The sequence below is a fragment of the Pandoraea pneumonica genome (assembly GCF_049918595.1).
GTDB classification, from domain to species: domain Bacteria; phylum Pseudomonadota; class Gammaproteobacteria; order Burkholderiales; family Burkholderiaceae; genus Pandoraea; species Pandoraea pneumonica_A.
The window spans coordinates 1196529-1427214 of record NZ_JBNCRZ010000001.1 but is presented as its reverse complement, the minus strand read 5'-3'; the positions used below and the strand labels follow the sequence as shown (position 1 = coordinate 1427214).

Here is a 230686-nt window from a genome sequence, read left to right as displayed (position 1 = left end):
AGCTACATGACGTTTACGTAAACGTCACAATCCTCGCTATACTGCCTTCGATCGACAACTTGGCAGACACCGAAGAGACGTCGCACCGTGCGCATCACGCCCATTGGGCGACGCCGTGACGCCGGTGCTACCATAGTTGCGACTGGTCACAGCATCACGAAAAAAGGCCCCGCTCATGGCGTGACATCGCTCATCCATGGGACGTAAAGAGGCTTTGCATCACCACCGCCGTCCTGCTTCACGAGAGCGGGGGGGCAGGAAGTTTTGGCGATCCCAAAATCAGTGAGAGTGAGGAGCACACCCCATGAACGCCCCCGTCAATCCGAGCTTGCTGGCCGCGCTGGAGTCGGTCACGCTCGACGACAAATACACGCTCGAGCGCGGTCGCGCTTACATGAGCGGCATTCAGGCACTAGTCCGACTACCGATGTTGCAGCAGGCCCGCGATGCGGCTGCCGGGCTCAACACCGCCGGTTATATTTCGGGCTATCGCGGCTCGCCGCTCGGCGGCCTCGACCTGTCGCTATGGAAGGCCAAGCAACACCTCGCCGGCCATAACATCGTCTTTCAGCCCGGTTTGAACGAAGACCTCGCGGCCACCGCCGTCTGGGGTTCGCAGCAAGTCAATTTGTATCCCGCCAAGTTCGATGGCGTGTTTTCGATGTGGTACGGCAAGGGGCCCGGCGTCGACCGCTCCATGGACGTGCTCAAACACGGCAACTCGGCAGGTTCTTCGAAGCACGGCGGTGTCCTCGTGCTCGCTGGCGACGATCACGCCGCCAAATCCTCCACCCTCGCGCATCAATCCGAACACGTCTTCAAGGCGGCCGGTATTCCCGTGCTGTATCCGTCGAACGTGCAGGAGTATCTCGACTACGGCCTGCATGGCTGGGCGATGAGCCGTTACTCGGGTCTTTGGGTCGCGATGAAGTGCGTGACGGACGTGGTCGAGTCGTCGGCCTCGGTGATGATCGATCCGCACAACGTCGACATCCGCCTGCCGAACGACTTCATCATGCCGCCCGACGGCCTGAACATCCGCTGGCCCGATCCGCCGCTGGTGCAAGAAGCGCGGATGATCGACCACAAGTGGTACGCCGCCCTCGCCTACGTGCGCGCGAACAAGCTCGACCGCGTGACGATCGACTCGGACAACGCCCGCTTCGGCATCATGACCGGCGGCAAGGCGTATCTCGACGTGTGTCAGGCACTCGCCGACCTCGGGCTCGACGAAGCCACGTGTCAGTGCATCGGTATTCGTCTGTACAAAGTGGGCTGTGTGTGGCCGCTCGAAGCGCAGGGTGCGCGCGCGTTTGCACAAGGCTTGCAGGAAATTCTCGTGGTCGAGGAGAAGCGTCAGATCCTCGAATATCAGATCAAGGAAGAGCTGTACAACTGGCGCGACGACGTGCGTCCGCGCGTGTACGGCAAGTTCGACGAGAAGGACGGCGCAGGCGGTGAATGGTCGGTGCCGATGGCCAACTGGCTGCTGCCCGCCCACTACGAACTCTCGCCCGCGCTGATCGCGAAGGCCATTGCCACGCGTCTGGAAAAATTCGAACTGCCGAGCGACGTGCGCGAGCGCATCAACACGCGCCTGAAGGTCATCGAAGCCAAGGAGCAAGCGCTCGCCAAGCCGCGCGTCGCGGCCGAACGTAAGCCGTGGTTCTGCTCGGGCTGTCCGCACAACACGTCGACGAACGTGCCGGAAGGCTCGCGCGCCATCGCGGGCATCGGCTGCCACTACATGACGGTGTGGATGGACCGCAAGACCGACACCTTCTCGCAAATGGGCGGAGAAGGCGTGCCTTGGATCGGTCAGGCGCCGTTCTCGTGCGACGAACACATCTTCGCGAATCTCGGCGACGGCACGTACTTCCACTCGGGGTTGCTCGCCATTCGTGCGGCGATCTCGTCGAAGGTCAACATCACCTACAAGATTCTCTACAACGACGCTGTCGCGATGACAGGCGGCCAACCGGTCGACGGCACGTTGAGCGTGCCGCAGATCGTGGCGCAGGTGGCGGCCGAAGGTGCCGAGAAGATCGTGATCGTCACCGACGAGCCGGAGAAGTACGACGGCGTGAAGCTCGTGGGCGACGTGCCGATCTACCACCGCAGCGAACTTGACCGCGTGCAGCGCGAGTTGCGGCTGGTGAAGGGCACCACGATCCTCGTCTACGACCAGACATGCGCCACCGAGAAGCGCCGCCGCCGCAAACGCGGTGCGTATCCCGACCCGGCCAAACGCGTCGTCATCAACGAGGCGGTGTGCGAAGGCTGCGGCGATTGCTCGGTGAAGTCGAACTGTCTCTCGGTCGAGCCGCTCGAGACGGAATTCGGCACGAAGCGTCAGATCAATCAATCGACCTGTAACAAGGACTTCTCGTGCCTGAACGGTTTCTGCCCGAGCTTCGTGACGGTGGAAGGCGGTCAGTTGCGCAAGCCCAAGACGGCGAAGGTCGATAACGAAGGTCTGCCGCCGCTGCCGGAACCGGCCCTCCCGCCGATCACGCGTCCGTACGGCATTCTCGTCACGGGCGTGGGTGGCACTGGCGTGGTGACCATCGGCGGTCTGCTCGGCATGGCTGCGCATCTGGAAAACAAGGGCGTAACCACGCTCGACGTGACTGGTTTGGCGCAGAAGGGTGGCGCCGTGACGAGCCACGTGCAGATTGCGCTGCAACCGGAAGACATTCACGCCACGCGTATCGCCATGGGCGATGCCCGCGTCGTGATCGGTTGCGACGCCATCACGACGGCCAGCGACGACACGCTCTCGCGCGTGCAGCACGGTGTGACGAACATCGTGGTGAACAGCGCCCACACGCCGACGGCGGAATTCATCCGCAACCCGAGCTGGCGTTTCCCGGGCGCGAGCACCGAGAACGATATTCGCGCCGCCGCTGGCGACAGCGTCGATTTCGTCGACGCGAATCACCTCGCGTTGCGTCTGCTTGGCGACACGATCTACACCAACCCGTTCGTGCTGGGCTTCGCGTGGCAGAAGGGCTGGGTACCGCTTTCGTACGCGGCCCTCACGCGCGCCATCGAACTCAACGGCGTGTCGATCGAGAAGAACAAGCAAGCGTTCGAATGGGGACGTCGTGCCGCGCACGATCTCGCCAGCGTGCGCAAGCTCGCGCGACAAGGGGAAGCGCCGGAATCGTCGGCCGCAGGCGGTAAGCTGATTACGCTGCACTCGCCCAAGGCACTCGACGCGTTGATTCAACGCCGCTACGACCAGCTTGTTGCGTATCAGGATCGCGCTTACGCCGAACGCTTCAAGCAAACGGTCGATCGCGTGCGCAGTGCCGAATCGGCCATCGACAACGGCGCGTCGCAAATGCCGCTGACGGAAGCGGTTGCTCGCGCGCTGTACAAGCTGATGGCTTACAAGGACGAGTACGAAGTCGCGCGTCTGTACAGCGACCCGGCGTTCATGAAGAAGCTGAACGAGCAGTTCGAAGGCGACTTCTCGCTGCGCTTCCATCTGGCACCGCCGTCGCTCGCGAAGCACGACGACAAGGGGCATCTGATCAAGAAGGCCTACGGTCCGTGGATGATGAAGGCGTTCGGTGTGCTGGCGAAGTTCAAGGGCCTGCGCGGCGGGGCGCTCGACATCTTTGGGCGCACCGAAGAGCGTCGTACCGAACGTGCGCTGATCGGCGAGTACGAAGCGCTGGTGAACGAACTGATCTCGCACCTGAACGAGCACAACGTCGCGCTGGCGGTGCAACTGGCTGAACTGCCGCAAGAAATTCGCGGCTATGGCCATGTGAAGGAGCAGAACCTCGCCGCCACGCGCATCAAGTGGACGAAGTTGCTCACGCAGTTCCGCGACGGCAGTTCGCATCGCGTGGCCGCGTAAGCCGTACTGACAGCCCCATAAAAAATCCCGCCAGCGCGAAAGCGACTGGCGGGATTTTTTTATCCTGCGCTGGCAGACATGCTCACCGGGTCACCCCGGCGGCATGCCCATCAGCTCCTCAACGCACGACGTTGGCAGCAGCCACGGCGGTCATGTTGATAATGCGGCGCACGGTGGCGGCCGGGGTCAGGATGTGGACCGGCTTGGCGCAGCCGAGCAGGAACGGACCGACCGTCACGCCTTCACCGCCCGTCATCTTGAGCAGGTTGTACGTGATGTTGGCGGCTTCCACGTTCGGCATGACGAGCAGGTTGGCTTCACCGGCCAGACGCGAGGCCGGGTAGGCCGCACGACGCACCGACTCCGACAGGGCTGCGTCGCCGTGCATTTCGCCGTCGACTTCCAGCTCCGGTGCACGTTCGGCCAGCAGTTCGCAGGCGCGCGCCATGCGTTGTGCCGAAGCCGACTTCACGCTGCCGAAGTTCGAGTTCGAGAGCAGCGCCACCTTCGGGGCGATGCCGAAGCGCTCGATTTCCTTGGCGGCGAGCACCGTCATCTCGGCGAGTTGCTCCGACGTCGGCGTCTCGTTCACGTACGTATCGCTGATGAACAGGTTGCGCTTCTCGAGCATCAACAGGTTCATGGCGGCGTAGTTGCTCACGCCTTCAGCGCGGCCCAGCACTTGATCGACCACGTCGAGGTGACGGTGGTACGTATCGATCATGCCGCAGATCATGCCGTCGGCTTCGCCCAGACGCACGAGGATCGAGCCGATCAGCGTGTTGTCCTTGCGCATGGCGGCCTTCGCCACTTCCGGGGTCACGCCGTGACGGGCGCCCAGGTTGTGGTATTCCTGCCAGCAACGCTGATAGCGCGTGTCGTCTTCCGGATTGACGATTTCGAAATCGACGCCCGGCTTGAGCTTCGAGCCGATCTTTTGCAGGCGCATTTCCACCACGGCCGGACGGCCGATGATGATCGGCTTGGCGATGCGCTCGGCCAGCACGAACTGCGCCGCGCGCAGCACGCGCTCGTCTTCGCCTTCGGCGAACACGATGCGAGCGGCGGTGTTAGCGGCTGGGTTAGCTGCAAAGCGCGCGCGGGCCGCAGCGAACACCGGACGCATGATGAAGCCCGTGCGGTAGACGGTCGTGCCGAGCTGTTCGCGGTAGGCATCCATGTCCTTGATCGGACGCGTCGCCACGCCCGAGTCCATCGCGGCTTGCGCGACGGCCGGTGCGATCTTGATGATCAGACGCGGATCGAACGGCTTCGGAATGATGTATTCCGGACCGAATTCGAGCGACTGGCCTTCATAGGCGCGCGCCACTTCTTCGCTCTGCTCTTCTTCCTGCGCCAGTTCGGCGATGGCACGCACGGTGGCGAGCTTCATCTCTTCCGTAATGGTCGTCGCGCCCACGTCGAGCGCGCCGCGGAAGATGAACGGGAAGCACAGCACGTTGTTCACCTGGTTCGGATAGTCCGAACGGCCGGTGGCGACGATACAGTCGGGGCGAGCGGCCTTGGCAATTTCCGGGCGAATTTCCGGCTCGGGGTTGGCGAGCGCGAGAATCAGCGGGCTCGGGCCCATGGTCTTGACCATGTCAGCGGTGAGCACACCGGCGGTCGAGCAGCCGAGGAACACGTCGGCGCCGTTGCTGGCGTCAGCCAGCGTACGGGCTTCGGTCGTCACGGCGTAGCGCGCCTTGCTCTCGTCGAGCTTGTCGCGGCCGGTGTGAATCACGCCCTTCGAGTCGAGAACCAGAATGTTCTCTTTCTTCAGGCCCAAGTTCACCAACAGGTCCAGACAGGCGATGGCGGCAGCGCCGGCGCCCGAGCAAACCAGCTTCACGTTGCCGATGTCCTTCTTCACGACCTTCAGGCCGTTGAGGATAGCGGCCGACGCGATGATGGCGGTACCGTGTTGATCGTCGTGGAAGACGGGGATCTTCATGCGCTCGCGCAGCTTCTTCTCGATGTAGAAGCACTCGGGCGCCTTGATGTCTTCGAGGTTGATGCCGCCGAGCGTCGGCTCGAGCATGGCAATGGCTTCAACGAGCTTGTCCGGGTCGTGTTCGGCGAGTTCGATGTCGAACACGTCGATGCCGGCGAATTTCTTGAACAGGCAGCCCTTGCCTTCCATCACGGGCTTCGCGGCGAGCGGGCCGATATTGCCCAGACCCAGCACGGCGGTGCCGTTGGTAATCACGCCCACGAGGTTGCTGCGCGACGTGTAGCGGTTGGCGGCGAGGGGGTCTTCGGCGATCGCTTCGCAGGCGTAGGCAACGCCCGGCGAGTAAGCCAGCGACAGATCGATCTGGTTCGACAGCGGCTTGGTCGGCGTCACCGAGATTTTGCCCGGGCGGGGGAATTCGTGGTACGCCAGAGCGCTTTCTTTCAAGTCAGGTTTGTCCATATCTCGATACCTAAATACAGGGCGACAGCCGGGCGACGGCAACTCGAGGGTAGCGCGCGGGCACGGCAGTCTTGTGACGGATCACGGCGGGAAGAGCCAACCGGAGGGATTCGGCGATTTTGTCGCCGACGGTGTTCTTCGCTGCGCGGCGGCGTGATGGCCCCCGCTCCTCCGGGTCTTCTACACCGCGCTTTCACGCGTCAGACCCAGAGCTTGCGGCGCGCCGGACGCACCGCAGGACGCAAAGTGTACACCTTGCGCCGAAAGCTTGAGGGCGGCGCGCGGCAGCATAGTTGTGCTGTGCGCCGCCCCCTGCCAGCAGGAATGTGCTGGCAAAAGCAGGAAAACTCAGGAAAGCGCTTCGCCGCGACGCTCGGGGATCAGGAACAGCGTGGCGATGATATCCAGCACATAGATGCTGGCGAGGAACACGAGCGCGATCTTGAACGAGTACGCGGCTGCGAGCGCGCCGACCGCGAGCGGTCCGAAGCCGCCGACCGCACGGCCGATATTGAAGAGCACGTTCTGCGCCGTGGCACGCGCGGCCGTCGGATACAGCTCGGAGATCAGCGCGCCGTAGCCGCCGATCATGCCGTTCACGAACATGCCCATCACGGCGCCACCGATCAGCAGTGCGAACTGCGATTGCAATTGAGCGTAGACGAACACCATCACCACGGCCCCGATCTGGTAACCGATGAAGGTCGGGCGACGGCCGAAGCGATCGGCCAGTCGGCCGAACAGCCAAATGCCGAACGCCATGCCGAGCACCGTCACGGCGGTCCACATGGCGGACTTGGTGAGCGAGTAGCCAAACGCTTTCGACAAATACGAAGGCATCCAGATCATCAGGCCGTAGTAGCCGAAGTTCTGCACCGAGCAGAGGATGGCGACGCCGAGACTTGCCCGCGTTGTGGCGCAGTCCTTCACCAGCAGCTTGAGCGGTGCGTGTTCGCGCGGTTGCTTTTGCTGCGCGATGAAGAGCTCCGGCTCACCGAGCGTGCGGCGCATGACGAACGACACGACGGCAGGCAGCAGGCCCACGGCAAACATGCCGCGCCAGCCGATCAGCGGCAGCAGCACCGGCGTGAGCAACGCAGCGGCGAGCACCCCGGCCTGCCAGCCCAGCCCGACGAACGACGAGGCGCGTGCGCGGCGTGCCGGGGCGCAAGCTTCCGCCGCCAGGGCCATGCCGATACCGAACTCGCCGCCCAGACCGATACCCGCGATCGTGCGATACGCGAGCAGGTCCCAATACCCTTGCGCCAGTGCGCACATGCCGGTGAAGACCGCGAACAACAGAATCGTCCACGACAACACACGCACGCGGCCATAGCGGTCCGAGAGCATACCGAAGACGATGCCGCCCACGACGGCGCCTACGAGCGTCCACGTGACGAGCGCGCCCGACTGTGCGCTGGTCAGCGCGAGATCGGCAGCAATGGCGGGAAGAATGAAGCCGAGAATCAGCAGGTCGAAGCCGTCCATGGCGTAGCCAATGGCGGAGGCCCACAGCGCGCGGTTGGCATAACCGCTGTCTTGCGTGCTGTTAGGCACGGCGCTCGCGGCTGAGAGAGACGTTGAATCGTTGGACATGTTGGGCGGCTCCGGCCGGCGTACGTTGGCGAAGATGACAAAAGGGGGCAACAGGGGGAGCGGATATCCGCGCAGTCGACTTGTGACTAGGCGGTCACCTAACCTGAAATTCGGCGTGAGTGTATGCCTGTCATAAAGCCTCGGCAACTGTCTCTTTTTTTGGATTCATCTATCGAGACGTATTTTTCATATGCGCCGTGCGGTCACTCTGCGCGTATGTTGCGCACAGAAAATATACGCTCCGTGCATAATTGACCGCTCGATTGCTGAATGTTGTGGCATAATTCGCGTTTAAGCGCCGGTCCGCCGTGCCGACCTGTCGCGCTGAACCTGATTTCCCCTGCTGCCCGCACGGCATGCAGCTACGCAAAGGATCCGCATCATGATTGGCATCGACCGCCAGGCGATCTCCGACATCACCGCCAAAATCCTGCTCGAAGTGGGCGCGGTGCATTTCAACGCTGAGAAGCCATACATCTTCACCTCGGGCTGGGCCAGCCCGGTCTACACCGATTGCCGCAAGCTCATCTCGTACCCGCGCGTGCGCCGTACGTTGATGGACTTCGCAGAAGCCGTGCTTATCGAAGACGTCGGCTGCGAGCAGTTCGACACGGTGGCCGGCGGTGAAACCGCAGGTATCCCGTTCGCGGCATGGATTGCCGACAAGCTGATGCTGCCGATGCAGTACGTGCGCAAAAAACCGAAGGGTTTCGGCCGTAACGCTCAGATCGAAGGCGATCTGCCGGAAGGCTCGCGCGTGTTGCTGGTCGAAGATTTGACGACCGACGGCCGCAGCAAGATCAACTTCTGCAAGGCCCTGCGCGAAGCCGGTGCGAGTGTGAACCACGTGTTCGTGATCTTCCACTACGACATCTTCCCGGAGAGCCGTCAGGTGTTGAAGGACATCGACGTGAACCTGCACTCGCTGGCCACGTGGTGGGACGTGCTGCGCGTTGCCAAGCAACAGAACCACTTCGACACGAAGACGCTCGACGAAGTCGAGAAATTCCTGCACGCCCCGGCCGAATGGTCGGGCGCGCATGGCGGCGCAACGTCCTTCCCGAAGGACTAAGCGCGCCGTGGCAATGCCCGTAGTATTCGCTTGAGAGGCGAGGACGGCCGGCCCCGAACAGGGTCGGCCGTTTTGTTATCTGCAAGGGGAAAAACGCATGTTTGCTTCGGTCATTGCGATTAGCGTCGGGGCCGCCGTAGGCGCCTTGCTGCGCTGGCTACTGAGCGTTCAGCTCAACGCCATTTTGCCGACGCTGCCGCTCGGCACACTCGCCGCCAACCTCGGCGGGGGCTATCTCATCGGTATCGCGGTGGCGATCTTCAGCCAGTTTCCGTCGATCCCTGCCGAATGGCGGCTACTCGTCGTCACCGGCTTTCTCGGCGGACTCACCACCTTCTCCACCTTCTCGGCAGAAGTCACCACGCTGCTGCGTGAGGGGCAACTCGGCTGGGCATCGATGACTGTCGTCGCGCACGTCGCGGGCTCGCTGACGATGACGCTGCTCGGCATGGCCAGCGCCACGTACATCGCGCAGTGGATGCGAACGTCGGCGTAGGGTCTACGCCAGCAGCATCACCAGCTTCACGTCGTCATGCCCCGAGAGCCGAAACGTGACCTGTGCGAAATCGATCTCGCCGCGCGTGGGGTGATGAAAGCCACGGCGTCCGCCTTCGCGCTCGACCACGTCTTGCTGTGACCAAAGCGCCGCGAAAACGGCGCTCTCACGCTGCAACGCATCGGTGAGCGCACGCACCGGCGTGTCGTCGAGATACGCGCTGCATTCCGCGCGAAACTCGGCGACCACGCGCCGCGCACGGCTCGGCCAGTCCTGAATCAACGTCTGCGCCGATGCGTCGAGAAAAATGTAGCGCAGCAGATTCTTCGGCCCCGGTGCATCGAGCCAGCCACGGAAAATGTCTGACGCGGCGTCGTTCCAGGCAAGCACATCCCAACAACGATCGAGCGCATAAGCGGGCGCAGCGACGGCCGCTACCGCCGCCTGCACTTGCGCTGCCGCATGGTTCGGCAACGGCTCCGCGCCACGCTCTGGATCGCGTTTGCCTGCGAGATCGAACAGATAGGAGCGCTCCGCACGCGAGAGCCGCAGTGCGCTCGCCACCGCCGAGAGCGCCCCGACCGAAATAGAGACCTCGCGCGCTTGCTCGATCCACGTGTACCAAGTGGCCGACAGGCCGCACAACTGCGCCACTTCCTCGCGGCGCAGCCCCGGCGTGCGGCGTCGCCCAATGGGCGGCAGCCCCACCGCAGCCGGCGTCAGCCGCTCACGGTGGGCACGCAAAAAGTCGCCCAGCGCACGGCGCTGACTGGCCGCGCCGCGGGCATCGTCGGCGGTGGGTTTAAGGGAGGTGTTATCGGGCGGACGCATGATAGGGGTGGTTTTTATACCAGGATAAATGTGCAACTTGTACCGGTATCGACGAACCATTATCGTGAGTCACATCGCGGTTGTGCAAGCACGAATGTTCGTCTTCAATACCTTCGTACTCTCGACAACTCGACGACTGCCCGACCCCACAAACATCACGATTTCCATCACCGAAGGAGACGCCCCGTGAGCGACGCTACCCGCCCCACTTCGAGCGCTGCCGCGCATGATTCCCACAATGCGGTCGTCACCGGCCAATTCGGCCCGCAGGCTTCGGCTTACCTGACGAGTGCCAATCACGCACAAGGTGCCGACCTCGAACAACTCGCCGCGATTGCCCGTGCGCACCCGAACGCCCAAGTGCTCGATCTGGGCTGCGGCGCGGGTCATGTGAGCTTCTTCACCGCGCCGTTTGCGGCGCGTGTCGTCGCGTACGACTTGTCGGCCGACATGCTCGGCGTCGTCGCAGGCGAAGCCGCCAAGCGTGGCCTTGCGAACATCGAGACGCAATTGGGCGCGGCCGAGTCGCTGCCCTTCGACGATGCCAGTTTCGATCTCGTCTTCAGCCGCTACAGCGCGCACCACTGGGCCGACGTCGGCGCCGCGTTGCGCGAAATGCGCCGCGTGCTGAAGCCGGGGGGCCGGGTCGTGATCTGCGATGTCGCCTCTACCGGTCAGCCGCTTTTCGACACATATTTGCAAGCGGTGGAAGTGCTGCGCGACACCTCGCATGTGCGCGACTACGCTGTGGGCGAGTGGCTGACGATGGCAGCGAATGCGGGCTTCTCCGTGGCATCGCTCACGCCGCGCACACTCGATCTCGATTTCAAGACGTGGACCTCGCGCATGCGCACGCCTGAGCCGATGCAGGTCGCCATTCGCGCACTGCAAACCGCGATGGCCGACGACGTACGCCGTCACTTCCGAATTCAAGACGATGGCTCGTTCACGCTCGACACCGTCACGCTCGAATTCGTCGCGGGCTGATCATCGTCGCATCGCGACAGCATGAAAAAGGGCGCTCTCGCAAGAGCGCCCTTTTACGTTCTACCGTCGATTGACTGTCGATTCGCGCTGCCGCCTACTGCAACAGCCGCGCCCCATCGCTGTCGTTAGCCCCGCTGATTTCCGCGGCACCGGCGAGCAACGCCACGTAATGACGAAGTGCTCGCGTGCGAGCCTGTTCATACAACTGCGCTGCGATGCGATCGGCCACACGCTCGAAAGGCGGCATGCGTCCCTTCACACGCCGCTCGATCCGCACGACGTGAAAGCCATAACGCGTATTCACCAGCCGTGGCAGCACACCGAGTCGATCGCCGCAGAACAAGACCAGTTCGAACTCCGGTGCGCCGCTGCCTCGCGTGAGCATGCCCAGGCTGCCGCCAGATCGTCCTGACGGGCAATCCGACATGCTGGCCGCCAGCGATTCGAACGCGGCAGGCTCGACGCGCAACTGATCGAGCGCCGCCTGCGCACGAGACAGCGTGACCGACAGCGGCACCCCCGCCGAGAGGGCAAACAGAATATGACTCGCCTGCACCTTGTCGCCCACACGGAACTGCCCGGCGTGCTCGTGAAAATACACACGGCACTCCGCTTCGGTAGGACGTCGCACATGCACATCGCGTGTGAAGAGCGCATCGACGATGGCATCGTCGCTGGCGTCCGCCATCTCCGCATCGCCCAGCAGCCGCAAATCGCGCACGCGTTGCCGCAATAACTCGCGACTCACGAGCGCGTGCTGGGCCGCCGTTTCCGGATCGGCCGCGTCACGATGCTGATCGATCTCATCGGCGACGCGGCGTGCATCGATGACAATCCCGTTGACGCGCAAAGACATGACGGACTCCTGCAAATGCTCAACTACCGACGCTCACTCGCAACGACGCACGCTCACCGCATCAGAACTCGTTCTGAATACGGCGATACGCGCGTGCGAGTTGCACGTTCGTGCGGCTCACCGATTCGGAGAACTCGCGCGCGTCGACAGTGACCTTCGGAATGGTCGCGAGATCGGTCTCGCGGCTAATGTGTGTGGTCGAGGGAATGTAGAAGTTCTCGGGAATATCGCGCCCGTCGACCACGCTGTTGTGCCGCACCACCACGCCGTCGTGCACGACGCAGTTGAACAGCACCGAGTTGAAACCGATGAATACGTTGTTACCGATCACGCACGGGCCATGCACGATGGAGCGATGGGCAATCGAAGTGTTCTCGCCGATGGTCACGCGTGCGCCGTCTTTCGAATGGATCACGACCCCGTCCTGAATATTGGAATTGGCGCCGATCACAATCGGCTCCATCTTGCCGCTCTCGTCGACCTCATCGGCACGCAATACCGCGTAGGGCCCGATGAACACGTTCTCGCCGACGATGATCTTGCCGCACAGAATGGCCGTCGGATCGATGAACGAGGTTTCATGCACGACGGGGAAGTCCCCGTTCGGATTCTTTCGCAACATTGATGAATCACTCCAGACCGCTCGCTCGTAAGCCCGGGCCCGAACGACAGGCGCGTCGCGTACGTGCGCGATGCATCGCTGCCGGAAGTGGCCTCGTTGGAATACGCCCTGTGGGCAAGCGGGGGAAAGGGAACACGGACGGGCGCCGTGGTACAGACTCTCTCACCGCCGCGAACGGTATAACGTTGTTGTAGGCGATGAGAGACAGAAAGGCAAATGCCCGCGTTGACGGTGCGGGCAGCCGTTGCGTGCCGCACACAAGCATGTGCGGCAGCGAAAAAACTCAGTGCGCTGCGCGCGTCGGTGCAGCTTGCGAATCGTTGGCCGTGCCCGTCGGGCGACCGCGCCAGTAACCCGCGAGCAACGAACCCGACAGGTTGTGCCAGACCGAGAACAGCGCGCCCGGCAGTGCTGCCAGCGGCGTGAAGTAGATCTTGCCGAGCGTGGCCGCGAGGCCCGAATTCTGCATGCCCACTTCGATGGCGAGCGTGCGGCAAATCGATTCGTCGAAGCCCAACAAGCGGCCGCCCCAATAACCGCCGAGCAGGCCCAGACCGTTGTGCAGCACCACGCCGAGCATCACCAACGGACCCACCGTGGCAATGTTGCCCTGATTGGCCCCAACCACGGCACCGATGATCAACACGATGGCCACCATCGACACGAGCGGCAGATAGCCCTCGACGGCGCGCACTGCGCGATTGAAGAAGCGGTTGATGAGCAGGCCCGCGACGATTGGCAACGCCACGATTTGCAGAATCGACAGCAGCATGCCTTCCACATCGACCGAGATCGACGCATCGACATACAAGCGCGTGAGCAGCGGCGTGGCGAACACACCCACGAGCGTCGACATGGCGCTGATGGTCACCGACAACGCCACGTCGCCACGGGCGAGATAAATCATGACGTTCGACGCCGTACCGCTCGCCACGCTGCCCACGAGCACCATACCGGCGGTCAGATCGGGTGGCATATGCAGCACGCGAGCAATGATCCACGCGGCCAGCGGCATCACGAGGTAATGCAGCACCACGCCCGCGACGATCGGGGCGGGACGCGTGAAGACGCGTTTGAAGTCGTCGAACGTGAGCGTCACGCCCATGGCGAACATCACGACGGTGAGCAGTGCGGTGACGTGCGGCGTAACGCCGGAGAAGCTGCCCGGCGAAAAGTAGGCGGCAACGGAGAGCAGCAAAGCCCACAACGGAAACAAGCGGGTGACACGGGCGATCATGAGATCCTCGGAGAACAAAAACGCGGCGCGCGCACTGGCGAGTCCATGCGCCCTCGTTCCCCGAGAGGTCATCGCACCTGCCACACCCGGGCCGCCGGGCGCAAAAGGTTAATATTTTACTTAATTTGCGCCAGCCGCCTCTTGGGGGCTGCCCCAAGCGTGCGGGGACGAGCGTCGAACGCTCGCCGATGAGCGTCTTTCGCGTGCCAATAAAAACGGGCCTGCCGAGCAAAGCACCGTTCAAACTCACTGGAGTGTTGAACGGTGTGTGCATCGTCAGGCCCGTTTCGAATCAGTGGCGAGCGCTTAGTCGCGCTTCGGTTTGCCCATTAGCAGGGCAGCACCGACGCCATCGCGGCGTGCGGGGCGCGGACCGCGTTGCGCAAAATCGCTGCGCTCGCCCCCGCCTTGCCCGCGTGATGCGTTTTGGCCATCGCGACCATCACGCCCCTGCCCTTGGTACCCACCCGTGCCTTGCGCTGCGCGTTGTCCTTCGACGCGCTTCCCAGCACCGGCACCGCCGCCCGCACGCTTACCGGGTTGCGGGGCTTGATTGCCGCTGAAGCCGCCATTGCCGCCGTTACCGCCACGGCCACCGTTCGGGCCATTGGCACCGCCATTACGGCCGCCGTTCGCTGCCACGGCGGTACGCGGCGCATTGCGTTGTTCACCACGTTCACCATTACGGCCTGCGCCATCGGCACTATGACGCGGCTTACCGGCATCACCACCTTGGCGCGGGCTACGGTTGCCGTCACGGTTGCCATCGCGACCGCCCTCGCGGGCTTCGCGAGGCGCGCGTGCCGACTGACCGTCGCCACGACCACCGCGTCCGCCCGGGGCGCCGCCACGGCCACCCGGCTGATTCTTGCGAATCGGCTGCGCAACGGCATGCGGGTCCGGCTCGAAGCCCGGAATCACTTCGCGATCGATGGTGCGCTTGATCAGACGCTCGATGGCGGTGAGCAGTTGATGCTCGTCCACGCACACCAGCGACACGGCTTCACCCTGCGCACCGGCACGACCCGTACGGCCGATGCGGTGCACGTAGTCTTCCGCCACTTCCGGCAGATCGAAGTTCACCACGTGCGGCAGTTGATCGATGTCGATACCGCGCGCGGCGATATCGGTCGCGACCAGCACTTGCAGCGTGCCGCTCTTGAATTCGGCGAGTGCGCGGGTGCGGGCACCCTGACTCTTGTTGCCGTGAATCGCCAGCGCGGGCACACCGCCCTTCGTCAGCTGTTCGGCCAGACGGTTCGCACCGTGCTTGGTACGCGTGAACACGAGCACCTGGAACCAGTTGTGCTCGCGCACCAGATGTTCGAGCAGTTCGCGCTTGCGGTCGCGGTCGACCGGGTGAATCTTCTGCGCGACCGTCTCGGCCGTAGTGTTGCGGCGAGCCACTTCGATCAATGCGGGCGACTTCAGCAGGCCATCGGCCAGTTGCTTGATTTCGTCCGAGAACGTGGCCGAGAACAGCAGGTTCTGACGCTTCGCTGGCAGCACGGCCAGCACGCGGCGAATGTCGCGAATGAAGCCCATGTCCAGCATGCGGTCGGCTTCGTCGAGCACGAGAATCTCGACGCCCGACAAATCGACCGTCTTTTGCTGCATGTGATCGAGCAGACGGCCCGGCGTGGCGACGAGAATGTCGACGCCGCGCGCCAGTTGCTTGACCTGCGGCACCATCGACACACCGCCGAACACGGTCATCGAGTTGAGCTTCAGATACTTGCCGTATTGCGTGACGCTTTCTTCGACTTGCGCGGCCAACTCACGCGTGGGCGTGAGCACGAGCGCGCGCACACGGCGTTTGCCGTTGGCGGCAGCGGGGGCTGCACGCGACGAAAGCATTTGCAGAATCGGCAGCGTGAAGCCTGCCGTCTTGCCGGTACCGGTTTGGGCACCGGCGAGGAGGTCGCCGCCTTGCAGGACAGCCGGAATCGCTTGTTGTTGAATCGGGGTCGGTTGTGTGTAGCCGAGATCGCCGACTGCACGCAGGATGTCGGCCGATAGGCCGAGCGTTTCAAAAGACATATAAAGACCAATGCGCGGACTCCACGATGTGGGCCCCCGCGCGTATCGATTGTTTATTCTTGATGGAAAGCCCGCGTCGGGCGTGCGACGCGCGTCGCGCTCATCTGGGCAACGCGTCTGAAGACGCCGGCAAGACGACCCGCCGGCTGACTAAAAATCGAGCGGCTTGGCGGGCGAGGCCGTCGCGGGTACGGCCGTGTCTTGAAAGCCCGTAGTTTACCACGCGCCCCCGGCCGAGTCAGGTGAAGTGCCCGTCCGAACGGGCGCCGCCCTGCGCAATACGGTGCCGAGCCGCTACACTGACGCCATTCTCCCGACGCCCTGAGCGCAATTCCCCGTGCGATTCGATCTGACCGACCTGCGCCTGTGCCTGCTCGTGGCCGAGGCGGGCAGCATTACCGGCGGTGCCGAGCGCGCCCATCTGACCCTGGCGTCCGCCAGCGCGCGCATTCGCGGACTCGAAGACACGCTAGGTGTCGCCCTCTTCATGCGCCACCGCCAAGGGGTGATTCCCACCCCCGCTGGCCGCGCCCTGCTCGCTCACGCACGCCGGGTGCTAGCGCAGATCGAACAGATGCGCGGCGAGTTGGGCGAATACGCAGCGGGCCTCAAAGGCAACGTGCGCATTGCGTCGAATACGGTGGCCATGTCGGAATTTCTGCCCGATCTGCTGGGCGCGTTCCTCGCCGAGCATCCCAATGTGGAAATCGCGCTGCGCGAGCAGACCAGCCCGGCCGTCGTGCAGGCCGTATTGGAGGGCGCGGCCGATATCGGCGTCGTGTCCGACTGGATCGAGCTGACCGGGCTGGAAACCGTGCCGTTCCGGCAGGATCGGCTGGTTATCGTCACGCCGCCGGGCCATGCGCTGACGAAACGCGAGAGCGTTGCGCTCGTTGACGTCCTCGACGCTGAATTCATCGGCCTGCCGGAGCAAAGTGCGCTGGCCGAACACCTCGACGGCCACGCGAAGCGCGCGGGTCGCCCGTTGCGCTACCGACTGCGGCTGCGCGATTTCGACAGCTTGTGCCGGGCCGTCGCCGCAGGTGCCGCGCTCGGTATCGTGCCACTGAGCGCCGCCCGGCGCTCGGCGGCCACGCTGGGCATCGGCATCGTGCCGCTCTCCGACCCGTGGGCATTGCGCACGCTGGTGCTATGCGTGCGTGAGCGCGACGCCCTGCCCGTCTATGCCCGCCAGTTGCTCGACCGGCTGCAAGGCCCGGCGAGCCCCGTTATCTGCGACACCGCCACCGCCGTCGCCACAACCAACACTGCCGACACAAACAAAAACGGCACGACGTAATCGCCGTGCCGTTCATGCGACGCGGGCAAAACCTCTGCCCGTCGCACCGCTTTCTCGTTGCCGTTACATCGCCGCAGGCGTCGACACGCCACGACCACGCAACAGCGCATACAGGATGATCGCGCCGAACGTCGCGCAACCGATGCCGCCGAGCGAGAAGTTGCCGAATTTCAGCGTGAAGTCGCCAGCCCCGAGCACCAGCGTGACAGCGGCCACGATCAGGTTACGGTTGTCCGAGAAATCCACCTTGTTCTGCACCCAGATGCGCGCACCGGCCACCGTAATCAGGCCGAACACCACGATCGACACGCCGCCCAGCACCGGACCCGGAATCGTCTGGATCACCGCACCGAACTTCGGCGAGAAACCCAGCACCAGCGCGATCACCGCCGCCACAGCGAACACCACCGTCGAGTAGATCTTCGTCACGGCCATCACGCCGATGTTCTCGGCATACGTCGTCACGCCGGTACCGCCCACGCTGCCCGAGACAATCGTCGCCAGTCCGTCACCGAGGAATGCTCGGCCCATGTAACGGTCGAGGTTCTGACCGGTCATGGCGCTCACGGCCTTGATGTGGCCAAGGTTTTCCGCCACCAGAATGATCGCGATCGGCGCGAGCAGCACCATCGCTTCCGGCTTGAACACCGGCGCGGCGAAGTGCGGCAGGCCGAACCATGCGGCGTTGGCAACAATCGAGAAATCGATCGGCTTACCGAGGCCCATGCCGTTGGTGAGTACCGCGTAGAGGACGTAGGCGAGCAGCAAGCCGACGAGAATCAGCAGGCGTTGCACCATGCCGCGGGCAAACACGGCCACGAGGCCCACGCACAGCACGGTCGCCAGCGCCATCCACGTGTCGAAACTGGTGGCCGAGACGCCCTTCACGGCCACGGGGGCCAAGTTCAGACCGATCACCGCGACCACGGCACCGGTGACCACCGGCGGCATGAGGGCTTCGATCCAGCGGGTGCCGACCACCATGACGATCAGGCCGATGATGGCGTACGCCACCCCGCAGGCGATGATCCCGCCGAGTGCGACGGGGATATTCAGGTTCGGGCCGCTACCGGCGTAACCGGTGACCGAGATAACGAGACCGATGAAGGCGAAGCTCGACCCCAGATAGCTGGGCACGCGCCCGCCCACGAGTACGAAGAAGAGCAACGTGCCGATGCCCGACATGAAGATGGCGAGGTTCGGATCGAAGCCCATGAGCAGCGGTGCCAGCACGGTCGAGCCGAACATGGCGACCACGTGCTGCACGCCCATGGCGATGGTCTGCGGCCATGGCAGGCGCTCATCGGGCGCGATGACACGTCCGGACGCGGTGTCGCGCTGCTGCCATTTGGGGAAATAACCCTCTGCCATATCGATCTTCTCCTGTGTGTCGTGCGCAAAGTGGGCCAATCGGGAAAACTGGCGGCAGTGTACGGAGCGCACGACGGGAAGGCAAGGCGAGAAAAAGGGCAGCGGGCGGGGATACAACGGGTGCTCAATGCTTGCCCACGCCCTCCAGAATCAGATCGGCCAGCTTGGTGTAATTCCCGTCGAAGTGATGGCCGCCGGGCATTTTGACGATCTGCACGCGTTTGGGGTCGAGCCCCGGGCAATTACTGTCATCTTCATCCGCCCCATACACGCACATGGCAAGCCCATCGGGCAGGCGTTCGACTTCCGGGCGAATCGGCAAACCGTTCTGGCTCGACATCACCCAGTTCGTCATACGGAATTCGAAGTCGGCCTTCTGCCCCAGCCCCATCAGCACGAGCAGCGCCACGCGCTCCTTGCTCCCTGGCGGCATGCGATTGACCATGAACGGCAGCACGTCCGCGCCTTGCGAATAGCCGATAAGAATCACCCGCTTCTTGTTCCAGCGCGTTTGATAGAAGCGCACCAGCCGGTCGATATCGAGCGCGCCCGACGCCGGGGTGCGTGCCGACCAGAAGTAACGCAGCGAGTCGATGCCGACCACCGGCAAGCCGTGGGCGGCAAGCGCCCCGGCAACGTCGCGATCCAGCCCGGCCCAGCCGCCGTCGCCGGACAGCAGAATGGCAAAGGCATCGGACATATTGGCCGCGGGTTGGCCCGTCGCCGGGACTTCGATCACCGGCAAGTCGGCCACCGCCGCCGGTGGGCGCGCGGTGCCCGCCACGTGGTGCGCGTTAAGCCGCTTGAATGCGTTCTTATATTGCGTAAGCCAATCGGCCAACACCGGCGTGTTCGCGGGCGACGCGTCTGTGCCATCGCTCAGGCTGCCGAGACTGCCTGCCAGACCGCCGACCACCCAGCTCGCGTTCGAAGCCCGCGCGACGAAACCCTGCGCGAAGCGATCCGAGCAGCGCGGCGCCCGCGCTGTCGGGTTGCCCGCCGGGCCGCTCATGGCGAGCCACGGTGCCCCGAGTGCGGGGGCAGGCAGCAAGCGCATCGGTGCACCGCCTGCGGTGTGGGTAATGCCGCGCCCAAAATGCACGCCCTCGCCCTGACACAGCGGCTTGGCCATCGGCAGCGCCGGGCAGAAGTCCACCGACAGCGCACCGGAGAACGTCTCGCTCTTGGCTTGCGCGAGCATCGCGTAGGCAAACGTGCCACCGACGCCATCGCCCACCAGAATGGGCGGCGTGTAGCCGGGCAGCTTTTCGTAGGCTTCGAGAAAGCGGCCGAAGTTATCCAGATCCCCCGACGGGAACACGCAGGCGCCGTCATCCTTGGTGAAGTTCGCCATCAACCGCGCCGTGTCGATACCCGCCACGAGTGCGCCGGTGTCGACGAGGGCGCGCGCCATGCGCTCGGCACGCGGCGTCCAGCCATCGTCATCGGACAGAAACAGCACCGTGGCATTCGGCTCGCCCGCTGGGCGGAAGACCGGTATGTTTTCGAAGCGGCCATGCGAGATGACGTCGGTCGCCGCACCACGCGACGCAGCGGCGCCTGCGGCGGCCGCCGCCGCTGGGGCCATCACCGGCGCGGGCACGCTTGACGCCACGGACGGCGGCACCGCCACCGGACCCGCCTTCGGCGCAGGCTTGAGCACATTGCGCGCTTTGGCGGCCTGTTCGGTCGACTTGGCCGACGCGGCGGACGCAAGATCCGCGTGCGTCACGCTCTGCGCATAGGCGCTAGTCAATCCACTCGTGCTCAACGAGACCAGCAGCGCCGCCGCTACCAGCAACGGGCGCCGATTCGTTGTCGCACGACGCACAGGCACCGATTGTGTGAGTCGATTCGTCCGATCCATCCGAGCCGTCATTTCGTAATCATCCCCTTCCAGCCGCCACCCACGAGCGCCGCCACATCGGCGAGCGTGAGCATCGGTGCGAGTCCGCCGGGCGTCATCAGATAGCGCGCCTCCCATTGCGGATCGAATTTATCTTTGAAGCTGCGCAGCCCGCGGAAGTTATAGAAGCGCGCGCCGTGCGCGAACATCATCCGTCCGAAGCGATGCCAGCGCGGCGCGAGTTGATGGGTCACCATGCCCGACATCGGCGCCATGCCGAGTCCAAAGCGCTGATAGCCCTGCGCCTTGAAATGCAGCATGAGATTGGCGAACAAGAAGTCCATCGTGCCCGCGGGGGCGTCGGGCACCTGCCGCATCAGATCGATGCTCGCCTCGATGCGCTGCACCTCCGGGCACATGAGCGTCGCAAACGCCACGAGTCGCCCCTCGCGACGCACCAGCGCCACGGGTTGGCGAGCCACGTAGGTGTCGGTGAACGCGCCCAGCGAGAAGCCCTTCTCGCGCGTGTGCTGCCGGGCAAGCCATGCATCCGAGACGGCACGCATTTCCGGCAGATGCGGTGGTACGTCTTGCGGCGCTACGATTTCCAGCGTCAGCCCTTCGCGCTCGCCGCGCGCCACACCATGGCGCAGATTCGCGCGGCGCGAGCCCTGCAAACCGAATTCGGGCAGCGAGACGAAGGCTTCCTCACCTAGCTTGTACGCCCGCAAACCTGCATCGATATAGAGCGGCAATGCTTGCGGACGCGTCTTGTAAAACGCCGCGCGCCCGCCATGCGAATCGGCCAGCTCGATGAAGCGCCAGATCAACTCCGGCCACTCCTTCTGATCGCCCACCGGGTCGGCCAGCGAGACCCACGAGCGCCGATGCTTCGCGTACATGATGAAAGCGTTGCCCGACGGCGAGAACAGGAAGCTCTTGTCGCCCATCAGCGCGAGACATGCATCGGCAGCGGGCTGCTTCTGAATCACGGCACGCGCACGCGCCAGTTCTTCTTCGCTCGCGGGCACCATCGCTCCGGCCGACTGACGCAACAACTGCCAGAGCGACAAGCCGAGTCCGATGACGGCCACCACCATCAGCGCGCGCATCGAGCGCGGCGCATCGCCGTCGAACGTGAATTGCCACCAGAGTTGGTTCGCGTAGCCCACACGCCGGTAAGACATGAACATTAGCCACGTACACGCGCCCAGCACCGAGAGCACCGCGATGATCCAGCCCGGCTCGAAGGTCTGCGTGAACAACGACGAGCGCCGGTCGAACTGTTTGCGCGAGACGAGCAGCAACGTGGCCAGCACCGCCAGCACGAAGCATTCCGACAAGGCGATGCCCTTCGGAATGGCCAGCACCGCGGCCACGATGGTCAAGCCGAGCGAGCCCCACCATGCGGCATCGAGCCGATGCAGCAGCCCGCGGGCAAGAAACAGCATCGCCAGCCCGGCCACACTGCCCAGCAAGTGCGAGACTTCGACGAGGAAGAGCGGCACGTGCTGCCGCAGAAAGTCTTCCGCGTCGCGCGTGGCAGGCGTGACACCGGAGATCAGCAACATGACACCGGCTACGAGCGTGAGCGCCGCCAGCACCCCGGGGAACAACCGCACCGCCGCACGCCCAATCGGCGCCGCCGGGCTTTGCCGGAATTCGAACCACGCGAGCAGACACGCCGCGAGCATCAACGGCAGCAGGTAATAAATGCCGCGATAAAGCACCAGCGCGCCCGCCACCTGACTCACAGGCGCATGTCCGTTGGTGGCCAACAGAATCACCGCCTCGAACACCCCCACGCCGCCCGGCACGTGACTGAGCACGCCCAGCGCCATGGCGATGGCGTAGAACACGACGAACGTCGGCAGATCCACCACCCCGGCGGGCAGCAGACACCACAACGCGGCGGCGGCCATGCCGAGATCGGCGGCGGAGATCAGCAATTGCCGCAACGCCAGACGCAGCGGCGGCAGGGGCAGATCCCAGCGGCCGAAAATCGTCACCGTACGTTTGCGGGCACACACCGCGAGGAACCAGCCCGATCCGGCGAGCAGCAGCAGCGCCGCCGCCTGCAACATCCACGCGGGCACGGGCACCAGCGCGGAGACACGCGACGCACCCCAGAGCATCCCCAGCGAACCAAAGACGGTCATCCCCAGACCGAACGCGCCCGCGTTGAACGCCACCGCCTGCGCCACCTTCGGGGCATCGACACCCGCCGCCGCATACATGCGCATGCGCACCGTGCCACCCGTGAGCACGCCGAGGCCCACGGAGTTGCCCAGTGCGTAGGCGATGAACGACGTCAGCACGACGGTCGAGCGCTTGACCTTGGCCCCCGCAAATCGCAAGCCAGAGATGTCGTAACCGGTGAGTGCCGCGTAACTCGCTAGCGTTGCCAGCATGGCAAGCACGAGTCGCGTCACGGGCGTGGCGTGAATGGCGGCGATCACATCGTCGTAATGCACGTGCCGCAGCATGTGATGCAGCGCATCGAAAACGAACAGGCCGAGCAGGATGACGCCGCCGGCGATCAGCCAGGGGCGCGCAGCACTCCACGGCAAGCGGCGTATCCAGCGCCAGCGGGCGGGCAGCGCAAGAAGCGCAGCGGCATCTGCGTCCGAGGAGGTATCTGACGGCGGGTTGCCAGCACCCCCGCCACCGGCGGAAGCGGTAGCGCTACTGGGAGTCAGCCCGATACCCGACAGGGCATCGGGTACGGCTTCGGCGGGCCGGCTCGGGCGCGCGCGGGTGGGTTCAGTCATGTATCGGTCGATCCTTCGGCCGGTACGACGCCAACATCGGGACGCCGCCCCAAAGGCCTGTGGGCGTGTCGGAGCCTGTTGCCGATAGATTACACCGCGAAACGTGACAGGTCTTGTCGGCGTGCCGCTGACAGGCGGTGCGGGGAGGTGGAAAAGCCTTGTGCGACGGGGATTGGCAGAGGATGTCTCGGAACACGAGAGAGTTCTCGAAGGGGAATAGCGAACACGCGTCGGCGCGCACGCCCATGCCGTCGGGCGGGGGCGGCGGCGATTGCGTATGGCTATGGGTGAATTTCGGCGATATCTGCAACTTAATGTAAAATGCGGGGCTTTTGTTAGGTAGTTACGCGAAGTTTTTCCTAAACTTCGATCAATCTTAAAGATCGCCGCAATGCGGCAAGTGCGCACCCCGAATCATTCCGACTCCGAAGAGAGTCGATTCGATGTCCATCGGAAGGTGCGCGGGGGGTTTAAAAAATGGTCGTCGTTCGGCACAGCCGATCGGCAGGGGCACGTTTGACCACGCTTGATGCGTTGCGTTGCATATCACGCAGCGCGCCGGGCGTGATATCGCGCATTGGCGCACGCTTTCGCGGCGTCGCCGATGTGTTCGATGCGAAACCGCGTCAGTCTTTTCGGGGGCTGGCGGCGGCCGTCCTGTTGGGGACGGCGAGCCTGCTGACGGCAGTCAATGCGCTTGCGCAGAACAATTTATCGGCGGCAGCCTCTGCCAGCAGTGCGAACAATGCTGGCAGTGCGGTTGTCGCGTTGCCCGCTACGGGCGGCTCGGTGCCCATCAATCCGGCAGCACCGATCGGGCAGTCGACCATGACACAGGGCGTGGCGCAGCTCAAGGAGCGCTACAACCTGTCGCACGTCTGGCTGCGCTCGGAAACCGACGGTGGCTCGTCGCTCGAAGCGGCGACGCCCGGGGACGATGCCTCGCGCATGCTCCCGGTCGCCAGTCTCTCGAAGTCGGTCACTGCCATCGGCATCGCCCTGCTCGTGCAGCAGGGCAAGCTCTCGCTCGACGCGAAGCTCGGCGACCTGCTCGACGCCTACTCCAAGGAACACGGCAAGCCGCTCGATCCGAGTCTGCGCGAGCTGACCGTGCGCCGTCTGCTCGCCCACCGCGCAGGGCTCGCGACCAACGCTTATAACGACCCCATCAACGGGTTGTACAGCGGGCTGGCCATTCGCCGCGTCGGCGGCAGCTCGGACTTCTTCAACTATCTCGATGCGGGTGACGCCGGTCACTCCACGGGCAAGTCCGACTTCGTGTATTCGAACGTCTCGTATCTGCTGCTGGGGATGGTGATCGAGGCGGTCTCGGGCGACGACTACAAAGACTTCTGCGAGAAGAACATCTTTGGCCCGCTCGGCGTCACCGACGCGACCCTGCCCGATAGCTGGCGATTGCTCGCCCCGTTTGCGGGCTGGCAGATGTCGACGTCGGCGCTGCTCAAGGTGTGGCGCGTGTTCGATATTCGCCGTCCGAGCCTGCTCACGGAGAAGACGTTGCGAGCGTTGTTGCTCGACAAGCAGGCAGGGCCGATCAACCCGGATCGGGACGTCTTTTACACGTTGGGGGTGTTTCTGGTGCCGGGGTCGAGCGACCGGAGCTATCGCATCAGTCACGATGGCATTGCCGACTTCTTCCGCACGCAGTCGACCTATTACACCGTGGTGGAGAAGACCGTGCCGGGTGAAAGCTGGGCGCTCGTCGTCTCGCCGATTCCGCCGCGCGGGCAATTCGGCGCCATCCAGCGCGACGTGCGCAAGATCATTCGACAGGCGCGTCTGGTGCCGTAACTTTGCGGCGGCGGGGGGCGGGTTTCTCCGCTTTCGCGGCTTTATTCGCGGCTTTAGTGGCTTCCGGCAAGGGCGGCGCGCACTGCGCGTCGCTCACGCCAAAATCGATGGCGAGCTTCCCGGCAATCAGTGCGCGCTTTTGTGTCGCACTCAATTGCTTCACCCGATACTCGGCGCGTGACGCCGCCGAGCGATCCGCAAAATCCAACGACAACAAGATGCGCGACGGCGGATAGGCTCGCGTGAAGCGCGCGCCTTTGCCCGCGACATGGGCGGCGTAGCGAGCTTCCACATCCACCGTGATGCCGGTGTAAATGCGCGATCCCGCGCATTCGAGCAGATAGAGAAACCACGGTTTGCGCGGCGACGTGTCTGTCATGCCTTCGCCCGTCCTTCACGCGTGAACTCTCGCGGCGACACGCCTAACGCGCGGCGGAACATGGCCGAGAACGCGGCCGGGTTCGCATAACCGAGGCGCGCCGCCACACTCGCCACCGGCACACCGCGCGCAATCCAGTCGACAGCACGCGCCAGACGCACCTGTTGTCGCCACGTGCCGAAACTCGTTCCCAACTCCGTACTGAACAGCCGCGCGAGCGTGCGCTCCGACGCGCCCACTTCGTCCGCCCATTGCGCCAGCGACCGGTCGTCGTCGGGTTGCTCCATCAGCGCGTCGCACAGCAATCGCAGACGACGATCGGTGGGCATCTGCAAATCGAGCGAGACAGGGGGCGCGTCGCGCAGCTCCTCGATAAGCAGCGCCGTGATGAGTTCATGACGTCGCGCCGTGACCGGCGCCTCACTTGCCAGTGCAGCGGCCAGATCGCGCAGCAGCGGCGATGCCTCGATCACGACACACCGATCCGCGGGCAAAGGCGACGCCTCGGGCCAGATATACAGTGCGTAGAATTCGGCAACGCCTAGTGCCGCCACTTCGTGCAGCATTTCCGCGGGCACCCACGCTGCGCGGAAGATCGGTGCGATCAGGCTGGTATTGCCCGCGCTGATACGCAGACCACCGCGCAACGGGCAGATCAACTGTCCCCACGCATGGCGATGCGATTCGATGAGCGCGTCGGCAGGCGGTGTGCGCAGATGCGCGATGACCGGCGCTTCAGCGCTGGGCGCCGTGCGTGGCATCGGGAAGAAGTTCGGACGCGCCGCTGGCGCGCGCGGGGGGCGTGGCATGTTCGCGTTGGTATTTGTCCGTATCGGGGTGTCCTCCACCCTGATGAGCCGCTAGCATACGGCATGACCGGCGCGATGCAAGGCCCCCTACCCCCGTCGCCGGTCGCACCGACTTTCTGGCCCATCATCACAACGACAAGCGCCATGACCGATTCTTCGTCGCAACACCCGCCCGGCAGTGCCGCGCCTTCCAGCACACCGCCGCCCGGTTCGCCCGCCCCCGCGAACGCTTCGCCAACCGAGAACAGCCACACGAGCCACCTCCGCCGCGAACGCCTGCGTGCGCAAGTGCGCGCCCTCTCCGGCTATGCCATCTACGTCGTGCTGGCGTTGGCCCTGTGGGCGGCCAGTCACGGCAGCACCACGCTGGGACTGACACCCACCGCCGCGCAGGCCGCTGTGCTCGTGCTATTCACGATCGGCGCGTGGGCCTTCGGCCTGTTCCCCGAGCCGATCACGACGCTCACGTTCTTCCTGCTCGCTGTATTGCTTCACGTCGCGAAGCCCGAAGTCATCTTCGCGGGCTTCCATTCCGCGGCATGGTGGCTCGTGTTCGGGGGCGCCGTGACCGGCATTGCGGTGCGCACCACAGGTCTCGGCACGAAGCTTGCCGCGACGCTGTTTGCGCTCAAGCGTCCGACCTACCCGCGCTATGTCGCATCGGTCATGGTGGCGTGCGTGGGCCTCGCATTCGTGATGCCGTCGACGACCGGCCGCATTCTGCTGCTGATTCCTATCGTGCTGGCCTTGGCCGACCGTATCGGACTCACCGAAGGGCGGCGCGGACGCACCGGACTCGTCATGACCGTGGCCGCCGCGAGCTACATGCCGCCGACGACGATCCTGCCCGCCAACATTCCCAACAGCGTGCTGATGGGGGCCGCCGATTCCTTCTACGGCGTGAAGCTGCATTACGCCCCGTACCTGTTGCTGCACTTCCCCGTACTCGGCGCACTGAAAGCCGTGATTCTGGTGTGGGCGATTTGCCGGTTGTTCCCGGATAACGGCCCGTTGGAGAACACCAAAGACACCGTCGCGCCGCCGTTATCGATCGATGCCCGCCGACTCTCGGTGCTGCTTGCGCTGGCGCTCGCCGGGTTTGCGACCGACGCGTGGCACGGTATCTCCCCTGCGTGGATCTCGGTGGCCGCTGCGATCATTTGCCTGTTGCCTGCCGTTCACATCGTCACGCCGAAAACCTTCACCGAACAAATGCACATCACGCCGCTGATCTACGTGGCGGGGTTTCTCGGTGTCGGCGCGGTGGTTGCCGATACGGGGCTGGGCGAGAAGCTCGCGCGTCTGTGTCTCGACGCCGTGGGCATGATGCCCGGCACGCCCGTCATCAACGCGGCGTGGCTGATCGTCATCGGGGCGGCCATCGGACTGGTGGCGACGTTGCCCGGACTTCCGGCGGTGCTCACACCGCTCGCCGGACAACTCTCCACCGCGAGCGGTCTGCCGCTCTATACCGTGTTGATGTTGCAGGTGCCGGTGTTCTCCACGGCGGTGCTGCCGTATCAGAGCCCACCGATGATGATCGCCATGCATCTCGGCGGCGTCGGCATGCGCGACGGCACCCGGCTGACACTGCTCATGACAGCCATCACGCTCGTATTTCTCTTCCCTCTCGATTACCTCTGGTGGCGAGTGCTCGGCATGCTGCCGTAAATACTCTTGAGTCCTGAATATCCCTGACGGGCGAAGGGCTGCGTTGGCACGGGGCTTGCATGACATGTCGTGCAGCCCATGTGGCACCACAACGCAGCGTACGTTTGGGAGATCGTTCATGACAGCACCGGAGAGAATCGTCGAGTTGGCGCACAGCGTCAAAAACATTGCCGACGACAAGATCGCGACCATCGCCCACATTACCCGGGAGACCAAATACCTTGCGCTCAATGCGCTCATCGAAGCGGCACGTGCAGGCGACGCGGGACGGGGGTTCGCGGTTGTCGCCAACGAAGTGAAGCATGTGTCCGAGCGCATCACGAACATCGCGGGCGACTTGACGACGGAACTGGCAGGCTCGCTCAGCGAGTTGTCGTCGTTGGGCGACAGCATGATCGGCCAACTGGAGCAGCATCGCGGCCAACGGCTCTCCGATCTTGCGCATCACATGATCGAGATCATCGATCGCAACCTGTACGAGCGCTCTTGCGACGTGCGCTGGTGGGCCACCGATGCGGCGCTCGTCGATGTCTTGAGCGCGCCCTCGCCCGAAGCTGCGCGCCACGCGTGCCGACGCCTCGGTGTGATTCTCGACAGCTACACGGTGTATCTCGATCTGTGGGTGGCGGATGCCGATGGTCGCATCGTCGCCAACGGCCGTCCTGATCGCTATCCGGGCGTGATCGGTGCCGACGCTTCGCGACACCCGTGGTTTCTCAAAGCGATGAGCACGCCTAGCGGGGCCGACTACGCGGCGTTCGACGTACGCCGCGCCAAGCTGTTGCATAACGCCGAAGTCGCGACGTACGCGACGGCGATTCGTGAGGATGGCGAAAAGCACGGCGCACCGCTCGGTGCGCTGGGCATCTTCTTCGACTGGGCACCGCAGGCGAAAGCTGTCGTGGAGGGGGTGCCGCTGTTGCCCGCCGAACGGGCGCGCACGCGGTGCTTGTTGCTTGATGCGGAGCATCGCGTGCTGGCGTCGAGCGATGGCGAAGGGATACTGCTCGAGCGCTTCGGTTTGCATCGCCCGCGCGACAGTGCCTCGCCATCCACGGGCTTTTACGATGCTGGCGACGACAGCCTGATCGGCTATGCGCTCACGCCCGGGTACGAGACTTATGAGGGATTGGGATGGTACGGCGTGGTGCAGCAATGGGACGAGCGCCCGGCATTGGCCGCGTCACGCACCACGCTGGTGCCGGACCAACACCCAATAGGAGACCCGGCAACAGCACGAGCGCTACCAGCACATGCCGCCGCGGCAGTTGGCATCTTAGCGGCTTAGGCGGCTGCCGCAGCGTCGACGCCGAGCTGCCTATGCGTGCGATGGTCACGGGACTCGCGAGAAGGCCGCGCACGGAAACACCAGCCAGCGCTCGCCGTCGATCGTCTGAAACGTAGCGCCCAGCGCGCATAGGCGCGTCGCCAGTCGCGCGCGGGCCTTGTGCAACGACGCGCGAGCCATCGACGGCAGCATCATGCCGCGAATTTGCACCACGTCGGGCATCGCGCCCGACAACCGTCGCAGTAACGCAACGAGCCCCGGCACGATATCCGTACCGGGGCTCGCGCCGCTCTCGAGATCGGCCACGACAAGGTCGTCGCCGTCTCTGCGCAGCACCACCTCACCGCCTGTCATGCCGACACGCCAACCGATCCAGACGGCGGTTTGTCCCCATTGCACCGGCTGTGGGGACAAACCCAGCGCAACGAGATGCCGATGCAGTTCGAGACGCGTGTCGCGACGATTCATCGTTGGCTCATGATCGTCTGATTCAACTGCTTGGCCAGTTCAACGAACTGCCGCACGATGTCGACGCCGCGCTCGATGGACTGCCCGCCCGCCTCGCCGGCTTTATGGCCGTCGCCGCCAATCCCCTCCGCCGCCTCTTTTCGAAACTGCATCTCGACGTTCTTGTAAGTCGCATCGCGCTCGTAGCGCGCATGCTCAAGCGTGCCCCCCGCATTCAGTCCCTTGTCGGTGCCACCGCCAACGGCTTGTGCGAGTTGCGAGATCGCTTGGAACGCATAGGTGTCTATTTTCGGTATCGCATACGAGCTAAGTCCCGCCCCGCCGATTAGCGTCTGAAACAATCCACCCGCGATCTGGAAACCCGCCTGCCGCTTGTTGCCCTCGTAGCGCAGATCCGCCTCCACTCGCATGGCGTCGAACCGCGCCATATCGTGCGTCCATCGTTCGGACCGGGTCTGCGCCGCGCTGCTTCGCTGCGTCGCGGCAAGCTTGTCGAACATATCGGTCATCAAGCGCATGAGTTCCGCGAGCATGCCACGCAAATTTTCCGAGAACTGCTCGACTCGGTGGTTCGCTTGTCGCACCAACTCGTCGACGTCTGTCGACGCGGTCAACTCGCCACCCTTGCGCGGACCTTCCGCGTCAGCGGCCGGGTCCATCACGATGGCAGTCCCGCAACCGTTATCGAACGAAACGGCACTGCTGCCCACTACCCGTATTGCTTCCATGCTTGCCATTGCTCACTCCTTGGTTGAATTGAAATTGGCGCCTCGGTCGATCAGGCCCACTTCGCCACGATGTCGTCGCGCAAGCGCGCGCGCTCCTGAATCGCGTCCATTGCCCGGCGCATGCTCTGTGCGTGCAGCCTGCCGAGCAAGCGTTGCTGCTTGATCATGTTGTCGCGGTCTTCGCCAAGCCGGTGCTGATTCACATCGAGTATTTCGCGAGTAATGTTCAGCTCGTCGACCTCACGGCGAAGCGCGCTCGATTGCAAACGAATGGCGGCGTGACTCACACTGCGCGTGCCGCCCAACAGGGACTTCACGCCGGTGCTCAGATGCGATCGCGCGAACCAGAGATCTGTCTTCTGCGTGACGCGTTGCAGGCCGGTCTGCACCTGCTGACGCACGGCCTTCGCAAATTCCTTGCGTGTCATTTGCTCGACACCGTCGTTCGCGGCTTTCCTGATCACCTCGTTGACCGATTTCTTGACGACACGCTGCGTCTGACGATTGAGCATCTCCTGAGCACCGGTGCCTTTGAAGAGCGGCCCCCAGAGCGATCTCGACTGGCGTTGCAGCGCGTCCTTCCCGCCCACTCGCCATAACGTTTTGGCGCGACGCGACGCGGTGATCAACGTCTTGAGCTCCGTTTGCACGTGTTGCAGCGTTTGCGCAGATTGTTTGAGCGCGGCCGGTCCGGCGGTGCGTACCGTGGCACCAGCGCTGTGCATCACCGCGTTCTCGACGGTGTCGCCGATGCGCGTCGATGCGCTCTTGAACCGAACGATGTCTTTGCCCTTGCTTGTGACACCCACCACACTCTTGCCCCCGCGCATGACCGCATTGCTCGCCATGCGGCTCACGCTAGCGGTCACGTCCACGACCGTCGCGGCCATACTCAACGACATTTGCACAGTCGATGCTTGCGCGGCGCGTTCGCGCCACTGATCGGCGCGCCCTTTGTCGACCAGCGCCATCGTGTTGGACAAGGCGACGCCAACCCCAGCCACACCGGCCGCCAGCGTCAACACCCCGCCGGCCATCAGCATCGGGTTTGCGGTCATGAAACCCGCGACGGTTTTGCCGATGCCGACAGCGATATCGACGGCGGCAATCACCCAGTCGAAGACGGCGCCGACAATGCCGCCCTTGCGCACCTGATTCGCCTCCTGGGCGCGTAGCTCTCGCTCCGTGCCCATCGTTTCGATGCGCTCCCGGTTGATTTCAGCCAGCCGGTCGGTCGCGGCTTTCATGGCATCGGCGTTGTTCCGGTTAACGTGCGCGGTTAGATTCATCGCCACGAACGTCATCGCCAGCAGCTGAGAATTCAGCCCGTATCCGTCGGATTGGATCATCGCGTCGTAGGGATCGAAGCCGAGGTCATCGACGCTCGATTGCGACGCTACCGGCGATGCACTGCGAAGCGTTTGCGCCAGCTCGTCAAGTTGGGCACGAACGCGTTGCATGGCCGCCTCGACATCCGCATCGACCGACTCGTCACTTTGCTTCCGTCCTTCATCGAGGACCGTGTCCGGTGCGGGCGGCAAGAACGTCATCGGCCAAGGCGCCGAGGTCTGAGCGGTCGGGACCGAAGACACTGGATGTCGAGCGGCCACCGGAACTGCCGTCTCGACGTGAGGCAATGTGGTGGCGATGCGCGGCGAACTGCCGCCACCACCAGCGTTGCGAAACTGAAGGGAATTCATGTAACAGACTCCGTAGAGCGCGTCAGCGTGTCGATCTGCTCGCGCGCTGCGCGGCGAAGGCCTTGGTAGTCATCCCGATCACCGGTCTGACGCAGCGCGGCCGCGAAAGCCGTCAGCGCTTCATCACGCCTGCCCAGCCGCACATAGGCTTGTGCCGCATAGAACGGTGGCTGCGGCTCGGACGGCCGCACGATTCCCGCTTTGATAAAGCAGAACAGTGCATTGCGATAGTCGGCACGCCGCCCCAGACAATGCCCAAGACTTAGCCACGCTTCGTAGTGCCAAACGTCTAGCGTCGCCACCAGCCGAAATCCTGCCTCGGCCTGCGGCCAACGCCCGGCAGCAAAATCGGCTGCCGCCTGGCGGTAGATGACCGTGAGATCGTTGTCGTCGACACCCGCCAGCGTGGCGAGCGCACCACCGCCCGCCACGAACGACGCATAGTCGGTGCATTCGAACAACGGCGGCAGGTGACGCGTACTCATCTCGTGGACTGCACAATCGCTTCGCGCATCTTGTTGATCATCGCTTGGATGTTGTTCGCCAAGTTCATCATGGTCGTCAGGAACGACGTCATTTCGCTGAGCGTGAGCATCAACCGTTCGTTGTCGCTCTTCTTCGACGAGACGAGATTCTCCAAGTGCGAGCGCAGCTCTTCGAGATCGCCTTTGGTCATGTGGCTTTTCATCGTTGTACCGTCGACGAATTTTTTCCCCGCGGGCACGTGGTTGTTGATGAACGTCGCAAATGCTTCGCTGTCGCCGCCATCGAATTTCGCCGTGTCGCTTGCGTTGGCGAGTTTGGCGATCATGCCCTGCAAGACGGCCTGATTGGTACTCGCGGCCTTGGCAATCTCGCTCTCGGCGCGCATGTGATCGTAGTTGTCGTATAACGTCTTGGTGCGCAGCTTGAACACGTCCAACAGGGAATCGACACTGCCTGCGAGGCCATCGCGTTTCGCGAGTGCGCCGCTCGCTGCGATCTGTGTCTTGCCGGATTCGCCGGTTTTTCCCTCCTTGTCCGAGGGAGTCGCAAATCCGAACGGAAACGTCATGCGCTGCGGCGCCAAAATCGTCTTACCCGGCCCACTCACAACACCGCCACCGCCAAAGACGATGGTGTTGATGCTCGGCTTTACGGGACGTGACGGTGCTGGCATCGGCGTCACGTCTAACGGCCCCGGATCGAACCCTTTCTCGCTCTTCACGCGGTCGCGTTGCCCGGCGCTGCGCTCGTAGTCTTTGTTCCAGATGCCTTTCCCGATGACGTCGAGCTTGTTCGACATATCTTCGAGTTCCGCCATCGAATATGTCGTGATCACCTTCTTATCGACGAGCGAAGCGATGTGCGTTTGATACATCGACTGCGACCAGCCCGCCTTCTTCATGGCGTCCGGCATTCCCTTCGGGATATAACCGTGCTCCGTCTTGATCCACTTATGCGGCTCGGTCAGGACCTTGACGCGCAGGGTCGCGTGCCACTCCTCCATCTTGTTGACGTGCTCAATCTGGCGGCCTTTCTGATAGTTGGTGTAGTTTGCGTCGATGCGCTGTTGTCCACCCTCCATATCCCTCGTCTCATTCCAGCCGTTCGGGATGAACGCCCCCTTGTTGTACAAGTCCTGATGCCAGCCCCAAGCGTCACCGTAACCTTTGAATTCTGTCGTCGACATTTGCTTCTCCTTAACCTTCGTGAATGGTGTGCACCGCCTGCGGCGATGCCAATTTCGGATTCAATAGGGCATATCGTTACGCCATGCCCTTCACCCGCCGTGGTCGGCGTTTCGGTGGCATCGCAGCCCCGTCTGGCGGTTCCGCTTCGATGGCATTTCGATCTGGCGCCCACAGGCTGCGCAAACGCTCCGCCATGTCTCGCAGCGCGTATTCCTGTGCGGCGAACTGCGGCGACTGCATGCGCTTGGCGACACGCAGCAGCCGTCTTGCCGATTCTTCGTCGTACATGGCCTGCACGGTCATCTGCGTGACCTGATCACGAAGCACATCGAGCGCTTTCATCGACGTGCGGATCTCTTTGACCTGCTCGGCCAGCCGCCGCATTTGCGCCAGCCCCGCGGCTTCAGCGCCTTCGATTGGCGCCGACATGGTCGTCTCGATCGGCGTGTCTTCGGGTGTGGATGACATGACGTTGCCCCGCTATTGAATCGACGACCGATTCTAGGGAGGCCTTCGATGCGTCACTTTTCAAATGACGTGCGACTTGTCGCTTAACGACACGAAGTTTTGGATGTGGGACTTTTCCGATCAATCGACGGGGACATGTCCTGCGATTGGGAAAAAACAATGGGCCCGCACTAGGCGGGCCCACGGTTTGCAGCATTTGTGGCTGGCGATCGGACGGGGTTGTTGCGTCGTCGCCGTCTCATAGACGAGACAAGATCATTTACGCCGGACCGAATCCGCCTCCTCCCGGCGTTTCCACGACAAAAATATCGCCCGGCTGCATCTGCGTGCGACCGATATGACCCAGCGCTTCGCGCGTCCCATCCGAACGCTCTACGTAGTTCGCGCCCAATGAGCCGACATCACCACCCTGTGCACCAAACGGGGCATGCACGCGGTTGTTCGAGAGAATCGACGCCGTCATCGGCGTGAGGAAGCGAATGCGTCGCACGGCGCCGTTACCGCCATGCCAGCGCCCTGCACCACCGGACCCCGCGCGAATACGATGGCTCTCCAATCGCACCGGATAGCGCCACTCAAGCACTTCAGGGTCCGTCAGGCGCGAATTCGTCATGTGCGTCTGCACGGCGTCCGAGCCATTGAAGCCCTCGCCCGCGCCGCTGCCTCCCGCGATGGTCTCGTAGTACTGATACGTCTCGTTGCCGAAGGTGAAGTTGTTCATCGTGCCCTGGCTCGACGCCACGCGACCCAACGCGCCATACAAGGCATTCGTGATTGCCGATGAGGTCTCCACATTCCCCGACACCACCGCAGCCGGGTACGCCGGATTCAACATCGACCCGCGCGGCACGATCACCGTCAGCGGTTTCAAACATCCCGCGTTGAGCGGAATATCGTCATCGACCAGCGTGCGGAACACGTACAGCACGGCAGCCATACACACGGCGCGCGGCGCGTTAAAGTTGTTAGGCAATTGATCCGATGTACCGGTGAAATCAATCGTTGCGCTATGCGTCGCAGCATCGACACGAATCGTCACGTCGATGACTGCGCCATTATCGAGTGGGTAACGATAGTGTCCGTCGGCGAGCGCACCGATCACACGACGCACCGCGGCTTCGGCGTTGTCCTGCACGTGCCCCATATAAGCGAGCACCACGTCGCGCCCAAACTCGTTCACCATGCGACGCAATTCATCCACGCCCTTCTGATTCGCCGCCACCTGCGCGCGCAAGTCCGCCATGTTCTGATCAATGTTGCGTGCGGGGTAGCGCGCCCCCGCCAACAATGCGCGCGTCTCACGATCGCGCAACACACCGGCGGCCACCAGTTGCCAGTTGTCGATCAGCACGCCCTCTTGTTCCACATGCGTCGAATCAGGCGGCATCGAGCCCGGTGTAATGCCGCCAATATCGGCGTGGTGTCCGCGCGAGCCGACGTAGAACAACGGCGCGTCTTCACCGGCCATGAACACCGGCGTAATCACCGTGACGTCGGGCAAGTGCGTGCCGCCGTGATACGGGTCGTTGAGCATAAAGACGTCGCCATCACGCATCGCACCGTGGTTACGCTCGATCACGGTGCGAATGCTCTCGCCCATCGACCCCAGATGCACTGGCATGTGCGGCGCGTTGGCAATCAGATTGCCCTCTCGGTCAAATAGCGCGCACGAGAAGTCGAGACGCTCTTTGATGTTCACCGAGTACGCGGTGTTTTGCAGACGCAACCCTATCTGCTCGGCAATCGACATGAACAGATTGTTGAAGATCTCCAGACGCACCGGATCGGCTTGCGTACCGAGACCGCGTTGCGACGCACGCGCCACCACGCGCGTGAGAATCAAATTGCCTTGCGCACTCATCTTCGCTTGCCAGCCGGGTTCGACGACCGTCGTGCCGCTCTTCTCCGCCACGATGGCGGGACCGTCAACGGTGTCACCCGCGAGCAGCGTGTCGCGCGAGAACAAGGCCGCGTCGCACCACGCGCCGCCTGCATACAGCGTCACCTGATCGATCGGCTGTGCGCTGCCCGACGCGCGCGCGGCAAGCGGCGTGATATCGACCGGCGCATCCGAATGGCCGATCGCTTCGACCGACGCGACCTCGGCGATCAATGCTGCGCCGTCCATCAGGAAGGAATAGCGTTGCCGATACGCCGCTTCGAACGCGGCTCGCATTTGCGGCACATCGCCAAACGGCACCGCAATCGCGGAATCCGTGCCCGCATAGCGAACGTGCACACGGCGTACCGTTTCGATACGCGACGGCGGCACGCCTTGCGAGAGCAGGCTATTGGCGGCTTCGTCCGCGAGTGCGCCGAGGGCGTCTTCCAATGACGACAGCGTGTCGTCCGACAGCGGCGCTTCGATCATGCGCTCGCGCATCGCCGTCTGATCGGCGAGTCCCATGCCGTAAGCCGACAGGACGCCTGCCAGCGGATGGGCGAACACTTGCGTCATGCCAAGCGCGTCGGCCACACCACATGCATGTTGACCGCCTGCGCCGCCGAAAGTGGTGAGCACATAGCGGCTCACATCGTGGCCGCGTTGCACGGAAATTTTCTTGATCGCATTGGCCATGCTGCCGATAGCGATTTCAAGAAAGCCTTCGGCGAGTGCCTCGGGGGTTTGTTGACGCCCTGTCGCCACCTCGATCTCTTTCGCCAACGCAGTGAACTTTGCGACCACGACGTCACGGTCGAGCGCTTCGTTGGCGAGCGGTCCGAACACCTTGGGGAAGTGCGCGGGTTGAATCTTGCCGAGCATCACGTTGCAATCGGTGACTGTGAGCGGACCGCCTCGACGATACGCGGCAGGCCCCGGATTGGCTCCTGCCGAATCCGGCCCCACGCGCAAACGTGTGCCATCGAACGACAGCACCGAGCCGCCGCCTGCCGCCACGGTATGAATGCTCATCATCGGCGCGCGCATGCGAACACCGGCGACTTGCGTCTCGAACACGCGCTCGAACTCGCCGTTGTAATGCGAAACGTCGGTGGAAGTGCCGCCCATGTCGAAACCAATCACGCGCTCGAAGCCTGCCGCGCTCGACGCGCGCACCATGCCGACGATGCCGCCCGCGGGGCCCGACAAGATCGCGTCCTTGCCCTGAAAGTTATCGGCGCGCGTCAGCCCGCCGCTGCTCTGCATGAATTGCAGATTGACACCGGGCATCTCCTGCGCAACCTGCTCCACGTAGCGACGCAGAATCGGCGACAGATAAGCGTCGACGACAGTGGTATCGCCGCGCGACACCAGCTTCATCAGCGGCGACACCTCATGCGACACCGACACCTGCGTGAAGCCCAGCTCACGCGCGAGCGCCGCCAGCGCCTTTTCGTGCGCTTGATAGCGATAGCCATGCATCAACACGATGGCGAGCGCACGCACGCCTTTCGCATACACCGCTGCCAACGCGCTGCGAGCCGACGCCAGATCGAGCTGACGCACGACATCGCCGTGCGCGCCGACACGCTCGTCGACTTCCACCACGTCCGCATACAACGCTTCAGGTAATGCGATATCGAGATCGAACAATCGCGGACGATTCTGATACGCGATGCGCAGCGCATCACGGAAGCCCTGCGTCGTGACCAGCGCGAGCGCTTCTCCCTTGCGTTCAAGCAACGCGTTGGTGGCGACCGTCGTGCCCATCTTCACCATCTCGACCAGTGCGGGCGTGATGGGCTCGTGAGCAGACAGCCCGAGCAGATGACGAATGCCTGCGACAGCTGCATCACGATATTGCTCCGGGTTCTCGGAGAGCAGTTTGTGCGTCACCAGCGTGCCGTCCGGGCGGCGCGCCACGATGTCGGTAAAGGTACCGCCGCGGTCGATCCAGAACTGCCAGCGCGGGTCGCTGGCAACGTTGTGTTGGGTAGCAGGCGTGAGAGCGTTCGTCATGAGGTCACTCGTGTTTCATCAGTGCGCACGTCTCCCGCGCAGACCCGTCAGGCTTTTTTGCCTGCGGGCTGCACTCAGAAGACAGCGCTCGGGGGGAAGTTTTCAGGCGCGGCAGCGACGGCTGCCGCGGTGATTCAGAAAGTCAGCGTGAGGCGACGCGTGAGCCGCTCACTGCGCCGCAGCGTCGAGCGCATCCAGCTCACGTCCGCGCGTCTCCGGCAGGGTGAGGGCGGCGAGAATCAACACGCCGTACGCCGACGCCGCGAAGATGCCGATGGTCGTCCCCAATCCATACTGCTTTGAGAGCATGCCGATCAAGAACGGGAACAGTGCACCGACCGCGCGGCCCACGTTGTAGCAGAACCCTTGGCCCGAGCCTCGAACGTTCGTCGGGAACAACTCGGTCAGGAACGCGCCCATGCCGCTAAAGATGCCCGACGCGAAGAACCCCAGTGGGAAGCCCAGCCAGAACATCGCGCTATCGGTGAGCGGCAACGACGTGTACGAGAACGCAATCACCATCGAGCCCACGGCGAACAGAATGAAGTTCGGTTTGCGGCCAAGGCGGTCGGTCAGATACGAACTCGCGAGATAGCCGACCCACGAGCCGAAGATGATCATCGCCAGGTAGCCACCCGTGCCCATCACCGTGAGATGACGCTCGGTCTTGAGGAACGTCGGCAGCCACGTCGTGATGGCGTAGTAGCCGCCTTGCGCACCGGTGGTCAGCAGCGCGGCACGAATCGTCGTCGACAGCAGCTTCGGGCTGAAGATGGCGGCGAGCCCCGGTGCGTCGGCGGACTTCGCTTGCTTGGCCTTCTCCTTTTGATACACCTCCGGCTCCTGCACATAACGGCGGATAAAGAGCACCAGCAAGGCGGGCAGCAAACCGATCAGGAACAGCGCGCGCCATGCCAGCTCGGCAGGCATCAGCGAGAACAGTGCCGAGTAGAGAATAGCGGTCAGCCCCCAGCCGATGGCCCAGCCCGACTGCACGAGGCCCACGGCCTTGCCGCGATCCCGTGCGCGAATGACTTCACCGATCAGCACGGCACCGGCGGTCCACTCGCCACCGAAGCCGAAGCCCATGAGTGCGCGTGCCGCGAGCAATTGGTGATAGTTCTGCGCGAGGCCGCAAAGACCGGTGAACACCGCAAACCAGAGCACGGTCAGTTGCAGCGTGCGCACGCGCCCGATGCGATCCGACAGAATGCCTGCGACCCAACCGCCCAGTGCCGAAGCCAACAGCGTGAGCGTGCCGATAAAGCCCGCGTCGGCGAGGCTGATGCCCCACGTGGCGATCAGGGTCGGAATGACGAAGCTCAACATCTGGGTGTCCATGCCGTCGAGCATGTAGCCGACCTTGCAGCTCCAGAAGGCGCGCTTTTCGCGCGGTGTCGCGTCGCCGTACCAGCCGAACAGGCTGCCGCCGGCGGGGGCCGGGGGGGTATCCGGCACCGTGGCAGCAGCAGCTGCCGACGGGCTCGCGAGAGGGGTTTTGCTATCCATGAGAAGAAGACTCCGGTGATGTCCTGTCTTGCCGTGTGATGCCCTCGGGCCGCGCTCCACGATAGGCGTGTTGGGTCAGCGGCAGTCGGCAATACGCTTTGCCGTCTTCCGTCATGGCGCGGTGTTCTTATGTGCTACGTGCTACCTAGTGCGTGGTGCGTGGTGCGTGAATCGCCGTCCGCAACGCTTAGCAAGCGGTTAGAAGATAGCGAGCGATGCGTTCGGGATATCGGTCATCAACATGTAGCCGGGCTTGTGCGCAATGGCGAGCGGCAGCTTCGCGCCCATGAGCGCGGTTTGCGGCGTCACACCACAGGCCCAGTACACCGGCAGCTCGCCATCGCGGATCGTGACGGCGTCGCCGAATTCGGGTTTCGAGAGATCGGCAATACCCAGTTCGGCCGGGTCGCCGATATGAATCGGTGCGCCATGCACGCCGGGAAAGCGGCTCGTGATCTGCACGGCGCGAATCGCATCGGCGCCCTTCATCGGCCGCATCGACACGACCAGTTCGCCGCCGAATTTGCCCGCGCGCTGATTGGCAATCTTCGTGCGATACATCGGCACGTTGCAGCCCTCTTCCACGTGACGCAGCGGAATGCCCGCTTTGGCGAGCATGTGCTCGAACGAAAACGAGCAGCCAATAGCGAACACGACGAAATCGCTTTGCCAGTACTCCGCCAGATTGTCGACTTCCCCGGCGAGCTTGCCATCGCGATAGACGTTGTAGCCCGGCACGTCGCTACGAATATCCACCTCGCGGCCCAGCGACGGCACGTGCCACTGGCCCGGCTCGCCCACCCCCAACAACGGGCACGCTTTCGGGTTGCTCTGGCAGAAGCGCAGGAAGTCGTGCGCATGCGCCACGGGCAAGATCGCCAGATTGGCCTGTGCGAAATCGCCGCAATACCCGGCGGTCGGTCCGCGGAACTGGCCGCTGCGCACGGCCTGTCGGAATTCGAAGGGCATGATCGTCTCGCGTTGCGAAGTGAAGTCGAGCGGCGTGGCAGGATGGTTCATGGCAGTCGGGGCGAGTGGGCAGCGATTCGGGGGAGATGCCTGTGTGGCATCGGATGGGTGAAGCATAGAAAGAAAAAAATGTTGTCGCTAACGAGTTTTTCTACGCATCGCCGTATAGAATTTCTTAACAACTTCGCGGGTTTTCCCGAGGATCGCCGTGAACACCCGTTTTCTCGAAACCTTCGTCACGCTCGCCAAACTGCGCAACTTCCGTGCGACGGCCACCGCCCTGCACGCCACGCCCGCGGCCATTTCTCAGCGCCTCAAAGCACTGGAAGACGAGCTCAACACTGCACTGGTAGATCGCGAAAGCCGCGAGTTTCGACTCACACCGAACGGCGAGTACCTGCTCGGCTATGCCAAAGCCGTGGTGGAAGCCGCGAAACGTCTGCAAGCGGCCGCCTCCGGCGAGAGCACGACGCGTGGACGCTTGCGACTCGGCGTGATCGAGACCGTTGTGCACAGCTGGCTGCCGCATTACCTGCGACGCCTCGCCGCCGACTACCCCACGCTTGAAGTTGAACTGACGGTCGATGTCTCCGTGCAATTGCAGCGCCGCCTGCTTGCCGACGAACTCGATCTCATCATTCGCGTGGAAGGCAGCGACGACAGCAGCGTGGTCTGCGATGCGCTCGCCAATTACCCCGTGCACTGGATCGCGCGCACCGGCTTGTTCCCGAACTCGCGCGGCGGGCTAGCCAAGCAGGTTTTGCAGCATCCGATCCTCACCTACGGACGCGGCACCGCGCCGCACCGGGCACTCGAAGACATCGTCGCGAAACTCGCGGGGGTGCACGGCGTGCCACTCTCGGAGACGCGCATCACCGGCTCGCCGTCGATTGCCGTCATCGTGCAATTAGTGCGCGATGGCTTCGGCGTGGCTGCGATTCCGCGCTTGTTCGTCGACGCGTTGATTGCGAGCGGGGAAGTGGTCGAGTTGCCGTTGCAACCAGCGCCGCCGTCCATCGTGGTGTCGATGTCGCGACGAGCGGACGCACCGCTGTTCGTGCACGGCGCTGCGACTGCCGCACGGGCAGCATGTGCGGAGTATTGCCGCAAGAGCGACCGGCGGCTGGTGGAATTGTTGTGAGCGTCCGTCGACGTTGCGAAGGCCGCGCTTATCCGAAGTGCGCCAGCCGCGTGAGAAACGTGTAATCCGCCTCGGTAGCCATCAGCGCCATCAGCACGAGTAGCGCGAGCGGCGGAATCAGAATCGCGTACACGAGCGCCAGCCGCTCCCAGCGCATGTGCATGAACACCGCCACGATGAGCCCCGCCTTGGCGACCATCAACGCGAGGATCAATCCCCATCGTAGGTAACCGTGCAGGTTCGCGTAATCGACGAGATACGAGAACGTCGAGAGCACGAAGAGCAGACCCCATACCTTCAAATAAATGCCGACCGGATGCTGTTGCCCCGAGTGACTGGCAGGGGATGTTGTGGGAGATGCCGCGGGGGATGCGGATGCAGCAGCGGGGTCCATGGCAAGCCTCTACCAGAGATAGAACAACGCAAAAATGAAAACCCACACGAGATCGACGAAGTGCCAATAGAGGCCTGCGATCTCGACGAGTTGATAGTTGCCACGCCGCTCGAGCGTGCCGTTGAGTACCTTGCGCATGACGGTGAGCAGATAGATCACGCCCGCGCTCACGTGCAGTCCGTGAAAGCCCGTAATCATGAAGAAGCACGCACCGAATTGCGCGGCGCCCTTGTCATTGCCCCACGGGCGAATGCCTTCGTGCACGATCAAATTGGTCCACTCGAACGCTTGCATGCCGACGAAGGCGATACCTAGGTATGCGGTCGCGAGAATGCACGCCGCCGTTTTGTCGCGATCTTGCCGATAGGCATAGTTCACGCCCATAGCCATGGTGCCGCTGCTGGTAATCAGCACGAACGTCATGATGGCGATGAGCAACAGCGGCACCGGATGCCCGTTCACGTTGAGCGCAAAAATCTCGGCGGGGTTCGGCCAGGGAACGGTGGTGGAGATGCGCACCGTCATGTAGCCGATCAGGAAGCTGCTGAATACGAACGTGTCCGAGAGCAGGAAGATCCACATCATCGCCTTGCCCCACGGCACGTGGAACGCGGCGCGATCGCCCGACCAGTCGGTGACGATACCGCGCCAGCCGTCGGGCAGATTAGCCGCGTCTGCCACGGTGTTCGAAGAGGACGATGTCGTATTCACGATGACGCTCCGTCTGACTCGGTGACTTTCTCGTGCGCTACTGACTCACACCACACAACCGCTGTGCAATTTCCGGCGTGAGGTTAGCGATCGCCGCAAACAGCACGAGCCACAACACCAGCAGGAAATGCCAATACTGCGCGGTGAGCGACAAACGTCTGGCGCGCGTGCCGTGCGAGATGGCACGCGGCATGAGCAGCGCCCACGCGATGAGGCCGCCGATCAGATGCACGGCGTGCAGCCCGGTCAGCAGGAAGAAGAAGCTGTTCGCCGGGTTGCCTGCCACACCGTAGTGACGCGCCACGAGATCGCGCCACACCCAGAGTTGTCCGATCACGAACACGAGCGCCAGCGCACCGGCCGCCATCCAGTCGCGGCGCGAGCGACGCAATTCGCCACGCTTCGCCTGCCAAACGGACGACTGCATGACGATGCACGCCGCCGCCAGTACGCCCGTGTTCACCCACAACGCGGGCAACGACGGCAGCGGCCGCCAGTCGCCAAGACTCATGCGCATCACGTAGGCGACGAGCATCAGTCCGAAGAGCATCCCAATGACGCCCATGAGCCACCACACGGCAATTTGCGATGCGCGGCGACGTGGTGGTTGTGCAATCGGTACGCCACCCGAGGGCATGGGCGGCCACGACGGAACGGGTCTCATGATGCGGCTCCTTTCGGGCTTTCCGGCGAGGGCGGCGTGGAAGGCGAGCGACGTTCGTGCGACGCATCGCCATCGGTCAGCGTCGCTGGTCGCCTTGGATCGGGCGCGAGATTCTGCGGCACAAAGTCTTCGATATCCCCCGGCACGCTGTACTCGTAGGGCCAGCGATACACCACCGGCAGCGCGGGGCCCCAGTTGCCGTGCACGGGTGGCACGTTCGGTGTCTGCCATTCGAGCGAGGCCGCGCGCCACGGATTCGCCCCCGCGAGCTTGCCGCGCCGCAGACTCCACGCGAGGTTGAACAGGAACAGCAGTTGCCCGAGCGCAACGATGAATGCGGCCACCGAGATATAGGTGTTCATCGTGTGGGCCGACTGCGGGATGAAGCTGTACCCCTGAAACTCGTAGTAGCGCCGTGGCATGCCGAGCACACCGAGGTAGTGCATCGGGAAGAAGATCGCGTAGGTGCCGACGAACGTGATCCAGAAATGCCACTGGCCGAGCCGGTCGTCGAGACGGCGTCCGGTAATAAGTGGGTACCAGTGATAGATGCCGCCAAAGACGACTAACAGCGGTGCGACGCCCATCACCATGTGAAAGTGAGCGACGACGAAATACGTGTTCGAGAGCGGCATGTCGACGCTGACGTTGCCGAGGAACAATCCCGTCAGACCGCCGATGACGAACGTGCTGATGAAGCCGATAGCGAACAGCATCGGCACGGTCAGATGAATGTCGCCGCGCCAGAGCGTGAGCACCCAGTTGTAGACCTTAATGGCGGTCGGAATCGCGATGACCAGCGTGGTCGTAGCGAAGAAGAACCCAAAGTACGGATTCATGCCGCTGATGAACATGTGGTGCGCCCACACGACGAACGACAGCACCGCGATGGCGAGAATCGCCCAGACCATCATGCGGTAGCCGAAGATGTTTTTACGGGCGTGCACGCTGATGAGATCGGAGACGATGCCAAAAGCAGGCAGCGCCACGATGTAGACCTCTGGGTGGCCGAAGAACCAGAACAAATGCTGGAACAGCAACGGGCTGCCGCCGCGATAGTCGAGCGGCTGGCCGAGCGAGACGATGGCGGGCATGAAGAAGCTCGTATGCAGCGTCTTATCGAGCAGCATCATCACGCCCGAGACGAACAGCGCAGGGAACGCGAGCAACGCCAGCACCGTCGCCATCACGATGCCCCACACGGTGAGCGGCAGACGCAGCAATGTCATGCCCTCAGTGCGAGCCTGCAAGACGGTGGTGACGTAGTTCAGGCCACCCATCGTCGCCGCCACGATGAAGATCAGGAGCGAGATCAGCATGAGCACGATGCCCCACTCGGTGCCGGGTGTGCCGGGCAGAATGGCCTGCGGCGGGTAGAGCGTCCAGCCGGCGCCGGTCGGGCCGCCCGGCACGAAGAAGCTGGCCATCAGGACGATCACGGCGAGCAGGTAGACCCAGTAACTGAGCATGTTCAGGAACGGGAAGACCATGTCGCGCGCACCGACCATCAGCGGGATCAGGTAGTTGCCGAAGCCGCCGAGAAACAGCGCGGTGAGCAAGTAGATCACCATGATCATGCCGTGCATGGTGACGTACTGGTAATAGTGATTCGCGTCGATGAAGGAGAACTTGCCGGGAAAGCCGAGTTGCAGGCGCATCAGGTTCGAGAGCACGAGACCGACCAGACCGACCGCGATGGCCGTGAGCGCGTATTGCACGGCAATCACCTTGTGGTCCTGGCTCCAGACGTACTTTGTCCAGAAGCTCTGCGGGCCGTCGTGCTCGCCGTGTGCGGATGTGCCGTATGCCATGGCGCCTCTCCTCCTTAGCGTCTGTGTTGTGCTTTCTACGCTGTGTGTGCTTTCGGTGATGTCTGTTCGTTAGGCTCTGTCTGCGTTGTCTGCGTTGTCTGTCTCGTGACGTCTGCGGCTATCGGTTTTGCGGCGGCACCATCGACGGCACACGCGGTTGCGTTGGCGCCGACGGGGCATTGCCCGGCTGCGGCGGAATCGCTAACTGCGGCAACGGCGTGGCGAGCGGCGGCGGCCCCGACATGGCAGGCGCGCTCGGGACGCGATAACCCGGCGACGATGCTGGCCCCGGCGAGAGCGGCGCCATCTGCATGGGCTCGCGCGGCGTGATCAACGAGTTCTGGGCGAGTACCAGCGTGTCGAGCATTACGGTCGGGGCCGTGGGAGTGACCGGCGTCGCTGGGGCCAGCGTCTTGATGTACGCGATCAACGCCGCCAGATCGGCGTCTGTCAGATCCATTTTCGGCATGAGCGGTGCGAAGCCTTTCGGCACGCGCTCGGTCGGGTTACGGATGAAGGCGGCGAGATAGCTGTCGTCGACTTTGGCGGTACTGCCGTCCTGGAACGTTTCAGTCTTGCCATACAGCCCGTGCCACGTCGGCCCGACGCCAGCAGAACCGTCGACCGAGTGGCAGCCAGCGCAGCCCTTCGCTTGCGCGAGCAGCTTGCCCTTGGCGGCGAGCGGATCTAATGCGCCGCCGCCGGCGTGTTGTGCTTGCAGTGCAGCAAAAGTCGGCAACTTGGCGACCCAGGCATCGTAGGCAGGGCGATCGTCGACCACCACTACGCCCCGCATGTTGGAGTGGCCCACACCGCAAAGCTGCGCGCAGAGTATGTCGAAACGTCCGGTCTGCGTCGGGGTGAGCCACATTTGGGTGACCATCCCTGGCACCATGTTCATGCGGGTGCGAAACGGCGGGACGTAGAAATCGTGCAGGACGTCTTTGGCGCGGAGCAACAATTTGACCGGCACACCGACGAGCAGATGGAGTTCAGGCGCATCGACGATGCGATTGTCCTGATTGGCGGGATCTTTGGGATTCAAGCCGAGTGGGTTGTCGGCGGTGACGTAGGCCGGGTCGGAGCTGCCCAGGCGGCCGTCCGGTCCCGGCAGTCGAAACCGCCATTGCCACTGCTGGCCAACGACTTCGACCACCATGGCGTTCGACGGCGGGTCGATCAGCTTGGCGTAGACGAACAGCCCGGGGGCGAGCATCGCGGCGATGCCGACGGTGGTAATACCGATGAGCCAAGCTTCGAGACGGCGGTTATGAGGCTCGTAGGCGGCGCGGTGACCGTCCCGGTGGCGATACCGGAAGATCGCCCAGGCCACGAATAGATTGATGACAACAAACGCCACGCCGGTGATCACCAGCGTAATGGTGAGGGTATCGTCCATCTGGCGCCAGTTCGACGCCAGCGGAGTCAGCCACCACGGGCTCCAGAAATGAAACGCGAGCGCGGCGGCGACAATAACGATCAGAAGGATCGGGAGGGCCATGGCAACGCTTCGACGACTCAACACCCTCTGTAGACTAGACGTTACCTCTTTATATTAAAAGGGGATTCGACACGACCGAGTGTGTGGGCGGCCGTGTCACACACGCACCGCCGCCAAATCATTGATTCACCGGTGCCCAGATCTCGAAGCTGTCTCGCAAGAACGGCAATACGGCGGTGCCGCATTTCCGATAACCCGCGGGGAAATTCGAGATCACGGCGGGCATTTCAAGGCGCTCACCGTTACGAGCCAAGGTCACGCCCAGTACGGCTCGCCGCAATTGTGCCGGGTCGCTCCGCTGAAGTACGGCTTGCGCGAATGGTTGGGTGAACATCCAAGGCGTGTCGAGCGGAACGGTATCGAGTACCAATGCCACTCCCGCCAGGTTGTACAGCCCAACGTAGGGCACCCCGGGGGGAATGTGGCATTCGTTTGCAGCACTACGCAGTGCCTGAACAAACTTCAACGTCTCTGCGTCGACACCAACGCGCCCCAACCCGGGAATATCTACCGGATTCGTCTGCTCGGCCAGCGGCGAAATAAGGCGATAGGGAATGCGCATACCGCTTGTGACGACTTGGCTCGCAATCGTTGCCGCCAGGACCAGCGAAAACGCCATCGGCGCCCACCGTTGCTCACTTTGTGCCATCCAGCTGAGGGACGCGCACAGCAGACCCCAAGGGGCAAGCGCCAACACAATCTGGAACGACACCTTGTTCGCTGTGCCGAGCGCAATCAGGAACGGCAAAAAGAACAACGCTGCAACGAGCAGAATCGTCATGAAACGGCGCCCCCAGACCCGAAGCGTGGCGATCATCGCGAGCACGACGATACCGGCCAGCGGCACGGACTGGGTCGCATAGCGATCGAGCCCGCCCACGGCGAGTCCGTCGCGTACCACGATAACGGCAGTGATCGCCGCAGCGATAAGACTAATCGACGGCCGACGCAGGGCGACTCCGATCACGACGCACACGAGCGCCGGCCAGAACGCTTGCAGAGCGGCTCGAAGCATTGCGACAAGTTGCTCTACGTTCTGCATCAACTGCGCGACGATCGATATCTTGGGCTGCACAATGCTCGCGATCTCCAATCCTTCGCGAAAGGCCGCCAAGGCATGCGCTGGTGTCTCGAAACATGCGGCGATCAACACCACCGTTGCAGGCACCGCCAAAAGCATCGCCACCATGTTGAGCCACCGCGAACTCGGGGCGCGCCACAACACGAGGTGCACCCCCAGGATCAGCAGCACGCCGCAAATCCCGGTCGAGAACTTGGCGAGCGCCGTCAAGCCGAGTACCACCCCGATCACGATCGCATTGAGGCATGACAAGCGGCGATCGTCGCGGTCAAGGCCTGCCAGGGCGAGTCCAACCGCAACGTACACGCCTGCGGCCGCCAGCAAGTTATACGAGGGCGAGAAGTTCAGCGTGGCACCGTAGAGCCACGCGGAGAGCACGCACGATGCCACCAATTGCGCACGCATCCAGCGTCCGGGAGCGGATTCGATACCGAACCAGTGCGCGGCACGCATCAGCCCCAGCGCAAGCGCTACCGAACTGGCCGTCAGGATGATGAAACCAGATGCCCGAAATGAGACGAGGCTACCCGTGACGTGCCAAAGAGGAGCGACAAGCCATTTGAACGCCGTCACGTAGAAGCGCACATCCCCTGGATATTTGGCGTTCAGGAGGTAATACGCTTCGTCGGAGAGTTCAAGGCCTCGATTGAACGTCCAGCCGATGTAGACCCCGAGACCGATCATCAGGCCGACAAGCGCCCACCCCGTGAGTGCCTCCGCGGACATTCGAAATCCGCGACGGCCAGAATTTTCTATTGTTTTCAGCATATAGGGGCGCGCTTTTGCCCGGCGGTGTAGACACTGGAATGGGGTGCAAGGCGGTAGCAACAGCCGCCTCGCTAGGACTAGGCTGCTCCGGCTTTCGACAGCCCCTGCACAATCTGCCTGACCGCACGTTCTGCGGAGAATTCACGCGCGAAAAGGTCACGGCAACGCGAGGGCATCGCCGCGTCGGTCGCGATCTGTTCGAGGAGCGCGTTCGCCATCTTCTCAAGGGCCTGCGGATCGTTACTTTCGCACGCCAACCCGACGTTCTCGTCATGCACCAGCCTGGCCAGATCGTTGCCTGCATTAACGTTGGCAAGTACGGGCAACCCGCTCTGCATGTATGTCAAAAACTTTCCCGGGATGTTGTGGGATTTGTGCCGATGGTCCAACGCGACGATACCGACGTCGCATTGGCTGTACAACTCCGGAATTTCATCAGGATGCACTTCATCGCGGAAGACGACATTGGAAAGCCCGCGGTCTCTGGCCAGGTCGGCCAGGCGCTTGGCATCGCTGCCTCGCCCCACGAACAGGAAGCCGACATCATCTCGGTGGGCGAAGCGAGCTGCCAGCTCAAGAATGACATCCATTCCCTGCGCTATGCCCATATTGCCGGCATAGACGAACACCTTCCTGCCCGCCAACGGTGTCTCGTCGATACGAATCGTCGCTCGCCGGTCAGCCGGCTTGTCGAGCCAATTCTGCAAAACTTCAAGGCGCCGATCCGGCGCCTGCTTCCAACGATCGAAATAGGAAAGATTGCCGGACGTCTGCACACCGATCACATCTGCGACCGAATACTGATACTGGGCCACGGCGTCGAAGAAGCGGTAGGCGGCACCACCTCGGCGCATCAACCCCATGTCCACCGCCCACTCAGGAAAAATATCCCGAATGATCAGGTACCCTCGCGCGCCGCTTGCCGATTTCAGCGTGCGGGCAAGCGGGCCATGAAAAATCGACGGGGCATACCAAACCACGCCATCCCATTTGACGTTCGCCAGCGTGCTCTTGCGAAGATTGCGTCGCATCGCAAACGGCATCAAAAACTCGCCGATGGTCCGGCGTATATAGCCGATGTCCTTAGTCTTCGGCGCCTTCAATCGCAGTACGTTGACGCCGTCGATAGCTTCGAGCTGCCACGGTCGATCCAACTCGAATGACGGCAACAGCACCGTCAGGTCGTGCCCCTGACGAACGAACTCGCGCGACAGGTCGCGCAGTTGCACTGCCCCCGATGTGCGCAACGGGGGAAAGGTATCGGCAATAAGAGCAATGCGCATTGGCGGTATCAATATTGCTTCCAGACCACACGCTTAACGTAGTCCGTATAGCTATGAATGATGCGCACGACCTTCTCCGACACATTCGGCATGCTGTAGTCCGAGACGAGACGAAGTGTCCGGTCTTCGCCGCGACCCTGCGATTCGAGGATCGCGAGTCCCTGGCGCACACGATCGACTTCCATGCCGACCATCATGACAGCCGCCTCTTCCATGCCTTCGGGACGCTCATGCGCCTCGCGCAAATTCAGGGCTGGGAAGTTGAGGATCGAAGATTCTTCGTTAATAGTGCCGCTATCCGACAACACTGCTTTCGCAGAGAGTTGCAAGCGCACGTAGTCGTGAAAGCCGAGCGGCTTGAGCAGACGGACCTTCGGATGAAATTTCACCCCGGACGCGTCGACGCGCTTTTGCGTGCGCGGGTGCGTCGAGACGATCACCGGCAGGTCGTAATCCTCGGCCACTGCATTGAGCACGCTAACCATCTTCGAGAACATACGCTCCGATTCGATGTTCTCTTCGCGGTGCGCACTCACGACAAAATAGCCGTGCTCCTGGAGACTCTGCTTGTTCAACACGTCCGACGCGAGAATACGGTCGTAGTAGTGATGCAGCACCTCGTACATCGGGCTGCCGGTCTTGATCACCTGATCCGGAGGCAACCCCTCGCGCAGCAGATATTCGCGCGCAATGGAGCTGTACGTCAGGTTGATGTCGGCCGTGTGGTCGACGATACGACGGTTGGTCTCTTCCGGTACGCGTTGATCGAAACAGCGATTCCCCGCCTCCATGTGGAAGATCGGAATCTTGCGGCGCTTGGCGGGAATCACGGACAAACAGCTATTCGTGTCGCCGAGGACCAACATCGCATCGGGTTGTTCGCGATCGAGTACCGCGTCCACCGCGATGATCAGGTTCCCGATGGTGTGCGCCGCCCCCGTGCTGTTGTGGGCACTGTTCAGAAAGTGATCGGGCTTACGGACGGCCAGGTCGTCGAAGAAAACCTGATTGAGTTCGTAATCGTAATTCTGGCCCGTGTGGACCAATACGTGATCGCAGTGCTCGTCGAGCGCGGCCAAAACGCGGGACAGGCGGATGATCTCCGGACGGGTGCCGACGACCGAGACGACTTTCAGTTTCTTCATCGCTGAGTTTTACAACGCGCAGGCGTAAGTATCGGGTTTGTTACGGTCGAAGACTTCGTTCGCCCAAAGCATGACGATCAGGTCATCTTGACCGGTGTTGGTAATGTCGTGCGTCCAGCCCGGCACCGTTTCGACGATCTGCGCCTTCGTGCCCGTCGTCGACAGCTCGAACGTCTCGCCGGTGAGCATGTGCCGGAACTTGAAGCGAGCCTGCCCCTTGATGACGAGGAACTTCTCGGTCTTTGTATGGTGGTAGTGTCCGCCACGCGTAAAACCGGGGTTCGCCGTGAAATAAGAGAACTGACCGCAGTCCGGCGTTTTGAGCATTTCGACGAAGGCGCCACGCGCATCGCTGTGGCTCACCACGTCGTAGGCAAATTGTTCCGTCGGCAGATAACTCACATACGTCGAGTACAGCGCACGAACTAGCCCCACCCCCACACGCTCGGTCGTCAGATCCTGACGACTATCGCGGAACGCGCGAATCAAACGGGCGACTTCGCCGACCGTGGTCGTGTACTGCGGCGACAAAATCTCGAAACCCTGCGCGTCGGGTGCGCTGTCTGCGCCGTCCATCAACGCGATGAGGCGTTCGACCACATCGTCGACATAGACAAGCGTCAGCGGCGCGCTCGGGTCGTTCACCTGAATCGGCAGATCTCGTGCGATGTTGTAGCAGAAGGTGGCGACGGCCGAGTTGTAGTTCGGCTTACACCACTTGCCGAAGACGTTCGGCATCCGAAAGACGAACGCCTTCGCCTGCCCCTTCTCCTGAAGCGCAAACAACGCGTCTTCCGCAGCACGCTTACTCGCGCCATAAGGGTTGTCGAGCTTGGCCTGGGTCGACGATGTGTACGCCACGGGTACGCAACGCCCGCAAGCCGCGATCGCGTCGCACAGGGCCGAGGTCAGATCGGCATTCCCCGTCGTAAACTCCGCCGGATCCTTCGGGCGGTTCACGCCAGCCAAATGGAAGACAAAATCCACTTGATCCAATAGTTGCGGCAGCTCGGCGGTAGCGTTCTCGCGCGTGAAGCTCACGACCTGAACATCCTTGCGCTCGGACAGGCGCAGGCGGAGGTTCTTGCCGATGAAACCATCAGCGCCGGTAATCAGAACTTTCATCGATCACTCCTCCGGATCGACGTATTCGCCGCGCACGGCCGCCTGCATGAAGCGCAGCTTCATGAGCAGCGCCTGCATGCCCGTCACGTCAAGACGCGTCGTGTTGTGCGAGTTGTAGTCGGTCGCGTGCGAAATTTTGATCTCGCCCGTTTCGACGAATTTGCCATAGTTCAGATCGCGCAGATCCGGCGGCACGCGGTAGTAGTCGCCGAGGTCTTCGGCGGCGGCCATTTCTTCGCGGCTGAGCAGCACTTCGAAGAGCTTCTCGCCATGACGGGTACCGATCACATTGATCGTGTGGTCGGGCTTGCCCAACATCTGGCAGAGCGAGCGCGCCAGGGTGTCGATCGTCGCGGCCGGTGCCTTTTGAACGAAAATCTCGCCCGGGTTACCGTGTTCGAACGCGTAGAGCACCAGATCGACTGCGTCGTCCAGCGTCATCATGAAGCGCGTCATTTCCGGATCGGTAATCGTGATCGGTGTGCCGGCGCGAATCTGGTTCGTGAACAGCGGGATCACCGAACCGCGCGACGCCATGACGTTGCCGTAGCGCGTGGCGCAGATCACGGTGTCGACCGACGAGCGAGACTTCGCCACGATCACCTTTTCCATCATCGCCTTGGAAATTCCCATCGCGTTGATCGGATAGACGGCCTTGTCGGTGCTCAGGCAAACGACTCGCTTGACGCCGTGGGTGATCGCCGCCTCCAGCACATTCTCCGTGCCGAGAATGTTCGTCTTGACCGCTTCCATTGGGTGAAATTCACACGACGGCACCTGCTTGAGTGCGGCGGCGTGGTAGATGTAATCCACGCCACGCACTGCATTCTGGACCGATTGGTAGTCGCGGACATCGCCGACATAGAACTTCAACTTGGGGCTGTTGAACTTCTTGCGCATGTCGTCCTGCTTCTTCTCGTCGCGGCTCAAGATCCGGATTTCACGCAGATCGGAATCCAGAAAGCGACGCAGAACCGCATTCCCGAACGAACCGGTTCCACCGGTGATAAGCAACGTTTTATCTGAAAACATGAGTTACATCCCGCAATTAAAGAGTGTTCAGAGACAGCGCCGTGCGGCAGAGCTGCTCTTTTTGCGATGGCGTCGGATAGTTGATAAGCACAGCGCGGTACTTGCCCTTGAAGACAAACAGACTGCCAGCGGCCGCACCCACCACACCGACGGCTGACACGAGATTCTCAATATCCTCGAGACTGCCTGCACCGCCGAGGAACGTCGCGGGCACACTGAGCGCCTGGCGTACCTGCTTTGCGAGTTCGATGTCGTAGCCCTTCATTTCACCATCGCGATCGATGGAGTTGATGACAATTTCACCGGCTCCCGCGTTCTGCAACTGCACCGCCAATTCGACCGGATCGACCTTGCGCGCCTCTTTGGCGTTATGGGTACAGACCTCGTAGCCCTTCGCAAACAGGCCGGTTCGCTTGCGAACGTCGATGACTGCCACGACGGACTGGCGGCCGATCGCCGAGGCAATTTCCCCGAGTAACGCCGGGTTAGCGATCGCAGCCGAGCTGATCGAGACCTTCTCGACACCCATGTCGATGATGCGCGCGGCCTGTGCGGCCGTCTTGATGCCGCCGCCGTAGCAAAGCGGCATGCGGCACTCTTCAGCCAGTTTCGCGATCAAGTCGAAATTCGGCTCGACGTTGTTCACCGTGGCATCGATGTCGAGCACAATCAGTTCGTCCGATTCCTTCTCGTTGAAGATCTTGACGGCGTTGATTGGATCGCCGACGTACTTCGGCGACTTGAAGCCCTGGGTTTTCACCAGCCCGCCCTGATGCACCAAAAGGCACGGAATAATTCGTGGACGCAGCATGTTTTAACTCTCGGCGAAATTCTTCAGGAGTTGTCCGCCCCAATGGTGGCTCTTCTCGGGGTGACACTGCACGCCATTGATATGGCTGCGCGAGACGACGGCATCGAAGTCGAAGCCGTAGTTTGCCGTCGCCGCGACGTGAGACTTGTCAGCGGCGTCGAAGTAATAGGAGTGCAGAAAGTAGAACTGCGGATGGGCGTCGAATCCTTGCTGGAATAGCTTCGCACCGTCTCGCACTGTGAGGTCGTTCCACCCCATGTGTGGCATCGGCATCGTCGCCGCTTCGGGCGTATTCGCGAAACTACGCACGCGGCCCGGAATCCAGTTCAGCCCCGGCAGTTCGCCTTCTTCCGAACCGCTTGCGAGCATCTGCATGCCAACACACACACCCAGCACCGGCAACTGCTTTTCGAGTACGAGTTGCTCCAGCGTCGGGCGCATCCCCGAAGCATTGAGCAGTTGCATCGCGTGATCAAACGCTCCGACGCCGGGAAGGATCAGGTGCGTGGCGTCGCTCAGTTCGCCGGCGCTCTTCGCGCGCTCGGCATGAATGTCGAGGCGTCGGAACATGTTCATGAACGCCTGGATATTTCCCACGCCATAGTCGACGATGCGAATCATTCTTTCTTACCTCAAAAGTGCCGGAGCGCAACATCGCTCTCAAGCCGTCTGTAGGGCGGATTACCGTAGCCTCCACCCCACGCACTTACACCATACGGGCCAGTCGGATCAACGGAAGTGGCGCTTCTCGAGACCCAGCCAGCGGAAAATATTGGTCCCCAGCCCGATCAACCAACGCTTGTTCTTGTAGTCCCGATAGGTCTTCTTCGGCATCGAGAACAGCTTCTGCAACTCGTCCGTGCTCAGGCTCAGTTTGTTAGCCACGTAGCCGAATTCCTGATTGAGGAAGTGTTCGTCCATTTCCGGCTTCGAAATACGTTCGAGTGCCGCCTCGCGGGTCAATTGCCCCGTCATGATCAAACTCGAGAAATGCGCGCGGCGCTTCTCGAAGCCAAAGCGGCGCGGCAGCCAATAGTCTTCGTAGAATCGCGTGAAGCGCGATTCGTGGTGTTTGTGCTTGAAGCGCTGCCATCCATACAAACGCTCGAGCTCGTCCTCGGCGTCCTTTTTCACGTATGGCACAAGATTCAGCGGATGGTGAATCTTCATGCCCAGCACCTTCTGATACCAGACCTTGTAGACCAGAATGTCCGTCAGTGGGAACGACTTCAGCTCGCCCTGACCGAAACGACGCCAGATGTCGCCGAACAGGCGCTTGTCGATTCCCAGATACCCACCCCACTCTTCCGGTTCCCGGCAGCACTCGGTCGAGAAATTCGAACCGGTGATGACGTGCTTAATACCGTGCTTGCGGGCAAAGCCATAGAGCGCCGAGAAAAATGCCGCATCCTGCACCAGATCTTGATCGGGGATGCCGGCGCGAAGGAAAGCGACCTGCAACCGCTTCATCTCCTCCCAGTTCACGACCTCGGTGTACAGGTCGAGTCCGAGCCCGTCCACCAGCTTTTCGATGTTGCCCACCGCCTGATCGGTATTCCAGCCGGCATCGACGTGGAATAGCAATGGACGCAGGCCCATCTTTACTGTCGCGATATAGGCGGCATAAGAACTGTCGAGGCCGCCGCTCAAGCCGATAATGCAGTCGAAATCCCGCCCCTTGGCACTTTCGCGAATGGTGTCCGCCAGCGCGGCGAGCTTCGCCGCACCTCCGCTACCGGTATCCCAGTTGGGGGCAATCGTGTTCGTGAAGTTATTACAGTAGTCGCACCAGCCACGCTCATCAAACGTGATATTCGGATCGGACGTGTCCATGATGCAGTGATTGCAAATCTGGTACGCGTGCGTTGCGTGGTCTGTATTTCGTTCAGCCATTTTCTGACTCTGAGTATTTGGGGCGATAGGTAGACGTGACGAAAAGCGGTATCGGCATCCGACAACGCTCAAGCGCGCGCGAGTCGCGCGGTTCGCTCGTCGATGGCTCGCTGAAGCACGTTCGTATATTTTTGCGCGACCGGCGGGAAATCATAACCGTCGAGCACATACTTGCGCGCGTTCTCCGAATACGTGGCGTAGGTAGCCGGGTCCATATCCACGATTTCGCGGATCTTGTCCTGGAAGCTCTGCACCGACTCGGGCGTGAAGGTGAACGCGTTTGCGTGCTGAGCGCGTTGGTCGTTAATCTCGTTTTCTTCGAAAAGTACGGGGACTCCGCACGCCTGGATCTCGAAGAAGCTCATGCTGCACTGTCTCGGGAAGACCGCAAGATCTGCCGACTGATAGTACTTCGCAAGATCGAAATAGCGTTGCGTCGGCAGACGCACGATCTTGTTCTCACTTTGGCGGAAGAGCGTTTCCACCGCCTCGCCGTATGGGCCGACCGCGTTGCCGATAATCAGGAACTCGACCTTGCGGCCGGTCGCGCCCTCCATTTTCTTGACAAGCGTCTCGCCGAGCAACTTACCGCCCTTGTGCTCGTCGAGCTTGCCCGCGTAGAGCACCAGGAACGAGTCCGGCGCGAAGCCCAGCGCTTTGCGCACCTCCGCGCCGACGGCCGCGTCAGGCTTGAAGTGGTTAGTGTCGGTCCCCAGCGACAGTAGGTCGGTGTGACTCAGCGGAATGCCGAGACACTTTTCGACGAAGTCACTGTCCACGACGCGAATGAGCGGAATCTTTCGTTTAAGGAAAATAGGCGTAAAGAAGCGCCGATAGACCCATCGGAAATACTCCCGGTATTTGTTGACCGATGCCATTTCCAGCATATGGCAATCATAAACCAGCGGAAACGGCAACCAGCGGGCCATCAGCAGGAAGAGCATACCGGTGAGCGTATCCTCGCCGTGCACGAACACGACGTCGGGGCGTAACGCCATCACCTTGCGGAACAACTTAATCGGATGAAAGATGGCGCGGCCACTGTAGAAGCCGTAGAGCGGAATGCGGTGGATGTGCGCGCCGGTTTCCTTCGCATAGCGCTCGTCGCGCATAGCAATATTGTCACGCCCAAAAAATTGCGTGAGGAAATCCGGAATCTTGTCCAGCTCTGCCGTGACGATATCGACCTGATGGCCCTGCAGCACCTGCAACCGACCCAGCATGTTGACCTGATAACCCGCGTCCGGGTGAATGAAATCTTCGACGTGAACGATCTTCATTGAACCTTATTCCTCATTTCGATTCATCTCGGGCGCGGCCTGAACTGCGACGAACCGTTTTGCCTGCTTGTTACGGCGGACTCGGTAGGCCCGCTTAGCCAACCATGCAAATAACAAAATGCCGCCGCCACCACCCGAGAGCATTGCCGTGGTAAAGGGCAAGTTAAGCAGCGCGATCATGAACCCGACCATCCAGCCCACGGTAAAAGCGCTCGGCAAAATCACCGTAAAGCGGTTCACCAAATACAAGCAAAACGCCATGAACGGGGTGATGACGAATATCCCCGCCGAGCCGAGCGCCGCGAATCCGTCGCTGGCCCAAAAATTGGCGTTGAAGTTCGCCTCGGACGAGCCGCTATAAGCAATGCCGATGACCTGTCCTAGCAGTAACTGACCGTAGGGATAGCCACCAAAGAGGGACTGAATCGGGCCGATGTGGGTGTAGTAAGTCCACCCATGCTCGCCGAAATATTCGAAATACTTGCTTGTCGTCCAGCCGCTCGAGCCGATCATCCGTACCAGAATGATCGACTTGGCCCACATGAACGCACCAAAGTCGGGAATCACCGCGGTGAGTACGGCAATCAAGGCGAGCAGCAACAGGAGTACGCGGGCAAGAAATCCACGGCCACCGCGCCAAACCAGAATCACGGCGTACGTAATCGGCAGCATCAGAATCGACGCCTTCGCCCCAGTGCTCATATAGAGCACCACCGACGCCGTCAGCCCGAGTAGCAGCATCGGCCATTTACGATAGACGATCCCACGCGCGAACAGATACGACACGAAACAGTACGACAGCCACGACACCAGGTACGCCTCAAGGGCCCCTTGCTCTGCCCCCGCCGTTTCCATTCGAAGATCGTACACCTCGGCAAACGACACGAGGCGCATGCGGCTAAGGTTCGGCAACGCGACCATCAACGTTGCCACAATCACTAATGCCCCGATGATCGTATCGAGCAGTAGGAAATCGCGATATTCCGCGTTAATCGGCCGGCGTGACATGCGTGCCGCCCGGAAGAGTACCGCCATGCTCACGGCTAGCGCCAATTGCGGCAGTACGACTGCCGAGTACTCCTGGTTGATTGTGAACAGCAGACTCAGCTGGATCGGCACGTAACTCATCGCGTAGATCAGCGCGACGATTGCCTGCGCCGGATGCGGCGTGTCCCGATAGGCCAGAATGGGCAACCACGCGAGCACATACGTCACCAACAGGCTCGTCGTCTCGAACGGCAAATAGGTGTAATGCGCGTACTCGAACGTCGGGTTGATATACGCGACGTAAGCGTAATGCACGGCCAAGATGTACAGCGGCGCAAGGAGGGAGACGCGTTTCAAATGACCTCTCCTTCCTTCACGATTGCCCGGTCTGCATGGGCACAAAGCCGGTAGACGGCAATCTGCGCCACGAGCACGCCCAGCGCCGTAATTGCGGAATACACATAGAGCGCGGGGGTCAGCGGCACGCCGCGGCTTGCGCATATCGCAAGGGCAGTCAGCGGTACGACGGTGGTGCCGACTTGTGCGAGCAATCCGATGCCGGGCTTTCGCAGCGCCACGAAGACGTAGGCGAACGGGGTGTTGATGAATTGAGCGAACAACGCCAGCGCCACCGCCCGACCGATCACGCCCGACGCAGCATAATTGACGCCGAAAATGTGCAGGAAAAGCATGGGCGCGAGCAACGCGAGCAGCCCGAACGCGGGTGCGGCCACCAACACGAGTACGCGGAGCGTCTTGCCGTACAGGTCGCCGGCGGACTTGCGCTCACGGACGCGCGACACGAATTCCGCGCGAAACGCCTCGGTCAGCGCACCGCCGATGAGCGCCGCGGGGACGAGTAGCAACCGATTCGCAACGGCAAAAGCGCCGACTTCTCCAAGGCTGTAGTTGGCCGACAGAATCAGCGGAATGCTGCTCGTGCCAATGGTCGTCAGGAGCGCCGTCGGCAGCACGAGCAGCGGAAACTGCCGGTAGGCGGCGGCTTGCCGGATCATCGACTTGCCTTTGAGTGGGGTGCGCGGCAACTTCCAAACGCCGAATTCCCAGCACATGTAGAGCAACGACACGGCAAGCCCCGCCGTAAACCCCAGAATCAGGAAGTTGGCGGTACCGCCCCAGAGCCATCCGCACAGCAAACCGATGCCTACGTTGAACACCGTGCCGAGAACCTGACTCCGCGCGTAATACCGATAGTTCGCAATACGCGCGCTCCATTGTTGCGTCAGCGTATAAGTCGCGCCGAGCCACAGGGCGCACACGAGCCATGCAACCGAGAACGGAATCGTCACCAGCCCCGTCGCGTCCAACGCCGACGCTGCAACGGCCACGACCGCGCTCAGTAGCGTGGCAAGAATGACCACAAGCAGCGTGATGCGTGCGGCGTTGCGATGCGCCCGCGGCAAAATCACTGCTGCGTCGTACTTGAACGTGGTGAACCCGATCACGATCGCGTACGCAGACGAAAACACCGCCATCACACCGAACGCGCTAGGGTTGTAGATGCGCGTCAAGATCGGCGTAGCCGCAATCATGAGCACCTGCGCGAGGATGGTCCCCGACGCGAGACGTACGAGATTACGGCGTAGTCGCCCTTGAGACGTATTCGGGCTGGCGGAATAAGACTGCATGGTGGCGCGAACCGGCGGGATCAACTGTGCTTAAGAATGACTTGCAACGTCAGATCCGCCGCATTGCCGGCGCCGTATGGTTGCGTCGCCGTCGGTTTGCGCGTCGCACATGCATCGAACGCCTGTTCGATTTTGTCCTTGTCGGCGCCGACGAGAGTATTCCAGCCGGCTTCGACCGTCTCGACCCACTCCGTTTCGTCGCGCATCGTCACGCACGGCACGCCATAGAAAAACGCTTCCTTCTGAACGCCGCCGGAATCGGTCAGTACCGCCATGGCCGACTGCTCGAGGCGCACCATGTCGAGGAACGAGAGCGGTTCCGTGAAGATCACGGCTTCCATCTGCGAGCGCAGTCCATGCTCGGCGATGAGCTTTGCCGTCCGCGGGTGCAACGGCAGCACGACCGGCACTCGCTTGGCAATATCCCCCAGCGCGCTCGTAATGCCGCGCAGGCGAGACAGATCATCCGTGTTTTCGGCGCGATGGCAGGTGGCCAGCACGTACTCGCCGTCCTTGAGTCCCAACTGCTGCGTGATCGTGCTCTTGGCACGGGCCACATCGCGGAAGTAAAGCGACACGTCGTACATCACGTCGCCAACGAGATGCACGCCCTTGGTGACGCCTTCGCTAGCCAGGTTATCCACCGCCAACTGCGTGGGGCACAACAGCAAACTCGACACACGATCGGAGAGGATACGATTAACCTCTTCCGGCATGCGCATGTTGAACGAGCGCAGGCCTGCTTCAACGTGCGCCACGGGGATATGCAGCTTCGCCGCGGCTAACGCGGCCGCCAACGTAGAGTTGGTATCCCCGTAAATCAGAACCCAATCGGGCTTCTCGTCGATCAGGATCTTCTCGATTCCTTCCAGCATCCTGCCGGTCATGGCGCCGTGCGACCCCCCGGATACGCCAAGATGATGTTTCGGCGCCGGAATATCCATTTCGTCGAAAAACACAGCGGACATGTTCGCGTCGTAGTGCTGCCCAGTGTGGACAATCACTTCTTCCACCTGGTCTGCGTACTTCGTCCGAATGCATCGGGAAATTGCCGCTGCCTTGATGAATTGCGGGCGCGCGCCCACGACCGTCAGGATCTTGATCATTTCTGCATCCCTTCGATCAGGGTGCGCACGATACGGTCCTGATCTTCTGCACTCAGGTCCGGGCTCATGGGCAGGCTCATGACCTTGCGCGCGCAGGCCTGGCTGACGGGCGTATCCGCCGGATCGCCGAGATGGGCGTAGGCCGGCTGCATGTTCAGCGGAATCGGGTAGTGCACGGCGGTCGGGATGCCGGCCTCTTTGAGGCGTTCCTGCATCGTTTCGCGAGCCTCGACGAATACCGTGTATTGCGCGAAGACCGACGTACGGTCGGCTCGCTGCGCGACGACCGGCACCTTCGATTCAAACAGCTCGTTGTAGCGCGCGCCGATGGCATAGCGGCGCTCGATTTCCCACTCGAAGCGTTCCAACTTGGCGAGCACGATGGCGCACTGAAGCGTGTCCATCCGACCGCCGACGCCAACGCGGGTATGGGTGTATCGCTTCGACTGACCGTGCACACGAATCTCGCGCATGGCTTGCGCCAGGGCGTCGTCGTTCGTAAAAATAGCGCCGCCATCGCCGTAGCAGCCCAGCGGCTTGCTCGGGAAGAAGCTCGTGCATCCAATCGTCGAGACGTTGCAGCTCTTACGGCCCTTGTAGTCTGCGCCGAAGCTCTGCGCCGCGTCTTCGATCACCGGAATGTTGCCGTGACGCGCTGCAATCGCGTTGATCTCGTCCATGTCGCTGACTTGCCCGTACAGACTCACCGGCATGATGGCGCGTGTGCGGTCCGTGATCTTTGCTTCGATCTGACTGACGTCGATGTTGCAGGTGTCCGGCTCGACATCGACGAAGACTGGCTTGGCGCCGAGCAGCACGATCGTCTCAGCGGTCGCCGCAAACGTAAACGGCGTCGTGATGACTTCGTCGCCCGGTTTGAGGTCGAGCGCCATCATGCTGATCAGCAGCGCTTCCGTGCCGCTCGACACGGTAATACAGTGCTTCGAACCCGTGAACGCCTCGAGACGGCGCTCGAGCTCCGCGACCTCGGGCCCCATGATGTATTGCCCATGCTCAAGCACGGTATTGATGCGTGCATGCACCTGGTCGTGCAATGCTGCGTACTGACGCTTCAGATCGATAAAAGGGATGCTCATTCGGACACTCGCTCGAGAGTTTGATCGTTCAGTTCGTAGACGTGCCCGCTGTGCGGGCACGTATAGGTGCCATGACCGGTCAGCGGCAGCGGAATCTGCTCACCGAACTCGCTCATCCAGCCGATTTGCTTCGCAGGCACGCCCACCATCAATGCGTACGGTTTGACGTCCTTGTTCACGACGGCACCGGCCCCGATGAAGGCAAACTCGCCAATCGTCGACCCACAGACGACCGTGCAGTTGGCGCCGAGCGTGGCGCCTCGCTTGACAAGCGTGTCGCGGTATTCGCTCTTGCGCTCGATCAACGAACGCGGGTTGTACACATTCGTGAACACCATGCTTGGGCCGCAGAAAACGCCTTCTTCAAGCGTCACGTTGTCGTAGACCGACACGTTGTTCTGTACCTTGCAGTTGTCGCCGATGCTGACTCGGTTTCCGACGAATACGTTCTGTCCGAGCGAGACGTTCGCGCCGATGCGCGCGCCGCCGCAGACATGCACCCAGTGCCAAACCCGGCTGCCGGATCCGATCTGTGCGCCGTCGTCGACGATCGCAGTGCTGTGAATAGTTACGTTGTTCATGACTGGCGAGGACAAATCGACGGGATCAGTATTCGAGCGGCAGCGAGACCGTCTTGCCGTCGCGCGCGGCGTGGTATGCCGCAATCAGCAGTTCCAGCGACTTCAGGCCTTCGCGCCCGTCGGTTTCCGGTTCGGCAACGCCCTGCAAGACTTCCACAACGTTCTTGTAATAAAGCGGATGGCCAAAGCCGTAGACCGACGTGGTCTCGTAGTTCGCCGCGTGAATATCCTTGTCGTAGTCGCGCGGCTCTTCGAACTCCCAGACCTGGATATCGTTGACGGCCACGCCACCGACACGCACCGTCCCCTTCTCGCCGAGGATCGTGATACTACCTTCGAAATTCTTCGGATAGGCGAGCATGGTGACCGCCATGGAGCCCAGTGCGCCATTGCGCCACTTGATGTTGAGCACACCGGTGTCTTCCACTTCGATGTCGCGGGTCGTGCTCATCATGGCCTGAATCTTTTCGACCGGGCCGATGAGCCAGTCCAGCAGATCCACGTAGTGGCTGGCCTGATTCATGAAAGCGCCGCCATCGAACTCCCACGTGCCACGCCAACCGTTGCCCTGATCGTAGTACGACTGCGGACGCGTCCAGAAGACGTTGAGCTGCACCATGTGGATCTTGCCGAAACGCTTTTCCGACACAGCCCGCTTGAGCAGTTGCAGCGTTGTGTTGCGGCGATTCTGCTTGACGACGAACAGACGCACGCCAGCTTCGTCGCACGCTCGCACCATGCGAACGCCGTCGTTCCAACGCGTGGCCATCGGCTTTTCGGTGATCACGTTGATCTTGTACTTCGCTGCCAGGACAGTCTGATCCGGGTGAATGCCGCTCGGTGTGCAAAGGGCCACGACATCGAGCTGCTCCTTCTGGAGCAATTCCTCCATGTCGCGATAGCCCGGCACCTTGTATCGTTGCGCGTGCTCGGCGAGTACGGTGGGATCGACATCGCACACGGCGACCAGCTCCAGCGCATCGCTGTGTTGTTCGATCGAACCGAAGTGGTTCTTGGAAATGCGGCCGCAACCGACAATGGCGATCCGGATCTTCCGGTCTTTAATGGGGGAGTGAGCGTGCACGAGGGCCTCGTTCGAAAGCGAATGATTACAGACGGAACACGGTGAAACCGGCAGCAGCCGCTTCGTGGCGGTCGTACAGCGATTTCACGTCGGCGAGCACCGGCTGATCCGAGCGGCAAAGCGCGCGAAGATCGGCCGGCTTGAACCCGCGGTATTCTTCGTGTCCAACAGCGACAACTAGGGAGTCCACCTGATTGGCGCTATCGACGACACCCAGCTCCAGACCGTATTCGTGGCGCACTTCCGCCGGATCGGCCCACGGATCCGCCACCACAACGTTGACGTTCCACGAACGCAGTTCGTTGATCAGATCAACGACCTTGCTGTTGCGAATGTCCGGGCAGTTCTCCTTGAAGGAGACACCCAGCACGCCTACGGTGCTACGGGCCACGTCGATGCCGTTTGCCAGCATGAGTCGGATCACGTTTCGGGCAACGTAGCGGGCCATGTTGTCGTTGATGCGACGCCCGGCCAGAATGACTTGCGGGTGGTAGCCGACTTCCTCGGCCTTGTGCGTCAGATAGTAGGGATCGACGCCGATGCAGTGGCCGCCCACCATGCCCGGGCGGAACGGCAGGAAGTTCCACTTACTGCCCGCCGCTTCGAGCACTTCGAGCGTATCGATGCCGAGGCGCTCGAAAATCACTGAAAGTTCATTGACGAATGCGATGTTCAAATCGCGTTGGCTGTTCTCGATCACCTTGGCTGCTTCCGCGACCTTCAGGCTGCTCGCCTTCCAGGTGCCGGCCTTGATGATGCTGCCGTACAGCGCGTCGACGTATTCCGCGACTTCCGGTGTGCTGCCACTGGTGATCTTCTTGATCTTCGTGAGCGTGTTGACCTTGTCGCCAGGATTGATCCGCTCCGGGCTGTAGCCGCAGAAGAAATCCACATTGAACTTAAGCCCGGACATCTTTTCGAGCACCGGGACGCACACTTCTTCCGTGCAACCGGGGTACACGGTCGATTCATAGATGACGATGGCGCCCGGCTTGATCGCCTTGCCTACCGTCTCGCTCGCCTTCACGAGCGGCGTGAGGTCCGGGCGATTGGCCGAATCGATTGGCGTGGGTACGGTCACGATGAACACACCGCACTCGGAAAGATCGGCAGTGTTCTGGCTATATTGGATATGCGTTGCCGTGGCGAGGTCCTCAGGCGTGACCTCGAGCGTGCTGTCTTTGCCGGCCCGCAGTTCCGCAATTCGATCACCATTGATATCGAAAGCCAGGACCGGCCGGATTTTGCCGAACTCCACTGCCAGCGGCAAACCGACGTAGCCGAGCCCGATAAGTGCGATTTTCTTGTCCACAACTTCCATTTACAGTCCCAGATTCAAATTATCGAGAGGCGAAGTACAGTCCCGCCGAACAATGATTCTCTGTGTTTCGCGTTAAATCGACACAGTCGATTTGTGTTTCGATGCGAAACGTGAATATTTTAAGGTACGGATTCGGAGGTAAACGGCGTGCGCACCCTCTCACACCGAACCGGCGTCCGTCCGGTGAATCCTTCCCTCGTCGCATGCACGCCGGTGTTGGCACGGCATACGCCACCACGAATTGTACTTCGACACCACTGTCGCAAAAGCCCGTCGCTCAGGGGCGCTCGCTCGGGCAACGCGTTTTCGCGATGACATACCTCATCACGGGTCGCGCGCGGGTTTGCAATGATACGTCGATTTGCGTGATGAGCTTAAATTTCAGCCTACTCGCTAAGCGCTCGATTCAGAAAACCGTAGCGCGCCTTGATTTCGTCCAGATGCTTGTTGAGCATTGCACTTCTTGCGCCCAGCATACGCAAGGTGAATTCGAACAAAGCCGGCACCCTGCCAAGCTCCAGAAACCCGCGCAGCATCAGCACACGAAGCGGGCTTCTTGCCGCAGAAACGAGATGACAGTAATTGCGAGCGTGATATTGATAGACTTCAGGCGTTGCATCACGCTTGCAATTGAAATAAAGATCGATGATGACCTTGAAATCGTTATGCGGGAAAAACAGGCCGTAAAAGCGCTTTGCATAGCCAGGGCGTAGCTTGAATAACATGCTTTTCGTGCCCCCGACACCCAGCCCCGCCAGCATGCCGTAGCTATAACCGATTTCCGGCACCACGTATTCAACGATTTCCTCATTCACAATCGCCATACGCCCACCGCGCGACATAAATGCCGCCATTAGCATGAAATGGGGCACATAGGTATGCGCGTGCTTATAGCCGACTTCCAGAACGGGCCTGAAATCCTTCAGACGATAAATGCCGTTCGAGATGAAGATAAAGTCATTGAAATCGTCGATCGATCGAGCATTGCAATCGATAAACTCTTCGAAATCGTCGATGCTGTTCTTTGGGAAGGCCGGTCTTTGCGTCGAACCGAATTTCACGAAACCATATTCGTCGCCCACCGTAACAATCGCCTTCAGGACGCGGTCGATCGCGCCGGCGTCGACCTCGTCGTCGTCCGACAGCAGCCACAGCCAGTCGCCACGCGCCGCTTCGAACGCGCGCATAAAGTTGGCGGACATGCCGATGTTCGTCGGATTTCTGGCAATCTCCAGAACGCCCAGGTCGATTGCCGTCCCCAGCTCCGGATCGTTCGCAAATGCCTCGGCATAGTTGTCGGGCGAGGCATTGTCGAGGACGAGAATGCTGACTCGTTCCCTATCGACTTTGGGCAGCAGACCGCGCACGGTGCGCATGGCTTGCGGCAGTCGCTTATAACTGGGGATGCAAATGGTGAGAATGTGTTCAGCCATTGTCAACGAGGCCTGCAATGCCTTCCTCAAAACGAATCGTTGTCGTCCAGCCCGGCAGTTGCCGGCCGGCCTCCGGCAGCCACGGCGTCATAATCTGATGCCGCGGATAGGGGCGCGCGCCCCAGCGTACGGGAATCGTAGAGCCCATCACCTTTTCGATGAGGCCCACGTAATCGCGCAACGTGAGCGCTCGCATCGACCGTACGGTATAGCGATGGAACGCAGGTGTCGCGTCACCTGCCAGCAGTTGCCGGGCGGCGACGACGAAGGCGTTTGCCACGTCGTCCACATGCACGAAATCGACGACCTGCCCTCCGGGAGTCAGATCGAACGGCGTTTGCGCCCCCGCGTGTTTGATCAGTGCATTCAGGAGCTTGCCGCGGGAATCGTTCGGGCCATACACGTCGTAGAGGACCAGCGATGCGACCCGCAGATAGTGCCGGGACAGATACTCCGCCATGAGACTGAACGACGATTTCGTGGCCGCATATAGGCTGTTGCCCCCCATCACCCCGTTTTCGTCGAACTGCCAGTACGATTCGGTCGACACAAACCGCGTGAATCCGTGACGGATCATGAACGTCATCAGATCCATGCCCAGCCGGATATTGGCGTCCACGAGTTGTTCGGCTTTATCGATCTCGCCTGCGATTTCAGCCACCGCGGCCAGGTGCAGAAAGACTGTCTTCGCGGGGTCGAGCGTCGCGAGCGGGGCAAGCGCCCCGGCCGTTGCGTCGTAGCGCACAATGTCCGCGCGATCCGACATCGGGGCAGCATCGCCAGCAGGGTTAGCACGCATCACGCGGATCACACGCCAGCCCTGCGCCGACAACTGCGCCGCGACCCTGCTACCGATGTATCCGCTGGCGCCGGTAATGACCGCAACGCCGGTGCCCTCTCGTATCGCCATTTACGACAACCTCATCCGGACCGCCGGCGCGAAGAATACCCCCGTGCCGCCGGTGTTTGCTGCTGTTTTAGAAATTTACAATTGAGATGCCGGGCACTGCGGCAAGGGGAAATCCCGTTTCGTTCCGTCGATTCTATTTTTGATGAAACGGGAATCGCCCTGTCGTCTCAATGAACCTCAGAAACCAATGCCGAAGAACTCTTCGATACGGGTGACGATGAAGTCCAGCATCTCTTCGGTCAGCCCCGGATAAACGCCGATCCAGAACGTCTGATTCATCACGACATCGGTATTGGTCAGCTCGCCGCTTACGCGATAGTTGCGACCGATCATGTACGGCTGACGCGTCAGATTGCCCGCGAACAGCAAGCGGGTGCCAATCTTGTTCTGGTCGAGATAGTTCAACAAATCTACGCGTTTGACGCCGGCACTTTCCTTCAACACGATCGGGAAACCGAACCACGACGGGTCCGAATTCGGCGTAGCTTCCGGCAGGTGCAGGAACTCGACACAGCTCTGAAGTCGCGACTTCAGGTAAGCAAAGTTCTTCTTGCGCGCGGCGATGAAATCGTCGACGCGGTCCATCTGCGCGAGCGCACAGGCGGCCTGCATATCGGTGATCTTCAGGTTGTACCCGAGATGGCTGTAGGTGTACTTGTGGTCGTAGCCCTCAGGCAGGTTGCCCAGCTTCCAGCAGAAGCGCTTGTTGCAGGTGTTGTCCTTGCCGGGAGGGCAGTAGCAATCGCGGCCCCAGTCACGGAAGGACTCAGCGATCAATTTGAGCTCAGCGTTGTTCGTGAAGACAGCGCCCCCTTCGCCCATCGTGATGTGGTGCGCCGGGTAGAAACTCAGCGTGGCAATGTCACCGAAGGTGCCGACCAACTGGCCGTTGTATGTCGCGCCGAGTGCGTCGCAGCAGTCCTCGACCAGCCACAGGTTGTACTTCTTGCACAGCGCGGTCACCACCTCCAGATTGAACGGGTTACCCAGCGAGTGGGCCAGCATGATGGCCTTGGTCTTCGGCCCGATGGCGGCTTCGATCTTGCTCGCATCGATGTTGTGCGTGGCGAGATCGACGTCGACGAACACCGGCACGGCGCCGAACTGGATGATCGGGTTGACCGTCGTCGGGAAACCCGCCGCGACGCCGATGACCTCGTCGCCTTGCTTGATCGCGCGATCGCCGAGCTTGGGCGAGGTCAGCGTAGAGAACGCCACCAGATTGGCCGAGGAACCAGAGTTGACCGTGATGAGGTACTTCACACCGAGGTATTTGGCCAGACGCTCTTCGAACATGGCATTGAAGCGTCCGGTGGTCAGCCAGCCGTCGAGGCTCGCTTCAACCATCGACTTAAGTTCGCCAGCACCGATGACTTTGCCCGACACGGGCACCGCCGTCTGGCCGGGGACGAAGGCCTTCTCGGCGTAAACGACGTCAGCATACTGCTGAACGAGTTCAGCGATTTCCTGGCGAATGCGCTCGGGCGTCTTGGGGGTAACTTGAATTGTGGAGAGGGTCATTTTGAATCCCGATCAGATGCTGGTATTGCGATACTCGCGGATGTGCTGAAGACAAATGGCCTCTACGTCTGCCTTGTCGAGCCAGGCACGTTGCCAGTCGATGATTTTGTCGAGTGCCGTCGCCAAACTCCAGCGCGGCTGCCAATCGAGGCGAGCTTTCGCCTTGGAGATGTCGAGCTTCAGATAATGGGCCTCGTGCGGGTGCGTGCCGCCGTCCAACTGCCAGCTGGCACCGCCGCCCCAGGCCTCGACCATGTGTTCGACGATCCATTGCACCGGACGCGCATCCTCGTCCTTCGGCCCGAAATTCCAGCCCTCGGCGAATGCCTGGCCATGGGCGTACAGCTGTTCGGCCAACGTCAGGTAACCGGACAGCGGTTCGAGCACGTGCTGCCACGGCCGGATGGAGTGCGGATTGCGGATAGTGACCGGCTTGCCGGCCTGAACAGCGCGCAGAATGTCCGGCACGAGTCGATCCGCCGCCCAGTCGCCCCCGCCGATCACGTTCCCGGCGCGCGCAGAGCCGAGCGCGATGCCGGCTTGCTGAAAGAACGAGCGACGGTAAGCGCTCGTCACGAGCTCCGAGCAGCCCTTGCTGTTGCTGTAGGGGTCGTAGCCGCCCATCGGCTCGTCTTCACGATAGCCCCACACCCATTCCTTGTTTTCGTAGCACTTGTCGGTCGTCACATTGACGATCGCCTTGACGGAACCGACCTGGCGCGCCGCCTCAAGGACGTGCACCGTGCCCATTACGTTAGTCGCATAGGTTTCGACGGGCGCATCGTACGAATAGCGAACCAGCGGCTGCGCAGCCATGTGAATGACGATCTCCGGCTTGCACGCCTGCATGGCGCGCAGCACGGTGCCGTAGTCACGGATGTCGCCAATGGTGCTGGTCATGCCGTCGCCGACGTTGGCCTCGTCGAAGAGCGCCGGGGTCGTGGGCGGCGCGAGCGCCAGGCCATGCAGATCCGCGCCCATCGACTTGAGCCAGAGGCTCAGCCAACTGCCCTTGAATCCCGTATGACCGGTGAGCAGCACACGCTTGCCCGACCAGAAATCTTCGTGAACCTGCAACATCGTCAGTCCCACATCTTCCAGGGTGCTTTACCGCTCACCCACAGTTCTTCGAGATGGTGCTTGTCGCGCAGCGTGTCCATCGGCTGCCAGAAACCCTGGTGCTCGTATGCCATGAGCTCCTTGTCTTCGGCCAGGCGCATGAGCGGCTCCTGCTCCCAGATGGTCGCGTCGTCGTTGATATACCGCAGCACTTCCGGCGAAAGAACGAAGAAGCCGCCATTGATCATCGCGCCATCGCCCTTCGGCTTTTCCTTGAAGTTCATCACTTGACGCTGGTGAATCTCAAGGGCACCGAATCGGCCTGGCGGATACGTAGCAGTGAGCGTCGCGCGCTTGCCATGCTTGCGGTGGAAGTCGATTGTTGCGGAGATATCGATGTCACCAACGCCGTCGCCGTACGTGAAACAGAAAGCGTCTTCGTCTTTGACGTAATCGGCCACACGGCGCAAACGCCCGCCCGTCATCGAGTTGTCGCCCGTGTCGACGAGCGTGACCTTCCAAGGCTCAGCACGCTTCTCGTGGACATGCATGGTGTTGGCCTGCATATCAAAGGTCACGTCGGACATGTGCAGGAAGTAGTTCGCGAAATACTCCTTGATCACATAGCCTTTATAGCCGCAGCAGATGACGAAATCGTGGATGCCGTGGTGGGAGTACATCTTCATGATGTGCCAGAGAATCGGCTTGCCGCCGATCTCCACCATGGGCTTGGGACGCGTGGAGGTTTCCTCGCTCAACCGGGTTCCGAGCCCCCCCGCAAGAATCACTGCTTTCATTTACATCATCCTCGTGAGATCAAATGGTTCCCGAGCAGACAAAGGCATCGGAGTGAAATCGTTTGGGTGACAGACCCGCATTCGCCAGCAAGGACTGAGCACTGTGAATCATGGCGTCTGAACCGCAGGCATAAACTACGGCGTTGTCCAGGTCCGGATTCAGCCCGAGCAGCACATCCTGAACATAGCCCGTGGCGCCGGTCCAGCCGGCGTCGGGACGCGAGAGCACCGGAATGTACACGTGCTTGCCTGGCAACGCCGAAACGTCGAAATAATGATCCTGCAAAGCTCGCCCGCCCCACAGCACAGTCACCGACCTCGGATGCTGGTCCGCTGGCAGGTCCAACAGCGACAGCAACATGGCCTTGACCGGCGCGATACCCGTGCCCGTCGCCAGGAAATACACGTCGGCGTTCGCCGCTTCGCGTAGGAAAAAAGTCCCCAGCGGGCCATGCAAGCGAAGCAAATCGTTGGTCTTGGCCTGATGGAACCAGTACTGACTCATCATGCCACCTTCGACGAAGCGCACCTGCAGTTCCAGCACGCGGTCATCTGCCTTTGCATTGGCCAGCGAGTAGCTGCGACGCTCGCCGCCGGGACCGATGACATCGATGTACTGTCCGGGCAGGAAGTCGAATTGTGCGGAAGGCGGGACTCTCAGGAAAACCTGGACGACGTCGGGGGCAAGCCGGACGATTTCGCCCACGCGGCACGGCACCGTCTTGGCGGTTGGCAGCGTGATCGCGCCGAGCGTCTGCGCTTCGACGGTCACATCGGAATCGATGGTGCGAACGCAGCTGAGGATCCAGCCGTCCGCCTTCTCCTGATCGGTCAGCCCGAGCTCAGGATGCTGCGCGGTTGTCGCACCGCTCACCAGCTTACATTTGCACGAGCTGCAACGACCCGTCCTACAACTGTAATTCAGATTGTTGCCGGTGCGTAAAGCGGCCTGAAGGATGGATTCACCTGGTTCTGCACCAAAGTGTGCTCCTTCGACGAGGTTAACCGAAAACACGCTGACAATACTCCCGCTGGTTCATTGCCTTGCCGCCCTTTTTGAAAATCATTCACCGCATCTAATTGCTGATTTTCGCGGATTTTCCGCGCCCACTTTCACTGCGCCTTATAGTTTACCGCTTGTCGCACGGCTTCCCGTTTTATGCCCCAGCAATACGGCGGCGCAGGGAGTAAGACTCAGGGAAGGGCCAAGTGACGCGCCATTGTTTGTAACAGTTTTTCTTGCGCTTAAAATCGCGACGCCGGGTATTCAATGGAATGGGTGCGGATCCAGCACCCATGACGGGCGGGCAATGCGTTAGCCGCCGTCGCACCCCAGGGAAAGCGCTTTCGGTACGCCTTCGGTACCATATCGCGCAATATCCGTCGAATAATCCGACATTTTCGCAACAATGCGCCCCAACTGGCAACAATATTTTGGCCATCGCCCGAGCGCGGCGCGATAACCGGACCTATTGCAGGTATTGGCTGCGCGAGGCGCCCGCTGGTCATAAATCCGGGAAATTGCGGACGTGGCACGCTTGGCGGCGACAAGCCGTTGGGGATTTGCCTGGAAGCGGAATAAGAGATGACGCCAATCCACTATACTACGGGCCAATCTGCCGAGAGGATGCCGGGTTTTAGCTCGTTTGGCAGTCAATGGCGCATTGGGCCGCTTTCCCGGGCATCAATCTTCGTTAGCGTAGCGTGACTACCGGAAAAGATGACCGATATAAGAACTCATAAGCTTTTCGTGTTCCTGCGCCGCATCCCCTCTCCCCCCGAGCCGGTCGCGCTGGCCCAGCACCAGGGCCGTCGCCACCCGGTCGCACAAAAAACGCACTTCAAACGGCCATGAAGACTGTCGCCATCCTTCAGTCGAACTACATTCCGTGGAAGGGCTATTTCGATATGATCGCCGCCGCAGACGAGTTCATCCTCTACGACGACATGCAATTCACCAAGAACGATTGGCGAAATCGCAATCAAATTAAGACACCGCAAGGCGTTCAATGGCTCAGTGTGCCCGTCGGGCAGGACATCAAACGCCGTATACGGGACGTCGAACTGACCTCCGACTGGCAGGCCAAGCACTGGAAGACACTACAGAGCAATTATCGGCGAGCCCATTATTTTGCCGAAGTGGCCGAGTGGCTCGAGCCGCTCTACCTGACGGAACATTATCAGCGGCTCTCGCAGATGAACCGGCGGTTCATCGAGGCGATCTGCCGGTATATCGGAATTCAGACCCGCATTACGAATTGCTGGGACTATCGATCCACGGACGATAAGACCAGGACAGCGCGCCTTGTGGACCTTTGCCAGCAAGCCGGGGCAACGCAATACCTATCGGGGCCCGCGGCCAAAGATTACATCGAAGCACCGCTCTTCGAGGATGCTGGCGTTACGCTGCGTTGGTTCGATTACGCCGGGTTCCCCGAGTACCCACAACTCTGGGGTGAATTTGTCCATAGCGTCACCATCCTGGACCTGCTGTTCAATTGCGGCAAGGACGCACATCGTTACATGAGGCATGTCAAAGCATGAAGCTGTCCATCGTCGCCACCCTTTACTGCTCGGCCAAATTCATCGAGCAGTTTCATCGCCGTGCAAGCCGGGCAGCACAACAACTGGTCGGTGATGACTATGAAATCGTGCTGGTCAACGACGGCTCCCCCGATTCGAGCCTAGCGCTGGCCATCCAATTGAGCGAGGCCGATCACCATGTCGTAGTGGTTGATCTCTCGCGCAACTTCGGGCATCACAAGGCGATGATGACCGGCCTGCACCACGCGCGCGGCGAGCGAGTCTTCCTGATCGACAGCGACCTCGAAGAAGAACCGGAATGGCTGCTTTCGTTCAGCGAACAGATGGAGCGCGAGAAGGTCGACGTGGTCTATGGCGTTCAGCAGCAGCGCAAAGGCAAGCGCTTCGAGCGCTGGACCGGGCAGGTGTTCTACACGCTTTTCCGGTTTCTTAGCGGACTCGACATGCCCGACAACATCGTCGTCGCCAGGCTGATGTCCCGACGTTATGTCAGCGCCTTGGTGCAGCATGAAGAGCGCGAGTTGTTCATGGCGGGGCTTTGGGTCATCACCGGCTTCGACCAGCGTGCGCAAACCATCGTCAAGCACAGCCGCGCAGAGACGACCTATACACTCGGCAAAAAACTGGCACAGCTGATCAATTCGATCACGGCATTCAGCAGTGCACCGCTCGTTGGCATCTTCGGCGTGGGATGTGCGATTTTCCTTCTGTCTGCCTTATATACCGGCTTTTTGATCGTCAACTGGCTGCTGCTTGCAAACCCGCCCGGCGGCTACACCTCGCTGATGGCTTCCATCTGGCTGCTCGGTGGCCTGATCATCGCCTTTGTCGGCGTGGTTGGCATTTACCTCGCCAAGATCTACTCGGAAGTCAAACAAAGACCCTACAGCATTGTTCGTAATGTCTACCGTCAGACCGAAGCGCGGAGCATCGAATGAAGAAACTCGTTATTTTCGGCCTTACCGACGCGGCTGAACTCGCACTTTATTATTTTTCGAACGATTCGGATTATCAGGTCGAAGCGTTTGCAGTCGACGCCGACTACATGCCGGCCGACAAGCGCTTCAAGGGCTTCCCCGTGGTGGCATTCGATGACGTCGTGTCGCTCTACCCACCCGACCGTTATGCGTTTTTTGTCGCGCTCGGCTACTCCAAGCTCAACCAGATTCGCAAGGAAAAGTACCTTGCCGTCAAAGCCCTTGGCTATGAAATGGTCAGCTACGTCAGTTCGCGCGCTTCGGTGATGACGAAGGACATCGGAGAGAATTGCTTCATTCTGGAAGACAACACCCTCCAGCCTTTCGTCACCATCGGCAACAATGTCACCATGTGGAGCGGCAATCACGTTGGACACCACTCCTGCATTCAGGACCATTGCTTCCTGGCCTCTCATATCGTCGTGTCCGGCCGAGTGACGGTCGGCGAAAGCTGCTTTCTCGGCGTGAACGCGACCCTTCGCGATCACGTCACGATCGGCGAAAAGTGCATTATCGGCGCGGGCGCGCTGATTCTCGGAGATGCGGCAGCCGAAGGTGTGTATGTCGGGCAAGCCACCGAGCGGTCTCGCGTACCGAGCACCCGTGTCAGGAACATCTAAAGCACATCACCATTGGCTTGAAACAGATCCTATGTGGAAAAAATTAGGCAAGATATTCTGCGCTGAAGGCCAGAGCGACTGGCTGTACTCCCACGCAATGATTCCTATTGCCGAGCAGATCGACGGCGATCTCTTTCGTATCTACTTCTCGTCGCGCGACAAGCACAATCGGGGACATGGCGCCTTCCTCGAGATCGACATGCGCGATCCGACCAAAGTACTGCGCGTGAACCCGGAGCCCGTCCTCGCGCCGGGAGAACTGGGGTGCTTCGACGACAGCGGCGCGTTGCCTAACGCGATCGTGAACGTCAATGGCCGCAAACTGCTGTACTACACCGGCATCAATCTGGGCGTGACGGTGAAGATTCGCAATTCCATCGGTCTGGCTGAGTGGAATGAGGCTACCCAGCGCTTCGAGAGGCGATTCCGCGGCCCCGTCATCGACCGTACCCGCGACCTCCCCCACTTTGTCGCCACCCCCGAAGTGCACTACGAGGGCGGCCATTTCAGGGCCTGGTTCACTTCCTGCACGCGATGGGAGCACGGCGACGTTGAAGCCAAGCATTACTATCACCTGGAATACGCGGAATCCGAAGACGGTATCGAATGGGAACGCGACGGCACGGTCGCTATCGCGTTTCGCGATGAACACGAGTACGCCCTGGGTGTACCCCGTGTCATCAAAGATCCGGACACGTATCGCATGTGGTTTTGCTCGCGCGCGACACAAAGCTGCCCCACGTATCGCATTCGCTATGCGACCTCACCCGATGGCGTGCAATGGACGCGGCACGACGACCAGGTGGGGATCGACGTGTCGGAGACGGGATGGGATTCGGAGATGATCTGTTATCCGTTCGTTTTCGATCACGCAGGCCGGCGCTACATGCTCTACAACGGCAACGGATACGGCAAAACGGGATTCGGGATTGCCGTCTGGGAAGATGAATGATCTGTTGGTAAAACACTGGCGGCCCGTGATACGACCCATTCTGCGCTACGCGATCGTGGGCATTGCCTGCAATGCGATCGGATATACGGCCTACCTAGTGCTGACGTGGCTGGGTGTTCCGTTCAAGCTGGCCATGAGCGTGCTCTACGTACTTGGCATCTGTATCAGCTTCCTGGGCAACCGCAATTGGGCGTTCGAGCACCGTGGCAACGTCGCGGGGACCGCGCTTCGCTTCGGTCTGGCCCACGCGGCCGGGTACCTGCTCAACCTGGCGTTGCTGACGCTATTCGTCGACAGGTTGGGATACCCGCATCAGTGGGTTCAGGCCGCTGCCATTTTCGTGGTCGGGGGTTTCCTGTTCGTCGTCTTCAAGTGCTTCGTATTTCGTCATGTCCAACCGCGTGGAAACCAGCCGTGAAGATTTGCTCCGTATGTCATTCCTCGTATGCCTCCACGCAGGAGAAATGCCCGCAATGCGGGCACCAGGTCGTGCGAAAAAACGGTTTCGCTGCGTTCGCACCTGCGCTTGAGGATAAGGAAGAGGGCTTCAAAGCTGATTTCTACCAAACGTATGCACACCTGGAAAGTGGTCATTTCTGGTTTCGGGCGCGTGGCCGGCTGATCACATGGGCACTGGCAAAATATGCGCCGCATATGCGCTCGTTGCTGGAAATCGGCTGCGGTACCGGCTACATTCTCACTCAGGTCGCTAGCGCATTTCCGAAAGCCAAATTGCTCGGCAGCGAGATGTTCTCCACCGGGCTGCGCTTTGCGGCTTCACGCCTGCCTAGCGTAGATTTTGTGCAGATGGACGCCCGGGATATTCCCTTCGAGGACGAGTTCGATGCTATCGGGGCCTTCGACGTCATCGAACACATTGAAATGGATACTGTGGTTCTCCAGCAAATGTACCGTGCTCTCAAGCCAGGCGGGATCATGTTGTTGACGGTACCCCAGCACCAATGGCTGTGGAGTCAGGTGGACGAGTACTCTTGTCACGTGCGGCGCTATGCCGCCGTAGAGCTCCACCGCAAGGTTGAAGACGCGGGGTTCGCCATCGTGCGCAGTACATCGTTTGTATCGTTGCTGCTGCCGGCGATGATGATTTCACGCGGTGCCAAGAAGACGCGGAAGGGCGAGGTGAACGAGACGGCGGAACTGGCAGTTCCCAGGCCAATCAACGTGCTGTTCGGCTTGCTGATGCGGCTGGAATGCCTGTTTATCAAGGTAGGCATCAATTTCCCCGTCGGCGCGTCCAGGCTGCTAATCGCGCGGAAGACGATTGGATGATTCTGCCGCTACGCAGATCGACTTAACGTACGGTACGACCCGATTAACATTTGCGCGCAAAGGCTCAACAGGTGGAAGACAACAAGATCCCGTTCAATCGTCCGTATATGACGGGCAAGGAACTCTATTACATCGCTGAAGCCAATTTTGGAAACATCCTCGCTGGCGACGGCCCATTCACCAAGCGGTGCCACGACTGGTTGGTCAAGCGCACTGGCACAAGCAAGGCGTTACTGACGCATTCCTGCACGGCAGCGCTGGAAATGGCCGCCTTGCTGTTGGACATCGAGCCGGGGGACGAGGTCATCCTGCCGTCGTACACCTTCGTTTCCACGGCCAACGCCTTCGTCCTGCGCGGCGGTGTGCCCGTGTTTGTCGACATCCGTCCCGACACGCTGAATCTCGACGAAACACTGATCGAGGCGGCCATCACACCGCGAACAAAGGCCATCGTGCCAGTTCACTATGCTGGCGTGAGTTGCGAGATGGATGCGATCATGCAAATCGCCCGTCGGCACGGTCTGAAAGTGGTCGAAGATGCTGCGCAAGGGGTGATGGCGGCGTACAAGGGGCGGGCACTGGGCAGCATCGGGGACATCGGCGCCTTCAGCTTTCACGAAACAAAGAACGTCATTTCAGGCGAAGGCGGCGCGTTGCTCGTCAATGATCCTGCACATGCTTTGCGGGCGGAGATTATCCGAGAAAAGGGCACGGACCGTAGCCGCTTTTTCCGCGGCGAAGTCGATAAGTACACCTGGCAGGAAGTCGGGTCGTCCTTTTTGCCGGGTGACGTCGTTGCCGCGTTTCTCTGGGCGCAACTGGAGGAAGCCGAGCGGATCACTCAGGCGCGCCTTGCAATCTGGCAGCGATATCACGAACTGCTGGCGCCGCTAGAGGCTGACGGGGCATTGCGCCGCCCAATCGTGCCGGCCGATTGTCAGCACAACGCCCACATGTACTACGTGCTCCTGCCAGCCGGTGTGCCTAGGCAAGCCGTACTCGACGGTCTTAAACGCGAAGGCATTAATTCGGTATTTCATTACGTGCCGCTGCACTCATCGCCGGCCGGCCAGCGTTATGGCCGCGTTCATGGCGTCATGGACAATACCGATAGTCTTTCCGAGCGTCTGTTGCGCCTGCCGCTGTGGGTGGGTATGTCGATGCAACAACAGGAACGCGTGGTGAAGGCCTTGCAGGGTGAAGTGCGCCGCTAAAGCGGAATCGAAGGCCAGATATCCAAGAACGACAAAAGGCACAGGAAATCTCCTGTGCCTTTTTCTTAGCAACCGTTGAAAACGTTGGTGGAGCGGAGGAGGATCGAACTCCCGACCTTCGCATTGCGAACGCGACGCTCTCCCAGCTGAGCTACCGCCCCACATCAAGCAACGATCATAGCGGGTTTTTTTTTAACCGGCCAGCGCCCGACAAATTTGCTCGGGATTTGCCGCAAACCCTGATGACAAGGAGATGTCCGGCCGCCCTCAAGCCGCGCCCTGGTTCCCTTTCATGCCCCGGATCACCGGCAATTTCGGCGCCTTCGCCACGATCGTCTTCTGCGCGCGCAGATACCGCGCCACCACGTCCCATACCGGCTCGCCCTGCGCCCCTTCGGCCACCGGTGCCCAGCCCGCGACCTTGTACGTCTTGCTCGCGTCGATCGGCTTGCCGTTCAGACGCATGTCCGTAATGCGCTGCCCCATCGGTGCCATCGGGTCGATCGTGTAATCCATGCCGCCCACGCGCACCATGTCCCCGCCCTGCTGATAGTAGGGGTCCGGATTGAACAGGTTGTCGGCCACGTCCTCGAGCACTGTCTTGATCGTCTCGCCCGTCATCGGCGTGAGCGTCGTATACGGATAGGTAACGGCTGTCTGGTCGAGCAGCTGCTCCATCGTGATCGTCTGTCCCGGCAAGAGCGACGTGCCCCAACGGAAGCCCGGCGAAAATCCAATCTCGGCATCCTTCTCGGCCATGACGGCATCGAGCAGCAACTGGTCGAAGGTGCCGTTGAAATTCCCGCGACGGTACAGCACGCCTTCGGTCACCGCGAGCGGCTCGGCGAGTTTCGCCGCGAACGGCGCACGCACGCGCTCGATCAACGCCTGCATCTGCGCATCGGCGGGCAACATGTTGGCGAATACCGGCATCAACTTGTAGCGGAAGTCGACCGGCTTGCCACCCTTCACGTCGAAATCGAGCACCGCGAGGAACTTGCCGTTCGAACCGGCATTGGTCACGAGCGTCTTGCCGCCCGCATTCGCCACGATCACCGGCTTGGGCACGCCGTCGTGCGTGTGGCCGCCCAGAATCGCATCGATGCCGCGCACGCGCGACGCCAGCTTCAGATCGACGTCCATGCCGTTGTGCGAGAGCACCACCACGACCTGTGCGCCCTTACCGCGCACTTCGTCGACCATCGACTGCAAGCGCTCTTCCTGAATCCCAAACGTCCAGTCGGGCACGAAATAGCGCGGGTTGGCAATCGGGGTGTACGGGAACGCCTGCCCGATGATGGCCACCGGCACACCGTTCATCGACTTCATCGTGTAAGGCGCAAAGACCGGGTCGCCGAAGTCGTTCGTCTGTACGTTCTGGGCGACGAAATCGATCTTGCCTTTGAGCTGCTCTTCGACGACCGACTTCACGCGCTCGGCACCGTAAGTGAACTCCCAATGTGCCGTCATCACGTCCACGCCCAATGCGAGCGTGGCATCGACCATGTCCTGCCCCTTGGTCCACATCGCCGTGCCGGAGCCCTGCCACGTGTCCCCGCCGTCGAGCAGCAACGCCCCCGGGCGCGACGCTTTCATACGTTTGACCAGCGTGGCCAGATGCGCGAAGCCGCCCACCTTGCCGTAGGTGCGCGACGCCGCCACGAAATCGAGATAGGTAAATGCGTACGCGTCAGGCGTGCCCGGACGCAGTCCGTAGGCCTTCAAAAAGGCATCGCCGACCAGATGCGGCGGTCGGTTGGCCTGATCGCCAATGCCCAGATTGACGCTCGGCTCACGGAAGTAGATCGGCAGCAGCTGCGCATGGCAGTCGGTGAAATGCAGCAAATGTACGTTGCCGAACTTCGGCAGATCGTAGAACGCCTCCGCCGCCTTGGCCGCTGCATCTTCGTGATGCGACAACGCCATACCGCCTGCGGCCGCCACGGCCAATACCTGCATGAACTCGCGTCGATCCATTTCGTCTCCCGTGTCCCCAACTTGCCCGCCTGTCAGGCGAGCTTTCTATGTCATTGGTTGGCCTCGTCGGCCCTGAATCTAAACCGTTCGGCGCGACGTTACTTGCCCGCGTAATCGGCCAGCGCCGCCACATCCTCGCCGAACATCTCGCCCACTTCCTTGCGCAGCACTTTGCCGTCACGGCCAATCACGTACAGCTCCGGCAACCCGCGTCGCTTACCGAGCGCCGCCTGCCATGCCTCGTTATCCATGCCCGCCGGGAACGTGTAGTGGTGCGCTTTGATGTACTCGATCGCCTCCGCTGGCTTCTTGTCGATCGACAACGTGACGATCTGAATCGGCTTGCCGCGCGTCGCGTCGTAGAGCTTCTGAAGATGCGGATTTTGCTGCGCGCAGAACGGGCACCACGACGCCCAGTACTCCACGATTACCGTACGGCCCTTGAACGACTCGGCGGGCAGAATCTTGCCGTCGAAAGTCGTGAGCGCGGGCAGTGTGACCGTGTCGCCGACATCGACGGCTTGTGCAGGCATACCGAAGACCATGATCGCGATGCCGATCATGGCGAGCGCCAGCCGCCGCCAAGCGTTATCGCGGGCGGTACGAATCGATTGAAACAGGGATGTCATGAGGCACTCCGGAAGCCCGCCGATTGCCTGTCGTCTTGACGCAGGCAATCGGCCGGTACGGCAGACGACTTACTGATTGACCGGCGAGGCCGGGTCGAGCAACAACGCCATCACGTCTTTCAACTGCTGCTCGGTGAGGATGCCTGCCGCGCCGAAGCGCGGCATGTTCGAGCAAGCCATGTAGCTATGCGAGTCGTAGACCTTCGCCCACGTGTACTTGACCACCTCGGGCGAATCGCCACGCAGCTTGCCGTAGTGGTACAGCGACGGGCCGATGTTGCCGAACGAGATCTCGGTCTTGGTCAGTTGATGGCACGCGTAGCAGTTGCCGCCATTGACCGTATCGGCCTTGTCGGTGAACTGCATGCCGCGACCGTTCTGGGCCACCTTCTCGCCCTCTTTCCAGTCACCGAGATACTTGCCGTCCGCCGGTGCTTTGACCGCGGCCAGTTCGGCCTTTTGCAAACGTTCGGCAATCTTGGCCGGCATCGGTTTGGTGGCGTACTGCGTGCACAGCTTCTGCAACTCGCTCTGATCGATGCGATCGAGTTGCGCGATGCCCGACGGACGGAACGAGTCGCGCAGTTCCTGCACAACGGCCGCGTCGGAAGTCCCGGTCACGAGCTTGGCGCCCTCGCCCTGTGCAAATGCCGCGCCGACGACGAGTGCCCCGGCCGCGCCCAGCACGGCAGTCGCCGTGCGCAATGCGATTGATTTCATGGGTGTGCCTCGTGATCGGTCAGCGCTTCAGGCCAGGGGCGTCCATCTTGCCGCCGTTGGCCATCACACCGAGGAAAGTAATCAGATCGATCGACGCCTGCGAGCCGTAGTTCAGTTCAGGCATGCGCTGCTGACGGAAGCAGTCGTACATGCGCCACTGAATCGTACGCAGTGCACCTTGCGAGACACGGTAGCCCGGCCACGTCGCAAACGCCTGACGAGCGGCGGCGGGCTTGGTCAGATTCGGCAAGTCCTGCAAGCGAATGCGCTTGTCGTCGGACCCATGGCACGATGCGCACGAAAAATCGTACGGACCGGCACGGTAATAGAAGATCTTCTGGCCGCGCGCATAAGCGTCCTTCTCTTCCTTGTGCGCCTGCGGCACATGGATGACGGCGCCGCGCGACTGGCCTGCCACGTAGGCGGTCAGCGACTCGAGTTCGGTCGGGTCTTGCCCTTCCTTCGAGAACGGCTGCTTGATGACATCGGCGCGCTTGAAGCCTTGCAGATTCACCATGCATTCGACGATGCGCGACTCGGCGTCGAGCACGCGTTTCGTATCGGGGAAATAGCGCGGCAGTTGCGCGTAGGCGTCTTTCACGACACCGGCGCCGAGGCCGAGGTCGCACTGTGCAAGCGAGACGTTGTTGGGGCCGCGCGGCGTCTTCCAGAGTTCTTCGCCACGCATTTCGATGAGTTCGGCCGGATTCCCGTCGGCGAGCATCTCGCGATATTGCGCGATCGCTTCCGCCGTCGATTGTTCAGCCGCGAATGCGGGGGCGCTGACACCCGCGATGGCGAGCATACCGCCGAGCACTGTCCGACGCAGCCATGTTTCGTGTCGCGGGGTGCTCACCCGTGCGCTATCTTGCGCATCAAGCATCTGACTCTCCTGTGTGTGGGTTGTTTGGCGCATCGCAGAGAGACTCCCCGCGAGCGCCACCGCGCACTTCCCGGCGCTTGCTTGCTTCTTATCAGGCGATGGCCGTTTCGTCGGTTCGCGTGTCGCCCTTGTTGTCGACCCACGTGACCGTGACCTTGTCACCCTTCTTGGCGCCCTTGAACTTGAACGACAGGAACGGATCCTTCGACACTGCCGGACCCCATTCCGCCGACAGCACCGTCTTGCCGTTGCAAGCGACCGTCACGGTCTGAATGAAGTGTGCGGGCACGATATTACCGGAAGCGTCTTTGCGCTGACCGGTTTCCATGATGTGGCTCATCAGCACCTTGACCTCGACGACACCGCCGGCCTCGGTTGCGCGAATGCGCATCGGATTACCCATGTTTGGCTCCTCGTTATTCTCGTCGCGCGCTTAACCGCCGCAGCCGCCCAGCGTGACCTTGATTTCTTTCTCGGCCACGAGGTACTTGTTGTCCGCCTTGACGAGCGCATAGACCTTCGAGGTCTGGCCCATCTTGACGCGCGTAGTCACCGACGGGTCGGTGCCGTCAGGGATATCGAACGACGCCGCGAGGGTGTTCGGGTTCTTCTCGATCAGGATGGCGATCGATTGCGTATTCGGGGCCTTGCTCGTAACCGCCACCGGCACGACTGCACCGTTTTCGGCAATGTCGGGTGCGGTCAGCACGACCAGATCGCTCGGGCTGGCGCTCGTGCCACCCAGTGCCTTGACCGTATCGGCCACGCTCTTGGTCGCAAACGCCGCCTTGTTCCACTGCGCTTCGGCCGCGCGTGCCTCTTCGGGCTTGATCAGCCCGGCGGCCACCGCCAATCCCATTACCGCGGAAAACCGCAGCATGTCGCGTCGCTGTTGGTTCATCTTCGTGTATTTCCTTCTTTGAAGGCCGCCAGTGCGAAGGCACTCGAAAATCCCGAGTCTCCCGCTACACTGGCCGCCGTTCGCCCGCGCGTCACACCTCGTCGCCGAGGCGTGCCGCACGAGCCCCCTGCCCCGGACTTACTTGGCCGGGGCGCCAGCCAGAACCCAATCCACCAGGAGCTTGGCATCGGCATCCGACATCGTCGGGTGCGCCGGCATCGGGATCGGACCCCAAACGCCAGAGCCGCCACCCTTCACCTTCTTGACCAGCTTGGCCACGGCATCCTTGTCGCCCTTGTACTTCGCAGCGACATCTTGGTAGGACGGACCGACCAGCTTCTTATCGACCGCGTGGCAGCCCATACAAGCGTTGGCAGCTGCCAGCTTGGTCGCCGCTGCAACGTCGATACCGGCGTGAGCCAGCGAGGCACCGGCCATCATGGCCGCGGCGATCAACAACTTTTTCATCGTATCTCCTTCGATTTGTGTAGGGGACGGTGTCCTGCGGCGGCATGCAAGCGCGCCGCCGTCGGCCACCTTGCCCACTTACTTTGCACCACGGAGAATCCAGTCGACCATCGTGTGGACATCGGTCTCGGCCACCTGCGACTGCGGCGGCATTGGCATGCTGCCCCAGTTACCGGCACCTCCGGCACGTATCTTCGCCACCAGTTTTTCAGTCGCATCCGACTGCCCATGGTACTTGGCGGCGACCTCCGAGAAGGCGGGCCCGATCTTCTTGTCGGTGACGCCGTGACAGGCCAGACAACCGTTTTTGTCCGCAAGCGTTGCTGCCGGTGACGTCGCTGCGGCGGTTTGAGCCGGCGCGTCCGGACTCGCCATGCCAAGCGTGGCGAGAGCCGCCATCTTGCGCACCGACGCATTTTGCGCGGCAGTGCCGGACAGCGGCGGCAGCTTCGTATCGACACCGCGCACCGGTCCGATGACTCGGTTTTGCGCGGCCAGATCTCCATGTGCGTCGCGGGCGTACGCAGGGAGTGCGGACGTCACGATACCAGCCTCAGGACAATCCTGCATACACGCGGTGTTATGGGTATCCGGTTTGTCTCCCACGCGCCACATGCCGTGCGCGCGTGTCATGCCGTTGCGATTGGGCATGCGCTTTTGCACGTCGGCAATGTTCTTGTCCGAGAGCACGAAATCGGCCGGTACGATTTCTCCCAAATTCAGGATATAAGCGGTTACGGCATAGACTTCGTCCGGCGTCAGTGATCTAGGCGCATTCCACGGCATGGCGCGGCGGATGTAGTCCCAAATCGTAGACACGGTATCGACCTTCATCAGCGTGGTGCGCACCGGCTGATTGTTCGCGCGCAGCGACGCCACGTGACCCGTCTTGATGTCGTCGTCGGTCGTGCCGCCCACCAGCGGATTGAACACCTCGTTGCTCTCGCCGAACGTGCCGTGGCACGACGCACAGCGCGCGTCGAAAAGCTTCTGCCCGTCGGCCACTGAACCTTGCCCTCTGGGCAACCCTTTGAAGTCAGGACGCACGTCGATATCCCACGCGCTCAGTTCGGCCGGTGTGGCATCGCGGCCGATACCAGAGGGGGCTTTGATCTTGGGTGCGGTGGTGAATGCCGCCGTCGATGCGTTGGCGGGCGCGGCCTGTGCAGGCGTGCTCATCCACGCGCTCACCGTCAGCCAGGCGACCGCAAGGGCACTCGCCCAGAGACACGCCGCCGCTGCGACCTGAACGCGACGGCGCAACACCGTGCGCCGGTTCGGCTTCGGCATTCCGTACGCTTTAGTCGACGTGAACATTGGTCACCTCCCCGCTGGCGGCCACTTGCCACGTCTGGATCGCATTGTTGTGATAAATCGACTTGGTGCCGCGCACATCGCGCAACTGGCGATAGCGCGGCTGCACGAAACCGGTTTCGTCCACCGCACGGCTTTGCAGCAGCGCGGGCGAACCGTCCCATTGCCAATCGAAGTTAAAACGCGTGAGGCACTTGGGCAGTACCGGCGACTCGATGCGCGCCTGACGCCACGACTTGCCGCCGTCGGTCGACACGTCCACACGCTTGATGCGTCCGCGCCCCGACCATGCCAGACCGGTCACGTTGAAGTAGCCGCGATCGAGCAACGCTTGTCCACCAGAGGGCGACGTAATGACCGATTTGCACTCCTGAATCGACGTGTACTGACGGTGCTGACCGTCCGGCATCAGGTCGACGTAGTGACTGGTTTCATCTTTCGTATTCCACGGTGCATCGCCGACCTTGATGCGGCGCAGCCACTTCACCCACGACACGCCCTGCACGCCGGGCACCACGAGCCGCAGCGGATAACCGTTTTCCGGGCGCAGCATCTCGCCGTTCATGCCCCACGCGACGAGAACGTCCGAGAGCGCGGCTTCCATCGAAATGGTGCGCGTCATGCCCGAGCCGTCGCCGCCTTCGGCGAGGACGAACTGGCCGCGCTTGGTGTCGGCGCCCACGTCGTCGAGCAGCACCGACAGTGGCACCCCAGTGAACTCGCAGCACGAGAGCATGCCGTGCGTGTACTGCACGGTGGGCACGGCCGAGTTGCCCCACTCCATGCCGGTGTTCGCGCCACATTCGATGAAGTGCATGCGCGAGACGGACGGCAAACGCATGATGTCGTCCATCGTGTAGACCTTCGCCTCGCGCACCATGCCGTGCACCATTAGCCGGTGCTGGGTCGGGTCGATTTCCTGCCAGCCCTGATGGTGACGCTCGAAGTGCAAGCCGCTCGGGGTGATGATGCCGAACAACCCTTGCAGCGGCGTGAACGCCACGGACGCTTGCGTCGTCTGCGTGAGGCCCGGCGATTGCCGGCGTTGCAGGTTCGCTTCGAACTTCGACGGCATGCCGTACGGGCGGGCGGCGACCGGCTGCCCCAGCGACGTCGCCCAAGGACGTGGCTCGAGAATCATCGGGTCGCCGTCGCCGATCAGTTTGGGGGCATCGGCAGCAAACGCCGTCCCGCCCGCCAGCGCGGCACCGGCGGCGAGAAAACTGCGTTGCAGAAAGTTACGTCGTGTGGGGTTCAGCCCATCGCGGGCGATATCGCCGGCCAGTGTGCCGTCGATGAAATTCTCCGGAGCCCGGCGCAAACGGCCGGCTCGCGATGTGTTATCGCTGGTCTTGCTCACCCTGTCTCCTCGCGTTTTGTGGCACCCGCCAGCGTCGCGAAGGACAGTGGTCGGGCTAGGACGGGTTCACACCACTGCGTGCGAACCCGCCCTGAAACCTCGCGCAGTCTCGTTGCCGCGCTGCACTATGGGTCTTGCAAAGTTGCGATGCTGCGCTTTCTCGCCTTACTGGCCGCGCGGCATAAAGCCGTCGACCGCCTGATGCGGCAGCGCTTCCTCCTCGATTCGGCCAGCGACCTGCACGCACACGGCGCGACAGATCTCGACCACCCCGGTATCCGCAATTGTGTAGTACACCTGATTGCCTTCCCTGCGCCTTCCCAAAACGCCTGCCTGATACATCGCATTGAGATGGCGCGAAACGTTTGTCTGCGACGAATTCACCGCCGTCACCACATCGCTCACCGATTGTTCGCCACCGCACAAGGCATGCAGAATGCGCAGCCGGGTCGGCTCGGAGAGCAGGCTGAAGTAGTGAGATACCTTTTCGAATACGCGGTCGAGTTCTTCCATGACGTTCGGCAATCAAGTTCGTGTGAAGGCGTGAATAAGACCGTATATGCCTACATACGCATATACGGATAATCGAAATAACAGACGGGATAAGCAAGCTGCGCTGCAACATATCGGACGCCGATCTATTGCTCAGCTCGCCACAGGTTTTCGGGACGAAAATCGGATTTCCATGTATACGGCGAGATATAGCGCGCGACGGGTTATGCACGTGCGGGATGGCCATCGGCAATGGCTTCGATAAGTGGGCAATCGCTTCGCACTCGGCACGCTTCACTGGCATCAGGGAAAAACCCGATAAGAAAAATGACTCGGGACGTCGCATCAGAGCCCTTTGCTCTGCGTACGACGTCCCGTTTGGCGTCGGTGGCGATCCACCGCCCATGCCCGTTTACTCGAATTGATAAGAGTAGTTCGCGTTGAAGCGCAGCGGCCGGTTCGGCGAATTGGTCGGCGCGTCGGCCATCGGCTTGGCGACCGACAGATCGAGCGTGTAGTACTTCCGGTCGGAAATCCGCACGCCGATACCCACCGACGCGAGATTGTTATGCACGAGCTGACCGTAGTTCAAATAGACACGCGCAGTGTCGGCAATGATGTACGGCTGTACGGTCTTGAGATAGCGGAAGTCCGTGCGGAACAGCCGGTTGATCTCCAGCGACGCGCCCCAGCCCTTGTCGCCCGCGACTTCACCGGCCGGATAGCCGAGACCGTAGCGCATCCCGCCGAACGTCGCCTGCTCGGACGTTGGCAGCGTGTTGCCGCTGTACTGCCCGCCCGCCGAGACGACGACACCGAAGTCCCATGGCAGCACGACACCTTGCTTGGCGTCGAGCGTGAAGCGCCAGAAGCCGAGATCGTACGGCCCGAGAATCTGCTGAATACCGGCGGGCTGCGTGGTGTACGACTGGCTCGCGCCCAGCCCGTTGAAGCCCTTGAACACGCCCAACGTGGCACTGCGCGTTTGCTTGTCGGTGACTTCGTTGTAAGCGAGTTGCACCTGCGCGGCCCGCACGTTGGCCTGCGAGTTGATGAAATTCGGCGAGTTCGGCACTTCGTAGCGGTCGCGCGAATTCACGCCATACATGCCGCCGCTGGCCGTCAGGCTGCGCTGATTGTTGAGCAGAATCGGATACGACAGGGTCACTGCCACGCGTTTGGTGTCGAGATGGCGCGTGAGCCCGGCGAGTTGCTGGTCGTCCGGCTGGCCGCGGTAGTGCGACGCATCCACGCGCGCCTGCAAACCGTTCGAGCCGAGCGGCTGAATGTACGACCCCGAGTAAAACTCCTCGTCGTTGTGTCCCTTCGGGGCGATGGCCGTCAGTTGAATCTGTTCGCCAAGCGGCGAGAGCGCGTTGCTCGTCACCGTGAACACGCCGCGAATGCCCGGGTTGTTATACGAGAGCGACGTGCCCGCAGTGACCGGCTGACGCGCGACATCCAACGATAGTTCGGTCGCGCCGTCGGTCTGCGTGGGCGGCTGCACGTCGGCTTTGATCTTCATGCCGGGCACAAGCGTGAGCAGGTTCAGGTAGCGCTCGAACGTGGCGCGCTTGAGCGGGCGTTCCGCCTCGATGTGGGCGGCGATATCTCGCAAACGTTGCTCGGACGGCCCCGGCTTGCCCGTGATCTTCGTCGACGAGATATAGCCTTCGACGATCGTTACCCGCACAAAACCATTGGCGAAGTCCTGCGCAGGCACGAACGCGAACGAGAGCAGGTAGCCCGCGTCCTGATACATCTTCGTGACCTGATTGGCCTTCTCCACCAGATCGCCGATGGTGACTTCCTTACCCGCCATGGGCGCGAACAGCGCCGCCACCTGATCGAACGGGATCGACTTCACGCCTTCGATGCCGAAACGCTGAGGCGTGATTGGGCGGGCCAACAGGGCCTTGAGCGCGTCGTCCTGCGAGGGTGGCTGAATGTGAAGGTCGAGAGGCGCGGGCTTGGGCGCCTCGATTTTCGGAAGACTTTGCATCGGGTCGCCGCGCACCGGGCTAGCATCGGCCCACGCCAACTGGCTGGTGAGCAGACCGCCGATGGCGACTGACGTGGTGACGAGATGGACGATGCGAACAACGCGTGCAACTTGACGGCTGCGAACGGTCTTGACCGAGTCCCCGCGCGTGACCCGCGACGCAAGACGGGACCCTCCCTGGCGATACGCCATCCCTATGCCCCCCAACGCTTATTTTTTCGTGGAGCCAGTGTAACCGAGAGGCCGCAGGCCCCGTCAATGAAGGAAAGCAGGGGGACTGCGGCGCCCACGCAACAATCAGGGAACAATCAGACACCACGCCTGCAACACGGCGATGGCAGCGGGACCGGGGGACTTAGAGAAAACCTTCCAAACGCGCTGGATGATTGCGTTGCAGACCGAAATACCGCGGCGTGGCGCATCAGGCCAGCATGTCGGCCCAGATGCCTTGCGCCCACGCGAGTCCGAGCGCGAATTCGTCGCCATTGGCATGCGGTGATGCGCCGCCTGTGCCGGGTACGGGCAGCATGGTGCGCTGCGCTGCGTCATAGCGATGGACACTGGCAACGTGCATGGCCTGCGTCGCCGAAACAAACGTATAGCAAGTATTGCTATAGAGCGGTTCGGGGTTCACCGGACGACCGGCCAGCGTCGCCACGATGGCCGCGGCGCACACCTTGCCGTGCTGGTTGGCCATATGGCCCGACTTGGGCATTTGCGGCGCGATCTGGACCGCGTCGCCGAGCACATGAATATCGGGCTGGGCGGTCGAGACAAAGGTCAGGAAATCGACGTCGCACCAACGGCCATTGGCCGTGGCCAGCCCGCTCGCGGTCGCGATATCGCCTGCGCGCATCGGTGGGATGACGTTCAGCACGTCGGCCCTGACCTCTTCACCCAATTCGAACCGAGCGACCTGCTTCGCGCCATCGATGGCGACTTCCGTGCAATTGAACTGCGGGTGGTATTCGACGATATCGGCGAACTGCGTGCGCCAGACTTCGTGAAACTGCTCCGCTTCCGCCAACACTTCGTCGTTCGCGTCGAAGATCAGCACCTTGGCACGCGGCTTGTGCTGCTTGAGCCACGCGGCCGCCTGACAGGCGCGCTCGTACGGCGCGGGCGGGCAACGGAACGGGGCTTCGGGAATCGTGATGGCGAAGACGCCCCCCTCGGGCATGGCTTGCAAGCGGGCGTGCAGCGCGGCGCTTTCGCGGGCGTCGGTCCAGCCCACGGGCAGCGCTTCGCGCACAGCCTTGTCGTTGAACCCGGCAATCGCTTCTCGACGCAACGCGATGCCGGGCGCGACGATCAGCTTGTCGTAGGAGAGCTTGCTGCCGTCGGCGAGTTGCACGTGCTTGCTGGCTGCGTCGATGCCGTTGGCGCGCGTACGCCGCCAGACCACGCCATGACGGGCGACCAGCCGGTCGTACGGCACCGTGAGATCGTTCACGCGCAGGTTGCCGCCGACCACGAGATTCGACAACGGGGCCGACACGAAAGCCGCATTCGGCTCGACGAGCGTTACGTCGACGGTGTTGCCCGAGAGCTGGCGCAGGTATTTGGCTGCCGTCGCACCGCCGAAGCCGCCCCCGATCACCACGACGCGGGCGCGCCCCTTGACGGGTGTGATCCACGGATTGGCGGACGACGACGCACCGGCGGCAAATGCGTCCGACACGCCACCCAGCGCCGCCGCTGAGCCCAAGCCGAGGAGAAAGTCGCGACGATGCATCGTGCGGACCTATTGGGGCGCGCGCGCCGTAGCGGGCGCGACGGGTTGGCGCCGTGAAGCGGACGACTGCGCGGGCACTTGCGAAGGCGGCCGCAAGCCTGGCTGTGAGGCCGACTGCGAAGCTGATTGTGATGCGAAGTAAGCCGCGATACGTTGCAACTCGTCGTCGCGATAGCCCTTGAGCAATTGCGGCATGAGGGTCGCAGAACGACCGTCCGCCGCTTTGCCATTGCGCAACCCTTGCAGCGCAGCGACCAGTTCTGCCGCCGGACGTCCTTCGAGTTTGCGCAGCGCCGCCTTCCCCGCACTCGCTGGCGCGGCAGCGTTATGACACGTCATGCACGCCATCGCCCAATCGCGGGCTTGCCAGTCGGGTTGGATATTGGCGGAATCGGACGCGGCGGCCATCGAGGCCGTCAACGTCATCCCCATCGCCAGAATGAACGGCGCCGGCATCATCCGAAGACGATGCCGGCGGTTCGAACCTTCCAGGAGGGGTACGCGCATGCGCGCGAATCGTGCCGTCAGTTACCCGTCTTGTTCGACGGGCCGGGCTTGATCGGTGCGTCGCTGATCGGTGCGGGCGACGACAACGGCTTGGCCGTCACCGTGTCGGTGCCGATCGGCGTAGTCGTCACCGTCGCGGCATTGCTATCGTCGCCTTGCGCCGGGGCCGGGTTCTTCTGCGCTTCGGTCGACAGACGCTGTGCCTCTTCCGGCTTCACGTACTCATACAGCTTGATCACCTTCTGCACGCCATCGATACGGCTCGCGACGTTGGCGGCAATGCGCCCTTCTTCTTCCGACACGAGGCCCATCAGGTACACGTCGCCGCGCTCGGTCACCACCTTGAACACGTTGGCTGAAATCTCCTTCGTGTTGATGAGGTTGGCTTTGACCTTGCTGGTGATCCACGCGTCGTTCGAGCGCGAGCCGAACGAGCTCTTCGGTCCGATCGCGAGTTCGTCGACGATGCCGCGCACGTTGCTGATTTGCTTGACGATGTCGACGGCGCGTTGCTTGGTGTTCTCGTCCGGCACTTCGCCGGTCAGCAATACGCGACGGTTGAAGACGGTCACGTTGACGTGCACGGCGTCGTCGGTCAGCGTGTTGGCGGTATTGGCTTCCGCCTTGACCTGAATTTCACGGTCTTCCGTCTGCGCACCGACCGAGCGGCGATCCGTGGCGACCAGTGCCCCGGTGGCGGCACCGCCGAGGATGATGGGGGCGCAACCGGCCAGGGTTGCAGTGATCAACGCAGCCGCTACCAGCGGCCTGACTGCGCGTTGGAAACTCATCGGGCATTCTCCTTGTTGGATGGGTCGAACGGGCCGGCCCCCGCCGTCCCCTGCCGACACCGCCCGCCCCCGCGGGTGGTGTGCGTGATGATCTTGACGCCTTAGAGTGACATTAGGTTCACGCGTCGCCGAATAGCATCGCGTCGACCAGGTCGCACAGGCAGTGAATGGTCAGCAGATGAACTTCCTGAATGCGCGCCGTGCGATCGGCCGGCACGCAGATATGCACGTCCAGTTCGCCCAGTGCCGCATTGACCTTGCCACCGCCTTTGCCGGTCAGGGCGATCACGTGCATTTCGCGCTCGTGGGCTGCCTCGATGGCGGCGAGCACGTTGCCCGAGTTGCCCGACGTGGTGATGGCCAGCAGGATGTCGCCGGGTTGCCCGAGCGCGCGCACCTGCTTGGAGAAGATGGCGTCGAAGTTGTAGTCGTTGCCCACGGCCGTCAGGATCGACGAGTCGGTGGTCAGGGCGATGGCCGGCAGTTCGGGGCGTTCGCGCTCGAAACGGCCGACGAGTTCGGCGGCGAAGTGCTGGCAATCGGCGGCCGATCCGCCGTTACCGCAAGCGAGGATCTTGTTGCCGTTGGACAGCGCATTGAACATGACCTCGGCGGCGGCGGCGATGGGGTCGGCAAGCGCGTCGCGCGCGGCCAGCTTGGTTTCGACGCTATCCGTGAAGTGTTGTTGAATTCGTTCGATCGACATGGTCGTTGTGCCAGGGTGTCGCAAAAGCTGTCGGCCCGGTGTGGGCGCAGTGTCCCTGCATGGCCGACGATCACAGCCGTCACTCGCGAAATCCCGGAAAAGCCCGAGCCCGCTTGCAGACGGCACTTTCGCAAGTGTAACAGGGCGCGCCCCGCGGGGTTCTCCCGTGGCCTCGAAGGCGTGGCGTGTTGCGCTCGCTAAGTGCTCATGCATCGTCGGTGCGAAAGGCGTCGGGCAGCCAGCTGACCACGGGCGGGGCGCCGTCGAACGCGACGACATCGAAGCGGCAGCGCCCGGCCGGGCGGCGCAGTAGATAGTGACGGGCGGCGAGCATCAGACGTTGGCGCTTGGCGCGGGAGATACTTGCCGCGGCCCCGCCGAAGTCCGCCCGGTGGCGCGCGCGGACCTCGACGAACACCAGTACGCCCGCGCGATCGCGCATAATGAGGTCGATTTCGCCGCCGCGGCACCGATAATTGCGCGCGACGAGCCGCCAGCCGCGACGCTCCAGCATAGCCAGCGCGCGGGCTTCAAACGATTCTCCAAGCTGATTCGACATGGTTGTTCCGATCTGTACCCCGATGTTCACGATGACACGCGACGCGCTCGCACCGACGGCGGGAGGCTGCTGAGATGGACGACCGCCTGATGTCGCTGGCCGAAGGTCAGCACTATCCGCCCGGCACGCTCTACATCGTCGCGACGCCCTTGGGCAACACCGCCGACATTACGGTGCGCGCCCTTCACGTCCTCGGCATGGTCGATGCCATCGCCTGTGAAGATACGCGCAACAGCGCGCAGTTGTTGCAGCGTTACGGCATCGACAAGCCCCTGATTGCGGCGCACGAACACAACGAAAACACTGTCGCGACGCGGCTTGTCGAGCGTTTGCAGGCGGGCGAGCGCATTGCCTATATTTCGGACGCTGGCACCCCCGGCATCTCCGATCCGGGAGCGCGACTCGTCGATGCGGTGCGTGCTGCTGGCCTCGGCGTGGTGCCGGTGCCGGGGGCGAGCGCCATCATCACACTGCTTTCGGCGGCGGGAGCGTGGGTCGAGACATTCACCTTCGTTGGCTTCTTGCCGTCCAAAGCGCAACAGCGTGCGCAGGCGATCACGGCATTGGCCGGCGCCACCGCGGCACAGGTGTTCTACGAAGCGCCGCACCGCATTGTCGAGACGGTTGCGGCGTTGGCCGAAGGGCTAGGTGGCGAGCGCAAGTTGCTGATCGGGCGCGAGTTGACCAAGCGCTTCGAAGAGATTCACGAGTGCGCGCTGAGCGACGGCGAGGCGTGGCTGAAGGCAGACGCCAACCGTCAGCGCGGCGAGTTCGTCTTGGTGGTGTCCGGCGCGGCCGCGAGCACGACCGACGATGGCGTCGATGCCGAAGCGCAACGAGTGCTGGCGTTGCTGGTAGCAGAGTTGCCGACAAAGAGCGCCGCCAAGCTGGCCGCCGCGATCACGGGCTCGCCGAAGAACGCGCTATATGAACGGGCACTGGCGCTGAAGAACGGGTGATTCGTCTGGGATCGCCCGGTGAATGGGCGACGAAAGGGCCGCACACCAGCGGCGATGAAGCGTTCGAAATTCGGAAAACTCCGTGGGTAATTCTGGCAATTACCCAATCGATCGCATCGGCCGTCGACCTATGATTGAGGCAATTGTGTGGTCTCGGCCGGTGCATGCTTGCATGCCGACCGCCTCCCCCCGGGCCTTATGAGACGTGAGATGAAAAACATCCTTGCCCGCGCATCGATCGGAATCAGCGAATTGAAACTGAACCCCAGTGCCGCCATTGAGCGCGCCGATGGCCCCGTCGCCATCCTGAATCGCAATAAACCCGTGGCCTACTTGATCCCTGCTGCGGATTGGGAAGCCATTTGCGAACGCCTCGACGACGCCGAACTCGCCGATATCATCCGCTCGCGCGCAGATGAAACGCCGGTGAGTACGAAGCTTGACGACCTATGACCTGCAATTCCTACTATCGCGTTCAACATAGAAAAAGCCCGCCGAAGCGGGCTTTTTTCATTGGCTGGTTAGCCGACAGCGACAATCAGCTCAGCAGCAGTGCATCGTCGTCGAGTTGTTCGCCGCGGGTGCGTTCGAACATCTGGAGCAGGTCGGGCACGTCCAGCCCCTTGCGCTCCTCGCCCGACACGTCGAGCACGACTTTGCCCTGGTGGAGCATCACCGTACGATCGCCGTAGTCGAGTGCCTGACGCATGCTGTGCGTGACCATCATCGCCGTGAGCTTGCTCTCCTGCACGATGCGCGCCGTCAGTTCCAGCACGAACGCCGCCGTCTTCGGATCGAGCGCCGCCGTATGTTCGTCGAGCAGCAAAATGCGTGACGGCTGCAACGACGCCATCAGCAAACTCACCGCCTGACGCTGACCGCCCGAGAGCAGACCGATACGGTCCGACAAACGATTCTCAAGCCCCAAATTCAGCAGGCTCAACTTCTCACGGAACCGCTCACGCAACGGCTTGTTCAGTGCCAGCCGGAAGCTACGGCTCTCGCCACGCTTCACCGCCAACGCCATGTTCTCTTCGATGGTCAGCGCCTCGCAGGTGCCCGCCATCGGGTCCTGAAACACGCGGGCCACCTGACTCGCACGCTGCCACGCCGTCTTCTTCGTGACGTCGTTGCCGTCGATCGAGATCGTGCCCGTGTCGACGATCAAGTCGCCGCTGATTGCGTTCAGGAACGTCGACTTGCCCGCCCCGTTCGAACCGATCACCGTCACGAATTGCCCCGTCGGAATGTCGAGCGACATGCCACGCAGTGCACGGTTCTCAATCGGCGTGCCCGGGTTGAAAGTGATCTTCAGGTCTTTTGCGCTCAACATGATCAGGCACCTCCGTTCTTGCGCGGGAACAGCTTACGACGCGTGGCCGGCAACACCAGCGCCACCGCGACGAGCAATGCCGTCACCAAGTTGAGGTCTTGCGCCTTCAGACCGATGAAATCGCTATTGAGCGCCAGCGCGATAAAGAAGCGATACAGCACCGCCCCTACCACCACTGCCAAGGTCGTCAGAATCAGACGGCGCGCCGGCAGAATCGTCTCGCCGATGATGACCGCCGCCAAACCGATCACGATGGTACCGATCCCCATCGAGATATCCGCCCCGCCCTGCGACTGTGCAAACAGCGCACCGGCCAGCGCGACCAACGCGTTCGACAACGCCATCCCCGCCAGAATCTCGTGACCGGTATTCACGCCCTGCGCACGCGCCATGCGCGAATTCACGCCGGTCGAGCGCATGGCCAGACCTTGTTGCGACGAGAAGAAATAGTCCAGACCCAGCTTCACCACCACCACCACGACCAGCAGCAAGAGCGGGCGCAGCACGAAGTCAGGCAGCCATGCCGGCGCATTCTCGGGCAGCAGCATCGTGAAGACGGTAGGCGACGTAATCAGCGGCACGTTCGGCGCGCCCATCACACGCAGATTCACCGAGTAGAGCGCGATCATCATCAAGATACTGGCGAGCAGATCCATGATCTTCAGACGCACATTGAGCCAGCCGGTGATGAAACCTGCCGTCGAACCTGCCGCCATTGCCGCAAGCGTCGCCAGAAACGGATTCATGCCGCCGGCGATCAGCGTCGCTGCGACAGCGCCGCCGAGGGCGAAGCTACCGTCAACGGTCAGGTCGGGAAAATTGAGGATGCGAAAGGAGATCAGCACCCCGAGCGCCACCAGACTGAAGATCAGGCCGATCTCCAGGGCGCCCATCATAGAAAAAAGGGACATTTTTTTCGGTATTCCACTACACAAGACGATCCCCGCCGGGTCTCGGAGAGGCGCGTCGTTGGGGGGCTTAAGCGGAAAAGAGCGGCGCGGACAGATCGTGTCCAGGCGCCGCCCAGTCGCTCACCGGCAGGGCAGGCCGTTCGCCCGCCGCACCGGTTTCACGCTCGCTTTACTGCTTGATGACCGTCTTGGCTTCCTTCACCAGATCGTCCGACAGCGTCACGCCTTGCTTGGCAGCGGCCGCCGTGTTGACGAACAGTTCCAGATTCGAGCTGGTCTGCGACGCAATCGCGCCCGGCTTTTCACCCTTCAGGATGCGCGCGACCACCTTACCCGTCTGACGGCCCAGGTCGTAGTAGTTGATGCCCAGTGCCGCAATCGCGCCACGCTTCACGCTGTCGGTATCCGATGCCACCAGCGGAATCTTGCGATCGTTAGCAACCTTCACCAGCGACTCGTATGCCGACACGACGTTGTTGTCCGTGTTCGTGTAGATCACGTCGACCTTACCGACCAGGCTATTGGCCGCCGAGCTGATGTCGACGGTACGCGGGGCAGCAGCTTCAACCAGCGTCAGGCCAGCGGCGGGTAGCAGTTTCTTGAGTTCGTTGACGACCACGACCGAGTTGGCTTCGCCCGGGTTGTACACCATGCCCACGCGCTTGGCGTTCGGCACGACGCGCTTGATCAGTGCCACTTGCTTGTCCAGCGGCAGCTTGTCCGACACACCGGTCACGTTGGTGCCCGAGGCGTCCCAGCTCTTGACCAGTTGTGCGGCGACCGGATCGGTCACGCCGGAGTAGACCAGCGGCACGGTCTTCGTCGCAGCAACGACCGCCTGAGCCGTCGGCGTGGCGATGCCGATGATCGCATCCGGCTTATCGCCCACGAACTTGCGGGCGATCTGGGCGGCGGTCGACACGTTGCTTTGCGCGCTCTGATATTCCCACTTGAGGTTCTTACCGACTTCGTAGCCTTCGGCCTTGAGTTCGTCGCGCGCGCCGTCGCGAATGGCGTCCAGTGCCGGGTGTTCCACGATGGCGAGCACGGCCACCGACTTCGTATCCTGCGCGAATGCAGCGCCAGTTGCCCCCAACATCGTTGCCGTCACCGCGCACAGCAGGGTGCGCTTGGCGAATTTGCCCATGGTCGACATCAAAACTCCTCCAGGATTGCTTTATGAAAGGTGCGCCGTGCCCGGGTCTCTGCGGGCCTCATTCGGATGCACTTAAAGCGTGCACCTGCGCGTGGGGCACAGTCTACCCACATCCCCAGCAGCGAACAACGGTTGCCAACGCAACGGACGGCGAGGCCCGCCACATATCGGATTGCGCCCAAACACTGGCAGAACTGTGCGGCAATCGGAAAAAAATTAGCCGATTTGGTCGCGTCAATTCGCACTCGCGCACATTCGTGCGAAGCGTTCAGCCAATGAGATAGGGGGAAATTGCCAATCGGCGGTGAAAAAACCGGGACGCGCTACGTGATCCGCGTCGACCGCCGATCACTTTTGTCCCAGTTTTTGAGAGGAATCCGATTTGAATTCGAGACGGCGTGCCGGAAACGGCGGGAGTCTCAGGGGGCGGTATTGCTTTCGTCGAGACCGAGGGCAGCGACTTCGCTACGCGACAAGCGGCGGATTTCGACCTTCGCGTGGCCCGAGCGGATGAAATCGAGCTGTTTGGCCGCGCCGTAGGAGAGATCGATGATGCGATTGCGGGTGTAAGGGCCGCGATCGTTGATCCGCACCACCACCGTCTTGTTGTTGGCGACGTTGCGCACGAGAACAAAGCTCGCAAGCGGCAACGTGGGGTGGGCGGCGGTCAGTTCATTCATGTCGAACGCTTCGCCCGTGGCGGTGCGCCGACCGTGAAATTTCTTGCCGTACCACGAGGCCGTGCCGGTCTGGAAGAACGTGCCGGCGTCGGCGCGCAACCGGGCTTCGCCATCGCGGTCCGGCGCGTTCGGGTCGCCGGGGTTCAGCCCTTCGTTTCGGTAGGTCCGGCCGGGCCAGTGGAGATCGAAGCTGGAGCCAACGGGTGCGTTGGCTTCACGCGAGCGGGTACGGACGTCTGTCGCCGAGGGGGCGGCAGCCGTTTGGCTGGAGGGTTCGAGCGGCGTTGTGCAGGCTGTCAACGTCAGGGCGAGGGCGCAGCCGACCGCGAACCGTTTGAGCATGTCGCGTGTTCGCATAGCCCGCAAGTTTAACACGCCGTCAAAGTCAACCCATCAGCGAGCGTTCACTTACATGGCGTGGCTTGTTTACAAAGCGTTACGTCGAGGCCGAGGGGCCCGTCTTGTGTTGCCCGCCGGGCAGGCCCGAGGCGCGCCGCGCGGTGGCGACTTGGCTAGCCGAATTACAATAGGCGAAAACCGCGTCCCCGATACCTCATGAACGTCACCCTGATTCCCGTCACGCCTTTCCAACAGAACTGCACGCTGCTCGTCTGCGACGCGACCCGCCGGGCCGCCGTGGTCGACCCCGGCGGCGATATCGAGCGCATCGTCGGCGAAATCGAGCGCCAAGGGGTGACGCTGGAGAAGATTTTCCTCACGCACGGCCATCTGGATCACTGCGGCGGTGCGGGCGAATTGGCCGCCAAGTACGACGTGCCCATCGAGGGCCCGCATCCTGACGACGCCTTCTGGATCGACCAGTTGGAAGCCCAGAGCGCGCGCTTCGGCTTTCCCGAGCCGCAGTCCTTCACGCCGGATCGCTGGCTGGGCGACGGCGACACCGTCACCTTCGGCGATGTCACGCTGGACGTCTTCCACTGCCCCGGTCACACGCCAGGTCATGTGGTGTTCTTCGCCAAAGACGAACAACTGGCGAGCGTGGGCGACGTGCTGTTCGCCGGTTCCATCGGGCGTACCGACTTCCCGCGCGGTAACCATGCCGACCTGATTGCTTCGATTCGCGACAAGCTTTGGCCGCTGGGCAACGACGTGACGTTCATTCCGGGGCACGGCCCCGTGTCCACCTTTGGTCAGGAGCGTGAGACGAACCCCTACGTGGCCGACGCCGTGCTGGCTCGGAGCGGCGCATGAGCACCGCCACGGCCCGCGTCCCCTCGCGCATCATTCCCGTCGACGAAGAGATTTTTGTCAGCACCGACGTCGAGGCCGACGGTCCGATTCCCGGTCCGCACTCGATGTTGAGCTTCGCGTCGGCGGCGTACACCGCCGATAAGGAACTGATCGGCACCTTCAGCGCGAATCTCGAGTTTTTGCCGGACGCCAAGGGCCATCCGCTCACGATGAAGTGGTGGAAGACCGAACCCGAGGCGTGGGCCGCGTGCCGCGTCGAGCCGGAAGATCCGGCCAAGGCGATGAAGGCTTACGTGAAATGGGTCGAGAAGTTGCCCGGCAAACCGGTGTTCGTCGCGTATCCGGCGGGCTTCGATTTCACGTTCATGTTCTGGTACATGATGCGTTTCGTCGGACGCTGCCCATTCTCGTGGTCAGCGCTAGACATCAAGACGCTAGCATTCGCGATGACCGGCATGCCGTATCGCAAGTGCATCAAGCCGCGCCTGCCGCAGGTGTGGCTCGACCCGCTGCCGCACACGCACGTCGCGCTCGACGACGCCCTCGAACAAGGTGCCCTCTTCTGCAACATGCTCGCGGAGTTGAAGGAACAGCAGAAAACGCTGGCAGGCCTGCCCGAATGGCGTGGTGCCGGGTTGACCGCAAATGCCGACAAGCCCGTGTTCGGCTCGGCAGCAGCACAAGCGGCCGCCGATGCAGGTGAGGCATCGCCTGCCGAGGCGGGTCCGGAGAAAGACAGCGCAGCGTAGCGCTAGGCCGACGGCAGTTCGTAACGGGCGAGTCCGGGGCGAGTCCGCGTCGGCCTCGCCCTCAACCGCATTACAAAACCTCGTTCACCAGCTCTGGCGGACGAGCGATCACCGCCTTGTCGCCGTTGACCACGATGGGCCGTTGCAACAGCTTCGGATGCTTGGCAATCGCGGCGAGCAATTCGTCATCGGTCAATTCCTTGTCCGACAATCCCAACTCCGTGTACTCGGTCTCGTTGCTGCGAATCATGTCGCGCACGGGCACGCCCAGCAGCTTTTGCAGGCGTTTGAGTTCTGCCGCCTTCGGCGGCGTCTTCAGATATTCGATGATTTGCAGATCGCTGCCGCCTACGGCCGGCGAGCCTTCCACGAGCGCCAGCGCTTCGCGCGACTTCGAGCAGCGCGGGTTGTGATACACGGTAATCATGGTCACTCCAATGCGTCAAAAACAGGCAGACGTTCACCCTTCGAACGTGCGCTCCGAGTATGCATGGTATCGTCGAATGCCGCTACTGACGCCACAGCACGGACCGCAGTATCTGGTCGTACCGTCCGAGTGCCGTGCCGAACCAGTGCAAAACCAGTGCAAAACATTACCCCGCAACATCACCGTAATGTCCGCGTATCCAACCGGTGGCAGCGCCCGTCCGTCGCCCCTCACGGGCACGGTTGCGCGCCTCGCTGCATCGCTGCGGGTTTACCGCGCGGCGCAGTGCGCGTGCACCGCCTAAGCTAGGCGAAGAGCGCAGTCTGCCGCACGATCCGGCCCCCTCAGGAGACAGTGACATGGCAGGACGCTTCATCAGCATCGAATCGCGCGACGGCAAAACCTTTCAGGCGTATCTCGCCTTACCCGACGCGAGCAAGGGCGGCAGCAACAAGGGCCCGGGCTTGGTGCTATGTCAGGAGATATTCGGTGTGAACGCGCATATTCGCGATCTTGCCGACCGATACGCCGAAGAGGGCTACGTGGTCCTGGCCCCCGATCTGTTCTGGCGCATCGAGCCGGGTATCGAGCTGGATTATTCCCCGGGCGGCTGGCAACGCGCGTTCGCACTGTTCCAGAGCTTCGATGTCGATCTCGGCATGGAAGACGTGGGCGCGACCATCGATGCCGTACGCGCGCTGCCCGAATGCGTGGGCGGGGTCGGTGTGGTCGGCTACTGCCTCGGCGGCAAACTCGCGGCGCTCTCGGTCACGCGCACCAGCGCCGATGTCGCCGTCAGTTATTACGGCGTGGGGCTCGAACAACACGTCGAAGAGCTCGCTGGGGAACATCCGCCGCTCGTGCTGCACATTGCCGAACTCGACAAGTACGCCCCGGCCGAAGTGCGCGAGACGCTGGCCGCGCAGTTGGGCGAGCACCCGAACGTCACCCTCTATACCTATCCGGACGCCGACCACGCCTTCGCTCGCCCCGGCGATCACTTCAATCGCTCGGCGACGCAACTCGCGCATCAACGCACCATGGGTGCCCTGCGCAACGTCATCGGTCCGCATTTCGATTTCGCCTCGCTGTGGGAGACGCATTGCGCCTACGAATTCGCCATCCGCGAGATCGATCCGCTGATGAAAACGATGGTCGACGCGCCGTACGTCAATCACATCCCGACGATGACGGGCGGTGTCGGGCATCAGCAGCTCGCGCACTTTTATCGCAACCACTTCGTCAACAGCAATCCGCCCGACACGAAGCTCGTGCCGATCTCACGCACGATCGGAGCGACGCAACTGGTCGACGAGTTGTTGTTCTGCTTCACGCACACGACGCCGGTCGACTGGATGCTGCCGGGCGTGGCGCCGACCGGGCGCCGCGTCGAGATTCCGCTCGTGGCGATCGTGCGCTTCCGTGGCGGCAAGCTCGAGCACGAACATATCTATTGGGATCAGGCGAGCGTGCTCGTGCAGATCGGCTTGCTCGACCCGACGGGCTTGCCCGTGGCCGGGATCGAAACCGCACGCAAGTTGCAGGATGAGAATTTGCCGTCCAATACGCTGATGCCGAACTGGTCGTTCGGGACTCGGCCGCATTGAATGATGTAAGGCAGTGAAGTCATGCAGGACGTCGTGCGATGGCCGTGACGGTCAGCGCACGACAGGACGTGAAAAGCAAAGAAGCGTCGCTGACTTGGCAGGAGGCGCCCATGAAAACCGCATCGTCCCAACGAGTACGTTTCAGCGGCTCACGCATCTGGCAGCGCTCGCGCTGGTGGCGTGAGATCGGCAGCAACCCGCGCGGCGGCCTCGCCGCCGGCCCGGTCAATCCCGCCAATCCCACCAAGCGTCGCGCGTTTCGCCCTGCCTTCCTGGCGATGGGCAGCGCACTTCTGCTCCTGACGAGTTGCTCGAATCCCGACTTCGCCCCCAAATCGCCGCTCGTGCTCGATTTCTCACAGGGCAATGCGCCGCTCAGCGCCATCGATCAATACAAAATCGCTGCTGCGCAACGGGTCACCGAAGTCAACGCGCGCCAAATCACGCCGGGCAATCCGCAGCCGATGCTGCGCTCCGTCGTGTCGCTCGAATATTGGGTCGATCGCAGCGGCAACGTCACGCAGGTCATCCTGTACCGCAGCAATGGCGATCGTGAAGCCGAGCGCATTGCGGTCGCGAGCCTGCGCCGGGCGAGTCCGTTGCCCGCACCGAGCCGCGCATTGGTGGACAGCAGTGGCCGGGTGCGCGCCGTCGAGACGTGGCTCTTCAATAACGACGGCCGGTATCAATTGCGCAGCGTGGCGGCGCCCCAGATCGACGGCCAGTGATATCGTGGCAGGCATCTGCTATCTGACGATGCGCTTCACGCGACGGAGACTCTGCCCATGCCGCGATTTGCTGCGAACCTGACGCTGCTCTATCAGGAAGTCCCATTTCTGGAACGTTTCCGCGAGGCCGCTGCCGATGGCTTCCGCGGCGTGGAATGTCTGTTCCCCTACGAGCACCCAGCCAACGAAGTGCGCGCACGGCTCGACGATGCCGGGCTCACGCAAGTGCTGTTCAACACACCGGGCGGCGATTGGGCGAGCGGCGAGCGGGGCCTCGCGGCACTGCCGGGGCGGGAGGCGCAGTTTCGCGATGGCGTCGAGTTGGCGCTCGACTATGCCGATACGCTCGGCTGCCGTCAGCTGCATGTGATGGCCGGTTGCCCGGATGCGTCGCAATCGGCCGAGAAGTGCCGCGCCGTCTATCTCGAAAATCTGGCGTACGCGGCAGAACAAGCCGCCGCCCATGGCGTGACCGTTCTGATCGAGCCGATCAATCCGCGCGACTTTCCGCGCTACTTCCTCACCCGTCAGGATCAAGCGCAGGCGATTCGTCAGGAAGTCGGAGCGAGCAATCTCAAAGTGCAGTTCGACGCTTACCACTGCCAGATCGTCGAAGGCGATCTCGCCATGAAGTTGCGTCAACACATTGCCAACATCGGACACGTGCAAGTCGCAGGCGTCCCCGCGCGGCACGAACCCGACACCGGCGAAGTCAACTATCCCTTTCTCTTCCGTCTTTTGGATGAACTCGGCTACGCGGGTTGGATCGGCTGCGAATACCGACCGCAAGGCGAAACGCGTGCGGGCCTCGGCTGGCTCAAACCGTGGCTGCGCAGCGCGGCTCGCTAATCAGCGCGAATTACGCAGGGATAAATAGATTTCCGAATTTCACTCGGATGGCGAACGAATTGTGTAGACGCATCGTGCGCATGTCGCTCACTTGTCAGAGAACGGGTGAGGAAAGATGTAGGACGCTTTGGACAAAAAAATGGCGGGACACTTGGGCCCGCCAAAACCACACGCTACGGGGTTAGCGCGAGGAGACCAGATTCGGAGCACCGTATCGAACTACCTTGCAAATTGCGCCGGGGGACGCTCGTTGCCGATACAGCCGCGCTGCTGCGTTACCGGGGGATAAGCACTTCAGCGTTGAGATGCATTGTGGTGGAAACGTATAGCAGGAGGGGTAACAAAGTGTTTCAGGTTGTAACACCTCGCCCCCTAATTCCCTCGAAAACCCGCAGCATCTCCCTTCTCCAGCAAGGCTTTCCTGCGTGACGTGTAAAACGTCACTTGTTTCGTCATCCTGAGTAACTTGTCTAATCGGACGTGATCCCGAGTCACCGAATGAAATTGCATTCCAGTGACAACGCGCACCATGGCGGTGAGCCAATCCGGTTTTCACACCCTCGGCGTCGATGTGCTAAGTTCAGTCTTTGTGCGTGGCAACATAGTGCGCCATCGAGTCGTGCACCAATGTGGCGCGCGCTTGGGCGACCTAGGTCGCTTCGCAGTCCAACCGTTGACTCTCCGGCCGGACCGGCCGACCCGCATGGAAACCATCGAACGACTGGCACAGATTCTGGCGCGCGACCGCGTTATCGCGGTGGTGGGCTTGTCGCCGCGGCCCGACCGGCCGAGTTTCACTACGTCGCGCTATATGCAGCAGCACGGTTACCGCATCGTGCCGGTGAACCCGCAGGCAGCCGACAGCGGCGAGACCATTCTGGGCGAGCCCGTGTACGCCAGCCTCACCGAAGCCGCCGATGCGCTGCGTGCCGAGGGCCTGCGGATTCAGATGGTCGATTGTTTCCGGCGCAGCGCCGACATTCCGCCCATCGCCATTGAGGCCGTCGCGATTGGGGCGAACAGTTTATGGATGCAGTTGGGTATCGAGAACGACGATGCCGCCGCCGTGGCATTGGCGGCCGGGCTCGATGTCGTGATGGATCGCTGCGTCAAGATCGAACACCAGCGCTGGCAGATGCTCCGCGCCGGTCAGTCCTGAATTCCCGAGCGAGACCAGAAAGACCGCCAGACGCCACACGAGCGCCCATTACCGAACACTCGACCACTCCACACACTGTCCGCTGCCATGACCATCGATGCCGATTTGCTTGCCTACTACGACCTGATGGCGCGCAAGTACCCCGCGCCGCAGGGGTCTCCGAGTCCGCAGGAAGTCCGCGCCCGTTTCGCGACCGTCGCCACCGAGGCGTTGCGTCCGCTGCCCGCCGGCCTGAAAAGCGAGACCTTCGAGATTCCGCTGCCGGGTCGAAACTTGCGCGCGCGTCTGTACCGTCCGGTCGGACGCGAAGTGCCGCTGGTAGTGTTTTTCCACGGGGGCGGGTGGGTCGTCGGCGATGTCGACACGCATGGCACGATGGCCGCGTTTCTTGCGCAGGACGGTGACTTCGCGGTGTTGAGCATCGATTACCGTCTGGCACCCGAGCATGCGTTCCCGGCGCCGGTGGACGACGCACGTGAGGCACTGGCCTGGGCCGCCGAGCAGCGCGTGCGTCTGGGCGTCTCGCCGGATCGACTCGCCGTGGCGGGCGATAGCGCGGGCGGGCATCTTGCCGCGCAGGCAGCCGCGTGGTTCAACGACCAGCATCCGGGAGTAATCGGCGCGCAGTTGTTGGTCTACCCGGTGGTGCAACACCGCTTCGACACGCCGAGTTACGAGCGTCTGGCGAACGGCGTGGGTTTGACGCGCGACGAAATGCGCTGGTATTGGAAGCAGTTCCTGAACGGGACCGAACCGAAGGAAAACGACGTCCGGGTGAACCTGACGGCGGAAGCGCCGAAGCATCCGTTGCCGCACACGCTGGTCATTGCCGCCGAGTACGACCCGTTGCACGACGAAGCGGTGGAATATGCGCACTTCGCCGCACAGTCGGGCGGCCGTGCAGAGGTCATCGAAGCGGCAGGACTGACGCACAGCTTCGCGCGGCTACAGCCCTATGTGCCGCAAGCACGCTTGGTAATGCACGACGCAGCGCAACGTCTGCGCGATTGGCTCGGTTAATGAACTACGGCGTGAACCAAGGCGTGAACTACGGCGATGTAGGAGCCCATGCCCCTCACATCGCCGTTGTTTGTCCAGGCGCTAAACGCCTATGCGTCTAACCGCCTAAGCGCCTAAGCGCCTAAGCGCGAACGCAACTTACTTCAGCCACTTATCCACCACGGCCTGATACTCGCCGGTTTTCTGCGCGAGGTTAAGCCACTGGTCGACGTAGTTCTTGAAGACGTCGTCACCGCGCGGCAGCAGGTAAGCCTTCTCACCGAATTGCAGCGGCTTGTCGGGGTTCACCGGGCACAGCGTCGGGTGGAGCTTGTGCTGGAGCAGCGTTTCCGACGAATCGGTGACCATCACATCGGCTTTGCCATCGGCGATCTGTTGGAAGATCGTGACGTTGTCCGGGTAGATCGTGAGCGTCGCGTTCGGCATGAATTGACGGGCAAAGCGCTCGTTCGTGCCGCCGGGGTTTGCGATGGCGCGCGTGCTCGGCTTGTTCAGATCGGCGAGCGTCTGATACTTCGCCACATCGGCGCAGCGCACGATGGGCGACTTTCCGTCCACCATCACCACGCGGCTGTAATAGGCTCGGCGCGCGCGATCGAGCGTCACCGACACGCCGCCCACAACGATGTCGCATTTGCCTGCGGTGAAGTCGTCCATCAGCTTCGGCCAGCTGGTCGGCACGATTTCCGGCTTCACCCCCAGCGACTTTGCCAGCGAGGCGACCAGATCCACATCGATGCCTTCGAACTGCCCATCGGGGCGTTTATACGAGTAAGGCTTGTAGTCGCCGGTCGCGCAAGCGCGCAGCGTGCCCGACTTCACGATCTCGTCGAGCCGCGAAGGCGTGGTGGCGCCCGCCGACTGGGCTTGTACCGTGTTGGCGGCGAATGCCGTCAATGCCATGACGGCCAGCGAGGCGGCCGCGATCATGCCTTTCATACGTGTCTCCTGATTGTTGTCCTAGCGATCGATCCATCTGTTGCAGATCGTGGGCTTCGCGCGACCGGCATGCCAGCGCCGCAAAGCGTGCCGCCATAGTAAAGACAGCGCGCCTCGCCGCCAATGGGGGCATGCCCGCCGCGTCGGATTGGCCGCAACAAATGTGCCGCCCAGACTCACTTATGCGCGGCATAACGTCCGCCCATACGACCGCGCCCCGGATACCCGAGTAAAATGGCCGCTTGCCCAAATTTCAGATACCACCGCCTCGACGTGTCCCAAGCTCTGCAAAACGATACTTTCCTGCGCGCCCTGCTGCGCCAGCCGACCGAGTACACGCCGATCTGGCTCATGCGCCAGGCGGGCCGGTACCTGCCCGAATACAACGCCACCCGCGCCAAGGCCGGTAGCTTCCTGGCACTGGCCAAGAATCCTGCCTACGCCACCGAGGTCACGCTCCAGCCGCTCGATCGTTTCCCGCTCGACGCCGCCATCCTCTTCTCCGACATCCTGACCATCCCCGACGCGATGGGGCTGGGGCTGTCGTTCGAAGCCGGTGAAGGCCCGCGCTTCGCGCACCCGCTGCGTACCGAAGACGACGTGCGCCGCCTGCGCGCCCCCGATCTCGACAGCCTGCGCTACGTGTTCGACGCCGTGGCCGAGATTCGCCGCGCGCTGCAAGGCCGTGTGCCGCTCATTGGCTTCTCCGGCAGCCCGTGGACGCTGGCGTGCTACATGGTCGAAGGCTCCGGCTCGGCCGACTACCGCACGGTCAAGACGATGATGTACGAGCGTCCCGACCTGATGACGCACATCCTCGAGACCAACGCCAAGGCCGTGACCGCCTATCTGAACGCGCAGATCGAAGCGGGCGCACAGGCCGTGATGGTGTTCGACACGTGGGGTGGCGCGCTGGCCGACGGCCTCTATCAACGCTTCTCGCTCGCTTACATGCAAAAGGCCCTCGCCGGTGTGCATCGTGAGTGGGCGGGCGCGCGCATTCCGCATATCGTGTTCACCAAGGGCGGCGGCCAGTGGCTGGAAGCCATTGCCGACACCGGCCCCGACGCCATCGGCCTCGACTGGACCGTCGATCTGGCCGCAGCGCGCAAGCGCGTTGGCGATCGTTGTGCACTGCAAGGCAATTTCGACCCGACGGCGTTGTTTGCCTCGCCCGATGCCATCCGTGCGGAAGCCCGCCGCTTGCTCAACGCTTATGGCAATGCACCAGGCCACGTCTTCAACCTTGGGCACGGCATCTCGCAGTTCACGCCGCCCGAACACGTCGCGGCACTCGTCGACGAAGTCCATAGCCATAGCCGGAAGCTGCGCCAGCCGGTGTAATACGCAGTACCGCCACGTGGCGGCGCGGGTTCGCGGGGCATTTCGCTTCGCAAACCCGACCGCCGTTACACGTTGGCAAAGTCAAGGGAAAACGGGTCGAATAACCCCTCCAATTTGCGGAGTTGTCCCAAAGACTTATGCACAAATTCTCGCTGCGCCGCCGCAACTGTCTCGCACTTTGAAGCACCCTACGCCGTTGCTCATAAGCTATTGATCAAAAAGCCTTTTTGATTCGTGCACAGAAACGGCGCGGCGCGATGTGAGGCCCGCGCAGCGAGGCTGCCGGGAGATAATCCCCACAGTTCTCAACATAGTTATCCACAAGCGTTTCGGGGCTGCCGGAAAGCCGACTCAAATCCGGGGTTTACCGGAACTTCTCAGGATTCACTTTAAGTTTGACCCGCGCCGACGACCTCCCCGAACCGTCCCTCCTCCCGCCGGATACCACCGGCGAGGATGCCCCTGCGACCGCGCCACGCGGCACCGGGAGTGCGCCGTCGATCGCCCGCGTGGCACTCGACACACCGCTGCTGACGCTGTTCGACTACCGCCTCGATCAGGCGGCGAGCCTTGGGCAGTTGGTCCAGGTGCCGTTCGGACGGCGGCAGGTTGTGGGTATCGTCTGGGAATTGACGCAGCGCAGCGAAGTCGACCCGGCGAAGCTGCGCGAAGTGACGTCCGTCTGGCACGAATTGCCGCCGCTTGGGGATGATTGGCGCGACTTGATGCGTTTCGCGGCGCGGTATTACCAGCGCGGTATTGGCGAAGTGGCGCTGCCCGCCATTCCCGGCCATTTGCGCACACCGATGCGCTGGTCGCGATTGCTCGCCCAGCGTGGCGTGCAGCGGTATCGCATTGCCGACGGGGCGCTCGACACCTTGATGGAGAACGTCCCTGCCCGGTTGCGCGCACAGCGCCGATTGGCCGAAGGGCTCGCGCAAGCCGGGACGCTCGACGCTGACGAAGCCCGCGCACTCTGCGCCAAGGCCGCCGACGTGCTCAAACAATGGGCAGCGGCGGGTTGGGTCGTGGTCGAGACCGTGCCGTTTCATGAGGCGGTGCGTGAGGATGACGACGGCGACGAACTCGATGAAGGCCGCGTTGAATACGACAATGCGGGGCGTCGCGATGGCGATGCAGACAGCCCCGCCGCTTTCGACGAAACCACCGGCGCCCACAACAGCCGCACGGGTGATAAGACACTGACGACGGGTCAGGCCGACGCCGTCGCTGCCATTCACGACGCCTTGCTCGCGTCCGGCGCGCAGCCGCTGGATAACGCCAGCGCCGCCGACGCGGGCTCGGCCGCGACATCCGATACCCCTGACGCCCCCGCCTGCGCCCCCTTCCTGCTCTACGGCGTGACCGGCAGCGGCAAGACGGAGGTCTATCTACGCGCCGTCGCCGAGGCGCTGCGCGAGGGCGATGCGCAGGTGCTCGTCCTGGTGCCGGAAATCAACCTCACACCACAGCTCGAAGGCGTGTTCCGTTCGCGCTTCCCGCACGAGACGCTCGTCACGCTGCATAGCGGGCTGGCCGAAGGCGAGCGCGCGCGGCACTGGCTGGCGGCGCATCGCGGCGAAGCCCGCATTGTGTTGGGAACGCGGCTGGCGGTAATGGCATCGCTGCCACATCTGCGGTTGATCGTCGTCGACGAAGAGCACGACCCGTCATACAAGCAGCAAGAAGGCTTGCGCTACTCTGCCCGCGACCTCGCCATCTGGCGTGCTAACCGGCTGCGCATTCCCGTCGTACTCGGCTCGGCCACCCCGTCGCTAGATAGCTGGCGGCGCGCCGAACAAGGCCGTTACGTGCGGCTGTCGATGCCGGAGCGCGCCACGCCCGACGCGGTATTGCCGCGCGTGTCGCTCATCGACATGGATATCGAACGTAAGCGCCAGCGCACCGTGCATGAAGGGCTGTCGCAGACATTGCTCGCTGCGATCAAAGCACGCTTCGAAGCCGGTGAGCAAAGCTTGCTGTTCCTGAACCGTCGCGGTTACGCCCCGGTGCTCAACTGCGATGCCTGCGGCTGGGTCAGCGACTGCCGCCGATGCAGCGCGCACATGGTGCTGCACAAGCCTGAGCGCCGCCTGCGTTGCCACCACTGCGGCGCAGAGTCACGCATTCCGCATGCTTGCCCCGACTGCGGCAATCAGGATCTCGCGCCGTTGGGTCGCGGCACACAGCGTATTGAAGAGGCGCTCGCGGAGCACTTCCCCGATGCCCGCCTCGCCCGCATCGACGCCGACAGCACGCGCCGCAAGGGCAGCGCGCAGGCGTTGTTCGCACAGGTGCACTCGGGCGAAGTCGACATCTTGATCGGCACGCAGATGGTCGCGAAGGGGCACGACTTCCGAAACGTGACACTGGTGGGCGTGGTCAACGCCGACAGTGCCCTCTTCTCGCATGACTTCCGGGCGGCCGAGCGGCTGTTCGCGCAGTTGATGCAGGTGGCTGGTCGCGCCGGTCGCGCGGCACGTGCCGAAGGCCCCGGCGACGTGCTGATTCAAACCCGCTACGCGTCGCATCCGCTGTTCGGGTCGCTCATGCGGCACGACTACGCCGGATTTGCGGCACAGCAGTTGGAAGAGCGCCGCGTTGCGCTGCTGCCGCCTTATACGCATCAGGCGCTGTTGCGTGCCGAAGCGCGAAAGCTCGACGACGCCATGGCCTTCCTCAAACAGGCCCGCGAAATCGCCGCTGACCCGGATCTCAACGACCCGCGCATCTCGCTCTGGGACCCCGTGCCCATGACGATGGTGCGAATCGCAGGTACCGACCGCGCCCAACTCGTGGTGGAAAGCCCGCACCGCGGCGCGCTGCAACGATTCCTCGCGGGCTGGATGGCCGGGCTTCGCGCCCTCAAAGCGCCAGTGCGCTGGCACCTCGAAGTCGATCCTCTCGAAATATAAATCGGTATATAACGTTCCGAAAATTTGACATCATCGGAAGAATCTCCGACGATGCGGGCATGCTTCGCCCTGCGTCGTGTCCCCACACGCGGCGACTCGGCGGGCATCCGAAGGCACGCATCGCACCACCGCAGCGCGTCTGACAGCAACCGCTTCACCGCGCTGCCGCGTCACCCTGAAAGCACGATAAGAACGTCCTACAGGAGACTCTCCATGAAGTCGCACGACCGCAGCGCCGCCCCCACGGCCCTTGCCACTGCTTTGCCCGAATCGTCCGCACTCGACGTGTCCGCGTCGGGTGATCTATCCGAATCCACCATTGCCGCCACGTCGCGCCGCCGCTTTTTGCGACGAGCCGGGGCGTTGGGCGTGGGTGCCAGCCTCGCCGGACGCGCGCTCGACACGCTCGCCGCTGCCACCGCACCACAGACTGTGACATTGCCGTTTGCCAACGGTGAACGTGACTTGGTGGCGTATCCGCAGAAGCGCCCGCTGATTCGTCTTACGGCACGTCCGCCGCAGTTGGAAACGCCGTTCGAGGTGTTCAACGACGGCCTCATCACGCCGAACGACGCGTTCTTCGTGCGCTATCACTTGGCGGGCATCCCCACGGATGTCGATGCCAAGAAGCACCGCATCCGCGTGAGCGGCAGTGTGGCTAAGCCGCTGGAAATTTCACTGGAATCGCTCAAGAAGGATTTCGGTGCGCCAGTCGAATTAGTGGCCGTGCATCAGTGTTCAGGCAACAGCCGGGGCTTTTTCGAGCCACGCGTCGGCGGCGGACAGATCGCCAACGGGGCGATGGGCAATGCGCGCTGGAAAGGCATTCCGCTGAAGCGGATTCTGGAGAAAGCCGGCGTTGCGGCGAGCGCGAAGCAAGTGACGTTTGAAGGGCTCGATCGTCCGATCGTCCCGGCGACACCCGAGTTCGTGAAAGCACTCGACCTCGATCATGCGATGGATGGCGAAGTGATGATCGCGTTCGCGATGAACGGTCAAGACCTGCCGATGCTCAACGGCTATCCAGTGCGGCTGGTGGTGCCGGGGTACTACGGCACGTATTGGGTCAAGCATCTCGCCGATATCAAGGTGATCGATACCGTGTTCGACGGCTTCTGGATGGCCACGGCGTATCGCATTCCGGATAACGACTGCAATTGCGTGGCACCCGGCACAGCACCGCAGAAGACGAAGCCGATCGAGCGCTTCACGGTGCGCTCGTTCGTGACGAACCTGACTGACGGGCAGCACGTGGGCGTGGGTAAAGCGGTACGCGTGCGCGGCATTGCGTTCGATGGCGGCGAAGGCATTCGCGACGTGCAGTTCTCGAGCGATGGCGGGCAGACGTGGCAGGCGGCGAAGCTTGGCAACGAGTTGTCGAAGTATTCGTTCCGCGAGTGGACGGCGTCGTTCACGCCGTCGGCAGCGGGAGAGCATGTGTTGAAGGTGCGTGCGACGAATCGTGCGGGTGTGGCGCAGCCGCTGCAATCGCTGTGGAATCCGGCTGGGTATCTGCGCAACGGCGTAGAAACCGTGCGCGTGATCGCGGCTTGAGACGGGAGATGACAATGAAAACTTCGACTATTTTCCGTCGTGCGGGTGCAGCGCTCGCGATGAGCGCTGTGGGTGTGTTGGCCTCGCCTGCCGTCCATGCGTTGGAAATCAAACTGCCGCAAGAGACGGCGCAGTTGAAAGCCTCGACGCTGGCCGGTTATCAGGCGACGAGCGCATGGTGCGTGATGTGTCACTCGGTCGACTACATCAACAGCCAGCCACCGATGCCCGCCGCCTTCTGGAGCGCTGAAGTCACGAAGATGGTGAAGGTCTACGGTGCTCCCATTCCGGAAGATCAGGTGAAGCTGATTTCGGAGTATTTGGGGAAGACTTACGGGACGGATGGGGGGAAGTGACGCCTCGAGAGCATTGAGGGAGCGGGCGTTGGCGCCAGGGCTATCGAGCGAATTTCACACACTTGACGCCGGCACTCCGCTCCTTGAGGCGCAATTTCCACGCCCCAGTGGCCGCGTCGCGAAAGAAGTCCCTCATCTGGTTTCCCCATTTGCATCCGTACTTGGATTCGTCGGGCACCATCTCACAATGGTCCCAAGGCCCACCGGGTTCTGCGTCGATGTCGTATACGTATCCTGCATCGTCGTTCCAGTCCGAACATCGGAATTTCTCGAAAAATCCGATAGCGGCGACCGTCGGTTCTCTGGAGGCCGGAATCAGGCGACGGAGGTCAGCTTCTGTGGCGGGGTGCGCCGAATCAAACTTCCGAGTGCTAATCTGGTTTTTGTTAGCGCCACGGTAGACTAATTCGGCGTCTTTCCCTCTGGGCGTCAGGCAGGTGATCTTATAAATTCCACCACCGATGCTGCCATTGCTGTCTCCGGAAACTGGAATCTCATGCGTAACGGGATGATCACCTAACGGTCCCGAAACTCGACGCAGTTGAGGAGCAACCGCACAGAAGTTTTTTTTGACCTCCATCTGGCACGCGAATGCGTCCGTAATCTGCGTTAGCGTTGTCGAATTGCAGTCCGCCTTGAAATTCCGATGATCGTTAATGGTTATCGACGCGACGTCCCAGCTCGCAAGGCCGTTCACGATGTCCTCCCGAATTTCGTCCGGCACCTCAGTGGAGTCCTTCGGCAAACTGCCTAACTTCCACGTGCCACCTTGGCACGACATGACACGCCCCTTCTCATCAAGGCCGATACCTCGCTCGGAACAAGCCCCACCGACGTGACCGTCGAGGCGAATGACGCCGGATTTCGACCAGAGTTTGTCTCTCGCCCAAATGTCGCCGTAGGTCCAGAGATCGTTATTGACGGACATCGCCTCGCGCTGGGCTCCTGGTACGTTTCGACTTTGTATCGTTACGTTTTCATACGCGCCAGGTCTTTTTACGTTCAGCGCTTCCGCCGTTACAGCCTCGTTTGCCGTCACGTTGCGCCCTGCAATCACATCTCGACTTGCATCGACGTCAACTTCTGCGATGACGCTTCCGGTCATACGCTTGATCTTAAGATCGTCCTTGTCACCGGCTTTTCGCTCTGAAAACCCCGCGACGATGTTCTTTGACGCAGAAACCGACGACGCAATCATGTCTTCGCTGAATATCCTCCTTGCTCCGACGATGTCCTTGCCCGCATTCGGTCCGCCCATGTTCAGATCCCCCGTCATCGGACGTGACCCATCGCGTCGCAAGAACGCATCCTGAGCGCTCGTCTGATAACCGCCACGCATGGCGATTTGCCCAGCGAGCGCGCGTCCCGTCGGGTTACGAACGACATTGATCACGGTGCCGTTTCCGTCGAGAAACTGAAAAGTGCTGGGATCGTTTGCCTGAGCGATCCCTCCGAGCACACCGAGTTTGGACAATGCAGCGCCGGATGCCACCCAATCGGTATCTGATGAATAGGTGCTCTTGATGGGGGCTGTTAGATACGTCACGGAATTGATATCGCACGGATCATTCGCCGTTGCGCAATTGCCCGAGTACACGACGATTCGATACTGCGCGCCCGCCAATGGCGGCGACGTCCCGATGCCCTTCGCGCCCGTCTCCCGAATGAGATCGTCGACGGTGAGACTTTCAAGCGTCTTTGCCTGAAGCCGTGGATCGGTTCCACGTCTAAGCGTGATTGGAGTTACGGCGTTCGACAATTGCATGCTGTCGGCCCGGCCAACAAACAACGTCTTGATATCCCCGTGATGCTTAACCATGAAGTCCTGCACGTGATTCCCGAGGACTTTCAGCGCCTCCCCCACCCGCTCACCTTTCTCAATCCGCATCTGCTGCATCTGATGTTTGCCCCAGAACGCTATCAGCATGCCGACGACAGCGACCGCGATAGTGGCGCCGATCAGAAACACGCCCCGTTGTTTGCTCCGCATTGATGGTTGTCCCCTTCGCGAACAGATCAGGCGGTGGTCATTGCCACGTACCCGTCATCGCAGTCTCGTTGAAACCCGCCATTGTGGGAGCCAGCCAGCGCGTTGCGGTTGGGAAACACCCGGATTCCGAAGGGGACAAGAACGAACCCAGAAGTTGCCGACCGGAAGTCATAACTCGCCGAAATATCAGGCTCGATTCCGATTTTCCCTGCTGGATTGAGCAAGACAGATGCTCGGACTTTGCTATTTGGCGTCGACCTTTCGCATTGGCGCACCGCTGCCGCTCAATTCAGATATTTCCGCCACTTGAATCGGCCGCAGCCCACCAGAATTGCGGTTCGATTCGGCCACGCCCGATCGCACCCGACAGGCGAGAGAGAAATGCGAAGCAAGCAACACGGAATTTTTTTGATTGGTGCGACGATAGCCGTCGCCATCGTCGGCATGCTGCTGACGCTCTGGATGAACCAGACGATGCAGGAGATGCGGATTCAGCGGGCCGAGAACATCGGTGCTTCGCTCAATGTCATCGGCGAGGGTGTGCAGTCGTTCATCGTGAAGCATCACGGCGAGATCGGGAAGGCGCTCAATGGCACCGATCGGCAAACGCTGACCGAGACCGGAAGCCTGAGCGTCGCGGTACAAAACAACCCGGACGCGAGCTTCGGCAAGACATTGCGACTGCAAGTTGGGGCGTCCAGCATGCGAGAGCCGACAGCGTCCGACATCATCCGCATCATGAAACTGCCCGGCGTCGGCGATAAGCCCCCGTCGCTGGCAAACGCCAACTATGTCATTCGAATCTTCCGGCGCCATAACGAGCACGACATTCACGCGATCGTCTACATCGATCAGACCTTGCGGCGCACCTACGGCACCGGCACCGACTGGAACATGATCAGCACGGCAGTTCGTAAGATCGGCGTGCACGGCGGATTTTCCAAGTCGGAGAGTCCTGCGAAGTTCACCTTCCCGCTCACGCCGTCGAGCGACACCCAAACCCCGAACGACTTGCCCAACCCATCCCCTCAAGCAGGCCTTCTCGCCGTGCGTGCCGGTTATTTGCTTAGCCCGCTGAACAGCTTTCTACGCCGCGATGGCTCGCAGAAGATGCAAGCCAATCTCGACATGGGTGGCCACGATATTGTCGGCGTCAAAGAAATTGTCGGCGTCAGCGGTAACCGATTGACGCTCCGAGAAAATGTCGATGTCACCGGGACACTCTCGACACAAAACATCGACGCGAGAAGTCACATCGAAAACCAGTCCGGCAATATCGTCGCCAACGCGGGGAACATCGAGGCGCGGGGCAGCAGTGACGCGCAAGGCAACGTCATCGCTGGAAGAGACGTCACGGCGCGAGGGCAAGTCGTCACTGAGAGCCGCCTGATTGTTGGCAAAAATCCGGGAAACCAAACCCAACTCGATCAAAGCACCCTCACGCTAGGCGTGCCGATCTCACCTTGGGACGGCTGCCAACCCAATGGGCAAATCGGGCGAGATTCCAGCGGCATGTTCTATGTATGCCGAGTGGGCAGTTGGCAAACGCTCAAGGGCGATAAGGGCGACCGAGGCACCCAGGGAAATACCGGACCTCGAGGCCCTCGGGGGGAACAGGGCGACCGGGGTTACACCGGCCCTAGAGGCCAAGACGGCTGGAAGACGATGCCGCTGGTCACTCACTATCACTACGACACCGGCTGCGGCGGCTCCGACACCACCCCCGTTTCCGTGGGCCTTGAGTCGCATCACATGTGCACGCTGGCCACTGTCGATGTGTCCTGCGGTGCTCGATACAACTCCAAGGCGCAAATATTTCCACGAGGGCGCAACGTCAATCGCGACTTCAAAGAGGCGATTTCGCGAGGATCAAAGCGCGACTGGACCGCGTATACCTATGGCGTCAGGAAAATCGAGGCCATCTGCCTGGATTTCGACTAACTTTCTCACCCACCCCCAAGGTGCAACCCGAATATTGACACCGGTTGCACCCGCCTTGAAACCCGGTTACGATGCCGCCATTCACCCCGCTATGGGTGTCATGTTTTCGCGTCATCAGGTAACCCTCCATGGCTAACACCACTCTCGGCGTCAAGGTCGACGACGTCCTGCGCACCCGGCTCAAGACGGCCGCCCAGCAAATCGAGCGCACCCCCCACTGGCTCATCAAACAGGCGATCTTCGCTTATCTGGAGCGCATCGAGAGCGGCACCCTGCCCCCCGAACTCAACGGCGCAACCCACGCCAGCACGGAAGTCATCGACGGCCTGAACGGCGACGACACCGCCGCGCATCCGTTCCTCGAATTTGCGCAGAACGTGCAACCCCAGTCGGTGCTGCGCGCCGCCATCACGGCCGCCTACCGCCGCCCAGAGCCAGAATGCGTGCCGGTGTTGATCGGTCAGGCCAAGCTGGCCCCGGCCACCGCCACGTCGGCCTCGGCCCTCGCCCGCAAGCTCGTCGTCGCCCTGCGCGGCAAGAGCACCGGAGGCGGCGTGGAAGGCCTGATTCACGAATTCTCGCTATCCAGCCAAGAGGGCGTCGCCCTGATGTGCCTGGCCGAAGCCCTGCTGCGCATTCCCGACAAAGCCACGCGCGACGCGCTCATCCGCGACAAAATCAGCAAGGGCGACTGGCACGCCCACATGGGCAATTCGCCGTCGATGTTCGTCAACGCCGCCACCTGGGGCCTGATGATCACCGGCAAGCTCGTCACCACCACCAGCGAAGCCGGTCTCACCAAGGCGCTCACCCGCCTGATCGGCCGCGGCGGCGAACCCCTCATCCGCAAGGGTGTGGACATGGCCATGCGCCTGATGGGCGAACAGTTCGTGACCGGGGAAACCATCTCCGAAGCGCTCGCCAACAGCCGCAAGTACGAAGCCCAAGGCTTCCGCTACTCGTACGACATGCTCGGCGAAGCCGCCACCACCGAAGAAGACGCCCAGCGCTACTACGCCAGCTACGAGCAAGCGATCCATGCCATCGGGAAGGCCTCGGCCGGTCGCGGCATCTACGAAGGCCCGGGCATCTCGATCAAGCTCTCGGCCCTGCACCCGCGCTACTCACGCAGCCAGCACGAGCGCACTGTCACCGAACTGCTGCCGCGCGTGAAGTCGCTCGCCCTGCTGGCGCGTCATTACGACATCGGCCTGAACATCGACGCCGAAGAAGCCGACCGCCTCGAGATCTCGCTCGATCTGCTCGAAGCGCTGTGCTTCGATCCGGACCTCGCCGGCTGGAACGGCATCGGCTTCGTGGTGCAGGCGTACCAGAAGCGTTGCCCGTTCGTGATCGACTTCATCATCGATCTGGCTCGTCGCAGCCGTCACCGCATCATGGTGCGTCTGGTCAAAGGCGCTTACTGGGATACCGAAATCAAGCGCGCGCAGGTCGACGGCCTCGAAGGCTATCCGGTCTACACGCGCAAGATTTACACCGACGTGTCGTACATGGCCTGCGCGAAGAAGCTGCTCGCCGTGCCGGACGCGATCTACCCGCAATTCGCCACGCACAACGCCCACACGCTCTCCGCGATCTACCATCTGGCCGGTAATAACTACTACCCGGGCCAGTACGAGTTCCAGTGCCTGCACGGCATGGGCGAGCCGCTGTACGAAGAAGTGGTCGGCCCGATTGCATCGGGCAAGCTCGCCCGCCCGTGCCGCGTCTACGCGCCGGTCGGTACGCACGAAACGCTGCTCGCCTATCTGGTGCGCCGACTGCTGGAAAATGGCGCGAACACGTCGTTCGTGAACCGTATCGCCGATGAAACCGTCAGCGTCGACGAGCTGATCGCCGACCCGATCGTCGAAGCCGAGAAGGTGCAACCGCTCGGCGCGCCGCACGCCAAGATTCCGCTGCCGCGCGACCTGTACGGCACCTCGCGTGCCAACTCGTCGGGCTTCGATCTCTCGAACGAACATCGCCTCGCCTCGCTGTCGTCGGCGTTGCTCGCCAGTGCTGGCACGCCGTGGCGCGCCGCCCCGATGCTGGCCGATGGCGAACGCGTGGAAGGCACCCCGCGCTTCGTGCGCAACCCGGCGGATCTGCGCGACACCGTGGGTCAAGTCATCGAAGCGACCTCGCAAGATGTCGACGCCGCCCTCGCCCACGCCGTGGCCGCCGCACCGATCTGGCAAGCCACGCCGGTGGAAGAACGCGCCGACTGCCTGATGCGCGCCGCCGATCTGCTCGAAGCCCACATGCCCACGCTCATGGGTCTGTGCGTGCGCGAAGCCGGTAAGTCGCTGCCGAACGCTGTCGCCGAAGTGCGCGAAGCCGTCGACTTCCTGCGCTACTACGCCGCGCAAATCCGTCAGGGCTTCTCGAACGACACGCACCGCCCGCTGGGCCCCGTGCTGTGTATCAGCCCGTGGAACTTCCCGCTCGCGATTTTCGTGGGTCAGGTAGCCGCAGCCCTTGCCGCCGGTAACCCGGTGATCGCCAAACCTGCCGAGCAAACGCCGCTCATCGCCGCCGAAGCCGTGCGCTTGATGCACGCCGCTGGCATCCCCGCCGGCGCGCTGCAACTGCTGCCGGGCACGGGCGAAACGGTCGGCGCGGCGCTCGTCGCAGACGCCCGCACGAAGGCCGTGATGTTCACCGGCTCGACCGAAGTGGCGCGCATCATCGCGCGCACGCTGGCCGACCGCCTCGACGCCAACGGCCGTCCGATTCCGCTGATTGCCGAAACCGGCGGTCAGAACGCGATGATCGTCGACTCGTCGGCGCTGCCGGAACAAGTGGTCTACGACGTGCTGGCCTCGGCCTTCGACTCCGCCGGTCAACGTTGCTCGGCCCTGCGCGTGCTGTGCCTGCAAGACGACATCGCCGACAAGACGCTGCACATGCTCAAGGGCGCGATGCAGGAACTCGCCATCGGCAACCCGGACCGTCTGTCGATCGACGTCGGCCCGGTGATCGACGCCGAAGCGCAAGCCGGTATCAGCCGTCACATCGAACAAATGCGCGCCAAGGGCTTCCCGGTCGAACAACTGCCGCTGCCGGACGCCGCCCGTCACGGCACGTTCGTGCCGCCGACGCTCATCGAACTGAACGACCTCAAGTCGCTGCAACGCGAAGTGTTCGGGCCGGTGCTGCACGTCATCCGCTTCAAGCGCGCGCAACTCGACAAGCTGCTCGACCAGATCAACGGCACCGGCTACGGCCTGACGTTCGGCGTGCATACGCGTATCGATGAAACCATCGCCTACGTGACCGAGCGTGCCCACGTTGGCAACGTCTACGTGAACCGTAACGTGATTGGCGCCGTCGTCGGTGTGCAGCCGTTCGGCGGTGAAGGTTTGTCTGGGACGGGTCCGAAAGCGGGCGGTCCGATGTATCTGCCGCGCTTGTTGGCGACTCGCCCGGCCGCACTGGCACCAGAACTCAATCGCAACGAAGCTGCGCTCTCGCCGCTGGTGCACTACCGCGACTGGCTGCATCAAGCGGGCCAGAACCTGAGCGACAGCGCCGCCGCGATCGATCGCGTCGACCGCTACTTGGCAACGTCGGCACTCGACGCCACGGCCGTGCTGCCGGGCCCGACCGGCGAGCGCAACACCTACGGCCTGGAACCGCGCGGCCCGGTGCTGTGCGTGGCCGCTACGCCGCTGGGCGCCCGCACGCAACTGGGTGCCGTGCTCGCCACGGGCAATACCGCTGTGTTTGCCGATAGCGCTGTAGCGCGTGAGTTGGTCAGCGCGTTGCCTGCGTCGATTAAGGGCCGTGCGTCGGTGCTGGCCGCTGGGGCCGATGCTGCTGCCGAGCCGTCGCTCGCCGCCGTGCTTTTCGAAGGTGATAGCGATGAATTGCGCGCCTTGAACCGCCGCATTGCCACGCGCAACGGCCCGATCTTGTCGATGCAAGGTCTGGCGCCCGAAGCGCTGGCCGCTGGCGACGACTACTCGCTGGAGCGCCTGCTCTGCGAGCGTTCGGTGTCGGTGAATACGGCTGCTGCCGGTGGTAACGCCAACCTCATGACCATCGGCTGATCGCATTCCAAGCCGTAGCGTCCTGCGCCCCGTACACGCCCACCTTGGGTGTGTACGGGGCGCTTTTCTTTCTATCTGTCTCCCGCACCCTACGCCCCTACGCGTATGCCGTAGACGCGCGGATCGCACGCATTCGCGGTATCGTCGCGCCCACCCCCGACATCCGACACACGTCACCGTCTTTGTACGGTCAACCCGTGCCAGCGACACGCATCGCTGGCCGCAGCCGTCGTGGCTGCGCGTCGAAGCGTCTTTTGTCATGCCGGGAGATGTCTCCGTACGCGCAGCGGCGCCGGTCAAGGAGACAACATGTCCCTCTGGAACCCAACGGCGGTGACCTTCACCGTCTACTTATTGCTGATGCTCGGCATCGGCTGGCTCGGCTATCGCGCCACCCATAACCTCTCCGACTACATCCTCGGCGGACGCCGTCTCGGTAGCTTCGTTACCGCGCTCTCGGCGGGGGCCTCCGACATGAGCGGCTGGCTGCTGCTCGGCTTGCCCGGGGCCATCTACGCCGGTGGCCTCTCGGGCGTGTGGATCGCCATCGGTCTGGCGCTCGGCGCGTGGGCCAACTGGCGTCTCGTGGCCGCACGCCTGCGCGTGCACACCGAGCAGTGCGGCAACGCCCTCACCCTGCCCGAGTACCTCACGCAACGCTTCGGCGATGGCAGCCACCTGCTGCGCATCGTCACGGCGCTGGTGATTCTCATCTTCTTCACGCTCTATTGCGCGTCGGGTGTCGTCGCGGGCGCGCGTCTGTTTGAGACGATGTTCGGACTCGACTACCGCACCGCACTTTGGATAGGCGCGCTCGCCACCATCGCGTACGTGTTCATCGGCGGCTTTCTCGCGGTGAGCTGGACCGACACCGTGCAGGCGTCGCTGATGTTTGCCGCGCTGGTCGTGACCCCCATCGCCGTGATTGCGCTCGACGGCAGTCCGGCGGCGGCGGTGGCGGCGGTAACGGCGGTGCATCCGACGCATACCGACTGGTTCGGCGACCTCGCACCGCTCGGCGTGATCTCGATGCTCGCGTGGGGACTGGGCTACTTCGGCCAGCCGCACATCCTCGTGCGCTTTATGGCGGCGCGCTCGGCAGCCGCCATCCCGAAGGCACGGCGCATCTGCATGACTTGGATGGTGTTGTGCCTTGTCGGCGCCGTCGCGGTCGGCTTCTTCGGTCTCGCGTTCTTCAGCGCCCGGCCGGATCTGGCTGCCGGTGTTACCGCCAACCCCGAGACCATCTTCATCGCGCTAACCACGCAACTCTTTGCGCCGTGGCTCGCCGGCATTCTGCTCGCGGCGATTCTGGCGGCGGTGATGAGCACGCTGTCATGCCAATTGCTGGTGTGCGCCAGTGCGCTCACGGAAGACCTCTACAAGACCTTTGCGCCCGGGCAAGTCAGCCAGCGCCGCCTGGTCTGGATTGGCCGCGCGATGGTGCTCGCGGTGGCCACCGTGGCGGTACTGCTCGCGCTCGACCCGAATAGCCGCGTGCTGGGCATGGTGAGTTACGCCTGGGCGGGCTTCGGTGCGGCGTTCGGCCCGTTGGTGTTGGCCACGCTGCTGTGGCCGCGCGTCACCCGAAACGGCGCGCTGGCGGGCATTGTGGTCGGCGCAGCGACCGTCCTGATCTGGAAGCAATTCGGCTGGTTCGATCTGTACGAAATCTTGCCGGGCTTCGTGCTGGGCGGGCTGGCGCTGGTGGTGGTGAGCCGCTTCGACCGGGCGCCGTCGCATGAGGTGATGGCCCGCTACGCGACAGCCGAGCAGCGTTTGCGAGACATTCAGGCAGGCCGTATCGAAAGCGCGGACGAAGGAGCGGAATTTGGTAGCGGCCTCGGCCCCATGGGCGGCAACCTAGGCGGCAGTTTGGGCAGTAAAACCGGCCGCGCCGCCGACACCCCGACGGCGCAACCTTCGCCATAAGCGGGTAGCACCTTCTATCGGAATATGTCCCTCTTGACCGGCGCGCGCAGCCATCCAATACTGCCGCGTCGGACGCATTGTGCGTTTGATTAAGATTGAATGCCATCTCACCGCCGACCGGCGCGTGGCAGACGGCATCCCAAGACAGGCGGGCCGCGGCGATCCCGCAGGCCTGCCACTCAACGACATACACATGCAAGGAGAGGGTTGATGCAATCGAAGCTTACGCTCAGCGCATTCGCGGTCGCAGGTCTGATCGCGTTCGGCGGCGCGGCAAACGCGCAACAAGCGCAGGAAGTGAAGCTGGGTTTTGCTGCACCGCTCACGGGCGCTCAGGCGCACTACGGCAAGGACATGCAAAACGGCATCCAGCTCGCCATTGACGAGTACAACGCCACCAAGCCGACCATCGAAGGCAAGCCGGTGAAGTTCGTGCTGCAATCCGAAGACGATCAGGCCGACCCGCGCCAGGGTTCGCTGGTCGCTCAGAAGCTGGTCGACTCGAGCATCAAGGGCATGCTCGGCCACTTCAATTCGGGCACGACGATCCCCGCCTCCAGCATCTACGCCCAGGCCGGCATCCCTGAAATCGCCATGGCCACGGCACCGGAGTACACCAAGCAAGGCTTCAAGACGACGTTCCGCATGATGACGTCCGACATCCAGCAGGGTTCGGTCGTGGGTAACTTTGCCGTCAAGAAGCTGGGCTTCAAGACCATCGCTATCGTCGATGACCGTACGGCCTACGGTCAGGGTCTGGCCGCAGAGTTCAAGAAGGCGGCTGTGGCGGCAGGCGGCAAGGTGGTGCGCGAAGAGTCGACCACGGATAAGGCTGTGGACTTCACCGCCATCCTGACCAACATCAAGCGCTCCAACCCGGACGTCATCTTCTTCGGTGGTGCCGATCAGCAGGCCGGCCCGCTTGCCAAGCAGATGCGCCAACTGAGCATCAAGTCGACGCTGATGGCCGGCGAAATGGTCAAGTCGGATGCCTTCCTGAAGATTGCCGGTCCGGCAGCCGATGGCTCGGTGGTGTCGCTCGCCGGTCTGCCGCTCGACAAGATGCCGGGCGGTGCCGCTTACGAGTCGCGCTACAAGGCCAAGTTCGGCTCGGCGCCGGAAACGTACTCACCGTATGCGTACGACGGTGCCATGGCCATGATGTCGGCCATGAAGAAGGCCAACTCGACCGACCCGGCCAAGTATCTGCCGGTGCTCGCCAAGACCAGCATGCCCGGCGTGACCACGCGTGAGCTGGCCTACGACAGCGTCGGCGATCTGAAGAACGGTTCGATCACCGTCTACAAGGTCGTCGGCGGCAAGTGGACCGTGCTGGAAACTGTCGGTAAGTAAGTCGTCTGCATCGGATCTGCGCAAGATCCGATGACGAATGCGAAAAAGGCTGGCGAAATCAATTCGCCAGCCTTTTTGCTTTTGCGCGCGACGTGATCCGTCAGACGTGACGTCGCGGGCTTAGGTCCTACGCTTTTACGATGCGTCCGTGACCGCTGTCGGCAACGCCCCCGGCTTCGATACCGGCGCCGCGCCACCGACGCTAGCCTTTGCGGGCCAGACATCCTTCGGCAAGCGCGAGCGCAGTTCCTGCGGCAGCGACTCTTGCGTGAAGACCGGCTCGGCAATCCCCGCCTTGCGTTGCGCTGCGTAGTCGCGCCACGCGGCGAGTGCGTACTTGGCAAGCAACGCGATCGCAATCAAGTTGATGAAGGCCATCAGCGCTGCGCCCACATCGGCAAAACTCCACACGAGCGGCAAGCTCGCGACCGAGCCCAGCATCACGGCCAGCAGCACCAGCGAACGGAAGATGTGCAGGCACCACGGACGCTGCGTCATGAAGTCGAGGTTCACTTCCGCATAGGCGTAGTTGCCCAACACGCTCGAATACGCGAGGAAGAACACCGTCACGCCGGTGAACATGATCGCCCACTCGCCGAAGTGCGCTGCCAGTGCGCGCTGTGTGAGCACGGCACCTTCGGCTGCCGCACCGACTTCGTACTGCCCCGAGAGCAGAATCATGAAGGCCGTGGCCGAGCACACGACGATGGTGTCGAAGAACACCCCGAGCATCTGCATCAAACCCTGCTGCACCGGGTGCTTCGTAGTGGCAACCGCTGCCGCATTCGGCGCGCTGCCCATACCCGCTTCGTTCGAGAACAGGCCGCGCTTCACGCCCATCAGCACCGCCTGACTCACGGCGTAACCGGCCACACCGCCCGCCGCCTGCCCCAGCCCAAAGGCGTGATCGACGATCAGCGAGATCATGGCCGGAATCTTGTCGAAGTTGACGATGCAGACATAGGCCGCCAGCCCGAGATAGATCAGCGCCATGACGGGCACGATCCACTGCGCCACGCGAGCGACGCGTCGCACACCGCCATAGATGATCGGTGCCGTCATCAGCACCAACGTGATCCCGATCCAGATGCGCGACCAGCCGAACGACGCTTCAAGCGTCTCGGCAATGGAGTGCGATTGCACGGAGTTGAAGGCAAAGCCGAACGTGAAGAGCAGCGCGATGGCAAACACCACGCCGAAGGTGCGCGAGCCGAGCCCAAGCTGGATGTAATACGCCGGGCCGCCCCGGAACGTCTTGTCGCCGTGCGGCACCTTAAAGACCTGCGCCAGCGTCGACTCCACGAAGGCCGACGCCATGCCGACCAGTGCCGTCATCCACATCCAGAAGATGGCGCCGGGGCCACCGATGGTGAGCGCGACGGCGACGCCCGCAATGTTGCCGGTGCCCACACGACTGGCAAGACCGGTAGCGAACGCCTGAAACGGGGAAATGCCGGAGGGACTACCCGACGTGCGTAGCAAACAGACGCTATGCCAAAGCGCGCGTAGCTGAATACCGCCAAAGCGAACCGTGAAATACAACCCCGCGCCGAGCAAGGCAATCACAAGGGGATATCCCGATAACACACCGCCGACGGCATCGACCATCGGCTTGAGCCATTGCTCCATTGCTGCGTCTCCTTTCGTTGACAACGTATGCGCCCTGTCAGGCGGGCAAAAGGACGCAGATTCGCAAGGATTTGGCCCGAAATGGGGGTTTTGTAACCTACTTTAGGTAGATTCCCAAGGGCAATAAAAAAGCCGCGCGGCAGATACCGGGCGGCTCAAAAGACAAGGCAAGGAGACATCGACGACAAGGTTACCGCCGCTATGTGACGGTCATATGACGCTCATTTGGCCGTCATGCGGCGATATCCGGCCCCGGTATCAGCACTCGACGATATTCACCGCCAGACCGCCTCGCGCCGTCTCCTTGTACTTCGTTTTCATGTCGGCGCCGGTCTCGCGCATCGTCTTGATGACGGAGTCGAGCGAAACATAGTGCGCACCGTCGCCACGCAGTGCCATGCGCGCGGCGTTCACGGCTTTCACCGAAGCCATCGCGTTGCGCTCGATGCAAGGAATCTGCACCAGCCCGCCCACCGGGTCGCAGGTCAGCCCGAGGTTGTGTTCCATGCCGATCTCGGCGGCATTCTCCACCTGCTCGACCGTACCGCCCAGCACGGCAGCGAGCGCACCCGCCGCCATGGAACACGCCACCCCGACTTCGCCCTGACACCCCACTTCCGCGCCCGAAATCGACGCGTTGAGCTTGTACAGAATGCCGATGGCCCCGGCCGTCAGCAGGAAATCGATCACGCCCTGATCGTTCGCGCCATGCACGAAGCGGTCGTAGTAATGCATCACCGACGGGATGATGCCCGCCGCACCGTTCGTCGGGGCCGTCACCACGCGGCCACCGGCCGCGTTCTCTTCGTTGACCGCCATCGCGTACAGGTTCACCCAGTCCATCACCGACAGCGGGTCGGAGAGCGTGCGCTCGGCGCGTTGCGTCAACTGACGGTACAACTCCGGCGCACGACGGCGCACATGCAGCGGACCCGGCAGTTCGCCTTCGGCTTCCGGGTTGCCGATACCGCAACCGCGCGTCACGCACGACTGCATCACGTGCCAGATATTGATCAGGCCGGTACGGATGTCTTCTTCCTTGTGCCAGACCTTCTCGTTCTCCCACATCAGTTGGGCAATGGTCTTGCCGCTCTCGCGGCACATCTCCAGCAATTCCTTGCCCGTGCGGAACGGGTACGGCAACTGATCGTGTGCCGAAAGCACCTGCGCATTCGATGCGCCTGCCGTCACCACGAAGCCACCGCCCACCGACAAATAGCGACCTTCGCGCAGCTTGTTACCCGCGCCGTCGAACGCATGGAATTTCATGCCGTTCGGGTGTTCGGCCATCGCTTCGCGGCGATAGAACACGATGTGTTCCTTCTCGACGAACGGCACCTCGTGCTTGCCGAGAATCGACAGCACCTTCTCGCGGCGCAGCGTCGCCAGACGATCGCCAATCGTCGACGGGTCGACCGTGTCGGGGGCATCGCCCATGAAGCCCAGCAGCACGCCCTTATCGGTGCCGTGGCCCTTGCCCGTCGCCCCGAGCGAGCCGTACAACTCGGCGCGCAGCGAGGCCACCTGCGGCAACAGGCCGTCGCGTTCCAGCCCCTGCACGAACATCAACGCCGCGCGCATCGGACCCACGGTATGCGAACTCGACGGTCCGATACCGATCTTGAACAAATCGAAAACTGAAACGGCCATGGGGCTTTCCTGAATTTTTTAGAACTAACTTGAGACTCTGCGAGCGCCGTCATGCTGACGCATTCGCGTGACATCTATAGAGACAAAAAGGGGCCAGCAATGTTTCTGCCGGCCCCTGTTTATCGAGTTTGCAACACTTACTCGTAGTCGCTCATCGGCACGCAGGCGCAGAACAGGTTCCGGTCGCCGTACACGTTATCGGCACGGCCCACCGGCGGCCAGTACTTGCGCTCGCGCAGTGCCTTCACCGGATACGCCGCCTGGCTACGCGCATACGCATGCGGCCATTCGTCGGCAGTGACGACCTCAGCCGTGTGCGGGGCGTGCTTGAGCGGGTTGTCTTCGCGATCGGCACGGCCTTCTTCCACCGCGCGAATTTCTTCGCGAATCGTGACCATGGCTTCGATGAAGCGATCCAGCTCATGCTTCGATTCCGATTCGGTCGGCTCGACCATCAGCGTGCCCGGCACCGGGAAGCTCATCGTCGGGGCGTGGAAGCCGAAGTCCATCAGGCGCTTGGCGACGTCGTCGACCGAAATGCCGCTGGTTTCCTTGAGCGGACGCAGATCGAGAATGCACTCGTGCGCGACCAGCCCGCCCGGGCCCGAGTAAAGCACCGGATAGTGCGGCGCCAGCTTCTTCGCGAGGTAGTTGGCGTTAAGAATCGCGGTTTCCGTGGCCGACGTCAGGCCAGCGGCGCCCATCATCGCGACATACATCCACGAGATCGGCAGAATCGACGCCGAACCGTACGGCGCAGCCGACACGGCACCAATGCCGTCGGCATCACGCGAGTAACCGGTCGAGCGCTGGTTCGGCAGGAATTGCGCCAGATGCGCACCCACGGCCACCGGACCCACGCCCGGGCCGCCACCGCCGTGCGGAATGCAGAACGTCTTGTGCAAGTTCAGGTGCGACACGTCGCCGCCGAACTCGCCCGGTGCGCACAGGCCGACCATCGCGTTCATGTTCGCGCCGTCGACATACACCTGACCGCCATTTGCATGCACGATCTCGCAAATCTGACGCGCGCCCGCTTCGAACACGCCGTGCGTGGACGGGTACGTCATCATGATCGCGGCCAGACGGTCGCGATGTTGCTCGGCCTTCGCCTGAAGGTCGGCCAGATCGACGTTACCGTTGGCGTCGCACGCCACCACGACCACCTGCATACCGGCCATTTGTGCCGACGCCGGGTTGGTGCCGTGAGCGGAAGCGGGAATCAGGCAGATGTCGCGATGCGCTTCGCCGCGCGAGGCGTGATACGCCTGAATGATCAGCAGACCCGCGTACTCGCCTTGCGAGCCGGCGTTCGGCTGGAGCGAGACGGCTGCGTAGCCGGTCGCTGCGACGAGCATCTGTTCGAGCTGGTCGATCATCGTGCGGTAGCCCGCCGTCTGCGCGGTCGGCGCGAACGGGTGGATCTGACCGAATTCGGGCCACGTCACCGGCAGCATTTCCGAAGTGGCGTTGAGCTTCATCGTGCACGAGCCCAGCGGAATCATCGTGCGATCGAGCGCGAGATCCTTGTCCGAGAGGCTGCGCAGGTAGCGAAGCATCTCGTGTTCCGAGTGATAACGGTTGAACACCGGGTGCGTGAGGTACGCGCTCTGACGCGCGAGCGCCGCCGGGAAGCCGTCGGCCACCGTGGCTTCGATCGCATCGAAGTCGAGCGAACCGGCGCTCCTGCCCAGACCTTCGGCAAACACGTCCCACAGCGCGATCACGTCGTCGCGGGTGCTGGTCTCGTCGAGCGAGATGCCCACGATGTCCGCATCTTCGCGACGCAGGTTGAAGTGGCGCGCCACGGCGGCGGTGTGCACGGCGTCGGCGCGACCCGCGACGGGCACCGTCAGCGTGTCGAAGAACGTCGCGTTGCGCGGGGCAACGCCCAGCTTTGCGAGGCCGGCGGCGAGCACTGCCGTCAGACGATGCACGCGCGACGCGATGATGCGCAGACCTTGCGGGCCGTGATAGGCGGCGTACATGCTGGCCATGATGGCGAGCAGTGCCTGCGCAGTACAAATGTTCGAGGTCGCCTTCTCGCGACGGATGTGCTGCTCGCGCGTTTGCAGTGCGAGACGCAGCGCCGGCTTGCCTTGCGTGTCGACCGACACGCCCACCAGACGGCCCGGCATCGAGCGCTTGAGCTCGTCGCGCGTGGCCAGATAAGCGGCGTGCGGGCCGCCAAAGCCCATCGGCACGCCGAAGCGCTGGCTGTTACCCACGGCGACGTCGGCACCCCACTCGCCCGGCGGGGCCAGCAGCGTGAGCGAGAGCAAATCGGCGGCGGCGATCAGCATGCCGCCATTGGCATGGATTGCGTCGGCCAGCGCACGATACTCGCGCACATCGCCGCCCACGCCCGGGTACTGCACCAGCACGCCGAACGCATCGACGTCGGCAGCAGCGGCCACCGGGCCGACCTGCACTTCGATACCCAGCGGCTTGGCGCGCGTTTGCACCACTTCGATGGTTTGGGGCAGCACGTCGTCGGCCACGAAGAACGTGTTCGACTTCGACTTGCCCGTGCGCTTGACCAGCGTCATCGCCTCGGCGGCAGCGGTGGCCTCGTCGAGCATCGACGCGTTGGCGATGGCCAGACCCGTCAGGTCGATCACCATCTGCTGATAGTTGAGCAGCGCTTCGAGACGGCCTTGCGAGATTTCCGGCTGATACGGCGTGTACGCCGTGTACCAGGCCGGGTTTTCGAGCACGTTACGCAGGATCACGCCCGGCGTGAACGTGTTGTAGTAGCCCTGACCGATGAACGACTTGAAGACCTGATTCTGGTCGGCCAGCGCGCGCAGTTGCGCGATGGCTTGCGACTCGGTTTTCGGCGCAGCGAATTGGCCCAGCGCAGCAGCGAATTGCGGGCCGTCGCGGCGAATCGAGGCGGGTACGACCGCATCGATGAGCGCGGCGCGCGACGCGTAGCCAAGCTCGGTGAGCATGGCTTGCTGTTCGGGGCTGTCGGGGCCGATGTGGCGCGCGGAAAAGTTATCGCGCTGCTCCAGCTCGGTGAGCGAGCGGCGCGGCTGATGCAGGTCGTTCATGGCATTCATGGGTCAGATCTCTCGTTCGGTCACGGCAAGTGACAACGGCAATGTATTGCTATGCGCGGCACCCCGGTGCGGTGGCAGACTTCGCCACCCTTGCACCGGGTCTGCGGCTCGGTGGCTTACGCGCCCGGGCCGGCGTTGTATTGCTCGGCGGTGAGCAGACCGTCGAGTTCCTTCGCGTCGGTCGGCTTGATGCGGAACAGCCAGTTGGCGTACGGGTCGCTGTTGATTTGCTCCGGCGAACCAGCCACTTCGCTGTTCGTCTCGATGATCTCGCCGCCGATCGGGGCGTAGATGTCCGAGGCGGCCTTGACCGACTCGACCACCGCGACTTGCTCCTGTGCCTTGACCGTGCGGCCGGTGTCCGGCAGCTCGATGAAGACCACATCGCCCAGCGCTTCTTGCGCGTGGTCGGTAATGCCGATGGTCACGGTGCCGTCGGCTTCGAGGCGAGCCCATTCGTGGGACTCGGCGTACTTCAGGTTGTCGGGGGTATTCGCCATTTGTGACGCTCCGGTTTCAGTATTGGGGTGTCTTATTGAGAGTCTGTCGTGTCGCCAACCGCGCAGGTGCGAGCGTTGCCGCTCACGCCACCACGGCCTTGCCGTGACGCACGAATGGCAATTTGACCACACGTGCGGGCAATTGCTTGTCACGAATTTGTACGTGCACGAGCGCGCCGTCCGGCACGCCCTTCGGCAGACGCGCGAACGCGATCGACTGCTGGAGGCTCGGACTGAACGTACCGCTGGTAATTTCGCCGTCGCCGGCGTCCGTCACCACGACCTGATGGGCGCGCAGCACGCCGCCCTTGCCGTCGAGCACGAGGCCCGCGAAGCGCCACGTCTGGCCGCGCGTGAGCAGCGAATCTTTACCGACGAACGTGCGCTCGCTTTCCTTTTCGACCGTCCAGCCCAGACCCGCGTCGAGCGGCGAGGTGTCGTCGTCCATGTCCTGACCGTACAGGTTCATGCCGGCTTCCAGACGCAGCGTGTCGCGCGCGCCGAGGCCCGCCGGACGCACGCCGACGGCCACCAGCGCTTGCCACAGAGCAGCCACGTGGTCGGCATTCACGATCACTTCGAATCCGTCTTCCCCGGTGTAGCCCGTGCGCGCGATCATCAGCTCGCCGAACGGCGTGTCTTTGACGAAAGCGGCGTTGAACGGCTTAAGCACTTCGCTCGCCGCCTGGCTGCTCGGCACCGCTTGCCAAACCTTGGCGCGGGCGTTCGGGCCTTGCACGGCCACGATCGACAGATCGCGGCGCGGGGTGATCGTGAGGCTGTAGTCGCCGTGGGCGTTGAGCTGACCGATCCAGGCAAGGTCCTTGTCGGCGGTACCGGCGTTCACGACGATGCGGAACCAGTCTTCAGCGATGAAATAGATGATGAGGTCGTCGATCACGCCGCCGCTCGGGTTGAGCATGCAGGTGTAGAGCGCCTTACCCGGGGTTTGCAGCTTGTCGACGTTGTTCGCCACGGCGAAACGCAGGAATTCGCGGCAGCTCGGGCCGTGCAGATCGACCACGCACATATGCGAGACGTCGAACATGCCCGCATCGGTGCGAACGGCGTTGTGCTCTTCGATCTGGGAGCCGTAGTTCACGGGCATGTCCCAGCCGCCGAAGTCGACCATGCGGGCGCCGGCGGCGCGGTGCGTATCGTTGAGCGGGGTGCGTTTGAGATCGGTCATCGAAGCCTCAGAATCCAGGGATTTCGGAAAAGTAGTGTCCGAAAATGCAAAAAGGGGTCATCTCGACGACCGGCACGTGCGCGTGGGACGTGTGCGAATGCACTTGCCCGGCGCGATGCCAGTTGGCGAGATGACCCCTCTGTCCTTGGTACCTGAGAGATTGCCCGGCAGTCTCGGTAGTCACTGAGAATGCCAGCCCCTTCGGTGGGCTGTCCGCACGACAGTTGTCATGCCACAGCCGCTCTCCAGAGATCGAAGGCGATGCCTTCGGCGCGGACGGTCCTTGATGCCTGAGAGTTTGTGGGTATTACCCCTTCGGCGGCGCCAGTATGTGCTTCCCGGCGCGCTCTCCCGACCGCGTTCGCGCACTTTACGGGGAAAGCCGGGGGCTGTCAATTTGCCGAAAAACCGCTAATGCGACTCCCCGGGATTCACCCCCGCCGGACAGCCGTCGCGCCCCCATCGGCCGTTACAAACCGCCCAGATGCAACGCTGCTTCGGGATGACTTCGAACCATCGATATTTGTCGCACTGCGCGAGCGCCGCGGCGATGGTGGTAGCCGCGCCAGGCGTCGAGGCAGTCGATGGACTGGAGGCCGCCCCCGGCCCATGCACGGCGTCTGCCGCCGCAATCTGGCCGATGTCGCTGTTATCGAGATGGGCGGGCAAATCAGGGTTCGGTACCGGCTTAGCAGCGTTCGTCGCGTTCGCGGCATCACGGCGACTGAGCAAGGTCATCATGTCGTCGGGCGCGGGTGAGGACGGTGGGGACATGGCCGATGTGGCCGCCGCCGTCAGGGCGGCGGTGGCGGCGGACGCCGTCAGCGGTGTTGCTGACGCCGACGCGACGTCAGCCGCCGCGCCCGAGGCCGCTGCGTCGACTGCGGCAAGCGCCTGAGCACGGGCTAGCGCCGCCGATTCTGCGCTACTCGCGGTGCCGGGCGCCGCTGCGTTTGCGTCACCCGCGGCGTTCAAGGGGGGTGCGTTGCTTCCGTTGCTGAAAGGCGCGACGGCAATCGCGTCGGCAGATTTGGGTGTGGGGTCGACGTAAGGCGCGCGCAGGTTCCACCAGATGCCGATGAGCGCGATCGCCGCGAAGATGGCGGTACCGAGAACGAGCGCCCCGTTGATCCAGCCCGGCTCACCGTCACGCTTGCGCTGCTCGCGACGCTCGCGGCGCGTCAGGCGACGCGATTCGGTGGCTGCGGAGGCGGCCGCAGCGGCGTCACTCGCGGAAGCGGCTTGCGCCGTCGCCCGCGGTGCGTCGAGTACGCTCCCCGCATCGGCACCGGCGGTCGCCAGACTGCCCTCCCCGAAACCCGGTTCAGCATCAGCAAGAGGCGCACCACACTGCTTACAGCGCAGCGCACTCGTCGCATTGTTCGTCCCACAGGTTGGACATTGCACGGCGACCTCACCACGATGGCAACGTTTTTTATTATAGGCACCCCCTGTGCGTGGACGCCAGTGACGCCGCCCGCCGCAGTGCAACGGCGTCGCAACGGCCCCACAGTTCCGGCGCGGTGAGCGTTTCCTGATGGCGATGGCCTGCATGTCATTTCCGCGCACACGCCCCATGTTAGACTTGCCCACCTCCAGCGTGCCCGCCACGAAATGCCCTCGCGAGCACTCGACCGGCCGCCGCCCTCACCCCATCGCTTCACACCATGTCGTCCTTTCCGCTCAATCCTGCTCAGAACGAGGCCGTGCGCTATTTCGACGGCCCTTGCCTCGTGCTGGCCGGTGCCGGTAGCGGCAAGACGCGCGTCATCACACAGAAAATTGCCTGGCTCATCGAGACGAAGGGGTTCGAGCCGAAGCACATCGCCGCCGTTACCTTCACGAACAAAGCCGCCGCCGAAATGCGCGAGCGCGTCGCCAAGCAGTTGGAAGGCAAAACGCTGACCACGCCCGGCAAAGAAGGCCGCAAGGTGCCAGTCAACCAGTTGACGATTTGTACGTTCCACTCGCTCGGCGTGCAGATTCTGCGCCGCGAAGCGGAGAACGTCGGCCTCAAACCGCAATTCTCGATTCTCGATGCCGACGACTGCTTCGGTCTCATTCAGGAACAACTGGGCACGACCGACAAGGCGATGATCCGCGGCGTGCAAACGGCCATCTCACTGTGGAAGAACGGGCTCGTGACACCCGAGACGGCACTGGCTGCCGCCGAGACCGCCGACGAGCATCAGGCCGCCGTGGTGTATCGCAATTACATGGCGACGTTGCAGGCGTATCAGGCGGTCGACTTCGACGACCTGATACGCCTGCCCGCCGAACTGTTCGCGCGCGACGAAGAAGTGCGCGAGCGTTGGCAGAACAAGCTGCGCTATTTGCTGATCGACGAGTATCAAGACACCAATACCTGCCAGTACCTGCTGCTCAAATTGCTGGCAGGCCCACGCGCGGCGTTCATGGCCGTGGGCGACGACGATCAGGCGATCTACGGCTGGCGCGGCGCGACGCTCGAAAATCTCAAGCAGTTGCAGGTCGACTTTCCCACGCTGAAAGTCATCAAGCTCGAGCAGAACTACCGCTCGACCTCGCGCATTCTGACTGCCGCGAACAACGTCATCGCGAAGAATCCGAAAATCTTCGAAAAGAAGCTGTGGAGTGAACACGGGCTCGGCGATCCGATCACCGTCACCCCGGCGAACGACGAAGAACACGAGGCCGAGTCGGTCGTGTTCCGCCTGTCGGCGCACAAGTTCGAGCGCCGCGCGGAGTTTCGCGACTACGCCATTCTGTATCGCGGCAACCATCAAGCCCGCATCTTCGAACAGGTGTTGCGCCGCGAGCGTATTCCGTACGTGCTCTCGGGCGGACAGTCGTTCTTCGACAAGGCGGAAATCAAGGATTTGTGCGCCTATCTGCGCCTGCTGGCCAACCCCGACGACGATCCCGCATTCATCCGCGCGGTGACGACGCCGCGCCGGGGTGTGGGTAGCACCACCCTCGAAGTGCTGGGCGGGTTTGCCGGGCAAGCCAAGGTGTCACTGTTCGAAGCCGTCTACATGGGTGCCGTCGAGGCCCGTTTGCAGCCGCGGCAACTCGAACCGCTGCGCGCGTTCTGCGATTTCATCCAACGCATTACGGCGCGTGCGGCGCGCGACCCGGCCAACGAGGTCATCGACGACCTGATGGCAGGCATCCATTACGAGGCCTATCTGTACGACACGTTCGACGAGCGGCAGGCGCAGTCGCGCTGGACTACCGTGCTCGAATTCCTCGAATGGATGAAGCGCAAGGGCACACGTGGCAGCGCAGACGCGGCGACTGGGCTCGATAACATCGATGAGGATGCCGACGACGACGCCAAGAGCCTGATGGAACTCACGCAGACCATCGCGCTGATGTCGATGCTCGAAGGCCGCGACGGCGATGACCCGGACGCCGTGCGTCTGTCGACGTTGCACGCGTCGAAAGGTCTTGAGTATCCGCACGTGTTTCTCGTCGGCATGGAAGAAGGCATCCTCCCGCACATTCGGGAAGACGAGGAAGTCACCGCCGAGAAAATCGAAGAAGAACGCCGGTTGATGTACGTAGGCATTACGCGTGCGCAACGCACGCTGCAATTGTCGTGGTGCAGGAAGCGCAAGCGCGCGCGCGAAACTTACACGTGCGAAGTCTCGCGGTTCGTGCCCGAGATGCAACTCGACGAAGCGCCGCCTCCGCCGCCGGAAGACGCCCCCATGTCACCGAAGGACCGGCTCGCCAGCCTCAAGGCGATGCTTGCGGGCGGCGCGAACAAAACGCCGTCCCAGTAAACGAGACGCCCCCCGCATGCGGGGGGCTGGCCTGAGGATTCAGCGGCGTCCGGCCGGGGCTGTCGGCGGCGGCAGGGCGCGCAGTAAAGCAAGGCTTGCTGCTATTTGCCACCGCCCGTAGACGTCTGGCCACACGCGATTGCCGGACTCGACGCCACCATCACGCCTGCCAGACCGGCTAAACCAAGCACAGCGACAACCAACAACTTGCGCATAGGCTCTCCTCCACTCGTCAGGTGAGGTTTCACTATAGGAGCGCATTCTTTCGATGACAAAGACATCTTGACCATCGGCGCGGCGCGGGTGATAGTCGGTAAAAAACGGGCGAAACGGTACGCAAATTGCGTCGATTTCGGTCCAATGCCCACACCTCTCCAACGTCTCTCGCGATGCGTCACATGCACCCCTGCCGTGGCGAGTGTGCGGCACCGATCCTCAAGCCTTGTGGAGCGTGTGTGTGAGACTGCATATCCTGTCCGACCTGCATTTGTCCGTCGCCCCGCTGGCGACACCCGACGTTGTGGCAGACGTCACGATTCTGGCGGGCGACATCAGCCGCCCGGCGCAAGCCATCGAGTGGGCGAAGCAATTACCGCGCCCCGTCATCTACGTTGCTGGTAATCACGAGTTCTACGGCGCGACGCTCGCCGGGACACTAGCCGAGATCCGCAAGCTGGCAGCCGGCACGAATGTTCACGTACTGGAGCGCGGCGCCGTGACGATCGACGGCGTTCGCTTCATTGGCACGACGTTATGGTCCGACTTCGCGCTATACGACGCCGAAGGCAAGCACGACGAAGTGATTGAGGAGTCCCGGAAATTCGTGCGCGACTTCACACGTATTCGAGTGGGCGATCCGGCGGCACCTTGGTCCGACCTGCCGTTTTTCACCCCAGAGGACAGCGCCGCGCTGTGCCGCGAGAACGTGGCGTGGCTGCGACGCGCGTTGGCCGATCCGCACGATGGCCCGACAGTCGTCGTCACCCATCACGCGCCGACACCGCAGAGCATTCATCCGCGCTTTGCGGGGTCGCCCGTCAATCCGGCGTTTATTTCGGATTTGACGTCGTTCGTCGACCAGTCGGACGCCGCATTGTGGGTGCACGGCCATACGCACGATTCGTTCGATTACCGCGTTGGGCGTACGCGCGTGCTGTGCAATCCGCGCGGCTACTGTTTTGAGGGGCGAGTCGAGAATGCCGCGTTCGACCCCGCGTTGTGCGTGAACGTGTGACGCACTGCAACACGTCGGCCTACCGGTAGCGCGCTCCATGGATCGAGCGCCGACCCAGAAAGCAAAAATCCCCGCCGAAGCGGGGATTTTTCTTTTGCAGCGACAGCTTATGTGCCGAGTTACTTCGCCGCGCTGACCATGTAATCGACAGCGGCCTTCACATCGTCATCCGAAGCGTTGGCAGCGCCGCCCTTCGGCGGCATGGCGTTCAGGCCCTTGAGTGCGGCGTTGTGCAGTGTGTCGATGCCGGTGGCAATGCGCGGTGCCCACGCGGCCTTATCGCCGAACTTCGGCGCGTTCATCACACCCGACGCGTGGCACGCCATACAAACCGTGTCGTAAAGCTTCTTGCCCGCTTCAAGGTTGCTGCCAGCGCCGGCGGCGGCCGGAGCGGCGGTCTTGAGCGACGCCATCGCGGCAGCCGCAGCAGCGGCCGAGCCAGCGTCGGCGGCGGGCGCTGCGCCCGAGGCGGGTGCGGCAGCCACGGCGCCGGAGGCCGGCTGCGCGGGTTCGGCCGGTTCTTGCAGCTTGCCGCCCGAGGCGTTGGCCATGTAGACGATGGCGCGGCCAATTTCGTAATCCGTCACGTCGTCGGGGCTGGTGCCGCCGCGCGCGGGCATGGCGCCTTTACCGGCCAGCGCGATCTTGAGCATTTCGTCGTAGCCCTGCGCAATGCGCGGCGCCCAGTCGGCCGAGCCGACCTTCGGGGCCCCGGCGGTGCCTGCGGCGTGGCAGGCGGCGCAAACGGCTTTATAGAGTTGCTCGCCCGTCTGATAGACGCGCGGTGCGTTGGCATCCTTGATTTCGACCTTGGCCACGGGCGCGATGCGCTCGGCGATGGCTTTTTCGGTCATGGCGGAACTGCCGGCGCCGGTCAGGGCGTTGTTGCCCACGTAATTGACCAGCAAGACGATGATGACAATCGGTACCAGAAAACCTGCAATGACTGCGGCGATGAGCTGCTTTGGTGTTTTGATCAGGGACTCATGCTCGTTATGTGCTTCACTCATGCGGGATCTCTCAATAGTTTTTGTGGAAACCGAGTGCGTCACACCGGACGGCAGGCGCCATCCGGTCAAAATAACGAGCCATTGTAGCAACAAACACTCCCGCGATGACACGTGATGGCCGTGCGCAGACGCCGCAAAAGTCCCGTGTTTTCCCTAACTTACGCGAAACCCAAAGCGGTGTTCCGCGTAGTTTGTGCGTGAAGGGGGATAGCATTGCATGCACAGCAAAACCGCGCGTGATGCGTATCCCGTAGTGAATTGCCGCATTGTGGGGCGCGAGGATGCGCCGGGCATGGACGGCGCACGACAAAACCGCTATGCTTGCACGTCTTTGCCCGCCGGCCTGCGCGTTCGCGCATTCCTACCGGTGGTCTGCACAGCGCCCGTAGCTCAGGGGATAGAGTATCGGCCTCCGAAGCCGAGGGTCACTGGTTCGATTCCAGTCGGGCGCGCCAAATCAAAACACCACCAGCCGATCTACCAGTTGCGCCATCCGTGCGTTCGCACCGGACCACGACTCCACTGTCGACGTTCTGCCGTCGAAGTACACCGTATTCATCACCGAGCCGTTCTGACTGAGCGTGAGCGTCGCGTACGCCAGATACTCGCTCGGCGCATTGCCCCATAAGGAATTGCGCCAGGCACGGCGCACCGTGTAGTTCAGCACCACGCAGCCGGTTGGCCAGGTGCCGGGACTATAAATAGTGCTCACGATGCCGTAGGCACGCAGCCGTCCCTGAATCGCCGGTAATAAATCCGAGACGCCGTCGGCCCCCAGTTCGATACACAGGTTGCGGCTCATCAGCTCGGGCGCGGCCGGTTGCGTCGGCGGCACCACCGACGGCAACTGGTCCGCCAGCACCACCCCTGTCGTCACCACACTGGCCGCCACTTGCGCCGCCACCACCGGCACCGGCGTCGCGAACAGACATCCGCCCAACGTCGCGCTGGCCGCAGCCGCCAGCGCCAGCACCACCGCAAGGCGCTTCATCAGAAGGGCGACACACCCAGCAGCACGTGCTGGAGCCAGCCGCCGTTCGCCCCGTCGGCCACCTGACCGTCTTCCACCCTCGCCACCTTCGCCTGCCCGACCTTGCTCGACGCCACCACATTGCCCGGTTGGATATCGAACTTATTGACCACGCCGGTGAAACGGAAGGTCTCCAGATTGCGGCCCTGCATCACCTGCTTCTCGCCGCCCACCACGTACGCACCGTTCGGCAGCACCTCGACGATGGCCACGGCAATGGTGGCGGTCATCGCAGAGCTCGAACTCGTCGTCCCGTTACCTTGGAACGCGCTGGCCGACGAACCGATGTTGAACCAGCGTTCGAGCAGCGAATCGGCGCCGTTGTCTTTCGCGCTCTTGGCCGTGACGCTCGCATTGCGCGTCACGTTGCTCTGCGCCTTGTTGGTGCCGGTCGTGGTTTCTGCCACCTGAATCGTGAGCAGGTCGCCCACGCGATGCGCCACCGGCGTCTCGAACCAGTTGGTCGCGGTCGTCGCCTGATAGATCGACCCCGCCGTTTGCACGTTCGTCACGCGCGGCATCGGCATGACGGCCATCGGCGTGGGCGCCACACCGCCGCTCGAACAGGCGCTGAGCAACAGCGAACCGGCCATGGCAAGGGGCACCGACGTCAGAACAAGGCCACGCGCCGCAGCGCGACGAAGCATCGACAGTTTCGACATGGTGTGGCGCCCCCGCGCCCTGACCGGGCCGCGTCGCCCGGTTGTCATCGAGAAAAGTGAGGAAATGGCACTTCGGCCAGCTTCGTAAGGAATAGTAAAAACAGGGCGTGCAGCCAGTGCGCACAAATCGTGGAAAATTTGTGGAGGCACGGCGCGCGTTGCCGTGAAGCTGAGAAAATGGCGCGCCATCGACGGGACCTTCACGTCCGGAGTCCGCCCGTCAAACCCGGTGACGCTACCAAGGGCCTGTTCCCCCGAGTCACTCCGATTTACAACGCCACCGAACCCAGCCACGCATGAACTCCGGCATCACGCGCAAGTTGTTCCTCGCGATCTTCGCGACCGGCCTGGTCACCATGGCGGCCACGACGGTCGTCGTGCGTGCCGCACTGAACGGGCACAGCTGGCTCGCGGGCGACAACCTGATTTATCTCGCGCTGCTCGGCGTGGCGACGCTCGGCGCTGTCGCCATTCGCGTCGCGCAGCGCTTGCTCGTGCCGGTCACACCGCTGCTCGAAGCGACGCATCGCATGGCCATGGGCGATTACAGCGTGCGGGCCCCGACCGTGGGTGCCGACGAACTGGCCCGTCTCGCGGCCGACCTGAATCGGCTGGCCGATACGCTCGCGCATAACGATCAACTGCGCCGCGATCTGCTCGCCGACATTTCGCACGAGCTGCGCACCCCGCTCTCCGTGCTGCGCGGCGAAATCGAAGCGATGGAAGACGGCGTGCGCCCGCTCACGCAAGACGCGCTGGCGTCGCTGCGAGTGGAAGTCTCGCTGTTGGCGAAGCTGATCGACGATCTCTATGAACTCTCGCTCTCCGACATCGGCGCCCTCACGTATCAGTTCGCCCCCGTGGACATGACCGAGCGTGTCGCGACCACTGTCATGGCGTTTCGCGATTGGTTCGATGCCAAGGGCATCGCGCTCACGGTGCACATGCCCGACGACGTACTCACCGTGGACGGCGACCTGCATCGCCTGACGCAGTTGCTCGGCAATCTGTTCGAGAATTCGCTGCGCTACACCGATGGCGGCGGTGCGGTGCGGGTGTATCTGTCGTCGAGCGGCTCGCAATTGCGGCTCGAGATCGAAGACTCGGCCCCGGGCGTGCCTGACGACGCGTTACCGCGTCTATTCGAGCGCCTCTTTCGCGTCGAAGCGTCGAGAAGCCGGCGCAGCGGTGGCGCGGGGCTGGGGCTGGCGCTGTGCAAACACATCGTCGAAGCGCACGGCGGACAGATCATCGCGCGCCATTCGCCGTTGGGCGGACTCGCGCTCGCGATCGTGCTGCCGTGCCATCGCAACACGTCATGCCTCTCCGCGCTCAACGGCGCGCTGGGAAGCGCCTTGGGAAGTTCGCTGGGCGGCTCGTTCGGCGGTGCATTCGGCACACCCATCGCCGGTGGCACGACGAACGAAACCGCCCCCGGCACCGCATTTAGCAACAGCACCCTGACCACCCTTTGTTGACACCGCCCGCAATGAATATCGCTTTGCAGACACTTGCCGACAAGGGCGCCCCGTTGCGCTCACCGACCGACGTCATGCCCCTTCCCGATACCGCGCCGATTCTGATCGTCGAAGACGAGCCGAAGCTCGCAGCGCTACTCGCCGAGTATTTGCGCGTCGCGGGTATGCCCTGCCGCATTTTGTCGGACGGTCGTGACGTACTGCCCGCCGTGCGCACGACCGAGCCGCGCCTCATCTTGCTCGATCTGATGCTGCCAGGCATGGACGGCCTCGAAGTGTGCCGCGCCGTACGCGAGATCTCGGAAGTGCCGATCGTGATGCTCACCGCGCGTGCTGCCGAAACCGACCGGCTGCTCGGCCTCGAACTCGGTGCCGACGACTACATCTGCAAGCCGTTCAGCCCGCGCGAAGTGGTCGCCCGCGTGAAAGCCATCCTGCGCCGCGTGCGTGGCCCCGCGAGCGTCTCGGCCATGGCCGCCCCGGAAGTGCCGCCGCCGCAGCCGGCGCTCGTGATCGACGCCGTGCGCCATCACGCGCGCCTAGACGGCCACGAATTGCCGCTCACGCCCGTCGAGTTGCGTCTGCTCGCAACCCTTGCGAGTCATCCCGACAAAACTTTCCCGCGCGCCCATTTGCTCGACCGTATGTACGACGACCATCGTGTGGTGGCCGATCGCACCGTCGACAGTCACATCAAGAATTTGCGGCGCAAATTGCAGTCCATTCGTCCCGACGAAGAGATCGTGCGCTCGATCTACGGCGTGGGCTACCGGCTGGAGTTGCGCACCGACCGCCCAGGACGGTTGGCAGCGCGACTCGATGTCGCGGCAAGCGTCGCGGCTATCGACAACCCGCCCGGCGCGGTGCCAGAATAGGCGAACCCGCGCATACACGGGTGTGCTGTCATTGAGGAGATTGACGATGCCCCGCTGCACCGCCACGCTGTCCCCGATGTCTGACCCGCCGCTTAGTTCTGCTTCACGCCTCGCCGCTTCTTCTGCTGCATCCGCTTCGCCACCTTCGGCGTCGTTTGTCTCGCTTGTCTCGCCTGTCTCTTTTGCCCCGCACTTCCGTCTCCGGCACTCTGCTTTGAGCGCTCAAGGACTGCGCGCCCTCTTGCGAGCCGGTGTCGCGTTCGTCATGCTTGGCACTGGCGGCCTTGCCATGGCACAAACCCCGGTGTGCTTCGATAGCGTGGGCCGCGCATTGCCCCCCGAACAGTGCTCGCAGGCCGCCCGCAATCAGGCCGCAGCACAAGCGGCCACCGCGACAGACGCCGGCCCGACGCAACGCGAAGAATGCCGCGCGCTCGCCGACAAGATCGCCAACACCCCCGACAAGCCGGTCTACACCCGAGACCGCCCTGTCGTGCAACCGAACGGCAACCGTATCGACATTCCTACACGCACCAACCCGCGCAAAGCGCTCAAGGAAGAATACATGCGCAAGTGCACGTAGGCAGGCACCTACAAGTTGACGCAAGAAGCGCGCACGTTAGCGGATTTTGTCGCGCGATTCTCTTGACAATGGCCGTAGACGCCGCATAATCGACGTCATGTCGACGCCCTGTCGGCCACCATCGCGAGGTGGAAATCTCGTCGCCTGGTGCCAGAGGCGGCATCTCTCGGATGCCGAAGCATCGACCTCATCACCCGCTTCACCGCCGTTGCGGCGCGCCCCCGCCGATCATTCCGGGCGCCTGCCACGACATGACGTTTTTATCCGCATCCAAGCCGCAGCCCTGTCCGTGCGGCCCATGCTTCTGGAGGGAGAAAATGCAAAAACGCGATTTCCTGATGAAAACTTCCGTCGCCGTTGCCGCCGCCGCGTTCGCGCTGGCCGGTTGCTCGACGACCAGCCCGTCGCAAGCCGACAAGAGCGATAGCTCCCCTTCGGTCAACGCCAACAAGCGCCGTGAAATCGACGCTTCGGTCAACGGCGCACTCGACAAGATGTACACCACGGTCAAGGGTTCGCGCGAGCTGGTGAGCAAGGCCCGCGGCGTGCTCGTGTTCCCGTCGGTCCTGCAAGCCGGTTTCGTCGTGGGCGGTGAGTACGGCGAAGGCGCGCTGCGTGTCGGCGGCGCCACGCAGGGTTACTACAACACGGTGACGGCATCGTTCGGCCTGCAAATCGGCGCGCAATCGAAGGCTGTGATCTTCCTGTTCATGACGCAAGACGCGCTCGACAAATTCCAGCGCACCGATGGCTGGACGGCCGGGGCCGATGCCTCCGTCGCCGTGGTCAAGATCGGCGCGAACGGTGCGGTCGACCTGAACACCGCCACCTCGCCGGTGGAAGTGATCATCATGACCAACGCCGGTCTGATGGCGAACCTGAATGTCGAAGGTACCAAGGTCACCAAGCTGAAGATTTAACGTTGGGCCGTCGGGCTCACGATGCTCCAAAGGAAAACGGCGCCACCCCGCAAAGGGTGGCGCCGTTTTTTGTGCGCGCCGATATCGATCGGCTAACGCGTCTTACTCGTTGCTGAATTACTCGTTACTGAACGCCGCCGGACGCCACTTCAGCAAACGCTTCTCGAGGGACGTCAGCAAGTAATCCGCCCCGAGCGCCACGGCTGCCAGCACGATCATCGCCGCAAACACGCCGCTCGCATTGAACGCGCCTTGGGCGGTCGAGATCAGCAAACCGATCCCTTGCTTCGAACCGAGGAATTCGCCGACCACGGCACCGACGAGTGCGAAGCCGAAGCTCACGTGCAAGCTGGCGAGAATCCACGACAGCGCCGACGGAATCACCACCGCCATCGTCACCTGACGACGCGATGCGCCCAGAATCTGCGCGTTCGCAATCATGTAGCGATCGGCCTCGCGCACGCCCTGAAACGCATTGGCGAACACCACAAAGAACACCATCACCACGGCGAGCGCGACCTTCGACGCCATGCCCAGGCCGAACGCGATCACGAAGATCGAGCCCAGCACCACGCGCGGAATCGAGTTAGCGATCTGAATATAGAGACTTAACACATCGGAGAGCAGCTTGTTGCGGCCCAGCACGATGCCGCAAATCACACCGGCGACACCGCCGATAAGAAAGCCCAACACCGTCTCTTCCAGCGTGACGAGCACCTGTGCCCAGAGCGGGCCTTGCGACGTGCCATTCACGCACCAGTCGTAAATCTGCTCGACGATCAACGTCGGTTGCGAGAAGAAGAACGGATCGATCCAGCCGACACGTGCCGCCACTTCCCAGCCACCGAGGCCGATGACCAGAATCGCGACGCGCAGGAAAATCACCAGCGCGCGGCGTTGCTTGATGCGGCGTTGCGCCGCGGCTTCTTCACGCGCGAGATCGGCGTCGCCGAACCCTGCCAGCATGGCCTGTTCACTCATGTTCATGCCCTCCTCCTGACGGCATGGGCACACACGGCTGCGTGTACCCGTCAATTCACTTTCGATGCCCCGATGGATGTCGGGGCACGACATCAACCGATCTTCACTTCTTCGCGCAAGTCAGCCCAGATCTCGCGCGAGATATCGATGAAGCGCTGTTCGTAACGAATTTCCGACATCACGCGCGGACGCGGCAGGTCGATCGTGTACACGTTCTTGAGCGTTGCCGGACGTGCGGTGAGTACAAACACCCGATCGGCCAGTGCAATCGCTTCTTCCAGATCGTGCGTGACGAACACCACCGAGCCCGACGTCGACGACCACAGTTGCAGCAACTCGTCTTGCATGAGCGTGCGCGTCTGCATGTCGAGCGCGGAGAACGGCTCGTCCATCAGCAGAATTTCGGGGCCGTTGATAAACGTCTGTGCGAGGGCCACACGCTTGCGCATGCCGCCCGAGAGTTGGTGCGGGTAGTGGCTGCCGAACTTATCGAGCCCCACGCGCTTGATCCACTGATCGGCCAGCGCATAGGCGGCGTCTTTCGACTGACCGCGAAACAGCGGGCCTGCGGCCACGTTCTCGCGCACGCTGCGCCACGGAAACACCGCGTCGTTCTGGAAGACGAAGCCGATGCGCGGGTCGATACCGTTCACCGGCTGGCCCATCACGCGCACGCTGCCGGCGGTGGGGCGCAACAGACCAGTAATCATCGACAGCGTGGTCGACTTGCCGCAGCCGGTCGGGCCGACGATGGCGACGAATTCGCCGCGCGCCACCGACATGCTGAAATTACGCAGCGCAATGGTGGCCTTGCCGTCCGGCGAGATAAAGCGGCACGACACGTTATCGAACTCGATGGCCGGGGTGTCGCGCGAGACTGCGCTGGCAGCGCGGGACGGCGCCTGCGCGGTGGGGATGTTGGTCTGGCTAATCGTCTGAGTCATGCCCAGCTCCTCTGGTACGTCGGCGGCTAACTGCGCTTGCGCGTCATTTTCAAGGGGTGAGCCAGCCCGCACACCGGACGGAGGTCGGGTGCGGGCGGCTCGGTGGGCTGCGCGTCTTACCGACCGCGCGCCGGTACTACAGGGTCAAGAGGTGCGAGTGGTGCGATCGCGGCGAGTCAGTTACTTCGCCTGATCGACAAACTCGTTGGTGTACGTCTTCGACAGATCGATGTGCTTGCCCTTCACGTTCGGGTTGAACGCGGCGAGCACCTTCAGCACAGTCTCGGGGCCACCGTTCGGCATACGGCCATCCGGCGAGAACATCGGCAGCGAGTTTTGCAGCGCCTGCACGTACAGTGCCTTGTTGTTGCCGTAGTAGTCCTTCGGCATCTTGTCGGCGATCTCGGCCGCCGAGTGCGTGTTGATGTACTTCAGCGTCTTCACGAACGCACGCGCGAGCTTGGCCGCTTCGGGCTTGTGCTTGTCGAGCCACGCGCGCTGCACGTACAAGCTCGATGCCGGGTAAGCGCCGCCCAGTGCTGCGACCGTGCCTTCCATCGTGCGCATGTCGACCAGCACCGCGGCGTCGCCCGTCTTGAGCAACTGCGAGGCGGTCGGCTCGGTGGTCATGCCCGCGTCGATGCGGTTCTGTTTGATGGCGGCGATGAACGTGTTGTCTGCGCCCACGGGCAGCACCGAGTATTGCGACGACGCAATGCCGTGCTTCGCAGCGAGATACTGCGTGAGGAAGTTGGTCGACGAGCCCAGACCGGTCACGCCGAGCGTCTTGCCCTTCACGTCGGCCATGCTCTTGATGGTGTCTTTGCTCTTCGCGTTGACGAGTTCGACTTCACCGGGCACTTGCCCGAAGATCACGATCGCCTGAATCTCCTTGCCCTTGCTCTGCAAGTCGATCGAGTGGTCGTAGAAGCCCACCACGGCTTGCACGGCACCGGCGAGCAGTTCGTTCTCGGCGTCCACACCGGCGGGCTGCGAGAGCAGCTCGACGTTCAGGCCTTCTTCCTTGAAGTAACCCAGTTGCTCGGCAAGCTTGGCCGGCAGATAGATCATCTTCGTGATACCGCCCACCATGATCGTGACCTTGCCGCTGTCCGCGGCAAAGCCAGGTGCGCTGGCCATGGCCAATGCCGCGCCGAACACGCTGGCGAGGACGGGTTTCACAAGGACTTTCGGCAGACGCAGGCCAAGGCTTGCTCGCATTGTGGTGTCTCCATTGTTTTAGGGATAATGGGCCGACCCGCTGAGCGGTGACGGCAGGCCTCGGGCACAGATGCCGCAAAGCCGGGGCAGCGATCCTTTCATCTGCCATGGGCGGATTGTAGAAAAACGAAGCTTTCATCGAGCTTTCGCTGCATGCAGGTTTTCGCTCGCAACAGGGGGGTGTTTACCCGCTGTTGGCGTAGCCCCGCACAGCGGGCACACTCCGGTGCGCTTCACTTGAGCCTTACGCTCGACCGCCATGAAACTGCTGCTGATCGAAGATAACGACACCCTCGCCCACTGGCTCGCCCGTATGCTGCGCGACGACAACTTCACCGTCGACGCCGCGCGCGATGGCGATGCGGCCGACCGCCTGCTGCAAACGGAAACGTACGACGTGGTGCTGCTCGATCTCATGCTGCCCAAGCTCGGCGGCAAGCATGTGCTGCGCCGCCTGCGCGAGCGGCGCAACAACGTGCCGGTCATCATCCTGACGGCAAGCGGCTCGGTCGACGAGAAGGTCGACTGTCTTGGTGCGGGCGCCGACGACTATCTCGTGAAACCTTTCGAAGTGCGTGAGCTGATCGCCCGCGTGAAGGCGCTCGCGCGCCGTCATGCGCCGGAGCAGAGCGCCGACTTCGTGTGCGCCGATCTCGGCTATCACGCCGGTACGCGCCAGTTCACGATTGCAGGCGCACCGCTCGCACTGCCCTCGCGCGAACACGCCGTGCTCGAAATTCTGATGCGCAAACAAGGCAAGACCGTGGCGAAGAGCGCGCTGGTCGACGGCGTCTTCGGTCTGGACGACGAGCCGAGCGCCGACGCCATCGAGATCTATATCCATCGTCTGCGCAAAAAGCTCGAACCGAGCCGCGCGGCCATCATGACCCTGCGCGGGCTCGGCTACTTGTTGCGCGAAAAAGATGCTTAGCCTGCGCGTCAGATTACTGATGTGGCTGATGCTGCCGCTCTCGCTCTACATCGGCGCGAGCGGCTGGCTGGCGTATCGCAGCGCCCACGACACCGCCGAACTCGTGCAGGACCGCGCGCTGCTCACCTCTGCACAAGTCATCGCGGGGCAGATCGCCTGGGTCGACGGCGCCCTGCGCGCGAGCGTGCCGCCCTCGGCGCTGGAGTTGTTCGCCTCGCCCGAGCACGACCGCGTGTTCTATCAGGTCATCACCGAAAGCGGCCAATTGCTCGCCGGGCCGCCGGACTTCCCGCATCCGCCGCTGTTTCCGGCGACGGTGCCAGCCTATTCGACCATCACCTTCAACGACGAGCCGCTGCGCGTGATCAGCTTCGTGCGCACGATGTACGACTCGGGCAAACCGTACCGGGTGGCGGTCGTGGTCGCCGAGACGATGTACGCGCACGACCGGATGCTGGCCGAATTGTGGGAGCCGTCGCTGCATCGGCAGATCGCAATGGCCGCCTTGGCGGCGTTGCTGGTGCTCATCGGGCTAACCGTGGAGCTGCATCCGCTCATTCGCCTGAAAGACGAAGTGGCCGGACGCTCGCCGCAGGAACTGGTGCCGATTCGCGCCGGGCAGTTGCAAACCGAACTGCGCCCGATCGTCGATGCCATTAATTTGTGCATCCAGCGCCTCTCGGCGCAAGCGCAGCAGCAACGACGTTTCGTCGCCGATGCCGCGCATCAGTTGCGCACCCCGCTCACGCTGCTCGACACGCAGCTTCAGTTCGCCGCCCAACTCGACGACCGCGTGCAACTCGCCGACGTCCTCACCGCGATGCAGACCAGCAGCCGCGGGCTGGCCGATCTGACCAACAAACTGTTGCTGCTCTCGCAGGCCGAAGCCGCCGACACGCCAGCGTTCTCGCGTTCGCGCGTCGACCTGGTGGCCGTGGCGGCGGGCGTACTCGAAGAGCTGGTGGCGCTGGCGCAGCGGCGCAACATCGATTTGGGCTTCGAGTCGGCCCACGAGCACGTGTGGGTGGTCGGCAATGGCGAGCTGTTTCATGCGATGGTCATGAATCTTGTCGACAATGCGATCCGCTACATCCACGAGGGCGGACGCGTCACCGTGGCCATCGACAGCGCGGACAACGTCGCGCAACTCAGCGTTATCGACAACGGACCGGGCATTCATGCCGAGGCGCGCCAGCGCGTGTTCGAGCGCTTCTACCGCAACGCGCCGCCGGGCCAGCCGGGCACCGGCCTCGGGCTTGCCATCGTCAAGGAGATCGTCGCCGCCAGTCACGGCACCGTGACGCTCGCCCCTGGCGACGACGGCCGCGGCCTGATCGTGACCGTCTCGCTACCGCTTGGGCCTGCTCACGCTAATTCGGAGGCCGAAAGCAACGCCTGATCGGTGACGCGGGGGCGAAGCCGTCACCGATAAAGCGCAGGTAAACCCGCGCGAAGGGCTGAAAGAAAATAACATCCGTATGAAGTCGTGCTGAAAATTGAGGCGGTACAATCGTTTAGATCGGAAATGTCGTTTGAAACATACGCTCGACTGGATGCGCTAGGACAAACCCTGATATATTTGGGGTCTTCGCAGAATCCTCCTCAAGCAAGTGGAAACTTCTTGATCCAAATCAATTAGTTACACTTCGCTGTCAACCACGTGGGTGCCCGCCGCGTGTAATTGTGACGAAATGTAAAGTTTGTTAAATTGAATGTGGGTCTCGCCGCGTGGGTTGCGGCAAGAGACTTTTTCTCTCAGGGATTTGCCTCCATGCCGTATCTCGTCGATCCTGCCGCACAGGCTGCGAGACGTCGCGTGTCGCTTGACGACGCGTTGCACTCGCGCGCCGTGACGCCGGTATCGGATCAGCCCGCCGCTAGCGGCGTGGCGTTGCCGCCCGAGCCGGTCTCACGACCCGCGCGCGCTGCCGTGACACGTCCGCTCGCTCAATCGGTAGCCCGAAAGATCGACGCCGCACGCGAAGCCGAGCGCACGCGTATCGCGCAAGAGATGCATGACGGGCTGGGCGCTCAGCTCACGGCACTGCAACTGGTGATCGCACGCTTGTCGGTGCGCCCGCCCAGCGATGCGGCCGAATGGCAATCCCTCTGTACCCAAATTCAAAACGCCGCCAATGCGGCACAAGATGCCGCCGACGAGCTCGTCGGCCGTCACCGCCCACCGGTGCTCGACGCGGGGCTCGTCCCGGCGCTGCGCACGTGGCTGCGCGGGTTTGGCGAGCAAGGCGGCCTCACGTGCATCTGGCGTTGCGACGACGTCACGCGCGAGCGCGTGGCTCATCTCACCCCTGATGCCATGCTCGCGCTGTACCGCATTGCACAGGAAGCGCTGACCAATGTCGCCCGGCACGCACGCGCAACGCGCGTGGTCGTGGCGCTCGACAGCAGTCATCGTTCACTCAAACTTACGATTTCCGACGACGGTTGCGGCGTAGCCCGCGGCGCGCGTCGCAAGCACGGACATTTCGGACTGGTTGGCATGCGCGAGCGTTGTACGGCGCTCGGCGGCACGCTACGCATTGGCAGTGTTCAAGGATCGGGGACGCTCGTGAGCGCACGTCTTCCCTGGCACCAGATCCTGTCGGCCCCGACAGCGGCGCTCGCTGCCGGTCTTGAAGTCCCGGAATCGCTTGCCCTTCACGGATACGCATCATGACGCTAAGAGTGCTCATCGTCGACGACCACGCCATCGTGCGCCAGGGCGTCCGGCAGTTGCTCTCCGATAGCGGGAGCATCGCCGTCATCGGCGAAGCCGATTGCGGCGCAGAAGCGCTGGAAATGACAGACGCCGCACAGTGGGACATCGTCCTGCTCGACATTTCGCTGCCCGACACGAACGGCCTCGAAATTCTGAAGACCCTGCGGCGCAAACATCCGCGCCTGCCGGTGATGATCTTCAGCATGTACGGCGAAGGCCAGTTTGCCTTGCGTGCGCTCAAAGCTGGCGCGGCCGGTTATCTGAGCAAACGTTCGAACGCCCAGCAATTGGTCTCGGCGGTGCGACAGGTCGCCGCAGGCCGCAAGTACGTGAGCCCGATGGTGGCCGAAACCCTCGCCGACTATCTGGGCCCCGACGCCGACCAGCCGCCGCACGAGCGTCTGTCCGATCGTGAATACCAGACGTTGTGCATGATCGGCTCGGGCAAGCGCCTCACCGACATCGCCAACGCGCTCTCGCTCTCGGTGAAGGCGGTAAGCGTGTACCGCACCCGCCTGCTCGAGAAGATGCGATTGAACAACAATGCCGAGCTCACGTATTACGTGATGCAACACGGCTTGGTCAGTGCCGAGATGGGTCCCGTGTGTGCCTGATTCGGATCTGAAGCGCACCTAAGTTAGTAAGCGCAAACCGCCACATCGATATTGCCGCCCCTCGGGCGGCAATATTTTTTCATCCCCACCAAAAATATTTTGCACGGCATTCCCAACGATGCCCCGCGACGCGAGCCGCATCGCACTCGTCACAGTGTGCAGCGCAGGCCGTCACCTCTCCGAGCCTTACCGGACATGAATAGGCGGCACTTTGCCCCTTTGCTTGTCGGATCAATCGTGGAGGAATTTTGTAGACTGGCTTACTAGCGTTTTTCCGACATCGACAGGGTCCGTCGATGGGGGGCGGCAGAGCATTTTGCAAAACCACCCTAAATTTTCCCAAAGGCCGTCCGATATCCCCTACAACGGCGGCTTTCGGCGATTGGCTGGTGAGCCAAAGTTACGGCGCTTAAGCCGGAGCCAAAAATTTTGGGAAAGGAGTGGCTAAATGTCATCTGTCATCAATACCAATATCTTCTCGCTGGTTGCTCAACGTAACCTGAATACGTCGCAATCGGGCCTGCAGACCTCGATCACCCGTCTGTCGTCGGGTATGCGCATCAACAGCGCGGCTGACGACGCCGCTGGCCTCGCGATCACGGACCGTATGTCGGCCCAGATCAACGGCACGCAGCAAGCTCAGCGCAACGCCAACGACGGTATCTCGCTGGTGCAAACCGCCGCGGGCGCCCTGTCGTCGATCACCGACAACCTGCAACGTATCCGTACGCTGGCTGTTCAGTCGACCAACTCGACGAACTCGGCTTCGGACCGCGCTGCACTGGACCAAGAAGTTCAACAGCGTCTGGCTGAAGTGAACCGCCTGGCCACGCAAACGTCGTTCAACGGCCTGAACGTGCTCGACGGCTCGATGGGCACGGCAAACTTCCAAGTCGGTGCTAACGCTGGTCAGACCATCTCGGTCAACCTGCAACAAAGCATGACCATCGCCAGCATCGGCTCGGTCGCACAAACGACCTCGTCGACGAACCCGCTGAGCTTCACCGTTGCTGCCATGTCCGTCCAACTGGGCTCAGGCACGGCAGTGAACGTCAAGGCCGGCACGTACAACAGCTCGGCAGACCTGGCAACGGCCATCAACACGGCCGCACAAAGCGCCGGTTTCACGGGCAACGTCGCTTCGGTCAACTCGGCTGGCGAAATCGCGGTCACCAACACCGATCCGACGCAAACGCTGACGATTGCTGGCGCTGACGCCACCACGCTGGGTCTGGCCGTGGCCGCCGGCGCCGCCGGTACGACGAGCACGTCGACCGCCGTCGCTTCGACGTTCTCGCAAACGCTGTCTGCTGGCGATCTGGTCCTGACCGTGAACGGTAAGGCAACCAACATCACCGGCAAGATGAACAGCGCCACCGACCTGGCCAACGCGATCAACTCGTCGAACAGCGGCGTGAACGCGTATGTCGACACCGCCGGCAAGATGCACCTGAGCTCGGGTTCGTCGTTCCAGATCAGCGGCGGTACGGCGGCAACGCTGACCAAGCTGGGCCTGCCGACGACTGCCACGACGTACGCTACGAGCGGCAGCCTGGCACAAGCCGACGTGAAGACGGTCAACAGCGCCACGCTGATGCTGTCGCAAATCGACTCGGCCATCGGCACTGTCGACACGCTGCAATCGACCCTGGGCGCCATTCAAAACCGCTTCCAGTCGACGATTTCGAGCCTGTCGACCACGACGCAAAACCTGACCTCGGCGCGTTCGGGCGTGCAAGACACCGACTACGCTGCTGAAACGGCTAACCTGACCAAGTCGCAGATTCTGCAACAAGCAGGCATCTCGATGCTGGCTCAGGCAAACCAACTGCCGCAACAAGTGCTGAAGCTTCTCCAGTAAAGCGCCTGTTTGGCATGGTGTAACGCCCGGCGGCAACTCGGCCGGGCCGCCGGCGGCGCCACCTTCACGGGGGGCGTCGCCGCAAGCATTACAAAGGCAGTCATTTTTTGCGCCGGCGTTTTGCGCGTTGAGCAACTAATTTAAAGAGTGAGCAATTTATGGCGACTACCGGCAGTTCTACAACGGGCTCTATTTCGTCACCGGGCATTGGCTCCGGGCTGGACGTCAACGCGCTCGTCACCAGTCTGATGCAGCCGGCCACGCAAAAGCTCAACTTGCTCAAGTCGCAAGAGGCCAGCTACCAGACCAAGGTATCGGCACTCGGCAGCCTGCAATCGGCACTTAGTTCGTTCCAAACGTCGCTGTCGGCGCTGTCCTCGGCATCGTCGTTCTTGCAAATGACGGCTACGCCGGGCGACGCGACGTTCCTGACCGCATCGGCCGATACCACGGCGAAAGCGGGCAGCTACACGATCAACACGACCCAGTTGGCGCAAGCGCAGAGCTTGACGACGTCGGGCGTGTCGGATCCTGCCGCCTCGATCGGCAGCGGCGCGTCCACCAAGCTGACCTTCAGCTTCGGCACGATTTCGGGTGGCACGCTCACCAACGGCACGTACACCGGCGCCAGCTTCTCGCCGAACGCGCAGCAGGCCCCGTTTAGCGTCACGATCACCAACACGAATAACTCGCTGCAAGGCATTCGCGACGCCATCAACGCCGCCAACGGCGGTGTGACGGCCACGATCGTGAACGACGGCAGCGCCACGCCGAACCGGTTGGTGCTGACTTCGACGCAGACCGGTCAGACGATGAGCATGAAAGTCGACGTCGCCGCAGGCGGCGACAGCACGCTTACGAACATGCTGGCGTACGACCCGACCGGCACGCAGAACCTGACGCAGACCGCAGCAGGCCAGAACGCCAACCTGACCATCAATGGTCTGGCGGTGTCGAGCCCGACCAATACCGTGAAGAGCGCCGTGCAGGGTCTGTCGATGACGCTGCTCAAGACCGGCTCGACCACGGTCAGCGTGAGCAACAACAGCGATGGCGTCAGCAAGTCGGTCAACGACTTCGTCACGGCGTACAACACGCTGCAATCGGCCATCGGCAAGCTGACGTATTTCGACAAGTCGAGCGCCACGCCGGGCAGCACCTCGAACAACAATGGTCCGCTGATCGGTGACACGACCACGCAGATGATCACCACGCAGATCCAGCAGATCCTGAACGGCAAGTTGCCGGGGGTCTCGGGGTCGGTGCTGACATCGCTTGCCGATATCGGCGTGACGTTCCAGGCCGGCGACGGCACCGGCAGCGCCACCGATACCTCGGGCCAGCTCGCGGTCGACACGACCAAGCTGCAAAAGGCTATCGCTTCGGGCGGGTTCGCTCAGCTCGCCTCGCTGCTGGCGACCAACGGCACGACCACCGACAGCCTGATCAGCTACCAGGGCTCGACCAGCAATACGCAGCCGGGTCAGTACGACGTGGTGATTACGCGCCTGGCGACCCAAGGCACGCTCACGTCGAACGCCACGCTTGGCGCGAACACCATCATCGACGGCACCAACAACACGTTGACGGTGCAGGTCGACGGTAAGAGCACTTCGATCACCATCCCGAACGGCATCTACACGCCGGACAAGATGGCATCGGCGTTGCAAGCGGCCATCAACGGGAACTCGCAGTTCGTCACCAACGGCTCGTCGGTGACGGTCAAGCAGACCAACGGCGTGCTGTCGATTACGTCGAACCGCTATGGCTCCGCTTCGAACGTGCGCGTCACGTCGGGCAATGCCATGACGGCGCTGTTCGGCACGGGCGTTTCGCCCAGCACCGACGGTGTGGACGTTGGCGGCTCGATCGGCGGCGTGATCGCCACCGGCAGCGGTCAGTATCTGACCGGCGCGGCGGGTTCGCAGACCGACGGCCTGAAGATTCAGGTCACCGGCACGAACCTCGGCAATCGCGGCACGATCAACTTTTCGCAAGGCTATGCGTCGTTGCTGTCGAATCAGGTCAGCAACTTCCTGAGCGCGAAAGGCGCAATCAGCACGGCCCAGTCGAACCTGAACGCCAGCATCAAGCAGGTGCAGCAGCAGGAGAGCGACTGGCAGGACCAGATGACGCAGATGCAGAACCGCTACCTCGCCCAGTTCACGGCACTGGACGCGACGATGGCCAAGCTGCAAAACACCAGCGACTACCTCAAGCAGGTGCTTGGTGGTTCGTCGTCTTCGTCGTCGTCCTCGAAGTAAGCGCACGGCACGCGCAATCGCGCCCGCGCTCCGGAGAAAGTCATGTACGGACAAAACGCCGCCAACGCGTATCGCAAGGTCGGACTCGAGACAGGCGTCATCGCCGCGAGTCCGCACCAGCTCATCATGATGCTGTTCGATGGTGCCAAAGCGGCCCTCACCAAAGCACGTGTGCATTTCGAAGACGGCCGCATCCCCGAGCGGGGGCAGGCGCTCTCGAAAGCCATCGGCATCATCGGCGGCCTGCGCGACGGGCTGAATATGGAAGTCGGCGGGGAACTGTCTCGTAATCTGGGCGATCTGTACGACTACATGGGGCGGCGTCTGCTCGAGGCGAATCTCGAGAACGACGTGGCCAAAGTACGAGAAGTCGACACCCTGCTCGACACCATTGCATCGGCTTGGCGAGAAATTACGCCGGCTGCCGGCACGGGTGCCCCCGCCGCACAGGCGGGCACCGGAGTGCGCTATGAATGAAGCCACGACCTTGCTGAACTGCTACGAAAGCATTGCCGGCCTCACCGAGCGGATGCTCGGCGTCGCCCGTGAAGGCGACTGGGATGCCCTGATCGATCTCGAGACGCAGTATCGCGCGCAGGTCGACGCGATCAAGCAACTCGATGCCGCGCTGCCGCTCAGCGAAGACGAGCGCGCACGCAAGCATGCGATCATTCGCCGTATTCTGGCGGACGACGCCGCCATTCGCGACCTTGCGGTGCCGCGTCTGGCGCATCTCGATGCCATGATCAACAGCACGCGCCGTCAACGTGCCTTGCACGAAGTCTACGGCTTGAATCTGGGCGCCTGACGCACGCGCACTACTGCGGCGTCTTCCGCCTGTCATCTCGCAACACGCAATACGAAATACGGAGTACGGCATGGCCGGTCTCGACTCGGTAGTCGCCGCCACCCTCGCGCGGCGGCTCGATTCGCTGCTCGGCTTCGGGCAGGGCGTCTCGTCGTCGGCAGCGCCCAGCGCCGTGGCCGGCATGCCGCCCGCTGGCGATGCCACCTCCGCGCCCGCCGATCTCTCCACGCAAACGTCTCGCGGTGCCGTCGGCGTCGGTAACGCGCCTGCGCAAACGCCATCGCGCGTGCCTACGCCAGTGCAGCAGGCCACGCTCTCGGCTGCCGCGCGCACGATCGACACCATTCTTCGTTTGGCACCCGATTCACCCGGTCCTGTACAAGCGAGCACGCCGGTTTGGCCTGCCGCGCCGGGCACGGGTGCGCCTGCGTTGGCGCCTTTAGTGGCCGCTGCGCTTAAGGAAGCGCTCTCGACGAGCGGGTTGTTCTACGAGTCGCATCTCTCGCAGTGGGCATCGGGCAGCCGGTCGTTCGAGCAATTGCAAGCCGAGCCGCAGTTGCGCTGGCCTGCGTCGGCGAATCTCGCTGCGCAACTGCGCGCGGCAGGAGCCGATGCTACGTTGCCGGGTCCCGGCCCGCTCACCCGATTGTTGGGTCCTGCTGGCGGCGAGTCCTTGCTGGCGACCGGCTGGCCGACGCTAGGTGTCGGATCGTTGCCGACGGCGGCAGCAGCCCCCGCCGCATCTGCGAATCCCACGCAGCCGGGCGTTGCCGCACAGGCAGACGTCGGCGATGGTGGCTTGCATGCGAGCGCCAATTTGCCGAATACCGCCACCGCGCTCGCGCATGCCGCGAGCGTGGCGCATACGACGAGCAGCGTGCTGCCGACGGGACGCGAAGCCGATGCGCTGCTTGCCAGCGGCGGCGATTCGCCGTCCGCGAACGCGCAAACGCATGGTCCGGCGGGTGCAATTGCCGCCGTAGCAAATACCCCTGCCGAAAGCGTGACGCTGGTTCGTCAGCAACTCGACATGCTGGTCAATCCGCAATTTCAGTGGAATGGCATGGCTTGGCCGGGTGCGCCGATGGAGTGGCAAGTGGAAGAGCGCGCGACGCAGCAAGCCCCGGGCGAAGCGGCGGCACCGTCGACATGGCATACCCATTTGCGTCTGACGCTGCCGTTGCTGGGCACGGTCGACGTCACATTAGGCTTATCTGGGCAGCAGTTGCAGGCGCGTGTGCTGGCAGATTCCAGCGATGCCGCCACGACGCTGGCGGGTGAAGGCGAGGATCTGCGGCAGCGGCTGGCGGCGGTCGGACTCATTGCGAGTCAGTTGTCGTTCGGCGCATTGGACGCGCAAGCGGCTGCGGTGAGGGCGGACGGCGAGACCGTGGCAGGTGTAGGCGAGGAGGCTGACGAAAGCGCCGCCGAGTTGCCGGTGTCGGTCGCGTCAACCGGTGAGTCGGCCACTGACGGAGGCACGGTATGACGTTGCCACCGGAACGCCGCACAGCGGTCGCGTTAGCTTATGGCGCGAAGGACACGGCACCGCGTGTCGTGGCCAAGGGTTATGGTTTGCTCGCGGAGACCATCGTGCGCACGGCGCGCGAGCATGGCTTGTATGTGCATGAGTCGCCGGAGCTGGTGAGCTTGCTCATGCAGGTCGACCTCGATCAGCGCATTCCGGCGCAGCTGTATCAAGCGGTCGCGGAATTGCTGGCGTGGCTCTACAAGCTGGAAGCTGGCCGGGGTGGCAAACCCCCGCAGTTACCGCCGGGCATTTTGCCGCCGCAAGCGGAGACAGCCGCGGCGGCACCCGCCGCACGTCAAGCTGTTCCGGGCAACGACGCCTGATTCCGGTGACACGATGCGTTTCTCCACGTGGCGCGCATCGTGAACAGTCCGATTTCTTTCTATTTCCAGTAGCAAACAATCGCTCGTAAAACGAGCGTTCATGCGGTTTTCCGCTGCATCGTAGTGGATCCGAAGCGCCACCTCATGGGCATGGCGCGCCTCGCGTCACTAGCATGTCTTTCGCGCATTTTGGCATTCGGCCGAAGCGCGCGTCGTTCTGACATGACACGCTGATAGGGCCGCCCCCATGCAAATCACCCACAACCCCTTCAATCCCGGCGCGGGCACACCGCCGCCCACCCTCGCTGGTCGCGACACCGTTCGCGAAAACCTGCACAACTGCATCGAGCGCTTGCGCATCGGTCGCCATTCCAACGGTCAGTTACTGATCGGCCTACGCGGCGTCGGCAAGACCGTGCTGCTTGAGCGCATGGTGTACGACACGGAGCAACAGGGCGCGATCACCGTTCATCTCAAGATGTCCGAATCGAAATCGCTCCCGGCGTTGCTGGCTCCAGCCCTTCGCGTAGCGTTGCTACGCATGAGCCGAGAACAAGCGGCGAAGAAGAAGGTCATTCGCGGTCTGCGCACGTTAGCCGGATTTGTCTCGCACGATAAGTCGATTCATAGCGGCCTTAATGTCTTTGCGGGCTACACACCAAAATTCGGAATGGCGACCAGTGGCGGCCTAGAGTCTGACCTTAAAGATTTGCTTGTCGAAACTGGCCACGCTACCCGTGCCGCGCACACGGTGCTGTCCATCTTTATTGACGATTTGCACTGCATGCTGCCGCAAGACATGACTGCGATGCTCTACGCACTGCACCGGTGCGGGCAACTTCAATTACCGGTCATTCTTGTCGGTGCAGGGTTACCCGAATTGCGTGCGCAAATTGGTAACGCAAAAGGCTACGCCGAGCGGATGTTTGAAGTTACCGATCTGGAACGTCGCCCGGTATTCGCCTAACGACTCCGAATACGCGCCCTACCCCTCGCCCCATATACTTGCCAAGCTCGATGCTACAGATCCATTCACCCTACACGCGCCCGCCCGAAGCGCTGGCACTCCCACACCCGATGACGTCAGCGCCCTTGCCGACCATTTCCCACACAGCGTTTCTAGAGCGCAATGCTCGACAGGAAGGCGGCATTTATGCCGCCTGGAATGGCGACAACTGGCGCGTCGAAGTGATCGACCATGGAACGTTGAAATGCCTGACGCGATCCGGCACCAGACTCGCCGCCACGTTCGCTCACCTGAATGACGTCACTGGCTATCTTCTGGCGCTTGGTATTCCGGAGTTTTCGGTCGTTCTCGACAATGGTGCTGTCGAACCTGCGGAATATGCCGACTGGCTCCGCGACGTGACGGCCGAAGGGTTGCGGGCCGCGAATGATCCGGCAACCGTGTGGATCTCCCACGAAGTGTCGAACGCCTCGGCAAAGCAACTCATTTCAGATCTACTGGCGCACAGAGATGGGAGGCACGAAGGGCAATGACACCGATCGTCTGGACGCTTCGCGCCAACAGGGAACGACTCGACGCCCTCCAGTATCTGTTTTTGCGTAGTGCCACCGCCGCCCGGAATCAGTCGCGAGAGATTTCCAAACAGGTCGCGACGCTCGGCCTGTTTCCAGAACTCGGCCGCCCGGGACTCGACAAAGGCACGCGTGAATTGGTCATTCGTCGAACGCCGTTTCGCACCGTATATCAATACCGCCCCGATCTTCCTCGTGTCGCGATTGCTCGCCTGCTACATAACGCCCGCCACGGGTGCTAATTCCCGCCAGCAATAAAAAAGCCCCGCCATTCGACGGGGCCTTTCTCAATCTGAGCACTTAATGAGCGCTTAACCACTGCGCTATACGCGTACTCGCGTGCCCAACCTCACACCTGCATATTCATCACGGTTGTGTAGGCCGAAACGAGCTTGTTGCGCACTTGCAGGCTCATTTGGAAGCCGATGTTGGCTTTTTGCAAATCGACCATCACGTCGTTCAGGCCAACACCCGGCTCGCCCATTTCGAACGCCTTAGCTTGCGCCTCTGCACCGTTCTGCGACGCCGACACGCGCTTGAGCGACGCTTCAAGCTCAGACGCAAAGCCGCCGGTCGCCGACGAGGCACCCGCGCCCGTCGCGCTGGACGTGCCCAGCACCGAGCCCGCCGCCTGCGACGCTACGCTGCCCAGCTTCTGCAATACCGATTCGATCCCCGGAATGGCCATGGTCTTTTGTCCTTAACTGGCGCCAGCCGCCCGCGCCATCGCGCAGTCCCCACTGGTTTGCCTTTTATCAGTCACGTCGGAGCTTACCACCGTGTGGCAAGCCCCCAATACCTTAATTAGCGGCAAAACACCCGCCTAATCCTCAAAACGATTCCATATTCGGCGTCGAATAATCAGGACCATCGGCATCGTGCGTACTCGGAAGCAGACCTTTCCATTCCTTAACGCGCTCACGGTGCCACGCGTACCCGGAGAATTCTGTCGCATGTTAGTGAGCACTTCCACCGCGATGACCGCATTGTTGACGCCGCTGGCGTGGAGCCGCGCATGAACGCCGCTACCCAGACGGCCGACGTCGCCGCCAAGCCGCCGCTGCTCACGCAGTTGCGCTCCCGCGAGCGCTTGCCGCTGCTCATCGGCGGTGCCGCGCTCGTCGCGCTACTGATCGCCGTGTTCCTGTGGAGCCGCACCCCGGACTACAAGGTTCTCTACAGCAATCTGAGCGACCGCGACGGTGGTGCCATCATCACGTCGCTGCAACAGATGAACGTGCCGTACAAGTTCGCCGAAGGCGGCGGCGCCATTCTCGTGCCGTCCGAACAAGTGCACGACGTGCGCCTGCGTCTCGCCTCGCAAGGCCTGCCCAAGGGCGGTCTGGTCGGTTTCGAACTGATGGACAACCAAAAGTTCGGTATCAGCCAGTTCGCCGAACAGGTCAACTACCAGCGCGCCCTCGAAGGCGAACTCGCCCGCTCGGTCGAATCGCTCTCCGCCGTGCAAGCCGCACGCGTGCATCTGGCCATTCCGAAGCCGTCGGTGTTCGTACGCGAACAGCAAAAGCCGAGCGCGTCGGTACTCGTCACGCTCTACCCGGGCCGCGTGCTCGACGACGGCCAAGTGAGCGCCATCGTCCACATGGTGGCCTCGAGCGTGCCGGAGCTGCCGGTCAAGAACGTCACCATCCTCGACCAGAACGGCAACCTGCTGTCGGCCCAAAACGCCAACGCCCTCGGCCTGGACGCCAGCCAGCTCAAGTACGTGCGCGAACTCGAACAGTCGTACGCCCGCCGCATCGAAGCGATCCTGAATCCGATCGTCGGTGCCGGTAACGTGCACGCGCAGGTCACGGCAGACATCGACTTCAATCAGGTCGAGCAGACGTCCGAGAACTACAAGCCGAACGCGGGCGAACAGGCCGTGCGCAGCCAGCAAAGCAGCGAAGCCACACAGATCGGTGCCAATCCGGCCGGTGGCGTGCCTGGCGCGCTGTCGAACCAGCCGCCGGGTCAGGCCACTGCGCCGATCACGCAGCAGCAGAACCAGTTCGTGCAGCAAGGCCAGGCCCCGGGTGCCGCCAGCGCCCCGCAAGGCCCGCGCAGCGACCGCAAGGACGCCACGGTCAACTACGAAGTCGATCGTACGATTCGCCACGTGCAGCAAGCGACGGGCGGCCTGAAGCGCCTGTCGGCCGCCATCGTCGTGAACTACCGCCCGGGCAACGACGCCAAGGGCAAGCCCGCGATGGTCGCACTCACGCAAGCCCAGCTCGACCAGATTCAGAATCTGGCGAAGGAAGCCATCGGCTTCTCGGGCCAGCGCGGCGACACGCTGAACATCGTCAACAGCGCGTTCACGGTAGAAGAAGATCCGGAAGCCAACCTGCCGTGGTGGCGTCAGCGTCAGAACATCGAACTCGCCAAGCAGGTCGGCAAGTGGGTCCTGATCAGCCTGATCGGCTTGTACCTGTGGTTTGGCGTGGTACGCCCGGGCATTCGCAAGTATCTGGCACCGCCCCCGCCCGCCGAGCCCACCATGGCCGGCCTGGCCGGTGGCGCAGCGGCCAGCGGCGAAGCCGGTGCAGACGGCGAAGACGGCCCCGGCACCAAGAATGAAGTCAGCGCCTACGAGCGCAATTTGCAGTACGCGCGTCAAGTCGCGCGACAGGATCCGAAGATCGTGGCAACGGTAGTGAAATCATGGGTGGGTGGCGATGAGCGCAGCTGAGGGACTCCAACGCAGCGCCATCCTGTTGATGTCGCTGGGTGAAGACGAGGCCGCCGAAGTCTTCAAGTACCTTGCCCCGCGCGAGGTGCAAAAGATCGGCGCGGCCATGGCCTCGCTGCGTCAGGTCACGCGCGATCAGATCGCCGACGTGCTGCAAGACTTCGTGCTCGAAGCCGAACAACACTCGGCCCTCTCGCTCGACTCGTCCGAATACATCCGCTCGGTGCTTAACAAAGCCCTCGGCAACGACAAGGCTGCCGGCCTCATCGAGCGCATTTTGCAAGGCGGCGACACCAGCGGTATCGAAGGCCTGAAGTGGATGGATTCGACGGCCGTGGCCGAATTGATCCGCCACGAGCATCCGCAGATCATCGCCACGATTCTGGTGCACCTCGACCGCGACCAGGCGTCGGAAGTGCTGGCGCTCTTCACCGAACGTCTGCGTAACGACGTGGTGCTGCGTATCGCCACGCTCGACGGCATTCAGCCCGCCGCGCTGCGCGAGCTCAACGACGTGCTCACCAAGCTGCTCTCGGGCAGCGAGAACATCAAGCGCAGCCCGATGGGCGGTATTCGCACCGCCGCAGAAATCCTCAACTATCTGGGCGGCGTGCACGAAGAGTCGGTTATCGAAGCCGTGCGCAATTACGACTCGGACCTCGCGGCGAAGATCGTCGAAGAGATGTTCGTGTTCGAGAACCTGCTCGACGTGGAAGACCGCAGCATTCAGGTGCTGCTCAAGGAAATCGAGTCCGAGTCGCTCATCATCGCGCTCAAGGGTGCGCCGGTCGAACTGCGCGAGAAGTTCTTCAAGAACATGTCGGCCCGCGCGGCCGAACTGTTGCGCGAAGACCTGGAATCGCGCGGCCCGGTCCGGGTCTCGGAAGTCGAATCCGAACAGAAGAAGGTGCTGCAAGTGGTGCGGCGCCTGGCCGATCAGGGCGCCATCATGATCGGCGGCCGCGGCGACGACGCGTACGTGTAACCGAACGGGGCCCACGCGAATGTCGACCATCATCCCGAAAGAACGCCTCTCTGCCTGGCAACGCTGGGAGATGGCCTCGTTCGATCCGCCGCCGCCCCCGCCCCCGCCGCAACCCAAACCGCCGAGCCCGCTCGACGACCCTGCACTCATCGAACAGATCGCCGCATGGCGTGAAGAAGCACGCGCCGAAGGCCACGCACAAGGCCTCGCGGCTGGTCACGCCGAAGGTTACGCCGCCGGTCAGGCAGCAGGTCAGAGCGAAGTGCAGGCCCGCGCCGCCCAACTCGCCGATATCGCCCACGCGTTCGGCGACGCCGTCAATTCCATCGACCGTGAAGTGGCAGAGCCGCTGCTCGGGCTCGCACTCGACATCGCCCGTCAGGCGCTGCGTCAAACGCTGACCATTCGCCCCGACACCCTGCTGCCGATCGTGCGCGATCTGCTCGCCAACGATCCGCTGACGGGATCACCCCGTCTGTTGCTCAATCCGGAAGATGTCGCACTCGTCGAAGCCCACGTCGGCACTGAACTGCAGGCCGCCGGCTGGACCGTGCGCGCCGACCCCGCCATCGAGCGCGGCGGCTGCAAAGCCGAAGCCGCCAGCGGCGAAGTCGATGCAACGGTCGCCACCCGGTGGGAGCGCGTGATGGCAGCACTAGGCAAGGATTTGCCATGGTGAACGCCGAACTCACCCCGCTCGCCGCGCACGCGACGGTGCTGCCCAGCACCGAAGACGCGCGTGACGACACGTCCGAGGCATCTGAATCGTCTGGCTCGTCGGCATCGAACGCCCCGGCCAACGACAACACGACGCCCAGCGTGCGGCTGTGGGATGAGATCGGTACCGGCGTGCAAGCCGGTGCATTGCAGCCCGACGATCACGACGAAGCCCCCGATCACGTTGATACGGCCGCCGAAGACGATGGGCACGACGCACAAGCCAGCGCCGCCCATACCGCCGATAGCAGCGACGCCCCCACGCCCCACGCCACGCACGCGCTTGGCGCTCGCGAAATTGCACGCGACGCCCATCTGCGCCGCTGGCAGAACACGCTGCGCGAGCGCATCGCGCACGTGCACGCCATCGAGCCCACGCGTCGCTGCGGGCGTCTGACCCGCGCCGCGGGTCTGGTGCTCGAAGCCGTCGGACTGCGCCTGCCGGTCGGTGCCGGGTGCCTGATCGAACTGCCCGTGCACGACGCCTCGCGCGAACCGGCCACCGCCGAAGCGGAAGTCGTCGGCTTCGGTGGCGATCGCCTGTTCTTGATGCCACAAACTGAAGTCGCGGGCCTGCTGCCCGGCGCTCGCGTCTTTCCGATGGAACCCGCCGCCGACGGCCCGTTGCCCAGCCAACGTCACAACGGCAAGCGTCTGCCCGTAGGTGAGGCACTGCTCGGCCGTGTGGTCGATGCCGCAGGCCGCCCGCTCGACGACATCGGCCCGCTTGGTCTGACCGACAGCGCCTCGCTCGCTTCCGTGCCGATCAACCCGCTCGGCCGTGCCCCGATCGAATCGGTGCTCGACGTTGGCGTGCGCGCCATCAACGCCTTGCTCACCGTCGGACGTGGCCAACGCATGGGCCTGTTCGCCGGTTCGGGCGTGGGTAAGAGCGTGTTGCTCGGCATGATGGCCCGTTTCACGAAGGCCGAAGTCATCGTCGTGGGCCTGATCGGCGAGCGCGGCCGCGAAGTGAAAGACTTCATCGAAAACATTCTCGGCCCGGACGGTCTGGCGCGCTCGGTCGTCGTGGCCGCCCCCGCCGACGTCTCGCCGCTGCTGCGCCTGCAAGGCGCGGCCTACGCGACGACGCTGGCCGAATACTTCCGAGATCAGGGCAAAGACGTGCTGCTGATCATGGACTCGCTCACCCGCTATGCCATGGCACAACGCGAGATCGCGCTGGCCATCGGCGAGCCACCCGCCACGAAGGGGTATCCGCCTTCGGTGTTCGCCAAACTGCCAGCCCTCGTCGAGCGCGCGGGTAATGGCCCCGACGGCGGCGGGTCGATCACGGCGTTCTACACCGTGCTGACCGAAGGCGACGACCAGCAAGATCCGATTGCCGACTCGGCACGCGCCATTCTGGACGGGCACATCGTGCTCTCGCGTCAGTTGGCGGAGTCCGGGCACTACCCGGCCATCGACATCGAACAATCGATCAGCCGTGCGATGGCTTCGCTCATCGACGACCCGCAGTTCGACACGGTACGTCGCTTCAAACAAATGCTGTCTCGCTACCAACGCAACCGCGACCTCATCAATGTGGGCGCGTACGCACCGGGTAGCGACCCGATGCTCGATCAGGCGATCGAGCTCTATCCCCGTCTCGAAGGCTTCCTGCAACAAGGAATGCGCGAGCGGGCCGGCTATTCGGATGCCGTGCAGATGATGCACGGCCTGTTCCGCTAATCGGAGGTGTGGCCATGAATTCCACCCTGCCCCTGAAACTCCTGATCGAACTGGCCCAGAAGGACGTGGACGAAGCCGCGCGCCTACTTGGCGAGCGACAAAAGCAGCGCGCCGAAGTCGAACGCCAGTTGGAAGCCCTGCGCCAGTACCGCCACGAGTACCGCACGCGCATGCAGACGGCAACGATTCAGGGCATGGCGGGCTGCGATTGGCGCAACTTCCAGCAATTCATCGATACGCTCGACACGGCTATCGGACAGCAAGTCATGCTGCTCGAACAAGCCGAAGAACGCCTCGCTGCGGCCCGCCGTGAATGGCAAGCCCAGCAGCGCCGCCTGAACTCCTTCGGCACGCTCGCCACGCGCGAACAGGCACGCACGTCGTTGCGCGTCGCACGCCGCGAGCAGAAGGAAAACGACGAGTACGCCGCGCGCAGTCTGCGCCGCCGTGCCGAGTCATCGATCTGAAGGAGCCCGCCATGTCGATTCTGAGCTTCCTGCCTGATTCCGCCGCGGCCGCTGCCGCGCAAGCCGCCAACGCGGCTAGCCGCGCAGGCACCGACAACAGCGCCAACAGCGACAACGCCGGGGTGTTGCCGTTCTCGACGGTGCTCTCGCAGCAGCAATCGCGTCAGTCCGTGCCCACGCCGACGAGCAACAACGCCAACAACACGTCGCCGTCACAAACGCAGTCGTCGAATAACTCGACGCGTTCTTCGGGCAACACCAGCGATGCTTCGGCACAAACCGGACAAACCGGACAAGCCGGACAGACCGGCAAGTCGGGTCAAACCGGTCAGACAACGGCATCGACCAAGCCTGCGCAACCGGCCAAATCGACGGACGACGACGATAGCGACGCCGACCACACGACCCAGGCCAGCACGCCTGCCCCGGTCGATCCGGCCGCAGCCGCCGCACTCGCGGTTGCACTCGCCGCGATGAACGGCACGCCGCTCACACCGCCCGCTACACTCCCGGCGACCACCGCCACCACTGCGGATACCGCAACCGACGGCAAGCCGGGCACCGGCGCAGCCATTGCCGCTGCCGTGACCGGCGCATTGCAAGCCAGCGGCGCGGCGCAGTTGAGCGGTCAGCCCGCCGTCGGGACGTCGGGCGCCGATGCCAAGACGCCCGCGCCCGCGACGGCCAATACCAACACCGGCACGAACACCGCCGCAGGCACGGCCACGCCCGCCAAAACCGGTGGCTTGTCGCTCGACGCACTGGCCAAGAGCGCCACCACCACGCAGGCCGCCGCCAACGCGCAGCCAGCGGCTACCGACGCCAAGGCAGCCCCGCAGCCGGTCGTCAGCGCCGATGGTCAGGCGCAGCGTCTGGCCGATGCGATGGCCGCGACGCAAGGCAACCGCGACGCCGCCGCCCAAGCCGCCACCGTCGCCAATCAAGCGGCGGCACAAGCCGCACAGGCCACGACGACGCCCATCGATGCGCAGCCGCAACTGGCCCAAGCCGGTCTGCCCGCGACGCTCGCGCTGAACGCGCGCGTCGGCACGCAGGACTGGAACAACCAGCTCTCGCAACAGGTGGTGTGGTTGTCGTCCGCACACGCGCAGACCGCGCAACTGAGTCTGAACCCGCCCGACCTCGGCCCGCTGCACGTCGTGCTGAACGTGGCGAACGACTCGGCGCAGGCCATGTTCGTCTCGCAACACGCTGCCGTGCGCGATGCGGTGCAGGCCGCGTTGCCGCAATTGCGCGAAAGTCTGGCGAACAACGGCATTGCGCTGGGCAACGCGTCGGTGAGTGCCGATAGCTCGCAGCAACAAGCCTTCGCCCAGCAAGGTGCGAACGGTAACGGCGGCGGTAACGGCAATGGCAACGGACGCGGCATGCCTGGCTTCGGGCAGACCGACGACAGCACGGTTGCCACCACCGTGAGCGTGCCGGTGCGTGCTACCAATGGCCTCGTCGATACGTTTGCCTGATATCCCTCACGAGCCGACGAGACCCTCCAAACCGGGCTGCGACCCGCACCAGAGCTAGATGAGCGGCACGCGCGCGACGCAACGCCGCACCGCCTTCGGGCCTGTTCACCCTAAAGCACACGGGTTTTTCTGCCGTTAAGACAAAGACGCGAGTTAGACGCGATTGTCCCTTCTTTTCGGCCGATCACCCGGTGGCGGGTTGGCCGACAATCATTACCCAATAGCAGGCGAATACATGGCAAACCCCGCAACCACGCAAGCGGCCGCTCCCTCGAAGGGAGGTATGCGCAAATGGATTCTGTTGATCGTCGCGGTGGCACTGATGGCCGCCGCAGGTGCGGCGACTGCGGTGTATCTGCTGACCGGACGCGGCGAGACCGTCAAGGCACCGCCGCCGCCCCCGCCGCCCGTGTTCGTAGGTATGGACCCGTTCACGGTGAACCTGTCGGGCGAGGACGGCGAGCGCTACCTGCACATCGGTCTCTCGCTCAAGGTGGCAGACGCCGAGACGCAGGCCCGCATCACGCAGCACATGCCCGAAGTGCGTAGCCGCGTGTTGTTGCTGCTGTCGTCCAAGCAGCCGCAAGACCTGGCCACGATCGACGGCAAGCGCCGTTTGGCAAGTGAAATCCGGACGCTGGTCGCGCAACCGTTTGCGGCCAACATGCCGCAACAGGCCGTGGGCGAAGTGCTGTTCACCGCGTTTGTAATTCAGTGAGTGATTCATGGCGCATGAGGAGTTCCTGTCGCAGGAAGAAGTCGATGCCCTTCTAAAGGGTGTCACCGGCGAACAGGATGACCGGTCGGAGTCGGAAGATCATTCCGGCATTCGGCCATACAACATCGCGACGCAAGAGCGCATCGTGCGCGGGCGCATGCCCACGCTCGAGATCATCAACGACCGCTTCTCGCGCCTGTTCCGTATCGCGCTGTTCAACTTCATGCGCCGCAGCGCCGAAATTTCGGTCAGCCCCGTGCGCGTGCAGAAGTACAGCGAGTTCATCCGTAACCTGCCCGTCCCGACCAACCTCAACCTGGTCCACATCAAACCGCTGCGCGGCACGGCCCTGTTCGTGTTCGATCCGAACCTCGTGTTCCTCGTGGTGGACAACCTGTTCGGCGGGGACGGCCGGTTCCATACCCGCGTCGAAGGGCGCGACTTCACGCAGACCGAGCAGCGCATCATCGCGCGCCTGCTCGATCTGGTGTTCGAGAACTACGGCGCGTCGTGGAAGCCGGTGCACCCGGTCGAATTCGAATACGTGCGCGCCGAAATGCACACGCAGTTCGCCAACGTGGCCACGCCCAACGAGGTGGTGGTGACGACAACGTTCGACATCGAGTTCGGCTCGGTCGGCGGCGAATTCCACATCTGCATGCCGTACTCGATGATCGAGCCGCTGCGCGATCAGCTCTCGAGCCCGCTGCAAGGCGAGACGCTCGAAGTCGACAAGCGCTGGGTGCGTTTGCTCTCGCAGCAGGTGCAGGCCGCCGATGTGGAAATCGTGACGAACCTCGCGAACATCGACATGACGCTCTCGCAACTGCTCAACATGCGCGTGGGCGACGTCATTCCGCTGGACGTGCCCGAACTGCTCGAAGCCAAGGTCGACGGCGTGCCGGTGATGCATTGCAATTACGGCGTCTTCAACGGTCAATACGCTTTGCGCGTGAACCAGATGATCAACCATTCGCATAGCGATTACACGAAGGACAACGAGTGATGAGCGATACCCCTCAAACGCCCGGTGACGACGCCCAGGCCATGGCGGACGAGTGGGCCAGTGCCATGGCGGAGCAGACGGCTGCCGAGCCGGCACCCGCCGCAGCGGCGCCCGCTGCCTCGCCCGTGTTCCAGCCGCTCGCCGCCGCTGGCAGCGCCACCCCGGCCACGCACAACGACATCGATCTGATTCTCGACATCCCGGTGCAGATGACCGTGGAGTTGGGCCGCACGAAGATCGCCATCAAAAACCTGCTGCAACTGGCGCAGGGCTCGGTGGTGGAGCTCGACGGCATGGCCGGTGAGCCGATGGACGTGCTCGTCAATGGATGCCTCATCGCGCAAGGCGAAGTGGTGGTCGTGAACGACAAGTTCGGCATTCGCCTGACTGATATCATCACGCCATCCGAACGCATCCGTAAGCTCAACCGATGATTGCAACGAAAGTCCACGGCCTGCCCGTGTGGCGCGCCATGGCACAGGCAGTGACCGCGAGGCCGGCATATCTTGCCGGCCGGATCCGCCGGTCTGGCCTGCTCTCCCAATTCGCGCTGCGTACGCGACTCGCCCTACTCCCGATCCCGGCAATGTTCATGGCGGGCGTGGCTCGCGCCGAAGGCGCGGCCTCGCAGGCCGCCGCCGTGCCGAGTCTGGGCGGTGCCGGGATCGTGCAGACGGGGCTGGGCCTCGTTTTCGTTCTCGCTTTGCTCTTCGCACTCGCCTGGCTCGCTAAGCGATTCGGCCTGCAACGCCCGCTCGGTGGCGGCAACGTGCGTATCGTCGGCAGCGCCGCCGTGGGCCAGCGCGAACGTGTGGTCGTGGTGGAAGTGGCTGGTGACTGGGTGGTGCTGGGGGTTGCCCCGGGCCAGGTTCGCGCCCTGCACACCATCGACGCGCACCGCGTCGCCGACCTGCCTGCCACGCCGAACGCCCCGCACGCGGGCGCACAGGCCAACCGCGCCGCGCAAGCCTTTGCGCAAAAGCTGCGCGAATCGATGAAAAAGGATTCCTGATGTCTCGTGCCTGGCTGCCCGCCGAGTGGAAACTGGGCTTGGCGCTCGGGCTGGCATTGCTCTGCACTGCCTTGCCGGGTACGGCCATTGCGCAAGCCACCCTGCCTGCGCTGACGACAACGCCCGCACCGGGCGGCGGACAGACGTACTCGCTGTCCGTGCAGACGATGCTGCTGCTCACGTCGCTGGGCTTCCTGCCCGCGATGTTGCTGATGATGACCGCCTTCACGCGCATCATCATCGTGCTCTCGCTGCTGCGCCATGCGATCGGCGTGACTACCTCGCCGCCTAACCAGATCCTCATCGGGCTGGCGCTGTTCCTGACGTTCTTCGTGATGTCGCCGGTGTTCGACAAAGCCTACACCGACGCCTACCAGCCGTTCGCTGCCAACAAGATCAGCTTCGAGCAAGCCATCGACACCGGCGCCAAGCCGTTCCACGCGTTCATGCTCAAGCAGACGCGCGAAGCCGATCTCGCGCTCTTCGCCAAGCTGGCCAAGACCCCGCCGATGAACGGCCCGGAAGATGTGCCGATGCGCATTCTCGTGCCCGCCTTCGCCACGAGCGAGTTGAAGACGGCGTTCCAGATCGGCTTCACCATCTTCATCCCGTTCCTGATCATCGACTTGGTGGTCGCGAGCGTGCTGATGGCCATGGGGATGATGATGGTCTCGCCCTCCACGGTATCGCTGCCGTTCAAGCTGATGCTGTTCGTGGTGGTCGATGGCTGGCAACTGCTACTGGGCTCGCTGGCCCAGAGCTTCAACATGTAGCGGAGGGCGCGCGATATGACTCCGGAAACCGTCATGGCGCTGGCCCACCAGGCCATGCAAGTCACCTTGCTGCTGGCTGGCCCGTTGCTGCTCGTCGCCCTCGTCTCGGGTTTGCTCGTGAGCCTGTTTCAGGCCGCGACGCAGATCAACGAAATGACCCTGTCGTTCATCCCGAAGCTGCTCGCCGTGTTCGTCACGCTGGTGGTGGCTGGCCCGTGGATGCTCAACCTGATGGTCGACTACATGAAGCAGTTGCTCACCGGCATTCCCGGCCTCGTCAGCTAAGGCGGGCCGTCCGATGCAACCGCACCCGCTCCCTTGATTAGCTTTACCTACGAACAGCTCTCGGGCGTCATCGCGACGTTCCTGTTTCCGTTCGTGCGCCTGCTCGCGCTCATGATGAGCGCACCGCTCCTGAGCGACTCGGCGGTACCGTCGACGGTCAAGATCGGGCTGGCAGGCATTGTCGCGCTGGCGTTGGCGCCGATCATCGGCCCGATGCCCGCCGTCTCGCCGTTTTCGTGGGAAGGGCTGTGGATCATGACGCAGCAGATCATGATCGGCGCCGCGCTCGGCTGGTGCATGCAGATCGTGTTCTCGGCGATCAGCATGGCGGGCGACTTCGTCGGCTTGCAGATGGGTTTGTCGTTTGCCACGCTGCTTAACCCGAACAGCGACGGCAGTACAGCCGTGCTCGGCATGTTGCTCAACGTCGTGGCGATGCTGGTGTTTCTCGCCACCAACGGCCATCTGGTGATGTTTGCCACCCTCGTGCAGAGCTTCACGGTGCTGCCGATCTCGGGCACGCCGATCTCCGCGCTCGGCTGGCAGTATCTCGCCATGCTCGGCGGTCAGCTGTTCACGCTGGCGCTGATGCTCTCGCTGCCGCTCGTGGCCGCCCTGCTCATCTGTAATCTCGCGCTGGGCATTCTCAACCGCGCTGCGCCGCAGCTCAACATCTTCGCGGTGGGCTTTCCGCTCACGCTGGCCGTCGGCCTGTTCGTGCTCGAACTGATGATGCCGCGCATCGCGCCGGTGATGGATCACTTCCTCTCGATCGGCATCGATATGATGATTCGCGCCACCGCGGCGTTCGTCCCCAAGGCCTGACCGGCCTTTCCACGAATCCCTTTCGCCAAAAAGCAAAACGGGCCGCGCGGCAGTGCCGGTGGCCCGTCTTGTCCTGCGACGGCGCGCTCGCGCCGCCGGTCCTGCGTGTCGCTTACAGCAAGCTGAACAACGAAAGCTTCTGCGTCTGGAGGAAGCTTTGCTGCGACGCTTGCAACGCGGCCTGCAACTGCGCGAACTTGGTCGCCGACGAATTCCAGTCGACTTGCAGCAGATCGGCCAGTTGCGACTGATAGTTCAGTGAGTTGCTGTCGCCGATGTTGTTCAGCGACGAGAGCTCGTTCATGCGCGAACCCACCGTCGTGCGCACCGTCGTGACGTTGTCGTACGTGTTGCTGAACATCTCGCTGAACGTGGTCAGCGCGTTCGACAGGTTGGATTGCCCCGCCTGACCGGCGCTGCTGAGCGGTGTCTTGAGCGTGTTGATCAACGCTTGCAGGTTGTCGAACACATTGGTGCTGCTCTTGTTCGCCGGTGCCACCGAATAGTTGTCGCCGTTGGCCGGGTCGCCCGTGAACGTTACCGACTTGCCGCCGAACGTGATCGGCTGGCCGGACGCGTACGTGCCCGTCACGTCGGCCGCCGTCGTGTCGGTCTGATCCTTGACGGTGTACGTCGTCGTCGGCGGCGTGGTCGTGCTGTCGACGGCGAAGGTGATCTGATACTGATGGGTCGCGCCCGCGTTGGTCACGTCGGTCGTCGACACCGGCTTATACGTGGCCGAACCCTGATTGCTGCTGTTGCCGCTAATCAGCGCGCTCGCCGTACCCGGCTGAATGCTCTGGAAAATGCTCGAACCGATGTCGTTGATCGCAATCTGGCGATTCGGGCTGACCTGCACGTAGCGCACCCCAGCGTCGCCCTGGTACGACGCGCCCGTGGCCGACGTGACGTAGGCCGCCGAGTTGCCCTGAAAGCCCGAGAACAGATACTGACCGTTCGCATCGGTCGTGTTCGCGAGCGAGAGCAGTTGCTGGAAGCTCGACTGGAGGTCGGTCGCGATCGTGGCGCGGTCGCTATCGTTGAGCGACGGGTTACCGGCGGTCACGACCTGCGACATCACGTGTTGCAGCGTGTTGATGATGCTGCCGAACGTCGAGTCTTCGAGTTGCAGCTGCGTCGTCGCCGAGGCGCGGTTTGCCGAGTACTGCGAGTTCATGTCGTTGTCTTGCGACACGGCCACGGCCTGCGCCGACGCAATCGGATCGTCGCTCGGCGTGGTCACGCGCAGGCCCGACGAGAGCTGTTGCTGCGTATTGAGCAGATCAGAGGTGTTCTGGCTCATCGAGCGCAGGCCCTGATCGTAAATCATGTTGGTGCTGATTCGCATGATGTTGTCTCCTGCCCTTAGTTGACCATTTGCAGGATCGTGTCGAACAACGACGACGCAGTCTGAATGACCTTGGAGTTGGCCTGATAGAGCTGTTGATACTTGATCAGGTTGGCTGCCTCTTCGTCGAGGCTCACACCGGAGTTCGACTGCTGGGCGTACTGCGCCTGCGTCAGCAGCGTTTGTTGCGCGGCGCTGGTCGACTTGTACGTGTTCGTGGTCGAACCGACGTACGACACCAGATTCGCGTAGGCCGTGGCGTAGCTCTGCGAGCCGCCGACCTTCGTCTTGTCGTTTTGCAGTGCCGAGAGCGCCAGACCGTTACGGTTGTCCGTCACTGCGCCCGAGGTGTTCGGGGCGATGGTGAACTTGTCGCCGTCGGCCGGGGTGCCGCTCAGGTTCACGGTCACGCCGCCCATCACGATCTTGGCGCCGTTGGTCGCGTCGTAAGGCACGGTGTCGCCCGCCGCGTACGAGGTCGTCACCCCGTTGACCGTGACCGTCATCGGCGACGGCGCGACGAGCGTGAGTGCGCCGGTCGTGGCGTTCTTGCTGAACGTGAAGTTCACCGGGCCGGTCAGCACGTTCGACAGATAGCTGGCGTCGACCGAACCCTGATCGACCTTGAGCGAGCCGCCGTTGCTGCTGCCCGCCGAAGCGATGACAGGTGCGGCGAGCGCGATCTTGCCCGGGTCGGTGATGGCCACGCCGATGTTCTGCGCGGCGTTGCGCGTCGGCTGAATGGTGAAGCTGTCGCCTGCGGCCATGCCGCCCGGCGTAACGCTGAAGCCGTCGGCAAACGCGGCGCCGCTGCTGTCCTGGAAGCTGAGCGCCGTGCCCGGGGTCGCCGGGGGCGGAGCGGTCCACGTCGCGCCGTCGGTCAGGCGCGTCATCGTGTAGTTCGTACCGTCGAAGCTCACCGTGTAGTCGCTCGTCGTGATTTTCGACGCATCGGTGATTGCGGCGTTGAGCGTCGCGCCGCCGGAATTCTTGGTGTTGGCGATGACCGTCGGGCTGGGCATCGTAAAGAAGTTGCCGCCCATCTGGCCGTACAAGTCCAGACCGAGCTGGTTCTGCGCGTTGAACGTGCCGGCCAGCGACATCGCGATCTGGCCCAGCGAGTTTTGCGCCTGCGTGAGCGCGCCGCTACGGAACGAGAGCAGACCGGCCAGCGAGCCACCGGTGATCGACGATTCCGGAATCGGCACCTTGGTGCCGTTGGGCGAGACGTAGGCGATGGTCAGTTGCGACGGATCGTTGGCCGACGGCACCGTGGTCATCTGGTAGGCGGAATTGCCCATCACCAGCGACTGGCCGTTACCCACGAACACGTTGTACGAGCCGTCGGAGTTCTTCACGACGCTGGTCTGCACAATCGCGTTCAGATTCGCCACCGCCTGATCGCGCTGGTCGAGCAAGTCGTTCGGCGTGGCGCCGCCGCCATTGCCCTGTGCTTGCAGAATCGCGTCGTTGAGCGTGGCGATCTGCTTCGCGTAGGTGTTGATCTGGTCGGTCGACTGCGTGAGGTTGCCGTTCACGGCGGTGCGAAGCGACGAGAGCGTACCCGCGAGCGACTGGAACATGCTCGTGAGCGTCTGCGCCGACGAAATGACCGTCGCGCGCGTGGCCGAGTTGTTCGGCGCGGTCACGATGGTCTGCAAGTTCGTGAAGAACGTGGACATCGAGGCCGACAGGCCGGTCGTGGAGCTACCCAGCGCGTTGTTGATCTGCGAGATCTGCTGGTAATAGGTGTTGAGCTGGCTGTACTGCGTCTGGGCCTGATTGACCTGCCCGGCCAGAAACTGGTCGTACACCCGCGAGACGTCGCTCACCAGCACGCCCGAGCCGAGGTAGCCCACGCCCGTGAACTGGCTGGCCGCCTGGTTGTAATTGACCACCTGACGGTTGTAGCCAGTCGTCCCCGAGTTGGAGATGTTGTTACCGGTGGTGTTCAGGGCGAACTGTGAGGCGTTCAGCCCGCTCATGCCAATATTGATTAGGCTCATGATCTCGCGGCTTGAGTTGGAGGCGCGCCCCACGGGTCTGGGGCCTGTTCGCCCGAGCCTGTTCGCGCACCGTTACCGATGTGTTTACGGCAGCCTGGCGGCAATATTGAGGCCCGGCTGGTTTTGCCTGATTTTTGCCTACTTCTTGCCTATTTATTAGGCAGACACCCCGCCTCAGGCGAAGTGCTTCATGATCTTCATCAGCTTGCTGGCGTACTGCGGGTCGGTGGCGTAGCCAGCGCGTTGCAGGTTGTTGGCAAAGCTCGCCGCGTCGTTGGTGCTGGCCACGACCGAGGCGTAACGGGGGTTGTTCGAGATCAGCTTGGCGTAATCGGCAAACGCCTCGTCGTACGAGCCGTACGCGCGGAACTTGGCCATGACGCGGCGCGGCTGGCCGTTCACATACTCCGTGGTGGCGACTTCCACCGTCGGGCCGGTCCAGTTCTTGCCCGCCTTGATGCCGAACACGTTGTGGCTCGTGCTGCCGTCGGCGCGGCGGATTTCGCGCTTGCCCCAGCCGGACTCCAGCGCCGCCTGGCTCAGCATGAACCGCGCCGGGATACCGCTCTGGGCGCTCGCGTTTTGCGCGGCGCTCGCCATGCGATCGACGAATTCGCCAGCGACCGCCGGGGCGCCGTCGGCCACGCCGATGGCGTCTGCCGAGTTATAGGCGCGGCCTTGCAACGACTGCTGACGGCCCATGGCAGCCGGCGGCAGCGTCGTGCCGGTCTGGGCCAGTTGCTTGAGCATCAGGTCGGCCAGACCGATGCCCTTGTGCGCGGAGAGTTGCTGGGCAAGCTGATCGTCGAGCATGCCGTTGAACATCTTTTCCTGATCGCTGCCGAGCAGGCCGCCGGACATCGTGGCGTCGCGCATGCTCTTCATCATCATCTGCGTGAAGACGGTCTCGAACTGCTTGGCAGCCTGTTGCGTAGCCTGCGGCGTCTGCTGATGCGCGGCGGCGCGCAGGGCGGTGAGGCCCTGCATGTCGTACGTGGCGCGCTGCGTCAGGTCGGGCAGGTTCTTGCCAGCGAGTCGGTTGCCGTCCGCCATATCAGATGATCTCCAGGTCGGCGCGCAGGGCGCCCGAGGCCTTCATGGCCTGCAAAATCGACATCAGGTCCGCCGGGCTCGCACCGAGCGAGTTCAGCGCCTTGACCACGTCGGCGAGGTTGGCGCCCGCCTTGATCAGCTTGAGCGCGTTGTTCTCCTGTTGGACGGAGATTTGTGAATTCGGGGCCACCACCGTCTGCCCGCCCGAGAACGGCGCCGGCTGGCTCACATTGTTCTGCGTGTCGATCACCACCGACAGGTTGCCGTGCGCCACGGCGCACTGCTGGATCGTCACGTTCTGGTTCATCACGACCGACCCGGTGCGGGCGTTGATAATCACGCGCGCTGCCGAGTTGTCGGGCTTCACTTCGATGCTCTCCAACTGCGCGAGAAACTGCACGCGGGCCGACGGATCGGTCGGCGTGCGCAGCAAAATCACGCGGCCATCGAGTGCCTGTGCCGTGCTGTAGCCGAAGCGGCGGTTCACGGCGTCGACCACGCGCTGGGCAGTGGAGAAGTCGGTGGTGTTCAATTCCATTTGCAGCGTGCCCGGCTGACCGCCCATGGCGGTCGGCACACTGCGCTCGACGATGGCGCCATTCGGAATGCGGCCCGAAGCCAGCTGGTTGACCGTCACGCTCGACCCATTGGCCGACGCACCGGCACCGCCCACGAGCAGGTTGCCCTGCGCGAGCGCGTAGACCTGACCGTCCGGCCCCTTGAGCGGGGTCATGAGCAGCGTGCCGCCGCGCAGGCTCTTGGCGTTACCCATCGACGAGACGACGACGTCGATCGGCTGGCCGGGGCGCGTGAACGCGGGGAGCGTGGCCGTGACCATCACCGCCGCGACGTTCTTCAACTGCATGTTGGTGCCGGGCGCGACCGTAATGCCGAGCTGCGAGAGCATGTTCGTCATGCTCTGCACGGTAAACGGCGTCTGCGTGGTCTGGTCGCCCGAGTTGTCGAGACCGGCCACGAGACCGTAACCGATCAACTGGTTATCGCGCACGCCTTGAATCGACGCCAGTTCCTTGAGACGTTCGGCATGGGCCGCACCGGGGGCCAGCAACGCGAAACCGGCAGCGCCCGCGACGACCAGGGCGCTTGCGAGCGCACGAGCGTTCGGGCGGCGGCGAAGCGACTGGCGGGAAGTGGGCGCGTGGCGCGACAGGGACGGCATGATCGACATCAGAACGGCGAAACGTTAAGGAAGAAGCGCTGGAGCCAGCCCATGGTTTCGGCTTCGTTGATGTAGCCCTTACCACGGTATTCGATGCGCGCATCGGCCACCTGCGTCGAAGGCACGGTATTCGCGCCCGAAATCGTTTGCGGGCTGACGATGCCCGAAAACTTGATGTACTCCGTGCCCTGATTGATCGCGATCTGCTTCTCGCCAGCCACCGCGAGATTGCCGTTGCCGAGCACTTCCATCACGGTCACGGTGATCTGACCCGAGAACACGTTGTTGGCGTTGGCCGCGCCCTTGGCGTCAAACTTGTTCCCGCCGCTGGCATCGAGGGTCTGGTTGTTGAACACCCCGCCCACGACACCCGGCATCTGATTGAGCGCGAGCGTGCCGCTGCCGGCGCGGGTGGTGTTGGCTGCCGAATTCTTGCTCGCGGCCGTGTTCTCGTTGATCGTGATCGTCAGAATGTCGCCCACGTTACGCGGACGGCGGTCTTCGAAGAGCGGACGGTTCGAGTAGATCGGGCGATAGATCGAGCCTTCCGGATCGGCCGCCATCGGCGGGGGCGGCGGGCGCGTGGTGGTCGGGCCTTGCACCACCGGCTCTTGCGGCACGTAGGCGCAGCCCGCCAGACCGCTCAACATAGCGGCGGCCGCGAGCGCAAGGATCCGCGCGAGGCCTGCGCTACGTTGCGGGACGGTCGATTGAGCTGACATGTCTGCTTTCCTGAACACTTAAATGGCGGCAAAAATAACGGCAGCCGCCACTTACATCTGCGTCAGACGCTGAAGCATCTGATCGGACGCGGTCACGGCCTTCGAGTTGATTTCGTAGGCACGCTGCGCCTGAATCATGTTCACCAGTTCTTCCACCACGTTCACGTTCGACGTTTCGACGTAGTTCTGATTGAGAACGCCCGCGCCGTTGGTGCCCGGCTGCGCCACGTTCGGCGCGCCCGAGGCGGCCGTCTCGGCGTACAGGTTCTCGCCCATGCTTTGCAGGCCGGCGTTGTTGATGAACGTGGCGAGCTGGAACGTACCGATCTGCACGTTAGCCGTGCTGCCCGGCTGCGTCACCGACACCGTACCGTCGCGCGCGATGGTCAGCGACAGGGCGTTGGCGGGAATCGTGATCGCCGGTTGAATCGGGTAACCGGAAGACGTCACCAGTTGCCCGTTGTTGTCGACTTGGAACGAGCCGTCGCGCGTGTAGGCGGTCGTGCCGTCCGGCATGAGCACCTGGAAGAAGCCGTCGCCGTTGATGGCCACGTCTTTCGCGTTGCTCGTCGAGGTCAGGTTGCCCTGGGTGAAGATGCGCTCGGTCGCGGCCGGACGCACACCGGTACCCAGTTGCAGGCCCGAAGGCAGCAGCGTTTGCTGCGACGACTGCGCGCCGGGCTGGCGAATGGTCTGGTACAGCAAGTCCTCGAACACCGCACGGCCTTTCTTGAAGCCGTTCGTGCTGGTGTTGGCGAGGTTGTTCGAAATCACGTCCATGTTCGTCTGCTGGGCGTTCATGCCGGTAGCAGCGATGTAGAGCGAACGGATCATTTGGTGTTTCTCCCCGTGGTCGGTCGTGGCGCGCCTTGTGCGGCGCGCCGTCGGCCCGTTAGCTGAAGTTCAGCAACTGGTTGGCGGATTGTTCGTTGGTGTCGGCCGTTTGCAGCATCTTCATCTGCATCTCGAACGCGCGCGACTGCGAAATCATGTTCACCAGGCCACTGACCGGGTTCACGTTGCTGTTTTCGATCGAGCCCGCCACCACGACGACATTCGGGTCGACCTGCACCGGTGCGTTGTTGCCCGTACGGAACAAGCCGTCGTCGCCGCGCACCAGGTTGCCTTCCGGCGGATTGACCAGCTTCAATTGCCCCATCACCGCGATCGAGTTGGGCGGATCGCCCTGCCCCAGTGCGGAGATCGTGCCGTCGGTGCCGATGGTCACGGCGGCACCTGGCGGCACAGAGGCCGGACCGGCGTCGGTCATGACCGGCAGACCGTGCAGCGTGATCTGGCCGTCGGCCGTCATTTCGAGGTTGCCGCCACGGGTATAGGCTTCGCGGCCTTGCGCATCGCGCACGGCCAGCCAGCCTTGACCCTGAATGGCGACGTCGAGCGCGCGCCCCGTTTGCTGCATCGCGCCGGGCGTGAAATCGGTGCCCGGCGTCGAGGTCGTGACGAAGGTGCGCGTACCGGCGGCGCCGTCTTCAGCGCGCACCGGTACCTGACGGAACGACGCGAGCTGGGCCCGGAAGCCCGGCGTCGAGACGTTGGCCAGATTGTTGGCGGTGGTCGATTGCTGCTCCATCGCCTGCTTCGCGCCAGCCATGGCGATATAGATCAGACGATCCATCGACGCCCCTCCTTCAAGTTACGCATGCGCGCCGCTCCGCTTACAGGTTCACCATCGTTTGCATCAACTGGTCTTCCGTCTTGATCGTCTGCGCGTTGGCTTGATAGTTACGCTGCGCGGTGATCATGTGGACCAGTTCGGCGGTCAAATCGACGTTCGAGGCTTCGACAGCACCGGCTTGCAGCTTGCCCATGTTGGTGCCGCCCGGCACGCCGACGATGGGGATACCCGAGGCGGCCGACTCTTGCCAGAGGTTGTTGCCCATCGGGATCAGGCCTTGCACGTTGTTGAAGTTGGCCAGCGCCACTTGACCGAGCACCATCGACTGCGTGTTCGAATACGTGCCGACGATCGTGCCGTCCGCGTTGAACGTGAAGCCCGTCAGGCGACCCGACGTGTAGCCGTTCTGCGTGAGCGTGTTGGGCGTGTAGGTGTTGCCGTACTGCGTCGTGCCCGACAGGTTCATCGTGATGTTGCCAGCCGAGGCGCCGTTGCCGTACGCAATCGTCGGCAGCGTGATCGGGCCGGTGACAGCGGCGCCCGTCGAGTCGGTTTGCCCCGTGAGGCTACCGGCCGAGTTGAACGTGAGCGTGGCGACCGGGCCCGTGCCGATTTGCGTGGTGCCGTCGACCGAGGCGTAGACCTGCCACGTGGCGTTGTTCGTGGTCGGATCGACGGCCGACTTCTTGAAGTACAGGTTCACGTCGTGGGAATTGCCCAGCGAGTCGTAGACCTTGAGCGACGTGCCGTTCGTGTACGAGTTCGGATCGGTGATCGAGAACGTCGTGGTGTTCACCGCGCTGCGCGAGTCGAGGTTGAACTGACCGGTGATCGTGGTCGTAGCCGTCGGGGCCAGATCGCCCGTCGGGATTTGCAGCGGGACCGGCGAGACGCTGTTGATGATGCCGTTCGGGCCGGACAGATAGCCGGTCAGCTGGTCGCCGTTGGCGTCGACGATGTAGCCGTTCTTGTCGAGCGAGAACTGGCCGTTACGCGTGTAGGCGATGGTGCCGCCGTTCGAGACGCGGAAGAAGCCGTTGCCCGAGATCGCCAGGTCGAGCTGACGGTTCGTGACCGTGATGTCGCCCTGCGTGAACTGTTGCGCGATGTTCGACACACGCGTGCCGATACCGACCGTGTTGTTGCCGGCGCCGAACAGCGAGCTGGCGTAGATGTCGGCGAATTGCGCCTGACCTTGCTTGAAGCCGACGGTCGCCGCGTTGGCAACGTTGTTGCCGATGACGTCCAGGTCCTTGGAGGCGGCGTTCAGGCCGCTCAGTCCGGTCGAAAAGGCCATGGTGATACTCCTGAAATTCGGTTGACGACGCTATCGGTCGCGATAAAACGGTTAAAGACTGACTTCGCTTGTTATGTCGCTTGCTACGTATTCGGGTCTTACAAAATCTCGCGCACGTCGGAGAGCTTGATGTTCGAGCCCGTGCCCACGTTGAGCAGCGGCGCGCCGGTGGTGCTGGCCACCACGCTTTGCACCTGTGCATACGAGAGCAGCGTCGGCGTCATCGCCTTGCCGTTGGCCGAAGCCGTGACCGCCAGCGTGTACTTGCCGTCGGCCACCGCGTTGCCCGCGTCGTCCTTGGCGTCCCACGTGAGGGCTTGCACACCCGCGTCGAGGGCGCCCGCATTGACGGTGCGCACCACCTTGCCGGTGCTGTCCTTGATCTGGATCGTGACGGTGTCGGCGTCGCTCGGCAGCTCGAAGCCGAACGGCGTGGCCGTCTTCGTCACGGTGCCGTCGGTGGCCGTGGTGCTGCCCACGCCGATGTTGGTGCCCGGGATCAGCACGCCCTTGCCGACCAGCGCTGCGGCTTGCAGGCTCTGCGTCGAGTTGAGCTGCGAGGTCACCGACGAGAGCGTGGTGTTCAACTGGGTGATGCCCGAGACCGTGCTGATCTGCGCGAGCTGCGAGGTCACCTGCGAGTTGTCCATCGGGTTGAGCGGATCCTGATTGTTCATCTGGGCGACGAGCAATTTCAGGAAGCTGTTCTGCAAATCGTCTGCGCTGCCGGCCGACGATTTGGAGCTCGAGCTGCTGCTGTTGGCGGTGCCGTTGATCGAATCGAGGAAGTTCTGTGAGAAGTTCGACGCGTTCGATGTATTGATACTTGCCATTTCTGGTCTCCGCGCGGCTGCTTATTGGCCGACCGTGAGGGTTTTGAGCATCAGCGTCTTGGCGGTGTTGAGCGCCTCGACGTTGGCCTGATAGGAGCGGGAGGCGGAGATCATGTTGACCATCTCCTCCACCGGATTGACGTTGGGCATCGTGACGTAGCCCTGGGCGTTGGCCGCCGGGTTCTTCGGGTCGTAGACGGTCTTGAGCGGCGACGGGTCTTCGACCACCCCGGCCACCTTCACGCCACCGACTTCCGAGCCCGTCACCGGGTTGACCTGAAACACCACCTGCTTGGCGCGGTACGGCTGGCCGTCCGGGCCGGTCACCGACTCGGCGTTGGCCAGGTTGCTGGCGGTGACGTTCATGCGCTGCGACTGGGCCGTCATGGCCGAGCCGGCGACATCGAAAATGCTCATGAGTGGCATGGCGCTTACCCTTGACTCGTGATGGCCGCCAGCATCGTCTTGATCTGGCTGGAGAGGACCGTGAGGCCCGTTTGGTAGTGCACGGCGTTGTCGGCGAAGTTCACCCGTTCGGCGTCGAGCTCGACGGTGTTGCCGTCCACGCTTTGTTGATACGGCACGCGGTACATCAAATCGGGGCCGCCGATGGCAGGCGCCGGCGTAGTGGCGCGGGCTGCGATGTGGCGCGAGGAGGTGCGCGAGAGCGACACGCTCGACTCGGTGGCCAGTTGCTGCTGGGCGCCGCGCTCGACCGCCTGATTCAACGCGTTGTTGAAATCGAGGTCACGCGCTTTGTAGCCCGGGGTATCGGCATTGGCGATGTTCGAGGAAATGACTTCCTGACGATAGGCGCGCATGGCTAATGCCTGCTGATTGAACCGCATTGCCGCGTCCAGTTTGTCCATGATCTCGCCTCGCTCGATGCTTGCCTTGATGCCCGGTACTGCTGAATAAGTCGTCTGTGCGGCTCACGAGTGCGCGCAGACGGGATGCCCTGCCGGGTCCGGAAAAAGTACGGACCTTTTGGCATGCTTCGCATCGTATGCCTCACCCCCGATGTTCAATCGGAGGAATAGCAAGGGTATTGACCGCCATTTCGGCCCATGGCCCGGTGCCGGACGTCTCTAGAATGGCTTCCTGACGGCATCGGGCGGGGTTCGCCCCCCAGGCACAGGAACACTGCCCGGTGCTGTCGGCTTCTGACGAGGGGCGCGATGTCCCGGATGGTTGAAACGTGTGGCGCTCGCGCAAGCGTGCCGCGACGCGAAGGAGAGTGAGCATGGCTGGCAAGTTCGGCGGCAGTTCCGCCTTGGCCTTCCGCGCGCGACTGGCGCTGCGGGGTGGCCGGCGCTCGGCCGTACTGCGCTCCGGCCTGTTGGCATCGGTGCTGGTCTTGGCCGGTGCGCTGCCTGTGGCCTATGCGGCCAACGCCGGCATTGCGACGGACCCTTCTGCACAAAATCTCGGCGACACCCTTGGCCCTGGCGCTATCGTCATCCCCGGCAACAATGCCGCGGCGGGTGGTGTGGCGACGAACGTACCGGCGAATGTGCCGACGAATGCGCGGCCGGTCGCAACGGTCAATGCCAATCCCGGGTATCCGGCGAATGCCAACGGCGCTTACAGCACCAACGCAGGCGTCGCCACCGGACAGGGCGCGGCACCGCAGCCTGTCGCGACGGCGCAACCGGTCAATTCCCAGTTCCAGAACACCGAAGTCGTGCGGCAGACCGCCGAGCGGTTCTTGCGCGAGCAGACGACCGGCTTGCCCGGGCAAGTGAAGATCACCGTCGGGGACGCCGTCTCCGAGCGCATGCCCGCTTGCGGCGCGCTCGAGCCGTTCCTGCCGCCCGGCGCGCGCCTGTGGGGCTCGACGACCGTGGGTGTGCGTTGTGCGGGCGAGCGTCCGTGGACGCTCTATCTGCAAGCACGCGTGAGCATCACCGCGACCTATTTCGTAGCGGCGCGCCAGATCAATCCGGGCGAGACCATCGGCCCGAACGATTTGTCGCCGCGTCAGGGTGACCTGACCCTGCTGCCGCGCACCGTGGCTACCGACGCCGGACAAATTGTCGGCACCGTGGCGGTGAACCGAATTACGTCGGGCCTGCCGATCCGCTCCGACTTGCTGCGCAGTGCCATTGCCGTGCAGCAGGGCCAAACCGTGCGCGTAGTGACGCGTGGCACGGGCTTCGAAGTGAGCACCGAGGGCCAGGTGCTCTCGCGCGCCAGTGCGGGCGACCCGGTGCAGGTGCGCACACGGGCCGGTCAGGTCATTAGTGGCACCGTCAAGAGCAACAAACAAGGCAACATCGAGGTCGAGGTTGCACTGTAAGTAAGCATTTACTCTCAACAAGAATTTGCTGAATTCACCCGGGCACTTGAACTGGTAACAGGATGTTACTTGCCTAAAGTTATGGCGGATAATGCCGTTACACAGGCAGGTTTCTGGGGAAAGCACATGAAAATCGAACCACCCGCCAATCCGTTGAATGGCGTCGGCCCGGCAAAGGGCGCGGCGACCGATCGGACGAGCGTCGGCACTGCGAGCGCCGACGGCGCGGCTACGCCTGTGGCCGGCAGCGATGCGAACGTGAGCACGAGTCCGTTGTCGTCGGAGATGCGCGCCTTGCAAGCGGCGCTGGCTCAGACGGGGTCGGCCGATATCGACGTCGCCAAGGTGTCCGAGATCAAGCAAGCGATCGCGGAAGGGCGACTCACCATCGATCCGAGCAAAATTGCGGACGGCCTCATTTCGACCGCACGCGACCTGCTCTCTACGCAATCGAAGTCATGACAACCGAAGCCCTGCTGAACGCCCTCACCGCCGAGACGAACGCCATCAGTGCGTTCACGGCGTTGCTCGACGAGGAACAGCAGGCATTGGTGAGCGGCACGCTCGACGCGTTGCCCGAGCTGACCGAGCGCAAGACGCGCGCGGTCAGCGATCTCGCGGCACTTGGCCGCGAGCGCGATTCGCAGTTGCAAGCCTTGGGTTTTTCGCCGGATGAAGCGGGTGCTACGGCAGCGGCCGCCAGCGACGCGAATCTGGGCGCTGCGTGGCAAGCGCTGCTGGCTGCTGCTGCGGAGGCCAAGCGCGCCAACGACACGAATGGCGTACTTATCCGCACCCGTCTGACGTACACGCAGCAAGCGCTGAACGTGCTGTACGGCCCGGAACAAAACGCCCCCCTCTACGGCCCCGACGGCCGCACCACGCCGCGCTCTAGCGGTGGGAGTGTGACGGCGTAACCGCCTCACCACTCATCTGCATCTCGGCCAACACTTCGGCCACTACCTTCTGAATACCGTTCAGTGCGCCGTCTGGCGTGGCATCTAGCCACGACAACGACGGAAACTCGGCGCACAGGCCAACGTGCTCGTTGTCTTCTGGCGACCAGGTCAGTCGGTAGGTGTATTGGTCGGCGGCGGCAAGCGCCGAAAGCTGGCGGTGGGTTTTCGGGGGTGAAGTCATGCGGCAATGATGCCGGGATCGGTCACGGCGCTTCAACCGCGAATTGTCCGAAAAATCTTTGACTCGCAGCACGTCGGGGGCGGGGTGGCGTAATCTCCCGATCATCGGACTACCTAATACCCAGTCATGCCCGCATTTCTGCCCGATGTCATCGGTGTATCTGGCGCAGCACTCGTAGTGACGGCCTACCTCCTGAATCAAAGCGGCAAGCTCGCATCAACCCATTGGCACTTTCCCGCCATCAATCTCGTCGGCTGCGTTTTTATCTTGGTGCCTCTCGTCGGCAACCCCAATCCGGCATCCATATTGATCGAGATTTTTTGGGGTGCGATCAGTCTCTACGGATTGCAAAAAGCCCTCAGACGCTCACGCACCTGAGGGCTTTTCAATTCCGAACGAGGAAACGCTTTAACCCGCCGACGTCCAAGCCTTATCGCGCAGCGTCGCGCGCAAGCGCGAAATTGCCTGGCTGTGCAGTTGGCACACCCGCGACTCGCTCACTTCGAGCACCGCACCGATTTCGCGCAGGTTCAACCCCTGCTCGTAGTACAGGCTCATCAGCAACTTCTCGCGATCGGGCAGCCGGTCGATCGCATCGACCACGCCATGACGCAAGCCCTCGTCGAGCAGCATCGTGAGCGGATCCGCGCCCGGGTCCGCACAAATGCGGTCGATAAACGGCTCTTCGTCCGCCGATTCGAAATCTTCGTAATAGATCAGCTGACAGCCGTGCACATCCTGCAACATCTGCTGATACTCAGTCAGCCCGATCGACATCTCGCCCGCAATCTCGCTCTCGGACGGACCCCGCCCCAGCCGCTGCTCCAGCCGCTGCACCGCCTGCTCGATCTGACGCGCCGTCTTGCGAATGCCGCGTGACGCCCAATCCAGCTCGCGCAATTCATCGAGCATCGCACCGCGAATCCGCTGGCTCGCATACGTCTCGAACTGCGCGCCCTGCGTCTCCTGATACCGGTTCGCCGCATCGAGCAGCCCCAGCATGCCGGCCTGAATCAAATCCTCGAGCTCAACGCTCGCCGGCAGCTTCGCCATCAATTGCAGCGCCAGCCGGCGCACCAACGGCGCGTATTGGGTCAGCGTGTCGTTCGTGTCGACCTTCCCGCGCGCGGTATACATGTTTCCCTCCGCTTCCTCTCGACGCGTGCCGTGCGGCTCAGGCGCTGTGCGCAGGCAATGCGCCCACGCCATGCGCCATCTCGCCCACATCGGCCATGCCCGCAGCCACCGTCTCGCGCGCAGCCAACGGCCAATGCATCACCTGCGCCGCCAATTGACGATAGGCCACCGCCGCCGGTGCCATCGGGAACGCATCGACCACCGTACGCGTCAACTGACGCGCACGCAGTACCTGCCGATCCGTCGGCACATGCCCCGCCAGCTCCAGCGACACCGCCAGATACCGGCTCGCGGTCGTGGCCAAATTCCGGCACACCACTCGCGCTTCCACATCCTCGGCGCGGTTCACCAACACCCGGAACTGCGCCAATGCATATTCGAAATGCGCCTGCTTGATCCACGAGTACGCCCCCGTGATCGACGCCGGCTCACGCCCCAACACCACCAGCACGTCGTGGGCATGCGCCGCCAATGGGCTCAATAACGCCCCCGCATGCGTGCAATCGATCACCACCACATCCGGATCGCCCACCGTGAGCAACGGCATCGCCCGAAGCGGGTCGATGCGCTCAGGATGACGATGCGCCACCGGCACCAGCACGAAGTTATCGCGCGTGCTCACTCGCACGGCATCGGGCGAAACGCGCCCAGCCAGTACGTCGTGAATGTCGCCACGCAGCGGCAACCCCATCGCAGGCGCGGCATGACCGCTCTCGTCGGCCAGCACCACATCCTGACCGTGATGGGCCAGCGCGCTGGCCAGATTCAGGGCAACACTCGTCTGACCGGCTTCAGGCGTACTCCCCACCACAGCGACAACGCGCGTAGTATGGCGCGCCACCAACCGGCGCAGTCCTTCGGCTTGATCGAGTACGAGTTTAACCAAAGCAGGCCTCGCCTGAAGGTTGGGCGGGCGCAAACAGCCCGCTGTAATTAGGATCGACGCCGCGCACCACCGCCGGCAAATCTTCCTCCGACGGCACGAACGGCGAACCGGTCACCGGTGCCGACAACGCCGTATCGATCAGGAACTGCCGATCCGCCACGTGCAGATTCTCCGGCACGCGCTGCCCCGTCGACACGTAATGCACCGGCAGACGGTGACGAATCACCGTATCGAGCACCGAACCGAGGTTCGTCGTCTCGTCGAGCTTCGTCAGAATACACCCGGCCAGATCGCCGCCACCTTCCGCGCTCGCGCTACGGTACGCATGCACCACTTCGTTGAGCGTATCGCCATGACTCGTCGCATTGAGCAGCAATAGGCGCTGCACCGGCGTTTCCGCCCCGCACAGCATCGCCACTTGCTCCGGCACCGTGCGGTCGCGCTGGCTCATGCCCACCGTGTCGATCAACACCATATGCTTGTTGCGCAGCTCGGTGAGCGCCAGACGCAGATCGGTCGCGTCTTTCACCGCATGCACCGTCACGCCGAGAATCTTGCCGTAGATGCGCAGTTGCTCGTGCCCGCCGATACGATAGCTGTCGGTCGTGAGCAGGGCGAGCTTCTCGGCCCCGTGACGCATCACGCAACGCGCCGCGAGCTTCGCCGTCGTCGTGGTCTTGCCCACGCCGGTCGGACCCATCAGCGCATACACGCCGCCGCGATCCATCAATTCGTCTTCATTGGGCATGACGGGCAAGTTGCGCTTGAGCGCGTTCTTCACCCAGTCGAGCCCGGCGTCGCGGTCGCTGCCTTCCGGCAAATGTTCGAGTAGCGCGCGGCCCAGTTGCGCCGAGAACCCGGCGGCAAGCAGCGTGCGCAGAATCTCGCCCTGTGCCGGGGAGCGGCGCTGTTTGTCGTTCCACACCAGCCCCGCCACCTGCTCTTCGAGCAAGCCCCGCATGGACTGGAGCTCGCCCATCATGCTCTGCGCGAACGCGCTGGCCGCTGCGGCGTCTTGTGCGGAAGCCGCAGCAGAAACAGACGCGGCAGGCACGGCTGGCGTCGCCGCCACTGGCTGTGCGGGCTGCGCCGAACGCGGGCGTGGCCGATGGGTGGGCATGTCGCCCCCGGCCAGTGCGTCCAGATCTTCTTCCGCGAGCGCCACAATTTCAACGCCGTTGGCGACCGAGCGGTTGGACAACACGACCGCATCGGGTCCGATTTCCTCGCGAATCTGGCGCAGTGCGTCGCGGCACGTGCCCGCAAAGAATTTACGAATCTTCACGCTTGACCTCCGATGAGTGCCGTCATTTTCACGTTGCGTGTGTCAGGCACTTCCGCATACGACAGAACCTTGAGCTGCGGCAGGCTGCGGCGCAAGAAGCGCGAGAGCAGCGAACGCAGCGGATGTTGAACCAGCAAGACAGGTGGCAGCCCCTGACGCTCCTGACGCGTCACGGCAGCCTGTGTTTCGCGCAGCAGCGTGTCGGCGAGGCCCGGCTCCAGGCCGGTGCCACCGCCAGCAGACAACGCCTGCGTCAGAATGCGTTCGAGATTGGCGTCCAGCCCCACCACTTCGAGGTCGCCGTTGCCCGGGAAGACGCTCTGTGTGATCGCCCGGCCCAGCGACAGGCGCACCAGCGCCGTGAGTTCGTGCGGATCTTGCACCCGTGCACCGTGTTCCGAGATGGCATCGATGATGGTGCGCATGTCGCGAATCGGCACCTGCTCTTCGAGCAGATTCTGCAACACCTTTTGCAGCACGTTGAGCGTGACCGTCTTCGGCACCAGATCTTCGATGAGCTTCGGCGCATCTTTGCCGATCCGCTCGATAAGCTGCTGCACTTCCTGACGCCCCAACAATTCGTGCGCGTGACCGTTGATCAGGTGATTCAAGTGCGTGGCGACGACCGTACCGGCATCGACCACCGTGTAACCGTAAGCCTGCGCTTGATCGCGTTGCCCCACGTCGATCCACGTGGCGGGCAAACCGAACGCCGGGTCGCGCGTGGGCGTGCCTTGCAGCGGCGCACTCACCTGCCCCGGATCGATGGCGAGCAGTTGGCCCGGGTACGCTTCGCCTTCGCCGATGATCACGCCCTTGAGCGTGATGCGGTATTGATTGGGGCGCAGTTCCAGATTGTCGCGAATGTGCACCACCGGCGCGAGGAAGCCGATTTCCTGCGCGAATTTCTTGCGGATGCCCTTGATGCGCTTGAGCAGTTCGCCGTCCTGATTGCGGTCGACCAGCGGAATCAGGCGGTAACCGACTTCCAGCCCCAGCGGATCGACCAGTGCCACGTCGTCCCACGACGCTTCGGCCACTTCGGCGGGTGCGGAGGTCGCGACCGGCGTCGGACGCGTCGACTCTTGCTTGGCGCGCTCGGTGCGCTGGAACTGCCAACGGGCCAGTGCGCCCAGACCGACGGCCAGCACCAGGAAGGCAAAGTGCGGCATGCCCGGAATCAGGCCCATCAACCCAAGAATTGCGGCGGTAATGCCCAGCACGCGCGGGTTGTTGAACAGTTGCGAGACGACCTGCTGACCGATGTCTTCGTCGGTAGCCACACGCGAGACGACCACACCGGCGGCGGTCGAGATCACCAGCGCCGGAATCTGTGCGACCAGACCGTCACCGATCGTCAGCAGCGTGTAGTTCTTGGCTGCCGTGCCGATGTCCAGCCCGTGCTGCGCCACACCGACGATCAACCCGCCGACGATGTTGATGACCATGATCATCAAGCCCGCCACGGCGTCGCCGCGCACGAACTTCGATGCGCCGTCCATCGAGCCGTAAAAGTCGGCTTCTTGCGCGATTACCGTGCGGCGCTTGCGGGCTTCGTCTTCCCCGATCAGGCCGGCGTTCAGGTCGGCGTCGATAGCCATCTGCTTACCCGGCATGGCGTCCAAGGTAAAACGTGCGCCCACTTCGGCGATACGGCCCGCGCCCTTGGTAATCACCATGAAGTTGATGACCACCAGGATGATGAACACCACGATACCCACGGCGTAGTTGCCGCCCACCAGGAAGTGGCCGAACGCCTCGATCACCTTACCGGCCGCGTCGGGCCCGGTGTGACCTTCGAGCAGCACCACCCGCGTGGACGCCACGTTCAGCGACAGGCGCAACAGCGTGGAGAACAGCAGCACACTCGGGAACGCCGCGAAGTCGAGCGGCTTCTGGGTGTACATGCTCACCAGCAGCACCATCACCGCCAGCGCGATGTTGAACGTAAAGAGCAGATCCAGGATGAACGGCGGCAACGGAAGGATCATCATGCCCAGAATCATGACGATCAATACCGGCGCGGCGAGCGACTTCAGGTTGCCGCCGAGCAACGTTTGCGACGAGCGCAGAAACTGGTTCGCGCGAGGGTTGAGGTTCATTCGTTATGCTCCGGCGCGCGGCGGCGCGTCGAGTTCAGCCGGGACCGGCAGATCCGACGGGGTACGCGGCTCAGCGCCCCCCTCGTTACGCCAGCGGCGAAGCTGGAAGACCCACGCGAGCACTTCGGCCACTGCCGTATAGAGCGTGGCCGGGATTTCATGACCGATTTCCACGTGCTTGTGCAGCGCACGGGCGAGCGGCGGGGCTTCGAGAATCGGAATGCGATGCTCCACGCCCATTTCACGGATGCGTTGCGCGACCAGATCGGTGCCCTTGGCGAGCACGCGCGGTGCGCGCATGTTGTCTTTGTATTCCAGCGCGACGGCAAAGTGCGTCGGGTTGGTGACGATCACGTCGGCCTTCGGCACGTCCTGCATCATGCGCCGGCGCGCCGCCTGGCGCTGCAACTGGCGGATTTGCGCCTTGACGTGCGGATCGCCCTCGGTTTCCTTGTTTTCCTGGCGCACTTCCTCTTTGGTCATGCGCAGTTTCTTGTAGTGCTGCCAGAGCTGGAACGGAATATCGATGGCCGCCACCAACAGCAGCGACATGACGATGAACGCGCAGCACACCACGATCATCTCGCCCACGTGCGGCAGTGCCACGCGCGGCGACTGGGTCATCAGGCCCATCACGGCGTCGCGGTCACGGGCAATCGCCCAGTAGGCCACCGAGCCGACGAGTAGCGTCTTGGCGATCGCCTTGATCAGTTCGACCAGCCCCTGCGTAGAAAACATGCGGCCCAGCCCCTTGAGGGGGTTGAGGCGGCCGAAATTGGGGGCAAGCGATTTGGTGGTGAAGAGCCAGCCGCCCAGTGCCATGGGCGCAGCCAGAGCGGCCAGCACGAGCAGGCCGAGCAGCGGGGCGATGACCATGAGGGCGTCGGCGCCCGAGTGGGCGGCATTGGCCAGCATGCGATGGGTGTCGAGCGCGGTGCCCGGCTCGAATTGCATGCCGTGGCGCATCAACTGGGCGAAGCCTTGCGAGATACGGTCGGCGGTCATCCACATCCCGGCGACACCGGCAGCTAGCAAGGCAAAGGTGGATAGCTCGCGCGAACGCGCAACCTGCCCCTCCTCGCGCGCCTTTTCAAGACGCCGGGGAGACGCGGGTTCCGATTTTTCGAGATCGCTTTCCTCAGCCATGCCCTATCCACGTCGGGCGGACAGACCCACCCTATCCCGACCGATTATGTCCGTAACCGTCAAGACACAAAGGGGGGAATAGAGGCGGGAATGGGCGGTATTTCAGAACCCGAGGCTGGCGAGCAGGTCGTCGACCTGTCCTTGATCGGACACGATGTCCGTGCGACCTTCTTTTTTGATCTGCGGACCGTTGAGCAGAGAGTCTTCCGCTTCCTTGCGCTTTTCCGGCGGCATGTTCTCGAGCAGCGTCTGGAGCAGATGCTTCTCGATCTCCTGCACCACTTCCATGATCTTCTTGATGACCTGTCCGGTCAGATCCTGGAAGTCCTGCGCCATCATGATTTCCATCAGATGGGCATTGGTCTCGCGGGTGTCTTCGGGCACCCGACGCAGGTAACCGCGCGTCTCGGTGACCAGCTTGCGCGCGTCTTCGAGTTCGAGCGGCTGGTCGAACCACTTGGCCCAGCGCTCGTCGAGCGCGTTGGCGTCGGCTTCGAGACGGTCCTGAATCGGCTTGGCCAGCTCGATCGCGGTGAGCGCACGCACGGCGGCCTGTTCCGTCATGGTCGCGACGTAGTTCAATCGGTCGCGCGCATCCGGAATTGCCTCAGCGGCTTGCTCGAGTTGTTTGTCCAGGCCGAGTTCGCGCAGATTGTCGCGCAGCATGCGCGTCAATTGCCCGATGCGCATGAGCATGCGCTCGGCCGGGTCTCCTGCCGGCGCGGCCCCGTTGGGCTCGACCGGCCATTCAGTGCTCGCCTCGTGGGTCACGCTCAGGCCCCCGTTTTTTCCATTTTCTCGAAGATCTTGCCCAGCTTCTCATCGAGTGTCGCGGCCGTGAACGGCTTGACCACGTACCCGCTCGCACCGGCTTGGGCGGCGGCGATGATGTTTTCCTTCTTGGCTTCGGCGGTCACCATGAGCACCGGCAGCTTCGAGAGGTTCGGATCGGCACGAATCTGCTGGAGCATCGTCAGGCCGTCCATGTTCGGCATGTTCCAGTCCGAGACCACGAATTCGAAACTGCCGCCGCGCAGCTTGGCAAGCGCCGCCGCACCGTCTTCGGCCTCGTCGACGTTCGAGAAACCCAGCTCCTTGAGCAGGTTTCGCACAATCCGGCGCATCGTCGGGAAATCGTCGACGACCAGAAACTTCATGTTCTTGTCTACCATCATCACTCCAATTCGGCCGGCGCCCCTTGGGGGCCCGGCGCCATTTCATGGGGCCTTGCACGCAGCATCTCAGTGCCCTGAGTGCCCGCAAACCATGCGAAGCACACTGCGCGAAGCGCCCTACTATACTCGTTGCGTGCGTTCGCCAAATTTCGCGACTTGATGCAGCACTTTGCGTGCCATCTCCGAGAGCGGCACGACCTCTTCGGCCCCGCCCATCGCAATGGCTTCACGCGGCATGCCGAACACGATACAGCTCGCTTCGTCCTGCGCAAACGTGTGCGCGCCAGCCCGGCGCATCTCCACCAGGCCCGCTGCACCGTCGCGGCCCATCCCCGTGAGGATCACCCCGATCGCGTTGCGCCCGGCGTGTACCGCCGCGGAGCGAAACAATACATCGACCGACGGCCGATGTCGATTCACTGGCGGCGCCGGATCGAGCACGGCCACATAGTTCGCCCCGCTGCGCGAGAGCTGCAAGTGCGTGTCGCCACCCGGCGCGATGTACGCGTGCCCCGGCAGCACACGCTCGCCGTGTTCGGCTTCCTTCACCGTGATGCGGCAAAGTCCGTTCAGGCGCTGCGCGAACGACTTGGTAAAGCCGGCCGGCATGTGTTGCGTAATCAGAATGGCGGGCGCATCGGGCGGCATCGGCACGAGCACTTCGCGAATCGCTTCGGTGCCGCCGGTCGACGCGCCGATGATGATCAGCTTTTCGGTCGACACGAGCGGGTTGCGCAGCAACGGCGCCGCTTCGATCGGTGCGGGTGCGGCGCTCTTGGGCGGTGCGCTGCGCACGCGAGCCCGCGCCGCGCCACGAATCTTGTCGGCAATCATCTCGCCGTACTCGAGCATGCCGTCGCGAATACCCAGACGTGGCTTGGTCACGAAGTCGACCGCGCCCAATTCCAGCGCGCGCAGCGTGACTTCCGAGCCGCGCTCGGTCAGCGACGACACCATGAGCACCGGCATCGGACGCAGACGCATGAGCTTCTCGAGAAAATCGAGCCCGTCCATGCGCGGCATTTCGACGTCGAGCGTGAGCACGTCGGGGTTGTGCTGCTTAATCAGATCGCGCGCGACCAGCGGGTCGGGTGCGGTCGCCACGACAGTCATGTCCGGTTGCGCATTGATGATCTCGGTCATCAGGCTACGCACGAGTGCGGAATCGTCCACGCACAGGACTTTGATAGGTTCGCTCAAGCCTCCTCCATTTTTCGGTTGTCAGGCCCCGGCCGAGGCTTGGCGGTTCTGGCCGGTGGCGCAAAGAGTTCTACGGAGCCCCGTACTTCGCGCGTGCGCAGTCGCTGCGCATACGCCTGTTCGCGCTGAGCGATCGCCGGATCTCCGCGATCGCCCAGCTTCTTGACCATCACCCGACCTGTGCGCGGCAAAAAACACACCTTGCGCGGATGCGGTCCGAGCAGATCCTGCGCGGTCACGCGAATCTGCTCGGTCTCGAGGTAGCGCAACACAAAGTTCGCGTTGCGATCCCCGATGTTCAATGTGGTCATGCCTGCGAGCACGGCCCCGCCGCCAAATACCTTGGCTTCGAGCCGTTCGCGGCGTGCCCCCAATTTGATCAACTCGTTGATGAGCATTTCCATCGCGTATGCGCCATAGCGCATCGACGCCGAGAGCAGCCGGTCGCGGTCGCTCTCGCCGTCGTCGGGCAGCATGAAGTGATTCATGCCGCCAATGCCCGTCACGTTGTCGCGCACACACGCGGCAACGCACGAACCCAGCACCGTCACGAGCATGATGTCTTCGGTCGTGACGAAGTATTCCGACGGCAGCAATTTGACCGCGCGCGTGTTGAACGCGTTGTCGAAATAGTGATTCGTCGCGAGGGCTTCGGCCAGCGGCTGCGCCATGTCAGGCTCCCTTCGCTCCGGTGCCAGCCAGCTCGTACACCGTCTGCCCGCGCAGACGGAACGCCCGGCTCACATACGTGAAATTCTCGGAGTGCCCAGCGAAGAGCAGCCCGTCCGGTTTGAGCAACGGCACGAAGCGCTCGAGAATGCGCGCCTGCGTCGCCTTGTCGAAATAGATCATCACGTTACGGCAGAAGATGACGTCGAACGGCCCGCCGATTTGCCAAGACGGCGCGAGCAAATTGAGCGGTGCGAACGTGACCAGTTGCTGCAATTCAGGCCGCACTTTGATCTTGCCCGCATTGCCGCCCGTGCCGCGCAGGAAGTGGCGACGCAACTGTTCCTGCGAAAGCTTGCCGGTTTGCTCGCCGTTGTACACGGCAGCCGAAGCGCGCGCCAGCACTTGCGTGTCGACGTCGGTCGCCAGCACGCTGGCATTGGGCCGCGAGCCCAGCGTATCGACCAGCGTCATCGCGATCGAATAAGGCTCTTCGCCGGTCGAGGCAGCGCAGCACCAAATCGAGATCGGCTTGGCGCGGTTGCGAATGAAGTCGGCGAGCAGCGGGAAGTGATGCGACTCGCGGAAGAACGACGTGAGGTTGGTGGTGAGCGCGTTGGTGAACGACTCCCACTCGCTGTCGCCGGTGTCGGCCTCGAGCATGTCGAGGTATTCGGTGAAGCTCGTCATGCCCAGCGCGCGAAGACGCCGGGCGATGCGACTGTAGACCATCTCGCGCTTGTGTTCGGCGAGTGCGATGCCCGCACGCTGATAGATCAGGTTGCGAATGCGGCTGAAGTCGGCCAGCGAGAACGCGAAGTCGCGCTCGCCCGAGAGCGCCGCCCCGCTGGCACGGGCAAATTCCGTGCTGCGGCTATCGCCCCCCTCGTTGCCGAGAGTATTGCGACGCGTCAGATGCGAGGGGGTGCGCGAATCAGTCATGGAGTTTCACCGGCGTCAGTAGCTCGCCTTATGCCGCGCGAGCGAACGGTTGCGGCGCGCTGTCGCGACGCGAGGCACTCATCGCGTGCACGCTGGCGCTACCTGCCGCGCTCGTCTGGAACACCGAGACCGCAGCGCGCAGTTCGTGCGCTTGCGATTCCAATGCCCCGGCGGCCGCAGCCGCCTCTTCCACGAGTGCTGCATTCTGTTGCGTGACTTCGTCCATCTGGGTCACGGCACGATTGACCTGCTCGATGCCGCTCGACTGCTCGGCCGACGCCGCCGAGATCTCACCCATGATGTCGGTCACGCGTTTGACGGCCTGCACGATCTCTTCCATCGTCTGGCCCGCCTGCGCCACGAGCGACGTGCCGTCCGACACACGACGCGACGACTCTTCGATCAGCGCCTTGATTTCCTTGGCGGCCGAAGCGCTGCGTTGCGCCAGCGTGCGCACTTCGCCAGCGACCACGGCGAAGCCGCGGCCTTGTTCGCCTGCACGCGCAGCTTCCACGGCAGCGTTCAGCGCGAGAATGTTGGTCTGGAACGCAATGCCATCGATCACGCTAATGATGTCGACGATCTTGCTGGAGCTGGCGGAAATGCCTTCCATCGTGGCACCGACCTGCCCGGCGACCTGACCGCCACGCGAAGCGATTTCGGAGGCATTCACCGCGAGTTGGCTCGCCTGACGCGCGTTGTCGGCGTTCTGACGGACGGTAGCGGTGAGTTGCTCCATGGACGAAGCGGTTTCTTCCAGCGAGGCGGCTTGCTGTTCGGTGCGGGCCGATAAATCGGTGTTGCCCGCCGCGATCTGCTGCGCCGCGGTCGTGATCGACTCGGTGCCCTGACGGATCTGCCCGATGGTTTCGGCGAGCGTGTGCTGCATGCGCTGCATGGCGAACAGCAGGCTGGCGTTGTCGCCAGCGGCCACATGCACATGACTTTGCAAGTCGCCGCCCGCAATGCGCTGGGCGATTTCCGCTGCATATTCCGGCTCACCGCCGAGGCTGCGCTGCACGTTGCGGATGATCGCGATCATGGCGGCCGTGACGACACCGCCGATCAGCAGTAGCGCCACGCCGAAACGCAGCAGCGTCGCGAAGAAGGCATCGTCGACGTCCTGCACGTAGACGCCGCTCATCATGCCCCAGTCCCACGGCGCGAAATACTTCACGAACGAGAGCTTGGCCATGCGCTTGTCGCTGCCGGCCACTCGCCCGTAGTAATCGACAAAGCCCGCGCCCTTGCCTTTGGCCACGTTGGCCATTTCGACATAGAGGAGCTTGCCGTTCGAATCCTTGTAGGTGGAGACATCCTTGTTCACCAGATCGGCGAGCGTCGGGTGCATGAGCACGGTCGGCTTGGTGTCGAAGATGACCACATAGCCGTTGGCACCTTCGCCGTAGCGCATCACCTTCAGGCGAGCCATCGCCTGCTGGCGGGCTTCAGCGTCGGTCATCTTGCCTGCGGCGGCCTGCGCGGCGTAGTCGCGCACGATGCCGTCGGCCGTGGTGACGATGTCTTGCACCGCCGCACGCCGTTCGGCCAACATCGTGCCGCGCTCGTGCCACGCCGCCCAACCACCGAGAAATAACAGACCCAGCCACATCAGCGCGAGCGCGGACCAGAGTTTTGCCTTGAGACTCAACTGCTTCATGATGTGACCCTCCACTACCGGCTCGCCGTCGCGCGGACATTGTGTCCCGCACGCTTGGCGGCTTTTGTCTTACCCATTGTTGCCACTTACCGACACGCGTCTTCTCGGAGGCGAGACCTGCTGTCTCCGGGAAGGCGCGTGCACCGTTCCTATAGTTGCTGCGTGTGTTGCACGTGCTGCTTGCGTTGCGGTAGTGCGTTGTTTAGCTGAGCCGTCGCGATCAGAAGGTTTCCCAATCGCCGTTGGCGTCGTCGGTGCCCGTGCGTGCCGCCGGGGCCGCCGATGCGGGCGCCGGACGACGCAGCGGTGCAGCGGCCGGTGCCGGTGCGGCCTTCGGGGCAGGGGCAGGTGCCGCAGCCTTCTTGACCGGCGGGCGGGCCACAGCGCGCGGTGCCGGGGCCGCCGATACCGGGATGGCCGCGAGTGCCGGGGCGGCGTGAGCCACCGCAGCCTGACCCGCTTCCAGACGGAACACCGAGACAACCGACTTCAGACGGTTGGCCTGCTCTTCGAGCGAACCCGCCGCGGCCGCCGCTTCTTCCACGAGCGCCGCGTTCTGTTGCGTGACTTCGTCCATCTGCGTGACGGCGCGGTTGACCTGCTCGATACCGCCCGACTGCTCGGCAGACGCCGCCGAAATCTCGCCCATGATGTCGGTCACGCGCTTCACGGCTTGCACGATCTCTTCCATCGTCTGGCCGGCCTGCTCGACGAGTGCCGAACCGTCCTGCACCTTATGGGCCGAGTCTTCGATCAGTTCCTTGATTTCCTTGGCGGCTGCGGCGCTGCGCTGTGCCAGCGTGCGCACTTCGCCTGCGACCACGGCGAAGCCGCGGCCTTGTTCGCCTGCGCGCGCGGCTTCCACCGCGGCGTTCAGTGCCAGGATGTTGGTCTGGAATGCGATGCCGTCGATCACGCTGATGATGTCGACGATCTTGCTGGAGCTCGTGGAGATGCCCTGCATCGTGCCGACCACCTTGCCCACGACGTCGCCGCCGCGTGCGGCGATATCCGACGCGTTCACCGCGAGCTGACTCGCTTGACGCGCGTTATCGGCGTTCTGCTTGACGGTGGCGGTGAGCTGCTCCATCGACGAGGCGGTTTCTTCCAGCGAAGCGGCCTGCTGTTCGGTACGGGCCGACAGGTCGGTGTTGCCTGCGGCGATCTGCTGCGCGGCCGAGGTGATCGATTCGGTACCCGAGCGCACTTCGGCAACCGTGCGCACGAGGCTGTCCTGCATGTGCTTCACGCCCTTGAACAGACGCCCGGTTTCGGTGTCGTTCCACACTTCGATGCGTTGGGTGAGGTCGCCGCCAGCGATCTTCTCGAAGTGTTTGATGGCGTCGTCGATCGGACCGACGATGGCGCGCGTGAGCGTGATCTGCGTAATCAGGCCAACCACCAGACCCACGAGCAGACCGATGCCGACCATCCACATCACCAGCGTGTAGCGGTTCTGCGCATATTCGTAACGATCGGCGGCATTTTTGACTTGAAGGTCAGCCAGCGTCGTCATCGCCTTGGTGTAGTCGCCGAACAAGCGCGGCACGTCCATCACGGTCTTGGCATGGAAGTCGGGAATATCGCCCGATTCGATCGCTTTCAGCGCGGGCAGTATGCCTTCGTTGACGACCTTGCTGCGGGAAGCGAGCGCCGCGTCGGCCAGCGGCTTTTCCCCGTCGCTCATCGGCAGCGCGGCGTAGGCAGCCCACGCGTCGTCGGCCTTCTTGAGGTTGTTGCGCACGCCCTCGATGGCCGTTTTGATTTCACTCGGATCGGCGATGAACTCGATGCGCGCCAGCGTCACGCGGGCAGAGAGCGTGGCGATCGTGGTCTGCGCAAGGGCACGCGACGACGCCATGTCGTTCGTGTACACCTCCTGCAACGACGCATTGCTTTGCCGCAGGGACAACAGCCCCACAGCGGCGCCGACGACCAGCAGCACCATAAAGAGTCCAAGCGCCAGCGTCAGCCGCGCCCGGATGGTGACATTTTTAAACATAACGACCTCTACCCCGTGAAGACCGGCTTGACGCCGGCGTACCCATCCCAATCACCGAAACGTTCAAAATTCTTCCCAATCGCCCGCATCGCTCGTGCCCCCGGCGGGCGCTGCCCCCGGTGCGGCCTTGCCGCGACGCGCCGCCAGTTGCAAGACCTGCGCATCTTCTTGTGCGCTCGTGGCAGCAGCGGGTGCCGGTGCTGCCGCCGTTTGCGGACGACGTGTGGCCGTGCGCGCAGCGCCGCCACCGGCGCTTGCGCGTGCGGTTGCGGCACCAGCGGCGTTGCTTGCGGTACTTGCTGAAGCTTTCGGCGCGCTGGCCGTGGCGGCCACAGCCACCGACGCGGCGGCTTGGCGAACGGCGGGCGCGGCAGCGCGTGTGAGCGCTGCGCTACGCGCGTCGCCAGCCTTGAAGGCGTCACCGACACGGAACACGGAAACGGCGTCGCGCAGGCGATGCGCCTGCTCTTCGAGCGAGCCCGCCGCAGCGGCCGCTTCTTCGACCAACGCCGCGTTCTGCTGCGTGACTTCGTCCATCTGCGACACAGCGCGATTGACCTGTTCGATGCCGCTCGACTGTTCGGCAGACGCCGCCGAAATTTCACCCATGATGTCGGTCACGCGCTGCACGGCCTGCACGATTTCGTCCATCGTCTTACCGGCTTGCGAGACGAGCGCCGAGCCATTCTCGACACGGCCCACCGAGTCTTCGATCAGCACTTTGATTTCTTTCGCCGCCGACGCACTGCGCTGTGCCAGCGTGCGCACTTCGCCCGCCACCACCGCAAAGCCGCGGCCTTGCTCGCCTGCGCGCGCAGCTTCCACGGCAGCATTCAATGCAAGGATGTTGGTCTGGAAGGCGATGCCTTCGATCACGCTGATGATGTCGACGATCTTGTGCGAGCTCGACGAGATGCCCTGCATCGTGTCGACCACATTGCCGACCACCTGACCGCCGCGCGCCGCGATTTCCGAAGCGTTCACAGCCAGCGCGCTCGCCTGCTTGGCGTTGTCGGCGTTTTGCTTCACCGTCGCGGTGAGCTCTTCCATCGACGACGCCGTCTGTTCGAGCGATGCGGCTTGTTGTTCCGTACGCGCCGACAAGTCGGTGTTGCCCGCCGCAATCTCGCGCGACGCCACGTTGATCGACTCGATGCCCTCACGCACGTCGGAGACGATCGACAGCAAGCTGTTCTTCATGACCGTCAGGCCGAACAGCAACTGACCGATCTCGTCGCGCCCGGTGCCTTCGGCCTTGCCGGTCAGGTCGCCCGCCGCAATCTGCTTGGACATCGACAACGCGACGCGCAGCGGATGGTTGATCGCGCGGCGCAAAATGCTGCCGAGCACGAACAACACGATGATGCCGCCGATGACGGCCACCGCCGTGAGCGTGCGTACGATGGTGTGTTCGCGCTGGCCCTGTTGGTACAACTCGGTGGCCTGCGTGAGTTCCAGACGCGTGAGCACGTTCAGTTCGTCGCGCATCGGACCATAGGCCGGTTTCACCTTCTCGAGATACGTTTGCTGAGCGCCTTCCGCCGAGCCGACCTTGAGCATTTCGACGGTCTGCTGCAAGCCGTCGGTCGTGAAGCGCTGGCGAATCACGTTAAAGCGTTCGGCCTGCGCCTGCGTGGCCGGATCGACCGACTTCATGTAGCTCGCCCACTGACGATTGATGTCGTCGAGGCTCGCGGCAATCTCGTCGCCCGCACGCTTCATGGCGTCGAGGTTCGGGTTGCCGATGGCTTCGGCCACAAGCAACACGTCGCGGTCGAGCTTCTGCCCGATCGTGCCGAGGGTGCCCACGGGCACCATGCCGTTCTGATACACCTGAAGCAGCTTGGCGTTGCTGCTCGACATGCCCCACAAGCCTAGACCGCCCACCGCGGCGAGCAGAATGGCGCCGAGCACGATGATGCCGGTCAGGCGCGCACGCAGCGTGTCGATGCGGACCTTGCGCACGAGTGCAGCAATGCCACCCCGTTCGACCATGCCGCCGCGAATGCGCAGATTGCCCGCTTGGCCGTTACGGAAGCGCGCGTAGATCGCCTCGGCTTGCGCCGTCGCACCGGCCGCCGGGCGCACGCGCACCGACGTGTAACCCACGACAGCGTCGTTCTCGAGCGTCGGCGTGACGGTGGCCAGCACCCAGTAGAAGTCGCCGTTTTTGCGGCGGTTCTTCACGAGGCCCGTCCACGTGTCGCCGCGCTTGATCGTGTCCCACAGGTCGCCGAATGCTTCGGGCGGCATGTCGGGATGGCGCACGATGTTGTGCGGCGCGCCCAGCAGTTCGTCACGCGAATAACCGCTCACCTCGACGAAGGCGGGGTTCGCATACGTGATCCGCCCCTTCAGATCCGTTCGAGAGATCAGGTACTGATGCTCGCCGATGACGAATTCGTTTTGGGTGACGGGCTGGTTATCGCGCACGTGCTCGGTCTCCGTAGACTTCGGGTGAGTGGGTTATGTCTGTGGGTATCGCTGCGGGTGTCTCTGCCCGTCTATTACCGTTTTGTCGTTTAGCTCGCCAGGCGCTCGATGAGCGCCATGTCGTCGCTGGTCATCAGCTTCTCGATGTCCATCAAGATCAGCATGCGGCCTTCGACCGTGCCCAGACCTGTGATGTATTCGGTCGCCAGTTGTGCGCCGAACTCGGGGGCCGGCTTAATTTCGCCGCGTGCCAGGGTCAGCACGTCGGACACGCCGTCCACCACCATGCCGACCACGCGACCCGCGACGTTCAGAATGATCACGACCGTCTGCGTGTCGTACTCGACGCGGCCCAGACGGAACTTGATACGCATGTCGACGATCGGCACGATGATGCCGCGCAGGTTGATCACGCCCTTGATGAAGTCGGGCGCGTTGGCAATGCGCGTGACGGCGTCGTAGCCGCGAATTTCCTGCACCTTCAGGATGTCGATGCCGTATTCCTCTTCACCGAGCGTGAAGACCAGAAATTCCTGGCCGTCGCCCTCGGTCTGCATGGCGCCGCCCTGGCGCGACATGGCATGCTCTTGCGAAAGCTTTTCCATCTGACGACTCTCCGACTTCAGTTGAAGATGGTGGCCGACGCCGAACGCTGGCCGCGCTGAAGCGCCGCCACGTCCACGATCAAAGCCACACTGCCGTCACCCATGATGGTGGCGGCAGAAATACCGTGAATACGGCGGTAATTGGTTTCGAGGTTCTTCACCACGACCTGCTGCTGGCCCACCAGCTCGTCGACGAGCAACGCGAAGCGGCGGCCCTCGGCTTGCAGAATCACGATAATTCCCTGCGTCGGATCGAACCGTGCCTCGGGCACGTCGAACGCGCGATACAACTCCACGAGCGGCAGATACTCGCCGCGCACCAGCACGACTTGCCCCTCGCCGGTCACCGCGCGAATGTCGTCGCGGCGCGGTTGCAGCGACTCCATCACGAAGTTCAGCGGCAGGATGAAGATCTCCGTGCCGACCTTGACGGACATGCCGTCGAGAATCGCCAGCGTGAGCGGCAACACAATGCGGATGGTGGTGCCCTTGCCGCGCGTGGACAGAATCTCCACGTGGCCGCCCATCTGCTGGATGTTTCGCTTGACCACGTCCATACCCACGCCACGGCCCGACACGTCGGTCACGGCTTCGGCGGTCGAGAAGCCCGGCGCGAAAATCAGTTGCCAGACTTCCTCGTCCGGCATCGAGTCGGACACGTTCATGCCCTGCTGCTGCGCCTTGGCGAGAATCTTCTCGCGGCGCAGACCGGCACCGTCGTCGCTCACTTCGATCACGATGTTGCCGCCCTGATGCGCAGCGGAGAGCACGAGCTGGCCCACCGGATCTTTGCCCGAAGCAAGACGCGCTTCCGACGTTTCGATGCCGTGGTCGAGGCTGTTGCGTACCAAGTGCGTGAGCGGATCGATGATGCGCTCGATCAGGCTCTTGTCGAGTTCGGTCGCCTGACCGAACGTGACCAGTTCGATCTGCTTGCCGAGCTTGGTGGCGAGGTCGCGCACCAGGCGGGGGAAGCGCGAGAACACGTAGTCCATCGGCATCATGCGAATGGACATGACCGCTTCTTGCAGGTCGCGCGCGTTGCGCTCCAACTGGCCCATGCCGTTGAAGAGGCGGTCGTGCAGCATCGGGTCGAGGCTGCTGGCGGTTTGCGCGAGCATGGCCTGCGTAATCACCAGTTCGCCCACCAGATTGATGAGCTGGTCGACCTTTTCCACACCCACGCGAATCGAGCTGTTTTCATGCCCGGCAGCGCCACCCGCGGCGGGTGCGGCTGCGCGCTTTTCCGGCGGATGCGTGCCGTTGCCGCCATTGCCAGCGCCCGCATGGGCGACCGGGGCCGGGGGCACGACGATCTGTTCGGCAGCCGGCGCAGCGACGGGCGCAGCCGCCGGGACTTCGATCTGGGCCGGTGCCGCAGCCGCGACGGGAGCCGGTTCGAAGAGTTCGACGGCGGGGTGTGCGACCGGTGCGGCGACCGGGGCCGGTGCGCTCGCGGCAGCAGCAGCAGCAGCGGCATCCTGCACGTCGATCTGCGACGGTTCGATCACGAAGCAGCACACGGCGAGAATGTCGTCGGCGCCGCACGTCGTGTCGAGCCACAGGTGCAAAGCATTGTCTGCGGAATGACGTCCAGCCACGTGCCCCAGATTGCCCAACTCTTCGGCAAGCAGGGTCTGGTCCTTCTCGCTCACGCCGGTGAGCGTGACCTTCAGACGGGTCTGCCCCGGTGCAACCGGGCTCGTCGGGGCGCCGCTGGCATCGGGTGCGGCTTCCGGGGCGGCGGCCGGGGCGGCAGCGGGTGCCGCCGCAGCAACGGGCGCTGCCGGTGCAGCCGCAGGCGGGGCTTCGCCGTTTTCTTCGGCCGCCAGGCGCTGGAGCACCGCGCAGATGCGCGTCATCGCCTCGACATCGGGTTCACTGGAGGCGCGGTAGGCATTCAACTGTTGATGCAACACGTCTTTGGTTTCCAGGAAGGTGTCGACCATCTCGGTGCGCAACTGCAACTCGCCGCGACGCGCGCGATCGAGCAGGTTTTCCAGCAGGTGAGTGGTCTCGGTGAGCGCGGTGAAGCCGAACGTCGCGGCGCCGCCCTTGATCGAGTGCGCGGCGCGAAAAATCGCGTTGAGCTGCTCGTTGTCCGGTGCGCTCACGTCGAGCGCCAGCAGGAGGTGCTCCATCTCAGCGAGCAACTCTTCCGCTTCATCGAAAAAGGTCTGGTAGAACTGGGTGATATCCACCGGTGTGCCTCGTCCTAACTTGGTTGTGCCGTCGACGCCATCAACATCTTCATGCGCCCGCGCCGACGAGCGAGCCCACCACGTCGACCAGTGCCTCGGGGTCGACCGGCTTGATCAGCCAGCCGCTTGCCCCGGCGTCACGGGCCGCCGTCTTGTACGTGCCGTCGACTTCGGTGGTGAGCACCAGAATCGGCGTTTGTGCAAACGCATCGAGCTCACGCAGGGCACGAATGAGCGACAGCCCGTCCATGCCGGGCATGTGCTGATCGGTCAGCACCAGATCGAAAGTCGCGTTCGATGCCAGCGCCAACGCCTCTTGACCGTCACGCGCGGTGGTCACGGCGTAGCCGGCTTCATCGAGCGTGGCGGCCAGAATCTGACGCATCGACGCGGAATCGTCGACCGCGAGAATCGTGTTGCGTGATGCCTGCATGCGTCTCCTCTTCTTATCGGTTATCTGGCTGCGGTCCCGGCAGCGCCGGGAACAGCCGGGGCCGCGGGCGGTGCCGGCGGCGACGGTACGCCCGGGGGCAGCGCGCCACCGTTGATCGCTGCGTTCAGCGCATCGACGCCGCCGCGCGCGTTCGTTGCATCGACCGTCGGCTGGTCTGCCTCGTGCTTCACGCTGGCTTCGGCACGGCGGTTGAGCACGATGATGCTGATACGTCGGTTAATCGGGTTGTACGCGTCGTCGCGATCGAGCGGCACCGTCGAGGACAGCCCCACCACGCGCAACACCTTCTCGCCGTCGAGCCCGCCCGCGATCAACTCGCGCCGCGAGGCATTTGCACGGTCGGCCGACAGTTCCCAGTTGCTATAGCTCTTGTCGCCCTGCGCGTACAACGTCGCGTCGGTGTGACCCGACAAGCTGATGCGGTTGGGCACGTCGTTGAGCGACTTACCGATCTCGCGCAGGATGTCGCGCATATACGGCTGCACCTGCGCGCTCGCGTTGGCGAACATCGGCCGGTTCTGATCGTCGACGATCTGGATGCGCAGGCCTTCGGTCGTCACGTCGATCAGCAACTGTTTTCGGAATTGCCGGAGCGTCGGGTTATTCTCGATCGCCTTCTCGATGCGCGCCTTGAGTTCGCGCAAACGCTGTGCATCGGCGCGCTCGGCCAGCTCGGTGGTCGTGGCTTGGCGCGACTTGACCTGATCGCCACGCGACTTTTGGCCGTCGGTGCGCGTCGTGTCGGTGCCGCCGCCGGGAATCACGCCGCTGTTGTCCGCCGCGTTACGCCCGCCCGTGAGGGCCACTTTGAGCGGCGTGCGGAAATACTCGGCGATGCCCGTCAATTCTTTGCTGCTCACTGAACTGAGCAGCCACATCAGCAGGAAGAACGCCATCATGGCCGTCATGAAGTCGGCGTAAGCAATCTTCCACGCACCGCCATGGTGGCCGTGCCCGCCGGCTTTGCGGCGCTTGACGATAATGGGCCGCTCTTCTTTCTCGCTCATTGCTGCCGCCCGTCAACGTGCCTTGACCTGACGCACGTGCTCTTCGAGCTCGGCGAACGACGGCCGCACCGTGGAGTACAGCACCTTGCGGCCAAACTCGACCGACAGGGCCGGTGCGTAACCATTCAGGCTCGCCAGCAGCGTGACCTTGATGCACTCGTACAGCTTGACCGACTCGTTGATGCGGTGCTCGATGAGCTGCGCGAGCGGCGAGATGAAACCGTACGCCAGCAAAATACCGAGGAAGGTACCCACGAGGGCCTGTGCAATCAGTGCGCCCAGCACGGCCGGCGGCTGGTCGGCCGATGCCATGGTGTGCACCACGCCCATCACGGCGGCCACAATGCCGAACGCCGGCATCGCGTCGCCGGTCTTTTGCAAGCAGTGGGCAGGCACTTCGCCTTCGTGGCGGTACGTTTCGATTTCGTGATCCATCAGGTTCTCGATCTCGAACGCGTTCATGTTGCCGCTGACCATCAGGCGCAGATAGTCGGTGAGGAATTCCATGATGCGCGGCTCGCCCAGGATGCGCGGGTACTGCGAGAACACCGGGCTCGACGCCGGGTCTTCCACATCTCCTTCGATGGCGAGCATGCCGTCTTTACGTGCCTTGGCCAGCAGCACGTACAGCAGCGCCATGAGCTCCATGTAGAGCTCTTTGGTGTATTTCGAGCCTTTGAACAGCATCGGCAGCGCCTTCATCGTCGCCTTGATCGCCTTGCTGTTGTTGCCCACCACAAACGAGCCGACGCCCGCGCCACCGATGATCAGCAGCTCGGTCGGCTGAAACAGCGCGCCCAAGTGACCTCCGCCGATGACGAAACCGCCAAAGACCGAGGCAAGAACGATGATGTAACCAATGACGACAAGCACTGCCGGATACCTCTCGCAAAAATACGTCTACGGAAAAATGTCCTTCCTGTTCAGAGGGCTTAACGGCAGACACGCAGGGAAACTGTAGGGGGTGCGACCTCGTGACGATGACGCGGGTTATGCAGCGAGCGGCGAAATGTCCGTGCCATCCGGACCAGGCAAGGCTGCCGGGGCAACGGCGTCGGCCGGAGCCAGATCGGCGGCGTGCGCATGTTTTGCTTTCCGCGTCTTACCGGCACGCGACGGCGGTGCACACAGTCCGCAAACATACTGACCGTGCGGCTCGTGCGCATGCGTGACGAAATGGCCGCCGCAGCGCGTGCACGGGGTCATTTGCAGCATCTTGCTGTCGAAGAAACGAACCAGCGTCCAGGCGCGGGTAAACCCAAGCACCGCTTCCCAGCCATGCAGTTCGACGTGCTCGAGATAGAGACGGTAGGCCTTGACGATGGCCTCGATGCCCTGGCAGCCGCCGTGATGCACGAGGTGCCGGTAGATGTTGTGGAAAAGCGACGAGTGGATGTTCGGCAGCCAGGTCACGAACCAGTCGGTCGAGAACGGCAGCATGCCCTTGGGCGGCGAGGCGCCTTTGAGCTCCTTGTAGAGCTTGATCAGACGATCGCGGCTAAGGCTCGTTTCCGCCTCCAGCAACTGGAGTCGGGCGCCGAGTTCGATCAGTTCGATGGCCAGCTGAATTTCACGGGCCTCGAGGACGACGCTTTTGGTACGCATATGCAGGCTTCCTGGCAGGTGACGCGGCGCGCTACCCCCGGGCAGCGCGCGAATTACATCGCGTACTTAGCCGATCTGCTCGACGGGTTGCCCCGCGAGCAGAATCGATGCGTGCGACTGCTGCATACCCACGTCCTTCGCACCGTGCGTCAGGGTCGAGAGGATTACGTGGTCGTCAAAGCGAAATCGGCACAGAAGCTGGTTCGACCCCGCGAATTTGACGAGTTGTGCCAAGGTGAGACTGCCGAGCACGTCGGCCAGTTGGTCGCTGATGCCAAGGCGGAACATCGCCGCGGCACGGTCCTCGCGAATCAGGCGCTGGGCCAGTACGAGGTAGGAGAGATTCAACTCACGAATCTCATTGAGTGTTTCGCTGTTTCGCATGCGGCCCCCCGGCGCAATGGATGATCTGGCGGTACTACTGCAATTTCCCTCGCATTGTGGATAAAGGCGAAAGATAAAGAAATCGGAGAAAAACTACATGAAGGGGCAAGAAAAGCGGAAGTTTTTTGTAGGAGTTTTTCCTACATGCGGGGCGCGAGCGGCCCCTGCGATGCATTCGGGGGGAATGATCGGGTGTGAAAAGACGCAGACTTCACAGGTGTGTCACGAAGCTGCGCTCTACTACTCATCTGTATTTCGGCGCTGGCGCGCCGAACTTTAGCCATCTTTGCAAAAAATTTTGGGGGGCTTTTGCAGAGCGGCTGGATCGTACTTTGCCGACCGGTTTCACGCTGGAACAGTGCAATTACAAAGTGTTACAGGTGTAGTAACACTTTCCGAATTCCAGGTTTGGAAGGAAAGCTCGGGCAAAGTTCCCGAGCATCGGCCCGACGATCAGGCTTTGCCCGGTGTGGGCGGCAGCGCCGCCGGTCCCGCGCGGCGAATCAAAACGGTGTGGAAACACCACGACAACACGCCGCACACGGCAATCACGGCCGCCATCGGCACCGCCGAGCGGGCGTGCAGCATCCCCACTGCCGCGCCAGCGCTCGCCGCTGCGAGGAACTGCAAAGCGCCCAATAGCGCCGATGCCGCACCCGCCCGTTGGTGCTGGCGGTTGAGTGCTTCGGCCACTGCATTCGGCTGCGAGAAGCCAAGGCTGGCCACATAAGCGAAGAGCGGCACCATCAAGCCCATCAGCCCACCGAGCTTCAGACTCGCTACGGCCAGCAGCACCAACCCAAGGATGGCGACCAGATTGTTGGTACGGCGCAACACGTCGGCCGGACGGCGTTTGCGCAGCAAGTGCGCGTTGATCTGCGAACCGAAGATGATGCCGCACGCATTCAGGCCGAACAGCCAGCCATAATTCGCCGGGTCGACGCCGTACAGATTGATGAAGACGAACGGCGAGCCCGTGATGTACGCGAACATGCCCGCCTGCGCCACGCCACCGGCCAGTGCGTTCCCCATGAACTCGCGGTCGCGCACAAGCACGCCGTAGTTGTGCCAAGCGGTGGCAAGCCAGTGACGGGCCTGTTTGGCCGCGTGGCGGGTCTCGGGCAGCCAGTACACGGCCATGGCAAAGCAGATGGCACCGAAGACCGTCAGGCCCCAGAAAATCCAGCGCCAGCCGGCGAACATCAGCACCTGACCACCGACGAGCGGCGCAAGAATCGGCGCGGCGCCCATGATGAGCGTCATGCGCGAGAGCACACGGGCGACGGTGTTCGTGTCGAACAGATCGCGCGCCATGGCGCGGGCGATCACGAAACAGGCGCAACCGCCCACCGCCTGGATGAAGCGGCAGACGATCAGCGTTTCAATATTGGGAGCGAGAGCACAGCCCGCCGACGCGAGTGTGTAGAGTGCGAGCCCGGCGTAGAGCGGGCGCTTGCGCCCGAACCGGTCAGCGAGCGGCCCGTGCAGCAGTTGCCCGAGGCCCAGCCCGATGAAGAACGATGCCAGCGTGAACTGCGCCGCCGCATCCGTTGTGTTCAGTTCCCGGGCGATGCTGGGCAACGCCGGCAGATACATGTCGATCGACAACGAGCCGATGGCCGACAGAATGCCGAGAACGAAAACAGTACGGAGATAGTTGGTGGCGGGCATGACAGGCACCTAGGGTAATCCCGAATCATACGTGATTGTCCAGGTGCCCGCCGGGAGCGGCCCGATCAGGCCGTTTTTTCCTCGCTCAGTCCCAGAGACTCGACCATCTGTTCGCGCATGATGAATTTCTGCACCTTGCCCGTCACGGTCATCGGCATATCGTCGACGAAACGAATATAACGCGGGACTTTGTAGTGGGCGATCTGATCCTTGCAGAACTCGCGGATGTCGTCTTCCGTAGCGCTTTGTCCCGGCTTCAGTACGATCCACGCGCAGACTTCCTCGCCGTATTTCGGATCGGGAACACCGAACACCTGTACCGCCTGAATCTTCGGGTGTCGGAACAAGAACTCCTCGATTTCGCGCGGGTAGATGTTCTCGCCGCCGCGAATGAGCATGTCCTTCACTCGGCCGACGATGTTGCAATAGCCGTCCTCGTCGATCGTCGCGAGGTCGCCCGTGTGCATCCAGCCATCGCGGATCGCGTCGCGTGTGCGCGGCTCGTCATCCCAATAGCCCTGCATGACCGAGTAGCCCTTCGTGCACAGCTCGCCCTTCTCGCCCACCGGCACGATCTCGCCAGCAGCATCCACCAGTTTCACTTCGAGGTGTGGTTGGACACGGCCCACGGTACTCACGCGTTTTTCCAGCGGGTCGGTGGTCGTGGTCTGGAACGACACCGGGCTGGTTTCCGTCATGCCGTACGCGATCGTCACTTCGCCCATGTGCATCTGGCTGATCACACGCTTCATCGTTTCGATCGGACACGGCGATCCGGCCATGATGCCGGTGCGCAGCGTATCGAAGTGGTAATTGCCGAAGTCCGGATGATCGAGCTGCGCAATGAACATCGTCGGCACGCCGTGCAACGCAGTGCAGCTTTCTTCCGACACGGCCGCCATGGTCGCCTTCGGGTCAAATGCTTCGCCCGGGAACACCATCGTCGCGCCCGTCGACACGCACGCCAACACGGCCAGCACCATGCCGAAGCAGTGATAGAACGGCACCGGAATGCACAGGCTGTCGTGCTCGGAGAACTTCATCGCCATTGCGATAAAGCGCGCGTTATTGACGATGTTGTGGTGCGTGAGCGTCGCGCCCTTCGGGTTGCCGGTGGTGCCGCTTGTGAACTGAATGTTGATCGCGTCGTGGCAATCGAGCGCGTCGGAGATGGCACGCAGTTCGTCGAGGCTGGCGTCGGCGCCAAGCGTCACGACGTCGCTGAAATTCATCATCCCCGGCGTGATGCCCGTGCCCATGCGAATGATCGTGGTCAGCGTGGGCAACTTCTCGGACTTCAGCATGCCCGGTTTGCTGTTCGCCAGTTCGGGGGCGAGCACGTTGAGCATGTCGAGATAGCGTGACGACTTGAACGACTCCGCGGCGACCAGCGCTTTACAGCCGACTTTGTTGATCGCGTATTCGAGTTCTGCCAGCCGGTAGGCCGGGTTGATGTTCACGAGCACGAGCCCAACGCGCGCGGTCGCAAACTGCGTGACGAGCCATTCGACACGGTTCGGCGACCAGATGCCGACGCGGTCTCCCTTCTTCAGCCCCAACGCAATCAGCCCGGCAGCGAAAGTGTCGACGTGAGCGATGAATTCGCGCCACGTCCAATCCACCGCCTGCTCACGAAACACCACCGCCTGACGCTCAGGAAACGTCGAAGCGGTCTCGGCGAGCAGACCGAACACCGTGAGCGATGAGAGCGGCACCGTCGTGTCGCCCTTCACATACGACAACCCGTTACGTGGGACTACGCCTGCAACTTCCCGGCTTTCCATGCTTTTGTCTCCTGATACTGAAGCCATGCTGAAATAGCGAAATGCTGTCGCGCCCGGCACTACTGTCGACTGGTCTTTACAACAATAGCGCGTCACGCTGCGTTGACGTTTACGTTAACGTAAATCGAGTGACGTAACGAGTGGGGATGGCCCTGAGAAAGTGCGATGGATTGATGCGCGTCACGACATGGTGGTGTCACACAGGTCGTGGCGATAGTTGATGCGCGCGTAGGAAAAACAAAAGCTCCACGCACTTTCATGCATGGAGCTTTCTGCATCGTTCGTCACACCGACATTACGGCCGGCACGACGACAACGCCAATTTACAGCTTTGCCTTGCGCAGCTTGCTGATCGCAGCGAGTTGAGCGATGGCTTCGGCCAGTTCGGCTTGGGCTTTCGCGTACTCGATATTCGAGTCTTTGTTCGCAAGTGCTTCTTCCGCGCGACGCTTGGCTTCGGCAGCTTTCGCCTCGTCCAGGTCTTTGCCGCGGATAGCGGTGTCGGCGAGCACGGTCACCGTGTCCGGTTGCACTTCGAGAATGCCGCCTGCCACGAAGACGAAGTCCTCGTTGCCTGCTTCGTCCTCGATGCGCACGGCACCCGGCTTGATGCGCGTGATCAGCGGCGTGTGGCCGGGCAAAATGCCCAGCTCGCCGGCTTCGCCCGGCAGCGCCACAAAGCGCGCCCGACCCGAGAAGATCTGCTCTTCTGCGCTGACGACGTCTACGTGAATGGTTGCCATAATCGCTCCCGTTGAGTGTGATGAAGCGGCAGGAGCAGAGGCGCGGTCGTTACCGCCCTCGCCCCGCTACCCCGCCGTTCGACAGTCACCTGCCGGTGTGGCGCGTGCCTCGTGAGAGACCTCCGCCAGCGCCCGGCACTCAACCGTTTACTGCATCTTCTTGGCTTTTTCGAACGCTTCGTCGATCGTGCCGACCATGTAGAACGCCTGCTCGGGCAGGTGGTCGCATTCGCCGTCGACGATCATCTTGAAGCCGCGGATCGTTTCCTTGAGCGGAACGTACTTACCCGGCGAACCCGTGAACACTTCTGCCACGTGGAACGGCTGCGACAGGAAACGCTGAATCTTACGAGCGCGTGCCACTGCCAGCTTGTCGTCCGGCGACAGTTCGTCCATGCCCAGAATCGCGATAATGTCGCGCAATTCCTTGTAGCGCTGGAGCGTCGATTGCACGCGACGGGTCACCGTGTAGTGCTCTTCGCCAATCACGTTCGGGTCGATCTGACGCGAGGTCGAGTCGAGCGGATCGACTGCCGGGTAGATACCCAGCGAGGCGATGTCACGCGACAGCACGACGGTAGCGTCCAAGTGACCGAAGGTGGTTGCCGGCGACGGGTCGGTCAAGTCATCGGCAGGCACGTACACGGCTTGCACCGACGTAATCGAGCCCTTCTTGGTCGACGTAATACGCTCTTGCAACTTACCCATTTCTTCAGCCAGCGTCGGCTGATAGCCCACGGCCGACGGCATACGGCCGAGCAGTGCCGACACTTCGGTACCGGCCAGCGTGAAACGGTAGATGTTGTCCACGAAGAACAGCACGTCGAGACCTTCGTCACGGAAGTGCTCTGCCATCGTCAGACCGGTCAGCGCGACGCGCAGACGGTTGCCCGGCGGCTCGTTCATCTGGCCGTACACCAGCGCGACCTTGTCCAGAACGTTCGAGTCCTTCATTTCGTGGTAGAAGTCGTTCCCTTCACGGGTACGCTCGCCCACGCCGGCAAACACCGAATAACCGCCGTGTTCCTTGGCGATGTTATTGATGAGTTCCATCATGTTCACGGTCTTGCCCACACCGGCGCCACCGAACAGACCCACCTTACCGCCCTTGGCGAACGGGCAGATCAAGTCGATAACCTTGATACCGGTTTCGAGCAGTTCCGTCGACGGCGACAGCTCGTCGAATGCCGGAGCCTTCTGGTGAATCGAACGCGTGTGGTCTTGTGCAATCGGACCGGCTTCGTCGATCGGACGGCCAAGCACGTCCATGATGCGGCCCAGCGTCGGCTTACCAACGGGCACCGTGATCGGCAGACCGCTGTTCTTCACCATCATGCCGCGGCGCAGGCCTTCGGCAGAACCCAAACAGATGGTACGAACCACGCCGTCGCCCAGCTGCTGCTGAACTTCGAGCGTCAGTTCCGAACCGTCCATAATGAGCGCGTCGTAGATCTTCGGCATGCTATCGCGCGGGAACTCCACGTCGATCACGGCGCCGATGCACTGTACGATTTTGCCTTCAATCAAAGCAGTACTCATCGCTTTTCCTTTAGATACTCAAATTCATTTCGCCTTGCGGCGCATCGGCCCGTGCCACCGCTTAAACAGCGGCAGCGCCACCCACGATTTCGGACAGTTCCTTCGTGATCGAAGCTTGACGGCCCTTGTTGTAGACCATCTGCAATTCACCGATCACGGTCTTCGCGTTGTCCGATGCGGCCTTCATGGCCACCATACGGGCGGACTGCTCCGACGCCATGTTCTCTGCGACTGCCTGATACACGACTGCTTCGACGTAACGCACCAGCAGGGCATCCACCACCGACTTTGCGTCCGGTTCGTAGATGTAGTCCCACGAGTGCTGAGCCGGCACTGCGCTCGCTTCTTCCGATTCGCCTTCCAGCTTCTCGGGCAGCGGCAGCAGTTGTTCGACCACGGCTTCCTGCTTCATCGTGTTCACGAAGCGGTTGTAAGCCAGGTACACGGCATCGAGCTTGCCTGCGGCATACGCGTCGAGCTGCACCTTCACGGCGCCGATCAACTTGTCGAGATGCGGGGTGTCGCCCAGTTGCACCACGTGCGAGACCACCTTCGCGCCGATACGGTTCATGAAGCCGAAGCCCTTACCGCCGATGGCGGTCGCTTCGATCTTCAGGCCTTGCGCTTCGATGTCCTTCATCTTGGCCACCACGGCACGCAGCACGTTGGTGTTCAAGCCGCCGCACAGGCCCTTGTCCGTCGTCACCACGATGATGCCGGCCGCTTTCGCGTCCGCATGCTTCACCATGAACGGGTGGTGGTATTCCGGATTCGCCTGGCCCATATGCGCGGCGATCTGGCGTACCTTCTCAGCGTACGGCCGGGCATGACGCATGCGTTCCTGCGCCTTGCGCATCTTCGACGCGGCCACCATTTCCATGGCCTTGGTGATCTTGCGCGTGTTTTGCACGCTCTTGATCTTGCCGCGAATTTCCTTCATTCCAGCCATTGCTTACTCCTTGTCTCGGCGCGACGTCCGCTCTTGCCTGAACATCGCGCCTTCCCGGGTCCGTTGAATAGTTACCGATTCAACCGGATTAGTAAGCGCCGGTCTTCTTGAAGTCCTTGATCGCAGCGTGCAGGGCGGCTTCGTCGTCCTTCGAGAGATCTTTGGTCTCTTCGATACGGCCGATGAGCGCGCCGTGGCTGGTCTTCAGAACTTCGCGCAGACCCTTTTCGAACGGCAGAACCTGAGCGATTTCGAGATCGTCCAGATAACCGTTGTTGGCGGCGAACAGCGACACGGCCAGTTCCCACACTTGCAGCGGCTGATACTGCGGCTGCTTGAGCAGTTCCGTCACGCGGCGACCGCGCTCGAGCTGCTTGCGGGTGGCTTCGTCCAGGTCCGAAGCGAACTGCGCGAACGCAGCCAACTCACGGTACTGAGCCAAGTCGGTACGGATACCGCCCGACAGCTTCTTGACGACCTTCGTCTGAGCAGCACCACCCACGCGCGACACCGAAATACCGGCGTTAATTGCCGGACGGATACCTGCGTTGAAGAGGTCGGTTTCCAGGAAGATCTGGCCGTCGGTAATCGAAATCACGTTCGTCGGAACGAATGCGGTCACGTCACCGGCTTGCGTTTCAATGATCGGCAGTGCGGTCAGCGAGCCGCTTTGGCCCTTGATCGCGCCGTTCGTGAACTTCTCGACGTACTCTTCCGAGACGCGAGCGGCACGCTCGAGCAGACGCGAGTGCAGATAGAACACGTCACCCGGGTAAGCTTCACGGCCCGGCGGGCGGCGCAGCAGCAGCGAGATCTGACGGTAGGCCCAAGCTTGCTTGGTCAAGTCGTCATAAATGATCAGCGCGTCTTCGCCGCGGTCGCGGAAGTATTCGCCCATCGTGCAACCGGCGTACGGTGCGATGAACTGCATAGCGGCCGAGTCCGAAGCGGTGGCGGTCACGATGATGGTGTATTCCATCGCGCCCATCTCTTCGAGCTTGCGCACCACGTTCATGATCGACGAAGCCTTCTGGCCGATCGCGACGTAGACGCAGGTCACGCCCTTGCCCTTTTGCGAGATGATCGTGTCGATGGCCACAGCGGTCTTACCCGTCTGACGGTCACCAATGATCAGCTCACGCTGGCCACGGCCGATCGGCACCATGGCGTCGATAGCCTTGGTACCCGTTTGCAGCGGCTGCGACACCGACTTACGCCAAATCACGCCCGGGGCAATCTTTTCGATTGCGTCGGTCATCTTGGCGTTGATCGGGCCCTTGCCATCGATAGGCACGCCCAGCGCGTCAACGACGCGGCCTTTCAGTTCCGGACCAACCGGCACTTCCAGAATGCGGCCCGTGCACTTGACGGTGTCGCCTTCCGAGATGTGCTCGTATTCACCCAGAATCACGGCGCCGACAGAGTCGCGCTCGAGGTTCAGTGCCAGACCGAAGGTGTTGCCCGGGAATTCGAGCATTTCACCTTGCATCACGTCCGACAGGCCATGAATGCGGCAGATACCGTCAGTCACCGAAATCACGGTGCCTTCGTTACGGACTTCGGCGCCGCTCTCGAGACCTTGAATCCGGCTCTTGATCAGTTCGCTGATTTCAGAGGGATTGAGTTGCATATGTGCTCCTGATATTCAATTCTTGCCGTCGCAGGCGATTCGCGCCGGCCGTCAGGCCGTCAGCGACGTCCGCATGGCCGCCAGGCGGGCGCGCACCGAAGTGTCCAGCACCTCGTCGCCAACCACCACACGCACGCCACCGATTAGCGACGGATCTACCGTCACGCTCGGGTTGAGCTTGCGGCCGAACTTGTGCTCGAGGCCCTTGACCAGCGAGGTCAGTTGCTCACCTTCGAGCGGGAAGGCGCTTTCGATCGTGGCATCCGCCGAACCGGCGGCAGCGTTCTTCAACGCTTCGAACTGCTCGGCGACTTCCGGCATAGCAGCCAGACGACCGTTTTCGACCACAGCGGCGACGAAGTTGCGCACTTCGGCGTCGGTCGATTTCACGGCAGCCGTCAGCACGTCGACGACTTGCGCCGGCGTAACCTTGGGATCGTCGGCCAGATTGGCCACTTCGGGAAGCGCTGCCACTTGCGCCAGTTCGCGCACCAGCTCCGACCAGCGATTCAGGTCACCGGCCTTGGCCACGCGGAACAACGCCTCAGCGTACGGACGAGCGATGGTTGCGAGTTCGGCCATGATCAGAGCTCTGCCTTGAGTTGGTTCAGCAGGTCGGCGTGGGCCTTGGCGTCAACTTCACGCTTCAGGATTTGCTCGGCGCCCTTAACGGCCAGACCGGCAACTTCTTCGCGCAGCGATTCACGGACCTTAACGGCCTGGTTCTCGGCTTCGGCTTTGGCGTTGGCGATGATACGAGTAGCTTCGGCTTGAGCCTGCTGCTTGATCTCTTCGGCCACGGCCAGTGCGCGCTTCTCGGCGTCGGCAATACGCTTCGCGCCTTCGTCGCGGGCATCCGCGAGGGCTTGCGTGGAGCGCTTGTTGGCGGCTTCGAGTTCGGCCTTGCCCTTATCGGCAGCAGCCAGACCGTCAGCGATTTTCTTCGCGCGTTCGTCGATAGCCTTGATCAGCGGCGGCCACACGAACTTCATCGTGAACCATGCCAGGATCAGAAACACGACGGTTTGCGCGAACAGAGTTGCGTTGATGTTCACGGTGTTCCCTTTCGGTGTTGCGAGTCGATTGGCAAAACAGCGCGCCCCATTGTGCCTGCTGGCTTGGGCGCGCCGTTCATGTCCAGTGGGTCGCGCGGATCAGTGCGCGACCATCCGAAAGAAACTTAAGCGAGCTTCGACAGCAGCGGGTTCGCGAATGCGAACAGCATGGCAACGCCCACGCCGATCAGGAATGCGGCGTCGATCAGGCCAGCCAGCAGGAACATCTTCGTTTGCAGCGGGTTCATCAGTTCCGGCTGACGTGCGCATGCTTCGATGTACTTACCGCCCATCAACGCGATACCCAGACAGGCGCCGATGGCACCCAGACCGATGATGATACCGATACCGATGGCGGTCAGACCCTGGATGTTAGCGATGAAAGCTTGCATGATTACTCCTATTGGTTAGAGACTTGAAACTTTAAATTTGAAAAACCGAAAAACTGGGAAACACGTAACAACCGCAACAACCGATCAGTGATGGTCGTGCGCCTGGCCGATATACACCAGCGTGAGCATCATCATGATGAACGCTTGGAGCAACACGATCAGGATGTGGAAAATCGCCCATGCGGTGCCGGCGATGACATGACCGACAAAACCCAGCACCGACGCATCTGCGCCAAAACTCCAGATACCACCCAACAGCGCGATCAGCAGGAACACCAGTTCACCGGCGTACATATTGCCGAACAGTCGCATACCGAGCGACACGGTCTTGGCACAGAATTCGATGAGGTTGAGCAGCAGGTTCGGGATCCACAGCAAGAAGTGGTTGCCGAACGGTGCCGTGAACAGCTCATGCATGAAGCCGCCCGCGCCCTTGATCTTGAAGCTGTAGTACAGCATCAGGATGAGCACGCCAACGGCGATACCGAGCGTGCCGTTCAAATCGGCCGTCGGGACAATACGATGGTGGGTAATGATCGAACCCAGGCCGACCCAGCCGATCACCTTCGACGGCAGGTCGACGGGCAGCAAGTCCAGCGAGTTCATGAGCGCGACCCAGACAAACACGGTCAGCGCGAGCGGGGCGATGAAGGCACGGTTGCCATGCACGATGCTCTTCGACTGGTCTTCAACCATTTCGACGAGCATTTCGACAGCAGCTTGGAAACGGCCCGGCACACCCGAGGTGGCCTTGCGGGCAGCCATCCACAGCAGGAAGCAGCCCAGCGCGCCCATCGCGATCGACCAGAACATGGTGTCCCAGTTGATGATCGAGAAATCGACGATATTCGTCTGCGTCGAGCTCGCGAGGTTTTGCAGGTGGTGCGAAATGTACTCCGACGGGTTCGGAGCGTGGCTACCGGCTTCTACTGACATAGCGATCAAACACCCAATTATGAAAATCCGCACACGGCAGCGCGCGACGCGTGAGCGGAATTGACCGCTACTTGAATGCCATCGCCAGCCAATAGGCCTTGAGCGTCAGCACGAAGGTGACCAGCAACGCTACCCAGTGAACTCCCGGGTAACCGAACGCTATGGCCACCAACAACGCAATCGTCGTTGCTACCTTGACCGCCTCTCCCATCACCAACGAACCGACAGAGAGACGATCACCTGAAATTCTTAGCCGCAGCGCAAACAAGGCGCCCGGCAACCAACCCATCATTCCGCCCAGCCAAGCGGACACCGCGGCCTCTTGGGGCGATGTCGAGAGTACCCACCAAGCCAGTGTCGCCGCTAGCGACAACAGTACCTGGGCACCCACCACTCTGAATGGAGTCACACGGGATGCGCGCCCCACATCGGGACCGAACAGGCGCTCGGCCTGCGCACGCGTGAGCGGAACGATTGTTTCTTGCTCCTGCTCGTCGTCCCAAACATCATCTGTTGCATGCGCCGGCGCTTGCGGTTTCGGTTCCAAGTTCGACCGTATTTCATCGGCCATCTCGTACCTCCCCGCCCGACTCGTGCAAAACGAATGGGCTCTTCAAGCAGTTAAACCCGCGAGATTTTACGGGAGATTACGAACGCCAGTCAATTGAAACACGCAACAAATTCGCCGAAACTGTGCAGTGCATGCTTCGATTTGGCGCCAACTCTCACGGAGTGCGTTTTCCCTCATGGTGCACCGCGGCATTCACCCGGAAGGCCGCGCAATCACGACATCTACGTGTCGTACGGGGGGCGTTCAGACCCATTTCAGTGCAGCGAACCCCAACCCCAGTGCCACCAGGTAAAACGGCACCGAAACCCAATGAAAGTGCCACCAAATCTTGCGCGATTTCGCCATGCGCAATGCAATCAGGTTGGCCAACGAACCGATTGCCAGCCCGAAGCCCCCTACCGCCACGCCATGGGCGAGCGCCGGCCAGTTCTGACTGTATTCCGCGAGCAGAATCGCTGCGGGCACATTACTGATGAATTGTGACAACACCGCCGCGCCGAGATAGGCGCCAAGCGTGCTCGAGAAGTCGATGTGTCCCAGTGCCGTGCGCACCTCGGGCATCTCCGCCACACCGCGCAACACCACGAACATCAGCACGAAAATGGCGAGCAGCAGCCAGTCGATGCCGAGCACCGCGTTGCGGCGTGCGATCAGCAGCACCGCCACAACCCCGGCGCATGCCCACGCGGCAAGCCCGTGATCGGCCAGCGCGACGAACCCGACGAACAACGCGAGCGCTGTCCACAGCAACGGCCAGCGCACATCGTGCGACGGCCCGCGTCGTTGAAAATGCAATGCACGCGAATCGAACGCGAAGGCGCACACGACCAGCAGCAGGGCCATGAGCGCCACGGTGATCGGCGTCATCATCGCGACATAGCCACCGAAGCCCAGCCCGCTGTGCTGCCAGAGAAAGAGGTTCTGGGGGTTGCCGAGGGGGGTGAGGCTCGACCCGGCGTTCACTGCCAGCGCGAGAAAGATAATCAGACGTTCGATACGCACCGGCGCGATACGTGCGAGCGATTGCGCAAGCGGCACGACAGCAAACAGCGCGACATCGTTCGTGAGCAGCGTCGAGAGCGCCGCGGCGAAGGCGACCATCAACAACGCGAGACGGCGCTCGGTGCGAAACCATCGCAACAATCGTTGCGCAAGCCAGTCGAGAAAGCCGCTCTGATCGATGGCCCGCGTGAGCATGAGCAGGCCGGCGAGCGTGAGGATGGTGTGTTGATCGATGCGTGCGAACAATGCGCCGGCACTCGCCGGACGAAAAATCTCCAGCGCGACAAATGCGATCAACAGAATGACGAGCACGCGATCGCTGCGGACTCGTTCGAACAATGCGGCCAATGAGCGCATCACACGCGTTTGTCTCGGCGGATGCTGCGCCTCATTGGTCATGACTGATTCATTAGGATACCGATATTATTCGGCGCGAATGCGCGCGAGAATGCCGTCGAGCGCGTCGAGGCTGCCGAATTCGATCGTGAGTGCACCTGCGCCCTTACGGCCGACTTTGATCTTCACGTTCGACGCGAGCAGATCCGATAGTTCTTCTTCGAGACGCGTCACATCGCGCCCGCCCTCTTCTGCCGAACGACGACGAATGCCATCGCCTTGCGGCTTGAGCGAAGCATTCACGATGCGCTCGGTATCGCGCACCGACAGGCGCTTGTTCACCACCTGATTGGCGAGCGTGATTTGCGTGGCGGCATCCACGGAGAGCAGCGCACGTGCATGCCCCATATCGAGATCGCCTGCGAGCAGCATCGTCTGCACCGGTTGCGCGAGATTGAGCAAGCGCAACAAATTCGACACCGCACTGCGCGAACGACCGAGCGATTCGGCCGCTTGCTCATGGGTGTAATTGAATTCACCGAGCAAGCGCTGAATGCCCTGCGCTTCTTCCAGCGGATTCAAATCTTCGCGCTGAATGTTCTCGATGAGCGCCATCGCGGCGGCGGCTTCGTCGGGCACATCGCGCACGAGCACGGGCACTTCCGACAAGCCCGCAATGCGCGCGGCACGGAAACGACGTTCGCCAGCAATAATTTCGTACTTCTCACCATCGACGCGGCGCACGAGAATCGGCTGCATCAGCCCTTGCGCGCGAATGCTTGCGGCGAGCTCCTGCAATGCGCCCTCGTCCATGCGCGTGCGCGGCTGATACTTGCCCGCCTGAAGGCGGTCGAGCGTCATCACCGACGGTGCGCCTTCGACAGCCGCAGCGGCTTCGTCTGCGCCGTTATGGTTATCGGCGTGCGCGCCTAGCAGCGCTTCGAGGCCGCGGCCCAGGCCCTTCTTTTTCAGTGCGTTGGTCTTGGTCGCCATGACAATGCGTTCCTGCGCAAATGCGCCTTACATAGTTTGGATGCGCGCGATCATTTCTGCGCCGAATTGCAGGTACGCCTGCGCGCCTCGCGATGCCGGGTCGAAGACGACGCCAGGCATGCCATAACTGGGCGCTTCGGCGAGCCGCACGTTGCGCGGAATGATCGCGTTGAAAACTTTGTCGCCGAAGTGCTGCTTGAGCTGCTCCGACACTTGTTGTTGCAGCGTGATACGCGGATCGAACATCACGCGCAGCAAGCCGATGACCTTCAGGTCGCGATTCAGATTCGCGTGCACCTGCTTGATCGTATTGACGAGATCCGAGAGCCCTTCGAGCGCGAAATACTCGCACTGCATCGGAATGATCACGCCATGCGCGGCACACAGGCCGTTGAGCGTGAGCAGCGAGAGCGTGGGCGGACAATCGATCAGAACGAAGTCGTAAGCGTCGTCCACTTTCTCAAGCGCCTGCTTGAGTCGGGTGTCGCGATTCTCGAGCGAAACGAGTTCCACGTCGGCGCCTGCGAGTTCGCGGTTGGCGGGCAACACGTCGTAGTTGCCTGTCTCCGAGCGCTGACGGCTCACCGTCACGTCGGTGCCATCGACCAGCACTTCATAGACGCTCGTCTCGAGCGCGGCCTTGTCGATGCCGCTGCCCATGGTCGCGTTGCCCTGCGGATCCAGGTCGACCAACAGGACACGCTGTCCGTGCGACGCCAGACCGGCGGCGAGGTTCACCGTGGTGGTCGTCTTGCCGACGCCGCCCTTCTGATTGGCCACGCAGAAAATTTTCGCCATGCCGATGTAGTCCTCCGAATGCTGCCTTGTTCAAGCGCGATTAATGCTGATGCATCGGGTGGTGGCTCGCAGTACCGCGACGTCAGTCCGACGCCACGCACGATGGCTTCGCCCTGCTGCCAAACCCGATGTATTCAATGAATTCGATTACCTGAGCAATGCTCAGTTATTGCCGATGCTGGCTTTCTGCGGCGTCAACACGAGCTTGTCAGTGTCGTAGCCTTGCTTGCGCAACTGCGCGCGCATTTGATTCAACGTGTTCTCGTCGATGGTCGGGGTGCGCGAAAGGATCCACAGGTACTCGCGGCCCGGCTCTCCGACGGCGGCATATTGATAGTCGCCGTCGAGCACGATAACCCAGTAGTTCGCCCAAAGCCAGGGAATCCAGCGCAACCAGTCCGGCGCAAAGGTCACCTTGAAACGCGCGGTGCCTGTGCCCTGCCCATCCGTGCGTGCGAGGCCGGCGTCACTCACCCAAGTGCCATCGTCCTTGCGGCATTTGTTCGTCACTTCGATCTTGCCGTCCGGGCGCGCCACGTACTCGGCGCTCACGTCCGACACACATTTTCGCTCGAAGAAATTCGGGTAGCGTGCTATTTCGTACCAGGTGCCGACATATCGTGACTTGTCGATGGCGCCGACCGGGCGAACGCGCGTGGTCAGCGACTCCTGCCCGGTTTGCGCCCAAGCCACCGCCGCAAGTAACGAAAAACCGACGAGTGCACCACCGATCCAGCGGGTAATACGGGTCATGCCGCCACCTTTACGCGAAGCAAATGACGCTCTGCGTCGAGGAATGGCACTTGTAGCGGCAAGCGTTCGACCAGGGCATACCCCGGCGGCAACGCCAGTTCGCTCTCGGCAGCGACGCCTTTCATGGCCCAGAAGCTGCCATCGTCGGCGAGCAACTTGTGCCCCAGCGTGACGAAATCCATCAACTCGGCAAAGGCACGTGAAACAATCGCGTCGAACGGCGCCGGGACTTCTTTACCCACCACGAGCGACTCCACGCGACCGGTGACAACCGTCAGATTGGTCAGCTTGAACGTCGCACGCGCTTGCGTGAGGAAAGCGGTCTTTTTATGGACGATGTCATTGACCGTCACCTGCCAGTCCGGACGCACGATGGCCAGCACCACGCCCGGCAACCCACCCCCTGAGCCCACATCAAGGACACGTGAAATTGGCTCACGGTCCAGGCGCGGCAAAATCGACAGGGAATCGAGCAGGTGTTTGACGACCATTTGACGCGGATCGCGAATCGAGGTCATCTGTAGCGCGGCATTCCACTTGGCCAGCAACGCCTGGAAGTCGAGCAGCCGAGCTTGCTGTTCGGCACCGATCGAAAGCCCAAGCTGCGCGATGCCGTCGGCCAATAGCGTCGCCAGTTCGTTGCCGCCTTGTGTGGCGGGAGTACGCGAAGCTGTCATGTCGTCTCCGGTCAGGCGGCGTGCTGGTCGCCGTCATCGGCAGCCGCACTCGTTTCGCCCGACGCACGACGGCGTCCCAGCCCCTTCTTCAGATGGATCATCAGCAACGAGATCGCTGCCGGTGTCACGCCAGAGATCCGCGATGCCTGCCCCAGCGTCTCGGGACGCTGGGCATTGAGCTTCTGACGCACTTCGATCGACAGACCGCGCACGTCGTTGTAATCGATGCTCGCCGGCAGCACGGTGTTCTCGTTAGCTTCCTTGCGGACGATTTCGTCAGCCTGACGATCGATATAGCCCTGATACTTCATCGCGATCTCGATCTGCTCGCGAATCTGCCCGGCTTGCAGCGCATCGTCGGACAGCGCGACTTCAGGTGCCAACCGGCCGCCCTGCACTGCCATCAACGCGTCGTAGCTGACTTCTGGACGGCGCAGCAGGTCAGCCAGCGAGTATTCGTGATCGATGGCTTTGCCGAGCAACGGCACGGCATCTTCTGCCGGGAACGTCTTGGGATTCACCCACGTCGTCTTGAGGCGTTCTGTTTCACGTGAAACAGCGTCGCGTTTGCGGCAGAAAGCTTCCCAGCGAATATCGTCGACCACACCGAGTTCGCGACCAATTTCGGTCAGGCGCATGTCGGCGTTGTCTTCGCGCAGCGACAAGCGGTACTCGGCCCGGCTGGTGAACATGCGATACGGCTCGGACACGCCACGCGTGATCAGGTCATCGACGAGCACGCCGAGGTACGCCTGATCGCGTCGCGGGCACCATGCCTCGCGGCCTTGCACTTGCAGCGCCGCGTTCATCCCCGCGAGCAACCCTTGTGCCGCCGCTTCTTCGTACCCCGTCGTGCCATTGATCTGACCCGCAAAGAACAGGCCCGAAATGACACGCGTCTCAAGCGAGCTGCGCAGACCGCGCGGGTCGAAGTAGTCGTACTCGATGGCATAGCCCGGACGCAGGATGTACGCGTTCTCCATGCCCTTCATCGAGCGGACCAGTTCGAGCTGCACATCGAACGGCAGGCTCGTGGAAATGCCATTCGGATAGAACTCGTTGGTGGTCAGCCCTTCTGGCTCCAGGTAGATCTGGTGCGACGACTTGTCGGCGAAGCGGTGGATCTTGTCTTCGATCGACGGGCAGTAGCGCGGCCCTACCCCTTCGATCACGCCCGTGTACATCGGCGAGCGGTCGAGGCCGCTACGAATGATGTCGTGCGTGCGCTCGTTGGTATGCGTCACCCAGCACGGCACTTGGCGCGGATGCTGGTCGGCACTGCCCAGGAACGAGAAAACCGGCACCGGATCGAGGTCACCCGGCTGCTCTTCGAGCACGGAGAAGTCGATCGAACGGCCGTCGATACGCGGCGGCGTACCCGTTTTCAAGCGACCTTGCGGGAGTTTCAACTCTTTCAGGCGGGCCGACAGACTGACGGCAGCCGGGTCACCGGCACGACCGCCGACGTAGTTGTTCAGTCCGACGTGGATCTTGCCGTCGAGGAAAGTCCCTGCGGTCAGCACCACGGCGCGGGCGCGGAAGCGCAGTCCCACCTGGGTGATGGCGCCAACAACGCGCTCGCCTTCGACCATCAGGTCTTCCACAGCTTGCTGGAACAGCCAGAGATTCGGTTGATTCTCAAGCCGATGACGGATCGCCTGCTTGTAGAGAATGCGGTCCGCTTGAGCGCGCGTGGCACGTACAGCCGGGCCTTTGGACGAATTCAGGATGCGGAACTGAATGCCGCTCTCGTCGGTAGCCGCGGCCATGGCACCGCCAAGCGCATCGACTTCTTTGACGAGATGGCCTTTGCCGATGCCCCCAATCGAGGGGTTACAGCTCATCTGACCGAGCGTCTCGATATTGTGGGTGAGCAAAAGGGTCTTACAGCCCATGCGGGCCGAGGCGAGCGCAGCCTCAGTGCCGGCATGGCCGCCACCCACCACGATCACATCGAACTCGGTTGGATAAAGCATCGCAATATTGCCGCGCGCGGCAAACTCTCTGGATTCGGTAATTGCGGAATTATAGCGGTATTGCGATGCATCATTTGTAACCGACCTATGTTTCACGTGGAACGTGAGTGGAAAACGACGGATTGCGAGATGGTTTCACGTGGAACATCAGAGGGAATCGGTATGACCGATGTTGGCGTGGAGGGGAAAAAAGCATGTCGTCAATCGTTGTGACCGCAACCGGATAGCCATTGCCACGCCCCACCCTATCGCTCGCCTGGCGTGGAACAAGTTAGTCGGATGATGTTTCCCGTGGAACCTACATCGAATCAAATCGATGCCCAGATCATTGAACCCGCGCCAATCGCCCACTCAACTCGATAACTGGCCTACGCCTTGTTCCACGTGAAACATCGCAGCACGCTAAGAACATCCAACCGAAGAAAGCTGATGTGAAACCAACCGTCGGTTTCACGTGAAACATCGCAACCCGTCGAGGCTCGGTAGAAATCGAACCCATTCTCCTGCATCGGTCCCTCCGATCGAAGCGAATAGGCAATTCGCACCGTCTAACTATCCGAACGGCTCTCACGTCATCCTCTCGCAACCCGCCCGTTCCACGTGAAACAAAAGCGCTTGCTTTCACCGAGATCGCGCCCGAACACGCCCATGCAACCTGTACGGAGAATTCTCAAAATTGGCTGCCGCACTCGCACTATCTGCCCGCCGTGCAGCGCCCGAACAAAAACAGCGAATCGGCACTGGATGGCAGACATACAGCAAGCACTGGATACAAACCCAGCTTTCGCTTCCAGGAAAAAATTATCCTGTCCCTCATCCACAACGACACGGTAGATCAACCACAACCGGAGCCGCCTCCGGAAGTTCCTGCACTGGATGCAACCACAGGTCTCGCTCCCGACGCGAATCACACGACTGAGACAACACGTCCGTCACCACTGGATACAAACACAGCGCTCGGCGTTCCACGTGAAACCCAGACCCCATACAAGTCGCGCACATATCCGCCCCGAAATACGTCCGACACCCCCTGCTACCGAACATCGAAAATCAACCGCATCTTTTCAAAAGCAGCATTACCAACTCGACGCATTCCAACGAACCAATGTCCCGCCGAAGTCCGCTTATCCACACATCGCCATCCCCCCGCAAACCTCGAATAGGAAATTGCTTTTCTGTGGATAACCTCGTTACGCGAATTCACTCGAAAATCGTAAAAATCTCGGAACCCCTTATTGCGGCGGTGCGCCATAGATTTGCGCGAGGCATAACTATCCACAAGCAACTGTGAATAAGTGACTTCGCACTGAAGTGGATAAGTGGGTTGTTGGCTCGCATAGAAAATAGGGCCGGATCATTTGTGTGACCATCGTTCGAGGTGTGCCCAACCCCTCATTTCGAGGACTTCGACGCGCCATAAAAAAACCCGCCGGGAGGCGGGTTTCTTCTTCAACATCGGCGGCAGCGCCGCGCCGGATACGAATATCAGGCAGCCTTCTTTGCCAGCCCGAGATACGTCTCGATCACCTTCGGGTTGGTTGCCAGCTCTTGTGCCGGGCCTTCAAGCGCCAGCTCGCCGGTCTCAATCACGTAGGCGTAGTCAGCCACTTGCAAGGCCGCACGGGCGTTCTGCTCGATCAGCAGCGTCGCCACACCCGTCTTACGCAAGTCGTTGATGATGTGGAAGATTTCCTTCACGATCAGCGGCGCCAGGCCCAGACTCGGCTCGTCGAGCATCAGCAACTGCGGCTTCGCCATCAGGGCACGGCCCACGGCCAGCATCTGACGCTCGCCGCCTGAGAGCGTGCCAGCCTGCTGCGTACGGCGCTCCTTCAGGCGCGGAAACAGCGCGTAGACCACTTCCATCTGATCGAGGAAGTTCTTCTCACCGGCGCGCTTACGGCGGTAAGCGCCGAGCAGCAGGTTGTCTTCGACCGACATCGTCGAGAACAACTCACGCTTCTCCGGCACCAGACACATGCCGCGCGACACCCGCGCCTCGATCGTCAGCGCCGACATCTCGTGACCGAGATACGCCACACTGCCGCGGCTCGAACCGTTCTGCGGCAGCGCGCCCATGATCGCGTTGAGCATGCTCGACTTGCCTGCCCCGTTCGGACCGATCACCGTGACGATCTGCCCCGCTTCCACGCGCAGATGCGCACCATGCAGCGCCTCGACCTTGCCGTAGGCTACCGCCAGGTCCTTGACCTCCAGAATCGCCTCTGCCATCACTCCACTCCTCCGAGGTAAGCCTCGAGCACCGCCGGGTTCTTCTGCACGTCTTCGGGCAGCCCTTCGGCGATTTTGGTGCCGAACTCCATCACCACCAGGTGATCGGTCAGGTTCATCACGAAATCCATGTCGTGCTCGACCAGCAGCACGCTCATGCCTTCATCCTTGAGCTTGCGCAGCAAATCGCCCAGCGCCTGCTTCTCTTTGTAGCGCAACCCAGCGGCCGGTTCGTCGAGCAGCAACAGCGTCGGGTCGCACGCCAACGCGCGAGCGATTTCCAGAATCCGCTGCTGGCCCAACGCCAAGCTGCCTGCTTCGTCGTACATGTGGGCGCCGAGGCCTACACGCTCGATCTGCTTTGCGGCTTCGTGCAACAGCATGGCTTCTTCGTGACGATCCAGACGCAGCACGCTCGCCCACACACCGCCCTGCGGACGGCGGCGCAGGCCGTTCTTGTCACGCAGATACGCGCCGATCGCGACGTTCTCCAGCACGCTCATATGCGGCATCAAGCGCACGTGCTGGAAGGTGCGGCCGATACCGCGCTTGACGATTTCACGTGAAGGCAGGCGGTCGATACGCTCGCCGAGGAACGAAATCTCGCCGCGCGTCGCTTGCAACACGCCCGTCACCAAGTTGAACGTGGTCGACTTACCGGCGCCGTTCGGGCCGATCAGACCGACGATTTCACCGGCCTTCACTTCGAACGACACGTCGTTCACCGCCACCAGCCCGCCGAACTCCTTGCGCGCCTTCTCCAGCTTGAGCACCACTTCACCGACAGCCGGCTTGGGGCGATGCCCCAACGCGTCGGCCTGCTCGGGTGCCTTGGCAACACGGCGCGCCGGGAAGATCTTCGCGAAGAACGGCCACACGCCATCGCGTGCGTATTGCAGCAGCAGCACCAACAGCACGCCGAACACGATGGTTTCGAAGTTGCCGTTCGCGCCGAGCAGCACCGGCAGAATGTTCTGCAAGTAGTCCTTGAGCACCGTCAGAATCGCGGCACCCAGCACTGCGCCCCAAACGTGCGAAACACCCCCCACCACCGCCATGAACAGGTATTCGATACCGTGGTTCAGGTTGAACGGCGTCGGATTCACGGCACGTTGCAAGTGTGCGTACAGCCAGCCCGAAATGGCGGCCAGCACAGCGGCGTAGACGAACACCACCACCTTCATCCATGCCGTGTTCACACCCATGGCTTCGGCCATCACGCCGCCGCCCTTGAGCGCGCGAATCGCACGGCCCTGACGCGAATCGAGCAGGTTCTTGATCGACACCACCGACAGCACCACGACGATCCAGATCAGATAGAACATCTGACGCCCGCTCGCCAACTCCAGGCCAAACAGGTTGATGGTCGGAATGTCGTTCAGGCCGTCGTACTTGCCAAGGAACTCAAGGTTGCCGAACAGGTAGTACAGCGCGAGCCCCCAGGCAATCGTGCCAAGCGGCAAAAAGTGCCCCGACAGACGCATGGTGATCGCGCCGATCACGAGCGCCGCGGCGGCCGTAATGACGATACCGACCAGCAGACCGAGCCACGGCGATGCACCGTAGGCGGTCGTCA

General features: G+C 62.6%; 202 protein-coding genes, 2 tRNA genes, 2 pseudogenes and 2 riboswitches (1 of these 208 running past the window's edge). Of the genes and pseudogenes, 70 read left to right on the top strand and 136 right to left on the bottom strand.

What is annotated here, in order from left to right; translation table 11 throughout:
- Positions 1–304 precede the first annotated feature (304 nt).
- The gene (locus ACPWR9_RS06490; protein WP_426295980.1) at positions 305–3871 is read left to right on the top strand and encodes an indolepyruvate ferredoxin oxidoreductase family protein; all 3567 of its coding nucleotides are present in this window, start codon (positions 305–307) and stop codon (positions 3869–3871) included.
- Between the two features lie 118 nt (positions 3872–3989).
- Here ACPWR9_RS06490 and ACPWR9_RS06485 read toward each other — a convergent pair whose 3' ends face one another.
- A complete protein-coding gene (locus ACPWR9_RS06485) occupies positions 3990–6287 on the bottom strand; it encodes an NADP-dependent malic enzyme (protein ID WP_426295981.1) in 2298 nt (765 codons plus the stop codon).
- A gap of 348 nt (positions 6288–6635) precedes the next feature.
- The gene (locus ACPWR9_RS06480; RefSeq protein ID WP_150679258.1) at positions 6636–7883 is read right to left on the bottom strand and encodes an MFS transporter; all 1248 of its coding nucleotides are present in this window, start codon (positions 7881–7883) and stop codon (positions 6636–6638) included.
- A gap of 382 nt (positions 7884–8265) precedes the next feature.
- Between ACPWR9_RS06480 and ACPWR9_RS06475 the strand changes: the two genes are divergently transcribed.
- Together ACPWR9_RS06475 and crcB are read left to right on the top strand one after the other, a co-directional pair.
- Positions 8266–8955 (top strand): orotate phosphoribosyltransferase, encoded by a 690-nt coding sequence (locus ACPWR9_RS06475; RefSeq protein WP_150679259.1) that lies wholly within the window; start codon positions 8266–8268, stop codon positions 8953–8955.
- A gap of 97 nt (positions 8956–9052) precedes the next feature.
- Complete coding sequence (crcB, locus tag ACPWR9_RS06470; RefSeq protein ID WP_426295982.1) at positions 9053–9451, top strand: fluoride efflux transporter CrcB; 399 nt, start codon at positions 9053–9055, stop codon at positions 9449–9451.
- Between the two features lie 3 nt (positions 9452–9454).
- Here crcB and ACPWR9_RS06465 read toward each other — a convergent pair whose 3' ends face one another.
- Positions 9455–10282, bottom strand: coding sequence for a helix-turn-helix transcriptional regulator (locus ACPWR9_RS06465; RefSeq protein WP_426295983.1), 828 nt, complete (start codon positions 10280–10282; stop codon positions 9455–9457).
- Between the two features lie 186 nt (positions 10283–10468).
- On the opposite strand from ACPWR9_RS06465, the gene ACPWR9_RS06460 reads away from it, so the two are divergent.
- The gene (locus ACPWR9_RS06460; protein WP_426295984.1) at positions 10469–11269 is read left to right on the top strand and encodes a class I SAM-dependent methyltransferase; all 801 of its coding nucleotides are present in this window, start codon (positions 10469–10471) and stop codon (positions 11267–11269) included.
- A 94-nt stretch (positions 11270–11363) separates the two neighbouring features.
- On the opposite strand, the gene ACPWR9_RS06455 is transcribed toward ACPWR9_RS06460, so the two are convergent.
- From ACPWR9_RS06455 to ACPWR9_RS06440, 4 genes are all read right to left on the bottom strand, one after another.
- Positions 11364–12125 carry a peptidylprolyl isomerase gene (locus ACPWR9_RS06455; protein WP_426295985.1) on the bottom strand — a complete coding sequence of 254 codons (762 nt, stop codon included), beginning with the start codon at positions 12123–12125 and terminating at the stop codon, positions 11364–11366.
- A gap of 61 nt (positions 12126–12186) precedes the next feature.
- Positions 12187–12747: a DapH/DapD/GlmU-related protein gene (locus ACPWR9_RS06450; protein WP_150679264.1), complete on the bottom strand. Its 561-nt coding sequence runs from the start codon at positions 12745–12747 to the stop codon at positions 12187–12189.
- A gap of 283 nt (positions 12748–13030) precedes the next feature.
- Entirely contained in the window at positions 13031–13984 is a 954-nt protein-coding gene (gene panS, locus ACPWR9_RS06445; RefSeq protein WP_426295986.1) for a ketopantoate/pantoate/pantothenate transporter PanS, read from the bottom strand.
- 306 nt (positions 13985–14290) lie between these two features.
- The gene (locus tag ACPWR9_RS06440) at positions 14291–16024 is read right to left on the bottom strand and encodes a DEAD/DEAH box helicase (RefSeq protein WP_426295987.1); all 1734 of its coding nucleotides are present in this window, start codon (positions 16022–16024) and stop codon (positions 14291–14293) included.
- A 337-nt stretch (positions 16025–16361) separates the two neighbouring features.
- On the opposite strand from ACPWR9_RS06440, the gene ACPWR9_RS06435 reads away from it, so the two are divergent.
- On the top strand, positions 16362–17324 hold the full coding sequence (locus tag ACPWR9_RS06435) for a LysR substrate-binding domain-containing protein (protein WP_426295988.1): 963 nt from the start codon (positions 16362–16364) through the stop codon (positions 17322–17324).
- A 63-nt stretch (positions 17325–17387) separates the two neighbouring features.
- Here ACPWR9_RS06435 and ACPWR9_RS06430 read toward each other — a convergent pair whose 3' ends face one another.
- The 3 genes from ACPWR9_RS06430 to mprF all read right to left on the bottom strand — a co-directional run bounded on the left by ACPWR9_RS06430 (position 17388) and on the right by mprF (position 23312).
- Positions 17388–18695 (bottom strand): solute carrier family 23 protein, encoded by a 1308-nt coding sequence (locus ACPWR9_RS06430; protein ID WP_426295989.1) that lies wholly within the window; start codon positions 18693–18695, stop codon positions 17388–17390.
- 124 nt (positions 18696–18819) lie between these two features.
- On the bottom strand, positions 18820–20574 hold the full coding sequence (locus tag ACPWR9_RS06425; protein ID WP_426335285.1) for a virulence factor family protein: 1755 nt from the start codon (positions 20572–20574) through the stop codon (positions 18820–18822).
- Positions 20571–23312 (bottom strand): bifunctional lysylphosphatidylglycerol flippase/synthetase MprF, encoded by a 2742-nt coding sequence (mprF, locus tag ACPWR9_RS06420; protein WP_426295991.1) that lies wholly within the window; start codon positions 23310–23312, stop codon positions 20571–20573. The genes ACPWR9_RS06425 and mprF overlap by 4 nt, the downstream gene beginning before the upstream one ends.
- Positions 23313–23828: 516 nt before the next feature.
- Here mprF and ACPWR9_RS06415 point away from each other — a divergent pair.
- Positions 23829–25124: a serine hydrolase domain-containing protein gene (locus ACPWR9_RS06415; protein WP_426295992.1), complete on the top strand. Its 1296-nt coding sequence runs from the start codon at positions 23829–23831 to the stop codon at positions 25122–25124.
- Here ACPWR9_RS06415 and ACPWR9_RS06410 read toward each other — a convergent pair.
- Positions 25096–25503 carry a GIY-YIG nuclease family protein gene (locus tag ACPWR9_RS06410; RefSeq protein WP_426295993.1) on the bottom strand — a complete coding sequence of 136 codons (408 nt, stop codon included), beginning with the start codon at positions 25501–25503 and terminating at the stop codon, positions 25096–25098. The genes ACPWR9_RS06415 and ACPWR9_RS06410 overlap by 29 nt on opposite strands.
- Positions 25500–26312, bottom strand: coding sequence for a helix-turn-helix domain-containing protein (locus ACPWR9_RS06405; protein WP_426295994.1), 813 nt, complete (start codon positions 26310–26312; stop codon positions 25500–25502). The genes ACPWR9_RS06410 and ACPWR9_RS06405 overlap by 4 nt, the downstream gene beginning before the upstream one ends.
- Positions 26313–26456: 144 nt before the next feature.
- Between ACPWR9_RS06405 and ACPWR9_RS06400 the strand changes: the two genes are divergently transcribed.
- Together ACPWR9_RS06400 and ACPWR9_RS06395 are read left to right on the top strand one after the other, a co-directional pair.
- The gene (locus ACPWR9_RS06400; protein WP_426295995.1) at positions 26457–27983 is read left to right on the top strand and encodes an SLC13 family permease; all 1527 of its coding nucleotides are present in this window, start codon (positions 26457–26459) and stop codon (positions 27981–27983) included.
- 118 nt (positions 27984–28101) lie between these two features.
- Positions 28102–29271, top strand: a complete 1170-nt coding sequence (locus ACPWR9_RS06395; RefSeq protein WP_426295996.1) for a methyl-accepting chemotaxis protein — start codon at positions 28102–28104, stop codon at positions 29269–29271.
- Positions 29272–29316: 45 nt separating this feature from the next.
- Here ACPWR9_RS06395 and ACPWR9_RS06390 read toward each other — a convergent pair whose 3' ends face one another.
- The 9 genes from ACPWR9_RS06390 to ACPWR9_RS06350 form a co-directional block, all read right to left on the bottom strand.
- Positions 29317–29739, bottom strand: coding sequence for a hypothetical protein (locus tag ACPWR9_RS06390; protein ID WP_426295997.1), 423 nt, complete (start codon positions 29737–29739; stop codon positions 29317–29319).
- Complete coding sequence (locus ACPWR9_RS06385; RefSeq protein ID WP_426295998.1) at positions 29736–30476, bottom strand: hypothetical protein; 741 nt, start codon at positions 30474–30476, stop codon at positions 29736–29738. Before ACPWR9_RS06385 ends, ACPWR9_RS06390 begins: the two co-directional genes overlap by 4 nt.
- A 41-nt stretch (positions 30477–30517) precedes the next feature.
- Complete coding sequence (sctE, locus tag ACPWR9_RS06380) at positions 30518–32167, bottom strand: type III secretion system translocon subunit SctE (RefSeq protein WP_426295999.1); 1650 nt, start codon at positions 32165–32167, stop codon at positions 30518–30520.
- The gene (locus ACPWR9_RS06375) at positions 32164–32652 is read right to left on the bottom strand and encodes a hypothetical protein (RefSeq protein WP_426296000.1); all 489 of its coding nucleotides are present in this window, start codon (positions 32650–32652) and stop codon (positions 32164–32166) included. The genes sctE and ACPWR9_RS06375 overlap by 4 nt, the downstream gene beginning before the upstream one ends.
- A complete protein-coding gene (locus ACPWR9_RS06370) occupies positions 32649–33839 on the bottom strand; it encodes a hypothetical protein (protein ID WP_426296002.1) in 1191 nt (396 codons plus the stop codon). Before ACPWR9_RS06370 ends, ACPWR9_RS06375 begins: the two co-directional genes overlap by 4 nt.
- 76 nt (positions 33840–33915) lie before the next feature.
- Complete coding sequence (locus ACPWR9_RS06365) at positions 33916–34308, bottom strand: hypothetical protein (protein WP_426296004.1); 393 nt, start codon at positions 34306–34308, stop codon at positions 33916–33918.
- Positions 34309–34567: 259 nt separating this feature from the next.
- Positions 34568–38209 (bottom strand): hydantoinase B/oxoprolinase family protein, encoded by a 3642-nt coding sequence (locus ACPWR9_RS06360; RefSeq protein ID WP_426296005.1) that lies wholly within the window; start codon positions 38207–38209, stop codon positions 34568–34570.
- Between the two features lie 168 nt (positions 38210–38377).
- Entirely contained in the window at positions 38378–39718 is a 1341-nt protein-coding gene (locus tag ACPWR9_RS06355) for an MFS transporter (RefSeq protein WP_426296006.1), read from the bottom strand.
- 198 nt (positions 39719–39916) lie between these two features.
- Complete coding sequence (locus ACPWR9_RS06350) at positions 39917–40690, bottom strand: putative hydro-lyase (protein ID WP_426296603.1); 774 nt, start codon at positions 40688–40690, stop codon at positions 39917–39919.
- Between the two features lie 205 nt (positions 40691–40895).
- Between ACPWR9_RS06350 and ACPWR9_RS06345 the strand changes: the two genes are divergently transcribed.
- Entirely contained in the window at positions 40896–41828 is a 933-nt protein-coding gene (locus tag ACPWR9_RS06345) for a LysR family transcriptional regulator (RefSeq protein ID WP_426296007.1), read from the top strand.
- A gap of 28 nt (positions 41829–41856) precedes the next feature.
- Here ACPWR9_RS06345 and ACPWR9_RS06340 read toward each other — a convergent pair whose 3' ends face one another.
- The 27 genes and pseudogenes from ACPWR9_RS06340 to ACPWR9_RS06210 all read right to left on the bottom strand — a co-directional run bounded on the left by ACPWR9_RS06340 (position 41857) and on the right by ACPWR9_RS06210 (position 71887).
- The gene (locus tag ACPWR9_RS06340) at positions 41857–42222 is read right to left on the bottom strand and encodes a cytochrome C oxidase subunit IV family protein (RefSeq protein WP_426296008.1); all 366 of its coding nucleotides are present in this window, start codon (positions 42220–42222) and stop codon (positions 41857–41859) included.
- A 9-nt stretch (positions 42223–42231) separates the two neighbouring features.
- Positions 42232–42933 carry a heme-copper oxidase subunit III family protein gene (locus tag ACPWR9_RS06335; RefSeq protein ID WP_426296009.1) on the bottom strand — a complete coding sequence of 234 codons (702 nt, stop codon included), beginning with the start codon at positions 42931–42933 and terminating at the stop codon, positions 42232–42234.
- Between the two features lie 37 nt (positions 42934–42970).
- The gene (locus ACPWR9_RS06330; RefSeq protein ID WP_426296010.1) at positions 42971–43597 is read right to left on the bottom strand and encodes a cytochrome c oxidase subunit 3; all 627 of its coding nucleotides are present in this window, start codon (positions 43595–43597) and stop codon (positions 42971–42973) included.
- Complete coding sequence (gene ctaD, locus ACPWR9_RS06325; RefSeq protein ID WP_426296011.1) at positions 43594–45408, bottom strand: cytochrome c oxidase subunit I; 1815 nt, start codon at positions 45406–45408, stop codon at positions 43594–43596. The genes ACPWR9_RS06330 and ctaD overlap by 4 nt, the downstream gene beginning before the upstream one ends.
- 412 nt (positions 45409–45820) lie before the next feature.
- A pseudogene (locus tag ACPWR9_RS06320) lies at positions 45821–46909 on the bottom strand (cytochrome c oxidase subunit II); the annotation flags it as partial.
- 118 nt (positions 46910–47027) lie between these two features.
- Complete coding sequence (locus ACPWR9_RS06315) at positions 47028–48716, bottom strand: hypothetical protein (protein ID WP_426296012.1); 1689 nt, start codon at positions 48714–48716, stop codon at positions 47028–47030.
- 119 nt (positions 48717–48835) lie between these two features.
- Positions 48836–50041 carry a glycosyltransferase family 4 protein gene (locus ACPWR9_RS06310; RefSeq protein ID WP_426296013.1) on the bottom strand — a complete coding sequence of 402 codons (1206 nt, stop codon included), beginning with the start codon at positions 50039–50041 and terminating at the stop codon, positions 48836–48838.
- A gap of 8 nt (positions 50042–50049) precedes the next feature.
- Positions 50050–51186, bottom strand: coding sequence for a non-hydrolyzing UDP-N-acetylglucosamine 2-epimerase (gene wecB / locus ACPWR9_RS06305; protein WP_426296014.1), 1137 nt, complete (start codon positions 51184–51186; stop codon positions 50050–50052).
- A 9-nt stretch (positions 51187–51195) separates the two neighbouring features.
- On the bottom strand, positions 51196–52311 hold the full coding sequence (wbjC, locus tag ACPWR9_RS06300; protein ID WP_426296015.1) for a UDP-2-acetamido-2,6-beta-L-arabino-hexul-4-ose reductase: 1116 nt from the start codon (positions 52309–52311) through the stop codon (positions 51196–51198).
- Between the two features lie 3 nt (positions 52312–52314).
- Positions 52315–53343: a polysaccharide biosynthesis protein gene (locus tag ACPWR9_RS06295; RefSeq protein WP_426296016.1), complete on the bottom strand. Its 1029-nt coding sequence runs from the start codon at positions 53341–53343 to the stop codon at positions 52315–52317.
- 16 nt (positions 53344–53359) lie between these two features.
- Positions 53360–54154 (bottom strand): AglZ/HisF2 family acetamidino modification protein, encoded by a 795-nt coding sequence (locus tag ACPWR9_RS06290; RefSeq protein ID WP_426296017.1) that lies wholly within the window; start codon positions 54152–54154, stop codon positions 53360–53362.
- A 3-nt stretch (positions 54155–54157) separates the two neighbouring features.
- Positions 54158–54775, bottom strand: a complete 618-nt coding sequence (gene hisH, locus ACPWR9_RS06285) for an imidazole glycerol phosphate synthase subunit HisH (protein ID WP_426296018.1) — start codon at positions 54773–54775, stop codon at positions 54158–54160.
- Positions 54776–54883: 108 nt separating this feature from the next.
- Positions 54884–56047, bottom strand: a complete 1164-nt coding sequence (locus tag ACPWR9_RS06280; protein ID WP_426296019.1) for an N-acetyl sugar amidotransferase — start codon at positions 56045–56047, stop codon at positions 54884–54886.
- A gap of 68 nt (positions 56048–56115) precedes the next feature.
- Positions 56116–57270, bottom strand: a complete 1155-nt coding sequence (locus ACPWR9_RS06275; RefSeq protein WP_426296020.1) for a glycosyltransferase family 4 protein — start codon at positions 57268–57270, stop codon at positions 56116–56118.
- 63 nt (positions 57271–57333) lie between these two features.
- Complete coding sequence (locus ACPWR9_RS06270; RefSeq protein WP_426296021.1) at positions 57334–58671, bottom strand: hypothetical protein; 1338 nt, start codon at positions 58669–58671, stop codon at positions 57334–57336.
- Complete coding sequence (locus ACPWR9_RS06265) at positions 58668–59963, bottom strand: lipopolysaccharide biosynthesis protein (protein ID WP_426296022.1); 1296 nt, start codon at positions 59961–59963, stop codon at positions 58668–58670. The genes ACPWR9_RS06270 and ACPWR9_RS06265 overlap by 4 nt, the downstream gene beginning before the upstream one ends.
- Before the next feature lie 20 nt (positions 59964–59983).
- Entirely contained in the window at positions 59984–61069 is a 1086-nt protein-coding gene (wecB, locus tag ACPWR9_RS06260; RefSeq protein WP_426296023.1) for a non-hydrolyzing UDP-N-acetylglucosamine 2-epimerase, read from the bottom strand.
- A complete protein-coding gene (locus ACPWR9_RS06255) occupies positions 61066–62160 on the bottom strand; it encodes a DegT/DnrJ/EryC1/StrS family aminotransferase (protein WP_426296604.1) in 1095 nt (364 codons plus the stop codon). Before ACPWR9_RS06255 ends, wecB (ACPWR9_RS06260) begins: the two co-directional genes overlap by 4 nt.
- A 2-nt stretch (positions 62161–62162) precedes the next feature.
- Positions 62163–62747, bottom strand: a complete 585-nt coding sequence (locus tag ACPWR9_RS06250) for a DapH/DapD/GlmU-related protein (protein WP_426296024.1) — start codon at positions 62745–62747, stop codon at positions 62163–62165.
- 25 nt (positions 62748–62772) lie between these two features.
- Entirely contained in the window at positions 62773–63831 is a 1059-nt protein-coding gene (locus tag ACPWR9_RS06245) for a Gfo/Idh/MocA family protein (RefSeq protein WP_426296025.1), read from the bottom strand.
- A 25-nt stretch (positions 63832–63856) separates the two neighbouring features.
- Positions 63857–65152, bottom strand: a complete 1296-nt coding sequence (locus tag ACPWR9_RS06240; protein ID WP_426296026.1) for a nucleotide sugar dehydrogenase — start codon at positions 65150–65152, stop codon at positions 63857–63859.
- A gap of 386 nt (positions 65153–65538) precedes the next feature.
- Positions 65539–66585 carry a glycosyltransferase family 2 protein gene (locus ACPWR9_RS06235; RefSeq protein ID WP_426296027.1) on the bottom strand — a complete coding sequence of 349 codons (1047 nt, stop codon included), beginning with the start codon at positions 66583–66585 and terminating at the stop codon, positions 65539–65541.
- Positions 66578–67495 carry an NAD-dependent epimerase/dehydratase family protein gene (locus tag ACPWR9_RS06230; RefSeq protein WP_426296028.1) on the bottom strand — a complete coding sequence of 306 codons (918 nt, stop codon included), beginning with the start codon at positions 67493–67495 and terminating at the stop codon, positions 66578–66580. The genes ACPWR9_RS06235 and ACPWR9_RS06230 overlap by 8 nt, the downstream gene beginning before the upstream one ends.
- A 177-nt stretch (positions 67496–67672) precedes the next feature.
- A complete protein-coding gene (rfbH, locus tag ACPWR9_RS06225; RefSeq protein WP_426296029.1) occupies positions 67673–69016 on the bottom strand; it encodes a lipopolysaccharide biosynthesis protein RfbH in 1344 nt (447 codons plus the stop codon).
- Positions 69017–69028: 12 nt separating this feature from the next.
- A complete protein-coding gene (rfbG, locus tag ACPWR9_RS06220; RefSeq protein ID WP_426296030.1) occupies positions 69029–70096 on the bottom strand; it encodes a CDP-glucose 4,6-dehydratase in 1068 nt (355 codons plus the stop codon).
- Positions 70097–70098: 2 nt separating this feature from the next.
- Positions 70099–70872: a glucose-1-phosphate cytidylyltransferase gene (gene rfbF / locus ACPWR9_RS06215; protein ID WP_426296031.1), complete on the bottom strand. Its 774-nt coding sequence runs from the start codon at positions 70870–70872 to the stop codon at positions 70099–70101.
- Between the two features lie 19 nt (positions 70873–70891).
- The gene (locus ACPWR9_RS06210; RefSeq protein ID WP_426296032.1) at positions 70892–71887 is read right to left on the bottom strand and encodes a 2Fe-2S iron-sulfur cluster-binding protein; all 996 of its coding nucleotides are present in this window, start codon (positions 71885–71887) and stop codon (positions 70892–70894) included.
- 836 nt (positions 71888–72723) lie between these two features.
- On the opposite strand from ACPWR9_RS06210, the gene ACPWR9_RS06205 reads away from it, so the two are divergent.
- The 7 genes from ACPWR9_RS06205 (at position 72724) to rffA (ending at position 78469) form a co-directional block, all read left to right on the top strand.
- On the top strand, positions 72724–73416 hold the full coding sequence (locus ACPWR9_RS06205; RefSeq protein WP_426296033.1) for a WbqC family protein: 693 nt from the start codon (positions 72724–72726) through the stop codon (positions 73414–73416).
- A complete protein-coding gene (locus ACPWR9_RS06200; RefSeq protein ID WP_426296034.1) occupies positions 73413–74354 on the top strand; it encodes a glycosyltransferase family 2 protein in 942 nt (313 codons plus the stop codon). The genes ACPWR9_RS06205 and ACPWR9_RS06200 overlap by 4 nt, the downstream gene beginning before the upstream one ends.
- On the top strand, positions 74351–75013 hold the full coding sequence (locus tag ACPWR9_RS06195; protein ID WP_426296035.1) for an acetyltransferase: 663 nt from the start codon (positions 74351–74353) through the stop codon (positions 75011–75013). Before ACPWR9_RS06200 ends, ACPWR9_RS06195 begins: the two co-directional genes overlap by 4 nt.
- Complete coding sequence (locus ACPWR9_RS06190) at positions 74955–75965, top strand: hypothetical protein (protein WP_426296036.1); 1011 nt, start codon at positions 74955–74957, stop codon at positions 75963–75965. The genes ACPWR9_RS06195 and ACPWR9_RS06190 overlap by 59 nt, the downstream gene beginning before the upstream one ends.
- A 25-nt stretch (positions 75966–75990) precedes the next feature.
- The gene (locus ACPWR9_RS06185; RefSeq protein WP_426330723.1) at positions 75991–76383 is read left to right on the top strand and encodes a GtrA family protein; all 393 of its coding nucleotides are present in this window, start codon (positions 75991–75993) and stop codon (positions 76381–76383) included.
- Positions 76380–77255, top strand: a complete 876-nt coding sequence (locus ACPWR9_RS06180; protein ID WP_426296038.1) for a methyltransferase domain-containing protein — start codon at positions 76380–76382, stop codon at positions 77253–77255. The genes ACPWR9_RS06185 and ACPWR9_RS06180 overlap by 4 nt, the downstream gene beginning before the upstream one ends.
- A gap of 71 nt (positions 77256–77326) precedes the next feature.
- Entirely contained in the window at positions 77327–78469 is a 1143-nt protein-coding gene (gene rffA, locus ACPWR9_RS06175) for a dTDP-4-amino-4,6-dideoxygalactose transaminase (protein ID WP_426296039.1), read from the top strand.
- An 85-nt stretch (positions 78470–78554) separates the two neighbouring features.
- Here the strand turns inward: rffA and ACPWR9_RS06170 are convergent.
- The 17 genes from ACPWR9_RS06170 to ACPWR9_RS06090 form a co-directional block, all read right to left on the bottom strand.
- Positions 78555–78630, bottom strand: a tRNA-Ala gene (locus tag ACPWR9_RS06170).
- A 106-nt stretch (positions 78631–78736) separates the two neighbouring features.
- Complete coding sequence (soxB, locus tag ACPWR9_RS06165) at positions 78737–80446, bottom strand: thiosulfohydrolase SoxB (RefSeq protein WP_426296040.1); 1710 nt, start codon at positions 80444–80446, stop codon at positions 78737–78739.
- Between the two features lie 98 nt (positions 80447–80544).
- Complete coding sequence (locus tag ACPWR9_RS06160; RefSeq protein WP_426296605.1) at positions 80545–81009, bottom strand: TlpA family protein disulfide reductase; 465 nt, start codon at positions 81007–81009, stop codon at positions 80545–80547.
- 135 nt (positions 81010–81144) lie between these two features.
- Positions 81145–81795, bottom strand: a complete 651-nt coding sequence (soxX, locus tag ACPWR9_RS06155) for a sulfur oxidation c-type cytochrome SoxX (protein WP_426296041.1) — start codon at positions 81793–81795, stop codon at positions 81145–81147.
- 19 nt (positions 81796–81814) lie between these two features.
- A complete protein-coding gene (gene soxA, locus ACPWR9_RS06150; protein ID WP_426296606.1) occupies positions 81815–82600 on the bottom strand; it encodes a sulfur oxidation c-type cytochrome SoxA in 786 nt (261 codons plus the stop codon).
- Positions 82601–82769: 169 nt separating this feature from the next.
- Complete coding sequence (gene soxZ, locus ACPWR9_RS06145; protein WP_150679299.1) at positions 82770–83081, bottom strand: thiosulfate oxidation carrier complex protein SoxZ; 312 nt, start codon at positions 83079–83081, stop codon at positions 82770–82772.
- A 30-nt stretch (positions 83082–83111) separates the two neighbouring features.
- Complete coding sequence (gene soxY, locus ACPWR9_RS06140) at positions 83112–83579, bottom strand: thiosulfate oxidation carrier protein SoxY (protein ID WP_058376480.1); 468 nt, start codon at positions 83577–83579, stop codon at positions 83112–83114.
- Between the two features lie 138 nt (positions 83580–83717).
- Entirely contained in the window at positions 83718–84047 is a 330-nt protein-coding gene (locus tag ACPWR9_RS06135; RefSeq protein WP_150679300.1) for a c-type cytochrome, read from the bottom strand.
- 78 nt (positions 84048–84125) lie between these two features.
- Positions 84126–85226, bottom strand: coding sequence for a c-type cytochrome (locus ACPWR9_RS06130; RefSeq protein WP_426296607.1), 1101 nt, complete (start codon positions 85224–85226; stop codon positions 84126–84128).
- Between the two features lie 121 nt (positions 85227–85347).
- Positions 85348–86721 (bottom strand): sulfite dehydrogenase, encoded by a 1374-nt coding sequence (gene soxC, locus ACPWR9_RS06125; RefSeq protein ID WP_426296042.1) that lies wholly within the window; start codon positions 86719–86721, stop codon positions 85348–85350.
- A gap of 165 nt (positions 86722–86886) precedes the next feature.
- Positions 86887–87234 (bottom strand): ArsR/SmtB family transcription factor, encoded by a 348-nt coding sequence (locus ACPWR9_RS06120; RefSeq protein ID WP_426296043.1) that lies wholly within the window; start codon positions 87232–87234, stop codon positions 86887–86889.
- A 391-nt stretch (positions 87235–87625) separates the two neighbouring features.
- A complete protein-coding gene (locus tag ACPWR9_RS06115) occupies positions 87626–89407 on the bottom strand; it encodes a ShlB/FhaC/HecB family hemolysin secretion/activation protein (protein WP_426296044.1) in 1782 nt (593 codons plus the stop codon).
- A gap of 229 nt (positions 89408–89636) precedes the next feature.
- Positions 89637–90950, bottom strand: a complete 1314-nt coding sequence (locus ACPWR9_RS06110; protein WP_426296045.1) for an FCSD flavin-binding domain-containing protein — start codon at positions 90948–90950, stop codon at positions 89637–89639.
- A gap of 9 nt (positions 90951–90959) precedes the next feature.
- Positions 90960–91457 carry a c-type cytochrome gene (locus ACPWR9_RS06105; RefSeq protein WP_426296046.1) on the bottom strand — a complete coding sequence of 166 codons (498 nt, stop codon included), beginning with the start codon at positions 91455–91457 and terminating at the stop codon, positions 90960–90962.
- A 17-nt stretch (positions 91458–91474) separates the two neighbouring features.
- Positions 91475–92248: a BON domain-containing protein gene (locus ACPWR9_RS06100; RefSeq protein ID WP_426296047.1), complete on the bottom strand. Its 774-nt coding sequence runs from the start codon at positions 92246–92248 to the stop codon at positions 91475–91477.
- A 118-nt stretch (positions 92249–92366) separates the two neighbouring features.
- Positions 92367–92954: a phosphoheptose isomerase gene (locus tag ACPWR9_RS06095; RefSeq protein ID WP_150679307.1), complete on the bottom strand. Its 588-nt coding sequence runs from the start codon at positions 92952–92954 to the stop codon at positions 92367–92369.
- A gap of 205 nt (positions 92955–93159) precedes the next feature.
- A complete protein-coding gene (locus tag ACPWR9_RS06090; RefSeq protein WP_426296048.1) occupies positions 93160–93513 on the bottom strand; it encodes a YraN family protein in 354 nt (117 codons plus the stop codon).
- Positions 93514–93587: 74 nt separating this feature from the next.
- Between ACPWR9_RS06090 and rsmI the strand changes: the two genes are divergently transcribed.
- Positions 93588–94472, top strand: a complete 885-nt coding sequence (gene rsmI / locus ACPWR9_RS06085) for a 16S rRNA (cytidine(1402)-2'-O)-methyltransferase (protein ID WP_426296049.1) — start codon at positions 93588–93590, stop codon at positions 94470–94472.
- A gap of 210 nt (positions 94473–94682) precedes the next feature.
- Complete coding sequence (locus ACPWR9_RS06080) at positions 94683–94925, top strand: type II toxin-antitoxin system Phd/YefM family antitoxin (RefSeq protein ID WP_426296050.1); 243 nt, start codon at positions 94683–94685, stop codon at positions 94923–94925.
- Positions 94926–95010: 85 nt separating this feature from the next.
- Here ACPWR9_RS06080 and ACPWR9_RS06075 read toward each other — a convergent pair whose 3' ends face one another.
- From ACPWR9_RS06075 to ACPWR9_RS06060, 4 genes are all read right to left on the bottom strand, one after another.
- Complete coding sequence (locus ACPWR9_RS06075) at positions 95011–95805, bottom strand: ABC transporter ATP-binding protein (RefSeq protein WP_087721949.1); 795 nt, start codon at positions 95803–95805, stop codon at positions 95011–95013.
- A gap of 2 nt (positions 95806–95807) precedes the next feature.
- Positions 95808–96716 carry an ABC transporter permease gene (locus tag ACPWR9_RS06070; RefSeq protein WP_426296051.1) on the bottom strand — a complete coding sequence of 303 codons (909 nt, stop codon included), beginning with the start codon at positions 96714–96716 and terminating at the stop codon, positions 95808–95810.
- Positions 96717–96885: 169 nt separating this feature from the next.
- Positions 96886–97872 (bottom strand): ABC transporter substrate-binding protein, encoded by a 987-nt coding sequence (locus ACPWR9_RS06065; RefSeq protein WP_426296052.1) that lies wholly within the window; start codon positions 97870–97872, stop codon positions 96886–96888.
- 419 nt (positions 97873–98291) lie between these two features.
- Entirely contained in the window at positions 98292–98894 is a 603-nt protein-coding gene (locus tag ACPWR9_RS06060; RefSeq protein WP_426296053.1) for a septal ring lytic transglycosylase RlpA family protein, read from the bottom strand.
- A gap of 213 nt (positions 98895–99107) precedes the next feature.
- On the opposite strand from ACPWR9_RS06060, the gene ACPWR9_RS06055 reads away from it, so the two are divergent.
- Together ACPWR9_RS06055 and ACPWR9_RS06050 are read left to right on the top strand one after the other, a co-directional pair.
- Positions 99108–99764, top strand: a complete 657-nt coding sequence (locus tag ACPWR9_RS06055) for an MBL fold metallo-hydrolase (protein WP_426296054.1) — start codon at positions 99108–99110, stop codon at positions 99762–99764.
- Positions 99761–100513, top strand: coding sequence for an exonuclease (locus tag ACPWR9_RS06050; RefSeq protein WP_426296055.1), 753 nt, complete (start codon positions 99761–99763; stop codon positions 100511–100513). The genes ACPWR9_RS06055 and ACPWR9_RS06050 overlap by 4 nt, the downstream gene beginning before the upstream one ends.
- Before the next feature lie 70 nt (positions 100514–100583).
- Here ACPWR9_RS06050 and arsC read toward each other — a convergent pair whose 3' ends face one another.
- On the bottom strand, positions 100584–100940 hold the full coding sequence (arsC, locus tag ACPWR9_RS06045; protein ID WP_426296056.1) for an arsenate reductase (glutaredoxin): 357 nt from the start codon (positions 100938–100940) through the stop codon (positions 100584–100586).
- A gap of 359 nt (positions 100941–101299) precedes the next feature.
- On the opposite strand from arsC, the gene ACPWR9_RS06040 reads away from it, so the two are divergent.
- From ACPWR9_RS06040 to ACPWR9_RS06020, 5 genes are all read left to right on the top strand, one after another.
- On the top strand, positions 101300–102547 hold the full coding sequence (locus ACPWR9_RS06040; RefSeq protein ID WP_426296057.1) for a dienelactone hydrolase family protein: 1248 nt from the start codon (positions 101300–101302) through the stop codon (positions 102545–102547).
- Positions 102548–102657: 110 nt separating this feature from the next.
- A complete protein-coding gene (locus ACPWR9_RS06035) occupies positions 102658–103275 on the top strand; it encodes an energy transducer TonB family protein (protein ID WP_426296058.1) in 618 nt (205 codons plus the stop codon).
- Between the two features lie 57 nt (positions 103276–103332).
- Entirely contained in the window at positions 103333–104124 is a 792-nt protein-coding gene (otnI, locus tag ACPWR9_RS06030) for a 2-oxo-tetronate isomerase (protein ID WP_426296059.1), read from the top strand.
- Between the two features lie 703 nt (positions 104125–104827).
- Positions 104828–105283 carry a CoA-binding protein gene (locus ACPWR9_RS06025; RefSeq protein WP_426296060.1) on the top strand — a complete coding sequence of 152 codons (456 nt, stop codon included), beginning with the start codon at positions 104828–104830 and terminating at the stop codon, positions 105281–105283.
- 87 nt (positions 105284–105370) lie between these two features.
- Positions 105371–106303, top strand: a complete 933-nt coding sequence (locus ACPWR9_RS06020) for an alpha/beta hydrolase (RefSeq protein ID WP_426296061.1) — start codon at positions 105371–105373, stop codon at positions 106301–106303.
- 138 nt (positions 106304–106441) lie between these two features.
- On the opposite strand, the gene ACPWR9_RS06015 is transcribed toward ACPWR9_RS06020, so the two are convergent.
- A complete protein-coding gene (locus ACPWR9_RS06015) occupies positions 106442–107233 on the bottom strand; it encodes a transporter substrate-binding domain-containing protein (RefSeq protein WP_426296608.1) in 792 nt (263 codons plus the stop codon).
- A gap of 282 nt (positions 107234–107515) precedes the next feature.
- On the opposite strand from ACPWR9_RS06015, the gene hemE reads away from it, so the two are divergent.
- The 4 genes from hemE (at position 107516) to ACPWR9_RS05995 (ending at position 113411) form a co-directional block, all read left to right on the top strand.
- Entirely contained in the window at positions 107516–108586 is a 1071-nt protein-coding gene (gene hemE, locus ACPWR9_RS06010) for a uroporphyrinogen decarboxylase (RefSeq protein WP_426296062.1), read from the top strand.
- 395 nt (positions 108587–108981) lie between these two features.
- Entirely contained in the window at positions 108982–111501 is a 2520-nt protein-coding gene (locus ACPWR9_RS06005) for a primosomal protein N' (RefSeq protein WP_426296063.1), read from the top strand.
- A 213-nt stretch (positions 111502–111714) separates the two neighbouring features.
- Positions 111715–113055, top strand: coding sequence for a molybdopterin-dependent oxidoreductase (locus ACPWR9_RS06000; protein WP_426296064.1), 1341 nt, complete (start codon positions 111715–111717; stop codon positions 113053–113055).
- Positions 113056–113069: 14 nt separating this feature from the next.
- Positions 113070–113411 (top strand): sulfite:cytochrome C oxidoreductase subunit B, encoded by a 342-nt coding sequence (locus ACPWR9_RS05995; protein ID WP_426296065.1) that lies wholly within the window; start codon positions 113070–113072, stop codon positions 113409–113411.
- 40 nt (positions 113412–113451) lie between these two features.
- Here ACPWR9_RS05995 and ACPWR9_RS05990 read toward each other — a convergent pair whose 3' ends face one another.
- A complete protein-coding gene (locus ACPWR9_RS05990) occupies positions 113452–115401 on the bottom strand; it encodes a hypothetical protein (protein ID WP_426296066.1) in 1950 nt (649 codons plus the stop codon).
- A gap of 381 nt (positions 115402–115782) precedes the next feature.
- Between ACPWR9_RS05990 and ACPWR9_RS05985 the strand changes: the two genes are divergently transcribed.
- The 4 genes from ACPWR9_RS05985 (at position 115783) to ACPWR9_RS05970 (ending at position 124682) form a co-directional block, all read left to right on the top strand.
- Positions 115783–117342, top strand: coding sequence for a hypothetical protein (locus tag ACPWR9_RS05985; protein WP_426296067.1), 1560 nt, complete (start codon positions 115783–115785; stop codon positions 117340–117342).
- A gap of 128 nt (positions 117343–117470) precedes the next feature.
- The gene (gene putA / locus ACPWR9_RS05980; protein WP_426296068.1) at positions 117471–121397 is read left to right on the top strand and encodes a trifunctional transcriptional regulator/proline dehydrogenase/L-glutamate gamma-semialdehyde dehydrogenase; all 3927 of its coding nucleotides are present in this window, start codon (positions 117471–117473) and stop codon (positions 121395–121397) included.
- Positions 121398–121706: 309 nt separating this feature from the next.
- Positions 121707–123329, top strand: a complete 1623-nt coding sequence (putP, locus tag ACPWR9_RS05975) for a sodium/proline symporter PutP (protein ID WP_426296069.1) — start codon at positions 121707–121709, stop codon at positions 123327–123329.
- 210 nt (positions 123330–123539) lie between these two features.
- Positions 123540–124682: a branched-chain amino acid ABC transporter substrate-binding protein gene (locus ACPWR9_RS05970; RefSeq protein WP_426296070.1), complete on the top strand. Its 1143-nt coding sequence runs from the start codon at positions 123540–123542 to the stop codon at positions 124680–124682.
- Between the two features lie 135 nt (positions 124683–124817).
- On the opposite strand, the gene ACPWR9_RS05965 is transcribed toward ACPWR9_RS05970, so the two are convergent.
- The 6 genes from ACPWR9_RS05965 to ACPWR9_RS05940 form a co-directional block, all read right to left on the bottom strand.
- A complete protein-coding gene (locus ACPWR9_RS05965; protein WP_426296071.1) occupies positions 124818–126311 on the bottom strand; it encodes an alanine/glycine:cation symporter family protein in 1494 nt (497 codons plus the stop codon).
- A gap of 258 nt (positions 126312–126569) precedes the next feature.
- Positions 126570–127961, bottom strand: a complete 1392-nt coding sequence (locus tag ACPWR9_RS05960; protein ID WP_426296072.1) for an L-serine ammonia-lyase — start codon at positions 127959–127961, stop codon at positions 126570–126572.
- Between the two features lie 137 nt (positions 127962–128098).
- Positions 128099–131026, bottom strand: coding sequence for an aminomethyl-transferring glycine dehydrogenase (gene gcvP, locus ACPWR9_RS05955; protein ID WP_426296073.1), 2928 nt, complete (start codon positions 131024–131026; stop codon positions 128099–128101).
- Positions 131027–131142: 116 nt separating this feature from the next.
- A complete protein-coding gene (gcvH, locus tag ACPWR9_RS05950) occupies positions 131143–131526 on the bottom strand; it encodes a glycine cleavage system protein GcvH (RefSeq protein ID WP_426296074.1) in 384 nt (127 codons plus the stop codon).
- An 82-nt stretch (positions 131527–131608) separates the two neighbouring features.
- Entirely contained in the window at positions 131609–132715 is a 1107-nt protein-coding gene (gene gcvT / locus ACPWR9_RS05945) for a glycine cleavage system aminomethyltransferase GcvT (RefSeq protein WP_150679334.1), read from the bottom strand.
- A 129-nt stretch (positions 132716–132844) separates the two neighbouring features.
- Positions 132845–132974, bottom strand: a riboswitch (glycine riboswitch).
- An 8-nt stretch (positions 132975–132982) separates the two neighbouring features.
- Positions 132983–133079, bottom strand: a riboswitch (glycine riboswitch).
- 47 nt (positions 133080–133126) lie between these two features.
- Positions 133127–134122, bottom strand: coding sequence for a hypothetical protein (locus ACPWR9_RS05940; protein WP_426296075.1), 996 nt, complete (start codon positions 134120–134122; stop codon positions 133127–133129).
- Between the two features lie 260 nt (positions 134123–134382).
- Here ACPWR9_RS05940 and ACPWR9_RS05935 point away from each other — a divergent pair, with 260 nt between their 5' ends.
- The gene (locus ACPWR9_RS05935) at positions 134383–136482 is read left to right on the top strand and encodes a UvrD-helicase domain-containing protein (protein WP_426296076.1); all 2100 of its coding nucleotides are present in this window, start codon (positions 134383–134385) and stop codon (positions 136480–136482) included.
- Between the two features lie 457 nt (positions 136483–136939).
- The gene (locus ACPWR9_RS05930) at positions 136940–137716 is read left to right on the top strand and encodes a metallophosphoesterase (protein WP_426296077.1); all 777 of its coding nucleotides are present in this window, start codon (positions 136940–136942) and stop codon (positions 137714–137716) included.
- Between the two features lie 119 nt (positions 137717–137835).
- Here the strand turns inward: ACPWR9_RS05930 and ACPWR9_RS05925 are convergent, their stop codons facing one another.
- Entirely contained in the window at positions 137836–138726 is an 891-nt protein-coding gene (locus tag ACPWR9_RS05925) for a c-type cytochrome (protein WP_426296078.1), read from the bottom strand.
- 379 nt (positions 138727–139105) lie between these two features.
- Between ACPWR9_RS05925 and ACPWR9_RS05920 the strand changes: the two genes are divergently transcribed.
- Positions 139106–139181, top strand: a tRNA-Arg gene (locus ACPWR9_RS05920).
- Positions 139182–139183: 2 nt separating this feature from the next.
- On the opposite strand, the gene ACPWR9_RS05915 is transcribed toward ACPWR9_RS05920, so the two are convergent.
- Together ACPWR9_RS05915 and ACPWR9_RS05910 are read right to left on the bottom strand one after the other, a co-directional pair.
- On the bottom strand, positions 139184–139717 hold the full coding sequence (locus ACPWR9_RS05915; RefSeq protein WP_426296079.1) for a hypothetical protein: 534 nt from the start codon (positions 139715–139717) through the stop codon (positions 139184–139186).
- Positions 139717–140418, bottom strand: coding sequence for a flagellar basal body L-ring protein FlgH (locus tag ACPWR9_RS05910; RefSeq protein WP_426296080.1), 702 nt, complete (start codon positions 140416–140418; stop codon positions 139717–139719). The genes ACPWR9_RS05915 and ACPWR9_RS05910 overlap by 1 nt, the downstream gene beginning before the upstream one ends.
- Positions 140419–140714: 296 nt before the next feature.
- Here ACPWR9_RS05910 and ACPWR9_RS05905 point away from each other — a divergent pair, with 296 nt between their 5' ends.
- From ACPWR9_RS05905 to ACPWR9_RS05890, 4 genes are all read left to right on the top strand, one after another.
- Entirely contained in the window at positions 140715–141896 is a 1182-nt protein-coding gene (locus tag ACPWR9_RS05905) for an ATP-binding protein (protein WP_426296081.1), read from the top strand.
- A 74-nt stretch (positions 141897–141970) separates the two neighbouring features.
- Complete coding sequence (locus tag ACPWR9_RS05900; protein ID WP_426296609.1) at positions 141971–142771, top strand: response regulator; 801 nt, start codon at positions 141971–141973, stop codon at positions 142769–142771.
- A gap of 214 nt (positions 142772–142985) precedes the next feature.
- Positions 142986–143354, top strand: a complete 369-nt coding sequence (locus ACPWR9_RS05895) for a hypothetical protein (protein WP_426296082.1) — start codon at positions 142986–142988, stop codon at positions 143352–143354.
- Positions 143355–143671: 317 nt separating this feature from the next.
- Positions 143672–144274: a BPSL1445 family SYLF domain-containing lipoprotein gene (locus ACPWR9_RS05890; RefSeq protein WP_150679343.1), complete on the top strand. Its 603-nt coding sequence runs from the start codon at positions 143672–143674 to the stop codon at positions 144272–144274.
- A gap of 117 nt (positions 144275–144391) precedes the next feature.
- Here the strand turns inward: ACPWR9_RS05890 and ACPWR9_RS05885 are convergent, their stop codons facing one another.
- The 3 genes from ACPWR9_RS05885 to ACPWR9_RS05875 all read right to left on the bottom strand — a co-directional run bounded on the left by ACPWR9_RS05885 (position 144392) and on the right by ACPWR9_RS05875 (position 147339).
- On the bottom strand, positions 144392–145261 hold the full coding sequence (locus ACPWR9_RS05885; protein ID WP_426296083.1) for an ABC transporter permease: 870 nt from the start codon (positions 145259–145261) through the stop codon (positions 144392–144394).
- Between the two features lie 86 nt (positions 145262–145347).
- Positions 145348–146199 (bottom strand): ABC transporter ATP-binding protein, encoded by an 852-nt coding sequence (locus tag ACPWR9_RS05880; RefSeq protein WP_246182491.1) that lies wholly within the window; start codon positions 146197–146199, stop codon positions 145348–145350.
- A gap of 180 nt (positions 146200–146379) precedes the next feature.
- A complete protein-coding gene (locus tag ACPWR9_RS05875; protein ID WP_426296610.1) occupies positions 146380–147339 on the bottom strand; it encodes an ABC transporter substrate-binding protein in 960 nt (319 codons plus the stop codon).
- A 340-nt stretch (positions 147340–147679) separates the two neighbouring features.
- On the opposite strand from ACPWR9_RS05875, the gene ACPWR9_RS05870 reads away from it, so the two are divergent.
- From ACPWR9_RS05870 to ACPWR9_RS05810, 13 genes are all read left to right on the top strand, one after another.
- On the top strand, positions 147680–148351 hold the full coding sequence (locus tag ACPWR9_RS05870; protein WP_426296084.1) for a response regulator: 672 nt from the start codon (positions 147680–147682) through the stop codon (positions 148349–148351).
- Entirely contained in the window at positions 148344–149750 is a 1407-nt protein-coding gene (locus ACPWR9_RS05865; RefSeq protein ID WP_426296085.1) for a sensor histidine kinase, read from the top strand. Before ACPWR9_RS05870 ends, ACPWR9_RS05865 begins: the two co-directional genes overlap by 8 nt.
- A 372-nt stretch (positions 149751–150122) precedes the next feature.
- Positions 150123–151028, top strand: a complete 906-nt coding sequence (locus ACPWR9_RS05860) for a sensor histidine kinase (protein WP_426296086.1) — start codon at positions 150123–150125, stop codon at positions 151026–151028.
- The gene (locus ACPWR9_RS05855) at positions 151025–151684 is read left to right on the top strand and encodes a response regulator (protein ID WP_426296087.1); all 660 of its coding nucleotides are present in this window, start codon (positions 151025–151027) and stop codon (positions 151682–151684) included. The genes ACPWR9_RS05860 and ACPWR9_RS05855 overlap by 4 nt, the downstream gene beginning before the upstream one ends.
- 448 nt (positions 151685–152132) lie before the next feature.
- Positions 152133–153545, top strand: coding sequence for a flagellin (locus tag ACPWR9_RS05850; protein WP_426296088.1), 1413 nt, complete (start codon positions 152133–152135; stop codon positions 153543–153545).
- A gap of 158 nt (positions 153546–153703) precedes the next feature.
- Complete coding sequence (gene fliD / locus ACPWR9_RS05845) at positions 153704–155809, top strand: flagellar filament capping protein FliD (RefSeq protein WP_426296089.1); 2106 nt, start codon at positions 153704–153706, stop codon at positions 155807–155809.
- Positions 155810–155851: 42 nt separating this feature from the next.
- Positions 155852–156286, top strand: a complete 435-nt coding sequence (fliS, locus tag ACPWR9_RS05840) for a flagellar export chaperone FliS (RefSeq protein WP_426296090.1) — start codon at positions 155852–155854, stop codon at positions 156284–156286.
- Positions 156279–156617, top strand: coding sequence for a flagellar protein FliT (locus tag ACPWR9_RS05835; protein WP_058376534.1), 339 nt, complete (start codon positions 156279–156281; stop codon positions 156615–156617). Before fliS ends, ACPWR9_RS05835 begins: the two co-directional genes overlap by 8 nt.
- 70 nt (positions 156618–156687) lie before the next feature.
- Entirely contained in the window at positions 156688–158106 is a 1419-nt protein-coding gene (locus tag ACPWR9_RS05830) for a flagellar hook-length control protein FliK (protein WP_426296091.1), read from the top strand.
- Positions 158103–158471, top strand: coding sequence for an EscU/YscU/HrcU family type III secretion system export apparatus switch protein (locus ACPWR9_RS05825; RefSeq protein WP_426296092.1), 369 nt, complete (start codon positions 158103–158105; stop codon positions 158469–158471). Before ACPWR9_RS05830 ends, ACPWR9_RS05825 begins: the two co-directional genes overlap by 4 nt.
- A gap of 247 nt (positions 158472–158718) precedes the next feature.
- Entirely contained in the window at positions 158719–159438 is a 720-nt protein-coding gene (locus tag ACPWR9_RS05820; RefSeq protein WP_426296093.1) for an ATP-binding protein, read from the top strand.
- 125 nt (positions 159439–159563) lie between these two features.
- Positions 159564–159971, top strand: coding sequence for a hypothetical protein (locus ACPWR9_RS05815; RefSeq protein ID WP_426296094.1), 408 nt, complete (start codon positions 159564–159566; stop codon positions 159969–159971).
- The gene (locus ACPWR9_RS05810) at positions 159968–160252 is read left to right on the top strand and encodes a type II toxin-antitoxin system RelE/ParE family toxin (protein ID WP_426296095.1); all 285 of its coding nucleotides are present in this window, start codon (positions 159968–159970) and stop codon (positions 160250–160252) included. The genes ACPWR9_RS05815 and ACPWR9_RS05810 overlap by 4 nt, the downstream gene beginning before the upstream one ends.
- Before the next feature lie 107 nt (positions 160253–160359).
- Here the strand turns inward: ACPWR9_RS05810 and fliE are convergent, their stop codons facing one another.
- Complete coding sequence (gene fliE / locus ACPWR9_RS05805; protein ID WP_150679354.1) at positions 160360–160698, bottom strand: flagellar hook-basal body complex protein FliE; 339 nt, start codon at positions 160696–160698, stop codon at positions 160360–160362.
- Positions 160699–161025: 327 nt separating this feature from the next.
- On the opposite strand from fliE, the gene fliF reads away from it, so the two are divergent.
- The 13 genes from fliF to fliR all read left to right on the top strand — a co-directional run bounded on the left by fliF (position 161026) and on the right by fliR (position 172666).
- On the top strand, positions 161026–162702 hold the full coding sequence (gene fliF, locus ACPWR9_RS05800; protein WP_426296096.1) for a flagellar basal-body MS-ring/collar protein FliF: 1677 nt from the start codon (positions 161026–161028) through the stop codon (positions 162700–162702).
- Positions 162689–163687: a flagellar motor switch protein FliG gene (gene fliG, locus ACPWR9_RS05795; RefSeq protein ID WP_150679356.1), complete on the top strand. Its 999-nt coding sequence runs from the start codon at positions 162689–162691 to the stop codon at positions 163685–163687. Before fliF ends, fliG begins: the two co-directional genes overlap by 14 nt.
- A gap of 19 nt (positions 163688–163706) precedes the next feature.
- Positions 163707–164366 carry a flagellar assembly protein FliH gene (gene fliH, locus ACPWR9_RS05790; protein WP_426296097.1) on the top strand — a complete coding sequence of 220 codons (660 nt, stop codon included), beginning with the start codon at positions 163707–163709 and terminating at the stop codon, positions 164364–164366.
- A 158-nt stretch (positions 164367–164524) separates the two neighbouring features.
- A complete protein-coding gene (fliI, locus tag ACPWR9_RS05785) occupies positions 164525–166096 on the top strand; it encodes a flagellar protein export ATPase FliI (RefSeq protein WP_426296611.1) in 1572 nt (523 codons plus the stop codon).
- Between the two features lie 14 nt (positions 166097–166110).
- Positions 166111–166563 (top strand): flagellar export protein FliJ, encoded by a 453-nt coding sequence (fliJ, locus tag ACPWR9_RS05780; RefSeq protein WP_426296098.1) that lies wholly within the window; start codon positions 166111–166113, stop codon positions 166561–166563.
- Between the two features lie 11 nt (positions 166564–166574).
- Entirely contained in the window at positions 166575–168047 is a 1473-nt protein-coding gene (locus tag ACPWR9_RS05775; protein WP_426296099.1) for a flagellar hook-length control protein FliK, read from the top strand.
- 235 nt (positions 168048–168282) lie between these two features.
- Entirely contained in the window at positions 168283–168765 is a 483-nt protein-coding gene (gene fliL / locus ACPWR9_RS05770) for a flagellar basal body-associated protein FliL (protein ID WP_426296100.1), read from the top strand.
- 7 nt (positions 168766–168772) lie between these two features.
- The gene (gene fliM, locus ACPWR9_RS05765) at positions 168773–169771 is read left to right on the top strand and encodes a flagellar motor switch protein FliM (protein WP_150679361.1); all 999 of its coding nucleotides are present in this window, start codon (positions 168773–168775) and stop codon (positions 169769–169771) included.
- Complete coding sequence (fliN, locus tag ACPWR9_RS05760; protein WP_426296101.1) at positions 169771–170205, top strand: flagellar motor switch protein FliN; 435 nt, start codon at positions 169771–169773, stop codon at positions 170203–170205. Before fliM ends, fliN begins: the two co-directional genes overlap by 1 nt.
- Positions 170202–170783: a flagellar biosynthetic protein FliO gene (gene fliO / locus ACPWR9_RS05755; RefSeq protein WP_426296102.1), complete on the top strand. Its 582-nt coding sequence runs from the start codon at positions 170202–170204 to the stop codon at positions 170781–170783. The genes fliN and fliO overlap by 4 nt, the downstream gene beginning before the upstream one ends.
- On the top strand, positions 170783–171556 hold the full coding sequence (fliP, locus tag ACPWR9_RS05750) for a flagellar type III secretion system pore protein FliP (protein WP_426296103.1): 774 nt from the start codon (positions 170783–170785) through the stop codon (positions 171554–171556). The genes fliO and fliP overlap by 1 nt, the downstream gene beginning before the upstream one ends.
- Positions 171557–171571: 15 nt before the next feature.
- Entirely contained in the window at positions 171572–171841 is a 270-nt protein-coding gene (fliQ, locus tag ACPWR9_RS05745; protein ID WP_150679363.1) for a flagellar biosynthesis protein FliQ, read from the top strand.
- 33 nt (positions 171842–171874) lie between these two features.
- On the top strand, positions 171875–172666 hold the full coding sequence (gene fliR, locus ACPWR9_RS05740; protein WP_150679364.1) for a flagellar biosynthetic protein FliR: 792 nt from the start codon (positions 171875–171877) through the stop codon (positions 172664–172666).
- 112 nt (positions 172667–172778) lie between these two features.
- On the opposite strand, the gene flgL is transcribed toward fliR, so the two are convergent.
- The 11 genes from flgL to flgB all read right to left on the bottom strand — a co-directional run bounded on the left by flgL (position 172779) and on the right by flgB (position 183613).
- Positions 172779–174014: a flagellar hook-associated protein FlgL gene (flgL, locus tag ACPWR9_RS05735; RefSeq protein WP_426296104.1), complete on the bottom strand. Its 1236-nt coding sequence runs from the start codon at positions 174012–174014 to the stop codon at positions 172779–172781.
- A gap of 17 nt (positions 174015–174031) precedes the next feature.
- Positions 174032–176020 (bottom strand): flagellar hook-associated protein FlgK, encoded by a 1989-nt coding sequence (gene flgK, locus ACPWR9_RS05730; protein ID WP_426296105.1) that lies wholly within the window; start codon positions 176018–176020, stop codon positions 174032–174034.
- 174 nt (positions 176021–176194) lie between these two features.
- On the bottom strand, positions 176195–177073 hold the full coding sequence (gene flgJ / locus ACPWR9_RS05725) for a flagellar assembly peptidoglycan hydrolase FlgJ (protein WP_426296106.1): 879 nt from the start codon (positions 177071–177073) through the stop codon (positions 176195–176197).
- A gap of 1 nt (position 177074) precedes the next feature.
- Positions 177075–178262, bottom strand: coding sequence for a flagellar basal body P-ring protein FlgI (locus tag ACPWR9_RS05720; RefSeq protein ID WP_150679368.1), 1188 nt, complete (start codon positions 178260–178262; stop codon positions 177075–177077).
- On the bottom strand, positions 178262–178975 hold the full coding sequence (locus tag ACPWR9_RS05715; RefSeq protein ID WP_426296107.1) for a flagellar basal body L-ring protein FlgH: 714 nt from the start codon (positions 178973–178975) through the stop codon (positions 178262–178264). The genes ACPWR9_RS05720 and ACPWR9_RS05715 overlap by 1 nt, the downstream gene beginning before the upstream one ends.
- Before the next feature lie 51 nt (positions 178976–179026).
- Positions 179027–179809: a flagellar basal-body rod protein FlgG gene (gene flgG, locus ACPWR9_RS05710; RefSeq protein WP_150679370.1), complete on the bottom strand. Its 783-nt coding sequence runs from the start codon at positions 179807–179809 to the stop codon at positions 179027–179029.
- 58 nt (positions 179810–179867) lie between these two features.
- Complete coding sequence (locus ACPWR9_RS05705) at positions 179868–180611, bottom strand: flagellar basal body rod protein FlgF (protein WP_426296108.1); 744 nt, start codon at positions 180609–180611, stop codon at positions 179868–179870.
- 40 nt (positions 180612–180651) lie between these two features.
- Entirely contained in the window at positions 180652–181908 is a 1257-nt protein-coding gene (gene flgE / locus ACPWR9_RS05700) for a flagellar hook protein FlgE (RefSeq protein WP_426296109.1), read from the bottom strand.
- A gap of 98 nt (positions 181909–182006) precedes the next feature.
- Positions 182007–182741 carry a flagellar hook assembly protein FlgD gene (flgD, locus tag ACPWR9_RS05695; RefSeq protein WP_150679373.1) on the bottom strand — a complete coding sequence of 245 codons (735 nt, stop codon included), beginning with the start codon at positions 182739–182741 and terminating at the stop codon, positions 182007–182009.
- Positions 182742–182762: 21 nt separating this feature from the next.
- The gene (gene flgC, locus ACPWR9_RS05690; protein WP_150679374.1) at positions 182763–183167 is read right to left on the bottom strand and encodes a flagellar basal body rod protein FlgC; all 405 of its coding nucleotides are present in this window, start codon (positions 183165–183167) and stop codon (positions 182763–182765) included.
- A gap of 5 nt (positions 183168–183172) precedes the next feature.
- Positions 183173–183613, bottom strand: coding sequence for a flagellar basal body rod protein FlgB (gene flgB, locus ACPWR9_RS05685; RefSeq protein ID WP_426296612.1), 441 nt, complete (start codon positions 183611–183613; stop codon positions 183173–183175).
- A 371-nt stretch (positions 183614–183984) separates the two neighbouring features.
- Here flgB and flgA point away from each other — a divergent pair, with 371 nt between their 5' ends.
- The 3 genes from flgA to ACPWR9_RS05670 all read left to right on the top strand — a co-directional run bounded on the left by flgA (position 183985) and on the right by ACPWR9_RS05670 (position 185957).
- Complete coding sequence (flgA, locus tag ACPWR9_RS05680; protein WP_426296110.1) at positions 183985–185040, top strand: flagellar basal body P-ring formation chaperone FlgA; 1056 nt, start codon at positions 183985–183987, stop codon at positions 185038–185040.
- A 126-nt stretch (positions 185041–185166) separates the two neighbouring features.
- On the top strand, positions 185167–185502 hold the full coding sequence (flgM, locus tag ACPWR9_RS05675; protein WP_150679377.1) for a flagellar biosynthesis anti-sigma factor FlgM: 336 nt from the start codon (positions 185167–185169) through the stop codon (positions 185500–185502).
- Positions 185499–185957: a flagella synthesis protein FlgN gene (locus tag ACPWR9_RS05670; protein WP_426296111.1), complete on the top strand. Its 459-nt coding sequence runs from the start codon at positions 185499–185501 to the stop codon at positions 185955–185957. Before flgM ends, ACPWR9_RS05670 begins: the two co-directional genes overlap by 4 nt.
- On the opposite strand, the pseudogene ACPWR9_RS05665 reads toward ACPWR9_RS05670, so the two are convergent.
- A pseudogene (locus ACPWR9_RS05665) lies at positions 185956–186180 on the bottom strand (hypothetical protein); the annotation flags it as partial. The gene ACPWR9_RS05670 and the pseudogene ACPWR9_RS05665 sit on opposite strands and share 2 nt — an antisense overlap.
- Before the next feature lie 126 nt (positions 186181–186306).
- Here ACPWR9_RS05665 and ACPWR9_RS05660 point away from each other — a divergent pair.
- Positions 186307–186558 carry a CBU_0592 family membrane protein gene (locus ACPWR9_RS05660; protein WP_426296112.1) on the top strand — a complete coding sequence of 84 codons (252 nt, stop codon included), beginning with the start codon at positions 186307–186309 and terminating at the stop codon, positions 186556–186558.
- A gap of 30 nt (positions 186559–186588) precedes the next feature.
- Here ACPWR9_RS05660 and ACPWR9_RS05655 read toward each other — a convergent pair whose 3' ends face one another.
- The 39 genes from ACPWR9_RS05655 to ACPWR9_RS05465 all read right to left on the bottom strand — a co-directional run.
- Complete coding sequence (locus ACPWR9_RS05655; RefSeq protein WP_150679379.1) at positions 186589–187317, bottom strand: RNA polymerase sigma factor FliA; 729 nt, start codon at positions 187315–187317, stop codon at positions 186589–186591.
- 37 nt (positions 187318–187354) lie between these two features.
- Positions 187355–188203: a MinD/ParA family ATP-binding protein gene (locus tag ACPWR9_RS05650; RefSeq protein ID WP_426296113.1), complete on the bottom strand. Its 849-nt coding sequence runs from the start codon at positions 188201–188203 to the stop codon at positions 187355–187357.
- Positions 188196–189488 carry a flagellar biosynthesis protein FlhF gene (flhF, locus tag ACPWR9_RS05645; protein ID WP_426296114.1) on the bottom strand — a complete coding sequence of 431 codons (1293 nt, stop codon included), beginning with the start codon at positions 189486–189488 and terminating at the stop codon, positions 188196–188198. Before flhF ends, ACPWR9_RS05650 begins: the two co-directional genes overlap by 8 nt.
- Positions 189485–191590 (bottom strand): flagellar biosynthesis protein FlhA, encoded by a 2106-nt coding sequence (flhA, locus tag ACPWR9_RS05640; RefSeq protein ID WP_426296115.1) that lies wholly within the window; start codon positions 191588–191590, stop codon positions 189485–189487. The genes flhF and flhA overlap by 4 nt, the downstream gene beginning before the upstream one ends.
- 3 nt (positions 191591–191593) lie before the next feature.
- The gene (gene flhB / locus ACPWR9_RS05635; protein WP_150679383.1) at positions 191594–192736 is read right to left on the bottom strand and encodes a flagellar biosynthesis protein FlhB; all 1143 of its coding nucleotides are present in this window, start codon (positions 192734–192736) and stop codon (positions 191594–191596) included.
- Positions 192737–192838: 102 nt separating this feature from the next.
- Positions 192839–193513, bottom strand: coding sequence for a protein phosphatase CheZ (cheZ, locus tag ACPWR9_RS05630; RefSeq protein ID WP_426296613.1), 675 nt, complete (start codon positions 193511–193513; stop codon positions 192839–192841).
- Positions 193510–193908 carry a chemotaxis response regulator CheY gene (gene cheY, locus ACPWR9_RS05625; protein WP_042113604.1) on the bottom strand — a complete coding sequence of 133 codons (399 nt, stop codon included), beginning with the start codon at positions 193906–193908 and terminating at the stop codon, positions 193510–193512. The genes cheZ and cheY overlap by 4 nt, the downstream gene beginning before the upstream one ends.
- Positions 193909–194031: 123 nt before the next feature.
- Positions 194032–195111 carry a protein-glutamate methylesterase/protein-glutamine glutaminase gene (locus tag ACPWR9_RS05620; RefSeq protein WP_426296116.1) on the bottom strand — a complete coding sequence of 360 codons (1080 nt, stop codon included), beginning with the start codon at positions 195109–195111 and terminating at the stop codon, positions 194032–194034.
- Positions 195108–195782 carry a chemoreceptor glutamine deamidase CheD gene (gene cheD / locus ACPWR9_RS05615; RefSeq protein WP_150679386.1) on the bottom strand — a complete coding sequence of 225 codons (675 nt, stop codon included), beginning with the start codon at positions 195780–195782 and terminating at the stop codon, positions 195108–195110. Before cheD ends, ACPWR9_RS05620 begins: the two co-directional genes overlap by 4 nt.
- 1 nt (position 195783) lies before the next feature.
- Positions 195784–196722 carry a CheR family methyltransferase gene (locus tag ACPWR9_RS05610; RefSeq protein WP_426296117.1) on the bottom strand — a complete coding sequence of 313 codons (939 nt, stop codon included), beginning with the start codon at positions 196720–196722 and terminating at the stop codon, positions 195784–195786.
- A 28-nt stretch (positions 196723–196750) separates the two neighbouring features.
- Positions 196751–198382, bottom strand: a complete 1632-nt coding sequence (locus ACPWR9_RS05605; protein WP_426296118.1) for a methyl-accepting chemotaxis protein — start codon at positions 198380–198382, stop codon at positions 196751–196753.
- 220 nt (positions 198383–198602) lie between these two features.
- Complete coding sequence (locus tag ACPWR9_RS05600; protein WP_426296119.1) at positions 198603–200384, bottom strand: methyl-accepting chemotaxis protein; 1782 nt, start codon at positions 200382–200384, stop codon at positions 198603–198605.
- Positions 200385–200447: 63 nt separating this feature from the next.
- The gene (locus tag ACPWR9_RS05595; protein WP_426296120.1) at positions 200448–202817 is read right to left on the bottom strand and encodes a methyl-accepting chemotaxis protein; all 2370 of its coding nucleotides are present in this window, start codon (positions 202815–202817) and stop codon (positions 200448–200450) included.
- A gap of 89 nt (positions 202818–202906) precedes the next feature.
- A complete protein-coding gene (locus tag ACPWR9_RS05590; protein ID WP_058376573.1) occupies positions 202907–203422 on the bottom strand; it encodes a chemotaxis protein CheW in 516 nt (171 codons plus the stop codon).
- 17 nt (positions 203423–203439) lie between these two features.
- On the bottom strand, positions 203440–205623 hold the full coding sequence (cheA, locus tag ACPWR9_RS05585; protein ID WP_426296121.1) for a chemotaxis protein CheA: 2184 nt from the start codon (positions 205621–205623) through the stop codon (positions 203440–203442).
- 49 nt (positions 205624–205672) lie between these two features.
- A complete protein-coding gene (locus tag ACPWR9_RS05580; RefSeq protein ID WP_426296122.1) occupies positions 205673–206056 on the bottom strand; it encodes a response regulator in 384 nt (127 codons plus the stop codon).
- A gap of 20 nt (positions 206057–206076) precedes the next feature.
- Entirely contained in the window at positions 206077–207084 is a 1008-nt protein-coding gene (motB, locus tag ACPWR9_RS05575; RefSeq protein WP_426296123.1) for a flagellar motor protein MotB, read from the bottom strand.
- 12 nt (positions 207085–207096) lie between these two features.
- Entirely contained in the window at positions 207097–207957 is an 861-nt protein-coding gene (gene motA, locus ACPWR9_RS05570) for a flagellar motor stator protein MotA (protein WP_023598342.1), read from the bottom strand.
- Positions 207958–208074: 117 nt separating this feature from the next.
- A complete protein-coding gene (gene flhC / locus ACPWR9_RS05565) occupies positions 208075–208689 on the bottom strand; it encodes a flagellar transcriptional regulator FlhC (protein WP_150679395.1) in 615 nt (204 codons plus the stop codon).
- Positions 208690–208755: 66 nt separating this feature from the next.
- On the bottom strand, positions 208756–209073 hold the full coding sequence (gene flhD / locus ACPWR9_RS05560; RefSeq protein ID WP_010807753.1) for a flagellar transcriptional regulator FlhD: 318 nt from the start codon (positions 209071–209073) through the stop codon (positions 208756–208758).
- Positions 209074–209526: 453 nt separating this feature from the next.
- Positions 209527–210744, bottom strand: coding sequence for a Bcr/CflA family multidrug efflux MFS transporter (locus tag ACPWR9_RS05555; protein ID WP_426296124.1), 1218 nt, complete (start codon positions 210742–210744; stop codon positions 209527–209529).
- A gap of 65 nt (positions 210745–210809) precedes the next feature.
- Positions 210810–212528, bottom strand: coding sequence for an AMP-binding protein (locus tag ACPWR9_RS05550; protein WP_426296125.1), 1719 nt, complete (start codon positions 212526–212528; stop codon positions 210810–210812).
- Between the two features lie 323 nt (positions 212529–212851).
- Complete coding sequence (locus tag ACPWR9_RS05545) at positions 212852–213271, bottom strand: F0F1 ATP synthase subunit epsilon (protein WP_150679398.1); 420 nt, start codon at positions 213269–213271, stop codon at positions 212852–212854.
- Positions 213272–213418: 147 nt separating this feature from the next.
- Entirely contained in the window at positions 213419–214810 is a 1392-nt protein-coding gene (gene atpD, locus ACPWR9_RS05540) for a F0F1 ATP synthase subunit beta (RefSeq protein WP_150679399.1), read from the bottom strand.
- A 61-nt stretch (positions 214811–214871) separates the two neighbouring features.
- On the bottom strand, positions 214872–215759 hold the full coding sequence (gene atpG / locus ACPWR9_RS05535; protein WP_426296126.1) for a F0F1 ATP synthase subunit gamma: 888 nt from the start codon (positions 215757–215759) through the stop codon (positions 214872–214874).
- 88 nt (positions 215760–215847) lie between these two features.
- Complete coding sequence (atpA, locus tag ACPWR9_RS05530) at positions 215848–217389, bottom strand: F0F1 ATP synthase subunit alpha (RefSeq protein WP_150679401.1); 1542 nt, start codon at positions 217387–217389, stop codon at positions 215848–215850.
- 51 nt (positions 217390–217440) lie between these two features.
- Positions 217441–217971 carry a F0F1 ATP synthase subunit delta gene (locus ACPWR9_RS05525; RefSeq protein ID WP_150679402.1) on the bottom strand — a complete coding sequence of 177 codons (531 nt, stop codon included), beginning with the start codon at positions 217969–217971 and terminating at the stop codon, positions 217441–217443.
- A gap of 2 nt (positions 217972–217973) precedes the next feature.
- Positions 217974–218444 carry a F0F1 ATP synthase subunit B gene (locus tag ACPWR9_RS05520; protein WP_426296127.1) on the bottom strand — a complete coding sequence of 157 codons (471 nt, stop codon included), beginning with the start codon at positions 218442–218444 and terminating at the stop codon, positions 217974–217976.
- A gap of 125 nt (positions 218445–218569) precedes the next feature.
- A complete protein-coding gene (gene atpE / locus ACPWR9_RS05515) occupies positions 218570–218836 on the bottom strand; it encodes a F0F1 ATP synthase subunit C (protein WP_010807762.1) in 267 nt (88 codons plus the stop codon).
- A gap of 84 nt (positions 218837–218920) precedes the next feature.
- The gene (gene atpB / locus ACPWR9_RS05510) at positions 218921–219772 is read right to left on the bottom strand and encodes a F0F1 ATP synthase subunit A (RefSeq protein WP_150679404.1); all 852 of its coding nucleotides are present in this window, start codon (positions 219770–219772) and stop codon (positions 218921–218923) included.
- 67 nt (positions 219773–219839) lie between these two features.
- Positions 219840–220343: an ATP synthase subunit I gene (locus ACPWR9_RS05505; RefSeq protein ID WP_150679405.1), complete on the bottom strand. Its 504-nt coding sequence runs from the start codon at positions 220341–220343 to the stop codon at positions 219840–219842.
- A 243-nt stretch (positions 220344–220586) separates the two neighbouring features.
- The gene (locus tag ACPWR9_RS05500) at positions 220587–221744 is read right to left on the bottom strand and encodes an SLC13 family permease (protein ID WP_426296128.1); all 1158 of its coding nucleotides are present in this window, start codon (positions 221742–221744) and stop codon (positions 220587–220589) included.
- Between the two features lie 24 nt (positions 221745–221768).
- Positions 221769–222674, bottom strand: coding sequence for a ParB/RepB/Spo0J family partition protein (locus tag ACPWR9_RS05495; protein WP_426296129.1), 906 nt, complete (start codon positions 222672–222674; stop codon positions 221769–221771).
- Between the two features lie 27 nt (positions 222675–222701).
- A complete protein-coding gene (locus ACPWR9_RS05490) occupies positions 222702–223472 on the bottom strand; it encodes a ParA family protein (RefSeq protein ID WP_150679408.1) in 771 nt (256 codons plus the stop codon).
- 162 nt (positions 223473–223634) lie between these two features.
- Positions 223635–224225, bottom strand: coding sequence for a lipocalin family protein (locus ACPWR9_RS05485; protein ID WP_426296130.1), 591 nt, complete (start codon positions 224223–224225; stop codon positions 223635–223637).
- Positions 224222–224902, bottom strand: a complete 681-nt coding sequence (rsmG, locus tag ACPWR9_RS05480) for a 16S rRNA (guanine(527)-N(7))-methyltransferase RsmG (RefSeq protein WP_426296131.1) — start codon at positions 224900–224902, stop codon at positions 224222–224224. Before rsmG ends, ACPWR9_RS05485 begins: the two co-directional genes overlap by 4 nt.
- An 11-nt stretch (positions 224903–224913) precedes the next feature.
- Positions 224914–226878, bottom strand: a complete 1965-nt coding sequence (gene mnmG, locus ACPWR9_RS05475) for a tRNA uridine-5-carboxymethylaminomethyl(34) synthesis enzyme MnmG (protein WP_150679411.1) — start codon at positions 226876–226878, stop codon at positions 224914–224916.
- A 1485-nt stretch (positions 226879–228363) separates the two neighbouring features.
- A complete protein-coding gene (locus ACPWR9_RS05470) occupies positions 228364–229110 on the bottom strand; it encodes an ABC transporter ATP-binding protein (protein WP_426296132.1) in 747 nt (248 codons plus the stop codon).
- Positions 229110–230686, bottom strand: the 3' portion of a protein-coding gene (locus ACPWR9_RS05465; RefSeq protein ID WP_426296133.1) for an ABC transporter permease subunit. The gene runs 220 nt beyond the window's last position; 1577 of the gene's 1797 nt are visible here — the last part of the coding sequence; its start codon lies off the right edge, out of view — the gene reads right to left on this strand; it ends in the stop codon at positions 229110–229112. Before ACPWR9_RS05465 ends, ACPWR9_RS05470 begins: the two co-directional genes overlap by 1 nt.

Coding starts and splice junctions, on each gene's coding strand:
- ACPWR9_RS06490 (WP_426295980.1), top strand. CDS start 305: ATGAACGCCCCCGTCAATCCGAGCTTGCTGGCCGCGCTGGAGTCGGTC.
- ACPWR9_RS06485 (WP_426295981.1), bottom strand. CDS start 6,287: ATGGACAAACCTGACTTGAAAGAAAGCGCTCTGGCGTACCACGAATTC.
- ACPWR9_RS06480 (WP_150679258.1), bottom strand. CDS start 7,883: ATGTCCAACGATTCAACGTCTCTCTCAGCCGCGAGCGCCGTGCCTAAC.
- ACPWR9_RS06475 (WP_150679259.1), top strand. CDS start 8,266: ATGATTGGCATCGACCGCCAGGCGATCTCCGACATCACCGCCAAAATC.
- crcB (WP_426295982.1), top strand. CDS start 9,053: ATGTTTGCTTCGGTCATTGCGATTAGCGTCGGGGCCGCCGTAGGCGCC.
- ACPWR9_RS06465 (WP_426295983.1), bottom strand. CDS start 10,282: ATGCGTCCGCCCGATAACACCTCCCTTAAACCCACCGCCGACGATGCC.
- ACPWR9_RS06455 (WP_426295985.1), bottom strand. CDS start 12,125: ATGTCTTTGCGCGTCAACGGGATTGTCATCGATGCACGCCGCGTCGCC.
- ACPWR9_RS06450 (WP_150679264.1), bottom strand. CDS start 12,747: ATGTTGCGAAAGAATCCGAACGGGGACTTCCCCGTCGTGCATGAAACC.
- panS (WP_426295986.1), bottom strand. CDS start 13,984: ATGATCGCCCGTGTCACCCGCTTGTTTCCGTTGTGGGCTTTGCTGCTC.
- ACPWR9_RS06440 (WP_426295987.1), bottom strand. CDS start 16,024: ATGTCTTTTGAAACGCTCGGCCTATCGGCCGACATCCTGCGTGCAGTC.
- ACPWR9_RS06430 (WP_426295989.1), bottom strand. CDS start 18,695: ATGGCAGAGGGTTATTTCCCCAAATGGCAGCAGCGCGACACCGCGTCC.
- ACPWR9_RS06425 (WP_426335285.1), bottom strand. CDS start 20,574: ATGACGGCTCGGATGGATCGGACGAATCGACTCACACAATCGGTGCCT.
- mprF (WP_426295991.1), bottom strand. CDS start 23,312: ATGACTGAACCCACCCGCGCGCGCCCGAGCCGGCCCGCCGAAGCCGTA.
- ACPWR9_RS06410 (WP_426295993.1), bottom strand. CDS start 25,503: ATGACAGACACGTCGCCGCGCAAACCGTGGTTTCTCTATCTGCTCGAA.
- ACPWR9_RS06405 (WP_426295994.1), bottom strand. CDS start 26,312: ATGCCACGCCCCCCGCGCGCGCCAGCGGCGCGTCCGAACTTCTTCCCG.
- ACPWR9_RS06400 (WP_426295995.1), top strand. CDS start 26,457: ATGACCGATTCTTCGTCGCAACACCCGCCCGGCAGTGCCGCGCCTTCC.
- ACPWR9_RS06395 (WP_426295996.1), top strand. CDS start 28,102: ATGACAGCACCGGAGAGAATCGTCGAGTTGGCGCACAGCGTCAAAAAC.
- ACPWR9_RS06390 (WP_426295997.1), bottom strand. CDS start 29,739: ATGAATCGTCGCGACACGCGTCTCGAACTGCATCGGCATCTCGTTGCG.
- ACPWR9_RS06385 (WP_426295998.1), bottom strand. CDS start 30,476: ATGGCAAGCATGGAAGCAATACGGGTAGTGGGCAGCAGTGCCGTTTCG.
- sctE (WP_426295999.1), bottom strand. CDS start 32,167: ATGAATTCCCTTCAGTTTCGCAACGCTGGTGGTGGCGGCAGTTCGCCG.
- ACPWR9_RS06375 (WP_426296000.1), bottom strand. CDS start 32,652: ATGAGTACGCGTCACCTGCCGCCGTTGTTCGAATGCACCGACTATGCG.
- ACPWR9_RS06370 (WP_426296002.1), bottom strand. CDS start 33,839: ATGTCGACGACAGAATTCAAAGGTTACGGTGACGCTTGGGGCTGGCAT.
- ACPWR9_RS06365 (WP_426296004.1), bottom strand. CDS start 34,308: ATGTCATCCACACCCGAAGACACGCCGATCGAGACGACCATGTCGGCG.
- ACPWR9_RS06360 (WP_426296005.1), bottom strand. CDS start 38,209: ATGACGAACGCTCTCACGCCTGCTACCCAACACAACGTTGCCAGCGAC.
- ACPWR9_RS06355 (WP_426296006.1), bottom strand. CDS start 39,718: ATGGATAGCAAAACCCCTCTCGCGAGCCCGTCGGCAGCTGCTGCTGCC.
- ACPWR9_RS06340 (WP_426296008.1), bottom strand. CDS start 42,222: ATGGACCCCGCTGCTGCATCCGCATCCCCCGCGGCATCTCCCACAACA.
- ACPWR9_RS06330 (WP_426296010.1), bottom strand. CDS start 43,597: ATGAGACCCGTTCCGTCGTGGCCGCCCATGCCCTCGGGTGGCGTACCG.
- ctaD (WP_426296011.1), bottom strand. CDS start 45,408: ATGGCATACGGCACATCCGCACACGGCGAGCACGACGGCCCGCAGAGC.
- ACPWR9_RS06315 (WP_426296012.1), bottom strand. CDS start 48,716: ATGTCCGCGGAGGCACTCACGGGGTGGGCGCTTGTCGGCCTGATGATC.
- ACPWR9_RS06310 (WP_426296013.1), bottom strand. CDS start 50,041: ATGCGCATTGCTCTTATTGCCGATACCTTTCCCCCGTTGCGCACATCG.
- wecB (WP_426296014.1), bottom strand. CDS start 51,186: ATGAAGAAACTGAAAGTCGTCTCGGTCGTCGGCACCCGTCCGGAGATC.
- wbjC (WP_426296015.1), bottom strand. CDS start 52,311: ATGAAAGTTCTGATTACCGGCGCTGATGGTTTCATCGGCAAGAACCTC.
- ACPWR9_RS06295 (WP_426296016.1), bottom strand. CDS start 53,343: ATGTTTTCAGATAAAACGTTGCTTATCACCGGTGGAACCGGTTCGTTC.
- ACPWR9_RS06290 (WP_426296017.1), bottom strand. CDS start 54,154: ATGCTGCGTCCACGAATTATTCCGTGCCTTTTGGTGCATCAGGGCGGG.
- hisH (WP_426296018.1), bottom strand. CDS start 54,775: ATGATTCGCATCGTCGACTATGGCGTGGGAAATATCCAGGCGTTCATG.
- ACPWR9_RS06280 (WP_426296019.1), bottom strand. CDS start 56,047: ATGGCTGAACGAAATACAGACCACGCAACGCACGCGTACCAGATTTGC.
- ACPWR9_RS06275 (WP_426296020.1), bottom strand. CDS start 57,270: ATGCTGGGTCGGTTGCAGGTGCTGCAGGGCCATCAGGTCGATATCGTC.
- ACPWR9_RS06265 (WP_426296022.1), bottom strand. CDS start 59,963: ATGCAGTCTTATTCCGCCAGCCCGAATACGTCTCAAGGGCGACTACGC.
- wecB (WP_426296023.1), bottom strand. CDS start 61,069: ATGATCAAGATCCTGACGGTCGTGGGCGCGCGCCCGCAATTCATCAAG.
- ACPWR9_RS06250 (WP_426296024.1), bottom strand. CDS start 62,747: ATGAACAACGTAACTATTCACAGCACTGCGATCGTCGACGACGGCGCA.
- ACPWR9_RS06240 (WP_426296026.1), bottom strand. CDS start 65,152: ATGGAAGTTGTGGACAAGAAAATCGCACTTATCGGGCTCGGCTACGTC.
- ACPWR9_RS06235 (WP_426296027.1), bottom strand. CDS start 66,585: ATGGCTGAACACATTCTCACCATTTGCATCCCCAGTTATAAGCGACTG.
- ACPWR9_RS06230 (WP_426296028.1), bottom strand. CDS start 67,495: ATGGCGATACGAGAGGGCACCGGCGTTGCGGTCATTACCGGCGCCAGC.
- rfbH (WP_426296029.1), bottom strand. CDS start 69,016: ATGACCCTCTCCACAATTCAAGTTACCCCCAAGACGCCCGAGCGCATT.
- rfbG (WP_426296030.1), bottom strand. CDS start 70,096: ATGTTGCAGGTTCACGAAGATTTCTGGTCGGGCAAGCGTGTGCTGCTC.
- rfbF (WP_426296031.1), bottom strand. CDS start 70,872: ATGAAAGCAGTGATTCTTGCGGGGGGGCTCGGAACCCGGTTGAGCGAG.
- ACPWR9_RS06205 (WP_426296033.1), top strand. CDS start 72,724: ATGAAGACTGTCGCCATCCTTCAGTCGAACTACATTCCGTGGAAGGGC.
- ACPWR9_RS06200 (WP_426296034.1), top strand. CDS start 73,413: ATGAAGCTGTCCATCGTCGCCACCCTTTACTGCTCGGCCAAATTCATC.
- ACPWR9_RS06195 (WP_426296035.1), top strand. CDS start 74,351: ATGAAGAAACTCGTTATTTTCGGCCTTACCGACGCGGCTGAACTCGCA.
- ACPWR9_RS06190 (WP_426296036.1), top strand. CDS start 74,955: ATGTCGGGCAAGCCACCGAGCGGTCTCGCGTACCGAGCACCCGTGTCA.
- soxB (WP_426296040.1), bottom strand. CDS start 80,446: ATGGATCGACGCGAGTTCATGCAGGTATTGGCCGTGGCGGCCGCAGGC.
- ACPWR9_RS06160 (WP_426296605.1), bottom strand. CDS start 81,009: ATGATCGGCATCGCGATCATGGTCTTCGGTATGCCTGCACAAGCCGTC.
- soxX (WP_426296041.1), bottom strand. CDS start 81,795: ATGAAATCAATCGCATTGCGCACGGCGACTGCCGTGCTGGGCGCGGCC.
- soxA (WP_426296606.1), bottom strand. CDS start 82,600: ATGCTCGCCATCGCGGGTGTCAGCGCCCCCGCATTCGCGGCTGAACAA.
- soxZ (WP_150679299.1), bottom strand. CDS start 83,081: ATGGGTAATCCGATGCGCATTCGCGCAACCGAGGCCGGCGGTGTCGTC.
- soxY (WP_058376480.1), bottom strand. CDS start 83,579: ATGAACCAACAGCGACGCGACATGCTGCGGTTTTCCGCGGTAATGGGA.
- ACPWR9_RS06135 (WP_150679300.1), bottom strand. CDS start 84,047: ATGAAAAAGTTGTTGATCGCCGCGGCCATGATGGCCGGTGCCTCGCTG.
- ACPWR9_RS06130 (WP_426296607.1), bottom strand. CDS start 85,226: ATGAGCACGCCTGCACAGGCCGCGCCCGCCAACGCATCGACGGCGGCA.
- ACPWR9_RS06120 (WP_426296043.1), bottom strand. CDS start 87,234: ATGGAAGAACTCGACCGCGTATTCGAAAAGGTATCTCACTACTTCAGC.
- ACPWR9_RS06115 (WP_426296044.1), bottom strand. CDS start 89,407: ATGGCGTATCGCCAGGGAGGGTCCCGTCTTGCGTCGCGGGTCACGCGC.
- ACPWR9_RS06110 (WP_426296045.1), bottom strand. CDS start 90,950: ATGCATCGTCGCGACTTTCTCCTCGGCTTGGGCTCAGCGGCGGCGCTG.
- ACPWR9_RS06105 (WP_426296046.1), bottom strand. CDS start 91,457: ATGCGCGTACCCCTCCTGGAAGGTTCGAACCGCCGGCATCGTCTTCGG.
- ACPWR9_RS06100 (WP_426296047.1), bottom strand. CDS start 92,248: ATGAGTTTCCAACGCGCAGTCAGGCCGCTGGTAGCGGCTGCGTTGATC.
- ACPWR9_RS06095 (WP_150679307.1), bottom strand. CDS start 92,954: ATGTCGATCGAACGAATTCAACAACACTTCACGGATAGCGTCGAAACC.
- ACPWR9_RS06090 (WP_426296048.1), bottom strand. CDS start 93,513: ATGTCGAATCAGCTTGGAGAATCGTTTGAAGCCCGCGCGCTGGCTATG.
- rsmI (WP_426296049.1), top strand. CDS start 93,588: ATGGACGACCGCCTGATGTCGCTGGCCGAAGGTCAGCACTATCCGCCC.
- ACPWR9_RS06080 (WP_426296050.1), top strand. CDS start 94,683: ATGAAAAACATCCTTGCCCGCGCATCGATCGGAATCAGCGAATTGAAA.
- ACPWR9_RS06075 (WP_087721949.1), bottom strand. CDS start 95,805: ATGTTGAGCGCAAAAGACCTGAAGATCACTTTCAACCCGGGCACGCCG.
- ACPWR9_RS06070 (WP_426296051.1), bottom strand. CDS start 96,716: ATGTCCCTTTTTTCTATGATGGGCGCCCTGGAGATCGGCCTGATCTTC.
- ACPWR9_RS06065 (WP_426296052.1), bottom strand. CDS start 97,872: ATGTCGACCATGGGCAAATTCGCCAAGCGCACCCTGCTGTGCGCGGTG.
- ACPWR9_RS06060 (WP_426296053.1), bottom strand. CDS start 98,894: ATGCTCAAACGGTTCGCGGTCGGCTGCGCCCTCGCCCTGACGTTGACA.
- ACPWR9_RS06055 (WP_426296054.1), top strand. CDS start 99,108: ATGAACGTCACCCTGATTCCCGTCACGCCTTTCCAACAGAACTGCACG.
- ACPWR9_RS06050 (WP_426296055.1), top strand. CDS start 99,761: ATGAGCACCGCCACGGCCCGCGTCCCCTCGCGCATCATTCCCGTCGAC.
- arsC (WP_426296056.1), bottom strand. CDS start 100,940: ATGATTACCGTGTATCACAACCCGCGCTGCTCGAAGTCGCGCGAAGCG.
- ACPWR9_RS06040 (WP_426296057.1), top strand. CDS start 101,300: ATGGCAGGACGCTTCATCAGCATCGAATCGCGCGACGGCAAAACCTTT.
- ACPWR9_RS06035 (WP_426296058.1), top strand. CDS start 102,658: ATGAAAACCGCATCGTCCCAACGAGTACGTTTCAGCGGCTCACGCATC.
- otnI (WP_426296059.1), top strand. CDS start 103,333: ATGCCGCGATTTGCTGCGAACCTGACGCTGCTCTATCAGGAAGTCCCA.
- ACPWR9_RS06025 (WP_426296060.1), top strand. CDS start 104,828: ATGGAAACCATCGAACGACTGGCACAGATTCTGGCGCGCGACCGCGTT.
- ACPWR9_RS06020 (WP_426296061.1), top strand. CDS start 105,371: ATGACCATCGATGCCGATTTGCTTGCCTACTACGACCTGATGGCGCGC.
- ACPWR9_RS06015 (WP_426296608.1), bottom strand. CDS start 107,233: ATGATCGCGGCCGCCTCGCTGGCCGTCATGGCATTGACGGCATTCGCC.
- ACPWR9_RS06000 (WP_426296064.1), top strand. CDS start 111,715: ATGAAGTCGCACGACCGCAGCGCCGCCCCCACGGCCCTTGCCACTGCT.
- ACPWR9_RS05995 (WP_426296065.1), top strand. CDS start 113,070: ATGAAAACTTCGACTATTTTCCGTCGTGCGGGTGCAGCGCTCGCGATG.
- ACPWR9_RS05990 (WP_426296066.1), bottom strand. CDS start 115,401: ATGCGGAGCAAACAACGGGGCGTGTTTCTGATCGGCGCCACTATCGCG.
- ACPWR9_RS05985 (WP_426296067.1), top strand. CDS start 115,783: ATGCGAAGCAAGCAACACGGAATTTTTTTGATTGGTGCGACGATAGCC.
- putA (WP_426296068.1), top strand. CDS start 117,471: ATGGCTAACACCACTCTCGGCGTCAAGGTCGACGACGTCCTGCGCACC.
- putP (WP_426296069.1), top strand. CDS start 121,707: ATGTCCCTCTGGAACCCAACGGCGGTGACCTTCACCGTCTACTTATTG.
- ACPWR9_RS05970 (WP_426296070.1), top strand. CDS start 123,540: ATGCAATCGAAGCTTACGCTCAGCGCATTCGCGGTCGCAGGTCTGATC.
- ACPWR9_RS05965 (WP_426296071.1), bottom strand. CDS start 126,311: ATGGAGCAATGGCTCAAGCCGATGGTCGATGCCGTCGGCGGTGTGTTA.
- ACPWR9_RS05960 (WP_426296072.1), bottom strand. CDS start 127,961: ATGGCCGTTTCAGTTTTCGATTTGTTCAAGATCGGTATCGGACCGTCG.
- gcvP (WP_426296073.1), bottom strand. CDS start 131,026: ATGAATGCCATGAACGACCTGCATCAGCCGCGCCGCTCGCTCACCGAG.
- gcvH (WP_426296074.1), bottom strand. CDS start 131,526: ATGGCGAATACCCCCGACAACCTGAAGTACGCCGAGTCCCACGAATGG.
- gcvT (WP_150679334.1), bottom strand. CDS start 132,715: ATGACCGATCTCAAACGCACCCCGCTCAACGATACGCACCGCGCCGCC.
- ACPWR9_RS05935 (WP_426296076.1), top strand. CDS start 134,383: ATGTCGTCCTTTCCGCTCAATCCTGCTCAGAACGAGGCCGTGCGCTAT.
- ACPWR9_RS05925 (WP_426296078.1), bottom strand. CDS start 138,726: ATGAGTGAAGCACATAACGAGCATGAGTCCCTGATCAAAACACCAAAG.
- ACPWR9_RS05915 (WP_426296079.1), bottom strand. CDS start 139,717: ATGAAGCGCCTTGCGGTGGTGCTGGCGCTGGCGGCTGCGGCCAGCGCG.
- ACPWR9_RS05910 (WP_426296080.1), bottom strand. CDS start 140,418: ATGTCGAAACTGTCGATGCTTCGTCGCGCTGCGGCGCGTGGCCTTGTT.
- ACPWR9_RS05905 (WP_426296081.1), top strand. CDS start 140,715: ATGAACTCCGGCATCACGCGCAAGTTGTTCCTCGCGATCTTCGCGACC.
- ACPWR9_RS05900 (WP_426296609.1), top strand. CDS start 141,971: ATGCCCCTTCCCGATACCGCGCCGATTCTGATCGTCGAAGACGAGCCG.
- ACPWR9_RS05890 (WP_150679343.1), top strand. CDS start 143,672: ATGCAAAAACGCGATTTCCTGATGAAAACTTCCGTCGCCGTTGCCGCC.
- ACPWR9_RS05885 (WP_426296083.1), bottom strand. CDS start 145,261: ATGAACATGAGTGAACAGGCCATGCTGGCAGGGTTCGGCGACGCCGAT.
- ACPWR9_RS05880 (WP_246182491.1), bottom strand. CDS start 146,199: ATGACTCAGACGATTAGCCAGACCAACATCCCCACCGCGCAGGCGCCG.
- ACPWR9_RS05875 (WP_426296610.1), bottom strand. CDS start 147,339: ATGGCCAGCGCACCTGGCTTTGCCGCGGACAGCGGCAAGGTCACGATC.
- ACPWR9_RS05870 (WP_426296084.1), top strand. CDS start 147,680: ATGAAACTGCTGCTGATCGAAGATAACGACACCCTCGCCCACTGGCTC.
- ACPWR9_RS05865 (WP_426296085.1), top strand. CDS start 148,344: ATGCTTAGCCTGCGCGTCAGATTACTGATGTGGCTGATGCTGCCGCTC.
- ACPWR9_RS05860 (WP_426296086.1), top strand. CDS start 150,123: ATGCCGTATCTCGTCGATCCTGCCGCACAGGCTGCGAGACGTCGCGTG.
- ACPWR9_RS05855 (WP_426296087.1), top strand. CDS start 151,025: ATGACGCTAAGAGTGCTCATCGTCGACGACCACGCCATCGTGCGCCAG.
- ACPWR9_RS05850 (WP_426296088.1), top strand. CDS start 152,133: ATGTCATCTGTCATCAATACCAATATCTTCTCGCTGGTTGCTCAACGT.
- fliD (WP_426296089.1), top strand. CDS start 153,704: ATGGCGACTACCGGCAGTTCTACAACGGGCTCTATTTCGTCACCGGGC.
- fliS (WP_426296090.1), top strand. CDS start 155,852: ATGTACGGACAAAACGCCGCCAACGCGTATCGCAAGGTCGGACTCGAG.
- ACPWR9_RS05835 (WP_058376534.1), top strand. CDS start 156,279: ATGAATGAAGCCACGACCTTGCTGAACTGCTACGAAAGCATTGCCGGC.
- ACPWR9_RS05830 (WP_426296091.1), top strand. CDS start 156,688: ATGGCCGGTCTCGACTCGGTAGTCGCCGCCACCCTCGCGCGGCGGCTC.
- ACPWR9_RS05825 (WP_426296092.1), top strand. CDS start 158,103: ATGACGTTGCCACCGGAACGCCGCACAGCGGTCGCGTTAGCTTATGGC.
- ACPWR9_RS05820 (WP_426296093.1), top strand. CDS start 158,719: ATGCAAATCACCCACAACCCCTTCAATCCCGGCGCGGGCACACCGCCG.
- ACPWR9_RS05810 (WP_426296095.1), top strand. CDS start 159,968: ATGACACCGATCGTCTGGACGCTTCGCGCCAACAGGGAACGACTCGAC.
- fliE (WP_150679354.1), bottom strand. CDS start 160,698: ATGGCCATTCCGGGGATCGAATCGGTATTGCAGAAGCTGGGCAGCGTA.
- fliF (WP_426296096.1), top strand. CDS start 161,026: ATGAACGCCGCTACCCAGACGGCCGACGTCGCCGCCAAGCCGCCGCTG.
- fliG (WP_150679356.1), top strand. CDS start 162,689: ATGAGCGCAGCTGAGGGACTCCAACGCAGCGCCATCCTGTTGATGTCG.
- fliH (WP_426296097.1), top strand. CDS start 163,707: ATGTCGACCATCATCCCGAAAGAACGCCTCTCTGCCTGGCAACGCTGG.
- fliJ (WP_426296098.1), top strand. CDS start 166,111: ATGAATTCCACCCTGCCCCTGAAACTCCTGATCGAACTGGCCCAGAAG.
- ACPWR9_RS05775 (WP_426296099.1), top strand. CDS start 166,575: ATGTCGATTCTGAGCTTCCTGCCTGATTCCGCCGCGGCCGCTGCCGCG.
- fliL (WP_426296100.1), top strand. CDS start 168,283: ATGGCAAACCCCGCAACCACGCAAGCGGCCGCTCCCTCGAAGGGAGGT.
- fliM (WP_150679361.1), top strand. CDS start 168,773: ATGGCGCATGAGGAGTTCCTGTCGCAGGAAGAAGTCGATGCCCTTCTA.
- fliN (WP_426296101.1), top strand. CDS start 169,771: ATGAGCGATACCCCTCAAACGCCCGGTGACGACGCCCAGGCCATGGCG.
- fliO (WP_426296102.1), top strand. CDS start 170,202: ATGATTGCAACGAAAGTCCACGGCCTGCCCGTGTGGCGCGCCATGGCA.
- fliP (WP_426296103.1), top strand. CDS start 170,783: ATGTCTCGTGCCTGGCTGCCCGCCGAGTGGAAACTGGGCTTGGCGCTC.
- fliQ (WP_150679363.1), top strand. CDS start 171,572: ATGACTCCGGAAACCGTCATGGCGCTGGCCCACCAGGCCATGCAAGTC.
- flgL (WP_426296104.1), bottom strand. CDS start 174,014: ATGCGAATCAGCACCAACATGATTTACGATCAGGGCCTGCGCTCGATG.
- flgK (WP_426296105.1), bottom strand. CDS start 176,020: ATGAGCCTAATCAATATTGGCATGAGCGGGCTGAACGCCTCACAGTTC.
- flgJ (WP_426296106.1), bottom strand. CDS start 177,073: ATGGCGGACGGCAACCGACTCGCTGGCAAGAACCTGCCCGACCTGACG.
- ACPWR9_RS05720 (WP_150679368.1), bottom strand. CDS start 178,262: ATGTCGATCATGCCGTCCCTGTCGCGCCACGCGCCCACTTCCCGCCAG.
- ACPWR9_RS05715 (WP_426296107.1), bottom strand. CDS start 178,975: ATGTCAGCTCAATCGACCGTCCCGCAACGTAGCGCAGGCCTCGCGCGG.
- flgG (WP_150679370.1), bottom strand. CDS start 179,809: ATGATCCGTTCGCTCTACATCGCTGCTACCGGCATGAACGCCCAGCAG.
- ACPWR9_RS05705 (WP_426296108.1), bottom strand. CDS start 180,611: ATGGATCGTCTGATCTATATCGCCATGGCTGGCGCGAAGCAGGCGATG.
- flgE (WP_426296109.1), bottom strand. CDS start 181,908: ATGGCCTTTTCGACCGGACTGAGCGGCCTGAACGCCGCCTCCAAGGAC.
- flgD (WP_150679373.1), bottom strand. CDS start 182,741: ATGGCAAGTATCAATACATCGAACGCGTCGAACTTCTCACAGAACTTC.
- flgC (WP_150679374.1), bottom strand. CDS start 183,167: ATGCCACTCATGAGCATTTTCGATGTCGCCGGCTCGGCCATGACGGCC.
- flgA (WP_426296110.1), top strand. CDS start 183,985: ATGGCTGGCAAGTTCGGCGGCAGTTCCGCCTTGGCCTTCCGCGCGCGA.
- flgM (WP_150679377.1), top strand. CDS start 185,167: ATGAAAATCGAACCACCCGCCAATCCGTTGAATGGCGTCGGCCCGGCA.
- ACPWR9_RS05670 (WP_426296111.1), top strand. CDS start 185,499: ATGACAACCGAAGCCCTGCTGAACGCCCTCACCGCCGAGACGAACGCC.
- ACPWR9_RS05660 (WP_426296112.1), top strand. CDS start 186,307: ATGCCCGCATTTCTGCCCGATGTCATCGGTGTATCTGGCGCAGCACTC.
- ACPWR9_RS05655 (WP_150679379.1), bottom strand. CDS start 187,317: ATGTATACCGCGCGCGGGAAGGTCGACACGAACGACACGCTGACCCAA.
- flhA (WP_426296115.1), bottom strand. CDS start 191,590: ATGAACCTCAACCCTCGCGCGAACCAGTTTCTGCGCTCGTCGCAAACG.
- flhB (WP_150679383.1), bottom strand. CDS start 192,736: ATGGCTGAGGAAAGCGATCTCGAAAAATCGGAACCCGCGTCTCCCCGG.
- cheY (WP_042113604.1), bottom strand. CDS start 193,908: ATGGTAGACAAGAACATGAAGTTTCTGGTCGTCGACGATTTCCCGACG.
- cheD (WP_150679386.1), bottom strand. CDS start 195,782: ATGGCGCAGCCGCTGGCCGAAGCCCTCGCGACGAATCACTATTTCGAC.
- ACPWR9_RS05610 (WP_426296117.1), bottom strand. CDS start 196,722: ATGACTGATTCGCGCACCCCCTCGCATCTGACGCGTCGCAATACTCTC.
- ACPWR9_RS05605 (WP_426296118.1), bottom strand. CDS start 198,382: ATGAAGCAGTTGAGTCTCAAGGCAAAACTCTGGTCCGCGCTCGCGCTG.
- ACPWR9_RS05600 (WP_426296119.1), bottom strand. CDS start 200,384: ATGTTTAAAAATGTCACCATCCGGGCGCGGCTGACGCTGGCGCTTGGA.
- ACPWR9_RS05590 (WP_058376573.1), bottom strand. CDS start 203,422: ATGGAAAAGCTTTCGCAAGAGCATGCCATGTCGCGCCAGGGCGGCGCC.
- ACPWR9_RS05580 (WP_426296122.1), bottom strand. CDS start 206,056: ATGCAGGCATCACGCAACACGATTCTCGCGGTCGACGATTCCGCGTCG.
- motB (WP_426296123.1), bottom strand. CDS start 207,084: ATGAGCGAGAAAGAAGAGCGGCCCATTATCGTCAAGCGCCGCAAAGCC.
- flhC (WP_150679395.1), bottom strand. CDS start 208,689: ATGCGTACCAAAAGCGTCGTCCTCGAGGCCCGTGAAATTCAGCTGGCC.
- flhD (WP_010807753.1), bottom strand. CDS start 209,073: ATGCGAAACAGCGAAACACTCAATGAGATTCGTGAGTTGAATCTCTCC.
- ACPWR9_RS05555 (WP_426296124.1), bottom strand. CDS start 210,744: ATGCCCGCCACCAACTATCTCCGTACTGTTTTCGTTCTCGGCATTCTG.
- ACPWR9_RS05550 (WP_426296125.1), bottom strand. CDS start 212,528: ATGGAAAGCCGGGAAGTTGCAGGCGTAGTCCCACGTAACGGGTTGTCG.
- ACPWR9_RS05545 (WP_150679398.1), bottom strand. CDS start 213,271: ATGGCAACCATTCACGTAGACGTCGTCAGCGCAGAAGAGCAGATCTTC.
- atpD (WP_150679399.1), bottom strand. CDS start 214,810: ATGAGTACTGCTTTGATTGAAGGCAAAATCGTACAGTGCATCGGCGCC.
- atpG (WP_426296126.1), bottom strand. CDS start 215,759: ATGGCTGGAATGAAGGAAATTCGCGGCAAGATCAAGAGCGTGCAAAAC.
- atpA (WP_150679401.1), bottom strand. CDS start 217,389: ATGCAACTCAATCCCTCTGAAATCAGCGAACTGATCAAGAGCCGGATT.
- ACPWR9_RS05525 (WP_150679402.1), bottom strand. CDS start 217,971: ATGGCCGAACTCGCAACCATCGCTCGTCCGTACGCTGAGGCGTTGTTC.
- atpE (WP_010807762.1), bottom strand. CDS start 218,836: ATGCAAGCTTTCATCGCTAACATCCAGGGTCTGACCGCCATCGGTATC.
- atpB (WP_150679404.1), bottom strand. CDS start 219,772: ATGTCAGTAGAAGCCGGTAGCCACGCTCCGAACCCGTCGGAGTACATT.
- ACPWR9_RS05505 (WP_150679405.1), bottom strand. CDS start 220,343: ATGGCCGATGAAATACGGTCGAACTTGGAACCGAAACCGCAAGCGCCG.
- ACPWR9_RS05500 (WP_426296128.1), bottom strand. CDS start 221,744: ATGACCAATGAGGCGCAGCATCCGCCGAGACAAACGCGTGTGATGCGC.
- ACPWR9_RS05495 (WP_426296129.1), bottom strand. CDS start 222,674: ATGGCGACCAAGACCAACGCACTGAAAAAGAAGGGCCTGGGCCGCGGC.
- ACPWR9_RS05490 (WP_150679408.1), bottom strand. CDS start 223,472: ATGGCGAAAATTTTCTGCGTGGCCAATCAGAAGGGCGGCGTCGGCAAG.
- ACPWR9_RS05485 (WP_426296130.1), bottom strand. CDS start 224,225: ATGACCCGTATTACCCGCTGGATCGGTGGTGCACTCGTCGGTTTTTCG.
- rsmG (WP_426296131.1), bottom strand. CDS start 224,902: ATGACAGCTTCGCGTACTCCCGCCACACAAGGCGGCAACGAACTGGCG.
- mnmG (WP_150679411.1), bottom strand. CDS start 226,878: ATGCTTTATCCAACCGAGTTCGATGTGATCGTGGTGGGTGGCGGCCAT.
- ACPWR9_RS05470 (WP_426296132.1), bottom strand. CDS start 229,110: ATGGCAGAGGCGATTCTGGAGGTCAAGGACCTGGCGGTAGCCTACGGC.